Source organism: Bradyrhizobium sp. CCBAU 11386 (assembly GCF_028128955.1).
Taxonomy (GTDB): Bacteria; Pseudomonadota; Alphaproteobacteria; order Rhizobiales; family Xanthobacteraceae; genus Bradyrhizobium.
On record NZ_LBKA01000257.1, the window covers coordinates 56,652 to 250,490 of the forward strand.

Consider the following 193,839-nt stretch of genomic DNA (forward strand, 5'->3'; position numbering starts at 1 on the left):
CGTTCCTGTATCTCATTTACATAGTCGCCTGGGCGATGATCAGTCCGAAGATCGCTCCGCCATTGCCGGAGGCCCAAACGAAGGTTCCGGTGCCGGCGTGGCTGTCGAAGTTCGAGGACACCTATCGATCGCAAACGATCCTGATCTCGCTGATCAAGGGGCTGATCTCTCCGTCGCAGGCAAGGCGCATCGACGCGGAAGGCCGTCCCGTCAGCTACTGGATGCTGCTCTCAAGCTTCGGTTACGCGCTGGTGCCGTTTACGATCGTCGCCGGCACGATGGCCACCATCTGGTGGTACGTGGTGATTCACCAGCAGGCTGGCATCGAACTCGCGGTAACCGGCGTGCAGCAATTGGGCACGCCAGAGCTGGTTACGCACGAGGCCACGCCCGCTGAACTGGGGCCAGGGCTCCAATTCTATCTCTGGTTCTGGGGCATCGCGGCTGTTTGCGCGCTGTTACAGGTCCGTTACTACTGGAGGTTCAACGCCGAGCGGCTCTCGGTTGTGAAACTGCTGACCGCGTCGACCATGCCGCTCGGCGTTCTCACCGTCGTCGTGCTCGCCGTAATCCTGTTCGGAATCTGCACCGCGACCGAGTCCGCCGCCGTTGGCGCCTTTGGCGCATTCCTGCTGGCGCTGCAAGCCCGCACGCTCGACTGGAAGCGTACCAAGGAAGCGGTGTTCCTAACCGCGAAAACCACCGCGATGGTGTGCTGGCTGTTCGTCGGCTCGGCGCTGTTCTCGGCAGTGTTCGCAATTCTCGGGGGGCAGGCGCTGCTTGAGCGATGGGTACTCTCGCTCAACATGACACCGGTGCAGTTCATGCTCCTGTCGCAGGCGATCATCTTCGTGCTCGGCTGGCCGCTCGAATGGACCGAGATCATCATCATCTTCGTGCCGATCTTCCTGCCGATGCTGAAGCACTTCAACATCGACCCGATCCTGTGGGGGACGCTGGTGTTCGTAAACTTGCAGGCGGCGTTCCTGTCACCGCCGGTCGCGATGTCGGCGTTCTATCTCAAGGGCGTTGCCCCGAAGCACGTCACCCTCAACCAGATCTTCGCCGGCATGATGCCCTACATGCTGATCGTCATCCTGTGCATGGTCATCATGTACCTCTGGCCTGGCATGACACTGTGGCTGCCGAACTATCTGTACGGGGGTTGAGGCGCAGCGGGGAGCTCCGGGCGCTGGTCACACGGAAATGGTGCGCCACTCAAAATAAAACTGCGAACTGCTATATAATTGAAATATCGATATGATTTTCTGGTTGCTCTTGATGGGGCCGGGCGCTCGAATGTTGAGCGCCATCAGCCGTATGCCCCTCATCTCAGATGGAGCTTCCTCCGCGAGGGATTGTGGTTGTTTTGTATTGAATGGCCGAAATTTGCACGCGGACCGTGCGCTGCAATGGCTCGAGCTTGACGCAAGCCAACACGCTTCACACCGCGCGCGCAAGAACGATCGTTCCGAACAGGATAAGGGTCACGCCCGCCGCATAGCTCAGGCTTCGGCCGAACGGAAGCAGTTTCTCGCAGGCGACATAGAGTGCAATGGCGATGATCCAGAGCAAATTCATCACGCCGCTGACGAACAGCAATGCCATTAAGAACCAGCAGCAGCCGACGCAATAGCTGCCGTGGCGAAGTCCCATGCGGAATGCTCCGCTTCTGCCGACTTGCCAGTACCTGCTCAGGAACAGCAGCGGGCTTTGACAGTAGCGAAGACAGGCGCCCTTGAGCGGCGTGAACTGATAGAGCCCCGCGGCCAAAAGAAGAGTGCCGCCCAGAATGGCGCTCGTACTTGCCATCGCCATCGACAGGAGCCAGGTACGTTCGAGCGCCCACTGCGCCAGGACCGCAACGAGACTGAACCCGGCCCATGCCAGGAGGTAGCCGGCGAGAAAGATCCAGACCTCCATCGCGGCGCCAGATGTAGTCTCCTGCCTGCGCTTGACGGTCGCATACAACAGGACGGTGGGCGCCGCGCTCGGCACCATCATCGCGATCATCATCACCCACCACATCGCGAACAGCAGCACGGCATAGAGTGGCGTCCACGGCATTGGCGCCATGTCCGGCATGTCGGCCATCATCTCGGTGTCCATGCCGGCCCCGCTCGCCAGATAGGCCCAGGCCAGCGCCACCACCACGGCGGTCCCGACCACCACGATCAGGCGGTCGCGCTTAAGCAGGTGTTCAAGCGCCAAATGCCCGCTCATCGGCTTTCCCCGGAAGAGGATGTCGCCCATCGATGGCTCGACTTTGGTGCAGCATCAGGCTGCGACGCCCTCGGGTGTCTGCACGACGGTCGCAAGCGAGCTGTGCGTGCCTTTGGTCTCGAAACTGATCGCCCCCGTCGAGCGGATGTTGGCGGACGCGACCTCGGCAGCCCTGTGCTCGAAACCCTCGGGCACCACCACCTGAATGCGATGAGGAGCACCCGTCACCGGATTCTTGATCGGTTCGACCTCCGTCTCCAACACGCCCTTGGCGACGAGCTTGGCGACGCGTCCGTCCTTGTCGAAGGAAAATTCGAACGGCGCAAAGACGGGATCGTGGACGGTGGTCACGATCAGGCTGAGGATCTGGAACAGCGTGCCCTCGGCGGAATGCTTCCCGGAGAAGATGTCAAACAGCGCCTGGCGCTGTTCCGGCGTTGCGCGCTCATCGATGATCGGCTGCATTTTGCCGTTGCCTTCATGTAGCGCTCCCGGGAAATCGACGGTGGCCGCGAAGCACAGGCCGTCGAGGTTGGTCCCCTCGAAATGTCCCTTGGTGATCCGCATGCCGACCAACCCCTTGCAATAGCCCTGGGTCGGCAGGGCATTGAAGTCGCAGGGGCAGCCAAACGCGCAAGTACAATTCTTGATCCATTCGCCTTCGAGACGCCAATCCGATGCAGCCATGGCACATCTCCCAATGTGAGGGGACGAGGCAGCCGTTCGATAAGTCGACGTCAAAAAGATGCGAGCGGGATCGAAATCCGATCAGAAGGCCGGCATCGCAAGGGAATCTGTTGACGCACTGCCATTTGCCGTCCCGATGGCGAAAAGCATATCAGCCGCGACCCGGCGCGTACAGCGAACCCACGCGGCGGAAACGGTAGCCAGATAGGTGGAAGTCCGAAGGTCAGAGGGATGGTGCGCCACTCAGGATAGAATTGCGAACTCCTATATCATTGAAACAACGGCACAATCTCTAGCCCCGGTTGGGTGAGGACACACGCGCCCGCTCAGAATACCGGCTTCTGTCCGATCGGCCTCTGGACGCGCAGCAAGCGAGGGAACGTCGCGTGTCAGCCGAACTTGTAGGGAAGCAGGCGTTCGCCAAAAGGTTCGCCTCGCCAGATCAATTGCAGGCCCGCGACGATCTCCGCCCCGTAGACGGCGTAGGGGATTTCGATCGACTTCAGCCAGGGTGCGACCCACTGATTGAGAGGCGTGCCGTCGATGCTGACCAGATCGCAATCGCCGGGGATTTTCAGGCCGCGTTCAAGCGCGCGCCGGTTTACACCATAGGCGATCTGGTCGCTCACGCAGAGAACGGCGTCCGGCGTGTCGCTGCCGCCGAAAAGTCGCGCGCCGGCATCGTAGCCGATTTGCAGATGCGATCGCCCTTCCCCGTCGGCCCGGATAATCGCTTCGTCGGACCATCCACGCTCCCGCAGCCTGGCCAGGAAGCCCGACACGCGGTCCCGCGATGCGGACGAGCCCAACCGCGGAAAAACAACAGCCGGGGCACGCCGCCCGAGATCGGCGAAATGGTCGGCGACGGCAGCGCCGGCTGCACAATCGTCGATACCGACGAACGGGCCGTTGCCGGTCGGATTGCGGCGGGTCACGAACACCGTCGGGGCGCCAGATGCGGAAAGCTCGCTCAAGCCGGGACTGGCGACCGCCGCAACGAGGATATAGCCGCGCACCATCTGGGCCCGCATCGCGTGGAGATATTCGTCCTGAAGTTCGGGTCGGTCGTGCGTGTCGCACAGGACCATGACGTAGCCGGCCTCGCGCAGTGCGGCCTCGGTGGAGCTTGCGATCGTCGCCATGGCCGGATTGTCGAGATTCGCCGCGATCATCGCCACAAGCTGGCTCTGGCCGCTCTTGAGCGCCCGTCCCACCGGATTGGGCCGGTAGCCTACCGCCTCGATCGCGTCGAGCACCCGCGCCACCGTAGCCGGGGAGGCGCGGCGCACCTCACCGTTGACGATCCGCGATACGGTCGAAACCGAGACGCCGGCGCGGGCCGCGACTGTGGCAAGTGAGACGTCTTCCGGCATCGGCCTCCAGGGGCTGGTCCGATTGCAACCTATAGCCACAGTCGAGCCTCCTCGAGACTCAACAAGACAATTTAAGCACTATTGACATTTGGCAAACGTTTGCCAAGATCGTTTTGCCGTTGGAACGTCTTCGGACGGCTTTGCCGCCTCTCGTCCGCTTCAGCCGGAAAAGGCGCGCCCAAACGCGAAAAAGCGGCATCCGACCCAATGCCGATGTGGAAGGAAACACCTGCGCCAAAGGACCGTCGGAGAACGGGCCCGGAGCGCCTATCTCGCGCGGACCGACTGGGCCGCGAGCGTGGAGGAAAATGATCATGCGCGCCGTCAAGCCCGTTATCGCGTCTCTTGTGCTGTCCCTTCTGTCCGCCGCCGCCTTCGGCGGGCCGGCGTCGGCCGAGATGACCGTGCTCCGCATGGCCTGGTACTCGGATGGCAACGAGGGCGAGGTGATGGCCGACCTGCTGAAGCGATTCCACGAGCAGAACAAGGACATCGACGTCGTTCTCGATCAGGTGCCCTACAAGGCGATCAACGAGAATCTGCCCGTGCAGCTGGCCTCCGGCCAGGGTCCCGACATGGCGCGTATCGTCGATATGGGCGGTCTGTCGCGCTACGCGCTCGACATGCGCCCCTTTCTCAAAGATCCCGGCTATTGGGAGACGAACTTCGGCCCCTTCCTCGAATGGATGCGCCCGGCGGGAGACCCGCAGGCAATTCCGGGCTTCATGACCCAGCTCACCGTCACCGGCCCCTTCGTCAACAAGACCCTGTTCGAGCAGGCCGGGGTGGCGATGCCGGGCGAGAGGTCAACCTGGGAGGATTGGGCGAAGGCGGTGAAGGAGGTTGCGGGCAAGGTCCAGGCGCCATTCCCGCTCGCGCTCGACCGCTCGGGCCATCGCTTCTATGCGCTTGCCGTGTCGCAAGGCACAAAGGTCTTCGGCGCGAACGGCGAGCCGGACGTCGTGGACGAGGGCTTCAAGCGCGCGGCGCAACTGGTCTACGACTGGCACAAGTCCGGCGTCATGTCGAAGGAGCTGTGGGGCTCGGTCTCCGGCACCGCCTATCGCGGCGCCAACGACGAATTCAAGAACGCACAGGTCGTCATGTATCTGTCCGGATCGTGGCAGACCGCTCAGTTCGCCAAGACCGTGGACAACGCCTTCGACTGGGTGGCGGTCCCCAATCCCTGCGGGCCCGGCGGGTGCAGCAGCATGCCGGGCGGCGCCGGTCTCGTGGCTTTCAAGACGACCCAGCATCCCAAGGAAGTTGCGCGTCTGATGGATTATCTCGCCAGCGAACCGGTGCTGGCGGAGTTCTATGCGCGCTCGCTCTTCGTGCCCGGCCACCTTGGGCTCGCCAAGAAAGGCATCGACTATCCGACGGCCAGCCCGGAAGCCGCTGCAGCGCTGAAGGTCTTCACCGCAAGCGCTGCCCAGATTTCGCCGCTCGCTTACCGGACCCAGGGCTACATCAACAGCCGAATCATCTTCAACGCCGTCATCAGCCGGCTCGGGCAGGCGGTCTCCGGCGAAACGGCGCTCGAAGACGCCTACAAGCGCATCACCGCCGACGTCGCGCAGCAGATCGCTGAGCGCAACAAGAAGTGACGGCGACGGGTTCACGGGATCGAAGGATCACCGCGATGTCGGACACTCCGTCCGCCTCCGTGCCGCAGCCCGGCATCGCCGCGGCAGCGCTTGCGGAATTCCGGCGCGTCGCGGTCCTGCCGGTCGACGTCGCGATGCGTCTGTTCGATCCGCCGATGCGATGGCTGCAGCGCATGATCGGCGTGCGGCGCATGGCCTATGTGTTCCTGTTGCCCAACTTCGTATTCTTCGGCCTCTTCGTGTTCCTGCCGATCGGCATCAACATCGTGTTCTCGGTGACCGGCGGCACGGCCCTGTTTCCCTCGCAACGGCCCTATGTCGGCGGCGACCAGTTCGCCTATCTGTTCGACTGTGGCTCCTATCTCGATCCGGCGACCTGCCGCGAGGATCACTTCTGGCGGGGCGTTGCCAATACGGCAAGGTTCGTCCTGTTTCAGGTGACGGCGATGGTGCTGTTTTCGCTCGTCACTGCGCTGGTCCTCAACATGAAGATCCGTGGCCGCGGCTTTTTCCGTGCGGTCTATTTCTTCCCGGTTCTGCTATCGCCCGTGGTCGTCGCGCTGATCTGGAAATGGATTCTGCAGCGCGACGGCCTCCTCAACGCGGCCATCACCACACTCGGTGGTCAGAAGATCCTGTTCTTCGTCGACCCGGGCTGGGCGATGTTCTGGGCGGTGTTCGTATCGGTGTGGGCGCACATGGGCTTCTACACACTGATCCTGCTCGCCGGCCTTCAGGCGATCCCGGCGGACCTCTACGAGGCGGCGGAGATGGACGCGACGCCGCGCTGGCGCGTGCTGACACACATCACGCTGCCGCTGTTGTGGCCGAACATGATCGTCGTGATCGTGCTCGCGCTCATCAAGGGCGCGCAGACCTTCGACGAGGTCTTCGTGCTGACCGGCGGCGGTCCGGGCACCGCGACGCTGATGGTCGTCCAGTACATCTACGAGACCGGCTTCGCCAGCCAGGTGCAGAATTTCGGCCTCGCCGCCGCCGCGTCCGTCGTGCTCGGCGTCGTCCTCTTCGTCCTGACGCTCCTGCAATTCGCCGCCGCGCGGCGCAAAGAGATCTGAGGTAGCCGCCATGCGCCTTGGGATTTTGCTTGGTCAACGTCGCAACGGGCCCGGACGGCCGCTGCATTGGACCGACATCGCAGCCTACGCCTATCTCGCGCTCGGCGTCGTGCTGATGTTCGGCCCGGTGCTGTGGCTGGTGCTGTCATCGTTCAAGACCCAGAGTGCGCTCTTGGAATTTCCGCCGTCGCTGCTGCCGTTCGCGCAGGTCGAAGTGACGGTGCCCGGTCAGCCACAGAAGCTGCCGCTGTTCCGCGCCACGCTTCCCGACGGCTCGGTCCGCGAACTGGCGCAGGTTCGGCGCATCGGGCTCGTCGCCCAGATGGTCGATCCCGCCGATCCCTCGAAGCAGTTCCGCGTGGCGATCGACAAGCGCGAACCGGTGCGCCGCGTCGCTCTCGCGACGGAGAACTACACCGAGCCGCTGCAGCGCTTCGCCTTCCTGCGCTTCCTGTTCAATTCGGTCTTCGTGACGGTGGTCGCCACGCTGATCACGCTGCTCATCAATTCCATGGCCGCCTATGCGCTCGCCGTCTACGCGTTTCCCGGCAAGCAGGCGGCTACGCTGGCGGTCATCGGGACGCTGATGATCCCGATGACCATCATCCTGGTGCCGGTCTATCTGGTGGTGACCGAGTTCGGCCTCGCCAACTCGCTCTGGGCGGTGATCCTGCCGGGTGCGGCGACGCCGACCGGCGTCTTCCTGCTCCGGCAATACATGCTGACACTGCCGAAGGATCTGATCGAGGCTGCGCGCATGGACAAGGCATCCGAGTGGCAGATCTATTGGCGCATCGTCATGCCGCTGACCCTGCCGGCGTTGGCGGTTCTGGCGATCTTCTCGATCATGTGGCGCTGGAACGAATTCCTGTGGCCGCTCGCGGTCCTGACCAAGACCGAGGTCTACACGCTCCAGATCGCGCTCAACGCCTTCCAGGGCGAACTCCAGACCCAGTGGCACTACCTCCTTGCGATGACGGTCGTGACGCTCGCTCCCGTCGCCCTCGTCTTCGTGTTCCTGCAGCGCTTCATCACGACGGGCATCGGCTCGACGGGAATGAAATGACCGATCGGGTTATGGACCATGGCTGAACTGAAACTCACGGCCGCGCGAAAATCCTTCGGCAGCATCGACGTGCTGCACGGCATCGATCTCGCGGTGAAGGATGGCGAATTCGTCGTCTTCGTCGGCCCCTCGGGCTGCGGAAAGTCGACGCTGCTCCGCGTCATCGCCGGTCTCGAAAACGTGACGAGCGGCGAGATCCATATCGACGGCGAACGCGTCACCCACCTGCCCGCCTCCGAGCGGGGGCTGGCAATGGTGTTCCAGTCCTATGCCCTCTATCCGCATATGAGCGTCCGCAAGAACATGGGCTTTGCGCTCGAGAACATGGGGCTGAAGCCGTCGGAGATCGAGGCGCGGGTCGATCGCGCCGCCGCCATGCTGCGTCTGGCGGACTATCTCGACCGCAAGCCCAAGGCGCTCTCCGGCGGCCAGCGCCAGCGCGTCGCCATCGGCCGGGCCATCGTGCGCGATCCGAAGATTTTTCTGTTCGACGAGCCGCTGTCGAATCTCGACGCTGAGCTGCGCGTCGCGACGCGCAAGGAGCTCGCCGCCCTGCATGCCAATATCGGCGGCACGATGATCTATGTCACGCACGATCAGGTCGAAGCCATGACGCTTGCGGATCGGATCGTGGTGCTCAACGCCGGCCGGATCGAGCAGGTCGGCACGCCGCTCGAGCTCTACAACCGCCCCTCGAACGCCTTCGTTGCGGGCTTCATCGGTTCTCCCCGCATGAACTTCCTGCCCGCGACCGTGATTTCCGACGACGGCACGCTGCGCCTGAGCGTTGGCGAGCGTGACCTCGCGTTGCCCCGCGCCGCTTTCGGCCTCTCCGCCGGCGCGCGCGTGACGCTCGGCATCCGCCCCGAACATATCGACGTCGCGCCCGACACAGGCACGCTCGCCGCAACCGTCGATCTCGTCGAGCAGCTTGGCGGCGAGACCTTCGTCTATGCCACGGCTCCCGGCCTGCCGCAGATCACGCTGCGCCAGGATGGCCAGTCGCGGTTTGACCGCGGCGATGCAGTCGCGATCCGCTTCGCCCCCGACCACCTGCATATCTTCGACGCGACCGGCGCGGCGCTCGCCCGGCCCTGATCGACCCCGGAGCCTGATCTCATGAAAGCCCTGACCCACGGCCGCTTCCGCGGCCTCGACGGCCACGCCGCGCTCTTCGACCTCGCGACCGGGCCGGCGGCGGCCCCGCTCGCCAGCTTGCGCGTCGCTATACTCGAGCGCGACATCGGCCGCGTCACGCTGCGCCGGCCGGACGGCTATCGGCTCGATCGCGGCTGGGCGATCGCCCCTGATCGCACCGAGCCGCCGTTCGAGGGCCGGCAGCGCGACGACATCTCCGGCTTTGCCAATCCGGCGTCGACCGTGTCGGAGGATGGCGGCATCGTCACGCTCGCCGCCGCGGGCCTCCGCGCTCAAATACGGCTCGATCCGTTCGGCATCGCCTGGTACCGCGACGGCGAGCTGCAGCCATTCCTGCAGGACCGCCCAACCCAGGCCTATCTCCTGTCGCGCAAGACCACTGCGTTGCTGCATGCGATGGAACGGCACGAAGGCGAACGCCATTACGGCCTCGGAGACAAGGCCGGTCCGCTCGATCGGACCGGCCGGCGCTTCGCGATCGACGCCGTCGATCCCTGCGGCTTCGACGCCGAGCTTTCCGATCCGCTCTACAAGATGCTGCCGTTCTTCATCGTCGACGGCGCACGCGGCGCGCACGGCATCTTCTACGACAATCTCGCGCTCGGCTCGGTCGACCTCGGCTGCACCATCGACAACTACCACGGCCTCTTCCGCAGTTATCGCGCCGAGGATGGCGACCTCGACTATTACGTGCTCGCCGGACCGACCGTACCAGAGGTCACGCGCCGATTTTCCTGGCTGACCGGCGGACAGGCCTTTGCGCCCCGCTGGACGCTCGGCTTCGCGATGACGACCATGACCATCGCCGACGCGCCCGATGCCGACAGGCGCATCACCGCCTTCATCGAGGATTGCAGGCGCCACGGCATCCGTTGCGACAGCTTTCACTTCGGCTCGGGCTACACCTCGATCGGCAACCGTCGCTATGTCTTCAACTGGAATCGCGACAAATTCCCCGATCCGGCAGCGACGATGGCGCGCCTCAAGGCGGCCGGCATGCAACCGGTCACCAACATCAAGCCCTGCCTGCTCGATGATCATCCCCGGCTCACTGAAGCCAAGGCGCGCGGCATCCTGGTCGCCGACGGCGAGACCGGCGAGCCGGCTGTCGCGCAATTCTGGGACGGCCTCGGCTTCCATGTCGACTTTACCAACCCGGAAGGACGGCAGTGGTGGGCGGACGGCATCCGCGACGCGCTGCTCGCCTTCGGCGTGACGGCGGTCTGGAGCGACAACAACGAATACGAGATCTGGGACGAGGATGCGGTCTGCAACGGCGACGGCCGGCCGTTCCCGCAAGCGCTGGCCAGACCCGCGCAGGCGCTCCTGATGCACAAGCTCGCCTACGAGACCCAGGCCGCGCACGCCCCGGACAAGCGCCCCTATACGATCACGCGCGCCGGCAGCGCCGGCATCGCACGCTACGGCCAGACCTGGAGCGGCGACAACGAAACCGCCTGGAAGACGCTGCGCTACAATCTGATCCAGGGCCTGAACATGAGCCTGTCGGGGCTTTACAACATCGGCCACGACGTCGGCGGCTTCCATGGCGAATCGCCGGGCCCAGAACTGTTTTGCCGCTTCGTCGAGTTCTGCGCGCTGTGGCCGCGCATGGTGATGAATTCCTGGAAGGCGAGCGGCATCGTCAACACCCCGTGGATGCACGCGAGCGTGCTCCCGGAAGTTCGATCCGCCATGGAGCTTCGCCACAGCCTCATCCCCTATCTTTACACGCAGATGTGGCGTGCGGCGCTGGAGGACGTGCCATTGGTGCGGCCGCTGTTTTGGGATTTCGATTCGGACGCGATTGCGGCGACCGTCGAGGACGCGTTCATGCTCGGCCCCGATCTGCTCGTCGCTCCGGTGCTCGACGAGGGGGCGACGACGCGCGAGGTCTATCTGCCCGCCCATCCCGGCGGCTGGTACGACTGGCATGACGGAACGGCATTCGAAGGCGGGCAGAGCGTGACTGTCGCAGCGCCTCTGGGCCGGCTACCCGTCTTTGCACGCGCCGGCGCGATCGTTCCGATCGAGGACGAGAAGGGGCTGACGGCGATTGCGTTCGGTGCGCCCGAACGCGGTGGCTCAGGCCTCGTCTATGTCGACGATGGCGAGACGGCGGATTGGCGCAAGGCAGGCAGGACAATCGAATTCCGCCTGCGCCGCGATGAGACCGGCTTCGTTCTCGATGTCAGCGGAGGAGAGTTGGCGGCACCGATCCGCGTCCGTGGCGTCGGCGTGCCGAATCTGCGCCTGGCCGACACAGCCGACTGAAGCCGCGTCACCGCGAAGCCGGTCTTGATCGGATCCGAAGCTGACGCATTGAGGGCGGGTCAGAGCCGTCTTCTCAAACGGCAAAACCCGCCATGGATTTGGAGTTTGATTGGAATGGTGCCCAGGGGCGGAATCGAACCACCGACACTGCGATTTTCAGTCGCATGCTCTACCAACTGAGCTACCTGGGCGTGCTGAGCGAAGGACCCAAGGCCCATCGAGCGGGCGGTTTATAGTGGGCTGAAGGCGGCCTGTCCACCCGGCTTCGCCTGAAGGCTGCACCGGGCGCGGCCCGGCTGTGCACAAGGTGGCGCGGCCTTGCCGCGGCTGGCGCGCGGCCGATCAGCCACCCAGGCAAGCAATTGATATTGCTTATTTATTCTACGTCATCCACCTCGTCATCGCGACCGGGGATGACGTAGGAGCCTTTCAGCCAGCGGTTCAGGTCGACGTCGCGGCAGCGCGAGGAGCAGAACGGGCGGGTGGCCTGCACCGCGGGCTTGCCGCAGATCGGGCAGGTTTTGAGCGGCCCAGCGGGCTTTTTGACCTGTTCGTCCATGATGTCGGCAGCTTACACGGGGTGAGAGAGTCTAGGAGCCTGTGGGTAAAGGGGTTCTGCGGGCGGACGCGCAGGCGTCGCGGCCCGGGTCCCGCGGGCCAATTCTACTGTGCATGGGGTTGTTTTCGAGATTTTTGTTAAGGCCCGCCCGAGCCGGCATGCGCGCTCACACGGCGGTGGCGTTGAGCCAGCCGAAGCGGATCGGAAAGCCTTCGCCGCCGAGCAGCGTCGTGGTCTCGTAGAGCGGCAGGCCGACGACGTTGCTGTAGGACCCCACCATCTTCACCACGAAGGAGCCGGCGATGCCCTGCACGGCGTAGCCGCCGGCTTTGCCGCGCCATTCGCCGGAGCCGATATAGGCCTGGATGTCGTCCTCCGAGAGGCGCTTGAAGCGGACGCGGGTCTCGACCAGGCGCTGGCGGAAGGCCTCGCGTGGCGTGACGAGGCAGATTGCGGTGTAGACGCGGTGATTGCGGCCCGAGAGCAGCCGCAGGCACTGCGCCGCCTCGTCCACGAGGTTGGCCTTGGGCAGGATGCGGCGGCCGACCGCCACCACCGTGTCGGCGGAGAGGATGAAGGCGCCGCGCAATTCGTCGTCGAGCTGCACCGATTTCAGCGCCGCATCCGCCTTGGTCCTCGCGAGACGATTGGCGCAGGCGCGCGGCAGTTCGCCCCGCTTCGGCGTCTCGTCGACGTCGGCCGGCCGGAGCGCGTCCGGCTCGATGCCGGCCTGGTTGAGCAGCGACAGGCGCCGCGGCGAACCGGAGGCAAGAACGAATTTGGGGCGACCGAGCATCAGGTGATTTGGGGGATGAAGCAGGGGGTGAATTGCGCGCGGAACCTATCGGAAGGGGGCTGATTTCACAACCCGGGAACCCGAGGTTTGGTGATTCGAGGTTTCCGATATGCCTGTGCCCTCAGTCTGTGACGCGGATGTTACGCCGGCTCTTCGCCTCTCCCCGCAAGTGCGGGGCGAGGGAGCGAAACAGCAATCGTCCCTCACCCGCTCGCCGCGCCTACCTTCGCGAACCGCCGGCGGATGCGCAGCAGGAGCTGGTCGCAGACGTCGCGGTAGGCGGCGAGCTTCTGGTCGCGGCTGCCTTCGATGGTGGTGGGATCCTGGGTCGGCCAGTATTCGACGTCGGCGGCGAGCGTGCGGGTCAGCTCCAGCGCCTTGTGATGCGCCTCCGGCGACAGCGTGATGATGAGGTCGAAATTCAGCCCCTCCCAGTCCTCGAGCTCCTCGAAGGTCTGCGGCTTGTGGGTGGAGATGTCCTGGCCGAGCTCGGCCATCACGCTGACCGCGAACGGATCGAGCTCGCCGCGCCTCGCGCCGGCCGACTTCACGTAGAGGCCCTGCGGAAACATGTGCCGCAGCAGGCTCTCGGCCATCGGCGAGCGCACGCTGTTCATCGCGCAGGCGAACAGCACCGATTGCGGATCGCGTGCGCGTGGGGGCGCAGCCATCCGCGTTTATCCCTTCCAGTGCAGAACAGTAATGAGCGTGAACAGCCGGCGCGAGGTCTCGAAGTCGACCCGCACCTTGCCCTTCAGCCGCTCCTGGAGCGTGCGCGATCCCTCGTCATGGATGCCGCGGCGGCCCATGTCGATGGCCTCGATCTTGTCCGGCGTAGCTGTCCGGATCGCCTGGTAGTAACTGTCGCAGATCATGAAATAGTCCTTCACGATCCCGCGGAACGGCCCCAGCGACAACAGATGCACGACCACGGGCGTGTCGTCCTCGCGGCGGATGTCGAACATCAGGCGGTTGCCGGTGATGCCGATATGCAGCGTGAACGGCCCCTTCCCGTCGGCGCCCTCCGGCGCGAACAGGTTCTGCTCGATCAGATCGTAGATCGCGATCGCGCGCTCGTGCTCGATGTCGGGCCCGGAACGGCCGATCGATTCCTCGTCGAGGCTGACCGCGACGATGCGATTGTTGGAGTCGTCCTGTTCGGGCGGCTTTGTCATGACAGATTGAGGCGCAATCCAATCGAGCGCGAATGGGCGTCCAGCCCTTCCGCCTTGCCAAGCGTCATCGCGGCAGGTCCGAGCGCACGCAGCTGATCCGGGCCGCATTTCAGGATCGAGGTGCGCTTGATGAAGTCGTGCACCGAGAGGCCCGAGGAGAACCGCGCCGAGCGCGCCGTCGGCAGCACGTGATTGGAGCCGCCGACATAATCGCCGATCGCCTCCGGCGTATGCGCGCCGAGGAACACCGCACCCGCATTGCGGATCCTTGCGGCGAGCGCGTCAGGGTCTGCGGTCATGATCTCGAGATGCTCGGCGGCAATCGCATCCGCAAGCGGGATGGCATCGTTAAGGTTCTTCACCATGATGATGGCGCCGAAATCGGCCCAGGAGGCGCTCGCGATCGCGGTGCGCGGCAGCGTCTTCAGCTGCGCCTCGACCGCCTTCTCGACGTCGGCGGCGAGGCGCGCTGAATCGGTGATCAGGATCGCTTGCGCGCTTGTGTCGTGCTCGGCCTGCGCCAGCAGGTCGGCGGCGATCCAGTCGGCATTGCCGGTGTCGTCGGCAATGACCAGCACCTCGGAGGGACCGGCGATCATGTCGATGCCGACCTTGCCGAACACCAGCCGCTTGGCGGCGGCGACATAGGCGTTGCCGGGGCCGACGATCTTTGCGACCGGCGCGATGGTGGCGGTGCCGTGCGCGAGCGCGGCGACGGCCTGCGCGCCGCCGACGCGGTAGATCTCGGTGACGCCGCCCAACTTTGCTGCCGCCAACACCAGCGGATTGAGCTTGCCGTCGGGCGCGGGCACCACCATCACGAGGCGCGAGACGCCGGCGACCTTCGCGGGCACCGCGTTCATCAGCACCGAGGACGGATAGGCCGCAGTTCCCCCGGGCACGTAGAGGCCGGCGGACTCGATCGCGGTGTAGCGCCAGCCGAGCTCGACACCGAGCGGGTCGGTGAAGCGCTCGTCTTTCGGCAATTGGCGGCGATGATAGGTCTCGATGCGGTCGCGCGCGAGGCTCAAGGCATCCAGCGTCGCAGCATCGCAGGCCTTCACCGCGGCCTCGATCTCGGCGGCCGAGATGCGAAGGCCGGATGCGTCCAGCGTCAGCCGGTCGAACTTTGCCGTGGCCTCGAGCAGGGCCGCGTCGCCGCGCGTCGCGACGTCGTCGACGATCGCGCGCGCGGCGGCCTCCACGTCGGCCGAGACCTCGCGCTTGGCGGCGAGGAAGGCCGCGAATCGCTGGTCAAAATCGGCGCTGCTGCGGTCGAGGCGAACGGGCATGTCTGGCTTGGCTTCTGGCTGGTTTCTCGGGGCGGATTGGCGCACCAGGTCCCCTGCTCAATGGCGCGGCGGCCTCCCGCCGTCAACCCTTGGCAGGCGTCGTCGTCGCCCATCGTCATCCTGCTTCGATGTCGTCCTTGCGAAAGCCAGGACCCATTACCCCAACTTGTTGTAATTGAAGCAGGATGTGGTTCCGGCCCACTCCATCACGACCACCGGTGGTAATGGGTCCTGGCTTTCGCCAGGACGACAGCAGGAGTGGGGTCTTTTCCATTCCTCACCCCTCCCCTTCGATCCCCGTCCCCAGTTCGTCCGCCCCGAGATCGGTCAGCTCGCATTCCAGGCATTCGACATCGAGGCGGATGGCGCCGCCCTGGGCGAACAAGAGCAGAGCGCTGCCGCCGGGCTCCTCGTCGCGGCCGTCCTGGGAGTGAAACTCGATCCCGACGAGGTCCAGGACCTTGTCCGGAGCTCCGATGTCGATGTTGCGCGATTTGCAGGCAAGCACGCGGTCGAAGCGGAGCGCGGCGACCAGCCGGCGCGGCTCGGCCTCGCCGTCCAGCGTCTGCTCCCAGTCCAGCCGGCTCATGCCGACCACCAGCCGCTTCTCGCTCTGCCGCCAGATAATGTCGGCGGCCTGCACCCGGGCATCCTGCACGTGGGTGGAGATCACGGCGAGATCGTCGGCATCGAGTGCGATCAGTTTGAGCTGGGGCGACATCGCCGGCATCTCTCCTCGGGGGGATACGGCCCAACGCGCGCGGCCGCGGAAATTTCCCTAGACCTAACAACCCGGCGGACTAGAGGCTATTGATATCCTCCATCTCCAGCACCTTGCGCGGATACCCCTGCCGGGCGACGCGGATCATAGCGCGGCCCATTTGCTCGGTGGAGGTGACGAGCCGCGGCGAAATCCGGCGCAGCACCGACCAGAGTGGCCAGGTTGCGGTATACACGGCCTGCACCCAGGCGGTCTTGGAGCGGGCGCCATGCAGGGGCTGGATCGCGCCGGGCCGGAACATGTAGGCGCCCTTGAACGGCAGCTTGAGCAGATCGTTCTCGGTCTTGCCCTTGATCCGCGCCCACATCCGCGGGCCCTGCTCGGTGGAGTCGGTGCCGGCGCCGGTGACATAGGTGAAGATCATCTGCGGATTGAGTCTCGCCAGCGTGGTCGCCGCGGCGAGCGTGAGGTCGTAGGTGAGATGACGGTAGCGCTCCTCGCTCATGCCGATCGAGGAGACGCCGAGGCAGAAGAAGCAGGCGTCGAAGCCGGTGAGCTGAGACTCGATCGCCGAATAATCCAGGAAATCGTCGTGGATGATCTCGGTGAGCTTGGCGTTGCGCACGCCGGTCGGGCTGCGGCCGACCACGAGCACGCGGTCGATGCCGGCATCGACCAGGCACTCGCGCAAGACGCCCTGCCCGACCATGCCGGTCGCGCCAAAGATGATGACTTGCATCGGGACGTCCCCAACAGCGTCGCGGCTCATGCGGCGACCGCGATCTCGTCGAAGGATACACCGGTCAGCGTTGCCGAGACATCCCACAGCATGGCCGCCGCAGCAAAATCCTTGGCCTGCGGCATGATCCTCGCCGGCACCGGCGGCCCCTTCAATTCGTAGAACCCGTTCGGACCGTAATAGCCGCCGGGCTCAGCCGCCGGAGATGTCGCCGCGAACAGCGTGGGCAGCGCGCCCTCGGCAGCGGACTGGCTGATCAAGGGTTGGAGCCACCGTCCTACCCGCCACGAGAGGGTGTTGGCGCCCGGCCCGTTCGAAATGAGATCGGTCCGCGCGTAGCCGGGATGAGCGGCAAGGCTGGTCACGCCCCAGCCGGCCGCGAGGCTGCGACGCTGCAACTCCAGCGCAAACATCAGCATCGCCAGCTTGGACTGGCAATAGGCCCGCCACGGACGATAGGAGCGCTGGCTTTGCAGATCGTCGAAATTGATCGCGCCGGAGCGGTGCGCAAGGCTCGAGAGATTGACGACACGAGGCGCCTTCGCCCGGCGAAGCTGCGGCAACAGGCGCGCCGTCAGCGCGTAATGTCCGAGATAATTGGTGCCGAGCTGCATCTCGAAGCCATCCTCGGTCTGCTGCCGTTTCGGCAGCGCCATTACGCCGGCATTGTTGACGAGGAGGTCGAGCTGCTCGTTGCCGGCGGCAAAGCGCTTGGCGAAATCGGCCACGGAGGACAGGCTGGCGAGGTCGAGATGCTCGTAGGCGATCAGCGCATTGGGAAACCGCTCGCAAATGCCCTCGATCGCCCGCAGGCCCTTTGCGTCGTTGCGTCCGGTGAGTATGACAATGGCACCGGCGCCCGCCAGCGCCATCGCCGTCTCGTAGCCGAGCCCGCCCGTCGCGCCGGTCACGACGGCGGTCCTGCCGCTGAGGGAGGGGATGTCTGCCGTGGTCCAGTCGGTCATGCCATAGCTCCAGGCTATCAGGGGGTGGAATAAGGCCTACGACCGGTCTAAATGTGCACTAAGTGCAAATTTGCAAGAGGTGAAATAATTTGAAGGCTTCGAAGCACGCCAGGAAACGCGCCAAGCCCTTGTCCTCCGGAGAAAAATCCCCGGCGGCGCCCGGCCTGCGCGAGCGCAAGCAGCAGCAGACCCGCGAGCGACTGAAGCGCGCGGCGATGGCGCTGTTCCTGGAACGCGGCTTCGGGGCCACGACCATCGACGACATCGCGGCCGCTGCCGACGTCTCGCGCCGCAGCTTCTTCCATTATTTCGCCTCGAAAGAGGACGTGGTCGCCGCCTGGCAGGAAGATGCCGCGGCCGCGCTGGTCGCCGGGATTCTCGCACGGCCTGCGGACGAATCCATGCTGACGGCGGCGGAGAATGCGATCGCGGCGGCGGTCAAACGGATCGATCCGACCGAGGCGGCTGCGATGTCGCGGCTCAAGCGCGACAATCCCGCGCTCCACGCGCGCGACCAGCTCAAATACGAAAAGCTCGAGCGCGCACTGGCGGACGGGCTTGCGCAGCGCTCCGGCCGCAAATCGGACCGGCTGAAGGCGCGGCTCGTCGCCATGATCGCCACCGGCGCGATGCGCGTCGGCGGCGAGAGCTGGATCGGCGAAGGTGCGCGGGAGAAGCCGGAGGCTTTCGTGAAGCGCACGTTCGATGCGATCAGGGCGATATTGAAGTGAAGTGCCACCCTCCCCTGGAGGGAGGGTAAGCGCGACCTCACTCCCTGAAAAACGCCAGCAGGTCCGCGTTGATGGTCTCGGCATGCGTGGTCGGCATGCCGTGGGGGAAGCCCTTATAGGTCTTCAGGATGCCCTTCTTGAGCAGCTTGGCGGACAACGGCGCGGAATCGGCGTAAGGCACGATCTGGTCGTCGTCGCCGTGCATCACCAGCACGGGCACGTTGATCTTCTTCAGATCCTCGGTGAAGTCGGTCTGCGAGAACGCGACGATGCCGTCGTAATGCGCCTTGGCGCCGCCCATCATGCCCTGGCGCCACCAGTTCTGGATCACCGCTTCCGACGGTTTCGCGCCGGGACGGTTGTAGCCGTAGAACGGGCCGGCGGCGATGTCGCGGTAGAAGGCCGAGCGGCCGGCGGCGAGCTGGACCTGGAAGTCGTCGAACACGCTCTTCGGCAGGCCGCCGGGATTGGCCGCCGTCTGCACCATCAACGGCGGCACCGCAGAGAGGATCGCGGCCTTCGCCACCCGGCTCTCGCCGTGGCGCGCGATGTAGTGCACGACCTCGCCGCCGCCGGTGGAATGGCCGACGTGGATGGCGTTCTTGAGGTCGAGATGCGCGGTGACTGCCGCAAGATCGTCGGCATAGTGATCCATGTCGTGGCCGTCGGCGACCTGCGCCGAGCGGCCGTGGCCGCGGCGGTCATGGGCGATGACGCGGTAGCCGCGGGTGACGAAGAACATCATCTGCGCGTCCCAATCGTCCGATGACAGCGGCCAGCCATGGCTGAACACGATCGGCTGGCCCGCGCCCCAGTCCTTGAAAAAGATCTCGACGCCGTCTTTGGTGGTGATGGTGGGCATTGTGGGACTCCTTCAGTGAAAATCATTCCGGGGCCCGCGAACCGCGAGCCGGCGGCATGAAGATGGTTGTGCGATGTTCCAGGGGCGATGCCTCGCACCGCCCGCGACGACGAGAATCGGGCGATCAGGCAAACGCCATCGGCTTGAAGCGGCGCCAGGCGCCGATGGTGAGCACCACGAAGAACACCAGCACGATGCCCTGCACCACTGCGAACACCGGGCCGGACGGCGGCGCCGGCGGCACAGCGGGTGCGAGCGCGGCGAGCGCCGGCACCTTCAGGAACGACTGGATCACCAGCACGAAGACGTTGAAATACAGCGAGATCATCGCGGTCACGATGTAGACCGGACGCCAGACGCCCGCGAGCTTCATGCCGTAGAGCGCGATGCAGGCGATCGCGAGCAGCACCAGCGAGATGATGCCGATGATGTGCGAGGGCAGCAGCTCCTTGAACGGAAACAGGAAGCCGGTCGCGCTGGTGAGGATCGTGAACAGCAGGAAGATCGCGGTGAGGCCCGGCATCGGTTTCGAGCCGAGCAGGCCGAACATCACGACGAGGCCGGCGACGATGGCGATCAGACTGATGATGACATGGACCATCGTGAAGGTGGGCAAGCTCAACCCAAGAACCATGACATCTCTCCTACTCTCTGCATTGAGATGGAGATTAGTATTACGCTCCTCATCGGATTGCTACATGCGCTGGCATCACACATGCGCGCGCAGCCATGCGTCGTCGTGCGAATCGACAAACGCATGGCTGAATTTTTTGCATCGCTGTCACAGACGACGGCAGTTTGCAGCCCGGATGGGCTGCGAGCTTTCAGGTTTCGACGAAAGTTGAATCGAATTTGGCGAGGCGCTTCGCGACTCACACTTCCTTGGTGTCGAAGATCAGCAGGTCGGCGCCGCCGCTGGCGAATTTCGGCACGTCGGCGCCGGTCGCCTTGCCTTCCGGGCTGCCGAATGCCGCCTGGATGTCGGCCACGCTGTCGAAGGTGAGAATGGCGACGAGGTGGATTCCGGAAGGACCTGCGGGAGATGCGACCGGCCCCTTGCTGACGGCGTATTTCTTCAGGCCGGGCAGTTTCTTGGCGAGCGGAATGTGAGTCTCGGCGTAGTACTTGTCGAAGGCCGCAGCATCCTTGGGCGTCTTGTAGAGCACGACGATTTCAGCCATTTAGTCCTCCCTTGAAACTTGTTGTTGGTAGATCCTCATGGTGAGGAGGCGCGTCAGCGCCGTCTCGAACCATGAAGGCCCGGCTTTGACAGCTGGGCCTCGATCCTTCGAGACGCGCGCTTAGGCGCGCTCCTCAGGATGAAGGGATAGTCTGTGGGACACGGCAAGATGGCAAGCCTCATTCGACTTGCCATTCCCTTGTCTTGTCCTTGTCTAAAGCGCCGGTTTTGCGGCGTCGCCGAGATAGCCGTGCAGGGAGGCAACGACCTGCGCGCCCTCGCCGATGGCGCCGCCGACGCGCTTGACCGAGCCGGAGCGGACATCGCCGACGGCATAGACGCCGGGCACGGAGGTCTCGAGCGGCGCGACGAGCCGGCCCAGATTCTGCTCGGACTGCGCGCCTGTGACGACGAAGCCGCCGCGATCGAGCGTCACGCCGCAGCCGTCGAGCCAGCCGGTGGCGGGATCGGCGCCGACGAACAGGAAGAGATTGCGGATGTCGGCAAAATCCTCGTCGCTCGACAGCCGACTCTTCCAGCGGATGCGCCGCAGCAGCGAGGCCTCGTCGCCCTCGAGCGCCGTGATCTCGGTGTTGAACATCAATTCGATGTTCGGCGTCGCTTCGATGCGCTCGATGAGATAGCGCGACATGCTGGCGCCGAGACCGCCGCCGCGAATGATCATCAGCACCTTCTTGGCGTGACCCGACAGGAACACGGCGGCCTGGCCCGCCGAATTGCCGGCGCCGACGAGGGCGACCTCCTCCCCGGCGCAGAGCCGCGCCTCGACCGGGGACGCCCAGTACCAGACACCGCGGCCCTCGAACGTGTCGAGATTTGCGATCTCCGGCCGGCGATAGCGCGCGCCGCTCGCGACCACCACCGCGCGCGAGCGCAACGTGTCGCCGCAATCCAGCGCGAGCGCGAAGGTGCCGGCACCGCGCGAACAGTCCAGCGACTTCACCGACATCGGGATCATGATCTCGGCGCCGAACTTCTGCGCTTGGGTGAAGGCGCGGCCGGCCAGGGCCTGGCCCGAGATGCCGGTCGGAAAGCCCAGATAGTTCTCGATCCGCGCGCTGGCGCCGGCCTGGCCGCCGAAGGCGCGGGTGTCGAGAACGGCGACCGAGAGACCTTCAGAGGCCGCGTAGACCGCGGTCGCGAGTCCCGCCGGCCCGCAGCCGACGATCGCGACGTCGTAGATCCGATCATCCTTCGCTCCGCCGATCATGCCGATGGCGCGCCCGAGCTCGATCTCGCTGGGATTGCGCAGCACGCTGCCGTCGGCGGTGACGACCAGCGGCCAATCCTCCGGCTTCGGCGAATAACGCGCGATCACCTCGGCCGCGTCGTGCTCGCTGTCGGCATCGAGCAGATGATGCGGCTGGCCGTTGCGGGTGAGGAAACCCTGCAAGCGCACCACGCCGGCGGAGTTCGACGGCCCGATCAGCACCGGGCCACCGACGCCGCCCTGGATCAGGCTGACCCGGCGCAGGATCAGCGCGCGCATGATGCGTTCGCCGAGCTCGGCCTCGGCGACCAGCAGGGCGCGCAGCCGGTCCGGCGGGATCAGGAGCACCTCGACATTGCCCTCGGCGCGTCCGTCGACCAGCGCCGGCCTGCCCGAGAGCTGGCCGAGCTCGGCCAGGAACTGGCCCGGTCCCTGGTCGATCACCGGGGTGACATGACCGAGCCCGTCACGCTGGGTGATTGCGACGTGGCCCTTCAAAATGACGAACATGCCGGGCCCCGGCTTGCCGGTCTCGAACAGCAGCTCGCCATCCGAATAGGTGCGGAGCTCGCCGAAATGCCTGATACGCTCGATTTCCGCCGGCGTCAGCGCCGGAAAGGTCTGCTCGGGGCGCGTGAACCGCGACATCAGCGCGCCACTGTCGGTTGGTTGCTGTCCGTCCTGCCCCATTGCCACTTCACTCAACTCCAAAAATTTGAACCGCCGGATTTTAGCCGCCGGTCTTGCCGGCGGTCCCCTCATCTAGGGAGCCATCTTCGTTCTGCGAGGGGTCGGCATTTGCAGCGCGTTCGCGCGCCTGCACCTTCCGCCGCTTCAGGTTTTCGCGCAGCGCCGACTTTAGCCGGTCGTCCCGGGACGACCTCGCCTGTCTCGAATCCTGCCTCGTGGTCTTGTCGTTCTCGTCAGCCATCACCGGTCCATTACAGCGGTCGGCGATAACATGCCCCATGAACGTGGCAGCTCAAGAGGCCCGCGCGATCCGATCGTGCGAAACTCCAAAATGAGTCGAATCCGGCAGCCCCGCCAACTGGCCAGTTGGGTGGGGAAATCGGAACCCGAATCGACGGAAAGTCGGCCGTTTCGAACAAAAACGGGCATTTTGACCCCGATATCCGCCCGATTTTCTCGTTTTGGCGGAGCTAGCAAGCTTGCACAGGAGGGGGGCTTGTGGCAGATATCGGCCCGCTTGGTAGGCCCCTTGTGGCGGCCGATTCTTATCCCAGCACATGCTGCCGTAGCTCAGTGGTAGAGCACTCCATTGGTAATGGAGAGGTCGACAGTTCAATCCTGTCTGGCAGCACCATTCATCCTGCTGAGAACATTGATTTTCTTGAAATTTCGGTCCTGAGTGCCACACAAAAGTGCCACACAGACCAATGGTTTCTCTGAAGTTCTCAATGTCCCAGCGTGCCGGCTCGACCGTTCCTCAATTCCGAATTCGTGTTCCAACCAAGATCGTCGATCGACTACGCGGCAAGCGCGTTTTGCTCAGCATCAGCACACCAGAGGACTATCCATTCGTCCGGACGGTGACGATCGGAAGCGACGTAGCGTTTAGCCTCGGGACAGACGACAAGACCATTGCGGAGGCGCGACAGGCCAACGCTCTGGATCATCTTCGCCGGTTGTTCGATCTGACCGAAGCGCCACCGATCAATCTCAGCCACAAAGACATGGTCGCGCTGAGCGGCGAGACGTATCGGCTGTATCAGGAAATTCACCGCGACAACCCGGGCGAACCTGACGCATGGATGTATCACAAGGCGCTCAGTCGCGCGGCGCTTGAGGGTCGCATCAAGAATCCACCGCCAGCCGCGTTGATGCCGAACGAAGCGAACACCGCCCTTGAACTCTTCGGGACTGGTGATCTTACTGCCGCAGTGAACGCCTTCCCGGCCGATCAGTACGACGCGCTGGAAGATCGGTTCGGGCTGCTCGCGGATTGGGTTCTGATCCGACAGCGCATCCACCTAAACCCGAATGATCGGCGACGCTTCCTGCGCCTTGTCGGAACGGCCAGCCTTGATGCCGGCTGGCAGCTCCGGCGCAACGCTGAAGGTGACTACAGCCCTGATCCGAAGGCGCAGCGTTTCCCACCCATCGAAAGCGTAGCAGCGATCAAGCCGCGGCAGACGATCACCGGCCTGCTTGACTTGTGGTGGGCTGAAGCGAAAGCAACTGGCCGCAGTCGGACCACCTATGACACTTACAAGGGTGCGATCGATCGACTGGTTAAGCATCTCGGTCACGACGATGCTAACCGCGTGACCGAGCAGGACATGATTGCGTTCAAGGATGCCCGTCTGAAGGTCGTGACCGCCAAGACCCTGAAGGACGGTGATCTGCCGGGGATCAAATCCGTTTTTGGCTGGGCCGTAGACAATCGGAAGCTGACGAACAATCCGGCCGACGCAGTCAAGGTCAAGGCAGAAAAGAAAATCAGGACCCGACCGAAGGGCTTCACAGATCAGGAAGCCGGCGCGATCTTCGAGGCCTGCTGTTCATACGTGCAGAAGCCGAAAGAAGACCCGAGAACGGCCGCCGCCAAACGGTGGGCTCCGCTGATCGCCTGCTACACCGGCTGCCGGATTGCGGAGGCGTTACAGCTTCGGAAAGAGGATGTTCGCACCGAGTCAGGCCACCATGTTTTTGATCTCAATCCACTTGCTGGAAGCATCAAGACCGGGACTTACCGGCTGGTCCCCGTCCACCCACACCTGATCGAACTCGGGTTGTTGCGCTTCGTCGCTGACTCGGGAGACGGCCCGCTGTTCGCGAGAGGCAGCTACAAACGTGTTCTTGATTTCGTTCGGGCAGTGGTAACCGACGAACGAGTCCAGCCTAACCACGCATGGCGGCACCGCCTCAAGTCAGTCAGTCGTAACCTTGGATTCGATCCGCGTGTCGTCGACGCCATTCAGGGCCACGCGGCCCGAACATCTGGCGAGGACTATGGCGACGTGTCTGTGCTCGCCATGGCCCGTGTGATTAATGCCATCCCCCGGATTGCAAAAACGCCCCCGGCCTGAGTGGCTAAGGGCGTTGAGGGCCCGGATGGGCCAGTTATGGCTTACTCATAAGCGCTCCAAGCGGGGCAGCGCCGATGTCTGTTCTACGCTCGACAGCGGCGGAATAGCGGACGTCCCTCAACCGGCGCTTTGGGCCATGAGCCGACATCGCTCCAATCAAGCGGCGGTACTTGTCAGGCTCCTTAGCGGCCGTAGGGGAAGCAGCGGTTGCGATCGAGTGTGAGACCGAAATGCGCTCCCAGCGCAGCGATGGCCGCTTCCTGCTGAGGATAAGGATCGGCATTGGATGCGGCAACGATGATGATCCGGAACCCGCCGCGATCCTTGCCACCCGGTGGCAGCATCGCTGTAGTCAGTGCATTGCCCTCCCTGTCGCGCAACGTGAGGAAAAGCGGCATCTCTCGCTGTACATGGGCCTCGAGGCCGATGTCGCGCTCGATCGCGTTGGGCCGCTCCGGACGCCAGGACTGGACTGCCTTCTCCCGCTCGCGGCAGAAATATTTCTCGACTGTGTGGCTCATCAGGCGCGACTCATGCGCCGCTTCACCTTCCGTCTCGATACGGAACCAGGTCTTACCCTTCGGCGCGTCGCAAACGTACTGCATTTCGCCCGTCCTGCGATCGCCGCAATTCTAGGGCGGCCGGCCTGCAAAGCCAATATGAGACTAGCTCCCGTGTATAGCGCTGCACGATCAGAGGGGCTAAGAGTTCTTGATTGGACGTTGAAGTTCTAGTGAGCCCAAACCATAGTAGGCCGAACCGGAACAATCCACTTCAAGGAGCGTACCGATGCATGACGTAAGGGAAAAGCAACGCGAAGCCCGCCGGAAGATCATTCGCCAATGGGCGAAGCTTCCGAAGGATAAACGGCAGTCTATGGAGGGGATTTCTGAATTCGCCAGGACCGCCGCTCAGCAGAACGAGAAAGCATTCGTCCGCAGTCGTCGCGATCCGCATGAGAAGATCATGGGATGGCTATTGCCGCGTGCTCACCTCTGAACGACTGAGTCCTCTGCACATCCTTCGAAGGCGACACCGAAATTTCGGCAAAGTCATCGAATGTCCTGCCGTGTCCGAACCCCCGGCGGGGCCGCTACAAAGCGACGAGATAACTGTGAAGCTGAAAGCAACCATCATCGTCGCAGCGCTGCTAGCTGCAACGGCTGCACATGCCGAGACGATCGATCTGAAATGCTGGGCGCGGGGCCTTACGGGTAGCGAGCGCAACTCGGTCTACATAAACGGGGAACAGGTCACCGTTAATCTGGACCAGGGGACGATGCACTCTCGGACATTCGGAAGCAATTTGGCCGTCCACGTCACGGATACGCACTTGTTCTTTGAGACGGCGCTTACGCTCGGCAACATTTGGCAACATCTGTTCGACCCGACCGCTGTCTGGCAAGGTTTCATCAACCGCGTCGACGGCACGCTTAAGGCGCATAAACGCGACGGTACTGTCATCAGCGGGCACTGCCAACTGGTCGGCTGAACCTGCCCATGTCGCAGATGGGTCAACCTGCGAAGAACTCAGGTTGAGCAAATCTGGTCCGCTCTGCCGCCATGAGCGGACCTCTGTCAGGCGCAGCGCAACTTCGCCGATGGGCCAGAGCCCAAGCTCACCACGCATCCGCCGCGGGGGCGCTGGCGATATGGCAAGCGAACTAGGCCAGTGGCCTCATCTGGCAGCACGGACGTCCTAGGTCAGGAAGTACCGCGCGAGCCCCCGTCGATCTCCGCGGTCTCGATTGAAACCTCGTGGAATACCTGCCCGTCGATCAAGTGCATCAGGCTGTCGGCTGCTGATCTCGCAGACGCCTGATGATCTCCACGGACTCTGAATAGGGCTGGCAAGATGAATTCGATCGCGGTCTCTACTGGATGGCTCTTCACGGTGATGCTTTCCTTTCAACGCGACCGAACGTCGATCGCGACTCGAATATGATCGATCGGCGTTTGCATTGGAATTTGTATTGACGCAAACGGGGAAAAAAGTTGCCCGGCCCCTTAGGGCCAAGCCGTTCTTGTTAGGTGTATTCAGACTCACTATCGTGAGCGCGCCAGTTCATGGACTCGTCGACACGGCGCTGGACCAGCGTGGCGAGCGCTTCCGGATCATGGCTGTTGCCATTGATGTGGATCGCGACGTTGCCGCCTGCACCACCGACGAAGCCGCCCCTCATCGGGACGCCAGACTGCGGAGCAGCGGGAACGTTCTTTACCGCGTCAACCGGCGACGGGACCTGACCGATGGGATTGCCGCGACGAACCATCAGGTTTTTGTCTGCGTCGATCCAGTGCTCACGAACCGAGTCACCGTCATTGCCCGCCAGCATCTTGATTTGCAGTCGGCCATTGTGCATGCGGGTCTCGCCGGTCGCGAGACCGACGTGGCCGCCCGGCTGATTGTATCCGCGTCCGTTCGTCTGAAGCAGAACGTCATTGCGCTTGACGTCGGGCGGGCTGATCGCGGAGCCCCATTTCTGGAAGCTGTTCGCCACCGCGCTGCCTGTCCCGTTGCCTCCGGCCGCTTCCAAGGCCTTGTTGACGAAGCGAGCACACCAAGCGTTTGACTTGCCTCGCACGTCACCGCCAAGGGCTGCCGCCAACACACGGTTGTCGGTATACTCGTTCATGCCCTTGTACTTTTCGGCCCACGCCACGGCATCGCCGCTGCCGGCAGAACCACCGCCGGACAACGCATTCATCTGCTTGCGCACGCCCGCGGGCCAGCCCCCGTTCAGTCTACGTGGATCATTCGCGGCGCGGACAGGTGCATAGCGTTCCCCCATCCTGTCGAGGTTGCCACCGGCCAGGCGGTAGTTCTTTGCGACTACTTGGCCCGCCCGGCTGATGCCGGCATCGAGACTGGCGAATTGCATCTTTTTCGCCATCCCGGTTGCCGGGTCCATCAGGCCTGCCACGTTGTTTCCCGACAACACATGACCGTTGCCGGTTTCGTGTGCGATCACGCCGGCCAGCAGCGCAGGTGAGATGCCGTTGGCTCTGGCTGCCGCGACGATCTGATCGTACTTGCCTGCGAGAGGAGTACCGGCGAACTTCTTGTCGAAGGCCGACCTGCTCATATCGTCAACACTGCCGCCTCCGCCGTTGAATGACGGGATGTTACTGCGCTTGATGATGCCAGATGAGCCTACGCCGAAGTTCGGGAGGATGCCGCCCGGCGTGACGTTCTTCCACAGCGCATCGGGAGTGCCGACGCCGCTGACGACACGGTTCATGTTGGCTGCTACGGCGGTGCCACCGCTCAGCCCAGCGCGACCACGGGCGCTAAAGTCGGTGCTGATGAGCGAAGCACGTTCGATCTTGCCGCTGAACTTATCGAGCTTGTCACCAAGGTAGCTCATCGGGTGAACGTCGGCGGGGTTGAAGCCCTCGCCGGACTGCTTCTGATACAGGTCTTTCTTGTGCTGGCGTTGACGCTCTCGCCATTGGCTCGTCGTCTCCCCGGGCCGCTTCTTGGCGGCGTCCGAGATGCCGGTGTCGTTGTTCTCTGCCAAGAGCCAGGCGAGCAACGCGGTGGTTCCTACAGGGTTGGCGCTGGCGGCCCCGAGCAACGCCCGACCAGTGAGCAGGCCGGCGATGCGGCTGATGATGTTCGCGAAGCCGGAGAGCACGGCGATGACGGGGGCAAGCAATCCGAGTGCGAGAGACAAGCCGACGATCTGGCCGGCCAACCTACCCAGGACTTCGGCGCTGTTGCCGTCCTTACCCATGATGCTGGCGGTGGCCTTCAGCATGGTGATGAGGGTATCGGAGATCGACTTCAATCCGCCGACGAAGCCGGACGCGAAGCCGATGATCCTGTCTACGTCGATCGACGATATTTTCGCCGCGATCTTGTCGAGAGCTTCCCCCATGTTGGAGACGCCGAAGGCCTTTTTCAGCCTCTCAACAAACTCTCTCGACTTCTCCCCGATCCGGCCGGAGGTGACGATGCTGGTGTGCTTATCGAACCAATCCGATACCTCAATGAAGCTTTGCTCGAATCCGCCTCCGAATTTTTCCCAAGCGAGACCGAACATTGCCTTGATGCGGTCCCATCGCTTCTGAAGCGAGTTGAGTTTGGTCCGGGAAAATCCGGACACCACGTCGCTCTTTTCGTCGATTTCCTTCAAGGTCTCCCGGATTTGATCAGAAGCCTTGGCCATCTGCACCAGTTCATCACGCCATTCCCGCATGCCGGCGAGGTTGGCGAATTTCGCCCTGGTCTGCTCGCTCATGTTCCGCATCTTCGAGAACATGTCGAGCATGAACTCAGTCGGTGCGGCGGCCATCCGCTGAGCCATCTGCGACCTGCCGCCGTATCCGATCATTCGAGCTGCCTGATCCAGATCCTTGGCGCGCTGGCCGCGAGCATTGCCGGCGTTGGCAAACTCAGAGGTCAAGTAGCCGAGGAATGTGCCGGCCTTGTTCGGCTGGAGACCTGCCGAGTTGCCAACAGACGTGAACGCGGAGAGATCGGTTTCCTTCATCTTCGTCGTGCTCAGGGCGGACAGAGCGCGCTTGTTGGCCTCAACCACTTCGTTCGGGTCTGCGGCAGTCGCGGCGGCTGCCACGGCAACAGAGGTCATCATCCGAGCCACGCGGGCAGGATCAGCGTTACGGACGTTTCCGTACAGGCTGGTTGCGGTCTTACCGGCCAGCTTCATCAACTCCCCGATGTTCATCTCCAGCGCGGACGACGCTTCCAGTGCGTTCTCGGTGATCTTTTTCGCGGCAGACCCGTCAAAGCCCTGCTTCAACGCCTCGGTGTAGCCGTCCAGTACAGCCGCTGCCGACTCTCCGAACCTGACCGCGACTTGAAGTTGAGCTTATGAGCAGCCGAATCAGAACCGGTTTTCCACGGTTATTCGCACCGGCGGAACCAGCGCCTCGGAGATGGCCCCATAGCACTCCGTGTCAGGCGAACTCGTTCAGAGCGAGAAGTTGAAGGGGCTCGGAAGTTTCAGTCGATATCTTGTGGAGTTGTTCTCGCGCTTCACGAGATAGCCGGTTATCACTGTAGGCAACGATGAACTGACGGGCTGATGCAACTTCTGCGTGGTTTGGGGGGTAAGGTGGGGTTCGACGAATTCATACGAAAGTGGAAGAGCGTCGAACTAAAAGAGAGGGCTGCGGCCCAATCCCACTTCATCGACCTATGCAGAATGCTGGACGAGCCAGCGCCTACGGATGTCGATCCCAAAGGCGAGTGGTACGCTTTTGAGCGTGGCGCGACCAAGACCACCGGTGGCGAAGGCTGGGCCGATGTTTGGAAGCGCGATCACTTCGGGTGGGAGTACAAAGGCAAGCGGAAGGACCTCAAAGCAGCTTTTGCGCAACTGCAGCAATATGCCTTAGCGCTGGAAAATCCGCCCCTACTAGTCGTCTGCGATATGGATAGGTTCGAGATCCATACTAACTGGACCAACAGCGTCTCTGTCGTTCACGGCTTTACGCTTGACGATTTACGTGACCCCGACGTTCGGCAAAAGCTTAAATGGGTCTTCTCTGATCCCGAGCGACTTAAGCCTGGCAAGACGAGGCAAACCTTAACCGAGGAAGCCGCTGCCGAATTTGCAACGCTCGCACAGAAGCTTCGGGATCGTGGTCATGAACCGGTTGCCGTCGCACATTTTGTGAACCGCCTTGTCTTCTGCATGTTCGCCGAAGATGCGGAATTGCTTCCGAACAAAATGTTCCTGCGCATGTTGCAGGCTGCCAAGAGCGAACCCTCAAAGTTTCGTCGACATGCTTCCACTCTGTTCGCAGCAATGAAGGATGGGGGACTGGTCGGATTCGAGCAGATTGAATGGTTCAATGGCGGTCTGTTCGACGATAGCGAGAGCCTGGACCTCGAAGCAGACGAGATCGTCATATGTCTCCGCGTCGCGGAACTCGATTGGAGCGAGGTCGACCCTTCAATTTTCGGAACTTTATTCGTTCGAGGTCTCGATCCAAACAAGCGGTCTGAGACGGGATCGGAATACACCGATCGCGAAAAGATAATGATGATCATCGAGCCAGTGATCACTAAGCCTCTTTTAAACGAATGGGAGCGTGTACGAGCGGGAATTGCCAGCTACCTGGATCCAGCACAGCGCAAATTGGAAAGCGAGATTGAGAGCGCAGCCGCCCGAAGCCCCGTTCGTGTCCGAAGAGATCGAGCATCTTTGCGACTACATAAACGACAACTGGTCGATGAGTGCCGTCCATCTCGCTGCGTATGTTTTGTGGCGGCTCAACTGGATCCATCCCTTTGCAGACGGCAACGGGCGCACGGCTCGCGCGGTGTCGTACGTCGTGATGAGCATCAAACTGGACAGCTTGCTGCCCGGCGCACCGACAATTCCCGAACAGATCGCTGGAAATAAGAAGCCCTATTACGATGCTCTTGAAGCGGCCGATCAACGCCTCACTGAGGGCGTAACATGACGGCATTGGAAGACATGCTGGACGGGATGCTGGCGAAGCAGCTCGTTAACGCTGCCAAGCAAGCGAAGGGCGAGGCACAAAACCCTTCAGGCCGCACCTATCACTGACACGTAAGAGTACCTGCGCGGACGAACAGCGGCGTCATGCTGCCGAACCCATTCGCCGCTGATCATTGCCGAGCAGTTCGGCACGTTGGAGTCGCTGTAGCCCGGACCGATTGATCCCGGCCTCGGTCACGCCGAGCTTGACGGGTTTACGTTTGAGCCAAGTGTTTTTGCCCGATGGGTCAACCGCGCGCGGGCGTCTCAGCTTTCGACCCTCGCCAACGTCGCACGCGCCACTCCATCCCGGGTTCCACCGAGCCATTCTCATGACGCAATCTCTGTCTTAGTCGGTGAGAACCTAAAACACTGCGTGAGGACCACTCCGGTTCGCACAACGGTTCCGTAGCCAAGGGGTTGGCTCGAATCCGCAAGGGATTGGCGCAAGTACATGAACGCTGCCGCGTTCGCTTGACCATGTTTGCGGGATCGGGAACCGGACGCTCGAAAAAATCACAGGAGTTATGATGCTGTTCCGCTCGAGCGCCGCGATTTGCGGCGCCCTGGTTGCGCTTGCCGTTTCTGTTTCCGTTGCTCGAAGTGAAGTGCGTGGCGTTCACTCGAGCACCGTCGTGGATGCCGCCTCTGGGGAGGCGATCGTTGGCGCAGCATCCATGTACAATCCGTTCAAGCCCGGCAAGGAAGAGGGCGGTCCGAACACAGCCTCCGGCGAGCATTATGATCCCTCTGTCTGGGCGGCCGCCATCAAGACGAATTTGCGTCGGAAGTTCGGTGGGGTCCAATTTGGCGCAAGGCCGAAATATGCCCTCGTCGAGGCCGTCGGCAAGAAGGTCATCGTCAAGATCAATGACGTGGGGCCATTAAGGCCCGGCCGCATCATTGACCTCAACGAGCGGGCGATGCGCCATTTCGATCCAAGCCTGGAGCTCGGAGTCATCGACGACGTAAGAGTTAGCCCACTTTCAGGGGACTATTGGATCCCGGGACCGGTGGGCTGAGCGTCCCGCGCGAAGGAGGTCGTGCACGTCTCGGACAGCGGGGGCGTCCCGATGGCCTCCTCGCCCCGGATTCACCGGGCCATGTTCATGCTATTCGGCTGGGCGCAAGCAGAGGAGATTAACCCTAACTCAGCTCGCTTAGGCCAAGCAGGGCCCTCTTGTGACTAATGTCACAGAGCAAGCATTTGCTTTTCGTCATGCTCTGTCTAATCTTTCACACTGCATTCCGGGGGGACTGCTGTGAGTCGTTTTGGTCCTTTTGCTTTATTAATATTCGCCGTCTTGCTTGCCTGCGGTCCGGCCCATGCCGAGAAGCGCGTGGCGCTCGTCATCGGCAATTCGGCCTACAAGAGCGTCCCCCGGCTCACCAACCCGGCGAACGACGCCACCCTGGTCGGCGGCATGTTCAAGAATGCCGGCTTCGACAATGTCGAAGTCAGGCTCGACCTCAACGCCGCCGACATGCGCCGGTCGCTGCGCGAGTTCGCGGGCAGGACCCGCGATGCCCAAGTTGCCGTCATCTACTATGCCGGACACGGCATCGAGCTGGACGGCACGAACTATTTGATCCCCACGGATGCTGCGCTGGAAACCGACGGCGACGTGCTCGACGAGACCGTCGCGCTCGACCGGGCACTCTTTGCCGTGGAGCCTGCCAAGCAGCTTCGCTTGGTCATCCTGGACGCCTGCCGGGACAATCCGTTCGCCAAGACGATGAAGCGCACGGTCGCTTCCCGCGCCATTGGCCGGGGTCTCGCCAAGGTCGAGGCGACCAGCCCGAACACCATGATCGCGTTTGCGGCAAAGGCGGGCTCGACGGCCTCGGATGGCGACTCCAAAAACAGCCCATTCGCTGCAGCCCTGGTCGAGCGGCTGCCGACGCCGGGGCTCGATTTGCGCAAGGCCTTTGGCTTCGTGCGCGACGATGTCTTGAAGAACACCGGCTACAAGCAGGAGCCCTATGTCTATGGCTCGCTCGGCGGCGACGACGTGCCGCTGGTCGCAGCGAAGCCGGTCGCGACCGGGCCGCAGGCAAGCCCCGACAGCGAAATCCGGCGCGACTACGAACTGGCACTTCAGCTTGGCACGCGTGAAGGATGGACTGCCTTCCTCAACCGCTTTCCGAGTGGCTTCTACACCGATCTCGCCAAGGGCCAGTTGAACAAGATCGCCGCCGAAGAAACCCGCACTGCGGCCGCAGACAAGGCTCGGCAGGCAGAGGAGGAGAAGGCGCGGCTTGCGGTGGACCGCGCCAAGAAGGCCGAGCAGGACAAGGCGGCTGCCGCTGCCAAGGCCGCCGAGGACGCCCAGCTGGCGGCGGAAAAGGCCAAGCAGGTCGAGGAAGCCAAGGCGGCTGCCGCCGAGCAGCGCAGGAAGGATGCCGAGGCCGCAGTAGCCAAGGCGCTCGCCGACAAACAGGCCGCCGAGAAGGCGCTCGCTGACAAGATCGCGAACGACAAGGCGGCTTCCGAGCTCGCCGCAAGACAGGCGGCCGAAAAGAAGGCGCAGGCCGACAGCGAGCAGAAAGTCGCAGCCGTTGCCCCAACTCAGTCGCCGCCCGGTCTCTCGCCGCAGGAGACTGCCAAACTGGTGCAGTCAGAACTCCGTCGTGTCGGATGTCTGACGGGCGCATCGGACGGAGAATGGAACGCCTCCGCGCAGCGCTCACTGACCCTGTTCAACAAGCATGCCGGGACGAAGTTCGACACCAAGCTGGCGAGCTTCGACGCCCTCGACGCCCTCAAGAGCAAGCAGGGACGCGTCTGCCCGCTGGTCTGCGAGCGCGGCTTCAAAGCTGACGGCGATGCCTGCGTGAAGATCACCTGCCGCGCAGGCTATCGCGTCAACGACGACAACGAGTGCGAGAAGGTGCAGGACAAGAAGCCCGTCGCGACCCGCGAGGACGCCAAGCCGCGCGACGACGAGAGGAAGAAGGTCGAGGCAGCGCCGTCGAAGCCGCAGGCGACGGGCCAGATGATCTGCGGTATGGCAGGTTGTCGTCCTATAAAGCCGGGATGCCGGCTGCAGGAATACCAGCAGCGTGTAACCGGGGGCACTGGTCAACCCACCGAAGTTTGCAACTGAGAACACGGCTGTAATGGGCGCGCTTCGGTTTTTATTGATCATTTTTGCCGTGTGGCTCGGATGCGGACCGGCGATGGCCGAACGACGCGTTGCGCTGGTGATCGGCAATTCCGCCTACAAGAGCGTCCCCCGGCTCACCAACCCGGCGAACGACGCCACCCTGATCGGCGGCATGTTCAAGAAGGCGGGCTTCGACAATGTCGATGTCAGGCTCGACCTCAACGCCGCCGACATGCGCCGGTCGCTGCGCGATTTTGGCGGCCGGACCCGCGGAGCCGAAGTGGCGTAGCCCGGATGGATGGAGCGCAAGCGTAATCCGGGACCGTTAGCCGCGGACGCAATCGTCCCGGATTGCGCGTCGCTCCATCCGGGCTACGAACTTCGTCAAAAGGTACAAGAGCGAACTTGCGGCAGCGCGGAGAAGCACATTCATCTCGCAGGGGATTCGTCTTCGCCCGCCTGGTGTCCGGCCAGCCGATCGTCGGAGCGGCGCAGCCGCCGGCAAAGCTCGCGATTGATGTTCTGCAGGACGATCACATAGGCGTGGATATCGGCCTTGTAGCACGCGTAGAGCTTTTGCGCCGTCAGCTCGTACAGCACCGTCGGCGCCTCCGCGACCACCGTGGCGGAGCGATTTTGCATTTCAATCAGCGTCATCTCACCGAAGAAATCGCCGGGCTTCAGAACGGAAATCGGGATGACATTCCCCGAGTTCGCCCGCTTGCTCACCGCCAGCCGGCCGGACTTGACGATGAACAGCGAGCGTCCCGGCTCGCCTTCCGCCACGACGGTCGCGCCGGCATCAAAGCGGCGCTCGACCAGCATCGACATCAGGAGGTCGAGGCTTGGGTCCGGGAGACCGCCGAAGAACGGCGTCGCGAGCAGGAACGCTTTCAGCTCGGGGGCACTGACAGCCATTGCGCCAGGATACGCCCCGTCGCGAACTGCGGCAAGCAGAGCGCACACAGGCGATGACGACGCCCGACGTGCTTGAATAAAGACGTCTGCAAATCGCGATCAATCGCGCGTGGCCTACTGCGGCGCAATGCTCTCGCCGCGCAACGTCCCTCGCTTTCGCCATACCTGCAGGTCAATCATGACTTTCACGGTCGCCGCTAGCACCAGCACACACAGCACCGCCTTCGAGATCGTCTCCATCGTCCCCTCGATCAGCAGGCAATGGACCACGCTGCCGGCGACGATGACGGTCGCGAGAGGCACATGAATCAAGCGCCACGTTCGCAGTCGCAGTCCCAATCGCCGACGCAGCGCAGCCAGGAGCGCAACAGTGAAGATGGCCCACATGGCGGTCACGCCAAAGGGGGAGAACGGCGTCGGCGATGAGAAGGTCAGGGCGTCGATCATGTCGGGCGGGCTGGTGAACCAGAGGCCGGCGACGTGGATCACCACCCCCACGGCCAGCGCGCCGCCGATCCAGTGATGGGCGCGCCGTCCGCGATAGGCCGACAGTCCCGGCAGGTATCCGCCGATCAGCAGGGGCTGAACCAGCACGAGACCGAGGGCGATGATCCCCGCAAAGCCGGCGAGGATGTAGACCGGACCTCGCCATGCGAGCAGCTCGCTTCCTGCGGCTTTGGCGATCGGCACGCCGATGGCCAAAGCTAGGGCGACCCAGATCAGGATCACCCGGGCCGATCTCCACCCCTTCACTCGCAACGCGGTCAGGCCGGCTGAAGGACGAAATGCGCTTCCAGGCTGGTTTCCTTTGCGCTCCGCATCACCGGCCGCAGAAAGACGGTTTTGAACTCGCCACTGTCATAGGCGAGGTGACCATGCGGCTGGCCAAAGATGGGAATGATCTGCGGCATCTCGAGCCGGAACTTGCCGTCCTTGTCGGTGAGCGTGGCGCCATGACTCTGCGGCTCGTGCTCCTGCCCTTCGGTCGTGTGCGCCCAGATCTGGATGCGCTGCCCGGCGAGTGGAGCCCCGTCGCCGGCGCGGCGGACGGTGCCGCTCATCCAGAAGCCGCCCTTGCCGATCCGGTCCACGATCGCCGCGCCCTTGCGGTAGTTGTTTGCCCCGCCCGACATCGACTCGGTCGGTGCGAGTCCGTCCGCGCGGGCCGGCAACAGGAGTCCGGGAAGCCCGCTTGCCAAAACCCCTGACGCCAGGACGGAGCCGCCAGCAGCGAGGAGGTTGCGGCGGTTGAGTACGACCATGGTCATGTCCATTCCTCCTGGCAACGGCGCAGTGGCTCCGCCGAGGGTACAACAACAGGCGCCAGAGGCCCAGTTGCGACGAAGGGCGCAATAGGTCGCAATAACAGTGTTGTGAACGGAGGTGCCTGCCACAGCGTCCAAACCACCAGCGCTCCGCACCGCAGTTTTGCGCCAGCTCGGCAATTTTGAATGCCGTCGTTGCTCAAATGGTTGAACGACGGCGTCGTTCTGACACTACATGTGATCCTGCAAACGCGCAGGGTCGCGCAGATCTCCCACTTCCGGAATCCTCACATGATCCCCTTCTCCGTGCTCGACCTCGCGCCCATCCGCCAAGGTGGCGATGCGGCGCAGGCGTTTCGCAATTCGCTCGATCTCGCTCAGCATGCCGAGGCCTGGGGCTACAAGCGGTTCTGGCTGGCCGAGCATCACAACATGACGGGGATCGCGAGCGCGGCGACATCGGTGGTGATCGGGCATGTCGCGGGCGGCACGAAAACCATTCGCGTCGGCTCCGGCGGCGTCATGCTGCCGAACCATTCGCCGCTGGTCATCGCCGAGCAGTTCGGCACGCTGGAGTCGCTCTATCCGGGGCGGATCGATCTCGGGCTCGGGCGGGCGCCGGGCACCGACCAGTTCACCGCACGGGCGCTGCGGCGCGATCTCGCCACCACGTCCGAGAATTTTCCGCACGACGTGCTGGAGTTGCAGGCGCTGCTCGGCGAAGTCAAGCCGGACCAGGCGATCCGCGCCGTGCCCGGCATGGGGACGAAGGTGCCGCTGTGGATCCTGGGATCGAGCACCTTCGGCGCGCAGCTCGCGGCCATGCTTGGCCTTCCCTTCGCCTTCGCCTCGCATTTCGCGCCGCAGATGATGATGCCGGCGCTGCGCGAGTATCGCGCGCGCTTCGAGCCGTCGGCGCAGCTCGACAAGCCCCATGCGATGGTCGGCGTCAACGTGTTCGCCGCCGACAGCGACGCGGAGGCGCAGCGGATGTTCTCCTCGCTCCAGCAGCAGTTCATCAATCTGCGCCGCGGCACGCCCGGCCCGCTGCCGCCGCCGGCCGACGACATGGACGCGCTGTGGTCGCCGGCGGAGAAGGCCGGCGTGGCGCAAGCGCTGTCCTGCTCCGCGGTCGGCTCACCTGAAGTGGTCGAGGAGAAGCTGACGGCACTGATCGCCGAGACCGGCGCGGACGAGCTGATGACCACGGGCCAGATCTACGACCACGCCGCGCGGCTGCGCTCGTTCGAGATTGCAGCTGTGGTGCGTGACAGGCTGGCGGTCTGAGAGGCGTTCTTCCCTGCGGCGTATCCTTCGAGACGCCCGCTTTTGGCGGGCTCCTCAGGATGAGGAACGGAGTTCGCGGCAGTCGTTTCAACGGGCCCCGCTGCCGCTTAGCCTCATCCTGAGGAGACCGCGAGAAGCGGTCGTCTCGAAGGACGAGGCGCGCGCCCAGACGGCCGCTCAGAACGTCGTATGTGATCGCCCACAGCCCGCGAGCGCAGGGCAATCGCATTTGGGCACTCACGAGGGTTTGTCATGCCCGGGCTTGTCCCGGGCATCCACGGTCTTTGTACCGCGAGGCAAACGCGTGGATGGCCGGGACTAGCCCGGCCATGACGCTGTGGAAACGTCAGCGCTCAAAGCTCTCCGCTCTAGTCCGCAAACCCGAACAGCTTCGCCGGATTGTGCACCAAGATCTTCTCCAGCGTCGCCTCATCGGGCGCGTAGCGGTACATCAGCTCGAGCAGATCGGCGTCGTTGGGCGGCTGCTTGACGGAGACCGGATGCGGCCAGTCGCTGGCCCAGACGCAGCGGTCGACGGCTGCCTCGATATAGGCGCGCGCGATCGGGATCACGTCGTCGTAGGGCGGGCCGGCCTTCGAGGTCTTCTCGCCGAGCGAGAGCATGACCCAGAAATTGCCCCTGGCGAGCAGCTCCAGCATCTTGCGCAGGTTCGGATCGTTCCTGCCGGCTTGCGGATCGGGGCGGGCCATGTGGTCGATCAGCACGGGCACGTCGAGATTCTCGTACTTGGCGACGCTGGAGACGATGCCGTCCTTCTCCGGCTGGATCTTGACGTACCAGCCGAGCTCGCGGATGCGGGCGATGGCGCGGGCGAAATCGGCATCCGACAGCACGGCGCCGAGCTCCTGGCGGAAGCTGAAGCGCGCGCCGCGCACACCGGCGTCATGGAGTTTGGAGAGATAGGCGTCGCTCGCCTCCGCGAACACCAGCGCATTGGCGCAGCCGCGATAATTCGGGCCCATCGCGGCGAGGCCGTCGAGCACGACGGAATGGTCGGCGCCATAGGTCGTGGTCTGCACGATGATGCCGCGCTCGATGCCGAGCGTCTTGTGCATGCGCAGCGCCGCTTCCCAGGTCGCGGTCGGCATCCGGTAGGCCGCACCGGGGCGCTCCGGATATTTGTCGATCGGGCCCAGCACGTGGAACTGGCTGTCGATGGTCCTCAGTGGCGGCGCCTTGACCGGGCGGCGCGGGTTCGGGTCGAACGGCAGATAGGTCGGCATGCGAATGCTCCTTCAGTCGATCACGGCGGTGAAGTCGCACTGCACCAGCGCGCCGCCGTCCATGTTGTCCATCGGCAGCGCGTGGCGCGCCGGGCGCGAATGCTCGTCCGGAAACATCTTCAGCCACTCGACATTGACGGGTGCGCGCTGCGAGCGGTCCTTCAGCCACACCGTCATCTTGATGATGTCGTCGGTGGTGCCGCCGGCGGCCTCGACCGTCGCCTTCATGTGCGCGAACATATTGGCGCATTGCGCGTCGAGGCTCTCGGGCATGGCGCCGGCCGCATCGCGGCCGAGGATGACGCCCGACATCACGAGATTGCCGATGCGGCAGGCGTTCGGAATCGGATTGGCGTGCTTGAAGCCGCCGATATGGATGCTCTTGCGCCGTGTCATGGTGCGCTCCCTCTTCTGTGTTGGTTCAGACGAACTGGCACGACACCGAGCCGAACGCACCATAGTCGGCGTGGAAGGTGTCGCCGCGGCGGATGTCCACGGGACGCGTGAACGATCCCGCCAGCACCACCTCGCCGGCCTTAAGATATTCGTCATGCGGCGCGAGGCGATTGGCGAGCCAGGCGATGCCGTTGGCGGGATGGTTGAGCACGCCGGCGGCAAGCCCGGTCTCCTCGACCTCGCCGTTGCGGAACAGAAGCGCGCCGATCCAGCGCAGGTCCGCATCCATGGGGCGGAACGGACGGCCGCCGAGCACCAGCGCGGCATTCGCCGCGTTGTCCGAGATCGTGTCCATGACCTTTCGCGTCTTGCCGGTCTCGGGATCGACGCGATGCATCCGCGTCTCCAGGATCTCCAGCGCCGGTGTCACGTAGTCGGTGGCGTTGAGCACGTCGAAGATGGTGCAGTCGGGCCCGCGCAGCGGCGCCTTCAGCACGAAGGCGAGCTCGACCTCGATTCGTGGTGCGTGAAAGCGATCGAACGGGATCGGCGTGGCGTCGGCATAGAACATATCGGCGAACAGCACGCCGTAATCGGGCTCGGAGATGCCGACCGCGTTCTGCATCGCCTTCGAGGTCAGGCCGATCTTGTGGCCCTTGATGACGCGGCCGCGGCCGAGCTGGAGTTTCGTCCAGGCGCGCTGGATGGCGTAGGCGTCCTCGATCGTGAGGCCGGGATACTCTTTCGAGAACATCGGGATCAGCGCCTTGGTGCGCTCGGCCTCGTCCAGGCGCGCGGCAAGGCGTTCGATCGTGGCGGCATCCAGCATGATCTATTGCTCCGCGGCGACGGTGTTGCGCAGCACGCCGATGCCAGCAGACTCGACCTCGACGACGTCGCCGACTTTCAGCCAGCGCGGCGGATCGAAGCGCGCGCCCGCCCCGGTCGGCGTGCCCGTCACGATCATGTCGCCGGGCTTCAGGGTGGCGAAGGTGGAGAGATAGGAGATCAGGAAGTCGAACGGGAACATCAGCCGCTCGGTGGTGTCCTGCTGCCGCACCTCGCCGTTGACGCGCGTGATGATGTCGTGCGGCCCGCGCGGGTCGAGCTCGTCCGCCGTGACGATCCACGGGCCGATGCTGCCGGAGCGGTCGAAATTCTTGCCTTGCGTGACGTTGAACTTGCCGTGGCGTAGCCAGTCGCGGATCGTGCCCTCGTTGCACAGCGTCATGCCGAAGATGTGGGACCACGCCTTTTCGCGCGGGATGTGACGACCGCCCTGCCCGATCACGATGACGAGCTCGCCTTCGTAGTCGAGCTGATCCGAAACGTCAGGCTTCTCCAGCGACTGGCCGGAGCCTGTCATCGACGACATGCTGCGCACGAACAGGCTCGGATATTTGGGCAGGTCCGAATTGTCCTTGTATTCGGCGTTGCGCTCGGCGTAGTTGACGCCGATGCACCAGAGCTTTTCGGGCGCCAGCACCGGCGGCAGCAGGACGAGATCATCGAGCGCGTAATCCGGCTTCTGATCGGCAATCGCTTCCTGCGCGTCAGCCAGCGCATTGGCCGCGATCAGCGCCTTCACGTCGGAGAAGTCGCGGCCGATCCGCTTGGTCAGATCGACCACGCCGCCCGCGACAGCCGCGCCGTAGCGGAGCTCGCCGTCCAAGAGATAGCTCAGGAGTCGCATTGTCGTTTTCTCCAGTGATCGTTGGGCACAAGGGCCGGCGCGATGGGCCGCGCGCTCAGTCGGTCGATTTGGGAGTCTGGAACACGGTGTTCAGCGTCACGATCTCGCCGAGGCGGGCGTAGCGGGGACCGCCGATGCGCGCGATCGGGTCGAGCGCCCTGGTCTCGACCTTGCCATTTTCCACGAGGCCGTCGCGAATGTGGAACATCACGACCTCACCGACGATGAGCCGGCTGCGGGCCTCGCCGAATTCGAGGCACTGCCGGAACACGCATTCCATCGCGACCGGCGCGGCCGCGAGCCGCGGCACCTTGATGCGCTCGCTGGCGAGCGTTTCGAGGCCAAGCTTTTCGACCTCGCTGACTTCAGGCGGATGCTCGATAGAGCTGTCGTGCACCGCTGACATCAGCGGGGTATCGGCGATGTGGATCACATACTCCTCGGTATCGAGGATGTTGTGCGCGGTGTCCTTGTAGTCGGCGCCCTTGCGGCCGACGCTGATGGCGAGCATCGGCGGCTTCTGCGAGACGAAGGTGAAGGCGCTGAAGGGCGCGAGGTTGAGCACGCCGGAGCGCGACAGGCTCGTCACCCAGGCGATCGGGCGCGGCACCACGATGCCGGTCATCAGCCGGTAGATGCGCTCCGCGCCGAGCTCGGTGGGGTCGATCCGCATCGATCAGTCCGCCTTGATGTTGGCCTTGCGCACGACCGGAATCCACTTGGCGTCCTCGCGCTCGAGATAAGCCTTGAACTCGTCCGACGTCATCGGGGTGGATTCTCCGCCAAGCTTCTCGAACTTGTCGATCACGCCGGGGTCTTTCAGGATCGCAACCAGCGTCTCGTGCAGCTTGTCGACAACAGGCGCCGGCGTGCCCGCGGGCGCGAACAGGCCCGTGAAGGTCTGGCCGTCGAAATCCTTGTAGCCGAGCTCGGCAAAGGTCGGGACGTCAGGCAGCGACTTCAGCCGGTGCGGGCTGGTGACCGCGAGCGCGCGGAACAAGCCGGCCTTGATGTGCTGGAGGCTGACCGTGAGCTGGTCGAACGCGAACTGCACCTGCCCGCCGAGCAGATCGTTGATGGCGGGCGCGTTGCCGCGGTAATGCGCGGTGACCCATTGCAGCTCGAGGCTCGACTGCATCAGCTCGCTGAGCAGATGGTTGGTGGTGCCGGGGCCGGGCGAAGCCATGGTCAGCTTGCCGGGCTCGCGCTTGGCGAGCTCGATGAATTCCTTGAAATTGTTGGCCTGGACGGAGGGATGCACCTCGAGCACCAGCGGCGTCATCGAGATGGTCGAGATCGGCAGAAAATCCTTCTTCCAGTTATAGGCATCGCGCTTGTTGATCTCGGTCGCGAACAGCACCGGGCCGTTGGCGCCGACGAACAGCGTGTAGCCGTCGGGCGCCGATTTCGCGAAGGCTTCGCCCGCGATCATGCCGCCGGCGCCGGCCTTGTTCTCGATGATGAAGGGCTGGCCGAGCTTTTCCTGGAGCTTGTCGGCGATGATGCGCGCGGCGCTGTCGACATTGCCGCCGGCCGGATAGGGCACGATCAGCTTGACGCTGCGTGCCGGCCATTGCTGGGCCGCCGCGGGCCCGGTCAGCATTGCGGCTGCGGCAGCTATGGCAATCCAGATTAATCTCATGTTAACCTCCCGGCGGCGCTTCCAATTTCGCTTCGAATGCCCCGACGTCGCGCAAGGCGTCTCGAAAGGCATCTCGATCGGAGCGCAATCTCCAGATGCGCGCTTTACCTGTCGAGTGAATTGTGGCGTTCTTGTCCATATTATGGACAAACGACCTTCTCCGAAAGCCGCCCGCGGCATGACAGAACCGCGACAGGGCGCGCAGGCGATCCGGCGCGCGCTCGCGGTGCTGCGCATTCTTGCCGCGGGCCGCGAGGACGGTGTGCCGCTGGCCGAGGTCGTGCGGGCGACCGGCCTCACCCGTCCGACGGTGCACCGCATCGTCCACGTGCTGATCGAGGAAGGCATCGTCGAACGGCACGATCGAACCGGCCGCTACGCGATCGGCAACCAGGTGCCGGAATTGGCGCTGGCACGGGCGCGGCCGTCGCGGCTGCTGGTCGCGGCGAATCCGTCGCTGCGGCGCGCCTCCGCCGAGATCGGCGACACGCTGTTCCTGACGGTGCGGACCGGCAACGACACGCTGTGCGTCGATCGCAGGATCGGCGTCTATCCGATCCAGGTGCTGTCGATCGAGGTCGGCGCGCGCCGGCCGCTCGGCGTCTCTAGCGCCGGCGTCGCCATCCTCGCCGCGATGCCGGCGCAGGACGCCCGAAAAATCGTCGCAGCCAACGAGAAGCGGTTCGGGGCCTACCAGACCGACGTCGCAACCGTGATCGGCGAGGTCACCGCAGCACGAAAGCGCGGTTACTATATGAGGGAGATCGGCCTCGTGCAGGGCACGAAATCGATCTCGACCTGGATCAAGACCCCGGACGGACAGCCCGCCGCGGCCATGACCGTCTCCGCCGTTCGGACGAGGCTCGGCCCCCGCCGCGAGCAGGAGGTCGCGGAGATCCTGCTGCGGGAGGCGCGGATCATCGAGCAGGCGATCCGGGGGTAGGCACGAAGGGCGCTGCTTCGCCTCTCCCCGCGTGCGGTATGTCAATCGCACATCAGCCGTGTGTTGGGCGTACTGAAGCAACCACAGCGTCATGGCCGGGCTTGTCCCGGCCATCCACGTCTTTCCCCGCGGCACAAAGAACGTGGATGCCCGGGCATAGGCGAACGGGAGCGACGCCGTCCTTCGGACGGCTATGCCCGGGCATGACGACCTCTTATGAATAGTCAATGGGCTGACGTGGCGCTCCGTTTTGTGGCACAAGGGCCGCCATCGCCGACCGAGCAACGAGGCCACGCATGCCCGCGCCAAAACCGCCTGCCTTCGAGACCCTGAGCCTGCATGCGGGCCAGCATCCGGATCCCGCGACCGGCGCCCGCGCGGTGCCGATCTACCAGACCACGTCCTACGTGTTTCAGGATTCCGATCACGCCGCCGCACTGTTCAACCTGGAGCGCGCCGGCCACATCTACACGCGCATCTCCAATCCGACCACCGGCGTGCTGGAGGAGCGGCTCGCGGCGCTCGAAGGCGGCGTCGGTGCGATCTGCACCGCGAGCGGCATGGCCGCGCTGCATCTCGCCATCGCGACGCTGCTCAACGCCGGCGACCACATCGTGGCATCGAGCTCGCTCTATGGCGGCACCATCAACCTGCTCGCCCACACGCTGCCGCGCTTCGGCATCACCACGACCTTCGTCAAGCCGCGCGACCTCGCTGCATTCCGCGCGGCGATCCGGCCGAACACCAAGCTCGTGATCGGCGAGACCATCGGCAATCCCGGGCTCGAGGTGCTCGATATCCCGAAGGTCGCGGCGATCGCGCATGACGCAAGAATTCCGCTGCTGATCGACAACACCTTTGCGACGCCCTATCTCAGCCGGCCGATCGAGCTCGGGGCCGACATCGTCATGCATTCGGCGACCAAGTGGATCGGCGGCCACGGCATCGCGATCGGCGGCGCTATCGTCGACGGTGGCCGTTTTGACTGGCGTTCATCCGGAAAATTCGGCGTGCTGACCGAGCCCTATGGCGGCTATCACGGCATCGTCTTCGACGAGCAGTTCGGCACCGCAGCCTTCATCATGCGCGCGCGCACCGAGGGCCTGCGCGATTTCGGCGCCTGCCTGTCGCCGACCAACGCGTTCCAGCTCTTGCAGGGCGTGGAGACGCTGGGCGTGCGCATGGACCGCCACATGCAGAACACGCACCTAGTGCTGGAGGCGCTGAAGACCAACAAGGCCGTCGACTGGGTGCTGCATCCCTCGCTCGAGGACCACACGGACTACCAGCTCGCCAAGCAGCTCTTGCCGCGCGGCGCCGGCTCGATCGTCTCCTTCGGCATCAAGGGCGGACGGCCCGCCGGCCGCAAGTTCATCGAGCAGCTGCGCATGATCAGCCATCTCGCCAATGTCGGCGACGCCAAGACGCTGGTGATCCACCCGGCCTCGACCACGCACCAGCAGATGGACGCCGAGCAGCTCAAGGCCGCCGGCATCGGCGAAGAGCTGGTGCGTCTCTCGGTCGGCATCGAGACGGCGTCGGACATCATCGACGACCTCAATCAAGCGCTGCGCATCTCGCAAAAGGTTTAGGCCATGAAGCTCTCCGTCAACGGCGCCGAGGTGTTTGTCGCAACCGGCGGCCGCGAATTCGACAAGTCCCTGCCCGCGGTCGTCTTCATCCACGGCGCCGGCTTCGACCACTCGACCTGGGCGCTGCACACGCGCTGGTTCGCCCATCACGGCTACTCCGTGCTGGCGCCTGATATGCCCGGTCACGGCCGCTCGGCCGGTCCCTCGCTCGCGAGCATCGCCGAGATGGCCGACTGGACGGCGTCGCTGCTCGATGCCGCAGGAGCTGCGAAGGCGCATCTGATCGGCCACTCCATGGGATCGCTGATCTCGCTGGAGACGGCAGCGCGGCACCCCGACAAGGTCGCCGCGCTGAGCCTGATCGGCACCGCCGCGACCATGACGGTCGGCCCTGATCTGCTGAAGGCGGCCGAAGCCAACTCGCAGGATGCCAACGACATGGTGTCAATCTGGGGCCTCGGCTTCAACGCCGAGCTCGGCGGCAGCCTCGCGCCGGGCCTGTGGATGCATGGCGGCGCGCAGGCGGTGCTGAAATCTTGCGAGCCGGGCGTGCTGTTCAGGGATCTGTCGGCCTGCAATGCTTACGCGAATGCGCTGCAAGCTGCCGCGAGCGTCAAAGTGCCTGCGACGCTCATCCTCGGCGAACGGGACATGATGACACCGGCGAAGGCGGGCAAGGCGCTCGCGGCGGCGATCCCGCATGCGAAGACCGTCGTGGTGCCGGGCGCCGGCCACATGATCATGGCCGAGCGCCCGGATGAGTTGCTGGCGGCGCTGAAAGGCTGAAAGTTTGGCGTCAGGTACCTCTACAATGTCATGGCCGGGCATAGCCGTCCGAAGGACGGCGTCGCTTCCGCTCGCCTATGTCCCGGCCATCCACGTCTGGCCGCGCGGAGCGAAGAACGTGGATGCCCGGGACCCGGCTCCGCGAACGCTTCGCCGGGCTTACAGGTGTTGGGCCGGCGAAGCCTGGGCGAAGACGGCAAGCCCGGGCATGACGATATCTTGCCAGTGACTCCGCTCAAGACCCCGGCGTCCATTTCCAGACGATGTCGGAGACGTTGACCGGCTTTGGGATCAGGCCGAGCTTTGCGAAGCGGTCAGCGACCGCCTGCTGGCTCTTGACCACCTCGGCATCGAGCGGCACCACGCGATAATTGGAGCGGGCGACGAAGCGCTTGACAGCTTCGATGTCGACGCCGGTCGCCTCGGCTTGCGCCTTCGCCACGTCCTCATGGTGCGAATCCGCCCATACGCCCTCGGACGCGAAGGCCGTGTTGAGCTTCGCAACGAGGGAGGGATATTTCTCCACGAAATCGGTGCCGGCGATGTAGAAGGCGTTCGGCTTGTGCACGTCCTTGTCGAAGGCGATGACGCGCGCATTCTCCTTCAGTTCGGCGAGCGCGAGATAGGGATCCCAGATCGACCAGGCGTCGACCGAGCCCTTCACGAAGGCCGCCGTCGCATCGGCCGGCGCGAGCGGCGCAGGCGTGATGTCGGACCAGGACAGGCCGGCCTTCTCGAGCGCCGCGACCAGGAGATTGTGCGCGCTCGATCCCTTGCCGAAGGCGACGCGCTTGCCCTTGAGATCGGCCAGCGCGTGAACCGGCGAGTCCTTCGGCACGACGATCGCCTGGGTGTTGCCGTCCGATTTCACCGCGGCGACGTAGCGGATCTTTGCGCCGCCGGCCTGCGCGAAGATCGGCGGGGAGTCGCCGACATAGCCGAAATCGACGCTGCCGACATTGATGGCCTCCAGCAGCGGCGGACCGAACTGGAAGTCGATCCACTTGATCTCAATGCCGAGCGGCCTGAAGGCGTTTTCGAGCGTCTGACGCTGGCGCACCGCCGGGAAGAAGCCGCCTTTCTGGGTGCCGATGCGGATTTCCGCGGGCTTGTCCTCAGCGCGTGCGGGGACAGCCAAGGCGGTCGCGAGCAGGAGTGTCGTTGCGAGTATTTGTCGTCGCGTAATCATATCGCGGTCCTTTCGGTGGGATCAGTTGGCGAAGAGTTGCGAATTCGCGCGCCGGCTCCGCTCGGAGAACACCGCGCGCGCGGCCCGCTCGGCCTCGCGGGCGGAGCGGAACTGGCGGCCTTCGAGGCTGTCGAACAGGCGCTCGGAGGAAAAGAAGCGGAAGCCGCGCGCGTCTCGGGTGATGATGCCGGCGGCGCGGTCGTGGATTTCGATGATGTAGGCGTTGGACTGGGCTTCAAACTGGGCTTCGAACTGGGCTTGGGACATGACTGCTCATTCGCCGGGATTGCGGCGTTCCTGTCTTGGGATTTGCGATGTGACGTGCTGAAAGGGAGGCGGTCAGCAACAACAACAGGCGCCGGTGGCCGCCGAGAAACAGCGCCGCATCATGCACGCGTGCATGTCGCCTGGATTACGCTGGTGATCGGTTCTCATGTTGCGGCTTCGGCTCGAGGAGCAGTTTCGATGCTGCAAATATCGAGCGATTGGCGCGATCGGTCAATGAAATGGCTATCCATAATTACGTGCGGCGCGTTGGGTCGCTTCTCCCGCCGCAAGCGCTGACAGGCAGATTCATCTCGCGATGAGTTCAACGCGCGTGAGCGACGCACATGATACGCTCCGTCGGAGAGCAAAATAGAAGATTGGGAGATCCCGGCATGGCAAATGATCTGAAGGGGCGCACGGCGCTCGTCACCGGCGGCTCACGCGGGATCGGCGCCGCCGTCTGCCGCCTGCTGGCCGAGGCCGGCGCGGCGGTGTCGATCAACTGCCGCGAGCGGATCGGGCAGGCCGAGCAACTGGCGGGCGAGATCAACAAGCGCGGCGGCCGCGCCATCGCCGTTGCCGCCGACGTGTCGCAGCGCGAGGCTGTCGCTGCGATGGTCGCACGCGTCACCGCCGAGCTTGGCCCCATCGACATTCTCGTCAACAATGCCGGCATCGCCATCACGCGCGGCGTCGACGATCTCACCGAGGACGATTTCGACCGTACCATCCTGGTCAATCTGAAATCCGCCTTCCTGTGCACGCAGGCGGTGTTGCCGGCGATGCGCGCGCGGAGATGGGGGCGCATTGTCAACATCTCCTCCGGCGCCGCCCGCGGCGCCGGCTCGATCGGCCCGCACTACAATGCGTCCAAGGCCGGCATGGAGGGGCTGACGCGCGGCTATGCTGCGCGGCTGGTGAAAGACGGCATCACCGTCAACGCAGTGGCGCCGTCGCTGATCGAGACCGACATGATGAGCGGCCAGCCCCAACTCGTCAGCCGCATCCCGCTCGGCCGCTTCGGCACCGCGGAGGAGGTGGCGAAGGCGGTGATGCTGCTGGTCGACAATGCCTACATGACCGGCCAGACCATCGCGCTGAGCGGCGGGATGGCGTTTAACTAGGCGAGCGGCTGGCTTCCTTCACCTCTCCCCGCTTGCGGGGAGAGGTCGGGGTGAGGGGGTACAGGTCCCACGACGATCTCGCGTGTCGAGAGAGGCCCCTCTCCCCGTAAGAACGGGGAGAGGGAGAAGAGACAGCCGTAGGGTGGGCAAAGCGGAGCGTGCCCACCATTTCTATCGCGGTGTTGGACATGCGGTGGGCACGGCGCAAGTGCGCCTTTGCCCACCCTACGATTCTGGACTCGCGGAGAGAGACCCCTCACCCGTCTCGCCGCTTCGCGGCGAGCCACCTCTCCCACAAGGGGGAGAGAGTAAGTGCACTACCACATCGTCGCAGCCGCGCGCTCCGGCCAGATGCGATCATATTCCGCGCCGCCGACCTTGTTCTGGCTCATCTCGGCGAGGATCTGGCCGGGCGTCGGCAAGGTCTTCGGATCGATCCGCTTGTCGGGATTCCAGAGGTCGGAGCGGACGATCGCGCGGGCGCACTGGAAGTAGATCTCGTCCACATTCATCACCATCACGCTGCGCGGCGCCTTGCCTTCGACCTTGAAGGACGCCAGCAGCTCCGGATCGATCGACAGATGCGCGCGGCCGTTGGCGCGGACCGCATTGCCGGAGCCGGGGACCAGGAACATCAGGGACACGCGCGGGTCGCGCACGATGTTGCGCAGGGAATCGACCCGGTTGTTGCCGCGGCGATCCGGCAGCATCAGAGTCTTGGGGTCGTGAATGCGGACGAAGCCGGGCAGATCGCCGCGCGGCGAGCAGTCGATGCCCTCGGGCCCGATGGTGGCGAGCGCCGCGAACGGCGCCTTCTCGATGAAGATGCGATAGAGCGGCGTCACATGGTCGGCGACTTTCACGGTCGAGGCGTCGTTGGTGGCGCCGTAGATGGCCTCTAGCTGCTCGACCGTTTCGATTACCGACATTCTTCCACTCTCCTTTGCACTAGTCGCTACTCGCGCCAGCCTTCGTTCCTGATCACGCGCACGAGCTGACGGCTGTGATAATCCGCGCCCCCGGCGTTGAGGATGGTGACATCGGCCTGCGATGCTGCGTCGTCGACGCTGCGGGACAGCCGGTCCGCGATATTGCCGTCGCTGTGCCGGGCGCGAGCGGCAAGCCGCTGCGCCAGCACATCCGGCGGCGCCGTGATGGCGACCACCACGACATCGGCATAGGCCTGGCGCAGCGCGGCAATCACGGTGCGCGAGACGTTGACGACGACGGCGCGGCCGGCGCGGATGTCGTCGTTGATTTCGAGCGGCAGCGCGTAGGAATGCCCATGCGCCTCCCAATGCACGGCGAAATCGCCGTGATCGATCCCGCGTCGGAATTCGTCCGGGCTCATGGCAATGTTGTCCTCAGCCGCCGAGGACTCCCGCGTCACGACGCGACGCGGAAAGACGACGTTCTGATCGTCGGTGCAGGCCGCCTGCGCCAGCCGCAGCAAGGTGTCCTTGCCGGCGCCGCTGGGACCGACCACGAGCACGAGCCGGCCAGGGCCGATCGCACCCGCCTCGCCCTGCGCCATGGTCGCGGTCTCGCTCATGCGACCCGGCCTCCTTCGCGCCAGACGCTGCGGACTACGGGGACGCTGCCCGCGATGTGCACGCGGATGAGGTCGGCGCGCCTGCCGACCGCGATCTCGCCGCGGTCGGAGAGCCCGACCGCTTCGGCCGGCGCTTTCGTCACGGTGCGAACTGCCGCCGAAAGGCTGATCGCGGGCACATGTTCCGGCAATTGCAGCGCGGCCATCAAAAGGCTCGATGGAATGTAGTCCGACGAGAGAATGTCGAGCAGGCCCTCGCGGGCGAGATCGACCGCAGCGATATTGCCGGAGTGCGAGCCGCCGCGCACGACGTTGGGCGCGCCCATCAGGATGTCGATGCCGGCCTGATGCAGGCCGCGCGCGGCCTCCAGCGTCGTCGGGAATTCCGCCACCGAAACGCGATCGCGCACGGCGTCCGCGACATTCTCCTCGGTGGTATCGTCGTGGCTCGCCAGCGGAATCTTGTACTGATGCGCCAGCGCCACGATCTCGCGCATGTTGGTCGCAGCATGAGCCTTCTGATACTCGAAGCGTTTTGCGAACAGCTCGTCGAGCTCGGCATCGGTCTTGCCGCCGCCCTTGCCGCGATAATAGTCGCGCAGCTTGCCCTCGTCGCGGAACTGGCGCTGGCCGGGGGTGTGATCCATCAGCGACATCAGCTTCACATCGGGACGGTCGATCAGCTCCTTGGCCTCCTCGACCACGCTCGGCATCGGGATTTCGCAGCGCAGATGCAGGAAGTGGTCGGCGCGCAGCAGGTCGGCGTCGCGCGCGGTCGTGATCGCGGCGGCGAGCGTGCCGGCACGGCCGTCGACTTCCTCGGCGCCGTCCTCGCGCCAGACCCGAAGCGAGTCGAACACGGTGGTGATGCCTGATGTGGCGAGCTGGCCGTCATAGGAGACAACGGCGGCGACCGGATTCCAGAACACCTTCGGCCGCGGCACGTAATGCGCTTCGAGATGGTCGGTGTGGAGCTCGATCAGGCCCGGCATGATGAGGTCGCCGCCGGCATCCTCCGCACCCGCGGGTGCCCTGCCCTCGCCGATCTCGGCGATGCGTCCATTTGCGAGAGCCAGCCAGCCCTGCTCGATCACCCGGTCAGCCAGCACGATCCTGGCATTGGCGATCACGGCGTCCTTCGGCTTGGCGTTCATTTCAATTTCCTTCAGGCGGCGGCGGCAAAGCTGGTGACATCGACGATGCGGTCCGCAATCAGATGCCGGATTTCGTCGTCATGGACAATGGCGACCATGGCGACGCCCTGGCGCTTTTTCTCGGCGATCAGCTCGACCACGACGGCGCGGTTGGCGGCATCGAGCGAAGCGGTCGGCTCGTCCAGCAGCAGGATCGGCAGGTCCGAGATGAAACCGCGCGCGATGTTGACGCGCTGCTGCTCGCCACCGGAAAAGGTCGCGGGCGGGAGCTGCCAGAGCCGCTCGGGGATGTTGAGACGGTGCAGCAGGCTGCCGGCGCGCTGCTGCGCCTCGGCTCGGGCCATGCCGTTCACGATCAGCGGCTCGGCGACGACGTCGATCGTAGCAACCCGCGGCACCGCGCGCAGGAACTGGCTGACATAGCCGATGGTCGCGCGGCGCACGTTGAGGACCTGCCGCGGCTCGGCGGCAGCCAGATCGATCAGCGCGCCGCGATGGCGAATGCCGATGCGGCCGGAGTCGCAGCGGTAATTGCCGAAGATCATTTTCAGGATCGACGACTTGCCGGCGCCCGACGGGCCCGACAGCACAACGCATTCGCCGGGATTGACGTGAAAGGTCACGCCGCGCACGACAGGCAATTCGATGCCGCCTTGCAGGTGCATCGTAAAGGTCTTCTTGGCATCAGCGATGTCGATCATGGCGGTCATCAGTGGGCTCATGGCGGCAGAATCGAGGAGACGAGGAGTTGGGTGTAAGGCTCGCGGGGATCGTCGAGCACCTGGTCGGTGAGACCGGTCTCGATGACGCGGCCGCCCTTCATCACCATCACGCGATGCGACAATAGCCGCGCGACCGCGAGATCGTGGGTGACGATGACGACGGCGAGATGCAGCTCGGCGACGAGGCTGCGCAGCAGATCGAGCAGACGCGCCTGCACCGACACGTCAAGGCCGCCGGTCGGCTCGTCCATGAACACCAGCCGCGGCTCGGTGACGAGGTTGCGGGCGATCTGGAGACGCTGGCGCATGCCGCCGGAATAGGTGCGCGGCGCATCGTCGATTCGAGCCGTGTCGATCTCGACGCGCGCGAGCCAGTCGGACGCGGTGTCGCGGATGCGGCCGTAGTGATTCCATCCCACCGCCATCAGCCGCTCGCCGACATTGGCGCCGGCGGAGACCGCCATGCGCAGACCCTGCGCGGGATCCTGGTGCACGAAGCCCCAGTCGGTGCGGAACAGGAAGCGCCGCTCGGCCTCGCCGAGCGTGGCGAGATCGCGGCTGACGCCATCGCGCATCCGGTAGGAGACGTGGCCACCGCTGGCTGCGAGCTGGCCGGACAGCAGCTGGAGCAGCGTCGACTTGCCCGAACCGGATTCACCGACGATCGCCAGCACCTCGCCGGAATAGAGCGAGAACGACACGTCGCGGCACGCGGCGATGCGGCCGTAGGATTTGCTGAGCGACTCCGCGACCAGCAGCGGCTCGTCGTTTTCCAGCATGTCGTGATCAGCCATTTGATTTCTCCTGCGCCCTCTCCTTGTACGGCGCAGCGCTCAGGCTGCCGTGATGGCCGGCGGCCTGACGGCTCTCGCAATAATCGGTGTCGGAGCAGACGAACATGCGTCCGCCCTTGTCGTCGGTGACGATCTCGTCGAGATAGGAATTTTCGGCCGCGCACAGCGCGCAAGGCGCGTTGAAGCGATAGGGCTCGAACGGGTGATCCTCGAAATCGAGCGATACCACCTGCGTGTAAGGCGGGATCGCATAGATGCGCTTCTCGCGGCCGGCACCGAACAATTGCAGCGCCGGGCAATTGTCCATCTTGGGATTGTCGAATTTCGGCGTCGGCGACGGGTCCATCACATAGCGTGCGTTCACCTTCACCGGATAGGCGTAGGCGGTCGCGATGTGGCCGAAGCGCGCGATGTCCTCGTAGAGCTTCACATGCATCAGGCCATATTCGGCGAGCGCATGCATGCGCCGCGTCTCGGTCTCGCGCGGTTCGAGGAAGCGCAGCGGTTCCGGGATCGGCACCTGATAGACCAGCACCTGGTTCTCGTGCAGCGCCGCCTCGGGGATGCGGTGACGGGTCTGGATCACGGTCGCATCGTCAGTCGCCGTCGTGGTCGCGACGCCGGCGGTCTTGGCAAAGAACTTGCGGATCGAGATCGCGTTGGTGGTGTCATCGGAGCCCTGGTCGATGACCTTCAGCACGTCGTCAGGACCGAGGATCGCCGCCGTCACCTGCACGCCACCGGTGCCCCAGCCATAGGGCATCGGCATTTCGCGGCTGGCGAACGGCACCTGATAGCCGGGGATCGCGATCGCCTTCAGGATGGCGCGGCGGATCATCCGCTTGGTCTGCTCGTCGAGATAGGCGAAATTGTAGGCGGGCGCGTTCATTCCGCGGCTTCCTTCATGGCATCAGGCGCGTTGGCCTCGGCAAACTCCTGACGCAGCTTGCGCAGCAGGCCGAGCTCGGACTGGAAGTCGACATAGTGCGGCAGCTTCAGATGCTCGACGAAGCCGGTCGCCTGGACGTTGTCCGAATGCGACATCACGAATTCTTCATCTTGCGCCGGTGCGAGCGCCTCCTCACCCAGCTCGCGGGCACGGAGCGCACGATCGACCAGTGCCATCGACATGGTCTTGCGCTCGCTCTGGCCGAAGGCGAGGCCATAGCCGCGGGTGAAGCACGGCGCCTCCGTCGCGGAACCCTTGAACTGGTTGACCATCTGGCACTCGGTGAGCTCGATCGAGCCGAGCGGCACCGCGAAGCCGACGTCCTCGGCGGAGAATTCGACCTCGACCTCGCCGAAGCGGATCTCGCCGGCGAAGGGATGGTTGCGGCCGTAGCCGCGCTGGGTGGAATAGCCCATCGCCAGCAGGAAGCCTTCGTCGCCGCGCGCGAGATTTTGCAGGCGCAGGTCGCGGTCCGCCGGGAAGTTGAGCGGCTCGCGGGTGAGATCGCCGACGCTGGCGCCGTCCTCAGCCTGCGGCGAAGATTCGATCAATCCGTCGCGGCCCAGGATATCGGTCACGCGCGGCGTCGGCGCTGTGGACGCTTCGGCCGTCGCTGGCGTCTCCGGCACAAAGCCATCAGCGAGCGAGGGATCGAGCAGGCGATGCGTATAGTCGAAGGTCGGCCCGAGGATCTGACCGCCGGGAATGTCCTTGAAGGTCGAGGACACCCGCCGCTGCACCCGCATGGCGCCGGTGTCGACCGGCTCGCTGGCGCCGAAGCGCGGCAGCGTGGCGCGGAAGGCGCGGACCAGGAAGATCGCCTCGATCAGATCGCCGCGCGCCTGCTTGATCGCGAGCGCCGCGAGCTCGCGGTCATAGAGCGAGCCCTCGCTCATGACGCGATCCACGGCCAGACCGAGCTGCTCCGAGATCTGGTCGAGCGAGACTTCCGGAATGCTTTGATCGCCACGCCGCGCATTGGCGAGCAGGCGATGGGCGTTCTCGATCGCGCGTTCGCCGCCTTTGACTGCGACATACATATGCCTAGCTTCCTTTGCTCACGACGCGCGTGGTGCGCGGGATCGCAACCACGGCGTCATCGGCGACCAGCACCACGTCGATGCCGCGCGGAAACAGCGTCTCGTTGACACGCAGCCGCTCGAACAGGTCGGCGGGCTTGATCGACGCCCGGAGCGTCGCGACGCCATCGATGCCGGGGCCGCGCAGCTCGAAGCCCTGCCCTGCGTCAAGGCGATCGACCTGGAGGATCAATGTGGTCGACCGATCCGGATATTCGCTGGTGCCGAGCGCGAAGCGCTCGAGCGCCGGAAGCAAGGCGCCGTCGCTGATCAGGGCAAAGCTTGCGATCGAGGAATCCTGAATGACCGGCGCGCCGGTGTGGAACTTGAGCCATTTCGCGACGTCGGAACTCTCGGCCATCCGCGCGTCGAGCCAGAGCGGCGTATCGTGATCGAACAGCGTCAGCGCGATCGCGGCGGCGCCGCGCATCATCGGCCCGGGGGTTCCGGCCATCGGTACGATGCGCTGAACCGAGCCCGGCCGCGCCATCGCGTCCATGACCGAGCGAAATGTCGATTGCGCCGACAGCACCTTGTCGGCGAACGCCTGCGGCAGTTCCGCAATCGTGGTCATGATCTCACCCCTCACCGCGCACCATGGTGTAGAAATCAACCTTCGTCGCGGCGGTCTCGGCCGCCGCCTGCTTGCGCCGGATCGTAAGCTGCTCGCGCAACGGTGCGATAACGTCCCGCTCGACCGATGCGGAAAAATCCCGCGACTGCACCAGCGCATCGCACAGCGCGATCAGGCGCGCCTTCTCACCGTTGCGTCCGAGCGTGTAGCCGAAGCCGACCTCGCCGCTCGCAAGCCGCACCGCGGCGCGCGACACCGTGGCTTCGCCGAGATTGAACGGGGCGCCGTCGCCGCCGACCCGGCCGCGCAGCATGACGAGGCCGTTTTCCGGCGCGCGCAGGTCCTGATGGGCCGGGAGGGCGAAAGCGCGGAGGCGAGCGGCGATCTCGCCCGCCTCCGCGTGCGCCAGCACGGCCATCGCGGCCTTGCGCTGGGCTTGCTGATTGTTGTGCTGCGTCACCCGATCCACCGAACTTGCCACCGAACTTGCCGAATTCAAGTTGTCTATGATAGTAGACAACTTCATACGGAAGCGCCATGACTGTTTCGTGACAAGCGTGTGATTTTCGGGCTAGGCTGACCGGCGATATGAGCATGCAGGACACCGCCTCCACGGGCGTCGCGCTATGGCGCCTCGTTGCCGACGGCATCGAGCGCGGCATCGCCGACGGCCGCTTTGCCGCCGGCGACAAGCTGCCGGGCGAGATGGAGATCGCCGAGACCTATCGCGTGAACCGCCACACCGTGCGGCGGGCGCTGGCAGCCCTTGCCGAGCGCGGCCTGGTGCGCGCCGAACGCGGCAGCGGCACCTATGTCGAGGCGCAGCGCATCGCCTATCCGCTGCGCTCGCGCACGCGCTTCTCCGAGATCGTCGGCGCCGGCGGCCGTGAACCGCGCGGTCAGTTGATCGAGGCGTCCGACGACGTCGCGACGCGAGAGCTGGCGCGCGAGCTGGGCTTGAAGGCCGGCGCGCCGCTGGTGCGGATCGAGGCGATCCGCCTCGCCGACCGCACGCCGATCTGCGTCTCCACGACATGGCTGTCGGCGGAGTTGTTTCCGGGTGCCGGCAGCGTGTTTGCAGCAACGCGCTCGATGACGAAACTGCTCGAGCACTTCGGCGTCCGCGACTATCGCCGCGGCGCGACCCGGATCACTGCCGGCATCGTCGATGCGACCGACGCTGCACGGCTCGATCTGCCGCTGGGACGGCCGATCCTCGTGGTCGATGCCACCGACCACGATCTCGATGGCAAGCCGCTGGTGACGAAGCATTCGCGCTTTGCCGCCGAGCGGGTGGAGTTTCTGGTGGAGAACGGCTGAGATGCAGCCCTCTTCCCCTCTCCCACGAGCGGAGAAGGAAGAGCAGAGCCTCCTACTCCTGCATCATCTCGCCGCTGCCGCCGAACTCGGCGGGGAAATCCTTCAGCTTGGGCAGGCCGTCGCGCATCGGCAGCACCGTCTCGGCGTAGTTGACATGGACGCCGGGCGTGAACGCCAGGGTGGGGATGGTGGCGGTGAAGACGTCGGTCAGGCCGAGCGGCGGGTGATTGGTCATGAGATGGCCGCCGCACTTCCTGCAATATTTGCGCTGGCTGAGCGGCGTCTTGGCGAAGGTTTCGACATGCTGCGCGCCTTCGGTGATGCGCACGGCGTCGGGCTTCCACAGGCTGAAGGCGTTCACCGGTCCGCCGGACCAGGACCGGCAGGAGCCGCAATGGCAATAGCCCATCGCCTCCGGCGCACCCGTGACCTCGACCGTAACCGCGCCGCAGAAGCAGTGTCCGACATGTTTCATTTGGTCGTCTCCGTTAATGAAGGTTGGAAATCCTCTCCCCGCTCCGGTTCACCGAGATCTCGGCGAAGGCGGATGCGGGGTCGCGACGAGCTTCGCTCGCGCTGGTGGCCTCGGAGTGAGGGGGAATCACCCCGAGGGACGTTGAAGGCTGGTGTCCGGCGAGATACGCGCCTTAGTTCCGTCGCGCATCCTCCTTTCGGCGGACGCGACGGAAAGATGCGACGACTAAACTGACCGGCGCCAGGGAATAAGCATCGACACGCGTTGTTTGTACTGCCGGTATTCGTCGCCGAAGAGATCGACGAGGTCGCGCTCCTCCAGCGCGATGCCGACGAAGATGTAGAGCGTGGTCACGGCCGCGAACAGCAGATGGCCCGCGGTCATGACCGGTGCCGCCCAGAACGCGATGATGAAGCCGAGATAGATCGGATGACGGACGAACTTGTAGAGCAGCGGCGTCTTGAAACGCGGCGGCGTCGCTTCCTTGCCGACGAGATGGTTGGTCACCTGATGCAATCCGAACAACTCGAAATGATTGATGATGAAGGTCGAGGTGAACACCAATATCCAACCCGCGAAGGACAGCGTGACCAGCGTCACGGCAAGATCGGGATTCTCGACCTCCCATATGACCGCAGGCAGCGGACGCCACTGCCAGAACAGGAGGAGCAATGACAGGCTCGCGAACAGCACGTAAGTCGATCGCTCGACCGGCTTGGGGACGAACTGCGTCCACCACGCCTTGAATTGCTGGCGCGCCATCACGCTGTGTTGAACCGCGAACAGCGACATCAGCAGCAGATTGATGATGACCGCGCGAACGACGGGCGCTTCGGCTCCGGTGTCGATGGTCTTCGGCACCACCAGCCCCATCACGAAGCCGATAGCGTAGAGAATGGTGACGAAAAACACGAGATACGCCGCAATTCCGTACAGAAAGGCGATGAACTTGAAAATGCGTGAGCCCGCAACCTCCGGGCCGATCGAATGAACCTGGTGATCAATTTGGGACATGGAAAGCTCCGTTGTGCCAAAACGCCGGCACTTCATTGGTGGCTGCACCATGCCGCATCGGTGCGCCCAAGACTTTCGCGGACGGTTGATTTTCGCCTGAGACGACTTTGATTTTTGCTTGAGACGACAGAAACGTGCGATTTTGCTTTGAAAACAACGTGCTCGACGGCGACCTGCGCGAACTGACCTGCGCCGGGGTTGCCGTGCCGTTGCAGCCCCAGGTGTTCGATCTGTTGCTTTACCTCGTCGCGCAACGGGCGCGAGTGGTCAGCAAGGGTGACCTGATCAGCCAGATCTGGAGCGACCGCATCGTCTCGGATTCCGCCCTGAACAGCCGGATCAATGCCGCGCGCAAGGCGCTCGGCGACGACGGCGCCGCACAACGGCTGATCAAGACGATCCCGCGCAAGGGCTTTCGTTTCATCGGCGACGTCCGGGAAGAAGTGGCAGCGGCGCCTGCGCCCGCCGAGCCCGTCCCTGCCCGGCCGCGCGCCGCGGCGGACCGCCCGGCGATCGCGGTGCTCGCCTTCGAGAACATGAGCGGCGATCCCGCACAGGACTATTTCGGCGACGGGATCAGCGAGGACATCCTCACCGCGCTGTCGAAGCAGCGCTGGTTCATGGTGATCGCCCGCAACTCGTCCTTCACCTACAAGGGACGCGCGGTCCATATCAGGCAGATCGCAGAGGAGCTCGGCGTCCGCTACATCGTCGAAGGCAGCGTGCGCAAGGCGAACAACCGGGTGCGCATCACCGCGCAGCTCAACGACGCGACGTCGGGCAGCCATCTCTGGGCGGAGCGCTATGACCGCGAGCTCGTCGACGTCTTCGCCGTGCAGGACGAGATCACCAACGCGATCGTCGCCGCGATCGAGCCGCAGATCCACGCGGCCGAGGATTTTCGTAGCCGTCGCAAGCCGCCCGCGAGCCTCGACGCCTGGGATCTGTTGATGCGCGCGCTGTCGCATTACTGGCGCGTGACGCGGCAGGATCACGAGGCCGCACAGGCGCTGCTCGAGCGCGCGATCGGGATCGATCCGAATTACGGCCAGGCGCTGGCGTTGCTCGCGGCGAACCACATGTTCGGCGCGCATCTCGGCTGGGCCGAGCTGGCCAGGGTGGCGCCGATAGCGGAAGGCGCCGCGCTGGCCGCGGTGCGCTGCGATCATGAGGATGCCTGGGCGCATGCCGGGCTCGGCAGCGTCTACTTCTCGACGCGCAGGCTTACGGACGCGCTGTCCGAGTTCGAGCAGGCGCTCGCGCTCAATCCGAACTTCTCGCTGGCGCAGGGCTATTACGCGCTGGCGCTGTCCTATGCCGGGCGGTCGAGGGAGTCGTTTGAGGCGGCGCAGAGGGCGATCCGGCTCTCACCGCGCGACCCGTCGCTGGCGATCTATCACGGTATCGCCGGCTATGCGCGCTTCACCGAGCGGCGCTATGACGAGGCCATCGCGCTCGCGCGCGAGGCGATCCGCCATCGCGGCGACCTCACCGGCGCCTATCGCGTGCTCGCCGTGTCCGCCGGCATGACCGGCGACGGGATACTTGCGGAGATGGCGCTGGGCGAGCTCCGCCGCACCCAGCCGGGCATCTCGCTGCACTGGATCGCGACGCAACTGCCATGGGCCAGCGACGCCGATCGCGAGCACTATCTGGAAGGATTCCGCCGGGCGGGGTTGCGGTGAGGCGCGGCGCTGCTCTTACCCTCCCTCGCGCTGCGCGCGATCGACCCTCCCCCTCCAGGGGAGGGTAAGTGGCGCGATCAACTTGTGCGGCGGCGCTACACGCTCTTCCGGCGCAGATGGACGATGACGTCGAGCCGCGCGATCTCGTGGCCGGGAAGTGCCTCGGGAATCCTGGTGAGGGCGAGGCCGTCGACGACGTCGACCAGCACATCCTCGCCTTCGAGGTAGAAGTGCGGATGCACGGATGTGTCGGTATCGAAGAACGACTTGATGCCGTCGGCCGCGATCCGGCGCAGCAGGCCGGCTTCGGTGAACTGGTTCAGCGTATTGTAGACGGTCGCGAGCGACAGGTACGCGTTTGCCGCCAGCGCCTCTTCATAGAGCCCCTCGGCGGTCACGTGGCGATGGCCGCGCAGGAACAGCAACTGGCCGAGCGCCAGGCGCTGGCGCGTTGGCCGGAAGCCCGCATCAACAAGCAATTGCAGACAGCGCTGCACGCCCTCATCCAGTTCCGCTCCGACGACATCAGGTCCGCTGTCGTCGCCCGCGGGGATATTCGTGGCCTGCATGTCCATCGATCGTCTCACGGCTGAAAGGACCAAGGCACGCAACGCGCCGTCCGGCCAGTTGCCATTCGATCGCAGAAGCAGCGGCTTGGCTTTGATCCGGATCAAATCCGGAAGCGGACGCCTCTGACCTATCGCAAGGCGGCCCGGTTTATTCCCGGTCAGAATGCGGGGGTATCGAGAGGTTCAGATGTCCAGGCCGGTTCCCGACAAGGCAGAGGTCGCGCTCGAATATCCCGACAAGTTCTATGTCGGCACCTTCGAGCACTCATCGCGGTTCGAGGCACGTCTCGACGGGAGCGGCGTCGCGCTGGTGCTGCAACATCCGGGGGCGGCCGACGAACGCAAATCGGTGCATCTGCACATCAATTTCGGCCTGCTCGCCGGTATCCTGCGTGAGCTCGCAAGCAGCGTCGCCGCTCTCCCCAAGGACGACATCGCGCATCGCGAGCAACTCGCAGACGCGCTCGACGAATTGCGGCGGGCGCTGCGAACGCCCTGAAGGCTACTTCGCCTTCGCCTGCATCGGCTTCGGGGCCGGCACCGCCGCCCATTCCTTGTCGGCGCGCGGGCCGTTTAGATCGCCGGTCAGGCCGACGAGCTGGCCGGGCAGCACATCGAGGGTCTGCTGCCAGGTCTGGGTCTGGCACAGGAACTTGATCAGGCAACCCTTGAGCTTGAGGCGGTCGGGAGATTCGCGCCACAGCGAGACCGAATAGAACTTGCCGTCTTCCGCATTGTAGATGTCGCCGGCAAACCGTCCCTCGGGTGTCGCCTGCAAGCCCATGATGAGCTGGTGGCCGAGCAGCGCGCGAGCGCGCTTGTCCGCATCGGGATTTTCCTTGTCGCGATAGGGCTGGCCGCGCTTGTCAGCCGGCTCCTTCATCCAGACGATGAAGCCGCAGATGCGCTCGCGCGATGGACCGCAGCGTTCGAGCCGGATGCGGGCGCGGCCGTCCTCGACCAGCCAGGTGCCGCTGGGATCGGTGGGCGCGGCAGCGCCGGCGCGGCCGCCGATGATCATCATCACGACGGTGATCGCGACGCGCAGCACGAAGCGGAGAAAAATGTTCATCTACGATGCCTTTCGTTGCGCGGGTTGCCGCGTCAGTTCAGTTGCGCCATCAGCGCGTCGGCGCCCTTGTCGAGGCCGGCGGTGGCGGCTGCGAGCGCGCCGACGCTGGCCTTGATGTCGTAGGCGCCCGGGTATTGCTTGGTGACGTAGGCAGAGAGCAGGCGGGAAGTGGCGGCGTCGAAGATCTCGACGCCATAGACGACCGAGCCGGTCATCGTCCCCTCGCCGTCGCGCGCGGCCTGCACGCCGTTGTAGACGGCACCGGCGAGGTCGAAGCGCGAGAGCGTGCCGAGCACCGGCGTGTTGGTGACGGCGCCGGTGAGCGTCAGCCTGATCCGCAGCGTGTTCGGTCCGCGCGCGCGCACCAGCGCGAAGCGGCCGCGCAGCCGCTCGGCGAAGGAATTCTGCATGTAGGCGGCGAGCGTCGCCTTGTCCTTGTCGGACATGTCGCCGAACTGATGATCCTTGCCGCGGTAAAGCACGACGGGATCGAGGATCACTTTATTATATGCGCGCCAGTCGACCGGCGTGGAATAGCGGTAGGGCACGCGGCCGGAGGCGTCCGACCTGTCCGGGGCCATGTAGGCCGAGGACGCCATCTCCGAATAGGGCACGGGCGCGACCGAGGCGCAGCCGGCCGCGGCCGCGCAAAGCACCAGCGTTCCCAGACCGCGCAAGGCGATCGAGCGATCCATTCCAGACTCCTCTAGCGGCTTTCAGCAAGGGCGATGGGGACCGCAGCCGCGTTTTGGGACCAGACGCGGCTGCGGCGCTCACCATTGCCGGCCCAAGGCATCGTCCGGGGCCATTTCAGACGCCGTGGGCCGTCTCAGTGTTTCCACTTATAAAACCGACCAGTTGGTTTGTAAAGCACGGAAATGAGGACCTGGCACATTTGGCCGCAGGCGCGGTTTTGGGCAGCGTCCGGTTGGAGTTCGTTAACGATGAATCAGGCGCGCTTGCGCGCTGCGCCAGCCTTCGCCGCGGATGCCCCGCCGGCTTTTGCGGCGCGGGCCTTGGCCGGCTTTTCGAGCGGGCGCCATTGATCGTCATCGAGCAGACGCGCGAACAGCCGCTGGTGCTCGTCCTTGCCAAGCGGCGACATGCCGAACAACGAGCTCAACAATAGTCCCCGCGCCGCTGCCCAGCGCAACAGCGCGAGCTCGGGATCAGCGGCCTCCGCCTTGATGGCCTCCACCCTTTTCATCTCGCGGTCGCGCGGCAGCGACATCAGGCCGGGATTCTCGACCATGGCCGCGACCAGCGCCAGCGCGGCGGAATTCGGCGACGTGGCCGCTTCGCGCACGGTCGCAAGCTGCGTGGCCAGATTGGGATTCGCCGAGGTCTCACTCACCTTCGCCATATAACGGGTTGAGAATTCCTCGAAATGCTCCATCTGCCGCTCCAGCAGCGCCTTGAGCACGGCTTCCTTGGTGCGGAACTGATGCATCACGCCGCCCTTGCTGAGGCCGCTCTCGCGCGCAATGGCGTCGAGTGTCAGCCGGCCGGGCCCGTCGCGCGCAATGATCCTGATCGCCGCTTCGAGCGCGGCGTTGCGGGACCGTTCGGAGCGTGTGGCATTGTCCATGGCCGACTTGTCTCCGTGACAGGACAATGAATCAAGTGAAAACAGGACGCGCTGTACATTTTTTGTGCGAACAGTGTCGAGACTTTCATCTTGCGGCGCCGAATGAGACTATGTGAGCCTTGATACCGGATGGGGACTGGGATGAGCCGGCCGTAGCTTTGCGCGCCATGACGTGCGAAGCGTTTGCGGCTGGTCTCGCTTGAGAAAGATACGACATGCCAAAACGAGTGTTGCTTGGTGTCCTCCTGGCTTGCGGCCTCACGGCCTCGGCGCTGGCGCAAGAGCCGAAAACGGGGGGCGTGATCAATGCCGTGATCCAGCCCGAGCCGCCCGGCCTGATGCTTGCGATGGTCCAGAACGGCCCGGTTCAGATGGTGTCGGGCAACATCTTCGAGGGCCTGCTGCGCTACAGCCCCAAGCTCGAGCCGCAGCCGGAGCTCGCCGAGAGCTGGACCGTCGGCGAGGACGCCAAGACCTACACTTTCAAGCTCAAGAAGGGCGTCACCTGGCATGACGGCAAGCCCTTCACGTCAGCCGACGTCTTGTTCTCGATCGAGATGCTGAAGCAGACCCATGCGCGCGCCCGCGCCAACCTCGTGCAGGTCGACAAGGTCGAGGCGCCCGACGACTACACGGTGGTGTTCACGCTGAAGCAGCCGTTCGGCCCGTTCCTCGGCATCTTCGAGGTCGGCTCGATGCCGATGGTGCCGAAGCATCTCTATGAAGGCACCGACTGGAAGACCAACCCCTACAACAACGCGCCCGTCGGCACCGGCCCCTTCATGTTCAAGGAATGGCAGAAGGGCTCGTTCATCCGCATGGTCAAGAACCCGAACTACCACGAGAAGGGCAAGCCCTATCTCGACGAGGTCTATTGGCAGATCATCCCCGACGCCGCCGCGCGCTCGGTGGCGTACGAGACCGGCAAGGTCGACGTGCTGCCCGGCGGCTCGGTCGAGAATTTCGACGTGCCGCGGCTGTCCAAGCTGAAGGACACTTGCGTCACCGGCGCCGGCTGGGAGTTCTTCTCGCCGCTGGCCTGGCTGTGGCTGAACAACCGCCAGGGACCGCTCGCGGACAAGCGGGTACGGCAGGCGATCATGTACGCGATCGACCGCGATTTCGCCAAGGACGTGATCTGGAACGGGCTCGGCAAGGTCGCGACCGGCCCGTCCGCCTCGACCATCAAGTACTACACCGCCGACGTGCCGAAATATCCGTACGATCCGGCCAAGGCCAAGGCGCTGCTGAAGGAAGCCGGCTACAAGGGCGAGAAGATCCGCCTGTTGCCGCTCGCCTATGGCGAGACCTGGCAGCGCTGGGGTGAAGCCGTGAAGCAGAACCTCCAGGACGTCGGCATGAACATCGAGACGATCGCCACCGACGTTGCCGGCGGCAACCAGAAGATCGGCGACTGGGACTACGACATCGCCTTCACCTATCTCTACCAGTACGGCGATCCAGCCCTCGGCGTCGGGCGCAACTACGTCTCCAGCGCCATCGCCAAGGGCCAGGTGTTCAACAATGTCGAGGGCTACTCCAACCCGGAGATCGACAAGCTGTTCGCCGATGGCGCCGTCGCGACCCCGGATTCCAAGCGCAAGGAGATCTACGAGAAGGTGCAGAAGATCCTGGTCGAGGACGTGCCGGTGGCCTGGATGCTCGAGCTGCAATTCCCGACCATCATGCGCTGCAAGGTCAAGAACCTGATCACCACCGGCATCGGCGTCAATGACGGCTTCAAGGACGCATGGCTCGACAAGTGAGGGCGTTCCTGACTTCACCTCTCCCCGCTTGCGGGGAGAGGTCGACGCGCTCGCAGAGCGCGGCGGGTGAGGGGGTACAGGTCCATCAGAATTCTCACGCGTGGAGAGAGGCCCCTCACCCCAACCCTCTCAGAGCGAGCGAAGCTCGTCTCGACCCCGCAAGAGCGGGGCGAGGGAACGCACTACCCCAGTGGCCAAAGGTCACGTCACCCAATATGAACCACCCATAATATGCTCTCCTTCGTCGCTCAGCGTGTCGTGAAGGGCGTGATCGTCCTGCTCGCGATCGTCGTCCTCAATTTCTTCCTGATCCGGCTTGCGCCCGGCGATCCCGCGGTCGTGATGGCGGGCGAGGCCGGCGCCAGCGACCAGGTCTTCGTCAAGCAGCTCCGTGAAAAGTTCGGCCTCGACAAGCCGCTGCCCGAACAGCTCTTCATCTACGTCAAGGGCGTCGTCACCTTCGACCTCGGCTTCTCCTTCCGCCAGCAGGCGCCGGTGTCGAAGCTGATCCTCGAACGGCTGCCGGCGACCCTGCTGCTGACGCTGACCGCCTTCGCGATCTCGCTGATGCTCGGCGTCCTGTTCGGCACCTTCGCGGCGCGCTTTGCCGGAACCTTTCTCGACACCGGCATCACCGTGTTCGCCCTGATCTTCTACGCCATGCCGATCTTCTGGGTGGCGCTGATGGGCATCCTCCTGTTCTCGGTCACCTTCGATTGGCTGCCGAGCTTCGGCTACGAGACGGTCGGCGCCAATCTCACTGGCCCTGCCCACGCGGTCGACGTCGCAAGACACCTGATCATGCCGGCGATGACGCTCGGCCTGTTCTTCATGGCGACCTATACCCGCATGACGCGCGCCTCGATGCTGGAGGTGAAACGCCTCGACTTCGTCAAGACCGCGCGCGCCAAGGGCCTCTCCGACGCCGTGATCCAGCGTCGCCACGTGCTGCGCAACGCGCTGCTGCCCGTCGTGACGCTCGCCGGCGTGCATTCCGGCACGCTGATCGGCGGCGCCGTCATCACCGAGACCGTGTTCGCCTGGCCCGGCATCGGGCGCCTGATGTACGACGCGCTGCTCCAGCGGGACTACAACCTCCTGCTCGGCGTGTTCGTGATCTGCTCCGCCATGGTCCTGATCTTCAACCTCATCACCGACCTCGTCTATCGACTGGTCGATCCGCGCATCGAATTCGCCTCATGAAACAGTTCTGGAAATCGATGCTGCGCAGCCCGAGCGGCGTCATCGGGCTCATCATCCTGTTGCTTGCGATCGGAATCGCGGTGTTCGGACCGATGCTGTTCCCGAACTCGCCCTGGCGCATGGTGCAGCGGCCGTTCCTGCCGCCGTTCACGCTCTCGACCGTGCCGCTCGGCACCGACGCGCTCGGCCGCGACGTTTTCGCCGGCATGATCTTTGGCGCACGCGTATCGCTGCTCGTTGGCCTCGTCTCGACGCTGGTGGCGCTGGTCGTCGGCGTGCCGATCGGCGCCATGGCCGGTTATTTCGGCGGCAAGGTCGACGACGCCCTGATGCGCTTCACCGAATTTTTCCAGACCATTCCGAGCTTCGCGCTGGCGATCGTGCTGGTCGCGATCCTGCAGCCCTCGATCTATTCGATCGTGGCCTCGATCGCGGTGGTGAGCTGGCCGCCGGTCGCCCGCCTCGTGCGCGGCGAGGTGCTGTCGCTGCGCACCCGCGAATATGTCCAGGCCGCGGTCGTCACCGGCCAGAGCAACACCTGGATCATCCTGCGCGAGATCCTGCCCAACGCGCTGTCGCCGGTGATCGTGCTGGCCTCGCTGATGGTGGCGACCGCGATCCTGCTGGAATCCTCGCTGGCCTTCCTCGGCCTCGGCGATCCCAATCTGATCTCCTGGGGCTACATGGTCGGCGCCGGCCGCACCGTGATCCGGCAGGCCTGGTGGATCACGGTGTTTCCCGGCGTCGCCATCCTGATCTCGGTGCTCGGCTTGAACCTGATCGGCGAAGGCCTCAACGACGCGCTCAATCCGCGCCTGTCGCGGGAGGGACGCTGATGATGACCGCTCCGCCCGCCGTCTCCATCAAGAACCTGCAGATCGCATTGCCCAAGGGCGCCGAGCGTGCCTTCGCCGTCGATGGCGTTTCGCTCGACCTTCGGCCCGGCAAGATCGTCTGCGTCGTCGGCGAATCCGGCTCCGGCAAGTCGATGTGCGCGCATGCGCTGATGGGGCTGCTGCCGGATACGGTCAACGTCACCTCCGGCGAGATCCAGTTCGAGGGCCGCGACCTGCTCAAGCTGGACGACGACGGCTGGCGCGATCTGCGCGGCCGCCGGCTGGCAATGATCTTCCAGGAGCCGATGACCGCGCTCAATCCCTTGATGCGGATCGGCGACCAGATGGCGGAGATGTTCGAGGCCCACGGCCTGCTCACGCCCAAAGAGCGGCGCGCAAGAGCGCTGGCGCTGGCACGCGAGGTCGGCCTGCCCGACCCCGAACGCATCGTCCGCGCCTATCCGCACCAGCTCTCCGGCGGCCAGCGCCAGCGCGCCATGATCGCGATGGCGCTCGCGCTCGAGCCGGCGGTGCTGGTGGCGGACGAGCCGACCACCGCACTCGACGTCACCACGCAGGCGCAGATCCTGAAACTGATCCGCAACCTCCAGCGCAACCGCAACATGGCGGTGATGTTCATCACCCATGATTTCGGCGTGGTCGCCGATATCGCCGACCAGGTCGTGGTGCTCCGGCACGGCAGGGTGGTCGAGGAAGGCCCAGCGGCCAACGTCTTCGACGAGCCGCAGCACGACTACACCAAGGCGCTGCTCGCGGCCGTGCCGTCGATGGATCCGCCGTCGCGCGAGCCGCTCGACGACCAGGCCAGGGCCGTCGAGGTGATCGGGCTGGACAAGACCTACGTCACCTCGGGCGGCTGGTTTCGCGAGGACCGCCGCGTCGATGCCGCGCGCGAGGTCAACTTCAACATCCTCAAGGGCGAGACGCTCGGCCTCGTCGGCGAATCCGGCTCCGGCAAGTCGTCGGTGGCGCGCCTCGTGATGCGGCTGATCGAAGCCGACCGCGGCACGGTGCGGATCGGCGAGACCGATCTGACCTCGCTTACGGGCAAGGCGCTGCGCACTGAGCGCCATCGCATCCAGATGATCTTCCAGGATCCGTTCGCCTCGCTCAATCCGCGCCGCAAGATCGGCCACATCATCGCCGACGGCCCGATCGCAGCCGGTGTCGATCCGAAGGTCGCATTCGACCGCGCCCGCGATCTCCTGAAGATGGTGGGCCTGGACGCCGGCGCGCTCGAACGCTATCCGCATGAATTCTCCGGCGGCCAGCGCCAGCGCATCGGCATCGCCCGCGCGCTCGCACTCGAGCCCGAGATCATCGTTGCCGACGAAGCGGTCTCCGCGCTCGACGTCTCGGTGCAAGCGCAGGTGTTGAGACTGCTCGAAGACCTCAAGGCGCGCCTCGGCCTCTCGATGCTGTTCATCACCCACGATCTGCGCGTCGCCGCCCAGATCTGCGACCGCATCGCGGTGATGCAGCGCGGCGCCATCGTCGAGCTGAAGCCAACAGCGCAGCTGTTCGCCGCGCCCGAGCACGCCTATACGCGCGAGCTGCTCGCAGCGGTGCCCGGCCGGAAGGAGCGCGCGCCGGCGGCGTGAGATTGCTGACCTGGCGTCGGTACCCCGTTCTGGCCCGGAACCGATATTGGACCGATATGCACCGCATCGGCGTAACGGCGCAGTCACGCGCTTTTTATTCCCCGTGACCGCCCGCACAGCTTCAAAGCGCCAGGCCGCACCCCACATCGGGATGGAATGATTTCCATCATCTGATGATGGGCTTGCCAATCTCTTCGGAGCCAAACATGGGCCAGGTTATTCAATTTGTCTCGAGATCCGAGCGCGAGCGATTGCGCCTCATCCAGGAGGCACGCGCGATCTATGACAGCATCTTCCCGCCGGATGATCCGGTCGGCGAGCAGGAGCAGGTAACGAGCAATCGCGCGGCCCGCGGCAACGTGGAAAACCTGTCGTGATCAAGATCATCGCCGTGCTCTGCAGCCTCTCCTCTCCGGCCAATTGTCACGAGCAGATCGTCACCACGTCGGACTTCGCCGACGTCTCGATGCAGTCCTGCCTGATGGGCGCGCCGCAGCTCGCCGAATGGATGAACCAGCATCCGGCCGAACGCTTGGCGGCGTGGCGCTGCGTGATCGGTCAACAGGGTGGCCGGGGCGCCTGATAGGATCCACCCGATCCCGCTGAGCCGTGACGACGACGCACCGCCGGGCTAGGATGGCACGGAGCCGCCTGGCAAAGGGGGAAGCCGGATGGAGGTCGCCAGCCTCGTTCTTCCCGTATTCGCGATCATCGTCACCGGCTGGCTGGCCGGCGCGCTCGGCTATCTCTCGCGCGGGCTCGCCGATGCGCTGGTGCATTTCGCCTACAACGTGGCGATGCCGGCGCTGCTGATCGTCACGATCGCGCAGGAGCCGGCGCGCAATCTGCTGGAATGGCGCTTCCTGCTCGCGTTTGGCGGCGGCTCGCTGCTCTGCTTCGCGCTCGTCTTCGTGGCCGTCCGCGCCGGCGGAAAGCATGATCTCGCCAGCAGCACCATCCATGGCATGGCCGCGGCCATGACCAACACCGGCTTCGTGGCGCTTCCGATCCTGCACGCGATCTACGGCCAGCCCGCCGTCCTGCCCGCTGCGGTGGCGACCGTGTTCGTGGCCGCCGTGATGTTTCCGATCACGGTCATCCTGCTGGAAAGGGACGCGCGCGGGCCTGCGCACTCCGCTGGCCTCGCGAAACAGATCCTGCTCAATCCGATGGTGTTGTCGACGCTCGTCGGGCTCGCATGGGCGATCACGGGTCTGCCGATTGCCGCACCGGTCGCGGCCTATCTCGACATGATCGCGGCTGCACTCACGCCCTGCGCGCTGTTTGCCATCGGGCTCGGCCTTTCGGTCGAAGGCTTGCGATCGAACCTGAAGGCATCGTTCGCGCTCGCAGCCGTGAAGCTGGTGGTGATGCCGCTGATCGTCTACGGACTTTGCTTAATCACCGGCCTCAATCCGCTCGACACCGTCGCCGCCGTCATATGCGCCGCCGTGCCGACGGCGAAAACCGTGTACGTTCTCGCCCACGAGCACAAGGTCGAGGAGAAGCTGGTTGCGGCCACCGTCTCGGTCACGACGATGCTGTCGGTCGCGACCCTGCTGGTCGCGCTCACCCTGCTCTCCCGCCTCGCGGCCGGCACGCGCTGACCGGCATCGACGCGCGCCTCTATCGCGTGGTGTTGCTCCAGGTCGGGACCGAATTGGTCACGCCGACCGACGGCCAGTTGTACGATCCGATCGACGGTGCGGTGACCGTGCCGACCGCCTGTCCGGACGCCCCGTAAGCGGACCCGCCCTGCGTCGCCGGCGATACGGCGCCGCCATAGGCCGGGGCCACCACACCGGTGCTGTAATGTCTGCTCGACCGGTGCTTCTTCGCCTCAGCCGCGAAGGGGGCTGCAAGCAGTCCGGTCGTGATGAGTGCGGCAATGGCGAGTTTCACGGTTGTCATGGCTGATCCCTTCGATGGCGGGCCCGTTGTGCCATCTGTTCATTCGTCGGAGGATTTCCATGGGCACTCCGTTCATAACTCCGTGCGCACACGAAGGTGCCGGAGCGCGGGGGGCGTGCCCTCGCCGCCTTCGGATGGACCCGAATCAGCGCTAGTGCATTGCCTTCAGCAGCTCCCCTGAACGCGATTGACATGACCGGTCCCGAACTGAAGCAACTCCGCGCCGACCTCTCCGATGCCCTCGAGCGCAAGCTCACCGCGGCCGACATGGCCAGGCTGTGCGGATTGCCGGAGAAGGGCGGCGCCGACACCATCCGGCGCTGGGAGGTCAGCGGCCCGACGCCGTCCGCGACCAAGGTGCTGCGCGTGCTCGCGATGGCGAGCGAGCGCTATCCGATCCTGGAGAAGTTCGACATCTTCGATCGTCACGACGTGCGCGAGGAAGACCGGCCGGCAAAGCGCGCGGCGTTCCGCGAACAGATGCGCGATGAGGCGCGGCGGCGTCTCGGTTAACAAGAGCCGCGCGCAAGTTACCGGGAAGACGCGACGTTAAGCCTTCCTTCAGCATTTCTTAAGTCGCCATTAAGCACGAAAATCAATTGCAGCCCAATAAGTTAGGTTGGCTCACGCTGTGCCACGGATGTGACAGCATTTTCGTCAAAAGCGAGTTATCTGCAAAACCAACGACGGCGCGGAAAGCGCGCCTGCCGGGGACCTAAAGTGTTGGAGTTTGGACTATGAAGAAGATTCTGTTTGCGACCGTTGCGCTGCTCGTGGTGGGCGCCGCTGCGCCGGCCGTCGGCGCCGATCTCGGCAACCGCAACTACTACAAGGCGCCCGCGCCGGCCTATGCCGCGCCGATCTACAACTGGACGGGATTCTATCTCGGCGCCCACGTCGGCGGCGCATTCTCCAGCGACAACAATTTCAACGGCCTCTCCACCGGCAACAACGGCAACGGCCGTTTCCTCGGCGGCGTGCAGGTCGGTGCGGACTGGCAGTTCAACCCGAACTTCGTGGTCGGCGTCGAAGGCCAGTATTCCTGGCTCTCCGGCAGCGTCGGTGCGGTGTTCCCGGGCGGCGTCGCCTACACCAACGACCAGCGCGGCCTCGGCTCGATCACCGGCCGCGTCGGCTACACCTGGGGTCCGGGCCTCCTCTACGTGAAGGGCGGCTACGCCTATTCGGACAACAACGAGAAGGTCACGGTCGGCGGCGTTCCGACCGGCTTCATCATCGACGGCGATCATCGCAACGGCTACACCGTCGGCGCCGGCCTCGAATACATGTTCGCGCCGAACTGGTCGGCCAAGGCCGAGTACCAGTACTACAATTTCGGCGACGCGCACTTCACCGCGGGCCCGCTCGCGGGCACCGGCAACTTCACCACCGACGACCACACCTTCAAGGCTGGCGTCAATTATCGCTTCAACTGGGCCAACTCGACGGTCGCGCGCTACTGAGCGGTTAGCAAAACCTTATCCTGACGAAGGGCCGGCCAAGTTGCCGGCCCTTCTTTTTTTCGCTCTGTGGAACCAGCGCAAGCAATTGCACCAATTGCGATTTTTTTAACCGGCCCGACCGATACTGCCCGCCACAAAACAGAAGCAAGAGCGTGGGGGAAGTTCGATGGCGATCCGTCTGGGCCTGGGCCGTTTCCTTGGCAGTTTCCTTGGCCGATTGAGGCCTCGTTTCAAGATGCCGACATGGGGCGTGCGCGGCAGCTTGTTCGCCGCCTTCGCGGTGATCGCGGGCATGGGCCTCGTGATCTCGGCCGGCGCCGGCCTGGTGCTGCAGAATCTCGGCGGACGCATGACTGAACTGAGCGGGCGGGACATTCCGCGCCTTGCCGCCAGCCTGCAATTGTCGGCACTGAGCGCGAGCCTTGCGGCACAGGGACCTGCCCTGCTTGCGGCTCAAAGCGAGGACGCCCTGAACGAGCGCACCAAGAAGCTCAGGGAATTTCAGGAACAGACGCAGCAGAAGCTCAACGAGATCATCGAGCTCGGCGGCGACAAGGCCGTCGTCTCCGGGCTCAGCGAGACGATGAAGAGCATCAACGAGGCGGCCCAAAGCCTGGCCAAGGCCGCCCGCGAACGGCTGGACATCGCGGCCCTCCATGACAAGCAGTATGACGCGCTGCGCAACGCGCAGAGCGCGTTCGTCGGCGCGGCCAGTCCGGCGATGCTGGACGCGCAGACCCGGGTCAACGCCATTCTCGGCGCGGCCAATATGTCCGCCGAAGATGCCACCGAAGCCGCGCAGACCGTCGGCCAGCTCGGCAACGTCGTCGCCAGCGGCAATCTCGCAGCCGCCGACATGAGCGCGGCGCTGTCGGCGAATACGAGCGACAAGCTCGACGACATCCAGAAGGAATTCAAGACGGCGCAAGGACGCCTGCGGTCCAACCTCGACCTGTTGCCGGACAATCAGGGCAACAAGATGCTGCGCGAGACGGCAGAAAAGCTGCTGGCGCTCGGCACCGGCAAGACCGGCGTGTTCAATCTGCGCGAGAAGGAGCTCGACTCCGTCGACTACGGTCAGACCATCCTGGACGAGACGCGCAAGCTCAATGTCGGCCTCGGCATCAGCGTGCAGCAGCTCGTCGACGGCGTGCAGAAGGAGACCAACGCGTCGACCTTCCAGGCGCGGCAGGAGATCTCGCTGGCGACGACCACAATGCTGGCGCTGGGCGCGCTGACACTGGTCGGCTCGGCCCTGTTCGTCTGGCTCTATGTCGGCCGCAACATCCTGCGCCGGATCACCGGCCTCCAGCGCGCCATGCAGTCACTCTCGGCCGGCGATCTCGACACCGAGATCGCGCGCTCGAAGCATAGTGACGAGATCGGCGCGATGACCGACACGCTGACCGTGTTCCGCGATAGCATGGTCGAGGCCCGTGCGCTCGCCAGCGAGCAGGACAAGGATCGCGTCGCCAAGGCCGAGCGTGCCGCACGCATGGAGGCGAGGATCGCCGAATTCGAAAGCACGGTGCGCGCCGCGCTGGACAATCTGGCGCAATCGGCCAATTCGATGCAATCGACCGCGCAGAGCATGTCGAACACCGCTGACCAGTCCAACGCGCTGGTCAACGCTGTCGCTTCCGCCGCGGAGGAGACCTCGGTCAACGTGCAGACCGTATCGGCCGGCACCGAGCAGCTGTCCTCCTCGATCGCCGAAATCAGCCGTCAGGTGGTCACCTCGGCCGGGATCGCCAAGAAGGCCGTGGACGAAGCCGGCGCGACCGACGCCACGGTGCAGAGCCTCGCCGACAGCGCGAGCCGCATCAGCGTCGTGGTCGATTTGATCCAGACCATCGCCTCGCAGACCAATCTGCTCGCGCTCAACGCCACCATCGAGGCGGCACGCGCGGGCGAGGCCGGCCGCGGCTTCGCGGTGGTCGCCTCCGAGGTGAAGAGCCTCGCGAGCCAGACCGCGAAGGCGACCGAGGAGATCCGCACCCAGATCGCCAGCATGCAGGACGTGACGACCTCGGCGGTCGGCGCCATCCAGGGCATCGGCCGGATCATTGGCGAGATCAACGACGTCACCACGACGATCGCGGCTGCCGTCGAGGAACAGGGCGCGGCCACCCGCGAGATCGCGCGCAACATCCAGCATGCCGCCGGCGGCACCAGCGAGGTCTCCAGCAACATCGTCGGCGTCTCCACCGCCTCTGCCGAAGCCGGCGCTGCGGCGAGCGAAGTGCTGGGCGCCTCCGACGCACTGCGCCGCGAGGCCGACCTGCTGCGCGGAGAGATCGACGCGTTCCTCAACAACATGCGGGCGGCCTGATTGTCATTCCGGGGCGGCGCTTAGCGCCGAACCCGGAATCTCGCGCGACGACCTCCTGATTCCGGGTTCGCGCTCACGCGCGCCCCGGAATGACCGGCATTTTTGGGCTGTGCTTCATCCGGGTCACGGAAAAATCCGGCCCGGAATGACCGCTATGCGAGCCGAACTCGCGTCCTTTTTCGGCTGGCGCGGCGTGCCCGCTGGGTTTAAGTCGGTAGCATGAACGCAAAGACCGACACCGTGCAGTCCTCCGGCGAGGCCCTGCGCTACCCCTGGGACCAGCATCCCGGCCCCGACGAGGTCGTGGAGGTGAAGCCCGGCGTGTTGTGGGCGCGGCTGAAGCTGCCATTCCGCCTCAACCATGTGAACATCTATCTGCTCGCCGACGGCGACGGCTACGCCATGGTGGATACCGGCTTCGGCAATGAAGAGACAATCGAGGCCTGGACGAAACTGTTCGACGGGCCGCTGAAGGGCGTCAACATCACCCGCCTGATCGTCACCCATTCACACCCCGATCATGTCGGTCTCGCCGGGTGGATCGTCGAGCGGTTCGACTGCCCGCTGGTGATGTCGCAGGTCGAATATCTGCAATCGGTCTATCACCAGAACCGCGGCACCGAGGAGCGGCAGGAGGCGCAGCGGCTGTTCTTCCGCCGTCACGGCATGGACGAGTCGCTCACCGAAAAGCTGCTCGGCCGCGGCCAGGACTATCTCAAGCGCGTCTCGGTGCTGCCGCCGTCCTACCGTCGCATCTCGCATGGTGACGACGTCGTGATCGGCACGCGCCGCTTCAAGGTGATCACCGGCGGCGGCCACGCGCTCGACCAGGTGATGCTGTATTGCGCCGACGACAAGCTGTTCCTTTCCGCCGACCAGGTGCTGAGCAAGATCTCGCCCAATGTCAGCGTGTGGGCGGTCGAGCCCGACCAGAACTCGCTCGGCGAATATCTCGCCTCGCTCGCCAGCCTCACCACGACGCTCCCCTATGACGTGCTGGTGCTGCCCGGCCACGGCGTGCCGTTCTACGGGCTCAAGACCCGCATCAAGCAGCTCGCCGACCATCACGAGGAGCGCTGCCGCCTGATCGCGGAAGCCTGCCGCGAGGTGCCGCAGACCTCGCGCGCCTTGGTGCCCGTGGTGTTCAACAAGCACGTGCTGGACGAACACCAGATGGGCTTCGCCGCCGGCGAGCTCGTCGCCCACGTCAACTACATGATCGTCGAGGGCCGGCTGACGGCGGAGACCAAGGACGGCGTGCTCCAGTTTCGGACGACGTGAGCCACGGCGTCATGGCCGGGCTTGTCCCGGCCATCCACGTTCTTTCAAGCGAAAACGAGTTCGTGGATGCCCGGGACAAGCCCGGGCATGACGAGTTTGCGGTGCCAGCTCACTTCATATTCGCGATCGCGTGCAGGGCCGCGATGTAGCCGAACGGGCCCAGCCCGCAGATCACGCCGGACGCCACGAACGATATCTTGGAGTGCCGGTGATATTCGTCGCGGGCGTGGATGTTGGAGATGTGGACTTCCAGCACCGGGCCTTCGAACGTCTTGATCGCGTCCATGATCGAGACCGAGGTGAAGGAGAGGCCAGCCGGGTTGATGACGATGGCATCGGCGTCCTGCCGCGCCGACTGGATCAGATCGACCAGCACGCCCTCATGGTTGGACTGGTGGAAAGCGAGCTTGAGCCCGAGCTTCGCGGCGGCTTCCTCGCAGCTCGCATTGACCTCTGCGAGAGTCGTGGTGCCGTAGACGTGCGGCTCGCGGATGCCGAGCATGTTGAGGTTCGGTCCGTTGAGGATCATCACGCGCTTCATGGGAAGGTCCTTTCGAATGATAATCTGCTGAATTGCCTTGCCGGGCCCAAGGCAGGCCGAGGCTGCCGTATCGGCCCCTCGCGACGCCTACCGCAAAGCAGCATTACACGAGCCCGTGAGTTCTTTGATCGGGATCAAGTCGTTCCTTGGCCGATAGGGCATTTTGCCCAAATGCCCTCCAGGGCCAAATGTGGGATAGCGCATAGACATTGGAGCTGGAAAAGCTCTAAGAAGATGCGGCCCCTTGGTCAGGTTCCGTTGCAGGTTTTGCCGATGGATTACAGCCAGTTCTTCAATTCTGCCCTCGACCGTCTCCACACTGAACGGCGCTACCGCGTGTTCGCCGATCTGGAACGGATGGCGGGCCGGTTCCCGCACGCGATCTGGCACTCGCCCAAGGGCAAGCGCGACGTCGTGATCTGGTGCTCCAACGACTATCTCGGCATGGGCCAGCACCCGAAGGTGGTCGGCGCCATGGTCGAGACCGCGACGCGCGTCGGCACCGGCGCAGGCGGCACCCGCAACATCGCCGGCACGCATCATCCGCTGGTGCAGCTCGAGGCCGAGCTTGCCGACCTCCACGGCAAGGAGGCCGCGCTACTGTTCACCTCGGGCTACGTCTCGAACCAGACCGGCATCGCGACCATCGCAAAGCTCATTCCGAACTGCCTGATCCTGTCGGACGAGCTCAACCACAATTCGATGATCGAGGGCATCCGCCAGTCCGGCTGCGAGCGCGTCGTGTTCCGCCACAACGACCTCGCCGATCTCGAAGCGCTGCTGAAGGCGGCGGGTCCGAACCGGCCGAAGCTGATCGCCTGCGAGAGCCTCTATTCCATGGACGGCGACGTCGCCCCGCTGGCCAAGATCTGCGATCTCGCCGAGAAATATAATGCGATGACCTATGTCGACGAGGTCCACGCGGTCGGTATGTACGGCCCGCGCGGCGGCGGCATCGCCGAGCGTGACGGCGTCATGCACCGCATCGACATTCTGGAAGGCACGCTCGCGAAAGCGTTCGGCTGCCTCGGCGGCTACATCGCCGCCAACGGCCAGATCATCGACGCCGTGCGCTCCTATGCGCCGGGCTTCATCTTCACCACCGCGCTGCCGCCGGCGATCTGCTCGGCCGCGACCGCAGCGATCAAGCATCTGAAGACCTCGAGCTGGGAGCGCGAGCGCCACCAGGACCGCGCCGCCCGCGTCAAGGCGATCCTCACTGCCGCCGGCCTCCCGGTGATGTCGAGCGACACCCACATCGTGCCGCTGTTCATCGGCGATGCCGAGAAGTGCAAGCAGGCGTCCGACCTCCTGCTGGAAGAGCACGGCATCTACATCCAGCCGATCAACTATCCGACCGTCGCCAAGGGCACCGAGCGCCTGCGCATCACGCCCTCGCCCTATCACGACGACGGCCTGATCGATCAGCTCGCCGAAGCCCTGCTGCAAGTATGGGACCGCCTCGGCCTGCCGCTACGCGAAAAGTCGCTGGCGGCGGAGTAGGCCTCTTCGCCTCTCCTTAAATCCAACACATACCGTCCCCGGGGCACCCCCCTCCCCAACCCTCCCCCACAAGGGGGGAGGGAGCGAGACGGTTGTGGCTGCCTCACACCGATTAAGCGCAACTGCTCGACCCCGTGTTGGTGTCGCCTTTGTCACAACAAGCGGTGTTCTCCGTTCCCTCCCCCCTTGCGGGGGAGGGGCAGGGAGGGGGGTGCCACACGGGGACTCTCTCGGTGAGCCTCAAGCGACCACCTTAACGACAACCCCAGTTCCCGCCCCGGCACGGCATTTCGCTGTCGCTTGCGCCCATCCAACGCGCTAGATTTGCAGGGAAAATGAGATCGGGCGCCGTCGCGCCCAGGGAGAAGCACGCTCGCCATGCTGCACGACTGGGGCGTGATTGCCGCCGCCTTTGGCTATATCGGCTTCCTGTTCCTGGTGGCGAGCCATGGCGACCGCCGCTCGCCGGCCGGGCGCGGACGTGCCTCCGGGCTGATCTATCCGCTGTCGCTGGCGATCTACTGCACCTCCTGGACCTTCTTCGGCTCGGTCGGTTTTGCCACCCGCACATCCACCGACTTCCTCGCCATCTATGTCGGCCCGATCCTGATGATCGGGCTCGGCGCCGGCGTACTGCGCCGCGTGATCCAGCTCGCCAAGGCCCACAACATCACCTCGATCGCCGACTTCATCGGCGCCCGCTACGGCAAGAGCCAGGCGGTGGCGGCGACCGTGGCGCTGATCGCGATCATCGGCTCGGTGCCCTACATCGCGCTCCAGCTCAAGGCGGTCGCCTCCTCGCTGGGGACGATCCTGAGCGAGGATCAGGCTTTCTCCCACATCCCGATCCTCGGCGACATGGCGCTGATGGTGACGTTGGCGATGGCGGCCTTCGCCGTGCTGTTCGGCACGCGGCAAACCGACGCCACCGAGCATCAGCACGGCCTGATGCTGGCGGTCGCGACCGAATCCATCGTCAAGCTGGTCGCCTTCCTCGCCGCCGGTATCTTCGTCACCTTCTGGATGTTCTCGCCGCATGAATTGATCGAGCGGGCGATGAAGACGCCGGAGGCGGTGCGCGCCATCAATTATTCGCCGTCGATCGGCAACTTCCTGACCATGACGCTGCTGTCGCTGTGCGCGATCATGCTGCTGCCGCGCCAGTTCCATGTCAGCGTGGTGGAGAATTCCTCCGATGCCGAGGTCGGCCGCGCGCGCTGGCTGTTTCCGCTCTATCTCGTCGCCATCAACCTGTTCGTGATCCCGATCGCGATCGCCGGCCTGGTCAGCTTTCCCTTCGGCACGGCCGACCCCGACATGTACGTGCTGGCGCTGCCGATAGAGGGCGGCGCGGATCTGCTCAGCGTCGCCATCTTCGTCGGCGGCCTGTCGGCGGCAACCGCGATGGTGATCGTCGAATGCGTCGCGCTCTCCATCATGGTCTCGAACGACCTCGTGGTGCCCCTGGTGCTGCAACGGCGGCCGGAGGGACGCACCGGCGGCGCCGATTTCAGCGACTTCCTGCTGCGCTCGCGCCGGCTCGCGATCTTCGCCATCATGGTGATGGCCTATTTCTACTATCGCGCGCTCGGCAACACCCAGCTTGTCGCGATCGGCCTCTTGTCCTTTGCCGCCATCGGCCAGCTCGCGCCGAGCTTCTTCGGCGGGCTGTTGTGGCGGCGGGCGACCGCGCGCGGCGCGATCGGCGGCATGCTGGTCGGCTTCGCAGTGTGGCTCTACACGCTGTTCATTCCGAGCTTCATAGATTCCTCGACCGCAGGCATCCTGCTGCTCCAGCACGGCCCGTTCGGGATCGAGGCGCTGCGGCCGCAGGCTCTGTTCGGCGCCGACCTGCCGCCGCTGATGCACGGCGTCATCTGGTCGCTGTCGCTCAACATCCTCACTTATGTGCTGCTGTCGCTGGCACGGCGGCCCTCGTCCATCGAGCTGGTGCAGGCCGATCTGTTCGTGCCCGACACGCTCGCGCCGATCTCCCCGAATTTCCGCCGCTGGCGCACCACCGTCACCGTGCAGGACATCCAGACCACGGTGGCGCAATATCTCGGGCCCGACCGCGCGCGGCATTCGTTCGAGGCCTTCTCGGCACGGCGCAATGTGCGGCTCGAGCCGGCAGCGCCCGCCGATTTCGAGCTGCTGCAGCACGCCGAGCACCTGATCGCCTCCTCGATTGGAGCTGCATCCTCGCGCCTCGTGATGTCGCTGCTGCTGCGCAAGCGGACGGTCTCCGCCAAAGCCGCGCTGAAACTGCTCGACGATTCGCATGCGGCGCTGCATTTCAACCGCGAGATCCTCCAGACCGCGCTCAACCATGTGCGCCAGGGCATCGCGGTGTTCGACGACGACCTGCAACTGATCTGCTCCAACCGGCAATTCGGCGATCTCCTCAACGTGCCACCACATCTCATCCAGTTCGGCACGCCGCTTCGCGAAATCCTGGAATTCATGGACGTCAGCAATCCGGCCGATCCGATCGAGCGCGAGGCCATGCTGGAGCGGCGGCTTGCCGCCTATACCACCGACAGCGAGCCCTATCTCGAGCGCCTGCCGGACCGCCACATGGTGATCGAGGTGCTCACCAACCGCATGCCCGGCAGCGGCTTCGTCATCACCTTCACCGACGTCACGCCCACCTTCGAGGCCGCGGAAGCGCTGGAGCGCGCCAATGCGACGCTGGAAAAAAGGGTGCGCGACCGCACCGAAGAGCTGACCCGGCTGAACTCCGAGCTGGCGCTGGCCAAGAGCACGGCGGAAGACGCCAGCATCTCCAAGACGCGGTTCCTCGCCGCCGCCAGTCACGACATCCTCCAGCCGCTGAACGCGGCGCGGCTCTATGTCACCAGCCTGGTCGAACGCCAGCACAGCGGCGAGGAGACGCGGCTGGTCGAGAACATCGACGAATCGCTCCAGGCGATCGAGGAAATCCTCGGCGCGCTGCTCGACATCTCCCGGCTGGACGCCGGCGCGATGGCGACCTCGATCTCGAGCTTCAAGATGGCCGATCTGATGCGCTCGCTGGAGATCGAGTTCGCGCCGATCGCGCGCGCCAAGGGCCTCGATCTCACCTTCGTGCCCTGCTCGCTGCCGGTGGAGTCGGACCGTCTCCTGCTGCGGCGCCTGCTCCAGAACCTGATCTCGAACGCGATCAAGTACACCCCGCGCGGCCGCGTGCTGGTCGGCTGCCACCGCCGCGGCGCCTCGCTCAAGATCTGCGTCTACGACACCGGCGTCGGCATCCCCACGGTCAAGCGCGGCGAGATCTTCAAGGAGTTCCATCGCCTCGAGCAGGGCGCGCGGATCGCGCGCGGTCTCGGCCTTGGCCTCTCGATCGTCGAACGGCTGGCGCGCGTGCTCAACCACGGCATTGCCATCGACGCCAATGTGAGCGGCGGCTCGGTATTCTCGGTGACGGTGCCGACGGCGAAGGCGATCACCCTCACCGCCGCCGTGACCAGCGCGACGCCGCTGGCGCGCACGCCGATCGCGGGCGCGCTGATCGTCTGCATCGAGAACGATGCCGCCATCCTCGACGGCATGCGCACGCTCTTGAAGGCCTGGGACGCCGAGGTGATCGCGGTCGCCGATCCCGAAGGCGCGATTGCCGCGATCGAAGCTGCGGGCAAGCGCGTCACCGGGCTGCTCGTCGACTATCATCTCGACCGCGGCAACGGCATCGCCGCGATCCGCGACATCCGCCGCCGCTTCGGCGACGCCATTCCTGCGATCCTGATCACCGCCGACCGCAGCCCCGCCGTGCAGCTGGCCGCGCGCGACGAGAAGATCGCCGTGCTGAACAAGCCGGTGAAGCCGGCCTCGCTGCGCGCCCTGCTCGGGCAGTGGCGCACGCAGCAGATGGTGGCGGCGGAGTGAGACAGGCCTGCTGGCGACCGCCCGGCCCGCCTTCGCAACTCAGGGCGCGAGCCGCGTGAAGACGTAGTCGTGCCCTTTGGCCCGGGCCTCGTGGCAGGCGAAGCAGGTGCGGTGCTGGGCTTCGTCGACCGGCTTGCCGTTGACGAAGCGGCCAAAACCCCAGCCGCCGGTGGAGGCATATTTCCTTGAATCCTTGACCATCACCTGGACCGTGGTGGCAGCGCCGGGAATCGTCGCGGACGCGAATTCCGGTGACGGTTTCCGCTTCCAGGCGCGCTTGACCAGAATGGTGCCGTCCGGGAACGGAAGCGTTCCGGCCTGATAGGCGTCGATTGCCACCTGGTTGCCGACGACCGCGCGAAGCTCGTCGAGCGGCGCGGCCTCTTCGGCCGGTGCGACCAGCTCCCACTGCTTGTAGCCCGCGGGAATCGTGACGCCGAAGATCGGCGAGGCATCGGCTGTCGCGGGGCCCTCCGCCAGCGCGATCGAGACGAGGTACGGCACGCAGGTCAGGAGAACGACGAGGAGGAGCGCGGCAAGGACGATCGCCGTGGTGAAGGAGAATCTTTTCTTTGCACGTTCAGTTGGCGTCATGACGTTTCATCAAGCTGGGATCAACGGATGAACCTCGGTCCAGCCCGGCTGGACCGAGGTGCTGACGGATCCTCAGGCGCCGTCGGCGTCGACGACGGCCTTGGCAAAGGCTTGTGGTGCTTCCTGGGGCAGATTGTGGCCGATGCCGCCGGTGATCAGGCGATGCTCGAACCGGCCCGAGAACTTCTTGGCGAAAGCGCTGACGTCGGGGTGCGGCGCGCCGTTGGCGTCGCCTTCCATCGTGATCGTCGGCACGTCGATCAGCGGAGCCGCCGCGAGCTTCTTTTCGAGATGTTCGTATTTCGCCTCGCCCTGGGCGAGCCCGAGCCGCCAGCGGTAATTGTGGATCGTGATCGCGACATGATCCTTGTTGTCCAGCGCCGCCGCGCTGCGGTCGAAGGTGGCATCGTCGAACTTCCACTGCGGCGAGGCGAGCTTCCAGATCAGTTTTGCGAAATCGTGCGTGTACTTCTCGTATCCGGCGCGGCCGCGCTCGGTCGCGAAATAGAACTGGTACCACCATTGCAGCTCGGCCTGCGGCGGCAGCGGCGCGTTGCCGGCGGCCTGGCTGGAAATCAGATAGCCGCTGACCGACACCAGCGCGCGGCAGCGATCCGGCCACAGCGCGGCGATGATGTCGGCGGTACGCGCGCCCCAGTCGAAGCCGGCGACGACCGCCTTCTTGATGTCGAGCGCGTCCATCAGCGCGATGATGTCGGCGGCCATCGCGGCAGGCTCGCCGTTGCGAGGGCTCTCGCTGGAGAGGAAGTGCGTCGTGCCGTAGCCGCGCAGGTAAGGGATGATGACGCGATAGCCGGCCTGCGCCAGGATCGGCGCGACATCGACGAAGGCGTGAATGTCATAGGGCCAGCCGTGCAGCAGGATCGCGACGGGACCGTTCGACGGGCCAGCCTCGGCATAGCCGACATTGAGGACGCCGGCGTCGATCTGCTTGATCGTGCCGAAGGACGCATGCGATGCGGAAGATCGCGGCGCCTCCGTTTCAGCGCGGGCGAGGTCCACCACGCCAAGACCGACGGCGACGGTTCCGGCGGCGATGCCAAAAAACTTGCGGCGATGCTGGTCGATGAGCTGCTTCATGATGGTGCTGCCTTGTTGATGGTCGGAGATGGTTCGTCAGATCAGCGCGACCGCGACGTCGATATTGCCGCGGACGGCCTTGGAATAGGGGCAGGTCTGGTGCGCCTCATCGACGATGTCGCGCGCGACCTCGCGATCGAGGCCCGGCAGGCTGACATTGAGGCGGGCCCGGAGGGAGTAAGTGCCCTCGTCGAGAAGGAGGTCGATCTCCGCGTCGATCGCGCATTTCCTGGGAAGCGTGATCTTCCGCTTGCGCGCCGCGATCTCCATGGCGCCTTCGAAGCAGGCCGACCAGCCGGCCGCGAACAACTGTTCGGGATTGGTGCCGATGCCGGCGCCGCCCGGCGGCGAGAGCCGCACATCGAGACGGCCGTCCGAGCTGCGGGACATGCCGTCCTGCCGTCCGCCGCTGGTGTGGGTTCGGGCCGTGTAGAGCAGTTTTGCCGCTTGCGTCATGAAAGTCTCCTCGCCGTCGCGCAACTGACTAGCAGCGGCTGTCGCAGGACACCCGTTTGGACTTGTGAGAAGTTGTGAGATCCCCGCCTGCGTGCCTCATGAGGCCTGCATGCGCGGTCTGACGCCGATGCAGGAGCGGCCTTGCCGGATCGCGATCATCTGGCTATCCGGTCCATTCGCAAGGACCAAGATCTCGCCATGACTGAGCCGGCTGCACCTACGGCAGGACCCCTGTCGTTCGGGCCATTCACCGTGACGCCGCGCGAAAGGCTCGTGACGCGCGAGGGCGTCGCGCTGCCGCTCGGCACGAAAGCCTTCGACACGCTGATCGCGCTGATGTCGCGGCCGAACGAGGTCGTCAGCAAGTGGGATCTGATGGCGCTGGTGTGGCCCGGCATGGCCGTCGAGGAGGCCAATCTGCGCTTTCATGTCGCAGCGCTGCGTAAGGTCCTCGGCGACGGCAAGGACGGCGCCCGCTACATCACCACGCTCTCCGGCCGCGGCTATTGCTTCGTGGCGCCGATCTCGCAAACGGTTATTCCGGCGGAGCGGCGCCCCGCATCGCGGATGGAACTGCCGCCCGTGAAACTGCCGAACCGGCTGCAACGGATGGTCGGACGCGACGAAGTGGTCGCGGCCATCTCGGACAGGCTCATCACCTCGCGTTTCGTCACGATCGTCGGCCCGGGCGGCGTCGGCAAGACCGCCGTTGCGGTTGCGGTCGCTCACGATCTGCTCGAGACCTTCGCCGACGCCGCACACTTTGTTGACCTTGCCGCTCTGAGCGATCCCGATCTCGTGATCACCTCGATCCTGCTGATGCTGGGTCTGCCAGCCCAGACTGACGACCCGATGCCCGCGTTGCTCACGCATCTCCGGGACAAGAGGATGCTGCTCATCCTCGACAATTGCGAGCACGTCATCGCCGCCGCAGCACCGCTGGCAGCGGAGATCTTCCACGCCGCGCCGCATGTCCATATCCTGGCCACGAGCCGCGAAGCCCTGCGCGTCGAGGGCGAGCAGGTCTATCGACTGGCACCGCTTGCCGTTCCGCCTGACGGTGCCGGACTGACGGCGGCCGTCGCACAGACCTATCCCGCGCTTCAGCTGTTCCTCGAGCGGGCGGCCGCCGGCGGCGCGCAGATCGCGCTCGACGATGGCAATGCTGCGATCGTCGCCGGCATCTGCCGCAGGCTCGACGGCATGGCCCTGGCGATCGAGCTCGCCGCCGGCCGGGTCGAAGCCTACGGCCTGGAGCAGACGGCGGCCCTGCTCGACGAACGCCTCAATCTGCTGTGGCAGGGGCAGCGCACCGCGCCGCCGCGGCAGAAGACATTGCAGGCGACGCTGGACTGGAGCTACGGGCTGCTGTCCGACATCGAGCGCCTCGTGCTGCGCAGGCTCGCGGTCTTCGCCGGCCATTTCACCATCGACGCCGCGCTCGAGGTCGTGCCGGACGACCGTGTCGACCGCGCCGGCCTGTTCGACGCCATCGACAGCCTCGTCGCCAAGTCGATGGTCGCGCCGCGACCGATCGGCGCGATGATGCGCTACCGGCTGCTCGACACCACGCGCGCCTATCTGCTCGAGATCGAGCCTGATGACGCGGCGCTGGCGGCCCGTCACGCGAGCTACTACCGGCGATGGCTGGAACAGGCCGGTACGACATGGGCGACGGTGCCGAGCGCCGATGAACGCGCGATCCACTTCTCCGCGCTTCACAACGTGCGCGCCGCGCTGGACTGGTGTTTTGGCGCGAACGGCGATGCAGGCATCGGCGTTGCGCTCGCCGCTGCGGCCGCTCCCATCTTTCTCGCGATGTCACTGCTGATCGAATGCCGGCGCTGGTCGGAACGGGCGCTGCTTGCGATCGATCCTTCCACGCACGGCGGCGCCGAGGAGATGCATATCCAGGCCGCCCTCGGACTGACCCTGATGTTCACGCGCGGCAGCAGCGAAGCGGCGCGCGGCGCCTTGAGCAGAAGCCTTGCGATCGCGGAGGCGCGCGGCGACGCGCCGAACCAGCTCCAGCTGCTCGGCCGCATGCATATCTTCCACGAGCGGATGGGACAGTTCGATGCCGCGCTTGGCTACGCACGGCAGAGCCTCACGGTCGCCGAAACGCTGGGCGATGCCGCGTCCATCGGACTCGCCCATTCGCTCCTGGGTGTCTCGCTGCATCTGGCCGGCGAGCATCGCGACGCGCTGAACATGCTGGAGGCTGCCTGGCAGGGTCCGGGTACGGAACGGATCAGCACGGTCCATGGCTTCGATCACCGCAACCGGGCCGGCATCTCGCTCGCGCGAGAGCTTTGGCTGCAGGGCCGGCCCGGAGATGCGCGGCAACTGGCGCGACAGACCGTCGCCGAGGCCGCGCAGATGGACCATCCGATCACGCTCTGCATCGCGCTGATATGGCTGGTCTCGATCGACCTCTGGAGCGGAGAGCTCGACGATGCGGAAGAGAGCATCGACCACTTCATCGCGCATGCCGAATCGCACTCGATGGGCCCCTACCTTGCGGTGGGCCGAGGCGTCAAAGGCGAGCTGGCGATCCGCCGCGGCGACGCCGCAGGCGGCGTGGAGACGATACGCGCGTGTCTGCGCGAGCTGCACGACGCCGGCTATGAGCTGCTCACCACGACGTTCAATATCGCGCTGGTACAAGGCTTGTTGGCACTGGGGCAGGTCGAGCAAAGCGCGCGCCTGATCGACGACGCGATCAGTCTCGTCGAGCAGAGCGGCGATAATTTGTACGTGCCCGAGCTGCTGCGCATGAGAGCCAAGGTGTTGCTATCGCTTCCGGAGCCGAACACCGGGGAAGCAGAGACCTGCCTCATGCAGTCGCTGCAGCGCAGTCGCGACAAGGGCGCGAAAGCCTGGGAGCTGCGAGCGTCAATCGATCTTGCACAGCTTCTCGCCGAACGGCGCCGTGGCAAGGAAGCAAAGCGATTGCTTCAACCGGCGCTCGAAGGTTTCGTCGAAGACTCTGAGACGGCGGATATCAGGACCGCCAAAGAACTGTTGGCGATATTGTAAGGCCAGTATCAATTCGTCACCAGGCAGTCGCGCAGGCGGGTCATGGGCAGAAAGCCTGTCACGCGATGCGTGAATTGCATCCAACGATCACCGTCGTGCAAACAGAATACTGATCAGGAAGATCAGCACCCAACCACCCCACACGACATACCAGATGAGGCGGAATGCGATCAGGAAACGCGTCTTTAGACTCAACCATTGTCGAATCCTGCCGAACTGCTGGCTGCCTGTGAGGATGAACAGATTTTCCCGAAGCTTCTTCGCGATGTCGTTGTAGGCTTGGACTTCGGCGCCGGCGATCGACCAGGCATCAATCACCAGTTCCTGGGATGCCGTTACCGTTCGCCCATTCACCAATGATCGGTCGATAAAACTGACAGCGGATGCTTCGAGCCGAAGCAACCAGCCGTCGCCACGCCAACGACTCGGCATGTTCAGCTGGATGAATGCTGTCATTTTGCGAGGACGACCGAGCGCGATGTCGCTCTCGCGGCGCTCGCCTGGAAGAGGTTGCAGCTCTGCGCCCAATGCGCGGGAAACCACAAGCTTCAGTTGCGATCCGTCATCGGCGGGCTTCCAGCAATCACGAACCTCGTAGTTCAAACTCAACGTGATCGTGTTGCGATCCTTGTCGTCCTGAATCTCCATCGGAGCGGCCTCGGCGGCGCCGGGCCAGAACTCCTGCAGGTCACGCAGCATAGCCTGGGCAAATGCGCTTGGGCCATCGTTGGCGAAGCGATTCCGTATCGCGTCGGCGGCCCAGAAGGAATAGTCGATCTTGCGCCTGACGATCACCGGAGACGTCACCTTCGGTCCGACCGTGATGTCGTCTTCCCAATGCAGGATGTGGAGAGCCGCACCGCCCCCGAGTTCTTCCAACCCGACTGTCTCTTGCGACAGCGGGAGCCCCCATCCGATATGCGGCTGGAAGACGTTCTTGAGGGTACCGGACTGAACGCTGGCTGTCGGGTCGAGCCAGTAGGTCCTCGCATCCAGCCGCAGGCGAACGATGCAGTGATCGAACACGGCCGAGCTAGGGAGAAACCGGTTCAGGGAGTTACCGTGTGTCGTCGAAACCAGGGCCGCGCAGGCATCCAGTCCCATCCGCCGGGCGCCGGCAACATAAACGGTTGCCGCATCCTTGCAGTCCCCGAAGCGAGTGCTCCAGATCGTGTCGAGGGCGCGCGGAGTCAGCCCGCCCTCGCCCAGCGAAAATGCGAAATAGCGCAGTTCCCGCTGCACGAAGCGCAACCACTCGACAGCACGTCGATCGAGCTCCGGATGCGCCCCTGCGAGGCGATCGACCTCCTCTGCAAGCGCAGGCGGAAGTTCAGCGTCCTCATAGAATGGCGCGAGAAGACTTGCGACGTCGTTCCAGCTCTCGAACTCGCTGAACTGCAGTGTTGGGCGCAGCAGCTCCCAAGGCGGCGTCAGCGCCTCGATGGCGCGACGCTCCTGCCCGGTCATCTGCCAGCGGACATCCTCGGTCTGCCCATCTATGGCAACAGCCGGAGCGGGCGGATCGTTAAAGGTCTTCGCGGTGACATTCCGCTCCAGAGGTCGCAGGAGTCTGTGCCGGTGCTCGAAGCACGGATTGAAGGAATCGAAGACAACCCACGCGGCATGGCGTCGCCCCAGGACCGGAACGTTGCCATAGACGGTGACCGCGAGGTCGACGATGTCGCCGATCCGAACATCCGGAATCAGCAACGACGCGGTCAAGCGCCCGTCGAAGATAAGCCGTTCCAAATTGGTCTCGCGCCGAAGCAATTGGAAAGCATCGGCCCTGGCATGATCGATAACCTCAGCACCACGCAAGACCCGGGCGAAGTGGACCTCAATGCGCTGGTAGCCGGGATCGAACTCGACGACCACATGCGCGGCACGTTCTGCGCCTTCCCGAGTCAGGACCCGCTGGACGGTGCGGTGATGCCAAGCCTGCTCGGAATTGCGCAGATCAAGCTGCGAATCATAGAGCAGCCGACAAAGACCGCCGGCAACGCAGGAAACGTCCGTTTCGGGAATTTCGCTTCGGTAAGCCTGGTGATCCACCCAATCCGGCAGCGGCGCGCAATGAACGAGATCACGCGCACTCCATTCCAACCCCACGCCCCTACTCCGAACGAAATCCATCTTGACGCGGAGGTTGTAGCAAATGGCTACCGCAACACAACATGCGAAGCCGGAGATTCCCCGCAGAAGGGATGAACCTGAACCGGACTACCCCGTCGGCGCGCCCTGCCTCCACTGGCCGCCGGCGATCTTCGCAGCGGCAATCACCGCCTGCGTCCGGCTCTCGACGCCGAGCTTTTGCAGGATCGCCGAGACATGCGCCTTGATGGTGGCCTCGGAGACGCCGAGCTCGTAGGCGATCTGCTTGTTGAGCAGCCCCTCCGACAGCATCATCAGGACCCGGACCTGCTGCGGCGTCAACGTCACCAGGCGGTCGCGCAGGCGCGTCATGTCGGGGTCCGAGGCAGCCGACAGGTCGGTGTCGGCGGGAACCCAGACGTCCCCCTCCATAACCTTGAGGATGGCGTCGCGCAGCGTCTCGACGCCGAAACGCTTCGGGATGAAACCGGAGGCGCCGAAATCGAGCGAGCGGCGGATCGTCGCGCTGTCGTCGGAGGCCGAGACGATCACCACCGGGATCGCCGGATATTGCGCGCGCAGATAGATCAGGCCGGAAAAGCCGGAGATCCCGGGCATCGAGAGGTCGAGCAGGATCAGGTCGACGTCGGAGGTCTGTTCCAGCAGCTTGGTCAGATCCTCGAACGATCCGGCCTCGTCGATCCTGGCCGAGGTCAGGACGCTCGCCACCGCCTGCCGCAGAGCATCGCGGAACAGGGGATGATCATCGGCAATGACGAGATGGGTCGAGGGAGCGTTCATCGTTCTCTTGCTGTCGTTCGCGCCGGCCGGCGAGTCGATGCCGCGGCTGGTCAATTCTTCCCTGCCCGGCCGTGGCATGCAAGTGCACTTTATCCCTTTGCTGCAAAGGGGTTAATCCCGAAGCCTTCGCAGCTGCACACCGGCGTCCGATACCGCAGCGTCAGGCGCGCGTCAGTGTGCAAGGCCGAAAGTCGTATTGGGGCGGGTTTCACGCCGATGTTACCTTGGATCCAAGACCTGGGCTGATCCGGCATGACCGGGCATCCGGGGCGCGAGGAAACGCATTTTTTCGGGGAGCGACTCAACATGTCGACAATGGCTGTGTCTCAATCTGGCGCAGGAGGTATGACGAAGGACGAACGGTTCGTCATTCTCGCCTCCTCGCTGGGTACCGTCTTCGAGTGGTACGATTTTTACCTTTACGGCTCGCTGGCCAGCATTATCGGCGCGCAGTTCTTCTCGGCCTACCCGCCGGCAACCCGCGATATCTTCGCGCTGCTGGCGTTCGCCGCGGGCTTCCTGGTGCGCCCGTTCGGCGCAATCGTATTCGGCCGCATCGGCGACATCGTCGGCCGGAAGTACACCTTCCTCGTCACCATCCTGATCATGGGTCTGTCGACCTTCATCGTCGGCCTGCTGCCGAATGCCGCGACGATCGGCATCGCGGCCCCGATCATCCTGATCGCGCTGCGCCTCGCCCAGGGCCTCGCGCTCGGCGGTGAATATGGCGGTGCAGCGACCTATGTCGCGGAGCATGCCCCCAACGGCAAGCGCGGCTACTACACCTCCTTCATCCAGACCACGGCAACGCTCGGCCTGTTCCTGTCGCTGCTGGTGATCCTGTTCACCCGCACCGCGACCGGCGAAGCCGATTTCGCGGCCTGGGGTTGGCGCATCCCGTTCCTGGTGTCGGTGCTGCTGCTCGGCGTCTCGGTCTGGATCCGGCTCCGCCTCAATGAATCGCCGATTTTCCAGAAGATGAAGGACGAGGGCAAGAGCTCGAAGGCGCCGCTGACGGAGGCCTTCGCCAACTGGCAGAACGGCAAGCTCGTGCTGCTCGCGCTGCTCGGCGGCACGATGGGCCAGGGCGTGGTCTGGTACACCGGCCAGTTCTACGCGCTGTTCTTCCTGCAATCGATCCTGAAGGTCGACGGCTATACCGCCAACCTGCTGATCGCCTGGTCGCTGCTGCTCGGCACCGGCTTCTTCATCGTGTTCGGCGTTCTGTCCGACAAGATTGGCCGCAAGCCGATCATCCTCGGCGGCTGCCTGATCGCGGCGCTGACCTTCTTCCCGATCTTCAAGATGATCACCAGCAACGCCAACCCGGCGCTGGAGAAGGCGATCGAGCAGGCCAAGGTCGAGGTGGTGGCCGATCCCGAAGGCTGCGGCAATCTGTTCAACCCGATCGGCACCCGCGTGTTCACCACGCCTTGCGACACCGCGCGCGACTTCCTCGCCAAATCGTCTGTGAAGTATTCGACGACCTATGGCGCAGCCGGTTCCGGCGTGAAGGTCGCGGTCAACGGCAAGGACGTAGTCTACGCCAACGCCAAGGACAGCAACGCGGCGGTGCTCGCTGCGGTGCAGGCGGCCGGCTACCCGAAGGCGGGTGACGCCGGCATCGTGAAGATGTCGAATCCGTTCGACATTTTCCGCCCGCAGGTCGCGGCAATCATTGGCCTCCTGTTCATCCTGGTGATCTTCGTCACCATGGTCTACGGGCCGATCGCGGCGATGCTGGTCGAACTGTTCCCGACCAAGATCCGCTACACCTCGATGTCGCTGCCCTACCACATCGGCAACGGCTGGTTCGGCGGACTGTTGCCGGCGACCGCATTCGCGATCGTGGCCTCGACGGGCGATATCTATGCGGGTCTCTGGTATCCGATCTTGTTCGCGGTGATCACCGCCGTGGTCGGTTTCCTGTTCCTGCCGGAGACCAAGGACGTCGACATCAAGTCGAACTGATCGCAAGCAACGATCAACCAACACCAACCGGCCGCGGTCTCCGCGGCCGGTTTTTTGTGCCTGCTAATTGCTGCCGATGAATTGCAGCACCACCTCGCGCCGGTGCGGGCGGGCGCGATGCTCGATCAGATAGATCGCCTGCCAGGTGCCAAGCGCGAGCCTGCCGTTCAGGACCGGGACCTGAAGCGAGGTCTGCGTCAGCATCGTCTTGATATGTCCGGGCATGTCGTCGGGCCCCTCGGTGTCGTGGGTCCAGCCGGCATTCTCCGGCGCGAGCCTGGATAGCGCGGTGGTGAGATCAACAAGCACGGAGGGGTCGGCGTTTTCCTGGATCGTCAGAGAAGCCGAGGTGTGACGGATGAACAGCGTCAGCGCGCCGTCGCACGCGCGGGCCTCGGCGATGAATTTCGCAGCCTCGCTGGTGAGATCGGTGAAGCCGCGCCCCGGCGTCTGCACGGTCAGCAGCGACGATGCGATGCTGGTCACTTGCACCGAGGATGGCTCCGAGCGCGTGATGGATTTGGCTGATGTCATCAGAGCTTCTCTTGATGTCGTCCTGGCGAAGGCCAGGACCCATTACCCCAAATGCCTGCGAGTGCGAAAAGAGTGGCAACGTGCACCGCCAAAAACAGAGAAGCCACGGCGTATGGGTCCTGGCCTTCGCCAGGACGACATCCGTCAGATCTTCCCCGACACGTCCTTCTGCACGCGGTTGGCCATGTCGATCAGCCGACGCCAGGCCTTTTCCAGGAACGACATCACACGGTCGATGTCCTGATCGCTCGGCAGCGGGATCTCGATCTTGCGGTCGCCCTCGGCGACCTTCGGATCCGCTTTCTTGAGCGGGTCGGATTTCGGCAGCGCCTCGTCGATCTTGCCCGATACGGTCGGTCCCGCCGCGATCTGTCCCTTCAGCTTCTCGACTTCGGCCTGGAGCCTGCCGATCTCGGCGTCGAGCGCGCTACGTTCGTCGGGCACCGCGTAGCAGGCCCAGCCGGCGCCGTTCTTGGTGCAGGTCGACACCGTACCGGTGCGGCTGTCGAGCCGCAGCACGCCCTCGGGGATCGGTGTCATGCTGTAGCGGCTGTTTTCGCTGTCGGGGGCAGATTGGGCGACAACGAGACCGCCGCTGGTTGCCATCACCGCGGCAAGCACCGCTGCCGCAAACCATGATGTTGTGGAGGACGTCGCTGGTCTCATCGCACTCTCCGCCACGACGCGCGGGTGGCACATCTGCAATTCTACACCCCGGCGAGGCCAACCGCCGCCAAAAGCACGCGCCCTAATCAACGATTCCGGCGGCCCGTTTGATCCCGGCAGCACGGCGAAATGGCGGCCGCATCCACCGATCATGAGGAGAGCTGCTGCGGTGCGGCGTCACGCTGTGTGCAGCGCTGCCGCGCAGGCCGATATCATCAAATAAATCAGACACATAACGGAAAGCGACGCAATCGTGACTTGGCTTGACTTGATTATGGGCCATCAGTATGGTCCGCGCGGCTTTTGAGGGTGGCGGGCGTAATTTCCATTCAGCCGCGGTGTTTCGGGTCTTCGTTGCATGACACAGGGCACGGGACACGGCGAGAATGGAGATCGCGATAGATCGCCCGAGGAAGCTGCGCTTTCCGAACGGCTCGGAAATCTTGATCAACGTTTGTCCGAACTTCGCGACCGACGGATCAAGACCGAGCAACCCGCAGGTGACGGTGAAGACAGAGCGGCCAGAGCCTCGGCGATGGCGCTTGGTTTCCGGTTATCCTCCGAGTTGGTCGCCGGGGTCGTTGTCGGGGCGGGGATTGGCTGGGGGTTCGACCGCTTGCTGTCGACGTCGCCTTTCGGATTTATCGTGTTCCTGCTGCTGGGCTTCGTCGCCGGCGTGGTGAATGTGGTGAGAACGGCGGGCGCGGGTCAGAACAGACGCGGTGGTTCGTAGCTGGTCCGCACCAGGAGAGGAATGATCGTGCCGGCTTTGCCGGTACGGGCCGGCCCGGCCGGCAGACCGAGACCCGCCGGCATTGCCCGGCAGACCAAGAGATGCCGCGCTGATGAAAATCGACCCGATCCACCAGTTCAACATCGAGCCTCTCTTCACCCTGGGCCATATCGGCAATCACACGATCGCCTTCACCAATTCGTCGCTCTACATGCTGGTGGCGGTGGCGGTGATCTCGATCCTGATGCTCGCCAGCGGCACGCAGCTGGTTCCCGGACGTCTCCAGTCCGTCGCCGAAATCTCCTACGAATTCGTCGCCTCGACCATCCGTTCGACGGCCGGCGCGGAAGGCATGAAGTTCTTCCCGCTGATCTTCTCGCTGTTCATGTTCATCTGCGTCTCGAATCTGGTGGGCATCATCCCCTACACCTTCACGGTGTCGAGCCACCTGATCGTCACCGCGGCGCTCGCGCTGCTGGTGTTCTTCACCGTCCTGATCTACGGCCTCTACAAGAACGGCCTGAAGTTCTTCAAGATTTTCGTCCCCCACGGCGTCCCTATCTACATCCTGCCGCTGGTCATGTTCATCGAGATCCTGTCGTTCTTCCTGCGGCCGGTCTCCCACAGCGTCCGTCTCTTCGCCAACATGCTGGCCGGCCATATCGCGCTGAAGGTGTTCGCTGGCTTCGTCGCCATGCTCGGTTTCTCGCTCGGCGCCCTCGGCTGGGTCGGCGGCGTGCTGCCGCTGGCGCTCACGGTCGCGCTGACCTCGCTGGAGCTGCTGGTCGCGTTCCTCCAGGCCTATGTGTTCGCGATCCTGACCTGCATCTACCTCAACGACGCCATTCATCCGGGACACTGAGCGGTCCGGGGAATTTCCACCCACAACCCAATCTTTCTTCCAAGGAGTCTAAAATGGATCCGGCAGCAGCAAAACTTATCGGCGCGGGCATCGCGTGCATCGGCATGGGCGGTGCGGGCGTCGGCGTGGGCGTGATCTTCGGCAACTACCTCGCCGCAGCCGTTCGCAACCCCTCGGCCGCTCAGGGCCAGTTCGGCAACCTGATCTTCGGCTTCGCCGTGACCGAAGCGCTGGGCATCTTCTCGCTGCTGATCGCGCTGCTGCTGCTGTTCGTTCCGCTCTGAGGACGAGATTTTTCGCGCCGTTCCAACGTCCGGGACGGCGCGTGTGACAGCAACAGGAGAACTCCATGGCTGAGAGTCATGGCGGCGCAAAAGGTCCGGCGGCGGGCGCTCACACCGGGGCTGACGGTGGTCACCACGGTGGCGGTTTTCCGCCGTTCGAGAGCACCAGCTTTGCTTCACAGCTGGTGTCGCTCGCGATCTTCTTCGTCCTGCTTTACGTGATCGTGTCCAAGCTCGCTCTGCCGCGCATCGGCGGTGCGATCGAGGCACGTCAGAACAAAATCGAGGGCGACCTCGCCGAAGCGCAGAAGCTGAAGGACCAGTCCGATTCAGCGCTGAAGGCCTATGAAAGCGAGCTCGCTGCGGCGCGCACGCGGGCACAGGCGATCGGCAACGAATCCCGCGACAAGGCGAATGCGCAAGCGGACGTCGAGCGCAAGGCGCTGGAAGAGCAGTTGGCGGCCAAGCTTGCCGGGGCGGAGAAGACCATCGCCTCGACCCGCACGGCGGCCATGAGCAACGTCCGCGGCATCGCGGCCGATGCGGCAGCCCAGATCGTGCAGCAGCTCACCGGCGTCGTTCCTGACGCCGCGTCGGTCAATGCCGCGGTCGATGCGTCCTTGAAGGGTTAGTCGATATGTTCTTCGAACCTGAATTTTGGGTCGCCGTTGCCTTCGTGATCCTGATGGTCGTGTTCGGCTATCTCGGGGTCTTCAAGACGGCGATGTCGGCGCTCGATCATCGCGCCGCCCGCATCAAGGCCGAGCTCGACGACGCATCACGCCTCAAGCAGGAGGCCGCCAAGGTGCTCGCCGACTACAAGGCGCGCAGTGCCACGGCCGAGCGCGAGGCCGCCGACATCATCGCCAACGCCAAGGTCGAAGCCGAGCGCATCGCGACCGAGGCCAAGGCGAAGATGGAAGACTTCGTCGTCCGCAGAACCAAGACCGCGGAGAGCAAGATCGCGCTCGCCGAGGCCCAGGCGCTGGCCGATGTCCGCGCCGCAGCCGCGGAAGCCGCCGTCCAGGCCGCCTCCACGATCCTGTCGCAGTCGGTCAAGGGCCAGGTCGCCGACGACCTGCTCGCCAAGAGCATCAGCGAGGTTCGGCAGAAGCTGAACTGAGGGGGTTGCTCTCATCAATCAAAAAGCCGGCGCGATCAGCGCCGGCTTTTTTGTTTGCGCAAGATGCTTTCCTCATCGTCATGGCCGGGCCTGTCCCGGCCATCCACGTTCTTCCCGCCCAGAGCCGCGACGTGGATGCCCGGGACAAGCCCGGGCATGACGAGTTTGCGGAACGACCGCCCGCTCAAAAACGTACCGAGCCCTTGTTACTTCTTCTTCCCCCGCGCTTTCGACTCGGGCGAGAGCGCCTGCGGGTCGAAGCCGACATAGAAGATGTAGGAATCGGCGGTCGCCGCTGACGGGACCGGATAGGACAGATCCTCGGCGACGAAGGTGAAGGGCACGCTGCCGCCTTCCGACATCCCGACCGTGGTCCGGTAGGCCTTCGAGGCGATCACCTTCTCGCCGACGCCGCCCTGCACCACGGCGAAGCGCAAGGGCACATCGACGGAGGCAGGCGCACCGGCGGGACCGGCGATGAGGCGGCCCTGAATGCCGATCCGGGCCGTGATGTCGCCGCCGCTGCGGACGCATTCACGCGCCATCTTGGTGATGGTGGCCTGGAAGCGGACCTCATTGCCGACGGCCGGCTTGCCGGTGGCACCGACCGCATAGGTCGACGCTCCGGCACGCACCGTGACCTGCGGGCAATCGAGATCGTCGTCGGCCGCAGGCTGGCCTGGCGCAGGCGCCGGCTTGGGCTGGGCCGGCTCCTCGTCGGACTTGCCGCCGAACAGGCTCTTGAAGCGGTCGCTCAACGACTGGGCCGCCACCGGCGAGGCGGACGCGAACGCAACCGACAACGCCAGCGCGACCGCTGTCCCCCGCCGCAACGCATTCCGCGATGACCGAAGCTCGTGCACCATCAACGCCCATACTCCATGACAACAACCCGGCCGATCGCCAGCCTTCCCCGCCGCGTTATATCGCCAAAATCGGCGAACCCAAGGCAGCAAAAAAGGCAGGACGTCAGAGACTTTGGCCGTACGAACCGACTGGCTCAGCCGCGGAAATCCTCGTGCAGCAGGCCGAACAGCAAATGGTCCTGCCAGACCCCGTTGATGCAGAGATAGCGGCGCGCCAACCCCTCCCGGGAGAAGCCGCACTTCTCCAGCACCCGGATCGACGGCGCATTGGTCGGGATGCAGGCGGCCTCGACCCGGTGCAGGTTGAGCTCGCCGAACAGCGTCGGCAGCAGCACCCGCAGCGCAGCCGTCATGTAGCCGCGATGGGCGTGGGGCTGGCCGATCCAATAGCCGATGGTGCCGGCCTGGACGATGCCGCGCCGGACATTGGCGAGCGTGATGCCGCCGACCATGGCGCCGTCGAGCTCACGGAAGATCAAAAAGGGGTAGGAGCGGTCCGCGGCGATATCCTCGGAATAGCGACGCAGACGGCGGCGAAAGCCGGAGCGCGTCAGGTCGTCCGACGGCCAGATCGGCTCCCAGGGCGTGAGGTAGTCGCGGCTGGACTCGCGCAAGTGAGCCCACTGCAGGAAATCCGACATCTGCGGTGAGCGCAGCAAAAGCCCGTTGCCGCGCGGCGCGAGGGCGGCGGGTCCACTGGATGGCAGGCGAAAGAGGGCCATGGTGATGCTTCCCGGGGCGGGTCAGCCCATGCGCGGCTCCTAATGCAGCCGCGCCTTGGCACGTGCCCGGGTCAATCCTTCCGCAAAAGACACCGCCGTGTCCAGACCCCTGCCACTGCCTAATGCGACAACCGCAGGCCGGCTGCGCGAAAGCAGTGCACGCGCCGCATCCCGGGTCGATTCGACGCTGACGGCGTCGATCCGGGCCACCAGCTCCTGCACCGTCTGCGGCCGGCCATAGGCCAGCACGTGGCGGGCGAGCTGCTCGGCACGGGACGAGCAGCTCTCCAGCGCCATCAGGAGGCCCGCCTTCATCTGCGCCTTGGCCCGCGCAATCTCGGCCTCGGTCAGGGTCTCCACCGAATCATTCATGATGTCGACCACGACCTCCATCATCTCCGGCGCGTCGGCCGGATCGGTACCGGTGTACAGGCCGAAGAAGCCGGTATCGGTATAGGGCGCGTGGAAACTGTAGATCGAGTAGCAGAGGCCGCGCTTCTCGCGCACCTCCTGGAACAGCCGCGACGACATTCCACCGCCGAGGATGTTGGTGAAGACCTGGAGCGAGAACAGCGACAGATCGTTCTGCGGCACGCCCTCCAGCGCCAGCGTCAGATGCGCCTGCTCGAGCTCGCGATGCACGACCTTGGCGCCGCCCTTGCCGAACTGGGCGGCCTGCGGCTTCGGACCCGGCGTGCCCTCGAAACTCGCAAAGCGCTTCTCGGCCTCGGCGACCACCTGCTTGTGATCAACCGCGCCGGCGGCCGCCACCACCATGTCGGGCCCGCGATAATGGGTCGACAGATAGCCGCGCAGCATGTCGCGGTTGAAGGCGCGCAGCGTCTTGGCCGTGCCGAGCAGCGAGCGGCCCATCGGCTGGTCGGGATAGCAGAGCTCGTTGAGATGCTCGAACACGACGTCGTCGGGCGTGTCCTGCGCGGCCCCGATCTCCTGCACGATGACGTTCTTCTCGCGCTCCAGCTCGTCGGGCTCGAAGGCGGGATTGGCCAGGATGTCGGCGAGCACGTCGAGCGCCAGCGGCACGTCGGCCTTCAGCACCCGCGCATAATAGGACGTGGTCTCGGTCGAGGTGCCGGCATTGAGGTCGCCGCCGACCGCCTCGATCTCCTCGACGATCTCGCGCGAGGAACGCTTCGTCGTGCCCTTGAATGCCATGTGCTCCAGCAGATGCGAGATGCCGTGCTCGTTGGGCTTCTCGTCGCGTCCACCGACGCCGGCCCAGACCCCGAGCGCCGCAGTCTCGAGATGGGGCATCTTGTCGGTGACGACGGTGAGGCCGGACGCAAGCTTGGAAATCTCGACGCTCATCCGGCAACTCCCTGTTTTGCGGCACGGCTGACCGACAGCACGAACCGCTCGACCTCGCCCTGATCGTTCTTCATCACCTTCATGTGTTCGGATTTGGTCATGAGGCCGTCGAGCCAGGCCGGCAATTGCGGCCGCTGGCCGCAGGCCGCCTCGACCGCGTCGGGGAATTTGGCCGGATGCGCGGTGGAGAGCACGATGCTGGGCACCGTGGTGTCGGTGGTATCGCGGTCGGCGACCGCGAGCGCGACCGCAGTATGGGGATCGACCAGCTCGCCCGCCTCGCGCCAGGCGGCGCGGATCGCGGCCGCGGTTTCGGTCTCGTCGGCGCGCCCGGCGTCGAACTCCTCGCGGATCGCGGCCAGCGTCGCATCGGGCAGCACGAAGCGCCCGGACTGCTTCAGCGACTCCATGAGACGGCGCACACCGGCCGCATCGCGCCGGCCGGCTTCGAACAGCAGCCGCTCGAAATTCGAGGAGATCTGGATGTCCATCGACGGCGACGCCGTGGCGTGCACCTCGCGCACCTCGTAGATGCCGGTCTTCAGCGTGCGGGCAAGGATGTCGTTGACGTTGGCGGCGATGCGCAGGGTGCGCACCGGCAGGCCCATGCGCTTGGCGACGTAGCCGGCGAAGATGTCGCCGAAATTGCCGGTCGGCACGACGAAGTCCACCGCGCGCGCCGGCGCGCCGACGGCGACGGCGGAGGTGAAGTAATAGACCACCTGGGCGACGATACGCGCCCAGTTGATGGAATTGACGCCGGACAGCGAGGTCGCATCGCGGAAGCGATGGTTGTTGAACATCGCCTTCACGAGGGCCTGACAGTCGTCGAACGTGCCTTCGATGGCGAGCGCATGCACGTTGGCCGCGCCCGTCGTCGTCATCATCCGCCGCTGTACCTCGGAGATGCGGCCGTGCGGGAACAGCACGATGAGGTCGACGTTCTCGAGCCCCGCGAAGGCTTCGACCGCAGCGCCGCCAGTGTCGCCGGAGGTCGCGACCACGATGGTGGTGCGCTGGCCGCGCTTGGCGAGCACATGGTCCATCAGCCGCGAGATCAGCTGCATCGCCACGTCCTTGAAAGCGAGCGTCGGGCCGTGGAACAGCTCCAGCACGAACTGGTGCGGCGACATCTGGTGCAGCGGCACCACCGCGGGATGGCGGAAGGTGGCGTAGGCCTCGTTGGCCATGCGACCGAGCTCGGCGTCCGTGATCTCGCCGCCGGCGAAGGGACGGATCACGTCGACCGCGACCTCCCAATAGGGACGGCCGAAGAAGCCGGCGATCGTGTCAGCCGAGAGCTGCGGCCAGATGGCCGGTACGTACAGGCCGCCGTCGCGGGCAAGCCCGGTCAGCATCACGTCGCAGAAGCCGAGTTCGGGGGCCTCGCCCCGGGTCGAGATATAACGAGTCAAACTGCCCTCCAAAGGCCGGCCGAGCCGAAGCTCGATCCGTAAGCCTTTGATTTCACGGTGTTCCTGGTTAACAGCCAGAGGCTTTGGGCCACCATAAAGTGTTTTGTGGCATCGGGAAACCGCTTCCCGCCCGCACCCCTTTCCAACGAAAAGGGCTGCGGCGATGCCGCAGCCCTCTCTTGGAAGGTCTGTCGTTGATATGTGCAGACCGATCTCGCTCGTCCGGGACGCCTGCCCGCTGAAACTGGTCGCGCAAGCTTTCGTTGCCTGTCGCGGCATCGTCAAGGGCGAAAACGACGAACCCGGGAAGGATGTTCCTATTTTTCCCGATGCGTATGAGCGCTGCATGCCGTCCTTAGGCTGGCGCCGGGATCGGCTGTTGCCGTTTTTTCCTGATCTCTTGATCGCGACAGGAACGAAGGCAGGCGCAGTCCATTGTGTCGGCGGATAGCGTCTGCCGTCGGCCACACATTGCCCGGCCGGCGGAGTCGCCGATCCGTCGACCGAACCGCTGCATCCTGGAGCAGCCGGTTCGGTCGCTGGCGGGACGTCAGTTCATGCCGATTTCCACCGCAATCCGGATCAGGTCGGAATGGTTCTTGGCCCCCAACTTCTGCTTGAGCAGGGAGGTGGTGTTGGCGACCGTCTTGTAGGAGATCCCAAGCGCCTCGGCGACCTCGACGATCTTGTCGCCGCGCCCGAGCAGGCGGAGAATCTCGAGCTCCCGTGGCGTCATCTGCGAGGCCGGATTGGCCTTGATCGCGGCGCCGGAAAACGTCACGGCCTCCGCGAGCTGCGGCGAGATGAAATTGTCGCCCGCGACCACCTTGCGCACCGCTTTCAGCAGGATCCTGGGATCGTCACCTTTGGAGACATAGCCCTGCGCCCCCAGCTCGACCGCCCGTACCACGAAGGCCGGGTCGTCGTTCATGCTGAACATGATGATCTTGGCGTCGGGATCGTCCTTGCGGATCCGCCGCATCAGCTCGAAGCCGGAGACATCGGGCAGGCTGATGTCGATCACGGTGACGTCGGGCCGCTTGCTGATATAGGCGCGATGCCCGGATTTGGCGTCCGACGCCTCGTCAATGCGGATCGAATGGTCGGATGCGAAAAGGGTGCGGCAACCTGACAGCACCACAGGATGGTCGTCGACGATCAGAACCCTGGTCGCCGGCTTGGCAGTATCTTGCATCGCGCGCTCTCTTGTTTTTCGACTCATAGACCCGCGGGAACAAATGGAAAGAGAGAAATCCGCCGGGACGCGTTAGAATTGACCTAATGTGGCAACGGCTCTCCTTCAAAACGCAACTGTTTCTTCCGCTCGGCGTGAGCTTGCTCACCGCGCTGATCATGGGCGGCGTGCTGCTCCAGACCTTCGCGGCGGGCCAACTGGCCGATGAATACGAACCGGGGCGGCGCTCGACCCGGGCGATTGCCGTCGCGCTCAACAACACCCTGCGCGCCTCGGACAATCCGCGGCAGACGCTCGACGCCTTTGTCCATTCTTTGGACACCTCCTCCGATATCCAATTCCGTGCGGCACAAGCGGGTCCCGCATCCTCCTCCCCGATGGACGGCCTGCGCAAGCCGCATGGCGTGCCGCAATGGTTCGTCGATCTGCTCGCTGTCCCGGACATGGACGCGACATCTCCGGTGACGATCGACGGCAAGCATGTCGGCGATCTCGTCTTCCTGCCGGACCTGTCGGCCGATCTGTTCGAGAAATGGATCGGCTTCCTCGCGCTGACCAGCCTGGTCGTCGTGCTGATGGCGATCACCGGCACCATCGCCTATGTCTTCGCGGGATCGGCCCTGCGCCCGCTGCAATATCTCGGCGAAGGGCTCACGCGGATGCGGCGCGGCGACTACACCGTGCCGATCCCGGTCGGCGGACCGCCGGAAATCCGGCAAAGCTGCGAGGAGGCCAATGCGCTGGCTGCAACGCTCGCGCAATTGAGCCAGGACAATCGCGACCTGTTGCACCGCCTGGTCTCGCTCCAGGACGACGAGCGGCGCGATCTCGCCCGCGAACTGCATGACGAGCTCGGCCCGCTGCTGTTCAGCATCCGCGCCGGCACGATCGCACTGATCGAGGCTTCGCCGCCGGTGGGACATCTCGGCAATTCGGCGCAGGAGGTGCTGCAATCGGTCGAGGCCCTCCAGCAGACCAACCGCCGCATCCTCGACCGGCTGCGGCCGCTCTATATCGAGGAATTGGGGCTGGAGACCAGCGTGCAGACGCTGCTCCGGAACTTTCGCAAGCAGGCCCCGCATATCGGCCTGACCGCCACGGTCGATCCTGATCTCAACGGGATCGACGGGCCGCTGGCCCAGACCGTCTATCGCGTCATCCAGGAGGCGCTGACCAACGTGCTGCGCCATGCCGCAGCACGCAATGCCCATGTGCAGGCGATCCTCGCCGCTGAGACGCTCGTGATCGAGATCTCCGACGACGGCGGGGGATTTCCCGAAGGCAACGTCTTCGGCCGGGGCTTGACCGGCATGCATGAGCGCGTGCGCGCGCTCAGCGGATCGCTGTCATTGCTGCGCGCGGATGAAAGAACCTATGTGCGTTGCCGTCTGCCCGTGAAGACGACGCGAGACGAGCCGGCGCAAAGCTAGAGCGTTTTCGAGCGACCTGGATACCGGCTCGCGTCGGGAAAACGCGTCGAACGAGAATCCAGAGCCCCGTTCCGACTCAATCGGAACGGAAATGGCTCTAGCACGCGCAGCCGTGATGCGCGCTCTGTCGCGCCGGCGCGCACAGCGTGCTGTAGATCTTGCCTTCCGCACTGAATCGAAACGAGGCGTAAATGCGCAGCGAGCCTGCGACGGAATATTCGAGATCGACGCCATCAGGCACGGGATGGATCTCCTCGAGACCGAAGCCGGCCGACGAGAATGCGCTGAGCCGCGGCCCCCAGTAGGTTTCGAGCTCGCCTCGGCCGCGATAACGCTGCGTGCCGTTGCACGTGCATTCGAGCTGGGCGTCGTCGGTATAGAGGTCGAGCAGCGTCGCGAGGTCGCCCTTCCGGCAGGCATCCACCCAATCGACGACAATTCCCATCTGATCGATATCGCTCACGCCGCAATCCTGTCTGCCGCGAAAATTTGAATGCGGCTTAGGACCACACTCGTGAATGCGCGGTGAATGGTAAACCCCGGGTGATACCGGGTTCCTTCCGGGAACCTACGGAAAATTCAACCCGGCCGACGTCCCCTCACCCAGACGCCGAATGCGATCAGCACCGCGCCTGCGAGCGCGAACCAGGTGATGGCGTATTGAAGGTGATCGTCCTTCAGATGCACGTCGAGCGGACCCGGACGCGGGATGCCATTCTCGGGCGCCGGCTGTTCCAGGTCGATGTAGAACGGTGCAACCGCGCCCCAGCCGAGCGCGCGCGCGATCGCCACATGATCGCGCACGAACCAGAGCCGCTTGTCGCGATTCTCTGCCGGCGTCAGCCAGCCCGGCGGTTCGGGAAAGCGCAGATAGCCGGTGAGCGCGACCGGCTGCCCGGTCACGAGCTTCTTCACCGCGCGATCCTCGACGCCGCGATCCTGCATCGTGTTCTCGACGAAGCCGGCATCGATCACGACCATCTCGCCGCTCGGAAGACGCGCCGGCAGGAAGGCCCAGGTGCCGGGACCGGAGGCGTCCTTGCGCACGGCCGAGCCGGACGAATAGACCATCGCATCGGGCGAGGCGGCATAGGTCGCGGCGAAGCTGACACGGCGGAATTCGTCGCGCGCGGGATTCAGCGCAGCCCATTGCGCGGGCGGCGGCAGCGCGATGGGTGCCGCCGCCAGACGCTCGGTGAGGGCTGCGATCAGCTCGTGCTTGGCGGTCCGGCGCTGCAATTGCCAGACGCCGAGGGCGACGAAGGCGGCCGTCAGGAGAAGCGTGAACAGCGCAAAGCCGGCCACGCGAGGCTTGCGCGCAGTCTCGTTCATTTCGCGCGGTCGACCAGCCGGCCCGGAGCTGCCTTGTGGTGGAATTGCAGTGCGATCAGCAGCGACTTCATCGCGCGTAGCGGCAGCAGCGTGGTGGCGAGGATCAGCGGCAGCCACAGCACGGCATGCAGCCAGTACGGCGGCTGGTACTTGACCTCGACGATCAGCGCGCACGCAACGACGATCCCTCCGGCCAGCATGATGATGAAGATCGCCGGACCATCGCCGGTGTCGATGAAAGCGTAGTCGAGACCGCAGCGCTCGCAGCTAGGTGCGAGCGTCAGGAAGCCCGCATAGAGCTTGCCCTTGCCGCAGCGCGGACATTTGCAGGCCAGCCCGCGCATCGTGCTTTGCAGGACGGTGGTTGCGGACTCGGATGGACCGGTGGTGTCGTTCATGATGGCGGACCCTATCACAGTTTCCGCCGAAACTTCCGGCGGCCCAAAAGCGAAAGGGCGGCCGTGCGGCCGCCCTTTCTGATCGATCCAAAGCTGCTCAGTGCGCGCCGTGGGCCATGGTCTCGGCGCCGTGTCCCCAGACATAGATGCAGAGGAACAGGAACAGCCAGACCACGTCGACGAAATGCCAGTACCAGGCGGCGAACTCGAAGCCGAGATGCTGCTTCGGCGTGAAGTGGCCGGCATAGGCGCGGAACAGGCAGACCAGCAGGAAGATGGTGCCGACCAGCACGTGGAAGCCGTGGAAACCGGTCGCCATGAAGAAGGTCGCGCCATAGACGTTGCCGGCGAAGGAGAACGCCGCGTGGCTGTACTCATAGGCCTGCACGCAGGTGAACAGCGCGCCGAGCACGACGGTGAGGATCAGGCCGTATTTGAGGCCCTGGCGATCGTTCTCGAGCAGCGCATGGTGCGCCCAGGTCACCGTGGTGCCCGACGTGAGCAGGATCAGCGTGTTCAGGAGCGGCAGGTGCCAGGGATCGAAGGTCTCGATGCCCTTCGGCGGCCAGGTGCCGGGGACTGCGCAGGCGCCGGCCTGGGTGCCGAGGCCGCAGCCGAACACCGCATCGCGGGTGGCGTGGACAGCGTCGGCCGGGAACAGCGCCGCGTTGAAATAGGCCCAGAACCAGGCGACGAAGAACATCACCTCGGAGGCGATGAACAGGATCATGCCGTAGCGATGATGGAGCTGCACGACGCGGGTGTGGTCGCCCTTGTACTGGGCTTCCTTGATCACGTCGCCCCACCAGCTCGCCATGGTGTAGAGCACGCCGACGGTGCCGACGCCGAACACGATCGGCGCGGCGGAGAACATGTGATGCATCCAGGCGATCGCGCCAACCGCCATGATGAAGGCCGAGAGCGAACCGACGGCCGGCCAGGGAGAGGGATCGACCAGGTGATAGTCGTGATGCTTGGTGTGCGCCGTTGCCATTTGCGGTCTCTCTCTCCTCAATCCCGTGCCTGTCCGGCACTTATCCCCTTGTTTCCAGCCTCGCGAGCCCGAAGCCCGGCGGTCAGAGATTTCCCTTGCGTTTGTCGTCTTCGCCGGACGCGAGCGGCTTCACCACCGGATCCTTCACCGGGTAGAACGTGTAGGACAGCGTGATCGTGTTGAGCCCGTCGTTCTCGTGGTCGTCGGCGATCGACGGATCGACGTAGAACACGACCGGCATCTCGCGCTTCTCGCCGGGCGCCATGGTCTGCTCGGTGAAGCAGAAGCAGTTGATCTTCTGGAAGTAGGACCCGACCGTCAGCGGCGCGACGTTGTAGGCGGCCTGGCCGGCGGTGGTGCGCGCGGCCTGGTTGGTCACGGTGTAGAAGACGGTCGTGACCTGGCCGATATTGACCTCGATCTCGCTCTGCTCCGGCTCAAACTTCCAGGGCAGGCCGGGCGCGACGTTGGAATCGAAGCGCACCGCGATCTTCCGCGCGATCGGGCCCGTGGCCGGCGAGGAGGTCGCGACCTGGGTCGTGCCGTTGAAGCCGGTGGCGCGGCAGAACCAGTTGTAGAACGGCACCGCCGCGTAGGAGGCGCCGACCATCAGCGCCACCACGCCGCCGCAGATCGAGGCGACCAGCACGTCACGGCCAAGCCCACTGGAACGGCCTTTGGTGGCCGCCCGGCTCTGCTCCCGCGATATGGTCGGCTCGTGATCCATCTTCCCTACATCGGCCGGACTAGAACTGCCGGTCCCTTGACCATGGTGACGGCGAAGAACAGCACCACGAGCACGCCGAGCGCGAGCGCGATTGCGATCGAGCGCTGACGACGGCTCTTCTTCTGCGCCTCGGTGAGGACGATTCCATCTGGCTCAGGTTTGTCCACCATTCCCGCGATCATGCGCCCCCTGCCATCGGAGCAAGCGCCCGGAACACGACCTCTGCCAGCAGGGTCGCGAACAGCGCGAACAGATAAAGGATGGAGAAGGCAAACAGTTTTCGCGTGGCGCGCAGCGATTGGCTGCGCTCGCGGCGCATATAGACGTTGATCGCGAGCACCAGCATGCCGGCGCCGAGGATCAGCGAGACGACGCCGTAAACGGCGTCGAAATAGCCGAGCGCCCAGGGCGCGGCGGCCACCGCGATCAGCACGATGGTGTAGAGCAGGATCTGGAGGCGCGTCGCATCGGGACCGGCGACGTTGGGCAGCATCGGAATGCCGGCGCGGGCGTAATCGTCCGAGCGGAACAGCGCCAGCGCCCAGAAATGCGGCGGGGTCCAGAAGAAGATGATGGCGAAGAGAAGCAGCGGCTCGACGTCGACCGTGCCTGTGACCGCGGCCCAGGCCACCACCGGCGGCAACGCGCCGGCGGCGCCGCCGATCACGATGTTCTGCGCGGTCCAGCGCTTCAGCCACATCGTGTAGATCACGACGTAGAAGAAGATGGTGAAGGCGAGCAGCGCACCCGCGATCCAGTTGACGAGGATGCCGAGCGTCATCACCGAGAAGAAGGCGAGCGTCATGCCGAATGTCATCGCCTCGGGACGGGTGATGCGGCCACGCGGAATCGGCCGGTTCGCCGTGCGCGACATCTTGGCGTCGATGTCGCCTTCGAGCGCCATGTTGAGCGCCCCGGAGGCGCCGGCGCCGACCGCGATGCAGAGCAGCGAGGTGATCGCAAGCACCGGGTGGAAATGCCCGGGCGCCATCGCCATTCCGACCAGCGCGGTGAAGATCACCAGCGACATCACCCGCGGCTTGAGCAGCGCAATGTAGTCGCCCACCCCCGCTTCGGAGATGCGGGGATTGATGTCGACGGCGTTGTGGTCGAGGACGGACACTAAATCAACTCGCTTCGTTATGGAGCCGCGGCGCCCGACACGGGCGCCGCGGGCGATCGCTTACTGCACGCGGGGCAGCACTTCGAACTGATGGAAGGGCGGCGGCGAGGGCAGCGTCCATTCCAGCGTGGTCGCACCCGCACCCCACGGATTGTCACCAGCCGGCACCTTTTTCGCGAAGGCGTCGATCACGCAGTAGAGGAAGATCAGCACGCCGAAGCCGGAAATGTAGGAGCCGACCGACGAGACCAGATTCCAGCCCGCGAACGCATCGGGATAGTCGACGTAGCGGCGCGGCATGCCCGACAGGCCGAGGAAGTGCTGCGGGAAGAACACCAGGTTGACGCCGATGAAGGTGACCCAGAAGTGCGCCTTGGCCAGCGTCTCGTTGTACATGTAGCCCGTCATCTTCGGGAACCAGTAGTACCAGCCGGCGAAGATCGCGAACACCGCACCGAGCGACAGCACGTAGTGGAAGTGCGCGACGACGTAGTAGGTCTCCTGGAGCACGCGGTCGACGCCGGCGTTCGCCAGCACGACGCCGGTGACGCCGCCGACCGTAAACAGGAAGATGAAGCCGACCGCCCAGATCATCGGGGCGCGGAATTCGATCGAGCCGCCCCACATCGTGGCGATCCAGGAGAAGATCTTCACGCCGGTCGGAACCGCGATCACCATCGTCGCCGCGACGAAATAGGCCTGCGTCGCCGACGACATGCCGACCGTGTACATGTGATGCGCCCACACCACGAAGCCGATGCCGCCGATCGCGACCATGGCGTAGGCCATGCCGAGATAGCCGAACACGGGCTTGCGCGAGAAGGTGGAGACGATCTGGCTGATCATGCCGAAGCCGGGCAGGATCAGGATGTACACCTCGGGATGGCCGAAGAACCAGAACAGGTGCTGGAACAGCACGGGGTCGCCGCCGCCGTCGGGCGCGAAGAAGGTCGTGCCGAAATTGCGGTCGGTGAGCAGCATGGTGATCGCACCGGCGAGCACCGGCAGCGACAACAGCAGCAGGAACACCGTCACCAGGATCGACCACACGAACAGCGGCATCTTGTGCAGAGTCATGCCCGGCGCGCGCATGTTGAAGATCGTGGTGATGAAGTTGATGGCGCCGAGGATCGACGAGGCGCCCGCCAGATGGAGCGACAGGATCGCGAAGTCGACGGCCGGGCCCGGATGGCCGGAGCTCGACAGCGGCACATACATGGTCCAGCCGGCGCCGACGCCGTTGGCGCCCGGCTCGCCCTCGACGAAGGTCGACATCAGCAGCAGCCCGAACGAGGCCGGCAGCAGCCAGAACGAGATGTTGTTCATGCGCGGGAACGCCATGTCGGGCGCGCCGATCATCAGCGGCACGAACCAGTTGCCGAAACCGCCGATCATTGCGGGCATGACCATGAAGAAGATCATGATCAGGCCGTGGGAGGTCACGAACACATTGTAGGTGTGCGTCTCGTGGAAGATCTGCACGCCCGGATACATCAGCTCGGCACGGATCGCGACCGACATCGCGGCACCGATCACGCCGGCGATGACCGCGAAGATCAGGTACATCGTGCCGATGTCCTTGTGGTTGGTCGAATAGACGTAGCGCCGCCATCCGGTCGGATGGGCGTGCTCGTCATGTCCGTGGTCTTGCGCGTGATCGCCGTGTGCCGCTGCGCTCGTTGCCATTTTCAAATCCTGCCTTGCGTCCCATGCGGACCTTATGCGGTCCCGCCCTTTATGTCGCTTTCAGTCCCCTCGAGCCTCGCCCGGCGCTCACTGCGTCGGGCCGGCCGCGGAGGCGTAGGTGCTGGTGCCGCCGCTCGCATATTTCTTCTTCGCCGTTTCGATCCAGGAGGCGAACTCCTTGTCTTCCACGACGCGAATCGCGATCGGCATGAAGGCGTGATCCTTGCCGCAGAGCTCCGAGCACTGGCCGTAGAACATGCCGGTCTTGGTGGCCTTGAACCAGGTCTCGTTCAGCCGCCCCGGAATGGCGTCGATCTTGACGCCGAAAGCCGGCAGCGCGAAGGCGTGGATGACGTCCGCGCCGGTCACCTGGACACGAATCACCTTGTTGACGGGCACCACCATCTCGTTGTCGACGCCGAGCAGGCGGGGCTGCTTGTCCTGGGCCATCAGCGAGTCGAACTCGAACTTGCCGTTATCAGGATAGGCGTAGGACCAGTACCACTGCTTGCCGGTCGCCTTGATGGTCAGGTCCGCCTTCGGCACGTCGAGCTCCAGGAACAGCAGGCGGAACGACGGCACCGCGATGCCGACCAGGATCAGCACCGGAACCAGCGTCCAGGCCACCTCGATCAGCGTGTTGTGGGTGGTCCGCGACGGCACCGGATTGGCCTTCGCATTGAACTTGATGACCACGACCACCAGCAGCGCCAGAACGAACAGCGTAATCAGCGTGATGAGCACGAACAGGAAGTTGTGGAACCAGACGATATTGTCCATCACCGGCGAGCCGGACTGCTGGAGCGTCCACTCCCACGGCGCCGGCTGCCCAAGCTCGGCAAATGCCGCGCCGCCCGTCGCCAGTGTCAGACCAGCTACGGCCAATCCCAGCAAATGCCGGCCTACCCGGCCCATCGACATCCTCATGCCGTTCGCGCTCCCCTTACGAAATCACCCCAAGTGCGTTCCCCTATTTTCGGGAAACGCTTATTCGATCCGTCCGTCTGACAAACCGCCACTCAAGAATACCTCTAAGAGGAATTGGGGCCAGATCGCTAGAACGCCGAAATCAAGCTTCTCAAACCATAATTCTTGATCTATCGCAATGCAGTCTTGAGCCCCATCTGCCAGCGATCACCCGCAAGATATTTCCTAGTAACATCAGACAAAAATACCGTTTCCCGGGATGCTGTGGCTTGACAGCGGAATTGCCCGTTGTAGGCACTGGCGAACGGCCGCACAGGAACCTGATTCGTGGCGGCGACGGCGGCCTCGGCGGCGCGGAATTTGCTTGGGAATTGCCTTCAAGACGCCGTCATTTCCGTATCAGTCCACCCGCGCAAGCGACCCAAGCGAGCAGAGGGACCGACCCCGATGGGGCATTCGAGATGCATGGCAAGGCCGGATAACAGCCTCAGCGCGCTGATCGGCCTTCTGGCCGCCGCCCTTCTCCTTGCTTTACCCAGCCTCGCCCATGCGCAGGGCGCGGTGCGCTCCGTCCATGGCGACTGGCAGATCCGCTGCGACACCCCGCCGGGTGCCCAGACCGAGCAATGCGCCCTGATCCAGAGCGTGGTGGCCGAAGACCGCTCCAATGCCGGCCTGACCGTGATCGTGCTCAAGACCGCCGACCAGAAGAGCCGCCTGATGCGCGTGGTCGCGCCCCTCGGCGTGCTGCTGCCCTCCGGCCTCGGGCTGAAGCTCGACAACCAGGACGTCGGCCGCGCCGGCTTCGTGCGCTGCCTGCCCAATGGCTGCGTCGCCGAGGTCGTCATGGACGACAAGCTGCTCGGCCAGCTCCGCACCGCCAAGACCGCCACCTTCATCATCTTCGAGACGCCGGAAGAAGGCATCGGCTTCCCGCTCAGCCTGAACGGGCTCGGCGAGGGTTATGACAAGCTGCCGTAGGGCTTTCTCGAACAACCTGTCGTCATTCCCGTCGCCCTTCCAGGGCCGCTGAGGAAGCGGCCACCTCAGGGTCACGGTGATGGATTGCTGCTCGCGGCCAACGTGTTCGACAACATCCTTGGCGTACCTATCGTTTCCGTAATGTGACGCCTGGCCCTCTCGCGGAACCGCTCCGAAACCATTATCTTGCCCCACATCTCCAGATAATGGACGGACACATGACCAATCCCGCCACAAGCTCCCTGCTCGACCGCGCCAATCTCGACCGCGACCAGGTTCGCCACGAGGTCGCGCGCGGGCTTGTCGGCGCCGACGACGGCGAGCTGTTCCTGGAGTACAGCCAGACCGAAGCGCTGATGTTCGACAATGGGCGGCTGAAGCAGGCAACCTACGACACCTCGCAGGGTTTTGGCCTGCGCGCGGTCAAGGACGACGCCGTCGGCTATGCCCACTCCTCCGACGTCTCGCTGCCGGCGCTGATTCGCGCCGCTGATGCGGTTGCCGCCGTGCGTGGCGGCTATTCGGGCAGCTTCGCGGCGCCACCTCCGCACACCAATGTGCGGCTCTATGGCGACGACAATCCGCTGGACGCGCCGGGCTTCGAGACCAAGGTCAAGCTGCTCGCCGAGATCGACGCCTATCTGCGCGACAAGGATCCGCGGGTGCGGCAGGTCAGCGTCAGCCTGGGCGCGACCTGGCAGGTCGTCGAGATCCTGCGGCCCGACGGCGAGAGCTATCGCGACATCCGCCCGCTGGTGCGCGTCAACATCTCCGTCGTCGCCGGCCAGGGCGACCGCCAGGAGAGCGGCAGCAAGGGCTATGGCGGCCGCGCCGGCTATGCCGAATTCATCGAGAGCAAGAACTGGCGCGACGCCGCCGACGGCGCGCTGCGCGAGGCGCTGGTCAATCTGGAGTCCGTTCCCGCCCCTGCCGGCGAGATGGACGTCGTGCTCGGCGCCGGCTGGCCCGGCGTGATGCTGCATGAAGCGGTCGGCCACGGCCTCGAAGGCGACTTCAATCGCAAGAAGACCTCGGCGTTCGCCGGGCTGATGGGCCAGCAGGTCGCGGCCAAGGGCGTCACTGTGGTCGACGACGGCACCATTGCCTCGCGCCGCGGCTCGCTGTCGATCGACGACGAGGGCACGCCGACCAACCGCACCGTGCTGATCGAGGACGGCATCCTGGTCGGCTACATGCAGGACCGTCAGAACGCGCGCCTGATGAACATGAAGCCGACCGGCAACGGCCGCCGCCAGGGCTATGCCCATGTGCCGATGCCGCGCATGACCAACACTTACATGCTCGCGGGTGATCGCGATCCGGCCGAGATCCTGGCGTCGGTGAAGAACGGCGTCTTCGCCGCGAATTTCGGCGGCGGCCAGGTCGACATCACCTCGGGCAAATACGTGTTCCAGTGCACCGAGGCCTACAAGATCGAGAACGGCAAGATCGGCGCCCCGCTGAAGGGCGCCATGCTGATCGGCAACGGGCCGACCGACCTGCATCGCATCCGCATGATCGGCAACGATCTCGCGCTCGATACCGGCATCGGCACCTGCGGCAAGAACGGCCAGGGCGTGCCGGTTGGCGTCGGCCAGCCGTCGCTTCTGATGGAACGCATTACGGTGGGTGGAACGGGCGCATGAGTGTTGAGAAGGTGACTGCGACCGCCACCAAGCGGAAGAGCAGCGGCTGGGGCGGGCAACTGGTGCAACTCGCCGGCATCGTCGTCGCGGTGTTCATCGCCAAGGGCGCGCTCGCCGAGCCGTTCTACGTGCCGTCGGGCTCGATGGAGCCGACGCTGCTGATCGGCGACGCCCTGCTCGCCTCGAAATTCCCCTATGGCTACGGCACCTCGTCGCTGCCGATCCAGATCAACCTGCCCGAGAGCGGCCGCGTGTTCGCGGAGACGCCGAAGCAGGGCGACGTCGTCGTGTTCCGCTGGCCCGGCGATCGCTCGCAGGCCTGGGTCAAGCGTGTCGTGGGTCTGCCCGGCGACCGCATCCAGATACGGCAGGGCCAGCTCTTCATCAACGACCGGCCCGCCGAGCTCAAGCCCGACGGCGTCGGCGCCGCCGAGGACGACAATGGCGGCAGCGAGCCCGCCTACCGCTACGTCGAGACGCTGCCGAACGGCGTCTCGCACCTGATCTTCAAGATGCGCGACAATGGCCCGCTCGACAACACGCCTGAGGTGACGGTGCCGCGTGGGCATCTCTTCGTGCTCGGCGATAACCGCGACAACTCCGCCGACAGCCGCGTGCCGCTGCGCTCCGGCGGCGTCGGCATGCTGCCGATCGACAATCTGGTCGGACGTGCGGATGCCGTGCTCGGCTCCTGGGATCTCGGCATGCGCGGCCAGCCGGTGTGGACCTGGCTGTCCGGTTTCCGCCTGGCGCGGTTCTTCACCGCGGTGCATTGAGCGGAAGTCCCCACACCTCACGATGAACCGTGATGAATTCCTTGCGCTCGCGCTGAGAAATCCGGTCAACGTTACGATCATCGACGAACTCGCCAGGCTTGCGTTGCCCGACGCATGGCTGGTGTCGGGATGCCTGGTGCAGACGGCGTGGAACGCGCTCACCGGCCGCCCGCTCGATCACGGCATTGCCGATTACGACGTGTTCTATTTCGATGCCGAGACCTCATGGGAGGCGGAGGATGCGATGATCCGGGACGTGCATGCGCGGCTCGGTCATCTCGGCGCCAAGGTCGAGACGCGCAACCAGGCGCGCGTGCATCTGTGGTATCCGGGCAAGCACGGCCTGCCCTATCCACCCCTGACGTGCTCGACGGACGGCATCGACCGCTTCCTCACGCAGAACACGCAAGTCGGGGTCAGGCGCGCAGGCGACGGCTACGAGGTCTACGCACCACATGGCTTCGACGATGTCGCAGGGCTGATCGCACGGCCGAATCCAGGCCCGAATTTTTCAGCGACGAGTTACGCGGCGAAGGCAGCGCGATGGAAGGCGCTGTGGCCGGAGCTCACGGTAATTGCGGCGGAGTGAGATGTCTCTCCACGTCATGGCCGGGCTTGACCCGGCCATCCACGCGCAGCCGCGATTGAGGAACGACGTGGATGCCCGGGACAAGTCCGGGCATGACGACCATGTGTACGACGATAGCTAAATCCTACCGCACCACGCCCGACGTGAACCCCGCCTTGCGGCGCGGCGGCTTGATTTCCTTTTTCAGGAAGCAGCGCGCCTCGCGGCCGGTGTAGCCGGGGCGGGCATAGGTGAAGGCGCGGCACTTGTTGTCGGCGGTGCAAGCGGCCTTGCAGGCCTCCTCGCCTTCACCGTCCTTGAGCTCGAAATTGCGCAAATCGCCACCGGGACGGTCGATCGAGGTCTCCACGCCTTCGACGCGCGGCTCGATCACGCCGGCACCGCGGACGCCGGAGATGCAGCAACTGCCCGGCACGCGCGCCGGCACCGTGTTCTTGAGCCAGCACACCGCTGCGGCGCCGTCGACGTCGGGATAGGAGAAGCTCCAGGAGCGGCAACGGCGATCACGCTCGCACAGCAGCGCGCAATCCTCGGGGTCGCCTGATGTGACCGGCGTGCTGAAATAGTCGCCGCCGGGCCGGTCGAATGCCGTCTGGGCGCGCGCAGGCCAGCTCGCAACCACGAGCGAAAGCAGCGTGGCGCATGCCACGACGCTTGCCGAGACCCTTGCCATGACGGACAGGCGGCCCTTCCCCATCGGAACAGCTTTCGAGTTATTGACGACGCTCAGGTTTTTTCAGCCGGTCATTTGATCGCCGCAAACCTGTATGGGCGATGAACGGCTCAAGTCCTGGTCGTCGGCCTGTCGGTCTAGAGCGCGTACTCCGCGCAGCTAGAACGCGTATTCCGCGTAGGCCGGTTCCACGGAGCCCTTCCAGGGGCCGTTGAACTTCTCCAGCATTTCCTCGGCCGGCGTGCGGCCGGAATCGATAATGCGGTCGAGCGGCTCCAGATGCCGCGTCTCGTCGCGGCCGAGCTGGTCGATCCGGCCGCGCCGGCGCAGGCCGGAACGTGCCAGAACGAGGCATTCCTTGGCGATCTCGAACAGATAGCGGTCCTTGATCCGCGCCTTGAAGCCGAAGCGCGGCACGTCGTCGCGCAGGGCCTGGCGCTCATGCGCGCTCCAGTGCTTCACCATGTCCCAGGCGGCATCGAGCGACACATCGTCATAGAGCAGCCCGACCCAGAACGCCGGCAGCGCCGGCAGGCGGCCCCACGGTCCGCCGTCGGAGCCGCGCATCTCGAGATAGCGCTTCAGCCGCACTTCCGGGAAGATCGTCGAGAGATGGTTGGCCCAGTCCGACAATGTCGGCCGCTCGCCGGGGAGATTGTTGTTGCGGCCGTCGAAGAAGGCGCGGAACGAGGAGCCCGAGACGTCGATGTAGTCTTCGCCGCGCTTGACGAAATACATGGGCACGTCGAGCGCGTAGTCGACATAGCGCTCAAAACCCATGCCGTCCTCGAACGCCCAGGGCATCATGCCCGCGCGCGCATTGTCCGTGTCGCGCCAGATCTCGGAGCGGAAGGAGAGGAAGCCGTTCGGCTTGCCTTCGGTGAACGGCGAGTTCGCGAACAAGGCGGTTGCGACCGGCTGGAGCGCGAGCGACACGCGCAGTTTCTTGACCATGTCGGCTTCGGAGGAGAAGTCGAGATTGGTCTGCACCGTGCAGGTCCGGTACATCATGTCGAGGCCGTACTGGCCGACCTTCGGCATGTAGTTGGTCATGATCTTGTAGCGGCCCTTGGGCATCACCGGGACGTCGGCGCGCGACCAGGACGGCGTCATGCCGAGCCCGAGGAAGCCGATGCCGAGCGGCGTTGCGATCTCGCGCACCTGCGCCAGATGCGCCATCAGCTCGCTCTGGGTCTGGTGCACGTTCTCGACCGGCGCGCCGGAAAGCTCGAACTGCCCGCCCGGCTCGAGCGAGATCGCGCCGCCGCCGGTGACGTCGTAGAGGCCGATGATGTTGCCCCTCTCCATGATCGGCTCCCAGCCGAGCAGGAGCTTCATGCCCTCGAGCAGCGCGCCGATGCCGCGCGCACCTTCGTAAGGCACCGGGCGGTGCCCTTCGAGCGTGAACGGCGTCTTCTCGTGCTCGGTGCCCATGCGGAATTCGGACGGGTCCTTGCAGCCTTCCTCGAACCACGCAACGAGCTCGTCGCGCGACTGCAACGGCGTCATATCGATCTGGTCTCGCGCCATATCAAACTCTAATCAAAAGCGCTTCGACGGAATGCGCGGGGTGACGGGATGGTCCGCGAACCCCACCGGGCGCGCAGACGTGCTATTTGCCGCGCGATCATCGCGGCGGCGTGCTTTCGTTGACGTTGGCGGCGGGCGGAAGCTTCATCTCGCCGCACGAGCAGCCCAGCCGGTCAAGCAGGCCGCTGAGCTTGACGGCATCGGCATCGGACAGTTTCGAGCCGACATATTTCTCGATCGCAGCGGAATAGGCACTCCACATCCGCTTCTGCAAGTCGCGGCCGGCTTCCGTGATCTCGACGAACTGTCCGCGCTTGTCGATCTTGCATTCGCGCCGCGAGGCGAGTCCCTCATCGACCAGGCGGTCGATCAGGCGCGAGGTGGAGTATTGCGGGATCAGCATCTGTCGTTCGAGCTCAACCGGCCGCAACTCGCCGGAGGGCGCGCGGGACAGCTCGAGCAGCGCGTCATACCAGGCCAGCGGCGGGAACCCCGCTTTCTTCAGGTCCTGCTCGACGCAGTCGAGCACGCGGCTCTGCACCCGCATCAGGCGGATCCAGGCGGCGGTTGCCTCGGTCGATGGTTTGCGTTTCATGGTCCCACTCAAACTCGTCGCCCGTCTCTTACCCCACTCGATGCACCTGCATCAATCTTGACTATTACATGCACCTGCATGTAGGCGTTCCTTCGCCGCAACCAAGCGTCAAGAGGAGGAAATTCCATGAAACTCTATTACTCGCCCGGGGCCTGCTCCCTGTCCCCCCACATCGCGCTCCTGGAAGCCGGCCTGCCCTACGAGCTGGTCAAGGTCGATATCCGGGCCAAGAAGCTCGAAAACGGTGAGGATTATCTGAAGCTGAACCCCAAGGGGCAGGTCCCTGCGCTGGGGCTCGACAGCGGTGAGATCGTGACCGAAGGGCCGGTGATTGTCCAGATGATCGCCGATCAGGCTTCTGCCAAGGCGCTGGCGCCGGCCCACGGCAGCGCCGAGCGCTACAAGCTGCTCGAATGGCTGAACTTCCTCACCTCGGAGGTGCACAAGAGCTTCGGTCCGCTGTTTGCGCCGGCGCTGAACGACGAGGCCAAGGCCTTCTTCAAGGACCGCGTCATGGGCAAGCTGAAATACATCGACAGCCAGCTCGCCGGCCGCGACTACCTGATGGGCAAGCAGTTCACGGTTGCCGACGGCTATCTCTTCACGATGCTGACCTGGGGCGACCGGATGAAGTTCGACCTTTCGGCGATGCCCAACCTCACCGCCTACAAGACGCGCGTCGCGGCGCGGCCGCAGGTGCAGGAGGCGCTGAGGAAGGAAGGGCTTGCGCAGACGAAGTAGGCGCTCGCATGACGCAAAAAGCGAAAGGCCGGACCGACGATCCGGCCTTTCTTTATTTGCTGCCCGGCGGCGCGGGGGCGAACCCATTTCGCCGGATCATCGTACCTTAATTAGACTTATGAACTACTGTTCGCCAAATGTAAGTAGTGCTGTCTTGTCAGCACCCGCAAAGCGGGCGAGCTTGGCGGAATTGTTGAGGATTATTTGGACTCTCATCGGAGCTGAATTTGACGATTGCCTTCGTCCTGATCGTCGCAAGTGCGCTGGTGGGAATAGCGACAGGTTACGTCTACAAGATCTGGGCGCTGGTCGTGATCTCGCCACTCATCGCAGTTTTCTCGGCGATAATTCTGCGCGCTTACGAGTTCGGGATGATGGCGGGCGTGATCGTCATTGCCATCTGTCTTGCCGTCTGCCAGCTCGCCTATCTCGCGGCAGCCTATGTGCTGCACGCGCGCAACGTCTCATCCCACGACGAAATCGACGGCGAGCCAGGCGAGACACCCGAGCAGAAAATCCGCCGCCAGCACAAGTAACGCCAGGGCTGCCCAAAGCACCGGGCCCTTGCGGCGCAGGCGCGCCGGCTTCTGTTGCGGCGACAGACGGCCATTCGCGGGAGCAACAGCGTATTTGGCGGTGAGATCGCGGCCAAGCGCGGTCTTCCGCAGCACCAAAGAGTTCATCAAGGACACTTTCTTATTTCGTCTTCAACTTGCCGATGGATCGGCAAGCGTCCCAACCGGGTTCATGACCCTGACCCGGAGCAAGACTAGTGCCAGGGCCGAGCAAAAGAACGGCGCCGCTTTGGCGCGCCTATGACAATTGCGCGACACCACGGGGCAGCGGGACTCTGGCACGGTTCCTACGCGAATTCTGTGACCGGTTCCACAGATCGGGAACCTCCTGACGCAACCGTGATGACGACGCCCCAAACAAAAAGGCCGGATCGATGATCCGGCCTTTTCTTCTCAAATGACCTTTGGGTGATCAGGCGGCCGCCTTCTTCGGCGCGAAGCGGCCGTAGAAGGTTTCGCCCTTCGCGGCCATCTCCTCGAGCAGCTTCGGCGGCGTGAAGCGCGAGCCGTATTTCGCTTCCAGCTTGTGGCAGAGCTCGACGAACTTCTTCGTGCCCATGAAGTCGATGTAGGACAGCGTGCCGCCGGTGAACGGCGCGAAGCCGAAGCCGAGGATCGAGCCGACATCCGCTTCGCGCGGATCGGTGATGACACGATCCTCCACCGTGCGCGCGGCTTCGACCGCCTGCACCACCAGGAAGCGCTGCTTCAGCTCCTCGACGTCGAGCGTGTCGGGGTCGAGCTGCTTCGGCTGCAAGGCCGAGAGGCCCGGCCACAGGCTCTTCTGCCCCTTGCCCTTCTCGGGGTAGTCGTAGAAGCCCTTGCTGTTCTTGCGGCCGAGTCGGCCCTGCTTCTCGACCATCTCCACCATCAGCTTCTTCTGATCGGGGTTGATGGCGTTGGGACCGAGATCGGCTTCCGTCGCCTTCATGATCTTGAGGCCGAGGTCGAGCGCGACTTCGTCCGACAGCGAAAGCGGACCAACCGGCATGCCGGCCATCTTGGCGCAGTTCTCGATCATCGCCGGCGGCACGCCTTCCAGGAACATCTCGTTGCCTTCGGCGACGTAGCGGCCGACGCAGCGGTTGGCGAAGAAGCCACGGCTGTCGTTGACCACGATCGGCGTCTTGCCGATCTGCCGGACATAGTCGAGCGCGGTCGCGAGCGCGACATCACCGGTGTTCTTGCCGAGGATGATCTCGACCAGCATCATCTTCTCGACCGGCGAGAAGAAGTGGATGCCGACGAACTTGCCCTGGTCCTTGAAGGCTTCCGCAAGCGAGGTGATCGGCAGCGTCGAGGTGTTCGACGCGAAGATCACGTCCGGCTTCAGATATTCCTGCGCCTTGGCAAAAGTCTCCGCCTTGACCTTGCGGTCCTCGAACACGGCCTCGATGACGAGGTCGACGTCCTTCAGCGCGGCGTAGTCCGCGGTCGGCGTGATGCGCGCGAGCAGCGCTTCGGCATCCGTGGGCTTGGCGCGGCCCTTCTTGATCTGCTCCTCGATCACCTTCTGCGCATGCGCCTTGCCCTTGTCGGCGCTCTCCTGGTCGCGGTCGATCAGGACGACGTCGAGGCCGGCACGCGCCGAGACGTAGCCGACGCTCGCGCCCATGAAGCCGGCGCCGATCACGGCGATCTTCTTCACCTTGGTTGCGGGCACGTCCTTCGGACGACGCGCGCCCTTGTTGAGCTCCTGCATCGACAGGAACAGGCTGCGGATCATCGCGGCCGCTTCCTTGGAGCGCAGCACCGAGGTGAAGTAGCGCGACTCCACGCGCAGCGCGGCATCGATCGGCAACTGGAGGCCTTCATAGACGCAGCTCATGATCGCGCGCGCGGCCGGATAGTTGTCGTAGGTCTCGCGGCGATAGATCGCGTTGCCGGCCGGGAACATCATCATGCCGGCCTTGGAGAACACCGGACCGCCGGGCAGCTTGAAGCCCTTCTCGTCCCAGGGCGCGACGGCCTTGCCGCCGCCCTTGATCCAGTCTTTCGCGGCCTTGACGAGATCAGCGGCCGGAACGATGGCGTGGATCAGATTCAGTGCCTTGGCCTTGTCGACCGTGACCGGATCGCCCTTGAGCAGAATGGTCATCGCGTCCTGCGGCGGCACCAGGCGCGGCACGCGCTGGGTGCCGCCGGCGCCGGGGAACAGGCCCACCTTGACCTCGGGCAGGCCGAGGCGCGTCTTGGGATTCTCCGCCGCCACACGGTAGTGACAGCACAGCGTGATTTCGAAGCCGCCGCCGAGCGCGAGGCCGTTGATCGCGGCCGCCCACGGCTTGCCGGAGGTTTCGATCGAGCGCAGCACCTGCGAGAAGCGCCGGCTCTGGTCGAACAGCATCTGGTTCGCCGCGGTCTCGCCCTGCTCCTTGAAGACTTTTGCGTAGGCCTGGTTCATGCCCTCGAGCATGGACAGGTCGGCGCCGGCGCAGAACGCCTCCTTGGCGGAGGTGATGACGACGCCCTTCACCGCGGCGTCAGCCGTGGTCGCCTTGACGATCGCGTCGAGCTCATTGGTCGAGGTCTCGTCGAGCACGTTCATCGAACGGCCCGGGATGTCCCAGGTGACGAGCGCGATGCCGTCGGCGTCGGTCTCAACCTTGAAATTCTTGTAAGCCATGTTGGTTGCTCCTCGGTGCCGCAGCCGATCCCAGGCGCGGCGGTTGATTGTGATCTCGTAGGGTGGGCAAAGGCGTCCTTGCGCCGTGCCCACCATTATTCGCGGAGGCAGCAGTGGTGGGCACGCTTCGCTTTGCCCACCCTACGGCAGCTCGTTACACCCGCTCGATGATGGTGGCGGTGCCCATGCCGCCGCCGATGCACAGCGTCACCAGGGCGGTGGACTTGTTGGTGCGCTCGAGCTCGTCGAGCACGGTGCCGAGGATCATCGCGCCGGTCGCCCCGAGCGGATGGCCGAGCGCAATGGCGCCGCCGTTGACGTTGATCTTGGCATTGTCGATGTCGAACGCCTGAATGTAGCGCAGCACGACGGAGGCGAAGGCCTCGTTGAGCTCGAACAGGTCGATGTCCGACTTCTTCATGCCGGAGCGCGCGAACAGCTTTTCGGTGACGTCAACCGGACCGGTCAGCATCATCGCGGGCTCAGAGCCGATGTTCGCGAATGCACGGATTTTTGCGCGCGGCTTCAGGCCGTATTTGCTGCCCGCCTCCTTGCTGCCGAGCAGCACGGCGCCGGCGCCGTCGACGATGCCCGAGGAGTTGCCGGCGTGGTGCACGTAATTGACGCGCTCGATCTCCGGATGCGACTGCAGCGCGACGCCGTCGAAGCCGCCCATCTGCGCCATCGTCGTGAACGACGGCTGGAGCTGCGCCAGCGACTGCATCGTCGTCGAGGGACGCATGTGCTCGTCCTTGGCGAGGATGGTGAGGCCGTTGATGTCCTTCACCGGCACGACCGACTTGTTGAAGCGGCCCTCGTCCCAGGCCTTGCCGGCACGCTGCTGGCTCTGCACAGCGTAAGCGTCGACGTCATCGCGCGAGAAGCCATACTTCGTCGCGATCAGATCGGCCGAGACGCCCTGCGGCATGAAATAGGCGGGCACCGCCATCGACGGATCCATCGGCCAGGCGCCGCCGGAGGCGCCGATGCCGACGCGGCTCATCGATTCGGCACCGCCGCCGATGACGAGCTCATGCTGGCCGCTCATCACCTGGGCAGCGGCAAAGTTCACGGCATCGAGGCCGGAGGCGCAGAAGCGGCTGATCTGCACGCCGGGGACGGCCTCGCCGAGACCCGCCTTCAGCGCGGCGAAACGCGCGATGTCGGAGCCCGCCTCGCCGACGGGATCGACCACGCCGAGCACGACGTCGTCGACGGAATTTTCCGGCAGGTTGTTGCGGTCCTTGAGCGCCTTCAACGGCACCGAGGCGAGCGCGAGCGCGGTGACTTCGTGCAGTGCGCCGTCCGCCTTGCCGCGACCGCGCGGGGTTCGGACGTGGTCGTAGATATAGGCATCTGCCATGGGAGCCTCCTGATTGCAGCTATTGGTTACGACCGCGACGCGGCCGGGATTATGGGTGAAGCGAAAACGCTCAGAACGCTTCTGCCGGCAGTTCCATGATGGTCGCGCAGCCCGACTGGATGCGCGCGAGATTGGCCGCGGTCTCCGGCAACATCCGCTCCATGAAGAAGCGGCCGGTGACGAGCTTGGTCGAGAGATAGGGCGTCGCCCCGCTCTCGGCAATCTTGGCATTCGTCACCTTGGCCATCTTCGCCCACATGTAGCCGAGCGCGACGAAGCCGAAGAGATGCAGGTAATCGGTTGCGGCCGCACCCGCATTGTCCGGCTTCATCATCGCGTTCTGCATCAGCCAGGTGGTGGCCTGCTGAAGATGGCCGAGCGAAGCCGAGAGCGGAGTGATGAAGGGCTTTAGCGCCTCGTCGCCGCCGTTCTCCTTGGCGAAGGCCATGACCTCGCCGAAGAAGGCCATGATGGCGCGGCCGCCGTCGCGCGGCAGCTTGCGGCCGACCAGGTCGAGCGCCTGGATGCCGTTGGCGCCTTCATAGATCATGGCGATGCGGGCATCGCGCACGAACTGCTCCATGCCCTGCTCGGCGATGTAGCCGTGGCCGCCATACATCTGCTGCGCCTGCACCGCATTGGCGAAGCCGTAATCGGTGAGGAAGCCTTTCAGCACCGGCGTCATCAGGCCCATGTGGTCGTCGGCGGCCTGGCGGTCCTTGGGATCCTCCGAGCGGTGGGCGACGTCGCTCTTCAGCGCGGTCCAGATCACGAAGGCGCGCGCGGCTTCGTTGAAGGCGCGGATCGAGAGCAGCGTGCGGCGCACGTCGGGATGCACGATGATCGGATCGGCCGGCTTGTCCGGCGCCTTGGTGCCGGTCAGGGAACGGCCCTGGATGCGCTCGCGGACATAGGCGACCGCGTTCTGATAGGCGACCTCGGACTGTGCGAGACCCTGCACGGCGACGCCGAGGCGGGCCTCGTTCATCATCACGAACATGCCCTGCATGCCCTTGTTCTCTTCGCCTATCAGCCAGCCGGTGGCGCTGTCGTAGTTCATCACGCAGGTGGAATTGCCGTGGATGCCCATCTTGTGCTCGATCGAGCCGCAGACCACGCCGTTGCGTGCGCCAACCGAACCGTCGGCATTCACCAGGAATTTCGGCACCACGAACAGCGACACGCCCTTGATGCCGGCCGGTGCGCCCTCGATGCGGGCGAGCACGAGGTGGATGATGTTGTCCGCAAGATCGTGCTCACCAGCGGAGATGAAGATCTTGGTGCCCGTGATCTTGAAGCTGCCGTCGGCTTGCCGCACCGCCTTGGTGCGGAGCATGCCGAGATCGGTGCCGCAATGCGGCTCGGTCAGGTTCATGGTGCCGGTCCATTCGCCCGCCACCATCTTCGGCACATAGGTCTTCTTCTGCTCGGGGCTGCCGTGCACGATCAGGGCTGCGGTCGCACCCATGGTGAGGCCGCCATACATCGAGAACGCCATGTTGGCGGAGATCTGGAATTCGTTGACCGCCTGGGAGAGCGTCACCGGCAGGCCCTGCCCGCCGAACTCGGTCGGAGCCGACAGGCCAAGCCAGCCGCCTTCAGCGACCTGCTTGAAGGCGTCCTTGAAACCCTTCGGCGTGGTGACGCTGCCGTCGTCGGCGCGCTTGCAGCCTTCGAGATCGCCGACGCGGTTGAGCGGCTGGAGCACCTCTTCGGCGAGCTTGGCGGCTTCGCCCAGGATCGCCTCGCGCACGTCGCTGGACGCATCGGAGAAGCCGGGCAGATTGTCGTAACGATCGATCTGGAAGACGTCGTTGAGCAGGAAGTTCACGTCTTCGACGGGGGCTTTATAGATCGGCATGGTGGTCTCCCGGCATGGGCGTTGAAGTGGTGGGATAGGCAAGCTGCTCCGCCATCAGGCGGTGCAGCATGTTGATGGCCTTGAGCGGACGCACCATCACCTTGAAATGCGTGATGCGTCCCTCGGGATCGAAGCTGATGATGTCGACGCCGTTGATCTCGATGCCGTCGATGACATTCTTGAATTCGAGCACGGCGCCGCTCTCGCTTCGCCACTCGCCGACATAGGTGAAGCCGGGACCGCCGAGGACCTTCTCGGCGCTCGACAGATATTTGAAGGTGATGTCGCGGCCGCGCTGGGGGGAATGCACCACAGGGCTTTCGAAGACCGCATCGGGATGGAGCAGCTCCCAGAGCGCTTTGAGGTCATGGGACTTCATGTAGCCGTACCAGGAGTCGAGGCCGGTCATTCTCAGGTGCCTCCCTATAGGCCTGGGCAAAAAAACGCGAAACCAACCCCATGCACAGTAGCGAAGAGGTTGATTTTGCTGGATCTTCGGGGCGGGTCTTGTGGCCCGCTCCGAAGCCGTCCCATATGCACATTGACGCATATGCGCAGATGCGCATAAAGTCAAGCTGGTTGGTCAAGATCGAAGACGAAGGAGGCCGGTCATGGCACTGGGCGACGCAATCCTCGCATGCCTGACGGAACGTCCGATGACGGGTTACGAGCTCGCCAAGACGTTCGATTCCTCGATTGGCTTCTTCTGGAAGGCCGACCACCAGCAGATCTATCGCGAGCTCTCCAAGCTGCGCGACCGCGGCTACATCCAGGGCCGCGAAGTCGTGCAATCCGGCAAACCCAACAAGCTGATTTATACGCTGACTCCCGAGGGCCGAACAGCGCTGCGGCACTGGGCCGCGCGGCCGAGCACACCGCCCTCGATCAAGGACGACCTCCTGGTGCGGCTGCATGCGCTCGACAGCATCGACATCGAGCCCATGCGCACCGATCTGATGGCCCGGCTGGAGCACCACCGTGACCGGCACGCCAACTATGAGCGGATTCTGAAGAAGCGTTTTCCGGACGGCACGGCGGAGGGCCGGCTCGATCTCGGCAACCTGCTCCTGCTTCGCCTTGGCGCCCGCCACGAGCAGATGGTGGCCGATTTTTGCGAAGAAGCACTCGCGGCGCTGTCGACGATGAGCGGCAAGGGCACGGTGGTGTCGCTGGAAGACGGCAAGCGCGAGGGGAAGGGCTGAGGACTTTCTCCGCATCGTCATGGCCGGGCATAGCCGTCCGAAGGACGGCGTCGCTTCCGCTCGCCTATGTCCCGGCCATCCACGGCCTCTTGCGCGGCCCAAAGAACGCGGATGCCCGGGACAAGCCCGGGCATGACGAGCTTCATTGCGAACGTCCCCCGGTTCCCTCGCCCAACTTTAAGACATCGGCAACGCGTTCCTTAACCCGTTATTTACCGTAACAGGAAAAAGTCGGTTTTCGAGGCAGACGACCCGCGCCAAATCCGATTGTCTTTACAACCGGCACGCGTGGGGAGGCTGGAGGTGCCGGGTGGGGCGCCGGAGTCGGAACCGGACAGAGTCATGAATTCGCGCGTATCGTGGAGTGTTGACGGCATCGATCCCTCCGTCCGGGAGCGGGCCGAAGCTGCTGCGCGCAGAGCCGGCATGTCACTCAACGATTGGCTGAACTCCACGCTCGGCGAGACTGCCCCGCCGAACTTTCGCGGACCTTACGAGCAGCGTCCGCAACACATGCCGAACCACGTACCGAGTCCGGAGAGCCGCGAAGTCGCCGACATCCACCAGCGGCTCGACGCGATCACCCAGCAGATCGAACGGATTTCAAAGCCCACCCCGCGCCAGGACTCTTCACGCCAAGAGGTCTCGCGCGAGCAGGGCGTCGCACGCCAGCTCAACGATGCGATCTCGCGGCTCGACGCGCGGCTGTCGCAAATCTCAAAGCCGCAGCAGCTTCAACCGCAGGCGCCTCAGGCGCCGCGGCCCGCACCCGCCGAGACGCGCCAGCGCCAGGCCGATGCGGTCGAACGCGCGGCCGCGCAGCTCTATCGCAGCTCGCCGCCTCTGAGCCCCGCCTCGTTCGACGTCGCCGTCGCCGAGATCACGGCGCGGCAGAGCGAGCTCGACGGCTTTACGCCCAGGCAGATGCCGCCGCGCGCCGCGCCGTCAATTGCGCCAACAGCCGCCCCTTACGCGCATCCCATCGCGCCGATGGCGCCGCCCGCGCCTGCCTACGCTCCGCCGCCACCGCAGCCGGGGCCGGATTTCTCGTCGCTCGAGCGCCATCTGCTCAAGATCACGAGCCAGATCGAGTCGCTCCAGCGCCCCGACAATACCGAGCAGGCGATCAACGCTTTTCGCAGCGAGCTTGCGGAGATCCGCCACGCCATCACCGAGGCGATGCCGCGCCGCGCGATCGAGTCGATCGAAAACGAAATCCGTTCGCTGCACCGTCGCATCGACGAGACCCGCTCGTCCGGCACCGACGGCCAGGTCCTGTCAGGCATCGAGCACGCGCTGTCCGACATCAAGCAGGTGCTGCGCACGCTGACGCCGGCCGAGCAGCTCACCGGCTATGACGAGGCGATCCGCAATCTCGGCGCCAAGCTCGATCTGATCCTGCGCGCCAATGACGATCCGTCCACGGTGCGCCAGCTCGAAGGCGCGATCTCGGCGCTGCGCGGCATCGTCTCCAACGTCGCCTCCAACGAAGCGCTGGCACGGCTGTCCGAGGACGTGCAGCTGTTGTCGTCCAAGGTCGACCAGATCACCCGCTCCTCCGGCCCCGGCGACAGCTTTGCCGTGCTCGAGCAGCGCATCGCGGCACTCACCGCCGCGCTGGAGACGCGCGAGCGGCCTCAGCCTGCCGAGAGCACCGAACATTTGGAAGCCGCGATCCGCGCGCTGTCGGATCGTTTCGACCGCATGCAGGTCGGCAACGATTCGGCCTCGACCTTTGCGCATCTCGAACAGCGCGTCTCCTATCTGCTGGAACGGATCGAAGCCGCCTCCGATCCGCGCAACGGCAATCTGAGCCGCGTCGAGGACGGGCTGCACGACATCCTGCGCCATCTGGAGCGGCAGCAGGCGACCTATTCCGCGCTCGCCGAGAGCCGCAATTCGGCGCCGGCCCCCGATTCCGGCATGGTCGATCTCGTCAAGCGCGAGCTCTCCGACATCCGCTTCAGCCAGGCCGAGACCAACCGCAGCACCCAGGACTCGCTCGAAGCCGTCCACAGCGCGCTCGGCCACGTCGTCGATCGCCTCTCGATGATCGAGGGCGATCTGCGCGCGGTGCGCACCGCGCCGCCGGCCCCTGCACCGCAGCCGATGCCGATGCCGATGGCTGCGCCCATGGAGCCCGCGCCGATGGCGCGCGAATCTCGGCCACAGCAACAGCAGCCGAAATACGATCCGAAGCCTGAGCTGCCGAATCCGGCCGCCATGCAACAACCGGCGCAGGCTGCCTTCGTGGCCGCGCCGCGCGAATTCCACGCCGCCGCGGCACCTGCCGCTCCGCCGCCGGTTCCGATGGCACCGACGGCGCCGCAAGCCGCACCACCCTTGCCGCCGCGCGCGATCAGCGAAATCCTGGAGCCACATACCGCGCCCACGCGCGGCGCGCTCGCGCCGGAATTGCCGCCGGACCATCCGCTCGAGCCGGGCACACGGCCGGGTGGGCGCGTCGCCACGCCGTCGGAGCGCATTGCCGCTTCCGAAAGCGCGATCAGCGGAATTCCCGCCGCGCCGAAGGAGCCGGTGTCGTCGTCGAGCTTCATCGCGGCCGCGCGCCGCGCTGCCCAGGCCGCCGCCGCGCAACCGGAAAAGACCGGCCGCGCCGCCAAGGCAGGGGCCGATCGAAAGGACAAGGGCAAGGACGGCGGTTCGACCATCACCTCGAAGATCCGCTCGCTGTTGGTCGGCGCGAGCGTGGTCGTGATCGTGCTCGGCACCTTCAAGATGGCGATGAACCTGCTCGATGGTGGCAGTGCGCCGCCGGCGCCGCAGGCGATGGAGAATACGTCCAGCCAGCCCGCGCCGCAGGCCCCGCCGCCCCCGGTCGAGACCAAGCCCGCCACGCCCGAGCAAGTCACGCCTTCGATGACCTCGCCGACGCCGATCGGACGGCAATCCCAGAACAATGCCGCGCCGGCGCCCACGCCCAATTCCGGCAGCTCGGCCTCGGTCGAAATCCCGCCCGCTCCTGCTCCCGTGCCGCCTGCCGCCAGCGACGTCACCGGCGCGCTCTCAGGCGCCAGCCGCGCGCGGCTCGGCCTCGTTCAGGTGCCGCCGAGCGAGAAACTGCCTGACGGTATCGGCGGCCCAGCCTTGCGCACCGCCGCGATGAAGGGCGATGCGACCGCCGCCTACGAGATCGGCGTGCGCTTTGCCGAAGGCAAGGGCGTCGCTGCAAACTACGACGAAGCTGCGAAATGGTATGACCGCGCGGCGCAGGCCGGCGTGGTGCCCGCAACCTTCCGCCTCGGCACGCTCTACGAGAAGGGCCTCGGGGTGAAGAAGGACGCCGACATCGCCCGCCGCTACTACACGCAGGCCGCCGAGCGCGGCAACGCCAAGGCGATGCACAATCTCGCGGTGCTCGACGCCGACGGCGGCGGACGCGGTGCCAATTACAAGAGCGCGGCGCAGTGGTTCCGGAAAGCGGCCGACCGCGGCGTCGCCGACAGCCAGTTCAATCTCGGCATCCTCTATGCCCGCGGCATCGGCGTCGAGCAGAACCTCGCCGAATCCTACAAATGGTTCAGCCTCGCGGCCGCCCAGGGCGATGCGGACGCGGCGGGCAAGCGCGACGATGTCGCCAAGCGCCTCGATCCGCAATCGCTCGCCGCCGCCAAGCTCGCGATCCAGACCTTCAGCGCAGAACCGCAGCCCGACGATGCCGTCAACGTCCCAGCCCCGAACGGCGGCTGGGACAGCGCGCCGCAGGCGAACGCCAAGCCCGCGCCGAAGCCGGTCGCGACCAAGCGCTCAGCGTCCGCGGCGCATTGAGCGGTTTAGTACGCTCTTGTCGTCGCCCGGCTTGACCGGGCGACCCAGTATTCCAGAGACGCCGGTTGGATGCGGAGAAGCTGCGGCGTACTGGATGCCCCGGTCAAGCCGGGGCATGACGGCGGAGAAGGTGACGGAATCCTCCGCTCGCAGCGAAGCAGTGATCTGATCCCTCTTAGCCCATTCGCCGCGCCCAAGATTCCTGATCCCTCCGCCGGCGAATTCGGCTATTGAGGGACGCGGCAATCGTTCCGATCTTTCCGCGAGCATTCCGCGCTAGTCGATCCGTCTCGCCGGTGCGTGGTTCAATGCAGCTCTATCTCCCGATCGCCGATCTTCCGGTCAACGTCTTCCTGGTGCTGGCGATGGGCGCGGCGGTCGGCTTCGTTTCCGGCATGTTCGGAATCGGCGGCGGCTTCCTGATGACACCGCTCCTGATCTTCATCGGCATCACGCCGGCGGTCGCGGTCGCCTCGGTCGCGAGCCACATCGCGGCCTCCTCCTTTTCCGGCGCGATCTCTTACTGGCGGCGGCGCGCGATCGATCCGGCGCTGGCGAGCGTGCTGCTCTGCGGCGGCGTAATCGGCACCGCGCTGGGGGTATGGACCTTCACGCAGCTTCGCGCGCTCGGCCAGCTCGACCTGATGATCGCGCTGTCCTACGTCGTGCTGCTCACCACCGTCGGCAGCCTGATGTTCTCGGAAGGCCTGCGCGCCCTGATGCGGACCCGGCGCGGCGCGGTGCCGCCGCGGCGCACGCATAACTGGATCCATGGCCTGCCGCTGAAGATGCGGTTCAAGCGCTCGAAGATCTATCTCTCGGTGATCCCCGTGGTGATCGTCGGCATCATGATCGGCTTTATCGGCGCCATCATGGGCATCGGCGGCGGCTTCATCCTGGTGCCGATCATGATCTACCTGCTGCGGGTGCCGACCTCGACGGTGATCGGGACCTCGATGGTCCTGACCGTGGTCACCATGCTGCTCGCGACCATGCTGCATGCGGTGACCAATCACCTCGTCGATGCCGTGCTGGCGCTGATCCTGATGGTCGGCGGCGTCACCGGCGCGCAGTTCGGCGCGCGTGCCGGCCAGAAGATCCGCGGCGAGCAGCTGCGGCTGCTGCTTGGCCTGTTGATCCTCTCGGTCGGCGTCCGCTTTGCGATCGAGCTGGTGATCCGGCCGGAGGATCTCTTCACCATCCGTGAGCTGGGGGTGAGCGGATGATGCGCGCGCTTCTCGCAGTCGTTCTCGTCCTGTTGCTCGGCAGCGCCGCGCGGGCCGAGCGGCTGATCGTGTCGGTCTCCAACCACCGCGTCACGGTGACGCCGAATTATTCCGGCGAGGAGCTGGTGCTGTTCGGCTCGGTCGAGAGGGACGCCACGACGCCCGCGGACCGCACGGCTTACGATCTCGTGGTCACCGTGATGGGCCCGCACGCCGACATGGTGACACGGCGCAAGGAGCGCACTTTCGGCATCTGGATCAACACCGACTACCGGCAGTTCCTGCAGGTGCCGAGCTATCTGGCACTGTTCGCCAACCGCCCGTTCGACGTCATCACCTCGCCCGACATCGCACGGCGGCAGCAGATCGGGCTGAACAACGTGCGGCTGACCCAACGTGTCAGCGGTGATTATGCCGACGTGGTGCCGAACGACGCTTTCCGCTCGGCCTTCATCCGCCTGCGCACCCAGCGCGGCCTCTATCGCGAGGACGCGAGCGCCGTGACGTTCCTGACACCGACGCTGTTCCGCACCGGCATTCCGCTGCCGGCGGAGGTGCCGATCGGCACCTACGAGGTTGAAATCAAATTGTTTGCGAACGGCGCATTCATCGGCAAGACCGAGACCGCCTTCGAGATCGTCAAGGTCGGTTTCGAACAGTTCGTCGCGACGACCGCGCGACAGAACGGCCTGATCTACGGCCTCGCCACCGCGGCAATGGCGCTGATGACGGGGTGGATGGCGTCGATTGTTTTCAGGAAGGATTGAGACTGTCATTCCGGGGCGCGCGTGGCGCGAACCCGGAATCTATCGATCGGCGGAGTTGGTGGCGCGATGGATTCCGGGCTCGACGCTTCGCGTCGCCCCGGAATGACGACCTCACATCAAGGCGCCTCCACCACCGTTGGCACCCCCGGCTCCAGCAATCGCAATCGCGTCCCGAAGCCGAGCACGTCGAACGTCTTGCGCAGATCCTCGCTGTTCTGGCGGAAATGCGCCCAGCCTTCGGTATGCAGCGGCACGATCACCGCGTCGGGAAAGGCCCGTGCGGTCTCGATGGTGTCGTTGGTGTCCATGGTGAGATGGAACGGCCCGCGCGTCTGCGCAGCGCCGGCGAACGGCAGCACCACGCGGCATTTGAAGCGGCGGGCGACCTCGGCAACGCCGTCGAACCAAGTGGTGTCGCCGCTGATATAGACCGCGCTTGTGTCCTTGCGGTTTGAGGACACCACGAAGCCGATGACATCGCCCGACAGCGGCTCGATGCCGGCCGGGCCATGGCGCGCCGGCGTCGCGGTGATCGTCAGTGAATTGCCGTCACGATCCTTCACTTGCGAGATCCCCCAGGGCGCAAGGCCTTCGGCATGGCCGCCGAGGCGCTTGGCGCCGGCCTCTGTCGTCAGCACGCGCTTCGCCTGTTTGAGAAACTCGCGGCCGGAATTGTCGAGATTGTCCGAATGCTGGTCGTGGCTGAGCAGGACCGCATCGACCGGACCGATCGCATCGGCGGTCAGCGCGGGGCCGATGGTCTTCTCCAGCTTCACATGCGGCAGCTGGTAGGCGCCTGGCGCATCGAAGGTCGGGTCGGTGAGGAGACGGAAGCCGTCGATCTCGATCAGCGCGGTCGGGCCGCCGATCAGGGTGATGGAGATGGGCATGATGAACCTTCCTTACGACGCGGCCTTTGACGGAAGCGACTTGGACGGAAGCGACTTGGCCGGCCGTGTCACCAGATAGATGCCGAGTGCGACCGGGATGAGCCGAGCAGGTCGCGGGCCTCGACATGCTCGCCGAGCACGAGGAAGGCGAACAGCATGCCGAGCGGCGGCATCAGGAAATGATAGGCGCTGGCAGCGGTGGCGCCACACACTTTCAGGAGATGAAACCAGAGCCAGTAGGCGAGGATCGAGCCGCCGAGCACGAGGAAGGCGAAGGCGCCGATCAGGCTTGGGGTCAAATCGATCGCCTGGACGTCGGCGAAGGTGAACGCAACCGGCGTCAGCACGATGCCGGCGGCGAGGTTCTGCACGCCGTTGCCGATCCACAAGGATCCCTTCGGCGCGAGCAGCTTGAACAGAACAGTGCCGGCGACGATGGAGGCGAGCGAGGCCAGCGTGAAGACGATGCCGTGCAGCGAATCGGTGCCGACCGCCAGGCGGTGCCAGACGATCGCCATCACGCCGATAACGCCGAGCAGGAGACCACCCGCCTTGCGCCAGGTCATGCCTTCGCCAAGGAGCAAGGCGGCGAGCGCCGCGGTGAACACCGGATTGGCCGACACGATCAGGCCGCCGAGCCCGGCCGAGACCGATTGCAGGCCGGTGTAGCCGAGCCCGAGATAGAGCGCGTTGTTGGCGATGCCGAGCACGGCGAAGATCGCGGCATCGCGCCAGGACAATGACCACTCGTCGCCGCGGATCAGTGTCGCACCGAGGATCAGGATGCCGGCGAGCGAGAAGCGCGCGGCGAGCAGGATCAGCGGCGGGCAATGGGTCACGCCGATCTTGCCGGCGACGAAGGCATAGCTCCAGAGCAGGCAGAACAGTCCGATAGCGAGCGGCAGCGTGTTGAAGCGGCTGTGGGGGACGGGAATCGAGGGGGCGAGCGACATGAGGGCATTCTCCTGAGCCCTCGATCTAGGGAGACCGCTTGTCATTTGGAAATTAAATGATTAACTTTCGATCAGTGGATTTATGAATGGAGGCGCCCATGCTCGATCTCGAGCTTCTGCGCAGCTTCGTCTCGGTCGTCGAGGCCGGCGGCTTCACCCGCGCCGGCGAGCGTGTCCACCGCACGCAGTCGACCGTGAGCCAGCAGATCAAGCGGCTGGAGGAGGATGTCGGCCAGGTCCTCCTGCACCGCGACGGCAAGGACGTGCGCCCGACCGAGGCCGGCGAGCGGCTGCTGTCCTATGCGCGGCGGCTGCTCTCGCTTGCGGAAGAGGCGCGCGACGTGCTGAGCCAGCCCGACAGCGAAGGCGCGATCCGACTCGGCATTCCCGAGGATTTTGCGGCCTATCGCCTGGCGAAATTGCTGGCGACGTTCTCGCGCTCGCATCCCGGCCTGCGGCTCGACGTGCGCGCCGACCAGAGCAAGAACCTCGCCCGCGATCTCGAACGCGGCGAACTTGATCTGGCGCTTTACAAGCGCGAGGCCGGCGAGAAGGGCGCCATCGCGGTGTGGCCGGAGCGGGTGCACTGGGTCACCAGCAAGAGCCATCCGATCGACGCGGGCGCGCCGTCGGTGCCGTTGATCGGCTTTCCGCAGGGCTGTCTCTATCGCGCCGGCGCCATCCACGCGCTGGAGAGCGCCGGCCGCACCTGGCACATGGCCTACACGTCATCGAGCCTCGCCAGCAAGCCGGCCGAGCGTCGCGATGGTATCGTAGGGCGGCAGCAGCACGCCGCGGGTCGCGAAGCTCGAGCCCTTTTCCAGATGCAGGTCGGAGACGACGAGCAGGCGCTGCTCTTCCCAGAACAGGGCGCCGGAGAGATCGGCGGCGAAAGACACACCAGCAATATCCAACGCAAGCGTTGAAGTAATCGATAGCGCCACTTGCTCCGTCATGGCCGGGCTCGTCCCGGCCATCCACGTTCTTGCTGCGGAAAGAAAGGCGTGGATGCCCGGGTCAAGCCCGGGCATGACGACGTGGAGAGAACAGTGCCCCAGAAATTCATTATGCAGCAGTCTACGACATCGCCTCTTTGACGAGCTCGTCGGCGGCTTCCGCCAACAACTCGTCTGCTGCTTCGCCATAAACTGACTCGCGGCCGATTTCCAGCATCACGGGGACGGCGAGCGGGGAGACGTGATCGAGTTCCCGGTGCGTGATGCGGCCCTGGATGCGGGCCAGCATGCCGCCGAGACGGCGCAGGTCGAGCAGGCCGGTGGCGGCATCGGCGCGGGCGGCGCGCAGCAGGACGTGGTCGGCCTGGTGCTTGCGCAGGACGTCGTAGACGAGATCGGTCGAGAACAGCACCTGGCGGCGGCTCTTGTCCTCATTGGTGAAGCGTCGCTCGATCAGGCCGGAGATCAGCGCGCAGTTGCGGAAGGTGCGCTTCATCAGCGCGGATTCGGCCAGCCACGCTTCGAGATCGTCCCCCAGCATGTCGGGGTTGAACAGCGCGTCGAGATCGAGCTCACCGTTGCGGATCATGAAGGAGGCATCGCCCAGCCCCCAGATCGCCACCGCATATTCATTGGCGACGAAGCCGAGCGGCCGGGCGCGGGCGCGTTCCAGCCGCCGCGTCAGCAGCATGCCGAGCGTCTGATGCGCCAGCCGCCCCTCGAAGGGATAGCAGATGAGGTAGTGCTTGTTGCCGCGCGGAAAGGTCTCGACCAGCAGTTCGCGGACACCCGGCACGCGCGAGACGTCCTTCTGGAGCGACAGCCAGTCGCGCACCTGCTCCGGGAGACCGTTCCACGCGCGCCTGTCGTCGAGCAGGCGGCGCACACGTTCGGCAAGATAGGTTGAGAGCGGAAACTTGCCGCCCATATAGGACGGCACCTTCGGATCCTTGTCGTTGGCGCGAGAGACGTAGACCTGATCTTCGGCCAGGGCCTCGTAACGCACGACCTCGCCGCCGAACACGAAGGTGTCGCCGGCGGTCAGCCCCTCGATGAAATATTCCTCGATCTCGCCGAGCACGCGGCCGCCGCGCGCGATCGCGCCGGTCGAACCGCTGCCGGTGGAGCGGGAACGCACCAGCCGCACCTTGAGCATCGGCTCCTCGACGATGGTGCCGACATTGAGACGATAGCCCTGCCGCACCTTTGGATTGGCGACACGCCAGCGCCCCTGCTTGTCCTGCTTGATGCGGGCGAAGCGCTCGTAGGTCTTCAGCGCATAGCCGCCGGTGGCGACGAAATCGACGACGTCGTCGAAATCGCCGCGCGCGAGGCCCGCATAGGGCGCGGCGGTGCGCACCTCGTCATAGAGGTCATCGTTGAAGAATGGCTCGCCGCAGGCACGGCCGAGCACGTGCTGGGCCAGCACGTCGAGCGCACCGGTGCGCAACGGCGGAGTGTCCTGCGCGTTCTCGGCGATGGCGTCGATCGCGGCACGGCACTCCAGCACCTCGAAGCGGTTGGCCGGCACCAGCACCGCGCGCGAGGCCTCGTCGAGGCGGTGGTTGGCGCGTCCGATGCGCTGCATCAGGCGCGAGGAGCCCTTGGGCGCGCCGATATTGACCACGAGATCGACGTCGCCCCAGTCGACGCCGAGATCGAGCGAGGAGGTGCAGACCACGCCGCGCAAGCGTCCCGCCGACATGGCGTCCTCGACCTTGCGGCGCTGGGCGACGTCGAGCGAGCCGTGATGCAGCGCGATCGCGAGCCCGTCGTCGTTCATGCGCCAGAGATCCTGGAACAACATCTCGGCCTGGCTGCGGGTGTTGACGAAGACCAGCGTGGTCTTGTTCTGCTTGATCAGCTCATAGACCTCGGCGAGTGCGTGACGCGCGCCGTGGCCGGCCCAGGGCAGCCGCTCTCTTGTATCGAGCATCTCGACCAGCGGCGGCGCGGCGCCGCCGGCGATCACGATGTCGGCGGCCACTTCCTTGCCATCAGGCTGCGGCACCAGGAAGCGCGCGAGCTGATCAGGCTCGGCCACGGTCGCCGATAATCCGATCGCGCGCATCTGCGGCGCGAGCCGCCACAGCCGCGCAAGCCCGAGTGACAGCAGATCGCCGCGCTTGGACGTCACCAGCGCGTGCAGCTCGTCGAGCACGATGCGTTTCAAGGAGGAGAACAGGAACGGCGCGTCGTCGGAGGAGAGCAATAGCGCAAGCTGCTCGGGCGTCGTCAGCAAGACATCCGGCGGATAGCGCCGCTGCCGCTGACGCCGCGACACCGGCGCATCGCCGGTGCGGGTCTCGACCTTGATCGGCAGACCCATCCCGGCGATGGGACGCTCGAGATTGCGCGCGATGTCGACGGCGAGCGCTTTGAGGGGAGAGATGTAGAGCGTGTGGAGGCCGGCACTGCGCTGAACGTTGCGGCCGGTGGAGACGAGCTTGTTGTTGTCACCTCCCCCCTTGCAGGGGAGGTCGGCAGCCGCAGGCTGCCGGGAGGGGGGTAGCCCCACGAGCGGTGCTTGTGGCCACCCCCCTCCCCGACCCTCCCCCGCAAGGGGGGAGGGAGAAGACAGCTCCACCAGCGTCGGCAGAAATCCCGCCAGCGTCTTGCCCGCGCCGGTCGGCGCGATCAACAGGGCGGAGCGATCCTCGCGCGCCTTCTCCAGCAGCGCCAATTGATGCGCGCGCGGCGACCAGCCGCGCCCCGCGAACCACGCCTGGAAGCGGTCGGGCAGCAGCGCGGCCGGCTCGGCCGAGATTTTGAGGATGCGGGGCGGCACGGCATCACAGGTAAGCCGTGGGAGCGGGTTCGTCGAGGGGTGTGAGCCTTCGCGGTCGTCATGGCCGGGCTTGTCCCGGCCATCCACGCTCTGGTCGCACGAAAGCAAAGACGTGGATGCCCGGGACAAGCCCGGGCATGACGAGTGTGTTTGAACGTCCGCGAGTCCAACTGCCGCCGTCCCCGCGGAGGCTCCCTCTCACCCCAACCCTCTCCCCGCAAGCGGGGAGAGGAAGAACATTCACTCCGACATCGGCTTGTCGGAGATGTCCCAATCCTTGCCGGTGAAGGTCGAGATGAAGAGCGTCTTCATCGGCGTGTAGTCCTCGGGCGTGTAGCTGTAGGTGACGCCTTCGAGGAAATAGGGCGAGTGGAAGCCTGACAGCGTGGAGGCCTGCTTCAGCACGTTGGCGCGGGTGAGTTCGTCACCGCAGCGGCGCAGAATCTCGCCCATGGTGACGGCCTGACCGTAGCCGGCGAAGGCGATGGTGTTGTCGGGGTCGATGGCCGGCACGTACTTCTTGCGCAGCTCCTCGAACGCCATCACATCGGGGTCCTTCTCCCATTTCGGCAGGCCGACTTCCTTGTTGTAGCGGATCGCGACGATGCCGGCGGCATTCTCGAGGCCCGCGGCGTTGAGGATCGAGCGGCCGGTCGAGCCGGCCGAGAGCAAGTGCAGCGGCTTCCAGCCGAGCTCGGCCACTTTTCGGATCGACTGCGACGACGCCTTGCCAGTGGAGATATTGTAGAAGACGTCGGCGCCCGACTTGGAGAGGTTGATGAGCTGGGAATCGACGGTCGGCTCGGTGAGATCGTAGGTCTGCTCCATGATCACCTGCGCGGTGCCGCCGGCATCGGCCAGCACCTTCTTGAAGGGACCGAGGAAGTCGCGGCCGAAATCGTCGTTCTGGTAGAGGATGCCGATCTTGGCGTTCGGCTTCACGGCAACGACGTGCCGGGCCAGGATGCGCGCCTCGGTCGGATAGAGCGGCAGACCCGCCATGGTCCATTTGAACTCTTTCGGATTGTTCCACTTCGACGCGCCGGTATTGAGCAGGAGCTGCGGCACGCCCTTGGAGTTCAGGTATTTGTGCACGGCGGTCTGCGGCGCGGTGCCGAGCGAGCCGTAGAGCGCCAGCACCTCCTCCTGCTCGACCAGGCGCCGCGTCGCCTCGACGCATTTCGGCGCGCTGTAGGCGTCGTCCATGGTGAGGAACTTGATCTTGCGTCCGTTGATGCCGCCCTTCTCGTTCAGCATCTGGAAATAGGCTTCGCCGACGCGGCCGAGCACGCCGTAGAGCGAGCCGGGGCCGGAATGCGGCACGGTCTGCCCGATCTTGATCTCGGTGTCGCTGGCGCCCGCATCGTATTTCTTCTCCGCGGCCCAGACATACGGCGCGGGCAAGGTGGATGCGGCGATGGTGGCGAGCGCGGCGGCGCTGAAATCGCGCCGCGATGGATTCTTCGTCATTATTTGTTTCTCCCTGTGCGCGCATTGTGCTGGCTTCGGCCAGCGGCTCGCAAGTGGGAAGTCGCAGCTTTGCGACGCAATGACGCTCAAATCGCAGGGCGTTTAGCGTCTAGACTCAAGTTTTCTCGGCGACGACGACGAGGCCGCGCACCGGCTCGTTGTTCTCGTTGCGCGGAGAGGCCGGCTCCAGGGTGAGGAGCTTCAGTCCGACTTGCGCAATGGCGCCGCGCACATTTTCCGCCGAATGGGCATAGCGCAGGCCTTCGCCGAGCACGATGCCGCTGCCGTCATGCGTCTCCAGCGTGAAGGCGAGCACGCCGCCCGATGCAAGCACGCGCCTGGCTTCGGTCAGCACCGGCGCGAGATCGGAGAGGTAGACGAACGCGTCCGCGGCCACGACGAGGTTCGCACTCGCATCGCCCTTGCCGCGCAGGCCCTCGATCATGTCGGCGACCTCGAGCTCGGCGTAGAGACCAGTCGCGCGCGCCTCCTTGATCATGCCGGGCGACAGGTCGATGCCGATGAAATGATCGACCTGCCTGGCGAAGGCGGCGGCCGCAAGCCCGGTGCCGCAACCGAGATCGATGGTGCGCTTGAAGAAAGCCGGCTTCTTCGCGGCGCCGCGCGCGGCCAGCACGGCCTTGAAGATCAGCGCCGGGGCGCGATAGCCGAGATCGTTGATCAGCACGTGCTCGAACCGCGGCGCGTACTGGTCGAACAGGGCCTGCACGTAGGCCTTGGGCATCTCCGTCATCTGCGCATCGCCGAGCCGTATCAGGTGCAGGCCGGCACCATGCTGATCCTCCGGATCGGACTCCAGCGACTTGCGAAACGCCGCGATCGCCTTGTCGCGCTCGCCGAGCTGCTGACGGATCTCGCCGAGCGTGAACCAGGCCGAAGCGAAATTCGGTGCGAGCTCGATCGCCTGCTCCAGGAGGTCGGCGGCGGCAGGCAGATCGCCCTTGAGCTGGAGGTCGCGCGCGAACTCGAAACGGCGGTCGGCCATGAGATCGCCGGAGGACAGGAACAGACGCAGGGGCATTGGACTCGGCTCGTCATGCCGGGCTTGACCCGGCAATCCATCAAAATGGAACTCTTTAGGGAGATGGATGCGCGGGTCAAGCCCGCGCATGACGACTTAATTTGAGGCGTCCGCTGACTATATGGTGCACATGCGTCCGCAAGACATCCTGTTGCCAGCTGCTGCCGGCCTGTGCTGCAAGCCCGGCGGCTTCCACATCGATCCTGTGCGCCCGGTCGAGCGGGCCGTGATTACCCACGGCCATTCCGACCATGCCCGCGCCGGCCATGGCGCGGTGTTGGCGACGCAGGAAACGCTGGACATGATGCGGCTGCGCTATGGCGAGAATTTTGCCGGCTCGACGCAAGCGATCCGCTATGGCGAGGAGATCCGGCTCGGCGATGTCAGCGTGAAATTCCACCCGGCCGGCCATGTGCTGGGCTCCGCCCAGATCGCGGTGACATGCAAGGACACCTGCATCGTCGCCTCCGGCGACTACAAGGACGCGCGCGATCCGACCTGCACGCCGTTCGAGCTGGTATCCTGCGACGTCTTCATCACCGAGGCGACGTTCGGCCTGCCGGTGTTTCGCCATGGCGATGCGGCCGATGAAGTGAAGAAGCTGCTCGCCTCGGTCGCGCTGTTTCCCGAGCGCGCGCATCTCGTCGGCGCCTATTCGCTCGGCAAGGCGCAGCGCGTGATCGCGCTGCTGCGGCAAGCCGGCTATGACGCGCCGATCTATCTGCATGGCGCCATGGAGAAGATCACCGAGTACTATCAGAGCCGCGGGATCGCGCTCGGCGATCTCAGGCCGGTGATGGGCGTGAAGAAGGCGGCTCTCGCCGGCACCATCACGCTGGCGCCGCCGTCGGCGACATCCGATCTCTGGACGCGCCGTTTTCCCGATCCCGTCACCGCCTTCGCGTCAGGATGGATGCGCGTGCGCGCCCGCGCGCGGCAGCGCGGCGTCGAATTGCCGCTCGTGATTTCCGACCACGCCGACTGGGACGGCCTCACCACCACGATCGCGGCGACCGGCGCCGGCGAGATCTGGGTCACCCACGGCCAGGAAGATGCGCTGGTACATTGGTGCAAGTCGCGGGGCCTGCGGGCGCAGCCGCTCGATCTGGTCGGCTATGGCGACGAGGAGGAGAGCGAGACGCTGCTTCAAAACGAGGCCGAAGCATGAACCGCTTCGCCGAACTTCTGGACCGTCTCGCCTACGAGCCCGGCCGCAACAACAAGCTGCGGCTGATCACCGGCTATTTCCGCGAGGTCGGCGATCCCGACCGCGGCTATGCACTCGCGGCGCTGACCGGCGCGCTCAGCTTCAAGCACGCCAAGCCGGCGCTGATCCGCGACCTGATCGCGTCGCGCACCGATCCGGTGCTGTTTGGACTGTCGTACGACTATGTCGGCGATCTCTCGGAGACGGTGGCGCTGATGTGGCCGAAGCGCGCGGGAGATGGCGGGCAGTCTTTTCCGGGCCACCCCTCTCCCCCGCCCTCCCCCGCAAGGGGGGAGGGAGCGCAGCGGAACGCGGCGCTGTCAGCGAGCACAACAACTAATAGCGATTCCCAAAGTGATGGAGGCACGAGCCTCTCCGTTCCCTCCCCCCTTGCGGGGGAGGGTCAGGGAGGGGGGTACCGCGGGCGAGATGCCAGCGATGCGCTCCACCCAAGCAACCACAACAACCCGCCGCCGCCGACCCTCACCGAAGTCGTCACCACGCTGCGCACGCTCGGCAAGACCGAGCTGCCGAAGCAGCTCGAACGCTGGCTCGACGAGCTCGACGAGACCGGCCGCTGGGCGCTGCTGAAGCTCGTCACTGGCGCGCTTCGCATCGGCATTTCCGCGCGGCTGGCGAAGACCGCCGCGGCGGCGCTCGGCGACAAGGACCCGCATGAGGTCGAGCTGATCTGGCCGGGGCTCGCGCCACCCTATCTCGACCTGTTCGCCTGGCTGGAAGGCCGCAGCGAGAAGCCGGTCAATCGCGATCCCGCGCCGTTCCGCCCGGTGATGCTCGCGCATGCGATCGAGGACAGCGATTTCGCCGCACTCGACCCCGCCGACTACATCGCCGAATGGAAATGGGACGGCATCCGCGTGCAGGCGGTGGCAGGCCGCGACGACCGCGGCCACGTCACGACGCGACTCTATTCGCGCACCGGCGAGGACATCACGGGGAGCTTTCCGGATCTCGTGCCGTCGTTGCGCCTGCCGGGCGCGATCGACGGCGAGCTTCTGATCCTGCGCGAGGGTCGCGTGCAGAGCTTCAACGTTCTCCAGCAGAGGCTCAACCGCAAGGTCGTCTCGCCGAATCTGATCAAGGAATTTCCGATCCACCTGCGCGCCTACGATTTGCTCGGCGACGATGAGAACGATTTGCGTGAATTGCCGTTCGCGGAGCGGCGCGAGCGACTTGAGACCTTCATCAGGAAACTTGGCGATCCCCGCATCGATCTGTCGCCCACCGTGCCCTTCGCAAGCTGGGAGGCGCTGACCGCCGCGCGCGCCGCCCCTGCAAGCGCCGGCGCCGGCGAGGATGCCGACGCCGTCGAGGGCGTGATGCTGAAGCGGCGCGATGCGCCTTATTTGCCTGGACGGCCGAAGGGACAATGGTGGAAGTGGAAGCGCGACCCGCACATCATCGATGCCGTGCTGATGTATGCGCAGCGCGGCCACGGCAAGCGCTCGTCCTATTATTCCGACTACACGTTTGGCGTCTGGACCGAAGGTGAGACCGGCGACGAGCTGGTGCCGGTCGGCAAGGCCTATTTCGGCTTCACCGACGAGGAGCTCTTGCAGATCGACCGCTTCGTCCGCCGCAACACCACCGAAAAGTTCGGCCCCGTGCGCCATGTCGTGCACGAGGGTGACAAGGGGCTGGTGCTGGAGGTCGCGTTCGAAGGCCTGCAGCGCTCGCCGCGGCACAAATCCGGCGTCGCCATGCGTTTCCCCCGCATCAGCCGCTTACGCTGGGACAAGCCGCCGCGGGAGGCCGACCGGCTGGAAACGCTGGAGAAGATGTTGAAAGCGGAAGCAGTCGAAGTGGAGGCGTGAACCCGGCGCTCGGGACGATGCTTCGCATCGCCCGGGACGCGCCGACCTCTCCCGCAAGCGGGAGAGGTGACCGATCCGGGATTAAAATCCCGTAAGCCGATTGACGCCCCGTTGCGGGTTCCCCATGTGCCTCGCGATGCCGTATAATGGGGTCGAATCCCCGAGGAGTTTCCAGATGGTCCAAGACGTCAGAGATTTGCCGGCCGGCCGCAGTGATGGCCTGAACCGCTTTCTCGGCGGCTCGCCGCTGGCGGTCGCGTTTCGCCTGGTCCTGCTCTCGATCCTGGTGGGCGTCGTGCTGGCGGCGATCGGCTTCGATCCCTGGAACATCATCCACAGCATTCGCCTGTTGTTCCAGCGGCTGTGGGATCTCGGCTTCGATACCATCAACTGGCTGTGGCGCTACTTCCTGCTCGGCGCGGTCATCGTGATCCCGATCTGGCTGCTGTCGCGCGTCTTCGGCGCGCCGCGCCGCTAAGTCCGGGTCAAGCTCAGGGAGCCCGCAGCCGATGCAACTGCGCTTTGTCGGCTGCGGCGACGCCTTCGGCTCGGGCGGCAGGCTCAACACCTGCTTCCACGTGGCGGGGCGCGAAACCAATTTCCTTATCGATTGCGGCGCGTCGGCTTTGCCGGCGCTGAAGCGACTCGAGATCGATCGGAACGACATCGATCTGATCCTGATCACGCATTTCCACGGCGACCATTTTGCCGGCCTGCCGTTTGTCCTGCTCGACGCGCAGTTCTCGCGGCGGACGCGACCGCTGACGATCGCGGGCCCGCAAGGCATCGAGACGCGGCTGCGTCAGGTGATGGAGGTTTTGTTCGAGCATTCGTCGAAGACCAGGCAGCGATTCGAGCTCGCCGTCGTCGAACTCGCGCCCGAGCAAAGGCGCAACTTCGGCGCGGTGACGGTGACGCCCTACCCGGTCGTGCACGGCGAATCCGGCGGCCCGTTCCTGGCCTACCGTATCGAGACCGAGGGCCGCACGCTCGCCTACAGCGCCGACACCGAATGGACGGAGACGCTCATTCCGCTGGCGCATGGCGCGGACCTTTTCATTGCGGAAGCCTATATGTACGAGAAGGTGGTCAAGAACCATCTCAGCCTGAAGACCTTGGAACAGCATTTGCCGGCAATCGGCGCAAAACGCCTCGTCCTCACCCACATGAGCGACGACATGCTGTCGCGCCTCGTCGATATCGAGCATCTCGCCGCCGAAGACGGCATGGTGCTCGTGTTCTGACATGCACGCGCCCGTTCCCCTCAAGATCGGATCCCGCCAGGTCTTCGCCATCGCGGGTCCGGCGATGGTCGCGAACCTCACCACGCCGCTGATCGGCGTGGTCTCGACCACGGCGATCGGGCGGCTGGACGATGCCACGCTGCTCGGCGGCGTGGCGATGGCCTCCGTCATCTTCGACTGCCTGTTCTGGCTGTTCGGCTTCCTGCGCATGAGCACGCTCGCCTTCACCGCGCAGGCCCTGGGCGCCGGCGAGACGCGCGAGCTGACCGCGATCCTGATGCGCGGCTTCATCGTCGCGGGCCTGATCGGGGCTGCGCTGATCGCGCTGCAGCTGCCGCTGGCGGCCGCCCTGTTCGACCTGATGGGCGGCAGCGAGGGCGTCACGCGCGCCGCCAAGACCTATTTCATGATCAGAGTCTGGTCGTCGCCGCTGGCCTTCGCCAACTACGTCATCCTCGGCTGGCTGGTGGGACAGGCCCGCGCCAATCCGGCGCTGCTGCTTCAGATCGTCATCAACCTCATCAACATGGTGGCGACGATCCTGCTCGTGCTGGTCTACGACACCGGCATTGCCGGCGCTGCGATCGCCGCGCTGCTCTCGGAGACGGTCGGCTTCGTGCTCGGCGTGATCGTCTGCCGCCGCCATGCGGACGGCGGCTTTGCCATTCCCCGCGCCACGTTGTTCGACCGGGCCAAGCTGATGCGGATGCTGGCGGTGAACTCCGACATCATGATCCGCACCGCGGCGCTGATCGCCGTGTTCCTGTTCTTCACCGCCAAGGGCGCGCGCGCCGGCGACGTCACGCTGGCCGCGAACTCCGTGCTCAACAATTTCCTGCTGGTCAGCGCGTTCTTCCTCGACGGCCTTGCCAACGCGGCCCAGCAGCTCTGCGGCCGCACCTTTGGCGCACGCGATGCAAGAGGTTTTTCGGATTCGACCCGGCTGGTGCTCGCGTGGGGGCTCGGATTCGCGCTGGTGGTCGCGGTGCTGTTCGCGCTGTTCGGAACGGCGCTGATCAATGTCATGACCGCGAGCGAAGACGTCCGGCGTGCCGCGCGCGACTTCCTGCCGTTCATCGTGCTGGCGCCCGTGCCGGGCGTGTTCGCCTTCGGCTTCGACGGCATCTATGTCGGCGCGACCTGGGCGCGCGAGATGCGCAATCTCATGCTGGCCTCGCTGGCGATCTTCCTCATCACCTGGTGGGCGCTGCAATCCCTCGGCAATGCCGGGCTATGGTGCGCGCTAATCGCGTTCTATGTCGCCCGCGGCGGCTTGCAGGGCGCGCGTTACCCGGCGCTGTATGGGGCGACGTTTCCGAAATCCTGACGATCGTGTCCCGGACGCGGCGCGGCATGAAATGACGCGACGCAGAGCCGGGACCCGGCGGCAGTAGGCCCGGATCAGCAGCGCACCACGCCTATCTGGACGATGCTTCGCATCGCCAGGGGCGCGCTGCGCTGCATCCGGGGCACGAGACTGCTTTACATCCCCGGCCAGTCTTCCGCCGTCAGCGTCGCGGCATCCGCGCCGACGATGTCGGAGAGCGAATCCCGGCCCGTGCGCAGCAAGGTCGAGGTGAGGTCGCGCTTGATCTCCTCGACAAGGCCGAGGCCCTTGTAGACCAGCGACGAATAGAGCTGGATCAGGCTCGCGCCGGCGCGGATTTTCGTCAGCGCGGCGCCGCCGGAATCGACGCCGCCGACGCCGACCAGCGGGAACGCGCCTTCGACGCGCACATAGGTCTCGGCGACCATGCGCGTCGACAGGCGGAACAGCGGCCGGCCCGACAGGCCGCCCTGCTCCTTCGCCCGCATCTGCTCGCGCAGCGTGCTCGGCCGCGCGATCGTCGTGTTCGACACGATCATGCCGTCGACCCGGCGCGAGCGCGCGACCTGCACGACGTCGTCGAGCTGGGCAAGGCTCAAATCCGGTGCGATCTTCAGCAGCACCGGCGTGTCGCCGGCCTTCTGGCGCACCCGCTCGCGCGCGTCGATCACCCTTGCGAGGAGGTCGTCGAGCAGCGCGCCTTCCTGCAGATTGCGCAGGCCCGGCGTGTTCGGCGAGGAGACGTTGATCGTGAAATAGCTGGCGACCGGCGCAAAGGCCTCGATCAGCTTGACGTAATCCGCGACGCGGTCCGGCGAATCCTTGTTGGCGCCGATATTGACGCCGACTATGCCGCCGTGCTGCGCGCGCGCGGCGAGCCGGCGTAGCGCGACATCCGCGCCGTCATTGTTGAAGCCCATGCGGTTGATGACGGCCTCGTCGCGCTCGAGCCGGAACAGCCGCGGCCGCGGATTGCCGCTTTGCGGCTTCGGCGTCACCGAGCCGATCTCGACGAAGCCGAAGCCGAGGCGCAGCAGCGCATCCGGCACCTCCGCGCTCTTGTCGAAGCCCGCGGCCATGCCGATCGGATTGGGAAAGTTGAGCCCGAAGGCGCGCACCGCGAGCTTGGGATCGTCAGCGCGCGGCTTGACCGGCGGCAGGAAGCGCAGGCCCTGGATCGCCAGGCGATGCGCATCCTCCGGATCGAGCCAGCGCAGCACCGGCAGCGAAAGAGCATCGAAAGCGCGGATCACGGGGCAAGCTCCGGCACGTCGTGGCCGCCGTCCGAGCGCATGTTGAGGCTCGCCACCGAGATGACCGCGCCGAAATCGAGCTCGCCATAGAGATGCGGAAACAGCTCGTCATTGCGCGAGCGCTCCCAGCGCAATTCGCTGCCGAGCGCATCGCCGTCGACCTCGACCAGGAACAGCGCGCGCTGCCCGAAATAATGCTTGCGCAAGGTCTCGGGAACCTGGGCGGCCGTCGAGAAATGGATGAAACCGTCGCGCGCGTCGTCCGCGCTGCCGCGGTACACGCCCTGCCGTTCCGCCTCGCGCCAGGCCGAGGCCGGACAGATTTTGTAGATCTTGACCACCTGATGTGGAGCCCTGTTTGCCCTTTGAGTCAGCTCTTTGAGTCTCTTGGGGCTTTTCGTCTCTTGCGGGTCTCAAAACCCGGCGCGACCGTAAAGGCGGCCCCTTCCGAACTCAAGACTTAGAGCCTATTCCGTTCCGATGAAATCGGAACGGGGTCTAAATTATTGTTTTGACGCGCTTTCTTGACGCGAACCGGCATCCACCTTCGCTTGAAAACGCTTCCCCCGCCGCCTCTTGCGCGAAAATCGGAAAACCGGTTGATTTGAGGACAGTTTTCCTGAGTTGCGACGGGCTGGACCTTCCATGGTCAGGCAGGCCAAAGCGCAGAGGATACTGACTCACGACCAGATCTGGGTCGCGCTGGATCGGCTGGCGGCGCGCGCCGGGCTGTCTCCGTCGGGCCTTGCCAAGCGGGCCGGGCTCGACCCCACCACTTTCAACAGGTCCAAGCGCATCACCTCGGACGGCCGCAAGCGCTGGCCCTCGACCGAATCGATCGCGAAAGCGCTGACAGCGACCGGCGCCTCGATCGACACCTTTGCAAGACTGATCGACGACGACGCAGGCGACAGCCGCTCGGTGCCGCTGCTCGGCTTCGCACAGGCCGGCGCGAGCGGCGCTTTCGACGAGGCCGGCCTTCCGTCCGGCAAGGGCTGGACAGAAATCGCGCTTCCCACCGCCGAGGACAGCCACACTTTTGCGCTGGAGATTTCCGGCGATGCGCTGGCGCCGACCTATCGCGCCGGCGACATCATCCTGGTCTCGCCGGGCGCGCCGATCCGCAAGGGCGATCGCGTGGTGGTGAAGACCAAGGCGGGTGAGATGACGATCGCAACCTTGAAGCGCCGCACGGCAAAGGCGGTGGAATTGCAGCCGCTCGATGCCTCGCAAGCCGAGCGGACGATGACGGTGAGCGACGTCGGCTGGATCGCGCGAATCGTGTGGGCGCGGCAATAGGTTCGCGGCGCGATCGCCGTTGCGACTCACCGCGGCCCTCGCCTAGGTTGTGCCGATAATTGCCAGCCCAATTCATGTCAGGGGGAATATGATGAATCGCCGTCACGCATTGAAGGCCCTGGCGGGTCTCGCGCTTTGCCCGGTCTGCAAGCCAGCCTTCGCCGCCGAAGGCGTGCATTGGAGCTATGAAGGCGCGGGTGCTCCTGCCAATTGGGGCGATCTCGACGCGGCCAACAAGGCCTGCGCGGTCGGCCTGCAACAATCGCCGATCGACATCGAGGCGACGATCAAGTCGCAATTGCCGATGCTGAAGCTGAACTGGGGCAAGAGCGCCGACACCATCGTCAACAACGGGCACACAATCCAGCTCAACTTCGCCGAAGGCAGCACCTTGATGCTCGGCGACGTCAAGTACAAGCTGCTCCAGGTCCACTTCCACCGGCCGAGCGAGCACATGATCGGCGGCAAGAACTTTCCGATGGAGGCGCATTTCGTCCATCGCAACGATGCCGGCGGTCTCGCCGTGGTCGGCGTGCTGATGGCCGAGGGCAAGCCGAACGCAGCCTTCGGCAAGATCGTCAAGACCATGCCCGCGGCGGAAGGCCCCGCGGTGAAGGCCGATGCGAGCATCGATCCTCACGCCATGCTGCCGTTGAAGCTCAGCTACTTCCGCTATCCCGGTTCGCTGACGACGCCGCCCTGCTCGGAAGTGGTCGAATGGCTGCTGCTGACCACCCCGATCCAGGTCGCGGCCGCCGACGTCGCCGCCTTCGCAAAGCTCTATCCGATGAACGCGCGCCCGGTGCAGAAGGACAACCGCCGCTACGTGCTGCGCTCGATCTGATCGGCAGCGCTTCCGATGTCCGGTCCGGCCTCCACAACGACCTCGTAGTTGGCGGCCGCGGCATCGAAGCTCGTCAGCACGGCCTGCGCGTCGGGATCGACGATGGCTTTGCCCGGATCTGGCCCCGTGAAGGCGCCGATGCTGTCGAGATCCTGCCACAGCGTCAGCGCCAGCACTTCGGTGCCGCCCTCGACGTCGCGGCGAAGCAGCGAGGCGCCGGCGAAGCCGTCGATGGCCTGGAGGTGCGGCACCACCCGGGTTGCAAAGTGATGCTGATAAAGGGCGGCCTTGTCGCGCGTGGCCGCCGCACGCCAGATGCGAGCGATCATCTTTCTCTCCGGAACTTGCAAGGTCGAGTCTTGCGGAACACCCCCGGCGCCGTATTGGCCGAAATTGCGGCAACGCTCCCATCCCGATTTTGCCTCTCGTCCAGGACCGCCCGTCGCGTCATGATGTGCGAGAGACGGAGCACACGGACCGACGATGGCGCGGCGGCACACTGGCAACCACACGAGCTATTGGCACAGCCGCCGGATTCCCGGCATGAGCCTGCTGCGCGCCGATTTCCGTCACCACGACTACGGTTCGCACACCCATGATGCCTATGTGATCGCGGTGACGGAGTCCGGCGGCGCCGAAATCCGCAACCGCAATGTCGTGCGAAAAGTCGGCGCCGCCACGCTGTTCGTCTCCAATCCGGACGAGCGGCAGTCGGCACGGATGGGCGATAGCGGACGATGGCGCTATCGCGCCTTCTATCTCGCGTGGCCTGCAATCGACGACCTCGCGCGGCGCTTCAGCACGAACACCCTGCCCCATCTCCAGGAAAGCATGCTCGACGACGACGATCTGATCGGGCGCTTCGACCGGCTGCACCGGGTGCTGGAAACCGAACAGGACGACCTTTTGGCCGATGAGCTCGTCGCCGATGCCTTCGGCCGTCTGTTCGAGCGCTACGGTGACGGACGCCGCACCAAAATCCCTGTCGGCCGCGACGCCGTCGTGACGCGGTTGATCGCCCTGATGCGGGAGCGCCATGCCGAAAATCTGAGCCTGGACCAGCTTGCGGGCCTCGCAGGCCTCACCAGTTTCCAGCTGATCGGGCTGTTCAAGCGCACGGTTGGCCTCACCCCGCACGCCTATCTCGTTCACATCAGGCTCAACGCGGCCTGCCGTTTCTTGAGGCGCGGCCATTCGCTGGCCGACAGCGCGCTGGCGGCGGGATTCTGCGACCAGGCCGCACTCAACAAGCATTTCAGGCGCTGCTACGGCATCACGCCCCTGCAGTTTGCGCGGGCCGCGCGGGCGGGCTGACGGCCGCAATTTCGGCCAATACTGCCGGGGAACACGCGCCCTACTGCGATACTCCAGAGGTTCTGCGCGGCGGGCGCCGTGCCGATTCCTGGCCTGACCGAGAAAGCGAAATGACCACACCGGCGAAACCAAGACTCCCCGCTTTCGATCCGGAGGACGTCGGCGAGAGCAATTTCACCAGCTATCCGCAGCTGCACCGGGCCGCCAACCAGATGCGCTACAACCGCCGGCTCGGCGAGCATGCGGGGCTGAAGAATTTCGGCGTCAACCTGACCCGGATCATTCCGGGCGGGCAATCCTCGTACCGTCACGCGCATTCGCGCCAGGACGAGTTCGTCTTCGTGATCGAGGGCGAAGTGGTGCTCGAGACCAATTCCGGCGCGCAGGTGCTGACGACGGGAATGTGCGCCGGCTTCCCCGCGGGCAGCGGCGATGCGCACCGCTTCGTCAATCGCACCACGCGCGACGTCAGGCTGCTCGTGATCGGCGACCGCACACCGGACGACGTGATCAGCTATCCCGACGTCGACATGCACGCCGTGCTCGGGCCAGATGGCGTCTACAAATTCACGACCAAGGCGGGCGAGCCGCTTTAGGGCTGCGCCTCTACACCTGCTTACGCGCTCCGCGCCAGCGCGCCGTCGATCATGTTGACCGCGTTCTGCACGCCGTACACCGCGACGAAGGAGCCGAAGCGCGGGCCCTTCTCCTGTCCGAGCAGCACCTGGTAGAGCATGTTGAACCAGTCGAGCGTCACGCCCGGACGGCCGTCCTTGCCCTTCTTGACCTGGTCGAGGAACGGCTCGCGGCGGCCGATCTCGTAGACGACGTTCTGGATCTCCTCGGCCGAGGATTCCTGCGGAAGCTGCGACAGCGCATCGCGCAGATCCTGCAATGCAGCGCGCTCGCCGTCGGTGGGGTCGCGGAACTGCTTCGTCGGGGCCACGAAGTCGCGATAATAGTTGATGGCGTAGCCGACCATCGCATCCAGCTTGGGATGCGTCTGCGGGCTCACGCCGGGGCGATAGCGGCCGATGAAGCCCCACAGAGTCTCGGCGTTCTCAGCGTTCGACGACGACACCAGCGTCAAGAGGAGCTGGAAGGTGACGGGCATGTCGCCCTTCGGCGGATTGCCGTTGTGGATGTGCCAGACCGGATTGCCGAGCTGCTGCTTGCCATCCTGCTTGGCGAAGCCGTCGATGAACTGCTGGTAGTCGTCGACATTGCGCGGGATGACGTCGAAATACAGCCGCTTGGCCGCCTTGGGCTCGCGATACATGAACAGTGACAGCGATTCCGGCGAGGCATAGCGCAGCCATTCGTCGATGGTGAGGCCGTTGCCCTTCGACTTCGAGATCTTCTGGCCCTTCTCGTCGAGGAAGAGCTCGTAGTTGAAGCCCTCGGGCGGCGTGGCGCCGAGCGCCCTGGCGATCGCGCCCGACAGCTTCACGGAATCGATCAGGTCCTTGCCGGCCATCTCATAGTCGACGCCGAGCGCGACCCAGCGCATCGCCCAGTCGGCCTTCCACTGGCACTTGACGTTGCCGCCGGTGACGGGCGTCTCGACCTCTTCGCCGCTGTCGGGATCGACATAGGTCACGGTGCCGGCCGCGACGTCGCGGCGGATCATCGGCACCTGGAGCACGATTCCGGTGGTCTTGCTGATGGGCAGGAACGGCGAATAGGTCGCGCGGCGGTCCGGCCCCAGCGTCGGCAGGATGATCGCCATCACCTTGTCATAGGCGGCAAGCATCTTCAGCAGCGTCGCGTCGAAACGGCCGGACGTATAATAGTCGGTCGAGCTCGCGAACTCGTAGTCGAAGCTGAAATGATCGAGAAAGGCGCGCAGGCGCGCGTTGTTGTGGTGCCCGAACGACGGGTACTCGTTGGAGAACGGATCCGGCACGCGCGTCAGCGGCTTGCCGAGATGCGCAGCCAGCATCTCCTTGTTGGGGACGTTGTCGGGCACTTTCCGAAACCCGTCCATGTCGTCGGAGAAGGCCAGCAGGCGCGTCTTGATCTTGTCCTCGGTGAGCACGCGGAAGGCATGGCGCACCATCGAGGTGCGCGCGACCTCGCCGAACGTGCCGATATGCGGCAGGCCCGAGGGGCCATAGCCGGTCTCGAACAGCACCTCGTCCTTCGGGCTTTTCTTCAGCCGCGCGACAATGGCCTTCGCCTGCTCGAACGGCCAGGCGTTGGATTGTTCGGCGAGCGCACGCAGGTCGCTCGGGTTCGCGGCAAGATCGATAACGGACATCAGGGGCCTCCGGGCCGCGGAAAATAGCGATTTCCGGGCAGAATGCAATTTTGTGGGCGGTATTGCCTCTCGCACCGTCATTGCGAGCGAAGCGAAGCAATCCAGACTGTCACTGCGGAAACAGTCTGGATTGCTTCGTCGCAAGGGCTCCTCGCAATGACGGCGGAGGGAGCAGCGACGCGGCTAAAACGGGCTCACCGAAAAATACCGCAGCCACAGATCGGTGTAGCGGCCTTTTTCCCAGACGCGGAACAGGGCCCAGTTGAGGGCCTGGCGCAGCACGTCGTTGCCCTTGCGCACGGCGATGCCGATGCCCTCGCCGAAGAAGCGGCTCTCGACGAAGGGGCCGCCGGAGAAGGCGCAGCAATCGCCGGAATCCGTGCCGTTGATCCAGAAGGCGAGCGAGATGGCGTCGCCGAAGATGAAGTCGACCTCGCCCTTGCGAAGTGCGGCGCGCATCGCGTCGTCGTTGGGATAGGGGTGCAGCTCGGCGTCGGTGAACATCGCCTTGAGATAGGCCTCATGCGCGGAGCCGCCGATCACGCCCACCTTCTTGCCCTCGAGATATTCCGGGCGGATCTCCGGCATCACCGCATCCTTGCGCGAGGCGAAGCGCGCCGGCACGCGGTAATAGGGATCGGAGAAGTCGACGCGGGCACGGAGCTGCGGGCTCACCGCCATCGAGGCGATGATGGCATCGCCCCGGTTCGAGGTGAGCGCGTCGACCAGCGTCTCGAAGCGGCGCATCTGCACCGTGCAGGTGACCTTGATCTCCTCGCAGAGCGCGCGGGCCAGATCGACGTTGAAGCCGGCCGGATTGCCGTCGGCGCCGGTGTAGTTGAACGGCGGATAGTCGGTCTCGGTCAAGAAGCGGATCACAGTCAGGCGCGACAGGTCCGGCCGCTCCGGCCGCCGCCGCGGGTCCCAGAAGCCGGGCACCGCCTGCGGGGCCGCCTGGGGCGCCACCTGCGGGGTGGCCTGAGGCGCCGCCGGTGGCTGCTTGGCCGGGGCCTGCGCCTTCGCGCCGGGCAGGGCTGCGAACAGGCAGGCACCGACGGCCAGCCCTGTCAGCAAGCCACGGGCAGATTTGGACGATTTCGCCTGTTGCGATGGAGCCATCGGCCGGAAATGAACGAATTTCGTTGGGATCGGAGGCCTTATAGACGATCCGCCCGGGAACGCGAGCGCCGATTGCAGGCACGGTGAAGGTCAGGCGGCCGGGTCAAGCCCGGCCATGACGATGTGGAAGCAGCGGCGCCGAAACTAAGCCCTAGAGATACCGCTTCAGCTCGACCGCGGCCTCTTCCGGCGTCCGCTTCAGGTTGAACGGCGAGACGAAGCGGCCGTCGCGGTCCATCAGATAGATCAGCGCGGTGTGGTCCATGGTGTAGTCGCCGTCCTTGGTCGGGACCTTCTTGGCGTAGACCCGGTAGGAGGTGATCACCTTGGCGGTCTCGGCGGGATCGCCGCTGAGGCCCGCGAGATGCGGATCGAAGCTCGACAGATAGTCCTTCATCGCCGCCGGCGTGTCCCGCTCGGGGTCGACCGAGATGAAGATGGCGTTGACCTTGTCGGCGTCCTTGCCCATCGCGCGCAGCACTTCCGAGATCTCGAACAGCGAGGTCGGGCAGACGTCGGGGCAATGGGTGTAGCCGAAGAAGATCAGGGTCGGCTTGCCCTTGAGGCTCTTGTCGGTGACGGCCTTGCCGTTCTGGTCGGTGAGCTGGAACGGGCCGCCGATCGCTGCCGGCTGCGCCACCTTGCCGACCCCGCCCATAGCCCAGAACATGATCAGCAGCCCGACGACAAGGCTTGCGGCGAAGGCGGTCGCGATCACCAGCGGGCGGGCGGCGGAGCTCATGGCGGAAGACTTCCTGTCGGGGGTCAGAAGCAGGCAATGAAGCCGGTCCTGATCATTTCGAAGAACACCTGGGTGCCGTAGTGGAACCACAGCGCCAGCGCGCCGATCACCACGACCAGGCCGCCGACACCTGTGCCTGCCAACAGCAGCACAGACGGCGTCTGGCCGGCAGTGGGCGAATTGTCCTGTAACGGATGGGCCGGGTGCACTGGTTGAGCCATGACAATGATCGGGGCGAAGGCCCCGGTTCCCGGGTTTCAGATAAGCTTCAGCCCGCCTGCGGGCAAGGCGCCGCAGGCGGGCTGAAACAAACCCGTCGTGCCGTGGATGTCAGTGCAGGAGCTGGCCCCGCGCGGACTCGAGCTGCTCCGATTGCGGGAGAGACCGGCGCGTCGGCTTGATCGCCGAGGCCTGTGCGTCCATGTAGCAGGGCTTGTACATGGCCTGAAGCTGCTTGCCCCTCAGGAAAAGCATGTGCGGGGTCAGGCCGCCGCGCTGGTTGATCCAGCGCCTCACCTGCGAGGGGTACATCGCATAGAGCATCTGGGTTGCTTCGGAATTGGTGACGGCGCGGCCATTGACGCCGAAATCCCAGGCGGCGTGGAACCCCAGCGTCGCGCTCGAGGTCACGCAGATGCGGTCGTGCGGGATGGCGCCGAGGACGATGGTGCAGGCGGAGGCGCAGAGGCCGTCGATGATGACGGTTTCGCCGGATTGCCGCAGGTCCTGATATTTGTCGACGTAGGTTCCGATCCGGCCGCCGCGGTCATCCGCGATCCGGACCACCGCGTGAGAAGCCCCCATGCAAGCGATCAGCACAACCGCCGCCAGCAACCCCGTCAGAAACTTCATTGTCCCCCGCCCCAGTCGAATTCGAATCTGCGTGTCAGGTGGTGATGCACCGCTAGCGTCCGTCGTAACCAAGGTTTTGTCTAGGCAGGCCGGCTCGCTCAAGACAAATTCAAATCCAGTGTTGCGTCCGCGCTGCACTCGGCCGGGCTCTATCCCAAGGTGGAACAAGTTAATGATGTCTTACGCGCCACACCCTTGATCTCAGTTACAACCGCTGGCTTCAATCCGGGCAACTACAGGGGGGGAACTTATGGCTGAACAGACAGACGTCATCGTTGTCGGCGCCGGACTATCGGGCCTCGTGGCCGCAACCGAGATCGCGGACGCGGGCAAGCGTGTGATCGTGGTCGACCAGGAAGGCGAGCAGTCGCTCGGCGGCCAGGCGTTCTGGTCGTTCGGCGGGCTATTCCTGGTCGATTCGCCGGAGCAGCGCCGGCTCGGCATCAAGGATTCCTTCGAGCTTGCGATGCAGGACTGGCTCGGAACCGCCGGTTTCGACCGCGACGAGGATCACTGGCCGCGCAAATGGGCCGAGGCCTATGTGGCGTTCGCGGCCGGCGAGAAGCGCGACTGGCTGCGCGCGATGGGGCATCGCATCTTCCCCGTGGTCGGCTGGGCCGAGCGTGGCGGCTATGACGCGATGGGCCACGGCAATTCGGTGCCGCGCTTCCACGTCACCTGGGGAACCGGGCCCGGCATCGTCGAGCCGTTCGAGCGCCGCGCGCGCGAGGCGATGAAGAGCGGCCGCTTGAGCTTCAAATTCCGCCACCGCGTCGACGCATTGTCCATCACCAATGGCACGGTGGATGGCGTCAGCGGCGCCGTTCTCGCGCCTGACGATGTCGAGCGCGGCAAGAGTTCCTCGCGCAATGTCATCGGGGAGTTTGCCCTGAAGGCGCAGGCCGTGATCGTCGCCTCCGGCGGCATCGGCGGCAATCACGAGCTGGTGCGGCAGAACTGGCCCAAGCGGCTCGGCGAGCCGCCAAAATTCATGATCTCCGGCGTGCCCGAACATGTTGACGGTCGCATGATCGGCATCACGGAGAAGGCGGGTGCGCGGCTGATCAACCGCGACCGCATGTGGCATTATGTCGAGGGCATCCAGAACTGGTCACCGATCTGGCCGCGCCACGGCATCCGCATCCTGCCGGGGCCCTCGTCCATGTGGTTCGACGCCACGGGCACGCGGCTGCCGGCGCCGCTGTTCCCCGGCTCCGATACGCTCGGCCAGCTCAAATACATCATGTCGACGGGCTATGATTATTCCTGGTTCATCCTGACCCAGAGCATCATCAAGAAGGAGTTCGCGCTGTCGGGTTCGGAGCAGAATCCTGACCTCACCGGCAAGAGCTGGCGCATGACGCTGCGCCGCGCCACCAACAAGGGCGCGCCGGCGCCGGTGGAAGCATTCAAAAGCCATGGTGTCGACTTCATCGTGCGCGACAAGATCGACGATCTCGTCGCGGCCATGAACAGGCTCGCCGGCAGCGACCTCCTCAGGCTCGAGCACATCAAGATGCAGATCGAGGCGCGCGACCGCGAGATCGCCAATCCCTACGTCAAGGATGCGCAGGTGATGAACATCCACAATGCGCGCCGCTATATCGGCGACAAGCTGATCCGCACCGCCTCCCCGCACCGCATCCTCGATCCCGCACACGGACCGCTGATCGCGGTCAAGCTCAACATCCTCACCCGCAAGACGCTCGGCGGCTTCGAGACCGATCTCGACTCGCGCGTGTTCGGCAGCGAGGGCAGCGTCATTCCCGGCCTCTACGCGGTCGGCGAAGCCGCGGGCTTCGGCGGCGGCGGCGTGCACGGCTATCGCTCCCTCGAAGGCACCTTCCTCGGCGGCTGCCTGTTCTCGGGCCGCAATGCGGGCCGCGCGGCGGCGAAGGCGGTGGGGTGACCGGCGAGGCAGGCGGGAGCGCGGCGACCGAGCCGCATCAGCCGCGGCGAAGCATCTCCTGCAACAAGCGTTCGGTCAGAGAGAGCTGATCGAGCCGCAGAGACAACAGCTCGTTCAGCTCGGCCATGCGTGCTCGAAGTCTCTCGGCCTCCGGCCTGTCATCGATATTTCGGAGAAAATCGCCGAGCGCCCTGAGACATTGCTGCATCGTCGCGATGCTTTGTTGCAGCGACTTGCAGCCTCTTCTGGTGTCGGCGACCAGGCTGGTTTGGCTGAGCGGGAACGCGATGACGCAATCGACCGCGCCCGCGAGCGATTCTTGCGTGATTTGATCGGCCATAGCGTTCCCTCATGCGGTAACAGCAGGGTGCTCGTCTCTCCCGGTCAGGCCGCGCGCACCGTGGTCAAGAACCGCTCGACCTCGGAGTGCAATCGCGCGCTGTCCTTTGACAGCATTTGCGCCGAGGCAAGCACCTGGGTTGAAGCGGAGCCAGTCTCCGCTGCCCCGTGCTTCACATCGCTGATGTTGGCGGCGACCTGGTCGGTGCCCTGCGCCGCCTGCTGGATGTTGCGGGCAATCTCCTGCGTGGCCGCTCCTTGCTCTTCGACTGCCGAGGCGATCGCGGATGAAATCTCCGATATCCTGCCGATTGTTCCGCTGATCTCCTTGATCGCGACAACCGACTCCTGGGTGGCGGCCTGAATGTCCGAAATCTGGTGACCAATCTCTCCGGTCGCCTTCGCTGTTTGCTCGGCCAGCGCCTTGACCTCGGACGCAACCACGGCAAAGCCGCGCCCCGCTTCGCCGGCTCGCGCCGCTTCGATCGTGGCATTCAGAGCGAGCAGATTGGTCTGCCCCGCGATCGTGTTGATGAGTTCGACGACGTCGCCGATGCGGGTGGCCGCCTGCGACAGCTTGTTGACCCGATCATTGGTCCTCTGCGCCTGCTCCACCGCCGCTCCGGCAATTCTGGCTGCGTCCTGCACCTGGCGGCTGATTTCGGTCACCGACGAACTCATCTCTTCGGTGGCGGAGGCCACCGATTGAACGTTGGTCGATGCTTCCTCGGACGCGGCAGAGACGACGCTCGAGAGCTCCTGGGTGTTCTCCGCGGTGTTGCTGAGGGTCCGGGCGGCAGCTTCAAGCTCGGTCGATGAGGACGACAGCGTCTTCACGATGTCGCCGACCGCGTCCTCGAACTGACCGGCAAGCCTGTCCATGTCGGCCTTACGCTGGGCGGCCGCACGAGCCGCCATCTGTGCCTGCTCGGCGCGCAGACGATCGGCTTCGATCATGTTTTCTTTGAACACCTGGACGGCATTGGCCATCTCGCCGACCTCATCGGTACGGCCCACGCAGGGGATCGCCGTGGAGGTGTCGCCGCCGGCCAGCTTGCCCATGGCAAAGGTCATTCCCCGGATCGGGGCGGCGATCGAGCGGGACGTGAACAATGCGATTGTCCCGCCGAGGCCGACTCCCGCGGCCAACAGGGTCCACAGGACCATCTTCAGCAGCGAGATGCTCTCCTGCACGTCCCGGGTCTCCTCGATAAGCATCCTTTTCTGATTGGACTTGATGCCTCCCGAGCGAGTGCCATCGACGCCCTTGGGCCCGTCGAGCAAGTCGAGAATCCTTGCCGCGCGCGGCGCGGCTTCGGTCACCAGCAGGTAAACCGGCGCATTCCAGTCCTGGGACGCGCGAAGCGCGAAGATCTTTTCATAGAGGGGCGCGAACTCGCTTTTCGCCTTTGCGATCTTGTCGAAGGAAGCCTGTTGCGAGGCAGTGAGCAGGTCCTTTCGAGCATTGACCCCGGCATAGCCTTTCTCAAAGGCCTCCCACGGCTTGACGAATTTTTCCTTGTCGGTCTTTTCGCCCGAGAGCAGGTACATCCGGAGCAGGGCCGTGGCAGCGGCAAAATTGCCCCGCGTATCGGCCATCGCCTTGAGCAATTTCTTCCGTTCCGGCGTGGCTTCCTGTATCTCCTCCTGATCGATCATCTTCGTGATCTCGGAGAAGATCTCGTCTGCACGCGGGCCGGTCTCGCTGACCATGAGCTTGGTCGCGGGATAGGCATCAGGGGTGAAAGCGATCGCTTCCGCCTTGTCCTGCGCCGCGCGAAATTCAGCAAGCAGCAGCTTGGCTTGCTCCCACTTTTGCCTGTTCTCGGGATTGGTGAATTGCGCCGCCTGCTCGTCGAACGCGGCTGCTGTCCTATCCATCTCCTTCCACATCGACACGCGATCGAGCTTGCCTTGCGGATTCCCGCTCAGCAAATAGCCGCGCAGGGTTGCGAGCGTGGAATAGAGATTGCCGATCAGCTCGGTGCTCGCCAGCGCGACCGGCGTGCGCAGGTTCGTCATGCGATTGACCGTCGTTGAGATGCGCCCGACCTCGAACATGGTGTAGCCGGCGGAAAGCGCGATGATGGCGCAGACTGCAGCAAATCCGGCGATCAACCGGCTACCGATACGAAGTTTGAAATAAGAAGACATTGGCAAACACCCCAAAGCTATGGCCGCTAGGGCCTAAGACGTCGCATGAAAATCCCCGCACGGACGATGCCGCAGACGGATACGATCGTTTGAAATGACCTGATCAGGCGATACCCCACCATTCCGAGCGCGGCAGCATTGGCGCGCCCGGTCGGCAACGATCCCGGATAGATCGAAGCGCGCCGCTTCAGCAATCGCGGCGATGATGCAGCGCCCCATTACCCCGCCACTACCATCAGTTTCACGCCATGCCGATTCAGACTTTGACGTGTTCGCCCACGATGGCCAAAATTGCTTATTGCGACATTAAGAAAAATTTGTCCGCGAGGTCCTCTCAACGCGCAAAAATTGTTCGCTACTTTTGCTGCCGGAATCAAAGTGCGAGGCCTTGCCAGGATCTTTTTGCCTCTCAATCGACAGAACGATGCACCAACGCCAAGACTGGTCAAAGCGGACCCGATCGCACTTCGATCTGCGCAAAAAATCGATGGCGGCTACGATTGGCCCTTGGCGATTATCTTGGCCTCACGCCAGGCTTCCCCGCTCCGAAGATGAACTCGATGCCCGCAGACGAGAGCGTGTCGCAAAGAGTCGTCAATGTCTCGTCGGGCAGTCGCAAGAGACCGTGCTGCTCCTCAAGCCGACGAATCACGGCAGCAGAAATCCCGGTTCGCGCGGCGAGCTGTTTCACCGACCAGTTCAGCATGCCGCGGGCCGCGCGCAATTGCGCACCCGTCAACCTCGACGTCGCTGCGTGTTGGACCGAGAGTCGCTCCTGGTGCACATCCGTGGAGATTCCCAACCACTCCCGAATGCTGCCATCCGCATCCGTGACCGGCACAGCCCTGCAATGATACCAGCGGTAAGAGCCATCGGACTGGCGCAGCCGATGCTCGACGTCGTAGGGCTGCCCCGTTTCGGCGGCAGCCGCCCAGATCCGCAAGGCCGCTTCGCGCTCCTCTTCGGGCAGCAGATCGACCCAGCCCTTGCCGAAGAATCGGTGCGCGTCCGGGTTGTTCTCCTCATTCAAGAGCGCGGTGATCCGGCCGTCCTGACTGCCGACCCACAGCAATCCGCCTGCGAGCTGCGACAGCGCTGCGTAGCGACCCGCCTCTATCTTGAGAGGCTGCAGCGATCTGCGTTGTTCGGTGGTGTCGATCGCGACGCCGAGCACACATTCCGGCTCGCCGGCGGGGTTCAGAAATGTCTCGGACTGGATACGGATCCAGCGCAGTGCGCGATTCGGCCGGATGATACGAAACTCGCCGTCGAGCAGAGATCGGTCGAAGGCCAATTCGCGCGGATCGCGCTGCGGCCGGCGATCCTCCGGATGAATTCGTTTCTCGATCTCAGCATAGCTGGGCGCGACGGCATGTGGATCGAGGCCCAGCAGACTGTAGAAGCCACGCGACCATTGCATCCGGCCTTCGGCATCGCAGCGCCAGACGCCAGCCTCAAATTTTTCTTCAAAAAAACGAAGTATATCCGAAGGGTCGAGGTATTTTTCCAGGTGGCGCAATTCAGCCCCCGTCGTGAAAATTAGTCCCAACTCCCAATTGCAGTCTATCTCAGTTCCGCTCGCTGGCGCAGCTCAATTCGCGATTGCTACAGATATTTATGCAATCCGGCGGGTATGTACATGCAGTTGAAGGTCGCTCTGAGATCTTGAACTTGGTTACGAGCGTCGAAGCGGCTAAACGCTACAGGTGTGATGGTGCCGATCATGGCCTGGATGATACGACCCGCCTTGCACGTTGCCCCGTTCTGGCTGGCGGCGATCTGCTGCTTCTCTCCTGCATGGGCCGACACCATCGACGTCAACGGCGTGATGCGGTCCTACACCGTGCAACTGCCGGCCAAGCGACTTGTGCCGCTGGTGGTCGTGCTGCACGGCAAGACCCAGCGCGGCGCCGACATGGTCGCGCGGACGGCGTGGCCCCAGGTCGCAAAGCGCGAAGGTTTTGCGGTGGTCTTTCCGGACGGGCTCAACCATGCCTGGGCCGATGCGAGGACGAAGGCGGGACCTGCGCTCCGTGGCCCGCCCGAAGGCACCGACGACGTCGCCTTCATCGCGAAGCTCGTCGAGAAACTGGTGGCGAACGGCACGGCCGACCCTGGCCGCGTCTATGTCGCCGGCATCTCCAATGGCGGCGCCATGGCAATGACGCTTGCTTGCGCCCGCGCCGATCTGTTTACGGCAGGTGCGAGCGTGATCATGAACCTCACCGACGAAGCCGCAGTCACGTGCCATCCGTCGCGGCCGCTGCCGATGCTGATGATGAACGGCACGGCCGACCCGCTGGTGCCCTACGAGGGCGGACGCGGATCGAGCTATTTTGCCGCAGACGGATTCTGGTCGACCGAAGAGACGTTTGCCTTCTGGCGCAAGCTCAACGGCTGCGAGACCGGTGACGCCAACGTGACCGAAATGCCCGACAGGGCACCCGCAGACCAGTCCACGGTCACGCGGATCTCCTCACGCTGTCCCAGGGGGCACGACGTCGTGCTCTATCGAGTCAACCATGGCGGCCATCGCATGCCCGGCTTCGCTCCGGATGCCCGCTTCCCCAAGGTCGCAACCAGCCTGCTCGGGTCACAGAACGGCGACATCGACGGCGCCGAGACGATCTGGACGTTCTTCAGTCAGTTTCCTTAGGGAATGCGTGCAACGCCGGCAACGCATGCGTGCCCGGCAACGCATGCGTGCCTGGCAACGCATGCGTGCCTGGGGTGGCTGAGCGCGGGGGGCTGCGCTAGACAGGGCCGCCATTCCACCAGGAGATCCCAAATGAGCATTCAGCGTTTTGAAACTGGCCCGCGCATGAGCCAGGTCGTCGTGCACGGCAATACCGTCTATCTCGCCGGTGTCGTCGCCAACAAGGCCGCCGGCGAAAGCGTGACGAAGCAGACCCAGGACATCCTGGCGACGATCGACGGCCATCTCGCCAAGGCCGGCACCGACAAGTCGAAGCTGCTCTCGGCCACGATCTACATCACCGACATGAAGACGTTTGGCGAGATGAATGCGGTGTGGGACGCCTGGGTCTCCCCCGGCAACACCCCGGCCCGCGCCACCGTCGAAGCCAAGCTGGCGGCGCCGCAATACACCGTCGAGATCATGGTCACGGCCGCGAAGTGATCTTCGCGAACCAGTCGCATGCCAATGAAGCGCGATGAGACCATCATCGCGCTTCATTTTTTTCGCACGCCGATGACCTCGGAGGTAATCGATCAACGCGCGCGAACCTTCGATAGTGACGAGCAGCCGGATACGGCCTCATCGAAGGAGAGCACCATGACCGACCACGTCACCATTGCCCGCCGCTACATCGAGCTCTGGAACGAGCGCACGACAAGCCGCCGGCGCGAACTGCTCAGCCAGAACTGGGCGGCGGATGCGAGCTATGTCGATCCGCTGATGAAGGGCGACGGCCAGGACGGCATCGACGCGCTGATCGCGGGCGTGCAACAGCGCTTTCCCGATTTCAAGTTCAAGCTGATCGGCGAGCCCAACGGCTACGGCGATCATCTACGCTTCAGCTGGGGCCTTGGCCCTGACGGCGTCGACAGCCCGATCAAGGGCACCGATTTCGCCGTGCTGAAGGACGGCCGCATCAGGAGCGTAACGGGATTCTTGGACCAGGTGCCCGCGGGCGCGTGAGCCACGAGCGTTCCCTCAAACTCCGTCGTCGTCCCGGCCTAGTGCGCAATTGCGCACGGGGGGCCGGGACCCATAACCCCAGGGAGTGGTTTGGCGAAGATCCGTCGTTCGGTACTCCTGCCTCGGGCAACCCGAGAGATCACGCGGTATGGGTCCCGGCCCCCGTGCGCAATTGCGCACTCGGCCGGGACGACACCTTTGGTTGGGCGCGTACTTGGCCTATGCAGCCATCAACCGATACGCAGCCTTAGCATTCACCCCGAACGCCTTGTCCCGCACGCCCGGCCCTAGCTTCACCAGACACGCCTCCAGCGCGCCCTTGATCTCGCCGTAGCTGCCCGCAAGCAGGCACACCGGCCAGTCGGAGCCGAAGATCAGGCGATCCTCACCGAAGCAATTTGCGGCGTGCTGGACGAACGGAAACAGCCGCTCCGCATCCCAATCATTCCACTTCGCTTCCGTCGCGAGCCCGGAGATCTTGCACCAGACATTGCCGCAAGCGGCGAGCGCTTTGATGCGATCAGCCCATTCGGCGCTTCCGCCAGAAGCGATCGGCGGCTTGGCGGCATGGTCGAGCACGAAGCGCGCGTTGGGAAAGGCCTGCGCGGTTGCGATCGCCGCCGGCAATTCGCGGGTGCGGACGAGGACATCGTAAGTGAGATCGCGGACAAACAATGCGGTGAGCCCGCGCTGGACGTCCTCGCGGAGCAGCCAGTCGGGATCGGCCTCGTCGTGGACCTGGTGGCGGAGTCCGACCAGCTTGTCGCCGCCCGGCGCGGCGCGCAGCCGGTCGAGCGTATCACCAAGCGCGCCATCGGTCAGATCGACCCAGCCGACCACGCCGACGACAGAGGGCGTTGCATGCGCGATGCGCAAAAATTCCTCAGTCTCCTCCAGCGCGGAGCGGCACTGCACCACGATGCTCGCGTCGATGCCATTCGCTTTCAACAGCGGCGCAAGATCGGCAGGCCCGAAGGCGCGGCGGATCGGCGCGAGTTCTGGCGCGTCCATCCAGGGATAGTCGGCACGCGCCGGATCCCAGAAATGCTGGTGGGCGTCGATGATCATGGCTCACGCTCCACCCGGCAGCGGCGACCGCGCGTCGACGAGTTTCCGCGCACGCAGCTCCTGCCAGAAGGCCGGCGGCACCGGCGCCTGCGACATCGCGATGTTGTCGGCGACCTCGCCGGCATTGCGCGCGCCCAGCACGGCGACCGTCACGGCCGGATGGGCCATGCAGAACTGGAGCGCGGCAGCCTTCAGCTCGGTGCCGTGCTTGCGGCAGAGCTCGTCGAGCTCGAGCGCCCGCGCGACCAGCGCCGCGTCGGCATCCTCATAGTTGAACTTCGCGCCGGTGCGGGGGGTGGCCAGAATGCCGCTGTTGTAGATGCCGCCGAGCAGGATGCCGATGTTCTTGGCCTGACAGACCGGAAACAGCGCATCCAGCGCGCCCTGGTCGAGCAGCGTGTAGCGGCCGGCGAGCAGGAAGCAGTCCACCGGCACGGTTTCGGCAAAACGGGCCAGCATCTCCGACTGGTTCATGCCGGCGCCGATCGCCTTGACCGTGCCCTCCGCGCGCAGGCGCTGGAGCGCGCGGAAGGCGCCGGCAACGGCGTCGTCGTAATGATCGTCGGGATCATGCACGAGCAGGACATCGACGCGGTCGAGCCCGAGGCGCAGCAGGCTCTCCTCGACCGAGCGCATCACCCCGTCATGAGAGAAGTCGAACACCGGCCGCTCGCGCTGACCGCTCTTGTAATGATCGTCCTCGGCGGCAGCGCCATCGGGCGCGCGCAGCAGGCGGCCGACCTTGGTCGAGATGACGTAGGAGTCGCGCGGCTGTTGCCGCAGGAATGCGCCGAGCCGACGTTCGGCGAGGCCAAAACCGTAGAGCGGCGCGGTGTCGTAGAAGCGGATGCCGGCCGACCAACCCCGTTCGAGCGTCGCTTGCGCATCGGCATCGCTGACGGGGGTGAACAATCCGCCGAGCGGGGCGGAGCCGAGGCCGATTGAGGTGACATCAAGGGGGCCGAGCCGCGACCGTTTCATTCCAAATTTCCTTCCGGCAGTCCAAATCATCTCTCCCGCTTGCGGAAACCGCAAGCGGGAGAGGCACGCAGGAACGCGGGGCTGGTGGCGCTCCTACTTCAGCATCTGCGCAACGTTATCCTTCGTCACGAGATCGAGGCCGGTATAGATGATCTCTGGCACCTTCTCGCCCTTCTTGATCGCGAGCAGCGTGTCCATCGACTTCTCGCCCATTTCGAACGGGCGCTGGCCGGTGAGCGCGTTGGAGTAGCCGTCGCGCAGCAGCTCAAGCTGCATCTTCAGCGTATCGGCGACGACGAGTGTGAACTTGCCGGCGTCGATGTCCTTCTTGTTCTTGTTGACGAAGGCCTTGTAACCTTCGGGTGCAAACATCGGCCAGCCGCCGATCGGCACGATGGCGCCGAGATCCGGCGTCGCCGTGCGCAAATCGGCCATCTGCTGGATCGCGAGCGCGGGATCGTCGTTACAGAAGGTCGGAGAGCCCTGCACCTCGACCCACTTCGTTCCCTTGAGCGACTCACGGACGCCGTCGACACGCTCGGCAAGGTTCTTCGCGCCGGGACCGCCGGATATGATCGCATACTTGCCGCCTTCGGGCTTGAGCTGAGCCAATTGCTTGCCGAGCGCCAGACCGAAGTCCTTGTTGTTGGTGCCGATATAGGCGATGCGCTTGGAGCCCGGCGCGTCCGCATCGAAGGTGATGACGGGAATGCCGGCCGCCGTTGCTGCCTCGATCGACTTGGTCATGGCCGCGACGTCGGCAACCGAGATCGCGAGCCCATCCACCTTCTGCGTGACGAAGTCCTGGATGATCTGCGCCTGCGTCGCCGGTTCGTGTTCGACCGGTCCCTTGTAGATGCACTCAACGTTGCCGAGTTCCTTGGCTCGCTTCAGGCAGCCGTCGCGCGCCACGTCGAAGAACGGATTGTTCATCGCCTTGGGCACGATGGCGAACTTGTAGGTCTGGGCAAATGCCGGGGTCGCCATCATCGCGATGGTCACGCCGGCCAACAGAAGCTTCTTCATTACTTTCCCTCCACACTTTGGTGCCTATCCATTTGTGATGTGATGGTCCGGCAGGCGGATAGACGATCTTTCGTTGTCCTTCCGGATTAACTCGTTAAGTCATGCGCGAGCGGATACGATCGACCAGCACGGCCAGGATGATGATCACGCCAACCAGCGTCTGCTGCCAATAGGAGCTGACCTGTGCCAGCACGAGACCGTTGCGGATCACCTCCAGCAGCACGCAGCCGACGATGGCCCCTAACGGGCCGCCGATGCCGCCGGCAAGGTTGGCACCGCCGATGACGGCCGCCGCGATCACGTTGAGCTCGTAGGAGGTCGCCATGTTGGCGGGTGCCGATCCGAGCCAGCCGGAGATGATGATGCCCTGGAGGCCTGCGGCGAGCGCGCAAATCACATAGACCTCGATCTTGACCCGCACGACAGGGATGCCGGTGAGTTCCGCCGCCTTCTCGTTGCCGCCGAGCGCGAAGACATGACGGCCGAAGGCGCTGTGGTGCAGGGCCACGGCCATGACGAGAGCGAGGATCACGAGATAGATGAAGGGCGCAGGCACGCCAAGCACGTCACCCGAGGTGAGCGCATAGAAGTAATCGGCGTCCGGCCCGCCCGGAAAGCTGCCGCGGCCGTTGGAGACGACATAACCGAGGCCGCGCACAATCGAGAGCATGCCGAGCGTGGTGACGAAGGGCGACAGCCCGAGCACCGCGATGCAGAAGCCGTTGACGAGCCCGACGAGAAACGCGACCGCGAGGCCCGCGACGATCGAGACGACCAGGATCAGGCCCGGCAGGTTCGCTACCACGGTCTTGCCGTCGGCCGCGAGGTGCACGAACAGCGACGCGCCGGGCATGCCTGGCGTCGAGAGGCCCGACATGACCATCGATGTGATCATGGCGGAGAAGCACATCAGCGAGCCGACTGAGAGATCGATACCGCCGGTAATGATGACGAAGGTGACGCCCAGGGTGGCAATGGCGATAAAGGAAAAGTTCTTCGCCACGTTCTGCATATTGCCCTGGGTGAAGAAATAGGGGCTGGCAAAATGCATCACGACCATCAGCACCAGGAGCGCTAGCAGGACGTATCCGGTCTGGGAGGCGAAGATGCCACGCCGCCACCATTTGATCTTGCCGACATTCGAGAAGCTGACCGGGGATTCCAACTGCATGGCCATTACGCCGCCTCCTTCGCGCCGGTGATGAGGGCGGTGACTTCCTCGGGGGACGTCGTATGGATCGCCTTGTCGGCGCGCTTCTCGCCGCGGCGCATGACGATCACGCGGTCGCACACCGCGAACACGTCGGGCATGCGGTGCGAGATCAGCATCACGGCGACGCCTTGCTCCTTCAACCGGTGAATCAGGCTCAGCACCTGCTCGACCTGGCGGACCGAGATCGCAGCGGTCGGCTCGTCCATCATCACCAGCCTCGCATTTGAGAGCCGCGTCCGCGCGATCGCGACCGCCTGGCGCTGGCCGCCCGACATCTGCTTGACGAGATCGTCGGGCCGCGTTTCCGATCGCAGCTCGCCGAACAATTCCAGCGCACGCGCCGCCATCGCCTTGTGGTCGAGCAAGGCAAGCGGGCCAAACTTGCGCTTCAGCTCGCGGCCGAGAAACACGTTGGCGGCCGCGGTCAGATTGTCGGCCAGTGCAAGATCCTGATAGACCACCTCGATGCCGACCGTGCGGGCATCGATCGGCCGATTGAAATGGACCGCGCTGCCGGCAAAGCGGATCTCACCATGGCTGGGGCGGAAATTGCCGGCGATGATCTTGACCAGCGTCGACTTGCCGGCGCCGTTGTCGCCCATCAGGCCGACCACTTCGCCGGGAAGGACATGCATTTCGACGTCATGCAGTGCGCGGATTGCGCCGAACTCCTTGCCGATGCCGGTGAGTTCGAGAACTGGCGTTGGGTCAGCACTTGCCATCAGCAGCCTCGCTCAGACGTAGCGGTTGACGAGAGATTCCAGATATTCCTGCCGTCCCGAGCGCGGCTGCGGGTCGAAGCCGGGGCCGAGCGCACGATCGGCGAGATCGGCGAGCGAACGCTGGCCGCCGAGAATGGCGCGGCCCTCGGGGCTCGCCCATCCTTCGTAGCGCTTTTCGAGCGGCGCGGTGAGGACGCCGGCATCGAGCATGTCGGCGGCGGCGAGGAAGGCGCGCGCGCAGGCATCCATCGACCCGACATGGGCGTGGATCAGGTCGTCGGGGTCGATCGACTGACGCCGGATCTTGGCGTCGAAATTGAGCCCGCCCGAGGTGAAGCCGCCGCGGTTCAGGATCTCGTGGAACACCAGCGCCAGCTCGCCCACGTTCATCGCGAACTGATCGGTGTCCCAGCCGAGCAGATCGTCGCCGCGGTTGACGTCGAGCGAGCCGAACACACCGAGCGCCTCGGCAAGCGCGACCTCGTGATGGAAGGAATGGCCGGCGAGGATGGCGTGGTTCTGCTCGATGTTGAGCTTGACGTCCTTGAGGAGATCGTAGCGCGCGAGGAAGCCGTAGCAGGTGGCGACGTCGAAATCATATTGATGCTTGGTCGGCTCCTTCGGCTTCGGCTCGATCAGGATCGGGCCCTTGAAGCCGATCTTGTGCTTGTGCTCGACGACGAGCGAGACGAAGCGGCCGAGCTGGTCGAGCTCGCGCTTGAGATCGGTGTTGAGCAGCGTCTCGTAGCCCTCGCGCCCGCCCCACAGCACATAGTTCTGGCCACCGAGCCGGTGCGTCACCTCCAGCGCGGCACGGACCTGGCCGGCGGCGTAGGTGAAGATGTCAGGGTCCGGATTGGTCGCGGCGCCCGCCATGTAGCGGCGATGCGTGAACAGATTGGCGGTGCCCCAGAGCAGCCGGACTTTGGCCGATTCCATCTTCGCTTCGAACAGATCGGCGATCGCGTTGAGATTGGCGACGGACTCCGCGAGCGAAGCGCCTTCCGGCGCGGCATCGACGTCGTGGAAGGTGAAGTAGGGCACGTCGAGCAGGCGGAACAGCTCGAAGGCGACATCGGCCTTGGCCCGTGCCTGCGCCATCGCGTCGGCGCCGTGATGCCAGGGCCGCAGGAACGTCTCGCCGCCGAAGGGATCGCCGCCCGGCCAGCAGAGGGAGTGCCAGTAGCAGACCGCAAAGCGCAGGTGATCCTCGAGCCGGCGGCCATGGACGAGGCGGTCCTTGTCGTACCAGCGGAAGGCGGGCGCTTGTCCGGCATCCTGGCCGGCGAAGGCGACAGGCTTGCTTGCCTCGAAGAATTTGGCTGACGCGTTCACTTAAGCGGACTCCTTCAACGCGGGATAAAGCGCGCGCCAGCGACGATAGGCCTCGTCATAGGCGGCGGTGACGGATGCGCGGGGCGCGAAACTCGCGAGTCGGCGCGGGCGCGTGCAAACTTCGGCGGGATCTTCACCGGTGGCGGCAAGGCGCCCGAGCCGCGCGGCGCCGAGCGCGGCCCCCACCTCGCCTTCCTCGACGCGATGGACGGAAATGCCGAGCACGTCGGCGCAGATCTGGGCCCAGAGCGGCGAGCGCGAGCCGCCGCCGACGAGATCGACTTCCACGATCGGCCCGCTCGCTGCGCTCAGTGCCGCCAGATTGTCGCGCGCGGCGAAGGCGACGCCTTCGAGCACGGCCTGCACGATCTGGCCGCGCCCGGTCGCGCCGCGCAAACCGACGAAGGCGCCGCTGGCGGCGGCATCGTTGTGGGGCGTGCGCTCGCCGTCGAGATAGGGCAGGAATTTGATCGGGCTCGGCCCATCGACGCGCTCGCCGAGCGGCGCCAGCAGCGCCGCGGCCGGCGTCTCCATCACGCCCGAGAGCCAGGCGAGCGAGGCCGCCGCCGACAGCATCACGCCCATCTGGTGCCAGAGCCCGGGCAGCGCGTGACAGAAGGCATGCACGGCTGAAGCCGGCGCCGGCGCAAAGCGATCGGTGACGCGGAACACCACACCTGAGGTTCCCAGCGACAGAAACGCATCTCCGGGCGCGATGGCACCGAGCCCGATCGCGCTCGCCGCACAGTCGCCGGCGCCGCCGGCGACCACGACACCTTTCGCCATGCCCCAGCGCTGCGCCAGGTCCGGCGCGAGCACAGCACTGACGTCGCTGCCTTCGACGAGGCGCGGCATGTGGCGCAGATCGAGCCCGGTGGCCTGCAGCACAGCCTCCGACCAGCGGCGCTGGCCGACGTCGAGCCACAGCGTGCCGGCGGCGTCCGACATGTCCTCGACCATCTCGCCGGTGAGGCGATAGCGCACATAGGCCTTCGGCAGCAGCACTTTTGCGACGCGCTCGAAGATGTCCGGCTCATGCCGCGCGACCCAGAGCAGCTTTGGCGCGGTGAAGCCGGGCATCGCGAGATTGCCGGCGATGGCGTGCAGTGACGGACAGCGCCGCTCGAGCTCGCCGCATTCGGCCTGCGAGCGGCCGTCGTTCCAGAGGATCGCGGGGCGCAACGGGCGGCCGTTCTCGCCCAGCAGCGTCGCGCCGTGCATCTGGCCGGATAGTCCGATGCCAGCTACCCGCGCGACCTCACGCGGATGGCGGGATGCGAGATCATCGACCGCGCCGGTCGCCGCATCGACCCAGGCGTCGGGATCCTGCTCGGACCACAGCGGCGCGGGATGCGACAGCGCAAGCTCGCGCGCCGCCGTCGCGAAAATCGCGCCGGCTTCGCTCACGAGCACCGCCTTCACACCGGACGTACCGATGTCCATTCCGAGATACACGCCATCCCTCCCATTCACCTGTCGCGGCGTGCGATCTTGCGTCGCCTTCCCCGCCACGGGCCGTTTCGAAAATCGCCTGCCGCTAGGGCAGATTGTCCCGCATCACGATGTCGATCCTGATCTTCTCCTGTTCGCGCAAGATCGGCTCGCCGCGGGCGAGCGCGAGCAGCACGCGCACGGCGGCGCGCGCCTCATGTCCGGGGTTCTGCGAGATCGCGGCATCCATCACGCCCTGCAACAGCAGCCGGCGCGTCAGCGCCGTGACGTCGTGCCCGACGAACACCACCTGCTTGTCGCGGCCGGCGTCGCTCAACGCTTTGGCGACGCCTTGTGTGCCGGCGCCGACATTATAAAGGCCGACAATGTCAGCATGCCTGCCGAACAGCCGGGCCAGCAGCTGCTCCGAACGCTCGTCCTCGTCGCGCCCTTCCAGCACCGGAAGCACGGCGAGACCAGGGAATTCCGACGCCATCACCTGGTTGAAGCCGAAAATGCGCTCGGCGTGATCGCGCAGGCCCTGCGAGCCGGCGACAATGGCGACCTTGCCGGACCGCTGACCGACCAGCCGACCGACCAGCGCACCGGCGGTGCGCCCCGCGGCGATGTTGTCGATGCCGACATAATGGTGGCGCCGTGACGACGGCACGTCCGACACCAGCGTGACCACCCTGGTGCCGGCATCGACGAGATCGTTGATCGCGGCGCGGACGCCGGGATGATCCAGCGCCACCACGGCGACGCCGTCGTAATCGCCCGAGAGCGTCTCCAGCGAGACCGCGAGCACGGAGGGATCGAACACGTCGGTTGCGACCATCTCGACACTCAGGCGACGTGCCGAGAGCCACGCCGACATCTCGCCGAGATAGGCCTCGATCTGCTGCATGAACGGGTTCGGCCCGGACGGCATCACGAAGGCAAAGCGGCGGGCGCGGCCGCGGGCGAGCTCTGCGGCGGCCACATGCGGCTGGAAGGAATTGCGCTCGATGGCCTCTTTGACGCGCCGGACCGTGTCCGGCCGCACGCCCGGGCGATTGTGCAGGACCCGGTCCACGGTCGCCAGACTCACGCCCGCCTCGCGCGCGATGTCCTTTAGGGTCAGCGCGGTGGCGGTGAGCGTGTCGGAGTAGCTCTCTTGGGCCATGGCTGAAGGCTAGCAGATGTGTTTTGAGGTACGCAACTCATTTTGAGGGGCGTGTCGTGATTTTCGAGCCCCGGTTGCGCCGGGGAGCCACCTTGGTCGGCGGCCTCAGCTGCCGCTCAGATCCAGCGTCAGGAACAGGCTGTTGGGATCCTCGACATAGCCCTCGAACGGACCGCAGAGGACGAAGCCGTGCGCCCGGTACAGCGCGTGGGCCGGCTTGAAATAGTCCCACGAGCCGGTCTCGAGGCTGAGCCGCGTTACGCCACGCGCGCGGGCTTGAGTGATGATGTGGCGGAGCATCTCGCCGCCAAAGCCGCGCCGCCGCGTGGTCTGAAGCGTGTGCATCGACTTCACCTCGCCATGGGTGCCCGAAAGCGTCTTCAGCGCGCCAGTGGCGACCAGCGTCTCGCCGTCCCATCCGGTCCAGAACGCGACGTCGCTCGCGCGAAGGCCCGCCAGATCGAGCGCATGGGCGCTGCCCGGCGCGGTCTGCGCCCGCGCCGCCGTGACATGATGGTCGAGCAGCGCGACGACGCGCGGATCGAACGTGTCGCCGGTCCGGATCTGCATCGTCACGGCCTCACTCCGCTCGAAAGCCGCATCTGCATGAGGACCATATCGAGCCAGCGGCCGAACTTGCAGCCGACCTCAGGCATGCGGCCGACCTCGGCAAAGCCGAACGACGCGTGCAGCGCGATCGAGGCGGAATTCGAGGCCTCGATCGCGGCGACCATCGTGTGCTTGTTCAGCGCCGTGGCACGCTCGATCAGCGCAACCATCAGGCCGCGGCCGATGCCCGCGCGATGATGCCGCTCGTCGACATAGACGGAATTCTCGACCGTGTGGCGATAGCCGGGCCAGGGACGGAAATCGCCGAACGACGCGAAGCCGACCACGTCCCTGCCCTTCATGGCGACCAGAACGGGATAGCCGGCTTCCCGTCGCGCGCGGATCCACTCCCGCCGCGAATCGAGATCAACCGGGCCATCGGTCCAGACCGCCGTGGTGTTGAGCGCGGCATGGTTGTAGATGGCCAAAATATCTCCGGCATCCTCCAGCGTTGCGTCCCGCACGATCAGCGACATCACATTTTCCCGTAAGAGGTGCCGCGCCGCGTGATGATGACGTAGCGCGCGTCCTGCTTGGTTTCGTTCTCGAAGGTCACCGCGCGCATCACGTCGAAGTCGAGACAGTCGCCATCGCGCAGGCGAACCGTCTTGGCGTCGATATGCACGCAGACCGCGCCCTCCAGCATCAGGAGCTGCTGGGTGAAGGCGTTGCGGCCCCAGGGGCTGTAGGAGACGCGCGCGCCGGCCGGCAGATCGACGACGATGATCTCGATGCCGCTTGCCGCATCCGGCGGCGAGGCATGGCGCCTGCGGTAGCCGCTGTCGGGATCACGCCAATGCGGCTGGTCGGCAAGCCGCACCAGCCGCTCCGGCGGCTTCTCCGCGAGCGCGACGACGTCGCTGAGCGTGACGTCGAGCGCCGCACAGAGCTTGTTGAGCAGAGCCGCCGTCGCACTGCTCTGCGCCCGCTCCACCCGCCCGATCATGGCCCGGCTGACGCCGGAGCGGCCTGCAAGTTCGTTCAACGTCATGCCCGCCTGCGTCCTCAGGGTCTTCAAGCGACGACCGATCGCACGATCGAGTTTCTGCTGGTCCATGGTCTTCATCCGAACATTGCCCGACACGAGGACCGCACCCGTCAGGGCGAGAGGGAGCTTAGCGCGGACAGAGGCGAACGCCGCGAGCGGGAGTCTAATATATTAGAATCTTTGCAGAGCTCGCAGGGCCGATTAGGATGCGCCCCAACCACAAATGATCGGGAGGCGGCGAGATGGGCGAGCCGACGCAGCGGACGATCAAGGCCAACGGTATCAGCCTCAACGTCGCCGAGCAGGGCAACGGGCCGATGGTGCTGCTCTGCCACGGCTTTCCGGAAGGCTGGTACTCCTGGAGGCATCAGGTCGCGGCGCTGGCGGCGGCCGGCTACCACGCGGTGGCGCCCGACATGCGCGGCTACGGCAAGAGCGACCGGCCCGACGCGATCGACCAGTACACGATCCTCCACATGGCTGGCGATCTCGTCGGCGTGCTCGACGCCTTCGAGGCGAAGGACGCCGTCATCGTCGGGCATGACTGGGGCGCGACGATCGCCTGGCACACGGCGCGCCTGCGGCCCGATCGCTTCCGCGCTGCCGCCATCCTCAGCGTGCCATATCGGCCGCGCGGTCCGGTACGGCCGACGAGCGTCATGCCGCAGACCGCGGATGCGCAGTTCTATCAGCTGTACTTCCAGGAGCCGGGGGTCGCCGAAGCTGAGTTCGAACGGGATCCGCGCGCAACGCTCGGCGCCATGCTCTTCGGCGGCTCCGGCGAAGGGGCGGCGGCAATTCGAGCCAATGCCGAGCGCGCCGGCAGGACCGTTGGCGTCGGCATGGTCTCGCGCAAGGACGGCATGTTGCCGAAAGTGCAGGTGCCGCTGCCGTCATGGCTGAGCGCCGCCGACCTCGACCATTACGGCGCCGAATTTGCCCGCAGCGGGTTTCGCGGGCCGCTCAACTACTACCGCAACATCGATCGCAACTGGGAGCTGATGGCGGCCTTCGAGGGTGTGAAGGTGACGGTGCCTTCACTCTTCATCGCCGGCGACCACGACATGGTCCTCGCCTTCCCCGGCACCGCCGAGCTCCTCGCCAACATGAAGCAGTTTGTGCCGCAGTTGCGCGAGATCAGGATGCTGCCGGGTTGCGGACATTGGACGCAGCAGGAGCGGCCGGCGGAGGTGAACGCTGCGATCGTCGAGTTTCTGCGAAGCCTGCCGGACTAAAGTTGGAGCGGGCGAAGGGAATCGAACCCTCGTATGCAGCTTGGGAAGCTGCCGTTCTACCATTGAACTACGCCCGCGGATGCGTTGCTCACGCCCGTCCTGATTAGCCGAGACGGCGCGTCCCGCCAAGCGGTTTGGCGCGCCGGGCCGGACGCTTCTTAACGTTTCAGCAAGATTCCAGGTGCGCCGGATTGTGGCGGTGTTATGATCTCGTGTCTGGGAGAAACGTGCACTGAGTGGGGCGTGTGCATGGTGGGGCGTGGCTACGCGATATTCGACACGGCAATCGGCCGCTGCGGCATCATCTGGAGCAGCACCGGCGTCGTGGCCGTGCAATTGCCGGAGGCGCGGGAGATCGACACCCGCCGCCGGATTTTCGCAGTCCATCCCGAGGCGCGCGAGCAGCAGCCTCCGCTGAATGCCGAGCTTGCGATCGAGGGCATCGTGGGCCTGCTGCAGGGCAGCGATCCCGACTTTTCCGACGTCAGCCTGGATGCCGGCGGCGTGCCCGGCTTCAACCGGCGGGTCTACGAGTACACCTGCACGATCCCGCGCGGGGAGACGCGCACCTATCACGAGATCGCCAAGGCGCTGGGGGCCTCCGGCGCGGCGCATTCGGTGGCGCAGGCGGTCGCGAAAAATCCCTACATGCTGATCGTGCCCTGCCACCGGGTGCTGGAGGCCGGCAACTACACCGACCGGCTCTCGCCCTATGGCGGGGTGATCTCCAAACGGAGATTGCTGGCGCTCGAGGGCGCCCATCCGGTCGCCAGCAAGACGCTGTTCGAGGTGCTGCTGCCCGTTGCCCCACCGAGGCCCTCCACCTAGATAGGTGGCATGGATGCGACCACGCTTTTGACGACACGCTCGATGACGGTCTCCGAGTTCCGCTGCGATGCCGGACCGGACGACAAGCCGTTCCCGGAGCGTCGCACCGGCCATTCCATCGCCTATGTCCGCTCCGGCAGCTTCGGCTGCCATTGCCGCGCCGGCTTCTTCGAGCTGGTGGCCGGCTCGATGCTGGTCGGCGCCCCCGGCGAGGAATACACCTGCACGCATGAGCATGTCAGCGGCGACGTCTGCCTGGGCTTCTTCCTGAGCGAGGACCTCGTCGACACCCTCGGCGGACGCTCCGACGTCTGGCAGGCCGGTGCGACGCCGCCGCTGCCCGAACTGATGGTGCTGGGCGAGCTCGCCCAGACGGCGGCAGATGGCAACAGCGATTTGGGCCTCGACGAGGTCGGCCAGATCCTCGCCGGCCGTTTCATTGACGTCGTCTCGGGCAAGGCGCGCAAGCCGGCCACGCCCACCGCACGCGACCGCCGCCGCGCAGTCGAAGCCGCGCTGTGGATCGACGCCAACTCGCATGCCGAGGTCGACCTCGAACAGGCCGCGCGGCAGGCGGGGCTCAGCCCGTTCCATTTCCTGCGGCTGTTCTCGGCCGTGCTCGGCGTCACCCCGCATCAATATCTGGTGCGCTCGCGGCTGCGGCACGCTGCGCGCCTGCTCACCGACGACGACATCGCGGTCACCGACGTCGCCTATGACGTCGGCTTCGGCGATCTCTCCAATTTCGTCCGCACCTTCCATCGCGCCGCCGGCGTGTCGCCGACGAAGTTCCGCCAGGCGTCGAAGGGCGAGCGCAGGATCTTCGGGGAACGACTCGTCCTCAACTGAGACACACGGGCCGCATCGCAGGTAACAGTCTGTTGACCAGACAGGTGCGACGCACTGGCGCTTGCGGTACATCGCGCGGTATTACAACCAAAGGGCGATTTGGCGCCCTTCAAGGCGGCGAGCCGGCAGATGGACAGTTCCTCGAGTGACGTGATTGCGGCCACGCTGATCGCGCTTGTAGTCGGCCTCGCCTTCATCGCGGGCTGTGCCGTCTATTACGGCCGCCAGATCAGCTCGCGCAGGATTCCGATGCAGTGGGACACCGACGGTCAGCCGGCCTGGTTTGCACCACGCCTCGTTGGGCTCTGGTTCAGCTTCGGCGTGACGGCGGCCCTTTCCGTGTTCCTGCTCGTCCTCGCCCTTCATGCCCCGCAAAAGCTCACAGCCCTGATCGTCGCAACGATCAGCGTGATTGGAGCGAACATGTGGGTTCAGGTCTATCATCTGAGACGGGTGATCCGGTGGCAGGCAGAGGCACCGGCGAACTAGCCGGGCGGGATGCGCAAGATTCTCCAAGAGCGGCCTGCCCTCGATTGACTAGGTTCGTCTCCGGCGTGCGCCACTCGCGGCGCGCTTTGCAATGGAGACGAACATGTACGACCACATCGGACTTCGCGTAGCCGATCTCGATGCCGCCACGCGCTTCTACACCGCGGTGCTGGCGCCGCTCGGCTACGTCCTGTGCTCGAGCGGCGACGGCTATGCCGGCTTCGGGCCGAAGGGCGAGCCGGCGTTGTGGCTGCACCTGAACAAGGGGCGGAAGGCCGACGGCGCGCATATCGCGTTTCGCGCCGGAACTCATGACGCGGTCAAGGCGTTCCACAGCGAGGGCCTGAAGAGCGGCGGCCGCGACAATGGCGGCGCCGGCCCGCGCAAGGATTACAGCCCGACCTATTACGCGGCGTTTCTGATCGATCCGGACGGCAACAATGTCGAGGCGGTTTGTGTGTGAGCTTTAGCCGCCAGCACCGTCATTGCGAGGAGCTCTTGCGACGAAGCAATCCAGACTGCTTCCGCGGAAACATCTCTGGATTGCGTCGCTTTCGCTCGCAATGACGGTGTTTGAGGCGACGACCTGTCGAAATCAAGGATACCCACCTAATGGCCTCCATCCACAACGACGTCCCCCTCAATGTCCCCGCGCGCGACGTCTGGGACGCGGTGCGCGATTTCGGCGCGCTGCACCGGCGGCTGGTGCCGGGCTTCGTCACGGCCTGCACGCTCGATGGCGATGCACGTATCGTCACCTTCGCCAACGGGTCCGTCGCGCGCGAGGTGCTGGTCGATTGCGACGATGCGCGACAGCGCCTCGTCTATGCCATCAACAACGAGCGGCTGAAGCACTACAGCGCCTCGGTGCAGGTGATCGCCGACGGCGATGCGCGGTGCCGTCTGGTCTGGATCATCGACATGCTGCCAAACGAGCTTGCGCCGTATGTCCAGGGGCAGACGAAGGAAGCCGTGGCCGCCATGCACAAGGCGTTTCCATCCGCGGCGGCCTGACTGACCTCTGTGACTTTTCTCACGGAGCTCTCCCCTCCTCGGCCGTAACCATGGCCGCGTGCGTCCCGTTGGCTCTGCTCTCCCGGCGAAGCCACGCACGCGAGAAGCATGCCATGAGAGGTGCGGACAAGGTGATCTGCCAGGCAGCCGCCGTGCTGCTGATGTTTTCGGTCGCAAGCTCGCCGGCGAAGGCGCAGCTCGCAGGCTTCGGTGGCGGCGGAGGTGCCGGCGGCGAGGACATGATGACCCAGATGGCGCCGATGCTGGAGATGATGAAGGCGAAGATGGGCAAGCGCCGCTTCGCCATGCTGATGCAGACCATGGGTCCGATGATGAGCCGAATGATGGAGAACGGTGGCGGCGGCTTCGGCGGCCTCGGCGGCGGCAATCTCGGCGGCGGGTTTGGTGCGCCCAATTATGGCGGCTACACGCCGATGGGCGGAGGCGGCTATATGCCAACGGGGCTCGGCGGCATGGGCGGCGGCGACATCATGGGCATGCTCGGCGGCACCAGTGGCGGCGACATGATGGCGATGATCCCGCAATTGATGCGGCTCGCCAATGTCGGCGGCGGTGGCGGCCATCGCCGCCACAAGCATCGCTAGATCGCGCGGCATCGTTGCTGGCAATAGCAGCAACGAAGCAACCACCCTTCGGGGGCTCGAAGGATGGTTGCGCCGAGGCAAGCCTATGATGCGTCGCCGATATCAGATCCGATCGTCGATGAGGACGCCGGAAATCGACGGGTCGCTTGCATTCGTCTGGTCCCTCGATTGCGCCGCGCTGTAGGTCGGATCCGTGAGCGAGTTCTTCAGCGACTGAAGAAATTGTTCAAGCAGGTCCGTCGCCGACTTGCCGCTCGACGAACTGTCCGTGGCGGTGGTCGAGGAAGATTCGCTCGCATCCGTCGTGCCGCTCGATCCCGTCGTGCTGGACGAGGTCGAATCCGTGAGCAGGCTCTTCAGAGAATCCAGGAATTGCTGAAGCATGTCCACCACCGAGTTGCCGCTCGACGAACTGTCCGTGGCGTTGGCGGGAGGAGGCCCGCCGGGCGGCGGTCCGCCTGGTCCTTCCGGTCCACCTGCCCCGCCCGGTCCCTGGGAGAACGCCGCCTTGAAAATACCCTGCAGCTCGGTGGCCTGCTGGTCGGTCAGCTTGCCGTCTGAAACTTCCTTCCGGATGAGATCGTCGATCTTGGACTTGATAGCGTCAGGCGATGATCCGCTGCCGCTGGACTGATCGCTCGCGCGGCCCGATTGCAAGGCGGAATCGATGTCGCTGAGCGCGGACGACAGCGCCGACTGATCGGACGAACTGATCGCGCCGGAGCTGACTTCCGCTTGCAGTTCATCCTGCAGCCGCTGCAACGGCGATGAGTGGTGGTGGTGGGAGGAGAGCGCCGAAATCGAGGTCATGGTGGCTTCCGTGCTGATGGACTCGCGGCGAAGTTGTCGCCAGGAGCTGGCGCGGAGCCTTCGGCATGGCGCAGCTTCGGTTACCCGGCATTGCCAGGTAACCGACGGAAACATTCAGAAACAAAAATCCGGCGCGCGCCCTAATCGGCCGCGGCCGAAAGAGCCGGCGTGATCGCGGGCTTGCTCTCGCGTGGTCCCCAGCGGGTCAGCACCACGCTGGAGCACGACAGCAGGCCCAGCACGACCATCGAGCTCGCGGCCAGCCAGAAGAAGCTCTGCGCGGTGGCGTCATGCGTCGACAGCCACCAGCCGGTGGCCGAGATGTAGATCAGCCGCGCGGTCTGCGCCAGCACCGGGCCGATCACCTTGGCCGCGCCTTGCGAGGAGAAATACATCGTCGAGGCGAGCCCGATGAAGGCGTAGAACGGCGCCACCGTGGACAGATATTGGTGGCTGGTGGCGCGCACCGTCGCGCTGTCGGTGAAGATGTTGACCCAGAGATCGGGGAACAGCGCGACCAGGCACGCCGGCGCACCGACGGCGACGAATGCGCTCGCACCCGCGATCCAGGCAATGCGCCGGGCGCGCACGATGCGGCCGGCGCCGACCGCCATGCCGACCATCGGCACCGAGGCGATGCCGAACGAGAATGCGATCGAGGTCAGCAGGAATTCGAGCCGTGCGCCGATGCCGTAGCCGGCGAGGATGGCGGTGCCGAACTTCGCCAGCATGTGGGTGAAGATCGAGATCGTCAGCACCGATTGCAGCGGCGAGAAGCAGGCGATGGCGCCGACCTTCAGGATGTCGAAGAACATCGCCCACTGGATGCGCAGGCCGCGCAGCTTCGGTGCGATCCGCGCGCGTCCTGAGAACAGGTACCAGCCCATGATGCAGATGTTGAATGAATAGGCGATCAGCGCTCCGGCGGCGACGCCGCGCATGCCGAACTGCGGCACCGGCCCGAGCCCGAGGCCGAGCGTGCCGCCGAGCAGGATCTGCCAGGCCGCGGAGTTGAGGATGAGGAACGACGGCAGCTTCATGTTGCCGGTGCCGCGCAAGATGCCCGCCATGGTGTTGAGCAGCCAGGGCAGCACGGCGCCGCCGAAAAAAACCTGCGTGTAGGCGATCGCATGCGTGAGCACATCGCCGCGGCCGCCGAGCATTTCGAGCACCCTGGGTCCGAAGATCAGCATGCCCAGCATGAAGACGAGACCGAAGCTGATGCCGATCAGCATCGCATGCGCGGCGAGCGTGCCGGCGCGCTCGCGGTCACCGGCGCCGAGCGCGCGTGCGATGGCGGAGGCCACCGCGCCGCCCATCGCGCCGCCCGACATCGTCATGGTCAGGATCACTGTCGGAAACACCAGCGCCATCGCGGCCAGCGCCTCGACGCCGAGCCTGCCGATGTAGGAGGTCTCAGCGATCACGGTACAGGTGCCGGCCGACAGCGCGATCACGTTAGGCCAGGCGAGGGAGAGCAGCGTGCGCAGGATCGGCCCGTCGGTCAGCGCGCTCTTCACCGGACGCGGCGGCGGCGGCAGCGGGCGCTCTTGTTCATCGACCGGGATTTCGGCGATGTCGGACATGTCCTCTCCCGGGCACGAGCGCCATTTGCGGCGCGGCAATGACTAGGTGTGCCAATCAATTTCTTCGCGCATAAGGCGCGGTGAGAGGCTTGTTAGCACGGCGCGTAGCGATTCCTCCTGCGCCTGATGCAGGCGTGCCCTGCGGCAGCGCATTTCAGTGGGTGGAATTGCGGCTCTTCTCCCTCTCCCCGCACGCTTCGTTCTCCCTCTCCCCGTTCGTACGGGGCCGCGACGAGCTTTGCTCGCGCTGAGAGGGTCGGGGTGAGGGGCTCTATCCGCGTCGACGGTGAGAATTGGACTCGCGGAGACTCCCCCTCACCCGGAATTTGCTCTCGCAAATTCCGGCCTCTCCCCGCACGCGGGGAGAGGCGAAGCGACACCGTCGACTATTCAATCGTCCAGACCAGCGGCGGTCGCCCGCCTGCCGGCGGCCGCATATGCACGCCGATGTGCCGCCCGCATCCGGCAGCCAGCCCTTCGAACAATCCCTCCAGCACCTTGGCGCAGGCGCCGTGATAATCAGCGACGTCGTCCATCAGCTTCCAGCTCTGCTGACGGATTTCAAAGGTGCCTTCCGACTGCGCCGTCTCGGCGGCATCATCCTGCGCGGCGAACAACGCGCTCAGGAACGATGCGAATTCCCTCGCGCCGCCGCGGCTCATCGCGAGCGCCGCCGCGACCTCGTCGAAATACTGCATCCCAATCAGCCTGCCGGTGAGATGCAGCAGATAGCCGGCATCCTCCGGGCCGAACAGCTGCACCATCACGGGCGCGGCAGTGCGGACATATTCCATCGCATAGTTGCGGTAGGCTTTTTCCAGCCGTGGCTTCGGCCAGCTCGCGACCGGCAGCGCCGGCGCGGTCTTCGCGTCGAACAGCGGCGCTTCGAGGTGCCGTGCGAACACCAGTCGCTGGTCGAGTTCGAGCGGATGGTCGTATTGATGATAATAGCCTTCGAGCCCGTCCTGGCCGTCGACGCTCTGCTTGGTGCAGACGAAGCCGAGGCGCAGATCCCCGAGCGCAACACCGTTGTTGGCGTGCCAGCCGCGCAGCATTGCGCGAGAGACCTCGCCCGGCACGCCGCAGATCGCGGTGCCCTTCCAGATCCAGCGCGGCGGCGGATAGCGGATCCAGGCCTTAACGTCGCTCTCATACATGTATTCGACATGCACGCCGCCGATCCAGTTGGAGAGATAGTGATATTGAGCAGCCGCGACCGCCGGCGGCAGATGGCTGAGGCCGAGCTTCTCAAGCCCCGGCAGGAACCGCTCCTGCTGCTGGCGACGGAACACGCGGAAGACGAACTCCGCGGCATCCGCCGTGCCGCGACGCGTGACCACGGTCAGGATGAGGCCGGTGAAGTAGGCGTGATAGAGATCGGCGACCGCGCGCCAGCGTTTCCATTGGGCGTCCTGCGCGGAGTCGGCTGGCGTGGTCATGTTCGCTCCCGGCTTGTTGTTTTGCGGGAGTGTGTCATCGCGGATGGGACGGCGCAACATGCCACAAGCTCGGCGTCATCGCCCGCGAAGGCGGGCGATCCAGTATTCCAGAGGCGGCTGTGATTGAATCGAGACGCCGCGGCGTACTGGATTCCCCGCCTTCGCGGGGAATGACGGCGGTGGCAAATTTGCTTGGATTGTAGCCCGCATGAGCGAAGCGATATGCGGGGAAACAGCTCCCGGATGTCGCTACGCTCATCCGGGCTACGGAATAGCGCTACACCCGGAAATGCTTGCTCAGCTTCAAGCCCTGCGCCTGGTAGTTCGAGCCGATGCGCTGGCCGTACATCGCGTCGGGGCGGGCCAGCATCTTCTCGTAGACGAGGCGGCCGACGATCTGGCCGTGCTCGAGGATGAACGGCACCTCGCGCGAGCGCACCTCCAGCACGGCGCGCGATCCCAACCCGCCGGCGCCGGCATAGCCGAAGCCGGGATCGAAGAAGCCGGCATAGTGCACGCGGAATTCGCCGACCAGCGGATCGAACGGCACCATCTCCGCGGCAAAGTCGGGCGGCACCTGCACGGCCTCTTTCGAGGCGAGGATGTAGAACTCGCCGGGATCGAGGATCAGGCTGCCGTCGGGACGGGCTGAGATCGGCTCCCAGAAGTCGTCGACCGCGTAACCGGAGCGGCGATCGACATCGACCACGCCGGTGTGGCGCTTGGCGCGGTAGCCGACGAAGCCGCTGGCCTTCTCGCCGGAGAGATCGACGGAGACGGCGACGCCGCCGGACAGATCGGCATCGTCGATGTCGACGAGGCGCTCGGACGCATGCAGCGCATCGAGCTCGTCGGCATTGAGGATGGCGTCACCGGTTCTGAAGCGCACCTGCGACAGGCGCGAGCCCTCGCGCACCAGCACCGGAAACGTCTTCGGGCTGATCTCGGCATAGAGCGGGCCGTGATAGCCGGCGCCGATCATGTCGAAGCGGCGGGTGCCGTCGGCGATCACGCGGGTGAAGACGTCGAGCCGGCCCGTCGAGCTCTTCGGGTTCGCGGCCGCGACGATCTCCGGCGGCAGCGCGAGGCTTTCCAGCAGCGGCACGATGTAGACGCAGTTGGTCTCCAGTACCGCGCCGTCGGCGAGGCTGAACTCGTGCAGCTTCAACTCGTCGATGCGCTCGGCCACCGTGGCGCCGGGACCGGGCAGGAAGCTGGCGCGGACGCGATAGGCGATGTCGCCGAGGCGCAAATCGAGGCTCGCCGGCTGGATCTGGCTTTCGACGAAGTCATAGGCGGGCAGGATGAGGCCGCCCTCCGCCATCGCCGCGATCATGCGGTCGGGCAGGATACCATTGGCGTCGGCGGCGATCGTGAAACTCAACCGGGGGTCCTCGTCAGGGGTCAAACGCATCCGGACATGTGGGAAATACTGGCCTTTTACGGCTATCCGATGGACGCCTTGACGGAAAGGCCATTGCGGAATATGAGCATCACTTATCCCGTGGTGATTTGAGCCGGCCGGCTTGCAGCCACGTTAAATAAGTCGCTAAACAGGCCGGGGACCTCTGTGATCCCGGCCCGTGGATATATCCAGGCCGGTTTTTTTGTGACCGTTTTCGACGAGACGGTCATGTCGGAGGTACCTATGTCGAAGTCGCCTGCCACTTACCGTCCCGAAACCCGCCTGGTCCATTCCGGCACCCTGCGCTCGCAATTTGGCGAGACGTCGGAGGCGCTGTTTCTGACCCAGGGCTACGTCTACAACAGCGCCGAGGAGTGCGAAGCGCGGTTCAAGGGCGAGGACCCCGGCTTCATCTATTCGCGTTATTCGAACCCCACCATCGCGATGTTCGAGCGCCGCATGATCGAGCTCGAGGGCGCCGAGGCGGCGCGTTCGGCCGCGACCGGCATGGCCGCGGTGACGACCGCGATCCTGGCGCCGCTGAAGGCCGGCGACCACGTGGTCGCCTCCCGCGCGCTGTTCGGCTCGTGCCTCTACGTCATTCAGGACCTGTTGCCGCGCTACGGCATCGAGACCACGCTGGTCGACGGCCTCGATCTCGACCAGTGGCAGCGGGCCTTGCGACCGAACACCAAGACGTTCTTCCTGGAGAGCCCGACCAATCCGACGCTCGACGTGCTCGACATCCCCGGGATCGCCGAGATCGCGCACAAGGGCGGCGCGCGGCTCGTCGTCGACAACGTGTTCGCGACCCCGATCTGGCAGAGCCCGCTCGCGTTAGGGGCCGACGTCGTGGTCTATTCCGCGACCAAGCACATCGACGGCCAGGGCCGCTGCCTCGGCGGCATCATCCTGTCCTCGGAAGCCTTCATCGCCGAGCACCTCCACAATTTCATGCGCCAGACCGGGCCGTCGATCTCGCCGTTCAACGCCTGGGTTCTGCTCAAGGGCCTGGAGACGCTGGCCGTGCGCGTGCGCGCGCAGACCGACACCGCGGCCCGCGTCGCCGAGGTGCTGGCGAGCCATCCCAAAATCTCGCGGCTGATCTATCCCGGCCGCGCCGATCATCCGCAGGCGGCGCTGGTGAAGAAGCAGATGCGCGGCGGCTCGACGCTGGTCGGCTTCGAGGTCAAGGGCGGCAAGGCGGCCGCGTTCCGCGTGCTCAACGAGCTCAAGCTTGCGAAGATCTCGAACAATCTCGGCGACGCCAAGAGCCTCGTCACGCATCCGGCGACCACGACGCATCAGCGCCTGAAGCCGGAAGACCGCGCCGCGCTCGGCATCAGCGAGGGTTTCATCCGCTTCTCGGCAGGGCTCGAGCACGCGGACGATCTGATCGAGGATCTGACGGCGGCGCTGGAGAAGGCGTGAGGGGCGAATAGCGAGTAGCGAATGGCGAGTAGAAATCCCCATTCGCTATTCGCCATTCCCCATTCGCTTCCCTACATCGGCCGGTACGCCCGCACATCCCCGGGCACGTTGACCCCGAGCTTGATCTGGCCGACGGAGCGGATGATGTCGTCGCCGAGCAGCTGGGCGAAGCAGGCATAGCCCCAATCGTTCATGTGCAGGCCGTCGGCGATGACGAAGCTCTCGACCGGGATCGATTGGTTCTCGTGCCAGTCGCGCATCACCTCGAAGCGCGGGAAGATGCCGACGTGACGGAGCTCGGCGACCTTGCCGAGCAGCTTCACCATCTTGCCGGCGTTCTCCTTGCGCTGGTTGACGGCCGGCGAATATTGCGGATCGACCAGCACGATATCGGCGCCGCCGGCGGCCTGGATGCGGGAGATGCCGTCCTCGACCATCTTCGCGGTGTCGCCGGGATCGAGGTTGCGCAGCACGGCGTTGGTGCCGACCTGCCAGATCACCATATCCGGATGCACGTCGATCACCTCCTTCTGGAGGCGCTTCATCATCTCGGGCGCGTCCTCGCCGCCGACGCCGGCATTGATGACGGTGATGTCGGCGGTCGGATATTGCCGGCGCAGCTGCGCGGCGAGGCGGTTCGGATAGTTGAAATCGGGCGAGCTCGCACCATAGCCGGCGGTCGACGACGAGCCGAACGCGACGATCACGACGGGCTGGCCGGCGACGAGCTTGTTCGCGACATGCGGCAGCGAACCCATCGCCTTCGAGCCGCCCTTCGGCGGCAGGCAGGGGACGCGGTTGAAGACGTCGCCGGCGGATTTGGCGACCTGCTTCACCTTGTCGATGGCACGCGCGGTGATGCCGCGCTGTTCGGGGGACGTCGCGGCGACGGTGGTCTGGGAGGGCGATGCGGGGGCGGGATTAGCGGTCTGCGCGGGCGTCGCCTGCGCCTGCGCGCGCGACTGCGAAACAGGCGTCAGCACCAGCAGCGCCGCTGCCGCGGGCGCAGCCAGCCATGCCGTCAGGCAAAAAGGGCGGAGAGAACTCATTAACGCTAGACCTCAATTCTGCTGCTGGGCCGGCCCCAGATGGGCAGCGTCAATCACGAACTGTGCCAACGCCCGGCCAAGGCAATCATGGACCTGTTTCGCCAGCTCAGGCCCGCGGGACGGGCTGAACAGGTCGAACTGACCCTGATCGTTCCACTGCCGCATGATCGCGAAACGGTCGAACAGCGGGATGTCGTGCTCCTGTGCCACCACCCGCATATTGTCGAGATAGGGCGGCACCGAGATCATGGTTTCGGTACGCGGGCTGTACTGCAAGTTCATCAACACGACGTCAGCCCCTGCATTTTGCAATGCGGAAACCCCTTCGGTCACCGCGCCGCGAAAATCATCGGGATCGATGGCTCGGATAGCATCCACGGTCCCGGTCTGCCAGATGACCAAAGTAGGCCTTTTTGCTTCCATCAGCTTAACGAAGCTGGCGGCCGCCTCCTCTGCCGTCTTCTTGCTCTGTATTTCTACGGAGACGTGCACAACCTCCGACGGCGGCAGCTTGTCCTTCAAATTGGCTTGCATGCGTGCCGGATAGGAAGCGTCCTCGGAGGCCGGAATCGTGGTCGAGCGGCTGCCGATGACCAGGATTTCGAGCGGCTTGCCGCCCTTGATGGCATCGGCGACCTTGGGAAGCTGGCTTTCGCTGGTGAGCAGATAGGACGGCAATTCGCAGGCTGCGGGTGCGGCCGGAGCGGCCGGCGCAGCATCGTCCGCGCGCGCCGAAGGCGCGGCGAGGCCACCGCATAGCAGGATCAGGCTCAGGAGAACCTTCGCCTTCATCAGCCCCCTCCCGCCATATCGGCGTTGCCGACGGCGTTTTTGGTTTTCGCACCGCTCTTGTCAGCTACGCGCTTGTACCACGAAATCACCCAGGCGACGCCCCACATGATCAGGATTCCGGAGAGACTAATCACCGCATGCATGACGGCGCCGCCGGAGACCTCGGCCAGGATGAAATGACCGGCGAAGGCCAGGAAGACGCCGAGGCAGAAGATCTCCAGGGAATGCTGGCCGCACAGGATCAGCGGCCGCAACCAGGGCGATTTCAGGCCCGGCCAGTCCCGCGGCAGGAAGCGCACGGTGAGCGCGGCCAGCGCCAGGAAATGCGTGAAGCGCAGCACGTCGAGATCGGTCTTGTCGATCGGATACATCCACTGCTCGAGCCGCTTCGGCATCAGATGCGAGAGCTGCGGCAGGTACCAGCTCAGCGTCACGTAGAACGCCGCCGCGAGATAGGCGATCGCGATCCACATCGTCACCGGTGAAGCCAGAATACGCGACATGCGCCGCGCACCTCCGAGCGCACACCATGCACCGAAGACGAAAAGCAATTGCCAGGCCAGCGGATTGAACGCCCAGAAGCCGTTCGGATAGGCGGAGAAGTAGAGGTCGTATTCCCAGGTCACCGCGTAGAGCACGACCGAGAGGCCGAGCGTGACATCGGGCTTCCACTTCATCGACCACAGGATCAAAGGCAGCGCCAGCATCAGCACGATGTAGAGCGGCAGCACGTCCATGTTGACCGGACGGAAGCGCAGCAGCAGCGCCTGCACGATGGTGACGTCGGGCTGCTTGAGGAAGTCCATGATGCCCATCTCTTCGGTGTAGAGCGGGTTCTCGAAGCTGGTCGCGACGTAGGAGATCTCTGCGAGGAAGATCGTGAACAGGAAGACGTGGGCGACATAGATCTGCCAGACCCGGCGCAGGATGCGCGCAGTGGCGATGACGACGCCGCTCTCCAGCATCGCGCGGCCGTAGACGAAGGCGGCGGTGTAGCCGGAGATGAAGATGAAGATCTCGGTGGCGTCGCTGAAGCCGTAATTGCGGATCGTGAACCAGGTCAGCAGACTCGTCGGCAGATGGTCGATGAAGATCAGCCACAGTGCGAGGCCGCGGAACAGGTCGAGCCGGAGTTCGCGCTCGCCGATGGCGGGCAGCGAGATGGCCGGCGCGGCCGCGCGCGGCTTTGCGTCCACAGGCTTGGCTCCCGCGATCGTCGTTCCCGTCACTTGGTCGGCAATGGTCATCGGGGCCAAAAAACCCTCGCGCAAATCGCGACGTTAAAAAAGGAGTGTACCGGTCCGGCCGTCGTCTCGCAAAGCGGCCAGATCACATAAGGGTGTCTTCCCTGGGGGTGTACTTCTCCGCGAATTCTGACGGTTCGATGTCGCGAAAGCCGCCTGCGGCGTTTGGTTCCCGGCCGGGTTTTCGCTATGATGGCAGCTATGTACCGCGCCGTGACCCGCCAGATCGAAGTGACCGTCGAGCCGAACTTTGTTCCGGAACAGTCGTCGGCCGACCGCTCCCGCTATTTCTGGTCCTACACCATCGTCATCACCAATTCGGGCGAGGAGACCGTGCAGCTCAAGACGCGGCACTGGATCATCACCGACGCCACCGGCCGGCAGCAGGAGGTGAAGGGCGAGGGCGTGGTCGGGGAGCAGCCGACCCTGGCCCCCGGCGAGCGCTTCGAATATACCTCCGGCGTGCCGCTCTCGACCGCCTCCGGCTTCATGACCGGCCGTTACCAGATGGTCAGCGAAAGCGGCGAACGCTTCGAGATCGACGTGCCGACGTTTTCGCTCGATAGCCCGGACAACAAGCGGGTGTTGAACTAGGGGCGGTGCCGTAGGGTGGCAAAGGCGCAAAGCGCCGTGCCCACCATTTCGATGGTCACGCTTAAAGATGGTGGGCACGCTTCGCTTTGCCCACCCTACGATGTCCGAGTTCCTGGCGCGCAGCTTCCCCAATCCCGTCATTGCGAGCGCAGCGAAGCAATCCAGAGTCTTTCCGCGGCGGCAGTCTGGATTGCTTCGCTGCGCTCGCAATGACGGAGCAAGGTGCATCGTCGGCATCCTCCAACTCTCACCTCAACTCGCAGACACGCCTTCGCATCCTCGCGGCTGATTTCGCCCGAGCTTTGCTTCGTCGCTCCACCCTCTAAAGCCAAGAGGGCGCAGGGAAGGCCGGGTGCCGGCTGGCACCCGCGGTCTGCTGCGCGAATGTAGCGCAAAGGAGACCGCACAGCAGCATACAGGTGTAGCCAATCACTCGGCCTTCCCTGCGCAGTGGTTGGACGGCTTATGCCGCGCTCTCCCGGGAGCCGAGTTCCTTCTGGCCTCCCTTACTCCCGCGGAATTCACCGGCACCGCGCCGGTTGACGCGACTGCCGCCTCCGCAAGCGCTTGACCGTAGCAACGACGGCCAGGACCACACGGTTTTGCCGTACGCACGGCCCGCCATTTCGCCGCAGTTTTCCCGGCCCTGTCGACGGAGCCGGAAACTTGCTGGCGAGACGAACCTGACAGCGCCGCTCATCTGGCACGAAGTTTTGGGCTCACGGAGAGCAATCCGCCCTGCCCCTAACCTCTCGCGCCCGACGCTGCCGCGTCCACCGCAAGCCCGGCTCGCGACACGTGACGACACAAGATCGCCCCTCTTGGGTGAGCCGGGATGGGCGACACATACGACAAATCCGAACTTCGGTAAAGCGGAATATTTTTCGCGCAGGCGGATTGACAGCCCTCGCGGGTGTCTTGCCCGTCGGATCACGAGGGCATGTAGCCCGGATGAGCGAAGCGACATCCGGGATCTCTGCGAATGGAATCCCCGGGTATCGCTGCGCTCACCCGGGCTACGACCGCGCCCTGTTACGCGTCCTCTACGCCCGCCTCATCCGGCGTGAAATCGTAGACCGACGAGCAGAACTCGCAGGTGACGACGACCTTGTCATCCTTGACCATCGCGGCGCGATCGTCCGGCGAAAAGCTCTTCAGCATCGAGGCGACCGCGTCGCGCGAGCAGGAGCATTGCGCCTTCAGGACCAGCGGATTGAACACGCGCACGCCACGCTCGTGGAAGAGGCGGTAGAGCAGCCGCTCACCGGACAGCTCCGGATCGATCAACTCGACATCCTCGACGGTCTCGATCAGCGAGCGTGCCTCGACCCAGGCGTCGTCTTCAGCGACGCTGTGCACTTCGACGCCCTCGGGCGCATCGCCGGGATGCAAATCCGCCTGCCGCGCACGCTCCGGCGCCTTCGGCAAGAACTGCATCAGCATGCCGCCGGCACGCCAGCGATGCCTGCCGCCGTCGTTCGAGCGCCACTCCTCGCCGACCGCAAGACGCACGCGCGTCGGGATCTGCTCGGAACGCAGGAAATATTCGTGGGCGGCGTCTTCGAGGCTGCCGCCGTCGAGCGCGACCAGACCCTGGTAGCGGCTCATGTCGGGGCCCTGGTCGATGGTCATGGCGAGATGGCCGCGGCCGAGCAGCGTGCCGGAATCCCTGATCTCACCGAGGCGCGCGGCATCGAAGCGGGCATAGGCGCGCAGGCGATCCGGCGCCATGTAGTCGACGACCAGGAACGACACCGGACCATCGGTCTGGGCCTGGAGGATGAAGCGGCCCTCGAATTTCAGCGCCGTTCCGAGCAGCGTCGTCAGCACGATGGCCTCGCCGAGCAGCTTGCCGACGGCAGCGGGATAATCGTGCTTGGTCAGGATGTCGTCGAGCGCCGGGCCGAGCCGCACCAGCCGGCCGCGCACGTCGAGCGCGTCGACCTCGTAGGGCAGCACGGCGTCGTCGATCGGAACTGCTGATGGTGCGCGAACCGGGCCTTCGGGCCCGGTTTTCATGTCAGGGGATTCGGAATCCATGGCCGTCTATCTGGGGTCGGTGGGTGGGAAATGGAAGGGGGGCGAGCAGCCTCAAACTCAGTGTCGTCCCGCGAGATGACAACTCCGAGTCATCGCCAAACAACTTCCTGTGGTTATGGGTCCCGGATCGGCGCTCCGCTCTGGACAACGCTGCGCGTTGCCAGGGCTGCGCTTGTCCGGGACGACGAGTCGTATTTGCGGCCAGCGAAACGCCAACCAGCACCTACTTCACCGCGTCGAAGCACCAGGCCAGAATGCCCTTCTGCGCGTGCAGGCGGTTTTCGGCCTCGTCGAACACGACCGATTGCGGGCCGTCGATCACCTCGTCGGTGACTTCCTCGCCGCGATGGGCGGGCAGGCAATGCATGAACAGCGCGTCGGGCTTGGCCAGCGACATCAGCTTGGCATTGACTTGGTACGGCTTGAGCACGTTGTGGCGGTGCTCGCCTTCCTTGTCGCCCATCGACACCCAGGTGTCGGTGACGACGCAATCGGCGCCGCGCACGGCGGCTTCCGGATCGGTGCCGAGCATGATCGGCGCGCCTGAAGCCTTGATCCAGTCGCGCATCGCCTTCTTCGGCGCCAGCTCCGGAGGCGTTGCGACGTTGAGCTGAAACTTGAAGCGCTCGGCGGCATGCGCCCAGGACGCCAGCACGTTGTTGTCGTCGCCGGTCCAGGCCACCGTCCGGCCCTCGATCGGGCCACGGTGCTCCTGGTAGGTCAGGAGGTCCGCCATCACCTGGCAGGGATGCGAGCGCCGGGTCAGGCCGTTGATGACGGGCACGGTCGCGTTGGCCGCAAGCTCCAGCAGCGCGTCGTGGTTGAGGATGCGGATCATGATGGCATCGACATAGCGCGACAGCACGCGCGCGGTGTCGGCGATGGTCTCGCCGCGGCCGAGCTGCATCTCGGCGCCGGTGAGCATGATGGGCTCGCCGCCGAGCTGGCGCATGGCGACGTCGAACGAGACGCGGGTGCGCGTGGAGGGACGCTCGAAGATCATCGCCAGCGTCTTGCCTTCGAGCGGCCTCACCGGCTGATGCGCCTTCTGCTTCGCCTTCATGGCGGAGGAGGCGTCGAGCATGCTCTTGAGCTCCGACAGCGGGAGCTCGTTGATATCGAGGAAGTGCTTCGGCGACTTGCTCATCAGCTTGCCGCCCGCTTGGTCTGACTGGACGAGATCGCGGCGCAGGCGCGCTCGAGCCGCCCGACGCTGTCCTCGATCTCGGCTTCGGTGACGATCAAGGGCGGCAGGAAACGCACGACATTGTCGCCGGCGCCGACCGTGAGCAGCTTCTGGTCGCGCAGCGCCGCGACGAGATCGCCTGATGGCACCACGGCCTTGATGCCGATCAGGAGTCCCTCGCCGCGCACCTCGCTGACGATGTCGGGATGACGGTCGATCACGGAAGCGAGCTTCTGCTTGAGCAGCAGCGACATCTTCTGCACGTGGTCGAAGAAGCCGGGCTTGAGCATGACGTCGAGCACGGCATTCGCAGCCGAGATCGCCAGCGGATTGCCGCCGAAGGTCGAGCCGTGCGAGCCGGGCCCCATGCCGGCCGCCGCCTCCGCGGTCGCCAGCACCGCGCCGATCGGAAAGCCGCCGCCGAGCGCCTTGGCCAGCGACATCACGTCAGGCGTGACGCCGGTGCGCCGGTGCGCAAAGAGATCGCCAGTGCGGCCCATGCCGGTCTGCACCTCGTCGAAGGCGAGCAGCAAGCCCTTCTCGTCGCAGAGCTGGCGCAGCGCCTTGAGAAAACCCGGCGTCGCCGATCGCACACCGCCCTCGCCCTGGATCGGCTCGATCAGGATGCCGGCAGTCTGCGGACCGATTGCCTTCTTGACGGCCTCGATGTCGCCATGCGGGACCTGATCGAAGCCATCCATCGGCGGACCAAAACCTTCGAGATATTTTGCAGATCCCGTTGCGGCCAGCGTCGCCAGCGTGCGGCCGTGGAAGGCGCCTTCGAAGGTGATGATGCGGTAGCGTTCCGGATGCCCCTTGGAGAAGTGGTGATGGCGGACCAACTTGATCACCCCCTCCAGCGCTTCGGCGCCGGAATTGCAGAAGAACACGAAGTCCGCGAAGCTCTCATTGCACAGGCGCACGGCGAGCTTCTCGCCGTCCGGGCTCTGGAACAGGTTCGACATGTGCCAGAGTTTTGTCGCCTGCTCCTGCAGCGCCTTGACCAGCGCGGGATGGGCGTGGCCGAGCGCGTTCACCGCGACGCCGGAGGTAAAATCGAGATAGCGATCGCCGTTGGTCGCGATCAGCCAGCAGCCCTCTCCGCGCTCGAAACCGAGGTCGGCCCTTGCGAAAACGGGGAGCAAATGCGGCGCTGCGCTGTTAGTCATGACGGTCACTTGATGTTGCGGACGGTGTGACGCGTGCATTGCGCAACGCACCATTGACCGGCCCGGAAAACGAAACGTGCCGCCTTTTAAGGGCGGCACGCGCCACTATCTTAGGCCTGGTGAACCGGGTGTCAATGCCGCCCGAAAGCCTCACGAAACGCCGAATCCGTAGTCTTGCGGTGCCGAATTTGCGGGGTTTTGGCCACGGAACATGTGGAAGCGAGTCGGCGGACTCTTGCGCGTGAGTCACGCCATATTGTAGCGTTTGGCTTGTCAGATACGACATCTCGTGCTGCAGTTCTGATCCTCTAAGTCCTCATGTACCGGCGTAAACGTTCGGGCGCATCTGGTGCGCCCGGCGAGCCTTAAGGGATTCTGACGGCACGGGTTTTTCGAGGCTTAGGCATTCGCCGCGAGGCGCCAGGATGGCAGCCGCACGGCGAGGGAAAGGGTGCAATGACGGTTTTGACCTGGTCCGACGATCGCGTCGAGCAGTTGAAAAAGCTCTGGGAGGCCGGATTATCGGCCAGCCAGATCGCAGCCGAGCTCGGGAACGTGACCCGCAATGCCGTGATCGGCAAGGTGCACAGGCTCGGCCTGTCCGGCCGCGCCAAGAGCCCGTCATCGGCGGCTCCGCGGCCGCGCAAGGCGCGCCCCGCGCAGCACATGATGCGGGTCAGCCGCCCCATCGCGCGTGGCAACACCGCGCTGGCGCAGGCCTTCGAGGTCGAGGTGGAGGCCGAACCGCTCACCTACGACAACGTGGTGCCGATGAGCCAGCGGCTGTCGCTGCTGGAGCTGAACGAGGCGACCTGCCACTGGCCGGTCGGCGATCCCTCGAGCCCGGATTTCTTCTTCTGCGGCGGCAAGGCGCTGTCGGGCCTGCCCTACTGCGCCCAGCACTCGCGCGTGGCGTATCAGCCGGCCGCGGATCGCCGGCGCGCACCGGCCAAGCCCTCGCGGTGAGTTAGCGGATCTAGCTGACTGCAAAGACGACGCCGTTACGCGATGACGGCTCTGCCAACTCGATGTCGTCCCGGACAAGCGCGCCAAGAGCGCGCGCAGATCCGGGACCCATAGCCACCGCAAGATGTGGTTACGGGGACTCGGAGTTACCTTTTTCGCGCAACAACCACGTCCTGTGATTATGGA

Annotated in this window: 186 protein-coding genes, 3 tRNA genes, 4 pseudogenes and 1 riboswitch (1 of these 194 cut by a window edge); of the genes and pseudogenes, 79 read left to right on the plus strand and 114 right to left on the minus strand. The window is 65.0% G+C overall.

Annotated elements, in window-relative coordinates:
• On the plus strand, positions 1-1,169 hold the 3' portion of the coding sequence (locus tag XI09_RS38395; protein ID WP_271571546.1) for a TRAP transporter large permease. 583 nt of this gene lie to the left of the window's left edge; only the last 1,169 of its 1,752 coding nucleotides appear in the window; its start codon lies beyond the left edge, outside the window; the stop codon is at positions 1,167-1,169.
• Between the two features lie 274 nt (positions 1,170-1,443).
• Here the strand turns inward: XI09_RS38395 and XI09_RS38400 are convergent, their stop codons facing one another.
• The 3 genes from XI09_RS38400 to XI09_RS38410 all read right to left on the minus strand — a co-directional run bounded on the left by XI09_RS38400 (position 1,444) and on the right by XI09_RS38410 (position 4,283).
• Positions 1,444-2,253, minus strand: coding sequence for a DUF2182 domain-containing protein (locus XI09_RS38400; protein ID WP_271571547.1), 810 nt, complete (start codon positions 2,251-2,253; stop codon positions 1,444-1,446).
• Positions 2,254-2,277: 24 nt separating this feature from the next.
• Positions 2,278-2,910, minus strand: coding sequence for a DUF1326 domain-containing protein (locus XI09_RS38405; RefSeq protein ID WP_271571548.1), 633 nt, complete (start codon positions 2,908-2,910; stop codon positions 2,278-2,280).
• A gap of 389 nt (positions 2,911-3,299) precedes the next feature.
• Entirely contained in the window at positions 3,300-4,283 is a 984-nt protein-coding gene (locus XI09_RS38410; protein ID WP_271571549.1) for a LacI family DNA-binding transcriptional regulator, read from the minus strand.
• Positions 4,284-4,597: 314 nt separating this feature from the next.
• Here XI09_RS38410 and XI09_RS38415 point away from each other — a divergent pair, with 314 nt between their 5' ends.
• From XI09_RS38415 to XI09_RS38435, 5 genes are all read left to right on the plus strand, one after another.
• Positions 4,598-5,890 (plus strand): ABC transporter substrate-binding protein, encoded by a 1,293-nt coding sequence (locus XI09_RS38415; RefSeq protein ID WP_271571550.1) that lies wholly within the window; start codon positions 4,598-4,600, stop codon positions 5,888-5,890.
• A gap of 134 nt (positions 5,891-6,024) precedes the next feature.
• Positions 6,025-6,966 (plus strand): carbohydrate ABC transporter permease, encoded by a 942-nt coding sequence (locus XI09_RS38420; protein WP_442869655.1) that lies wholly within the window; start codon positions 6,025-6,027, stop codon positions 6,964-6,966.
• Positions 6,967-6,976: 10 nt separating this feature from the next.
• Positions 6,977-8,032 (plus strand): carbohydrate ABC transporter permease, encoded by a 1,056-nt coding sequence (locus XI09_RS38425; RefSeq protein ID WP_271571552.1) that lies wholly within the window; start codon positions 6,977-6,979, stop codon positions 8,030-8,032.
• Between the two features lie 18 nt (positions 8,033-8,050).
• The gene (locus tag XI09_RS38430; protein ID WP_271571553.1) at positions 8,051-9,130 is read left to right on the plus strand and encodes an ABC transporter ATP-binding protein; all 1,080 of its coding nucleotides are present in this window, start codon (positions 8,051-8,053) and stop codon (positions 9,128-9,130) included.
• 21 nt (positions 9,131-9,151) lie between these two features.
• Positions 9,152-11,464, plus strand: a complete 2,313-nt coding sequence (locus XI09_RS38435; RefSeq protein ID WP_271571554.1) for a glycoside hydrolase family 31 protein — start codon at positions 9,152-9,154, stop codon at positions 11,462-11,464.
• Positions 11,465-11,579: 115 nt separating this feature from the next.
• On the opposite strand, the gene XI09_RS38440 is transcribed toward XI09_RS38435, so the two are convergent.
• From XI09_RS38440 to XI09_RS38480, 9 genes are all read right to left on the minus strand, one after another.
• Positions 11,580-11,655, minus strand: a tRNA-Phe gene (locus tag XI09_RS38440).
• A gap of 185 nt (positions 11,656-11,840) precedes the next feature.
• On the minus strand, positions 11,841-12,023 hold the full coding sequence (gene yacG, locus XI09_RS38445; protein WP_271571555.1) for a DNA gyrase inhibitor YacG: 183 nt from the start codon (positions 12,021-12,023) through the stop codon (positions 11,841-11,843).
• Positions 12,024-12,189: 166 nt separating this feature from the next.
• Positions 12,190-12,819 carry a Maf-like protein gene (locus XI09_RS38450; RefSeq protein ID WP_271571556.1) on the minus strand — a complete coding sequence of 210 codons (630 nt, stop codon included), beginning with the start codon at positions 12,817-12,819 and terminating at the stop codon, positions 12,190-12,192.
• A gap of 203 nt (positions 12,820-13,022) precedes the next feature.
• Complete coding sequence (locus XI09_RS38455; RefSeq protein ID WP_271571557.1) at positions 13,023-13,490, minus strand: arsenate-mycothiol transferase ArsC; 468 nt, start codon at positions 13,488-13,490, stop codon at positions 13,023-13,025.
• Positions 13,491-13,496: 6 nt separating this feature from the next.
• The gene (locus XI09_RS38460) at positions 13,497-13,994 is read right to left on the minus strand and encodes a UPF0262 family protein (RefSeq protein ID WP_271571558.1); all 498 of its coding nucleotides are present in this window, start codon (positions 13,992-13,994) and stop codon (positions 13,497-13,499) included.
• On the minus strand, positions 13,991-15,286 hold the full coding sequence (gene hisD, locus XI09_RS38465; protein WP_271571559.1) for a histidinol dehydrogenase: 1,296 nt from the start codon (positions 15,284-15,286) through the stop codon (positions 13,991-13,993). Before hisD ends, XI09_RS38460 begins: the two co-directional genes overlap by 4 nt.
• 277 nt (positions 15,287-15,563) lie before the next feature.
• On the minus strand, positions 15,564-16,007 hold the full coding sequence (locus tag XI09_RS38470; RefSeq protein ID WP_271571560.1) for a DUF2948 family protein: 444 nt from the start codon (positions 16,005-16,007) through the stop codon (positions 15,564-15,566).
• Positions 16,008-16,086: 79 nt separating this feature from the next.
• On the minus strand, positions 16,087-16,746 hold the full coding sequence (locus XI09_RS38475; RefSeq protein WP_271571561.1) for an NAD-dependent epimerase/dehydratase family protein: 660 nt from the start codon (positions 16,744-16,746) through the stop codon (positions 16,087-16,089).
• A gap of 26 nt (positions 16,747-16,772) precedes the next feature.
• Positions 16,773-17,711 carry an SDR family oxidoreductase gene (locus XI09_RS38480; RefSeq protein ID WP_271571562.1) on the minus strand — a complete coding sequence of 313 codons (939 nt, stop codon included), beginning with the start codon at positions 17,709-17,711 and terminating at the stop codon, positions 16,773-16,775.
• 89 nt (positions 17,712-17,800) lie between these two features.
• Between XI09_RS38480 and XI09_RS38485 the strand changes: the two genes are divergently transcribed.
• The gene (locus tag XI09_RS38485) at positions 17,801-18,442 is read left to right on the plus strand and encodes a TetR/AcrR family transcriptional regulator (RefSeq protein ID WP_271571563.1); all 642 of its coding nucleotides are present in this window, start codon (positions 17,801-17,803) and stop codon (positions 18,440-18,442) included.
• Positions 18,443-18,479: 37 nt separating this feature from the next.
• Here XI09_RS38485 and XI09_RS38490 read toward each other — a convergent pair whose 3' ends face one another.
• The 5 genes from XI09_RS38490 to XI09_RS38510 form a co-directional block, all read right to left on the minus strand.
• Positions 18,480-19,304 carry an alpha/beta fold hydrolase gene (locus tag XI09_RS38490; RefSeq protein ID WP_271571564.1) on the minus strand — a complete coding sequence of 275 codons (825 nt, stop codon included), beginning with the start codon at positions 19,302-19,304 and terminating at the stop codon, positions 18,480-18,482.
• Positions 19,305-19,428: 124 nt separating this feature from the next.
• Complete coding sequence (locus XI09_RS38495; protein WP_271571565.1) at positions 19,429-19,938, minus strand: hypothetical protein; 510 nt, start codon at positions 19,936-19,938, stop codon at positions 19,429-19,431.
• Between the two features lie 238 nt (positions 19,939-20,176).
• Positions 20,177-20,485, minus strand: coding sequence for an EthD family reductase (locus tag XI09_RS38500; RefSeq protein ID WP_145640321.1), 309 nt, complete (start codon positions 20,483-20,485; stop codon positions 20,177-20,179).
• Positions 20,486-20,698: 213 nt separating this feature from the next.
• The gene (locus XI09_RS38505; RefSeq protein ID WP_271571704.1) at positions 20,699-22,405 is read right to left on the minus strand and encodes an FAD-dependent oxidoreductase; all 1,707 of its coding nucleotides are present in this window, start codon (positions 22,403-22,405) and stop codon (positions 20,699-20,701) included.
• A 40-nt stretch (positions 22,406-22,445) separates the two neighbouring features.
• Positions 22,446-22,646 carry a hypothetical protein gene (locus XI09_RS38510; RefSeq protein WP_271571566.1) on the minus strand — a complete coding sequence of 67 codons (201 nt, stop codon included), beginning with the start codon at positions 22,644-22,646 and terminating at the stop codon, positions 22,446-22,448.
• Positions 22,647-22,964: 318 nt separating this feature from the next.
• Between XI09_RS38510 and XI09_RS38515 the strand changes: the two genes are divergently transcribed.
• Positions 22,965-23,039 (plus strand) — tRNA-Thr (locus tag XI09_RS38515).
• Between the two features lie 94 nt (positions 23,040-23,133).
• The gene (locus XI09_RS38520; protein WP_271571567.1) at positions 23,134-24,765 is read left to right on the plus strand and encodes a hypothetical protein; all 1,632 of its coding nucleotides are present in this window, start codon (positions 23,134-23,136) and stop codon (positions 24,763-24,765) included.
• A gap of 182 nt (positions 24,766-24,947) precedes the next feature.
• Here the strand turns inward: XI09_RS38520 and XI09_RS38525 are convergent, their stop codons facing one another.
• Positions 24,948-25,370 carry a hypothetical protein gene (locus XI09_RS38525; protein WP_011087400.1) on the minus strand — a complete coding sequence of 141 codons (423 nt, stop codon included), beginning with the start codon at positions 25,368-25,370 and terminating at the stop codon, positions 24,948-24,950.
• A 184-nt stretch (positions 25,371-25,554) separates the two neighbouring features.
• On the opposite strand from XI09_RS38525, the gene XI09_RS38530 reads away from it, so the two are divergent.
• Both XI09_RS38530 and XI09_RS38535 read left to right on the plus strand, forming a co-directional pair.
• On the plus strand, positions 25,555-25,764 hold the full coding sequence (locus tag XI09_RS38530) for a hypothetical protein (RefSeq protein ID WP_011087399.1): 210 nt from the start codon (positions 25,555-25,557) through the stop codon (positions 25,762-25,764).
• A gap of 115 nt (positions 25,765-25,879) precedes the next feature.
• Positions 25,880-26,257 (plus strand): hypothetical protein, encoded by a 378-nt coding sequence (locus XI09_RS38535; protein WP_271571568.1) that lies wholly within the window; start codon positions 25,880-25,882, stop codon positions 26,255-26,257.
• A gap of 535 nt (positions 26,258-26,792) precedes the next feature.
• On the opposite strand, the pseudogene XI09_RS38540 reads toward XI09_RS38535, so the two are convergent.
• A pseudogene (locus XI09_RS38540) lies at positions 26,793-29,573 on the minus strand (phage tail tape measure protein); the annotation flags it as partial.
• A gap of 243 nt (positions 29,574-29,816) precedes the next feature.
• On the opposite strand from XI09_RS38540, the pseudogene XI09_RS45860 reads away from it, so the two are divergent.
• The 5 genes and pseudogenes from XI09_RS45860 to XI09_RS38560 all read left to right on the plus strand — a co-directional run.
• Positions 29,817-30,590 (plus strand): annotated as a pseudogene (locus tag XI09_RS45860) (type IIL restriction-modification enzyme MmeI); the annotation flags it as partial.
• Positions 30,591-30,918: 328 nt separating this feature from the next.
• Entirely contained in the window at positions 30,919-31,203 is a 285-nt protein-coding gene (locus XI09_RS38545; protein WP_271571569.1) for a Fic family protein, read from the plus strand.
• 565 nt (positions 31,204-31,768) lie between these two features.
• Positions 31,769-32,263, plus strand: coding sequence for a septal ring lytic transglycosylase RlpA family protein (locus XI09_RS38550; protein WP_333939178.1), 495 nt, complete (start codon positions 31,769-31,771; stop codon positions 32,261-32,263).
• Positions 32,264-32,503: 240 nt separating this feature from the next.
• Positions 32,504-34,348: a caspase family protein gene (locus XI09_RS38555; RefSeq protein ID WP_271571571.1), complete on the plus strand. Its 1,845-nt coding sequence runs from the start codon at positions 32,504-32,506 to the stop codon at positions 34,346-34,348.
• Between the two features lie 13 nt (positions 34,349-34,361).
• A pseudogene (locus tag XI09_RS38560) lies at positions 34,362-34,634 on the plus strand (caspase family protein); the annotation flags it as partial.
• Positions 34,635-34,777: 143 nt separating this feature from the next.
• On the opposite strand, the gene XI09_RS38565 reads toward XI09_RS38560, so the two are convergent.
• From XI09_RS38565 to XI09_RS38575, 3 genes are all read right to left on the minus strand, one after another.
• A complete protein-coding gene (locus XI09_RS38565; RefSeq protein WP_271571705.1) occupies positions 34,778-35,266 on the minus strand; it encodes a cyclic nucleotide-binding domain-containing protein in 489 nt (162 codons plus the stop codon).
• A gap of 114 nt (positions 35,267-35,380) precedes the next feature.
• Entirely contained in the window at positions 35,381-36,019 is a 639-nt protein-coding gene (locus XI09_RS38570) for a ferric reductase (protein WP_271571706.1), read from the minus strand.
• An 11-nt stretch (positions 36,020-36,030) separates the two neighbouring features.
• Positions 36,031-36,534, minus strand: coding sequence for a Twin-arginine translocation pathway signal (locus XI09_RS38575; RefSeq protein ID WP_271571572.1), 504 nt, complete (start codon positions 36,532-36,534; stop codon positions 36,031-36,033).
• Positions 36,535-36,822: 288 nt separating this feature from the next.
• Between XI09_RS38575 and XI09_RS38580 the strand changes: the two genes are divergently transcribed.
• Positions 36,823-37,818, plus strand: coding sequence for an LLM class flavin-dependent oxidoreductase (locus XI09_RS38580; protein ID WP_271571573.1), 996 nt, complete (start codon positions 36,823-36,825; stop codon positions 37,816-37,818).
• A gap of 368 nt (positions 37,819-38,186) precedes the next feature.
• Here the strand turns inward: XI09_RS38580 and XI09_RS38585 are convergent, their stop codons facing one another.
• Genes XI09_RS38585 through XI09_RS38610 form a run of 6 tightly spaced genes read right to left on the minus strand, consistent with a single transcriptional unit; the run spans position 38,187 to position 42,793 of the window.
• Positions 38,187-39,062: an amidohydrolase family protein gene (locus tag XI09_RS38585; protein WP_271571574.1), complete on the minus strand. Its 876-nt coding sequence runs from the start codon at positions 39,060-39,062 to the stop codon at positions 38,187-38,189.
• A 12-nt stretch (positions 39,063-39,074) separates the two neighbouring features.
• The gene (locus XI09_RS38590; RefSeq protein WP_027542446.1) at positions 39,075-39,458 is read right to left on the minus strand and encodes a RidA family protein; all 384 of its coding nucleotides are present in this window, start codon (positions 39,456-39,458) and stop codon (positions 39,075-39,077) included.
• A gap of 25 nt (positions 39,459-39,483) precedes the next feature.
• Positions 39,484-40,287, minus strand: a complete 804-nt coding sequence (gene hpaH, locus XI09_RS38595) for a 2-oxo-hept-4-ene-1,7-dioate hydratase (protein WP_271571575.1) — start codon at positions 40,285-40,287, stop codon at positions 39,484-39,486.
• 3 nt (positions 40,288-40,290) lie between these two features.
• On the minus strand, positions 40,291-41,151 hold the full coding sequence (locus XI09_RS38600) for a fumarylacetoacetate hydrolase family protein (RefSeq protein WP_271571576.1): 861 nt from the start codon (positions 41,149-41,151) through the stop codon (positions 40,291-40,293).
• Between the two features lie 55 nt (positions 41,152-41,206).
• Positions 41,207-41,824 carry a flavin reductase family protein gene (locus XI09_RS38605; protein WP_271571577.1) on the minus strand — a complete coding sequence of 206 codons (618 nt, stop codon included), beginning with the start codon at positions 41,822-41,824 and terminating at the stop codon, positions 41,207-41,209.
• Between the two features lie 3 nt (positions 41,825-41,827).
• Positions 41,828-42,793 (minus strand): Bug family tripartite tricarboxylate transporter substrate binding protein, encoded by a 966-nt coding sequence (locus XI09_RS38610; RefSeq protein ID WP_271571578.1) that lies wholly within the window; start codon positions 42,791-42,793, stop codon positions 41,828-41,830.
• Between the two features lie 142 nt (positions 42,794-42,935).
• Here XI09_RS38610 and XI09_RS38615 point away from each other — a divergent pair, with 142 nt between their 5' ends.
• The 3 genes from XI09_RS38615 to XI09_RS38625 all read left to right on the plus strand — a co-directional run bounded on the left by XI09_RS38615 (position 42,936) and on the right by XI09_RS38625 (position 46,114).
• Positions 42,936-43,736, plus strand: a complete 801-nt coding sequence (locus XI09_RS38615; protein WP_271571579.1) for an IclR family transcriptional regulator — start codon at positions 42,936-42,938, stop codon at positions 43,734-43,736.
• A 296-nt stretch (positions 43,737-44,032) separates the two neighbouring features.
• Positions 44,033-45,328, plus strand: coding sequence for an O-acetylhomoserine aminocarboxypropyltransferase (locus XI09_RS38620; RefSeq protein ID WP_271571580.1), 1,296 nt, complete (start codon positions 44,033-44,035; stop codon positions 45,326-45,328).
• A 3-nt stretch (positions 45,329-45,331) separates the two neighbouring features.
• Positions 45,332-46,114, plus strand: coding sequence for an alpha/beta fold hydrolase (locus XI09_RS38625; protein ID WP_271571581.1), 783 nt, complete (start codon positions 45,332-45,334; stop codon positions 46,112-46,114).
• 235 nt (positions 46,115-46,349) lie between these two features.
• Here the strand turns inward: XI09_RS38625 and XI09_RS38630 are convergent, their stop codons facing one another.
• Together XI09_RS38630 and XI09_RS38635 are read right to left on the minus strand one after the other, a co-directional pair.
• Positions 46,350-47,303 carry an aliphatic sulfonate ABC transporter substrate-binding protein gene (locus XI09_RS38630; protein ID WP_271571582.1) on the minus strand — a complete coding sequence of 318 codons (954 nt, stop codon included), beginning with the start codon at positions 47,301-47,303 and terminating at the stop codon, positions 46,350-46,352.
• Positions 47,304-47,324: 21 nt separating this feature from the next.
• Positions 47,325-47,570 carry a hypothetical protein gene (locus XI09_RS38635; RefSeq protein ID WP_271571583.1) on the minus strand — a complete coding sequence of 82 codons (246 nt, stop codon included), beginning with the start codon at positions 47,568-47,570 and terminating at the stop codon, positions 47,325-47,327.
• 392 nt (positions 47,571-47,962) lie between these two features.
• Here XI09_RS38635 and XI09_RS38640 point away from each other — a divergent pair, with 392 nt between their 5' ends.
• Complete coding sequence (locus tag XI09_RS38640) at positions 47,963-48,694, plus strand: SDR family NAD(P)-dependent oxidoreductase (RefSeq protein WP_271571584.1); 732 nt, start codon at positions 47,963-47,965, stop codon at positions 48,692-48,694.
• 317 nt (positions 48,695-49,011) lie between these two features.
• Here the strand turns inward: XI09_RS38640 and XI09_RS38645 are convergent, their stop codons facing one another.
• Genes XI09_RS38645 through phnG form a run of 9 tightly spaced genes read right to left on the minus strand, consistent with a single transcriptional unit; the run spans position 49,012 to position 55,987 of the window.
• Entirely contained in the window at positions 49,012-49,623 is a 612-nt protein-coding gene (locus tag XI09_RS38645; RefSeq protein WP_271571585.1) for a pyridoxamine 5'-phosphate oxidase family protein, read from the minus strand.
• Positions 49,624-49,649: 26 nt separating this feature from the next.
• Entirely contained in the window at positions 49,650-50,246 is a 597-nt protein-coding gene (phnN, locus tag XI09_RS38650) for a phosphonate metabolism protein/1,5-bisphosphokinase (PRPP-forming) PhnN (RefSeq protein WP_271571586.1), read from the minus strand.
• Positions 50,243-51,400, minus strand: a complete 1,158-nt coding sequence (locus XI09_RS38655; RefSeq protein WP_271571587.1) for an alpha-D-ribose 1-methylphosphonate 5-triphosphate diphosphatase — start codon at positions 51,398-51,400, stop codon at positions 50,243-50,245. Before XI09_RS38655 ends, phnN begins: the two co-directional genes overlap by 4 nt.
• Before the next feature lie 11 nt (positions 51,401-51,411).
• Positions 51,412-52,110 carry a phosphonate C-P lyase system protein PhnL gene (gene phnL / locus XI09_RS38660; RefSeq protein ID WP_271571588.1) on the minus strand — a complete coding sequence of 233 codons (699 nt, stop codon included), beginning with the start codon at positions 52,108-52,110 and terminating at the stop codon, positions 51,412-51,414.
• A gap of 8 nt (positions 52,111-52,118) precedes the next feature.
• Positions 52,119-52,916, minus strand: a complete 798-nt coding sequence (phnK, locus tag XI09_RS38665) for a phosphonate C-P lyase system protein PhnK (protein WP_271571589.1) — start codon at positions 52,914-52,916, stop codon at positions 52,119-52,121.
• The gene (locus XI09_RS38670) at positions 52,909-53,805 is read right to left on the minus strand and encodes an alpha-D-ribose 1-methylphosphonate 5-phosphate C-P-lyase PhnJ (protein ID WP_271571590.1); all 897 of its coding nucleotides are present in this window, start codon (positions 53,803-53,805) and stop codon (positions 52,909-52,911) included. Before XI09_RS38670 ends, phnK begins: the two co-directional genes overlap by 8 nt.
• Entirely contained in the window at positions 53,802-54,905 is a 1,104-nt protein-coding gene (locus tag XI09_RS38675; protein ID WP_271571591.1) for a carbon-phosphorus lyase complex subunit PhnI, read from the minus strand. The genes XI09_RS38670 and XI09_RS38675 overlap by 4 nt, the downstream gene beginning before the upstream one ends.
• Positions 54,906-54,909: 4 nt before the next feature.
• Positions 54,910-55,518 (minus strand): phosphonate C-P lyase system protein PhnH, encoded by a 609-nt coding sequence (gene phnH, locus XI09_RS38680; RefSeq protein ID WP_271571592.1) that lies wholly within the window; start codon positions 55,516-55,518, stop codon positions 54,910-54,912.
• 4 nt (positions 55,519-55,522) lie between these two features.
• Entirely contained in the window at positions 55,523-55,987 is a 465-nt protein-coding gene (phnG, locus tag XI09_RS38685; RefSeq protein WP_177234352.1) for a phosphonate C-P lyase system protein PhnG, read from the minus strand.
• 119 nt (positions 55,988-56,106) lie between these two features.
• Between phnG and phnF the strand changes: the two genes are divergently transcribed.
• Positions 56,107-56,838, plus strand: coding sequence for a phosphonate metabolism transcriptional regulator PhnF (phnF, locus tag XI09_RS38690; RefSeq protein WP_271571593.1), 732 nt, complete (start codon positions 56,107-56,109; stop codon positions 56,836-56,838).
• A 52-nt stretch (positions 56,839-56,890) separates the two neighbouring features.
• Here the strand turns inward: phnF and XI09_RS38695 are convergent, their stop codons facing one another.
• Together XI09_RS38695 and mddA are read right to left on the minus strand one after the other, a co-directional pair.
• Positions 56,891-57,313 (minus strand): GFA family protein, encoded by a 423-nt coding sequence (locus tag XI09_RS38695; RefSeq protein WP_028173675.1) that lies wholly within the window; start codon positions 57,311-57,313, stop codon positions 56,891-56,893.
• A gap of 225 nt (positions 57,314-57,538) precedes the next feature.
• On the minus strand, positions 57,539-58,327 hold the full coding sequence (gene mddA / locus XI09_RS38700; protein ID WP_271571594.1) for a methanethiol S-methyltransferase: 789 nt from the start codon (positions 58,325-58,327) through the stop codon (positions 57,539-57,541).
• 134 nt (positions 58,328-58,461) lie between these two features.
• Between mddA and XI09_RS38705 the strand changes: the two genes are divergently transcribed.
• On the plus strand, positions 58,462-60,012 hold the full coding sequence (locus XI09_RS38705; protein WP_271571595.1) for a winged helix-turn-helix domain-containing tetratricopeptide repeat protein: 1,551 nt from the start codon (positions 58,462-58,464) through the stop codon (positions 60,010-60,012).
• A gap of 95 nt (positions 60,013-60,107) precedes the next feature.
• Here XI09_RS38705 and irr read toward each other — a convergent pair whose 3' ends face one another.
• Positions 60,108-60,587 carry a Fur family transcriptional regulator Irr gene (irr, locus tag XI09_RS38710; protein WP_271571596.1) on the minus strand — a complete coding sequence of 160 codons (480 nt, stop codon included), beginning with the start codon at positions 60,585-60,587 and terminating at the stop codon, positions 60,108-60,110.
• A 181-nt stretch (positions 60,588-60,768) separates the two neighbouring features.
• On the opposite strand from irr, the gene XI09_RS38715 reads away from it, so the two are divergent.
• The gene (locus XI09_RS38715) at positions 60,769-61,080 is read left to right on the plus strand and encodes a hypothetical protein (RefSeq protein ID WP_025575224.1); all 312 of its coding nucleotides are present in this window, start codon (positions 60,769-60,771) and stop codon (positions 61,078-61,080) included.
• Positions 61,081-61,083: 3 nt separating this feature from the next.
• Here XI09_RS38715 and XI09_RS38720 read toward each other — a convergent pair whose 3' ends face one another.
• The 3 genes from XI09_RS38720 to XI09_RS38730 all read right to left on the minus strand — a co-directional run bounded on the left by XI09_RS38720 (position 61,084) and on the right by XI09_RS38730 (position 63,241).
• A complete protein-coding gene (locus tag XI09_RS38720) occupies positions 61,084-61,653 on the minus strand; it encodes a DUF2147 domain-containing protein (protein WP_271571597.1) in 570 nt (189 codons plus the stop codon).
• Between the two features lie 32 nt (positions 61,654-61,685).
• Complete coding sequence (locus XI09_RS38725) at positions 61,686-62,348, minus strand: DUF3313 domain-containing protein (RefSeq protein WP_271571598.1); 663 nt, start codon at positions 62,346-62,348, stop codon at positions 61,686-61,688.
• A gap of 254 nt (positions 62,349-62,602) precedes the next feature.
• Complete coding sequence (locus XI09_RS38730) at positions 62,603-63,241, minus strand: TetR/AcrR family transcriptional regulator (RefSeq protein ID WP_092186473.1); 639 nt, start codon at positions 63,239-63,241, stop codon at positions 62,603-62,605.
• Positions 63,242-63,456: 215 nt separating this feature from the next.
• Here XI09_RS38730 and XI09_RS38735 point away from each other — a divergent pair, with 215 nt between their 5' ends.
• The 7 genes from XI09_RS38735 (at position 63,457) to XI09_RS38765 (ending at position 70,275) form a co-directional block, all read left to right on the plus strand.
• Complete coding sequence (locus XI09_RS38735) at positions 63,457-65,007, plus strand: ABC transporter substrate-binding protein (protein WP_271571599.1); 1,551 nt, start codon at positions 63,457-63,459, stop codon at positions 65,005-65,007.
• A gap of 231 nt (positions 65,008-65,238) precedes the next feature.
• The gene (locus XI09_RS38740) at positions 65,239-66,210 is read left to right on the plus strand and encodes an ABC transporter permease (protein ID WP_271571600.1); all 972 of its coding nucleotides are present in this window, start codon (positions 65,239-65,241) and stop codon (positions 66,208-66,210) included.
• Positions 66,207-67,046: an ABC transporter permease gene (locus XI09_RS38745; RefSeq protein ID WP_025575214.1), complete on the plus strand. Its 840-nt coding sequence runs from the start codon at positions 66,207-66,209 to the stop codon at positions 67,044-67,046. Before XI09_RS38740 ends, XI09_RS38745 begins: the two co-directional genes overlap by 4 nt.
• A 2-nt stretch (positions 67,047-67,048) precedes the next feature.
• Positions 67,049-68,668 (plus strand): ABC transporter ATP-binding protein, encoded by a 1,620-nt coding sequence (locus XI09_RS38750; RefSeq protein WP_271571707.1) that lies wholly within the window; start codon positions 67,049-67,051, stop codon positions 68,666-68,668.
• A 206-nt stretch (positions 68,669-68,874) separates the two neighbouring features.
• The gene (locus tag XI09_RS38755; RefSeq protein ID WP_271571601.1) at positions 68,875-69,045 is read left to right on the plus strand and encodes a hypothetical protein; all 171 of its coding nucleotides are present in this window, start codon (positions 68,875-68,877) and stop codon (positions 69,043-69,045) included.
• Positions 69,042-69,251 (plus strand): hypothetical protein, encoded by a 210-nt coding sequence (locus XI09_RS38760; RefSeq protein WP_271571602.1) that lies wholly within the window; start codon positions 69,042-69,044, stop codon positions 69,249-69,251. The genes XI09_RS38755 and XI09_RS38760 overlap by 4 nt, the downstream gene beginning before the upstream one ends.
• A gap of 88 nt (positions 69,252-69,339) precedes the next feature.
• Positions 69,340-70,275, plus strand: a complete 936-nt coding sequence (locus XI09_RS38765; RefSeq protein ID WP_271571603.1) for an AEC family transporter — start codon at positions 69,340-69,342, stop codon at positions 70,273-70,275.
• Between the two features lie 19 nt (positions 70,276-70,294).
• On the opposite strand, the gene XI09_RS38770 is transcribed toward XI09_RS38765, so the two are convergent.
• Positions 70,295-70,579 (minus strand): hypothetical protein, encoded by a 285-nt coding sequence (locus tag XI09_RS38770; RefSeq protein ID WP_271571604.1) that lies wholly within the window; start codon positions 70,577-70,579, stop codon positions 70,295-70,297.
• A 192-nt stretch (positions 70,580-70,771) separates the two neighbouring features.
• On the opposite strand from XI09_RS38770, the gene XI09_RS38775 reads away from it, so the two are divergent.
• From XI09_RS38775 to XI09_RS38790, 4 genes are all read left to right on the plus strand, one after another.
• Positions 70,772-71,092, plus strand: a complete 321-nt coding sequence (locus XI09_RS38775) for a hypothetical protein (RefSeq protein ID WP_025575206.1) — start codon at positions 70,772-70,774, stop codon at positions 71,090-71,092.
• A gap of 224 nt (positions 71,093-71,316) precedes the next feature.
• On the plus strand, positions 71,317-72,042 hold the full coding sequence (locus XI09_RS38780; protein ID WP_271571605.1) for an outer membrane protein: 726 nt from the start codon (positions 71,317-71,319) through the stop codon (positions 72,040-72,042).
• 166 nt (positions 72,043-72,208) lie between these two features.
• The gene (locus XI09_RS38785; RefSeq protein WP_271571606.1) at positions 72,209-74,374 is read left to right on the plus strand and encodes a methyl-accepting chemotaxis protein; all 2,166 of its coding nucleotides are present in this window, start codon (positions 72,209-72,211) and stop codon (positions 74,372-74,374) included.
• Between the two features lie 219 nt (positions 74,375-74,593).
• Complete coding sequence (locus XI09_RS38790) at positions 74,594-75,655, plus strand: MBL fold metallo-hydrolase (RefSeq protein WP_271571607.1); 1,062 nt, start codon at positions 74,594-74,596, stop codon at positions 75,653-75,655.
• Between the two features lie 109 nt (positions 75,656-75,764).
• Here the strand turns inward: XI09_RS38790 and aroQ are convergent, their stop codons facing one another.
• Positions 75,765-76,196: a type II 3-dehydroquinate dehydratase gene (gene aroQ / locus XI09_RS38795; RefSeq protein WP_271571608.1), complete on the minus strand. Its 432-nt coding sequence runs from the start codon at positions 76,194-76,196 to the stop codon at positions 75,765-75,767.
• 273 nt (positions 76,197-76,469) lie between these two features.
• Between aroQ and hemA the strand changes: the two genes are divergently transcribed.
• Positions 76,470-77,699 carry a 5-aminolevulinate synthase gene (hemA, locus tag XI09_RS38800; protein ID WP_271571609.1) on the plus strand — a complete coding sequence of 410 codons (1,230 nt, stop codon included), beginning with the start codon at positions 76,470-76,472 and terminating at the stop codon, positions 77,697-77,699.
• A 378-nt stretch (positions 77,700-78,077) separates the two neighbouring features.
• Positions 78,078-81,587 carry a PAS domain-containing hybrid sensor histidine kinase/response regulator gene (locus XI09_RS38805; protein WP_271571610.1) on the plus strand — a complete coding sequence of 1,170 codons (3,510 nt, stop codon included), beginning with the start codon at positions 78,078-78,080 and terminating at the stop codon, positions 81,585-81,587.
• Positions 81,588-81,626: 39 nt separating this feature from the next.
• On the opposite strand, the gene XI09_RS38810 is transcribed toward XI09_RS38805, so the two are convergent.
• The 3 genes from XI09_RS38810 to XI09_RS38820 form a co-directional block, all read right to left on the minus strand.
• Positions 81,627-82,181: a cytochrome P460 family protein gene (locus XI09_RS38810; RefSeq protein ID WP_271571611.1), complete on the minus strand. Its 555-nt coding sequence runs from the start codon at positions 82,179-82,181 to the stop codon at positions 81,627-81,629.
• A 72-nt stretch (positions 82,182-82,253) separates the two neighbouring features.
• Complete coding sequence (locus XI09_RS38815) at positions 82,254-83,282, minus strand: alpha/beta fold hydrolase (RefSeq protein WP_271571612.1); 1,029 nt, start codon at positions 83,280-83,282, stop codon at positions 82,254-82,256.
• Between the two features lie 36 nt (positions 83,283-83,318).
• Complete coding sequence (locus tag XI09_RS38820; RefSeq protein ID WP_271571613.1) at positions 83,319-83,738, minus strand: organic hydroperoxide resistance protein; 420 nt, start codon at positions 83,736-83,738, stop codon at positions 83,319-83,321.
• Between the two features lie 198 nt (positions 83,739-83,936).
• On the opposite strand from XI09_RS38820, the gene XI09_RS38825 reads away from it, so the two are divergent.
• On the plus strand, positions 83,937-86,777 hold the full coding sequence (locus XI09_RS38825) for an ATP-binding protein (protein ID WP_271571614.1): 2,841 nt from the start codon (positions 83,937-83,939) through the stop codon (positions 86,775-86,777).
• 87 nt (positions 86,778-86,864) lie between these two features.
• On the opposite strand, the gene XI09_RS38830 is transcribed toward XI09_RS38825, so the two are convergent.
• Together XI09_RS38830 and XI09_RS38835 are read right to left on the minus strand one after the other, a co-directional pair.
• Positions 86,865-88,886 carry a DUF3857 domain-containing transglutaminase family protein gene (locus XI09_RS38830; RefSeq protein ID WP_271571615.1) on the minus strand — a complete coding sequence of 674 codons (2,022 nt, stop codon included), beginning with the start codon at positions 88,884-88,886 and terminating at the stop codon, positions 86,865-86,867.
• A 111-nt stretch (positions 88,887-88,997) separates the two neighbouring features.
• Positions 88,998-89,669, minus strand: a complete 672-nt coding sequence (locus tag XI09_RS38835) for a response regulator (protein WP_271571616.1) — start codon at positions 89,667-89,669, stop codon at positions 88,998-89,000.
• A 345-nt stretch (positions 89,670-90,014) separates the two neighbouring features.
• Here XI09_RS38835 and XI09_RS38840 point away from each other — a divergent pair, with 345 nt between their 5' ends.
• Positions 90,015-91,640: an MFS transporter gene (locus XI09_RS38840; RefSeq protein WP_271571617.1), complete on the plus strand. Its 1,626-nt coding sequence runs from the start codon at positions 90,015-90,017 to the stop codon at positions 91,638-91,640.
• Between the two features lie 63 nt (positions 91,641-91,703).
• Here the strand turns inward: XI09_RS38840 and XI09_RS38845 are convergent, their stop codons facing one another.
• The 3 genes from XI09_RS38845 to XI09_RS38855 all read right to left on the minus strand — a co-directional run bounded on the left by XI09_RS38845 (position 91,704) and on the right by XI09_RS38855 (position 93,123).
• Positions 91,704-92,174, minus strand: coding sequence for a secondary thiamine-phosphate synthase enzyme YjbQ (locus tag XI09_RS38845; RefSeq protein ID WP_271571618.1), 471 nt, complete (start codon positions 92,172-92,174; stop codon positions 91,704-91,706).
• Between the two features lie 144 nt (positions 92,175-92,318).
• Positions 92,319-92,840 (minus strand): hypothetical protein, encoded by a 522-nt coding sequence (locus XI09_RS38850; RefSeq protein ID WP_271571619.1) that lies wholly within the window; start codon positions 92,838-92,840, stop codon positions 92,319-92,321.
• An 82-nt stretch (positions 92,841-92,922) separates the two neighbouring features.
• Entirely contained in the window at positions 92,923-93,123 is a 201-nt protein-coding gene (locus XI09_RS38855) for a hypothetical protein (RefSeq protein ID WP_271571620.1), read from the minus strand.
• 75 nt (positions 93,124-93,198) lie between these two features.
• Between XI09_RS38855 and XI09_RS38860 the strand changes: the two genes are divergently transcribed.
• From XI09_RS38860 to XI09_RS38880, 5 genes are all read left to right on the plus strand, one after another.
• On the plus strand, positions 93,199-93,573 hold the full coding sequence (locus XI09_RS38860) for an AtpZ/AtpI family protein (protein WP_271571621.1): 375 nt from the start codon (positions 93,199-93,201) through the stop codon (positions 93,571-93,573).
• Positions 93,574-93,685: 112 nt separating this feature from the next.
• Positions 93,686-94,435, plus strand: a complete 750-nt coding sequence (locus XI09_RS38865) for a F0F1 ATP synthase subunit A (RefSeq protein ID WP_271571622.1) — start codon at positions 93,686-93,688, stop codon at positions 94,433-94,435.
• A 53-nt stretch (positions 94,436-94,488) separates the two neighbouring features.
• Positions 94,489-94,719, plus strand: a complete 231-nt coding sequence (locus XI09_RS38870) for a F0F1 ATP synthase subunit C (RefSeq protein ID WP_007599451.1) — start codon at positions 94,489-94,491, stop codon at positions 94,717-94,719.
• A 65-nt stretch (positions 94,720-94,784) separates the two neighbouring features.
• Entirely contained in the window at positions 94,785-95,351 is a 567-nt protein-coding gene (locus XI09_RS38875; protein WP_271571623.1) for a F0F1 ATP synthase subunit B, read from the plus strand.
• Positions 95,352-95,356: 5 nt separating this feature from the next.
• Entirely contained in the window at positions 95,357-95,842 is a 486-nt protein-coding gene (locus tag XI09_RS38880) for a F0F1 ATP synthase subunit B family protein (RefSeq protein ID WP_271571624.1), read from the plus strand.
• 206 nt (positions 95,843-96,048) lie between these two features.
• On the opposite strand, the gene XI09_RS38885 is transcribed toward XI09_RS38880, so the two are convergent.
• From XI09_RS38885 to XI09_RS38905, 5 genes are all read right to left on the minus strand, one after another.
• On the minus strand, positions 96,049-96,708 hold the full coding sequence (locus XI09_RS38885) for a hypothetical protein (RefSeq protein WP_271571625.1): 660 nt from the start codon (positions 96,706-96,708) through the stop codon (positions 96,049-96,051).
• A gap of 134 nt (positions 96,709-96,842) precedes the next feature.
• Positions 96,843-97,430 carry a GNAT family N-acetyltransferase gene (locus XI09_RS38890; RefSeq protein WP_271571626.1) on the minus strand — a complete coding sequence of 196 codons (588 nt, stop codon included), beginning with the start codon at positions 97,428-97,430 and terminating at the stop codon, positions 96,843-96,845.
• A 39-nt stretch (positions 97,431-97,469) separates the two neighbouring features.
• Entirely contained in the window at positions 97,470-98,759 is a 1,290-nt protein-coding gene (locus XI09_RS38895) for a M16 family metallopeptidase (RefSeq protein WP_135176251.1), read from the minus strand.
• Positions 98,756-100,174, minus strand: coding sequence for a threonine synthase (gene thrC, locus XI09_RS38900; RefSeq protein WP_271571627.1), 1,419 nt, complete (start codon positions 100,172-100,174; stop codon positions 98,756-98,758). Before thrC ends, XI09_RS38895 begins: the two co-directional genes overlap by 4 nt.
• 550 nt (positions 100,175-100,724) lie before the next feature.
• Positions 100,725-101,369, minus strand: a complete 645-nt coding sequence (locus XI09_RS38905) for a response regulator transcription factor (protein WP_271571628.1) — start codon at positions 101,367-101,369, stop codon at positions 100,725-100,727.
• Positions 101,370-101,455: 86 nt separating this feature from the next.
• Between XI09_RS38905 and XI09_RS38910 the strand changes: the two genes are divergently transcribed.
• Positions 101,456-102,799 carry a histidine kinase gene (locus XI09_RS38910; protein WP_271571629.1) on the plus strand — a complete coding sequence of 448 codons (1,344 nt, stop codon included), beginning with the start codon at positions 101,456-101,458 and terminating at the stop codon, positions 102,797-102,799.
• A gap of 97 nt (positions 102,800-102,896) precedes the next feature.
• On the opposite strand, the gene XI09_RS38915 is transcribed toward XI09_RS38910, so the two are convergent.
• From XI09_RS38915 to coxB, 9 genes are all read right to left on the minus strand, one after another.
• Positions 102,897-103,262, minus strand: a complete 366-nt coding sequence (locus XI09_RS38915; protein ID WP_271571630.1) for a nuclear transport factor 2 family protein — start codon at positions 103,260-103,262, stop codon at positions 102,897-102,899.
• A gap of 116 nt (positions 103,263-103,378) precedes the next feature.
• On the minus strand, positions 103,379-104,131 hold the full coding sequence (locus XI09_RS38920) for an SURF1 family protein (protein WP_271571631.1): 753 nt from the start codon (positions 104,129-104,131) through the stop codon (positions 103,379-103,381).
• The gene (locus XI09_RS38925; RefSeq protein ID WP_271571632.1) at positions 104,128-104,529 is read right to left on the minus strand and encodes a DUF983 domain-containing protein; all 402 of its coding nucleotides are present in this window, start codon (positions 104,527-104,529) and stop codon (positions 104,128-104,130) included. Before XI09_RS38925 ends, XI09_RS38920 begins: the two co-directional genes overlap by 4 nt.
• A gap of 97 nt (positions 104,530-104,626) precedes the next feature.
• On the minus strand, positions 104,627-105,523 hold the full coding sequence (locus XI09_RS38930) for a cytochrome c oxidase subunit 3 (RefSeq protein WP_271571633.1): 897 nt from the start codon (positions 105,521-105,523) through the stop codon (positions 104,627-104,629).
• An 82-nt stretch (positions 105,524-105,605) separates the two neighbouring features.
• Positions 105,606-106,250, minus strand: coding sequence for a cytochrome c oxidase assembly protein (locus XI09_RS38935; RefSeq protein WP_271571634.1), 645 nt, complete (start codon positions 106,248-106,250; stop codon positions 105,606-105,608).
• A gap of 5 nt (positions 106,251-106,255) precedes the next feature.
• A complete protein-coding gene (locus tag XI09_RS38940; protein WP_018316353.1) occupies positions 106,256-106,432 on the minus strand; it encodes a hypothetical protein in 177 nt (58 codons plus the stop codon).
• Positions 106,429-107,373 carry a heme o synthase gene (locus XI09_RS38945; RefSeq protein ID WP_271571635.1) on the minus strand — a complete coding sequence of 315 codons (945 nt, stop codon included), beginning with the start codon at positions 107,371-107,373 and terminating at the stop codon, positions 106,429-106,431. The genes XI09_RS38940 and XI09_RS38945 overlap by 4 nt, the downstream gene beginning before the upstream one ends.
• Before the next feature lie 60 nt (positions 107,374-107,433).
• Positions 107,434-109,059, minus strand: a complete 1,626-nt coding sequence (gene ctaD / locus XI09_RS38950; RefSeq protein ID WP_271571636.1) for a cytochrome c oxidase subunit I — start codon at positions 109,057-109,059, stop codon at positions 107,434-107,436.
• A gap of 87 nt (positions 109,060-109,146) precedes the next feature.
• Complete coding sequence (gene coxB, locus XI09_RS38955; protein ID WP_271571637.1) at positions 109,147-109,986, minus strand: cytochrome c oxidase subunit II; 840 nt, start codon at positions 109,984-109,986, stop codon at positions 109,147-109,149.
• A 447-nt stretch (positions 109,987-110,433) separates the two neighbouring features.
• On the opposite strand from coxB, the gene XI09_RS38960 reads away from it, so the two are divergent.
• From XI09_RS38960 to XI09_RS38975, 4 genes are all read left to right on the plus strand, one after another.
• Positions 110,434-110,967, plus strand: coding sequence for an invasion associated locus B family protein (locus XI09_RS38960; RefSeq protein ID WP_442869653.1), 534 nt, complete (start codon positions 110,434-110,436; stop codon positions 110,965-110,967).
• Positions 110,968-111,185: 218 nt separating this feature from the next.
• Positions 111,186-112,613 (plus strand): metalloprotease TldD, encoded by a 1,428-nt coding sequence (tldD, locus tag XI09_RS38965; protein WP_271571639.1) that lies wholly within the window; start codon positions 111,186-111,188, stop codon positions 112,611-112,613.
• Positions 112,610-113,389, plus strand: coding sequence for a signal peptidase I (gene lepB, locus XI09_RS38970; protein ID WP_271571640.1), 780 nt, complete (start codon positions 112,610-112,612; stop codon positions 113,387-113,389). The genes tldD and lepB overlap by 4 nt, the downstream gene beginning before the upstream one ends.
• A gap of 22 nt (positions 113,390-113,411) precedes the next feature.
• Positions 113,412-113,978 carry a nucleotidyltransferase family protein gene (locus tag XI09_RS38975; RefSeq protein WP_271571641.1) on the plus strand — a complete coding sequence of 189 codons (567 nt, stop codon included), beginning with the start codon at positions 113,412-113,414 and terminating at the stop codon, positions 113,976-113,978.
• 124 nt (positions 113,979-114,102) lie between these two features.
• Here XI09_RS38975 and XI09_RS38980 read toward each other — a convergent pair whose 3' ends face one another.
• The 3 genes from XI09_RS38980 to XI09_RS38990 all read right to left on the minus strand — a co-directional run bounded on the left by XI09_RS38980 (position 114,103) and on the right by XI09_RS38990 (position 116,776).
• A complete protein-coding gene (locus XI09_RS38980; protein WP_271571642.1) occupies positions 114,103-114,675 on the minus strand; it encodes a PAN domain-containing protein in 573 nt (190 codons plus the stop codon).
• Positions 114,676-114,810: 135 nt separating this feature from the next.
• Entirely contained in the window at positions 114,811-116,181 is a 1,371-nt protein-coding gene (locus XI09_RS38985; protein ID WP_271571643.1) for a glutamate--cysteine ligase, read from the minus strand.
• 97 nt (positions 116,182-116,278) lie between these two features.
• A complete protein-coding gene (locus XI09_RS38990) occupies positions 116,279-116,776 on the minus strand; it encodes a MarR family winged helix-turn-helix transcriptional regulator (protein WP_271571644.1) in 498 nt (165 codons plus the stop codon).
• 126 nt (positions 116,777-116,902) lie between these two features.
• Here XI09_RS38990 and gstA point away from each other — a divergent pair, with 126 nt between their 5' ends.
• The gene (gene gstA / locus XI09_RS38995) at positions 116,903-117,517 is read left to right on the plus strand and encodes a glutathione transferase GstA (protein WP_271571645.1); all 615 of its coding nucleotides are present in this window, start codon (positions 116,903-116,905) and stop codon (positions 117,515-117,517) included.
• A gap of 227 nt (positions 117,518-117,744) precedes the next feature.
• The gene (locus XI09_RS39000; protein WP_271571646.1) at positions 117,745-118,053 is read left to right on the plus strand and encodes a hypothetical protein; all 309 of its coding nucleotides are present in this window, start codon (positions 117,745-117,747) and stop codon (positions 118,051-118,053) included.
• A 451-nt stretch (positions 118,054-118,504) separates the two neighbouring features.
• On the opposite strand, the gene XI09_RS39005 is transcribed toward XI09_RS39000, so the two are convergent.
• The 4 genes from XI09_RS39005 to XI09_RS39020 all read right to left on the minus strand — a co-directional run bounded on the left by XI09_RS39005 (position 118,505) and on the right by XI09_RS39020 (position 124,351).
• Positions 118,505-120,718, minus strand: coding sequence for an FAD-dependent oxidoreductase (locus XI09_RS39005; RefSeq protein WP_271571647.1), 2,214 nt, complete (start codon positions 120,716-120,718; stop codon positions 118,505-118,507).
• Between the two features lie 154 nt (positions 120,719-120,872).
• The gene (locus XI09_RS39010; RefSeq protein ID WP_271571648.1) at positions 120,873-122,081 is read right to left on the minus strand and encodes an acetyl-CoA C-acetyltransferase; all 1,209 of its coding nucleotides are present in this window, start codon (positions 122,079-122,081) and stop codon (positions 120,873-120,875) included.
• A 70-nt stretch (positions 122,082-122,151) separates the two neighbouring features.
• A complete protein-coding gene (locus XI09_RS39015) occupies positions 122,152-123,942 on the minus strand; it encodes an acyl-CoA dehydrogenase C-terminal domain-containing protein (RefSeq protein WP_271571649.1) in 1,791 nt (596 codons plus the stop codon).
• The gene (locus XI09_RS39020) at positions 123,929-124,351 is read right to left on the minus strand and encodes a nuclear transport factor 2 family protein (RefSeq protein ID WP_271571650.1); all 423 of its coding nucleotides are present in this window, start codon (positions 124,349-124,351) and stop codon (positions 123,929-123,931) included. The genes XI09_RS39015 and XI09_RS39020 overlap by 14 nt, the downstream gene beginning before the upstream one ends.
• 202 nt (positions 124,352-124,553) lie before the next feature.
• Here XI09_RS39020 and XI09_RS39025 point away from each other — a divergent pair, with 202 nt between their 5' ends.
• The 4 genes from XI09_RS39025 to XI09_RS39040 all read left to right on the plus strand — a co-directional run bounded on the left by XI09_RS39025 (position 124,554) and on the right by XI09_RS39040 (position 130,926).
• Positions 124,554-125,144 (plus strand): PadR family transcriptional regulator, encoded by a 591-nt coding sequence (locus XI09_RS39025; protein WP_271571651.1) that lies wholly within the window; start codon positions 124,554-124,556, stop codon positions 125,142-125,144.
• 342 nt (positions 125,145-125,486) lie between these two features.
• Positions 125,487-128,933 (plus strand): tetratricopeptide repeat protein, encoded by a 3,447-nt coding sequence (locus tag XI09_RS39030; RefSeq protein ID WP_271571652.1) that lies wholly within the window; start codon positions 125,487-125,489, stop codon positions 128,931-128,933.
• A 308-nt stretch (positions 128,934-129,241) separates the two neighbouring features.
• Positions 129,242-130,159: a sulfite exporter TauE/SafE family protein gene (locus tag XI09_RS39035; RefSeq protein WP_271571653.1), complete on the plus strand. Its 918-nt coding sequence runs from the start codon at positions 129,242-129,244 to the stop codon at positions 130,157-130,159.
• The gene (locus tag XI09_RS39040) at positions 130,156-130,926 is read left to right on the plus strand and encodes a TIGR02186 family protein (protein ID WP_271571654.1); all 771 of its coding nucleotides are present in this window, start codon (positions 130,156-130,158) and stop codon (positions 130,924-130,926) included. The genes XI09_RS39035 and XI09_RS39040 overlap by 4 nt, the downstream gene beginning before the upstream one ends.
• A gap of 116 nt (positions 130,927-131,042) precedes the next feature.
• Here the strand turns inward: XI09_RS39040 and XI09_RS39045 are convergent, their stop codons facing one another.
• Together XI09_RS39045 and XI09_RS39050 are read right to left on the minus strand one after the other, a co-directional pair.
• Positions 131,043-131,816: an MBL fold metallo-hydrolase gene (locus tag XI09_RS39045; RefSeq protein ID WP_271571655.1), complete on the minus strand. Its 774-nt coding sequence runs from the start codon at positions 131,814-131,816 to the stop codon at positions 131,043-131,045.
• A 12-nt stretch (positions 131,817-131,828) separates the two neighbouring features.
• Positions 131,829-132,769: pseudogene (locus tag XI09_RS39050) on the minus strand (DMT family transporter).
• A gap of 98 nt (positions 132,770-132,867) precedes the next feature.
• Here XI09_RS39050 and XI09_RS39055 point away from each other — a divergent pair.
• Positions 132,868-133,695 carry a LysR family transcriptional regulator gene (locus XI09_RS39055; protein ID WP_271571656.1) on the plus strand — a complete coding sequence of 276 codons (828 nt, stop codon included), beginning with the start codon at positions 132,868-132,870 and terminating at the stop codon, positions 133,693-133,695.
• A 151-nt stretch (positions 133,696-133,846) separates the two neighbouring features.
• On the opposite strand, the gene XI09_RS39060 is transcribed toward XI09_RS39055, so the two are convergent.
• The 3 genes from XI09_RS39060 to XI09_RS39070 all read right to left on the minus strand — a co-directional run bounded on the left by XI09_RS39060 (position 133,847) and on the right by XI09_RS39070 (position 139,025).
• The gene (locus XI09_RS39060; RefSeq protein WP_271571657.1) at positions 133,847-136,513 is read right to left on the minus strand and encodes a ligase-associated DNA damage response DEXH box helicase; all 2,667 of its coding nucleotides are present in this window, start codon (positions 136,511-136,513) and stop codon (positions 133,847-133,849) included.
• 240 nt (positions 136,514-136,753) lie between these two features.
• Complete coding sequence (locus XI09_RS39065) at positions 136,754-137,983, minus strand: ABC transporter substrate-binding protein (protein WP_271571658.1); 1,230 nt, start codon at positions 137,981-137,983, stop codon at positions 136,754-136,756.
• 115 nt (positions 137,984-138,098) lie between these two features.
• A complete protein-coding gene (locus tag XI09_RS39070) occupies positions 138,099-139,025 on the minus strand; it encodes a class I SAM-dependent DNA methyltransferase (protein ID WP_271571659.1) in 927 nt (308 codons plus the stop codon).
• Positions 139,026-139,155: 130 nt separating this feature from the next.
• Between XI09_RS39070 and XI09_RS39075 the strand changes: the two genes are divergently transcribed.
• From XI09_RS39075 to XI09_RS39095, 5 genes are all read left to right on the plus strand, one after another.
• A complete protein-coding gene (locus XI09_RS39075; protein ID WP_271571660.1) occupies positions 139,156-140,193 on the plus strand; it encodes a ligase-associated DNA damage response exonuclease in 1,038 nt (345 codons plus the stop codon).
• A complete protein-coding gene (locus tag XI09_RS39080; protein ID WP_271571661.1) occupies positions 140,190-142,067 on the plus strand; it encodes an ATP-dependent DNA ligase in 1,878 nt (625 codons plus the stop codon). The genes XI09_RS39075 and XI09_RS39080 overlap by 4 nt, the downstream gene beginning before the upstream one ends.
• A gap of 175 nt (positions 142,068-142,242) precedes the next feature.
• Positions 142,243-142,545: a DUF6460 domain-containing protein gene (locus XI09_RS39085; RefSeq protein ID WP_027542359.1), complete on the plus strand. Its 303-nt coding sequence runs from the start codon at positions 142,243-142,245 to the stop codon at positions 142,543-142,545.
• 31 nt (positions 142,546-142,576) lie between these two features.
• Complete coding sequence (locus XI09_RS39090; protein ID WP_271571662.1) at positions 142,577-143,311, plus strand: MBL fold metallo-hydrolase; 735 nt, start codon at positions 142,577-142,579, stop codon at positions 143,309-143,311.
• Between the two features lies 1 nt (position 143,312).
• A complete protein-coding gene (locus XI09_RS39095) occupies positions 143,313-144,638 on the plus strand; it encodes an MATE family efflux transporter (protein WP_271571663.1) in 1,326 nt (441 codons plus the stop codon).
• Positions 144,639-144,793: 155 nt separating this feature from the next.
• Here the strand turns inward: XI09_RS39095 and XI09_RS39100 are convergent, their stop codons facing one another.
• Together XI09_RS39100 and XI09_RS39105 are read right to left on the minus strand one after the other, a co-directional pair.
• Entirely contained in the window at positions 144,794-145,891 is a 1,098-nt protein-coding gene (locus XI09_RS39100) for a quinone-dependent dihydroorotate dehydrogenase (RefSeq protein ID WP_271571664.1), read from the minus strand.
• Positions 145,888-146,232: a DUF952 domain-containing protein gene (locus tag XI09_RS39105; RefSeq protein ID WP_271571665.1), complete on the minus strand. Its 345-nt coding sequence runs from the start codon at positions 146,230-146,232 to the stop codon at positions 145,888-145,890. The genes XI09_RS39100 and XI09_RS39105 overlap by 4 nt, the downstream gene beginning before the upstream one ends.
• A 304-nt stretch (positions 146,233-146,536) precedes the next feature.
• On the opposite strand from XI09_RS39105, the gene XI09_RS39110 reads away from it, so the two are divergent.
• Positions 146,537-147,190, plus strand: coding sequence for a S24 family peptidase (locus tag XI09_RS39110; protein WP_271571666.1), 654 nt, complete (start codon positions 146,537-146,539; stop codon positions 147,188-147,190).
• Positions 147,191-147,281: 91 nt separating this feature from the next.
• Positions 147,282-148,034, plus strand: a complete 753-nt coding sequence (locus tag XI09_RS39115) for a carbonic anhydrase (protein ID WP_271571708.1) — start codon at positions 147,282-147,284, stop codon at positions 148,032-148,034.
• On the opposite strand, the gene XI09_RS39120 is transcribed toward XI09_RS39115, so the two are convergent.
• The gene (locus tag XI09_RS39120; protein ID WP_271571667.1) at positions 148,013-148,363 is read right to left on the minus strand and encodes an antibiotic biosynthesis monooxygenase family protein; all 351 of its coding nucleotides are present in this window, start codon (positions 148,361-148,363) and stop codon (positions 148,013-148,015) included. The two genes, XI09_RS39115 and XI09_RS39120, sit on opposite strands and share 22 nt — an antisense overlap.
• Before the next feature lie 214 nt (positions 148,364-148,577).
• Here XI09_RS39120 and XI09_RS39125 point away from each other — a divergent pair, with 214 nt between their 5' ends.
• Both XI09_RS39125 and XI09_RS39130 read left to right on the plus strand, forming a co-directional pair.
• Positions 148,578-149,348 (plus strand): AraC family transcriptional regulator, encoded by a 771-nt coding sequence (locus XI09_RS39125; protein ID WP_271571668.1) that lies wholly within the window; start codon positions 148,578-148,580, stop codon positions 149,346-149,348.
• Between the two features lie 110 nt (positions 149,349-149,458).
• A complete protein-coding gene (locus XI09_RS39130; protein ID WP_092186402.1) occupies positions 149,459-149,944 on the plus strand; it encodes a cupin domain-containing protein in 486 nt (161 codons plus the stop codon).
• A 20-nt stretch (positions 149,945-149,964) separates the two neighbouring features.
• Here the strand turns inward: XI09_RS39130 and XI09_RS39135 are convergent, their stop codons facing one another.
• From XI09_RS39135 to XI09_RS39155, 5 genes are all read right to left on the minus strand, one after another.
• Positions 149,965-151,608: a lysine--tRNA ligase gene (locus tag XI09_RS39135; RefSeq protein ID WP_271571669.1), complete on the minus strand. Its 1,644-nt coding sequence runs from the start codon at positions 151,606-151,608 to the stop codon at positions 149,965-149,967.
• Between the two features lie 183 nt (positions 151,609-151,791).
• Positions 151,792-152,727, minus strand: coding sequence for a transporter substrate-binding domain-containing protein (locus XI09_RS39140; RefSeq protein WP_135176211.1), 936 nt, complete (start codon positions 152,725-152,727; stop codon positions 151,792-151,794).
• Between the two features lie 151 nt (positions 152,728-152,878).
• Positions 152,879-153,469, minus strand: a complete 591-nt coding sequence (locus XI09_RS39145) for an SCO family protein (RefSeq protein WP_271571670.1) — start codon at positions 153,467-153,469, stop codon at positions 152,879-152,881.
• A gap of 23 nt (positions 153,470-153,492) precedes the next feature.
• Positions 153,493-153,690: a hypothetical protein gene (locus XI09_RS39150; RefSeq protein ID WP_271571671.1), complete on the minus strand. Its 198-nt coding sequence runs from the start codon at positions 153,688-153,690 to the stop codon at positions 153,493-153,495.
• Between the two features lie 109 nt (positions 153,691-153,799).
• Positions 153,800-154,321, minus strand: a complete 522-nt coding sequence (locus XI09_RS39155) for a hypothetical protein (RefSeq protein WP_271571672.1) — start codon at positions 154,319-154,321, stop codon at positions 153,800-153,802.
• Positions 154,322-154,571: 250 nt separating this feature from the next.
• Between XI09_RS39155 and XI09_RS39160 the strand changes: the two genes are divergently transcribed.
• Complete coding sequence (locus XI09_RS39160; RefSeq protein ID WP_271571673.1) at positions 154,572-156,230, plus strand: FAD-binding dehydrogenase; 1,659 nt, start codon at positions 154,572-154,574, stop codon at positions 156,228-156,230.
• Between the two features lie 37 nt (positions 156,231-156,267).
• On the opposite strand, the gene XI09_RS39165 is transcribed toward XI09_RS39160, so the two are convergent.
• From XI09_RS39165 to XI09_RS39175, 3 genes are all read right to left on the minus strand, one after another.
• Positions 156,268-156,570, minus strand: a complete 303-nt coding sequence (locus XI09_RS39165; RefSeq protein WP_271571674.1) for a hypothetical protein — start codon at positions 156,568-156,570, stop codon at positions 156,268-156,270.
• A gap of 44 nt (positions 156,571-156,614) precedes the next feature.
• Entirely contained in the window at positions 156,615-158,723 is a 2,109-nt protein-coding gene (locus tag XI09_RS39170; RefSeq protein ID WP_271571675.1) for a HAMP domain-containing methyl-accepting chemotaxis protein, read from the minus strand.
• 514 nt (positions 158,724-159,237) lie between these two features.
• The gene (locus XI09_RS39175; RefSeq protein WP_271571676.1) at positions 159,238-160,242 is read right to left on the minus strand and encodes a PAS domain-containing protein; all 1,005 of its coding nucleotides are present in this window, start codon (positions 160,240-160,242) and stop codon (positions 159,238-159,240) included.
• Between the two features lie 213 nt (positions 160,243-160,455).
• Here XI09_RS39175 and XI09_RS39180 point away from each other — a divergent pair, with 213 nt between their 5' ends.
• The 3 genes from XI09_RS39180 to XI09_RS39190 all read left to right on the plus strand — a co-directional run bounded on the left by XI09_RS39180 (position 160,456) and on the right by XI09_RS39190 (position 162,384).
• Positions 160,456-161,379 carry an alpha/beta hydrolase family esterase gene (locus tag XI09_RS39180; protein ID WP_271571709.1) on the plus strand — a complete coding sequence of 308 codons (924 nt, stop codon included), beginning with the start codon at positions 160,456-160,458 and terminating at the stop codon, positions 161,377-161,379.
• A 132-nt stretch (positions 161,380-161,511) separates the two neighbouring features.
• The gene (locus tag XI09_RS39185; protein ID WP_027575148.1) at positions 161,512-161,862 is read left to right on the plus strand and encodes a RidA family protein; all 351 of its coding nucleotides are present in this window, start codon (positions 161,512-161,514) and stop codon (positions 161,860-161,862) included.
• 156 nt (positions 161,863-162,018) lie between these two features.
• Positions 162,019-162,384 carry a nuclear transport factor 2 family protein gene (locus XI09_RS39190; protein ID WP_271571677.1) on the plus strand — a complete coding sequence of 122 codons (366 nt, stop codon included), beginning with the start codon at positions 162,019-162,021 and terminating at the stop codon, positions 162,382-162,384.
• Positions 162,385-162,603: 219 nt separating this feature from the next.
• Here the strand turns inward: XI09_RS39190 and XI09_RS39195 are convergent, their stop codons facing one another.
• The 11 genes from XI09_RS39195 to XI09_RS39245 form a co-directional block, all read right to left on the minus strand.
• Positions 162,604-163,452 (minus strand): amidohydrolase family protein, encoded by an 849-nt coding sequence (locus tag XI09_RS39195; RefSeq protein WP_271571678.1) that lies wholly within the window; start codon positions 163,450-163,452, stop codon positions 162,604-162,606.
• Positions 163,453-163,455: 3 nt separating this feature from the next.
• Positions 163,456-164,433 (minus strand): aldo/keto reductase, encoded by a 978-nt coding sequence (locus XI09_RS39200; RefSeq protein ID WP_271571679.1) that lies wholly within the window; start codon positions 164,431-164,433, stop codon positions 163,456-163,458.
• Between the two features lie 93 nt (positions 164,434-164,526).
• Positions 164,527-165,459, minus strand: coding sequence for a sugar-binding protein (locus tag XI09_RS39205; protein ID WP_271571680.1), 933 nt, complete (start codon positions 165,457-165,459; stop codon positions 164,527-164,529).
• A 94-nt stretch (positions 165,460-165,553) separates the two neighbouring features.
• On the minus strand, positions 165,554-166,636 hold the full coding sequence (locus XI09_RS39210) for an ABC transporter permease (RefSeq protein WP_271571681.1): 1,083 nt from the start codon (positions 166,634-166,636) through the stop codon (positions 165,554-165,556).
• Entirely contained in the window at positions 166,636-167,394 is a 759-nt protein-coding gene (locus XI09_RS39215; protein WP_271571682.1) for an ATP-binding cassette domain-containing protein, read from the minus strand. Before XI09_RS39215 ends, XI09_RS39210 begins: the two co-directional genes overlap by 1 nt.
• A 12-nt stretch (positions 167,395-167,406) precedes the next feature.
• Positions 167,407-168,729 carry a xylose isomerase gene (xylA, locus tag XI09_RS39220; RefSeq protein WP_271571683.1) on the minus strand — a complete coding sequence of 441 codons (1,323 nt, stop codon included), beginning with the start codon at positions 168,727-168,729 and terminating at the stop codon, positions 167,407-167,409.
• Positions 168,730-170,184, minus strand: coding sequence for a xylulokinase (xylB, locus tag XI09_RS39225; RefSeq protein WP_271571684.1), 1,455 nt, complete (start codon positions 170,182-170,184; stop codon positions 168,730-168,732).
• Positions 170,185-170,266: 82 nt separating this feature from the next.
• A complete protein-coding gene (locus XI09_RS39230) occupies positions 170,267-171,325 on the minus strand; it encodes a LacI family DNA-binding transcriptional regulator (protein ID WP_271571685.1) in 1,059 nt (352 codons plus the stop codon).
• A 105-nt stretch (positions 171,326-171,430) separates the two neighbouring features.
• Positions 171,431-171,895, minus strand: a complete 465-nt coding sequence (locus tag XI09_RS39235; protein ID WP_271571710.1) for a GNAT family N-acetyltransferase — start codon at positions 171,893-171,895, stop codon at positions 171,431-171,433.
• Between the two features lie 2 nt (positions 171,896-171,897).
• Complete coding sequence (locus XI09_RS39240) at positions 171,898-172,410, minus strand: GNAT family N-acetyltransferase (protein WP_271571686.1); 513 nt, start codon at positions 172,408-172,410, stop codon at positions 171,898-171,900.
• Complete coding sequence (locus XI09_RS39245; RefSeq protein WP_271571687.1) at positions 172,410-172,991, minus strand: helix-turn-helix domain-containing protein; 582 nt, start codon at positions 172,989-172,991, stop codon at positions 172,410-172,412. Before XI09_RS39245 ends, XI09_RS39240 begins: the two co-directional genes overlap by 1 nt.
• Before the next feature lie 173 nt (positions 172,992-173,164).
• Here XI09_RS39245 and XI09_RS39250 point away from each other — a divergent pair, with 173 nt between their 5' ends.
• Positions 173,165-174,157 carry an alpha/beta fold hydrolase gene (locus XI09_RS39250; RefSeq protein ID WP_271571688.1) on the plus strand — a complete coding sequence of 331 codons (993 nt, stop codon included), beginning with the start codon at positions 173,165-173,167 and terminating at the stop codon, positions 174,155-174,157.
• A 3-nt stretch (positions 174,158-174,160) separates the two neighbouring features.
• Here the strand turns inward: XI09_RS39250 and XI09_RS39255 are convergent.
• Positions 174,161-174,234: transfer RNA gene (locus tag XI09_RS39255), tRNA-Gly, on the minus strand.
• A gap of 172 nt (positions 174,235-174,406) precedes the next feature.
• Between XI09_RS39255 and XI09_RS39260 the strand changes: the two genes are divergently transcribed.
• The 6 genes from XI09_RS39260 (at position 174,407) to XI09_RS39285 (ending at position 177,942) form a co-directional block, all read left to right on the plus strand.
• Positions 174,407-174,985 carry a methylated-DNA--[protein]-cysteine S-methyltransferase gene (locus XI09_RS39260; protein ID WP_271571689.1) on the plus strand — a complete coding sequence of 193 codons (579 nt, stop codon included), beginning with the start codon at positions 174,407-174,409 and terminating at the stop codon, positions 174,983-174,985.
• Between the two features lie 9 nt (positions 174,986-174,994).
• Entirely contained in the window at positions 174,995-175,834 is an 840-nt protein-coding gene (locus XI09_RS39265) for a helix-turn-helix transcriptional regulator (RefSeq protein ID WP_271571690.1), read from the plus strand.
• Positions 175,835-175,963: 129 nt separating this feature from the next.
• Positions 175,964-176,323, plus strand: a complete 360-nt coding sequence (locus tag XI09_RS39270) for a hypothetical protein (protein WP_271571691.1) — start codon at positions 175,964-175,966, stop codon at positions 176,321-176,323.
• A gap of 103 nt (positions 176,324-176,426) precedes the next feature.
• Positions 176,427-176,786, plus strand: a complete 360-nt coding sequence (locus XI09_RS39275) for a VOC family protein (protein ID WP_027542326.1) — start codon at positions 176,427-176,429, stop codon at positions 176,784-176,786.
• 149 nt (positions 176,787-176,935) lie between these two features.
• Complete coding sequence (locus XI09_RS39280) at positions 176,936-177,337, plus strand: SRPBCC family protein (RefSeq protein WP_271571692.1); 402 nt, start codon at positions 176,936-176,938, stop codon at positions 177,335-177,337.
• A 113-nt stretch (positions 177,338-177,450) separates the two neighbouring features.
• Positions 177,451-177,942, plus strand: a complete 492-nt coding sequence (locus XI09_RS39285; protein WP_271571693.1) for a hypothetical protein — start codon at positions 177,451-177,453, stop codon at positions 177,940-177,942.
• A 102-nt stretch (positions 177,943-178,044) separates the two neighbouring features.
• Here XI09_RS39285 and XI09_RS39290 read toward each other — a convergent pair whose 3' ends face one another.
• The 4 genes from XI09_RS39290 to XI09_RS39305 all read right to left on the minus strand — a co-directional run bounded on the left by XI09_RS39290 (position 178,045) and on the right by XI09_RS39305 (position 183,191).
• Positions 178,045-178,752, minus strand: a complete 708-nt coding sequence (locus XI09_RS39290) for a hypothetical protein (protein WP_271571694.1) — start codon at positions 178,750-178,752, stop codon at positions 178,045-178,047.
• Positions 178,753-178,892: 140 nt separating this feature from the next.
• Positions 178,893-180,338 (minus strand): MATE family efflux transporter, encoded by a 1,446-nt coding sequence (locus XI09_RS39295; protein WP_271571695.1) that lies wholly within the window; start codon positions 180,336-180,338, stop codon positions 178,893-178,895.
• Positions 180,339-180,724: 386 nt separating this feature from the next.
• Positions 180,725-181,777 (minus strand): hypothetical protein, encoded by a 1,053-nt coding sequence (locus XI09_RS39300; RefSeq protein ID WP_271571696.1) that lies wholly within the window; start codon positions 181,775-181,777, stop codon positions 180,725-180,727.
• A 277-nt stretch (positions 181,778-182,054) separates the two neighbouring features.
• The gene (locus XI09_RS39305) at positions 182,055-183,191 is read right to left on the minus strand and encodes a 2'-deoxycytidine 5'-triphosphate deaminase (protein WP_442869654.1); all 1,137 of its coding nucleotides are present in this window, start codon (positions 183,189-183,191) and stop codon (positions 182,055-182,057) included.
• Positions 183,192-183,271: 80 nt separating this feature from the next.
• A riboswitch (SAM riboswitch) is annotated at positions 183,272-183,351 on the plus strand.
• A 74-nt stretch (positions 183,352-183,425) separates the two neighbouring features.
• Between XI09_RS39305 and XI09_RS39310 the strand changes: the two genes are divergently transcribed.
• A complete protein-coding gene (locus XI09_RS39310; protein ID WP_271571711.1) occupies positions 183,426-184,613 on the plus strand; it encodes an O-succinylhomoserine sulfhydrylase in 1,188 nt (395 codons plus the stop codon).
• Positions 184,614-184,684: 71 nt separating this feature from the next.
• Here the strand turns inward: XI09_RS39310 and XI09_RS39315 are convergent, their stop codons facing one another.
• From XI09_RS39315 to XI09_RS39325, 3 genes are read right to left on the minus strand one after another with little or no spacing between them, the layout of a single operon-like run.
• On the minus strand, positions 184,685-185,662 hold the full coding sequence (locus tag XI09_RS39315) for an SGNH/GDSL hydrolase family protein (RefSeq protein WP_271571698.1): 978 nt from the start codon (positions 185,660-185,662) through the stop codon (positions 184,685-184,687).
• A gap of 12 nt (positions 185,663-185,674) precedes the next feature.
• The gene (locus XI09_RS39320; RefSeq protein ID WP_271571699.1) at positions 185,675-186,454 is read right to left on the minus strand and encodes an SGNH/GDSL hydrolase family protein; all 780 of its coding nucleotides are present in this window, start codon (positions 186,452-186,454) and stop codon (positions 185,675-185,677) included.
• Positions 186,454-187,701 (minus strand): OpgC domain-containing protein, encoded by a 1,248-nt coding sequence (locus XI09_RS39325; protein WP_271571700.1) that lies wholly within the window; start codon positions 187,699-187,701, stop codon positions 186,454-186,456. Before XI09_RS39325 ends, XI09_RS39320 begins: the two co-directional genes overlap by 1 nt.
• Positions 187,702-187,899: 198 nt before the next feature.
• On the opposite strand from XI09_RS39325, the gene apaG reads away from it, so the two are divergent.
• Positions 187,900-188,292 carry a Co2+/Mg2+ efflux protein ApaG gene (gene apaG, locus XI09_RS39330; RefSeq protein ID WP_028172741.1) on the plus strand — a complete coding sequence of 131 codons (393 nt, stop codon included), beginning with the start codon at positions 187,900-187,902 and terminating at the stop codon, positions 188,290-188,292.
• A 1,032-nt stretch (positions 188,293-189,324) separates the two neighbouring features.
• On the opposite strand, the gene XI09_RS39335 is transcribed toward apaG, so the two are convergent.
• The 3 genes from XI09_RS39335 to XI09_RS39345 form a co-directional block, all read right to left on the minus strand.
• The gene (locus XI09_RS39335; RefSeq protein WP_271571701.1) at positions 189,325-190,332 is read right to left on the minus strand and encodes an Hsp33 family molecular chaperone; all 1,008 of its coding nucleotides are present in this window, start codon (positions 190,330-190,332) and stop codon (positions 189,325-189,327) included.
• A gap of 223 nt (positions 190,333-190,555) precedes the next feature.
• Complete coding sequence (gene argF / locus XI09_RS39340; RefSeq protein ID WP_011083918.1) at positions 190,556-191,479, minus strand: ornithine carbamoyltransferase; 924 nt, start codon at positions 191,477-191,479, stop codon at positions 190,556-190,558.
• A complete protein-coding gene (locus XI09_RS39345; protein ID WP_271571702.1) occupies positions 191,479-192,687 on the minus strand; it encodes an aspartate aminotransferase family protein in 1,209 nt (402 codons plus the stop codon). Before XI09_RS39345 ends, argF begins: the two co-directional genes overlap by 1 nt.
• 456 nt (positions 192,688-193,143) lie before the next feature.
• Between XI09_RS39345 and XI09_RS39350 the strand changes: the two genes are divergently transcribed.
• On the plus strand, positions 193,144-193,653 hold the full coding sequence (locus XI09_RS39350) for a GcrA family cell cycle regulator (RefSeq protein ID WP_271571703.1): 510 nt from the start codon (positions 193,144-193,146) through the stop codon (positions 193,651-193,653).
• The last annotated feature ends 186 nt before the right edge of the window (positions 193,654-193,839 follow it).

Excerpts from the sequence above, each read along its gene's own strand:
- XI09_RS38655 (WP_271571587.1), bottom strand. The coding sequence starts at position 51,400 with ATGAACGCCAAGCCGAAGGACGCCGTGATCGCCAATGCCAGGATCGTG.
- irr (WP_271571596.1), bottom strand. The coding sequence starts at position 60,587 with ATGGACATGCAGGCCACGAATATCCCCGCGGGCGACGACAGCGGACCT.
- XI09_RS39140 (WP_135176211.1), bottom strand. The coding sequence starts at position 152,727 with ATGGCTCCATCGCAACAGGCGAAATCGTCCAAATCTGCCCGTGGCTTG.
- XI09_RS39005 (WP_271571647.1), bottom strand. The coding sequence starts at position 120,718 with ATGGCTTACAAGAATTTCAAGGTTGAGACCGACGCCGACGGCATCGCG.
- XI09_RS39095 (WP_271571663.1), top strand. The coding sequence starts at position 143,313 with ATGCACGCGCCCGTTCCCCTCAAGATCGGATCCCGCCAGGTCTTCGCC.
- XI09_RS39315 (WP_271571698.1), bottom strand. The coding sequence starts at position 185,662 with ATGAGTTCTCTCCGCCCTTTTTGCCTGACGGCATGGCTGGCTGCGCCC.
- XI09_RS38780 (WP_271571605.1), top strand. The coding sequence starts at position 71,317 with ATGAAGAAGATTCTGTTTGCGACCGTTGCGCTGCTCGTGGTGGGCGCC.
- XI09_RS39275 (WP_027542326.1), top strand. The coding sequence starts at position 176,427 with ATGTACGACCACATCGGACTTCGCGTAGCCGATCTCGATGCCGCCACG.
- XI09_RS38565 (WP_271571705.1), bottom strand. The coding sequence starts at position 35,266 with ATGGCTGTCAGTGCCCCCGAGCTGAAAGCGTTCCTGCTCGCGACGCCG.
- XI09_RS38755 (WP_271571601.1), top strand. The coding sequence starts at position 68,875 with ATGGGCCAGGTTATTCAATTTGTCTCGAGATCCGAGCGCGAGCGATTG.
- XI09_RS38765 (WP_271571603.1), top strand. The coding sequence starts at position 69,340 with ATGGAGGTCGCCAGCCTCGTTCTTCCCGTATTCGCGATCATCGTCACC.
- XI09_RS39325 (WP_271571700.1), bottom strand. The coding sequence starts at position 187,701 with ATGACCATTGCCGACCAAGTGACGGGAACGACGATCGCGGGAGCCAAG.
- XI09_RS38625 (WP_271571581.1), top strand. The coding sequence starts at position 45,332 with ATGAAGCTCTCCGTCAACGGCGCCGAGGTGTTTGTCGCAACCGGCGGC.
- XI09_RS39065 (WP_271571658.1), bottom strand. The coding sequence starts at position 137,983 with ATGACGAAGAATCCATCGCGGCGCGATTTCAGCGCCGCCGCGCTCGCC.
- XI09_RS38410 (WP_271571549.1), bottom strand. The coding sequence starts at position 4,283 with ATGCCGGAAGACGTCTCACTTGCCACAGTCGCGGCCCGCGCCGGCGTC.
- XI09_RS38610 (WP_271571578.1), bottom strand. The coding sequence starts at position 42,793 with ATGAGATTAATCTGGATTGCCATAGCTGCCGCAGCCGCAATGCTGACC.
- XI09_RS39335 (WP_271571701.1), bottom strand. The coding sequence starts at position 190,332 with ATGGATTCCGAATCCCCTGACATGAAAACCGGGCCCGAAGGCCCGGTT.
- XI09_RS39055 (WP_271571656.1), top strand. The coding sequence starts at position 132,868 with ATGCTCGATCTCGAGCTTCTGCGCAGCTTCGTCTCGGTCGTCGAGGCC.
- XI09_RS39180 (WP_271571709.1), top strand. The coding sequence starts at position 160,456 with ATGATACGACCCGCCTTGCACGTTGCCCCGTTCTGGCTGGCGGCGATC.
- XI09_RS38550 (WP_333939178.1), top strand. The coding sequence starts at position 31,769 with ATGATGCTGTTCCGCTCGAGCGCCGCGATTTGCGGCGCCCTGGTTGCG.
- XI09_RS38590 (WP_027542446.1), bottom strand. The coding sequence starts at position 39,458 with ATGACACGGCGCAAGAGCATCCATATCGGCGGCTTCAAGCACGCCAAT.
- XI09_RS39285 (WP_271571693.1), top strand. The coding sequence starts at position 177,451 with ATGAGAGGTGCGGACAAGGTGATCTGCCAGGCAGCCGCCGTGCTGCTG.
- XI09_RS39155 (WP_271571672.1), bottom strand. The coding sequence starts at position 154,321 with ATGAAGTTTCTGACGGGGTTGCTGGCGGCGGTTGTGCTGATCGCTTGC.
- phnK (WP_271571589.1), bottom strand. The coding sequence starts at position 52,916 with ATGGCTGATCACGACATGCTGGAAAACGACGAGCCGCTGCTGGTCGCG.
- XI09_RS39080 (WP_271571661.1), top strand. The coding sequence starts at position 140,190 with ATGAACCGCTTCGCCGAACTTCTGGACCGTCTCGCCTACGAGCCCGGC.
- XI09_RS39090 (WP_271571662.1), top strand. The coding sequence starts at position 142,577 with ATGCAACTGCGCTTTGTCGGCTGCGGCGACGCCTTCGGCTCGGGCGGC.
- XI09_RS38775 (WP_025575206.1), top strand. The coding sequence starts at position 70,772 with ATGACCGGTCCCGAACTGAAGCAACTCCGCGCCGACCTCTCCGATGCC.
- XI09_RS39205 (WP_271571680.1), bottom strand. The coding sequence starts at position 165,459 with ATGAAGAAGCTTCTGTTGGCCGGCGTGACCATCGCGATGATGGCGACC.
- XI09_RS38810 (WP_271571611.1), bottom strand. The coding sequence starts at position 82,181 with ATGACGCCAACTGAACGTGCAAAGAAAAGATTCTCCTTCACCACGGCG.
- XI09_RS38525 (WP_011087400.1), bottom strand. The coding sequence starts at position 25,370 with ATGCAGTACGTTTGCGACGCGCCGAAGGGTAAGACCTGGTTCCGTATC.
- XI09_RS38820 (WP_271571613.1), bottom strand. The coding sequence starts at position 83,738 with ATGACGCAAGCGGCAAAACTGCTCTACACGGCCCGAACCCACACCAGC.
- XI09_RS38740 (WP_271571600.1), top strand. The coding sequence starts at position 65,239 with ATGCTCTCCTTCGTCGCTCAGCGTGTCGTGAAGGGCGTGATCGTCCTG.
- XI09_RS39125 (WP_271571668.1), top strand. The coding sequence starts at position 148,578 with ATGAGCCTGCTGCGCGCCGATTTCCGTCACCACGACTACGGTTCGCAC.
- XI09_RS39240 (WP_271571686.1), bottom strand. The coding sequence starts at position 172,410 with ATGTCGCTGATCGTGCGGGACGCAACGCTGGAGGATGCCGGAGATATT.
- phnF (WP_271571593.1), top strand. The coding sequence starts at position 56,107 with ATGAGCATGCAGGACACCGCCTCCACGGGCGTCGCGCTATGGCGCCTC.
- XI09_RS38640 (WP_271571584.1), top strand. The coding sequence starts at position 47,963 with ATGGCAAATGATCTGAAGGGGCGCACGGCGCTCGTCACCGGCGGCTCA.
- XI09_RS38735 (WP_271571599.1), top strand. The coding sequence starts at position 63,457 with ATGCCAAAACGAGTGTTGCTTGGTGTCCTCCTGGCTTGCGGCCTCACG.
- hemA (WP_271571609.1), top strand. The coding sequence starts at position 76,470 with ATGGATTACAGCCAGTTCTTCAATTCTGCCCTCGACCGTCTCCACACT.
- XI09_RS39135 (WP_271571669.1), bottom strand. The coding sequence starts at position 151,608 with ATGTCCGTTATCGATCTTGCCGCGAACCCGAGCGACCTGCGTGCGCTC.
- XI09_RS39070 (WP_271571659.1), bottom strand. The coding sequence starts at position 139,025 with ATGCCCCTGCGTCTGTTCCTGTCCTCCGGCGATCTCATGGCCGACCGC.
- XI09_RS38505 (WP_271571704.1), bottom strand. The coding sequence starts at position 22,405 with ATGGGGCAGGACGGACAGCAACCAACCGACAGTGGCGCGCTGATGTCG.
- XI09_RS39040 (WP_271571654.1), top strand. The coding sequence starts at position 130,156 with ATGATGCGCGCGCTTCTCGCAGTCGTTCTCGTCCTGTTGCTCGGCAGC.
- XI09_RS38435 (WP_271571554.1), top strand. The coding sequence starts at position 9,152 with ATGAAAGCCCTGACCCACGGCCGCTTCCGCGGCCTCGACGGCCACGCC.
- XI09_RS38695 (WP_028173675.1), bottom strand. The coding sequence starts at position 57,313 with ATGAAACATGTCGGACACTGCTTCTGCGGCGCGGTTACGGTCGAGGTC.
- XI09_RS38670 (WP_271571590.1), bottom strand. The coding sequence starts at position 53,805 with ATGAACGCGCCCGCCTACAATTTCGCCTATCTCGACGAGCAGACCAAG.
- XI09_RS38430 (WP_271571553.1), top strand. The coding sequence starts at position 8,051 with ATGGCTGAACTGAAACTCACGGCCGCGCGAAAATCCTTCGGCAGCATC.
- coxB (WP_271571637.1), bottom strand. The coding sequence starts at position 109,986 with ATGAGGATGTCGATGGGCCGGGTAGGCCGGCATTTGCTGGGATTGGCC.
- aroQ (WP_271571608.1), bottom strand. The coding sequence starts at position 76,196 with ATGAAGCGCGTGATGATCCTCAACGGACCGAACCTCAACATGCTCGGC.
- lepB (WP_271571640.1), top strand. The coding sequence starts at position 112,610 with ATGAGTGTTGAGAAGGTGACTGCGACCGCCACCAAGCGGAAGAGCAGC.
- XI09_RS39130 (WP_092186402.1), top strand. The coding sequence starts at position 149,459 with ATGACCACACCGGCGAAACCAAGACTCCCCGCTTTCGATCCGGAGGAC.
- tldD (WP_271571639.1), top strand. The coding sequence starts at position 111,186 with ATGACCAATCCCGCCACAAGCTCCCTGCTCGACCGCGCCAATCTCGAC.
- hisD (WP_271571559.1), bottom strand. The coding sequence starts at position 15,286 with ATGCCCGTTCGCCTCGACCGCAGCAGCGCCGATTTTGACCAGCGATTC.
- XI09_RS38460 (WP_271571558.1), bottom strand. The coding sequence starts at position 13,994 with ATGACAAAGCCGCCCGAACAGGACGACTCCAACAATCGCATCGTCGCG.
- XI09_RS39120 (WP_271571667.1), bottom strand. The coding sequence starts at position 148,363 with ATGATCGCTCGCATCTGGCGTGCGGCGGCCACGCGCGACAAGGCCGCC.
- XI09_RS38500 (WP_145640321.1), bottom strand. The coding sequence starts at position 20,485 with ATGGCTGAAATCGTCGTGCTCTACAAGACGCCCAAGGATGCTGCGGCC.
- XI09_RS39045 (WP_271571655.1), bottom strand. The coding sequence starts at position 131,816 with ATGCCCATCTCCATCACCCTGATCGGCGGCCCGACCGCGCTGATCGAG.
- XI09_RS38815 (WP_271571612.1), bottom strand. The coding sequence starts at position 83,282 with ATGAAGCAGCTCATCGACCAGCATCGCCGCAAGTTTTTTGGCATCGCC.
- XI09_RS38980 (WP_271571642.1), bottom strand. The coding sequence starts at position 114,675 with ATGGGGAAGGGCCGCCTGTCCGTCATGGCAAGGGTCTCGGCAAGCGTC.
- XI09_RS38770 (WP_271571604.1), bottom strand. The coding sequence starts at position 70,579 with ATGACAACCGTGAAACTCGCCATTGCCGCACTCATCACGACCGGACTG.
- XI09_RS38890 (WP_271571626.1), bottom strand. The coding sequence starts at position 97,430 with ATGGCCCTCTTTCGCCTGCCATCCAGTGGACCCGCCGCCCTCGCGCCG.
- phnL (WP_271571588.1), bottom strand. The coding sequence starts at position 52,110 with ATGACCGCCATGATCGACATCGCTGATGCCAAGAAGACCTTTACGATG.
- XI09_RS38885 (WP_271571625.1), bottom strand. The coding sequence starts at position 96,708 with ATGGTGCACGAGCTTCGGTCATCGCGGAATGCGTTGCGGCGGGGGACA.
- XI09_RS38920 (WP_271571631.1), bottom strand. The coding sequence starts at position 104,131 with ATGAACGAGACTGCGCGCAAGCCTCGCGTGGCCGGCTTTGCGCTGTTC.
- XI09_RS39145 (WP_271571670.1), bottom strand. The coding sequence starts at position 153,469 with ATGAGCTCCGCCGCCCGCCCGCTGGTGATCGCGACCGCCTTCGCCGCA.
- XI09_RS38600 (WP_271571576.1), bottom strand. The coding sequence starts at position 41,151 with ATGCGACTCCTGAGCTATCTCTTGGACGGCGAGCTCCGCTACGGCGCG.
- XI09_RS38400 (WP_271571547.1), bottom strand. The coding sequence starts at position 2,253 with ATGGGCGACATCCTCTTCCGGGGAAAGCCGATGAGCGGGCATTTGGCG.
- XI09_RS39300 (WP_271571696.1), bottom strand. The coding sequence starts at position 181,777 with ATGACCACGCCAGCCGACTCCGCGCAGGACGCCCAATGGAAACGCTGG.
- XI09_RS39320 (WP_271571699.1), bottom strand. The coding sequence starts at position 186,454 with ATGAAGGCGAAGGTTCTCCTGAGCCTGATCCTGCTATGCGGTGGCCTC.
- XI09_RS38675 (WP_271571591.1), bottom strand. The coding sequence starts at position 54,905 with ATGTATGTCGCAGTCAAAGGCGGCGAACGCGCGATCGAGAACGCCCAT.
- XI09_RS38750 (WP_271571707.1), top strand. The coding sequence starts at position 67,049 with ATGACCGCTCCGCCCGCCGTCTCCATCAAGAACCTGCAGATCGCATTG.
- XI09_RS39015 (WP_271571649.1), bottom strand. The coding sequence starts at position 123,942 with ATGCCGATCTATAAAGCCCCCGTCGAAGACGTGAACTTCCTGCTCAAC.
- XI09_RS39235 (WP_271571710.1), bottom strand. The coding sequence starts at position 171,895 with ATGCAGATCCGGACCGGCGACACGTTCGATCCGCGCGTCGTCGCGCTG.
- XI09_RS39215 (WP_271571682.1), bottom strand. The coding sequence starts at position 167,394 with ATGGCAAGTGCTGACCCAACGCCAGTTCTCGAACTCACCGGCATCGGC.
- XI09_RS39170 (WP_271571675.1), bottom strand. The coding sequence starts at position 158,723 with ATGTCTTCTTATTTCAAACTTCGTATCGGTAGCCGGTTGATCGCCGGA.
- XI09_RS38480 (WP_271571562.1), bottom strand. The coding sequence starts at position 17,711 with ATGACCGACTGGACCACGGCAGACATCCCCTCCCTCAGCGGCAGGACC.
- XI09_RS39200 (WP_271571679.1), bottom strand. The coding sequence starts at position 164,433 with ATGAAACGGTCGCGGCTCGGCCCCCTTGATGTCACCTCAATCGGCCTC.
- XI09_RS38510 (WP_271571566.1), bottom strand. The coding sequence starts at position 22,646 with ATGGCTGACGAGAACGACAAGACCACGAGGCAGGATTCGAGACAGGCG.
- XI09_RS39165 (WP_271571674.1), bottom strand. The coding sequence starts at position 156,570 with ATGGCCGATCAAATCACGCAAGAATCGCTCGCGGGCGCGGTCGATTGC.
- XI09_RS38725 (WP_271571598.1), bottom strand. The coding sequence starts at position 62,348 with ATGGATCGCTCGATCGCCTTGCGCGGTCTGGGAACGCTGGTGCTTTGC.
- XI09_RS38635 (WP_271571583.1), bottom strand. The coding sequence starts at position 47,570 with ATGTCCCAAGCCCAGTTCGAAGCCCAGTTTGAAGCCCAGTCCAACGCC.
- XI09_RS39260 (WP_271571689.1), top strand. The coding sequence starts at position 174,407 with ATGGTGGGGCGTGGCTACGCGATATTCGACACGGCAATCGGCCGCTGC.
- mddA (WP_271571594.1), bottom strand. The coding sequence starts at position 58,327 with ATGTCCCAAATTGATCACCAGGTTCATTCGATCGGCCCGGAGGTTGCG.
- XI09_RS39310 (WP_271571711.1), top strand. The coding sequence starts at position 183,426 with ATGTCGAAGTCGCCTGCCACTTACCGTCCCGAAACCCGCCTGGTCCAT.
- XI09_RS38790 (WP_271571607.1), top strand. The coding sequence starts at position 74,594 with ATGAACGCAAAGACCGACACCGTGCAGTCCTCCGGCGAGGCCCTGCGC.
- XI09_RS39245 (WP_271571687.1), bottom strand. The coding sequence starts at position 172,991 with ATGGACCAGCAGAAACTCGATCGTGCGATCGGTCGTCGCTTGAAGACC.
- XI09_RS38720 (WP_271571597.1), bottom strand. The coding sequence starts at position 61,653 with ATGAACATTTTTCTCCGCTTCGTGCTGCGCGTCGCGATCACCGTCGTG.
- XI09_RS38895 (WP_135176251.1), bottom strand. The coding sequence starts at position 98,759 with ATGAGCGTCGAGATTTCCAAGCTTGCGTCCGGCCTCACCGTCGTCACC.
- XI09_RS39030 (WP_271571652.1), top strand. The coding sequence starts at position 125,487 with ATGAATTCGCGCGTATCGTGGAGTGTTGACGGCATCGATCCCTCCGTC.
- XI09_RS39270 (WP_271571691.1), top strand. The coding sequence starts at position 175,964 with ATGGACAGTTCCTCGAGTGACGTGATTGCGGCCACGCTGATCGCGCTT.
- gstA (WP_271571645.1), top strand. The coding sequence starts at position 116,903 with ATGAAACTCTATTACTCGCCCGGGGCCTGCTCCCTGTCCCCCCACATC.
- XI09_RS39295 (WP_271571695.1), bottom strand. The coding sequence starts at position 180,338 with ATGTCCGACATCGCCGAAATCCCGGTCGATGAACAAGAGCGCCCGCTG.
- XI09_RS38605 (WP_271571577.1), bottom strand. The coding sequence starts at position 41,824 with ATGCGGATCGACCCCACCGAGCTCGGCGCGGAGCGCATCTACCGGCTG.
- XI09_RS38860 (WP_271571621.1), top strand. The coding sequence starts at position 93,199 with ATGACACAGGGCACGGGACACGGCGAGAATGGAGATCGCGATAGATCG.
- XI09_RS38415 (WP_271571550.1), top strand. The coding sequence starts at position 4,598 with ATGCGCGCCGTCAAGCCCGTTATCGCGTCTCTTGTGCTGTCCCTTCTG.
- XI09_RS39035 (WP_271571653.1), top strand. The coding sequence starts at position 129,242 with ATGCAGCTCTATCTCCCGATCGCCGATCTTCCGGTCAACGTCTTCCTG.
- XI09_RS38880 (WP_271571624.1), top strand. The coding sequence starts at position 95,357 with ATGTTCTTCGAACCTGAATTTTGGGTCGCCGTTGCCTTCGTGATCCTG.
- XI09_RS39265 (WP_271571690.1), top strand. The coding sequence starts at position 174,995 with ATGGATGCGACCACGCTTTTGACGACACGCTCGATGACGGTCTCCGAG.
- phnH (WP_271571592.1), bottom strand. The coding sequence starts at position 55,518 with ATGACCACGATTGCGGAACTGCCGCAGGCGTTCGCCGACAAGGTGCTG.
- XI09_RS38405 (WP_271571548.1), bottom strand. The coding sequence starts at position 2,910 with ATGGCTGCATCGGATTGGCGTCTCGAAGGCGAATGGATCAAGAATTGT.
- XI09_RS38495 (WP_271571565.1), bottom strand. The coding sequence starts at position 19,938 with ATGGTTCTTGGGTTGAGCTTGCCCACCTTCACGATGGTCCATGTCATC.
- XI09_RS38475 (WP_271571561.1), bottom strand. The coding sequence starts at position 16,746 with ATGCAAGTCATCATCTTTGGCGCGACCGGCATGGTCGGGCAGGGCGTC.
- XI09_RS38840 (WP_271571617.1), top strand. The coding sequence starts at position 90,015 with ATGACGAAGGACGAACGGTTCGTCATTCTCGCCTCCTCGCTGGGTACC.
- XI09_RS38520 (WP_271571567.1), top strand. The coding sequence starts at position 23,134 with ATGTCCCAGCGTGCCGGCTCGACCGTTCCTCAATTCCGAATTCGTGTT.
- XI09_RS39020 (WP_271571650.1), bottom strand. The coding sequence starts at position 124,351 with ATGACCGGCCTCGACTCCTGGTACGGCTACATGAAGTCCCATGACCTC.
- XI09_RS39150 (WP_271571671.1), bottom strand. The coding sequence starts at position 153,690 with ATGGCTCAACCAGTGCACCCGGCCCATCCGTTACAGGACAATTCGCCC.
- XI09_RS38990 (WP_271571644.1), bottom strand. The coding sequence starts at position 116,776 with ATGAAACGCAAACCATCGACCGAGGCAACCGCCGCCTGGATCCGCCTG.
- XI09_RS39010 (WP_271571648.1), bottom strand. The coding sequence starts at position 122,081 with ATGGCAGATGCCTATATCTACGACCACGTCCGAACCCCGCGCGGTCGC.
- XI09_RS38960 (WP_442869653.1), top strand. The coding sequence starts at position 110,434 with ATGGGGCATTCGAGATGCATGGCAAGGCCGGATAACAGCCTCAGCGCG.
- hpaH (WP_271571575.1), bottom strand. The coding sequence starts at position 40,287 with ATGCTGGATGCCGCCACGATCGAACGCCTTGCCGCGCGCCTGGACGAG.
- ctaD (WP_271571636.1), bottom strand. The coding sequence starts at position 109,059 with ATGGCAACGAGCGCAGCGGCACACGGCGATCACGCGCAAGACCACGGA.
- apaG (WP_028172741.1), top strand. The coding sequence starts at position 187,900 with ATGTACCGCGCCGTGACCCGCCAGATCGAAGTGACCGTCGAGCCGAAC.
- XI09_RS38825 (WP_271571614.1), top strand. The coding sequence starts at position 83,937 with ATGACTGAGCCGGCTGCACCTACGGCAGGACCCCTGTCGTTCGGGCCA.
- XI09_RS39195 (WP_271571678.1), bottom strand. The coding sequence starts at position 163,452 with ATGATCATCGACGCCCACCAGCATTTCTGGGATCCGGCGCGTGCCGAC.
- XI09_RS39025 (WP_271571651.1), top strand. The coding sequence starts at position 124,554 with ATGGCACTGGGCGACGCAATCCTCGCATGCCTGACGGAACGTCCGATG.
- XI09_RS39350 (WP_271571703.1), top strand. The coding sequence starts at position 193,144 with ATGACGGTTTTGACCTGGTCCGACGATCGCGTCGAGCAGTTGAAAAAG.
- argF (WP_011083918.1), bottom strand. The coding sequence starts at position 191,479 with ATGAGCAAGTCGCCGAAGCACTTCCTCGATATCAACGAGCTCCCGCTG.
- XI09_RS39230 (WP_271571685.1), bottom strand. The coding sequence starts at position 171,325 with ATGGCCCAAGAGAGCTACTCCGACACGCTCACCGCCACCGCGCTGACC.
- XI09_RS39305 (WP_442869654.1), bottom strand. The coding sequence starts at position 183,191 with ATGCGTTTGACCCCTGACGAGGACCCCCGGTTGAGTTTCACGATCGCC.
- XI09_RS38455 (WP_271571557.1), bottom strand. The coding sequence starts at position 13,490 with ATGGCTGCGCCCCCACGCGCACGCGATCCGCAATCGGTGCTGTTCGCC.
- XI09_RS39110 (WP_271571666.1), top strand. The coding sequence starts at position 146,537 with ATGGTCAGGCAGGCCAAAGCGCAGAGGATACTGACTCACGACCAGATC.
- XI09_RS38850 (WP_271571619.1), bottom strand. The coding sequence starts at position 92,840 with ATGAGACCAGCGACGTCCTCCACAACATCATGGTTTGCGGCAGCGGTG.
- XI09_RS38420 (WP_442869655.1), top strand. The coding sequence starts at position 6,025 with ATGCGTCTGTTCGATCCGCCGATGCGATGGCTGCAGCGCATGATCGGC.
- XI09_RS38620 (WP_271571580.1), top strand. The coding sequence starts at position 44,033 with ATGCCCGCGCCAAAACCGCCTGCCTTCGAGACCCTGAGCCTGCATGCG.
- XI09_RS38530 (WP_011087399.1), top strand. The coding sequence starts at position 25,555 with ATGCATGACGTAAGGGAAAAGCAACGCGAAGCCCGCCGGAAGATCATT.
- XI09_RS38940 (WP_018316353.1), bottom strand. The coding sequence starts at position 106,432 with ATGATCGCGGGAATGGTGGACAAACCTGAGCCAGATGGAATCGTCCTC.
- XI09_RS39115 (WP_271571708.1), top strand. The coding sequence starts at position 147,282 with ATGAATCGCCGTCACGCATTGAAGGCCCTGGCGGGTCTCGCGCTTTGC.
- XI09_RS38910 (WP_271571629.1), top strand. The coding sequence starts at position 101,456 with ATGTGGCAACGGCTCTCCTTCAAAACGCAACTGTTTCTTCCGCTCGGC.
- XI09_RS38715 (WP_025575224.1), top strand. The coding sequence starts at position 60,769 with ATGTCCAGGCCGGTTCCCGACAAGGCAGAGGTCGCGCTCGAATATCCC.
- XI09_RS38490 (WP_271571564.1), bottom strand. The coding sequence starts at position 19,304 with ATGCCCACCATCACCACCAAAGACGGCGTCGAGATCTTTTTCAAGGAC.
- XI09_RS39160 (WP_271571673.1), top strand. The coding sequence starts at position 154,572 with ATGGCTGAACAGACAGACGTCATCGTTGTCGGCGCCGGACTATCGGGC.
- XI09_RS38875 (WP_271571623.1), top strand. The coding sequence starts at position 94,785 with ATGGCTGAGAGTCATGGCGGCGCAAAAGGTCCGGCGGCGGGCGCTCAC.
- XI09_RS38905 (WP_271571628.1), bottom strand. The coding sequence starts at position 101,369 with ATGCAAGATACTGCCAAGCCGGCGACCAGGGTTCTGATCGTCGACGAC.
- XI09_RS39250 (WP_271571688.1), top strand. The coding sequence starts at position 173,165 with ATGGGCGAGCCGACGCAGCGGACGATCAAGGCCAACGGTATCAGCCTC.
- XI09_RS38930 (WP_271571633.1), bottom strand. The coding sequence starts at position 105,523 with ATGGCAACGGCGCACACCAAGCATCACGACTATCACCTGGTCGATCCC.
- XI09_RS38865 (WP_271571622.1), top strand. The coding sequence starts at position 93,686 with ATGAAAATCGACCCGATCCACCAGTTCAACATCGAGCCTCTCTTCACC.
- XI09_RS38425 (WP_271571552.1), top strand. The coding sequence starts at position 6,977 with ATGCGCCTTGGGATTTTGCTTGGTCAACGTCGCAACGGGCCCGGACGG.
- XI09_RS39185 (WP_027575148.1), top strand. The coding sequence starts at position 161,512 with ATGAGCATTCAGCGTTTTGAAACTGGCCCGCGCATGAGCCAGGTCGTC.
- XI09_RS38870 (WP_007599451.1), top strand. The coding sequence starts at position 94,489 with ATGGATCCGGCAGCAGCAAAACTTATCGGCGCGGGCATCGCGTGCATC.
- yacG (WP_271571555.1), bottom strand. The coding sequence starts at position 12,023 with ATGGACGAACAGGTCAAAAAGCCCGCTGGGCCGCTCAAAACCTGCCCG.
- XI09_RS38450 (WP_271571556.1), bottom strand. The coding sequence starts at position 12,819 with ATGCTCGGTCGCCCCAAATTCGTTCTTGCCTCCGGTTCGCCGCGGCGC.
- XI09_RS38575 (WP_271571572.1), bottom strand. The coding sequence starts at position 36,534 with ATGACCATGGTCGTACTCAACCGCCGCAACCTCCTCGCTGCTGGCGGC.
- XI09_RS38645 (WP_271571585.1), bottom strand. The coding sequence starts at position 49,623 with ATGTCGGTAATCGAAACGGTCGAGCAGCTAGAGGCCATCTACGGCGCC.
- XI09_RS38470 (WP_271571560.1), bottom strand. The coding sequence starts at position 16,007 with ATGTCGCCCCAGCTCAAACTGATCGCACTCGATGCCGACGATCTCGCC.
- XI09_RS38785 (WP_271571606.1), top strand. The coding sequence starts at position 72,209 with ATGGCGATCCGTCTGGGCCTGGGCCGTTTCCTTGGCAGTTTCCTTGGC.
- XI09_RS39345 (WP_271571702.1), bottom strand. The coding sequence starts at position 192,687 with ATGACTAACAGCGCAGCGCCGCATTTGCTCCCCGTTTTCGCAAGGGCC.
- XI09_RS39280 (WP_271571692.1), top strand. The coding sequence starts at position 176,936 with ATGGCCTCCATCCACAACGACGTCCCCCTCAATGTCCCCGCGCGCGAC.
- XI09_RS38580 (WP_271571573.1), top strand. The coding sequence starts at position 36,823 with ATGATCCCCTTCTCCGTGCTCGACCTCGCGCCCATCCGCCAAGGTGGC.
- phnN (WP_271571586.1), bottom strand. The coding sequence starts at position 50,246 with ATGAGCGAGACCGCGACCATGGCGCAGGGCGAGGCGGGTGCGATCGGC.
- XI09_RS39085 (WP_027542359.1), top strand. The coding sequence starts at position 142,243 with ATGGTCCAAGACGTCAGAGATTTGCCGGCCGGCCGCAGTGATGGCCTG.
- XI09_RS39190 (WP_271571677.1), top strand. The coding sequence starts at position 162,019 with ATGACCGACCACGTCACCATTGCCCGCCGCTACATCGAGCTCTGGAAC.
- XI09_RS38630 (WP_271571582.1), bottom strand. The coding sequence starts at position 47,303 with ATGATTACGCGACGACAAATACTCGCAACGACACTCCTGCTCGCGACC.
- XI09_RS38985 (WP_271571643.1), bottom strand. The coding sequence starts at position 116,181 with ATGGCGCGAGACCAGATCGATATGACGCCGTTGCAGTCGCGCGACGAG.
- XI09_RS38855 (WP_271571620.1), bottom strand. The coding sequence starts at position 93,123 with ATGGCCCATAATCAAGTCAAGCCAAGTCACGATTGCGTCGCTTTCCGT.
- XI09_RS38805 (WP_271571610.1), top strand. The coding sequence starts at position 78,078 with ATGCTGCACGACTGGGGCGTGATTGCCGCCGCCTTTGGCTATATCGGC.
- XI09_RS38615 (WP_271571579.1), top strand. The coding sequence starts at position 42,936 with ATGGACAAACGACCTTCTCCGAAAGCCGCCCGCGGCATGACAGAACCG.
- XI09_RS38730 (WP_092186473.1), bottom strand. The coding sequence starts at position 63,241 with ATGGACAATGCCACACGCTCCGAACGGTCCCGCAACGCCGCGCTCGAA.
- XI09_RS38835 (WP_271571616.1), bottom strand. The coding sequence starts at position 89,669 with ATGAACGCTCCCTCGACCCATCTCGTCATTGCCGATGATCATCCCCTG.
- XI09_RS38935 (WP_271571634.1), bottom strand. The coding sequence starts at position 106,250 with ATGGATCACGAGCCGACCATATCGCGGGAGCAGAGCCGGGCGGCCACC.
- XI09_RS38845 (WP_271571618.1), bottom strand. The coding sequence starts at position 92,174 with ATGACATCAGCCAAATCCATCACGCGCTCGGAGCCATCCTCGGTGCAA.
- XI09_RS39290 (WP_271571694.1), bottom strand. The coding sequence starts at position 178,752 with ATGACCTCGATTTCGGCGCTCTCCTCCCACCACCACCACTCATCGCCG.
- XI09_RS39075 (WP_271571660.1), top strand. The coding sequence starts at position 139,156 with ATGCGTCCGCAAGACATCCTGTTGCCAGCTGCTGCCGGCCTGTGCTGC.
- XI09_RS39210 (WP_271571681.1), bottom strand. The coding sequence starts at position 166,636 with ATGGCCATGCAGTTGGAATCCCCGGTCAGCTTCTCGAATGTCGGCAAG.
- XI09_RS38745 (WP_025575214.1), top strand. The coding sequence starts at position 66,207 with ATGAAACAGTTCTGGAAATCGATGCTGCGCAGCCCGAGCGGCGTCATC.
- XI09_RS38585 (WP_271571574.1), bottom strand. The coding sequence starts at position 39,062 with ATGCCGACCTATCTGCCGTTCGACCCGAACCCGCGCCGCCCGGTCAAG.
- XI09_RS38975 (WP_271571641.1), top strand. The coding sequence starts at position 113,412 with ATGAACCGTGATGAATTCCTTGCGCTCGCGCTGAGAAATCCGGTCAAC.
- XI09_RS38925 (WP_271571632.1), bottom strand. The coding sequence starts at position 104,529 with ATGAACGACACCACCGGTCCATCCGAGTCCGCAACCACCGTCCTGCAA.